The sequence below is a fragment of the Acidicapsa acidisoli genome, from assembly GCF_025685625.1.
Classification (GTDB): Bacteria; Acidobacteriota; Terriglobia; order Terriglobales; family Acidobacteriaceae; genus Acidicapsa; species Acidicapsa acidisoli.
In genome coordinates, this window is sequence record NZ_JAGSYI010000001.1 from 403,700 (window position 1) to 634,385 (window position 230,686).

A 230,686-nucleotide genomic window follows, 5' to 3' on the forward strand; every position below is an offset into this window, starting at 1 on the left:
ACTCGGATGGCTGTCGCTGAATCCCCAAGCTTCTGCTCTGCCTCCGCCAGATTGAGGCTTGCCCACTGCGGAGGATGCGACGTTTTCATCAAGGGCTGGAGGAAATCGCGCAACGCTGCATACTGCTCCAATTGCAGCATGCATTTGCTTAGATGGGCCGCCGGACGTTCATCTACCGGGTTGGACGCCAGTTCAGCACGAAACGACTGAGACGCCAGCTCCCACTCATCATGCTTTTCGCGAAGCAAGCCGAGACTGTAATGAAGATCTGCAAGTTCAGGATGTTCGCGGATGAGTCGCTCATACTCTGCAACTGCTTCTTCTTCGTGACCCTGATCAGCCAGCACGTCTGCCTGGAATTGTGCGAGATAGGGCGATGTGGAATAACGATCTGTACACCGCTCGATCTGCTGCATACCTTGTTCCGCGCTAAGAACCGAGAGCAGATACAAAAGCGCTACGTCCTGAGGGTGCTGTCTCCAGCGTTCGACAGCCTCGGACCAACTGAGGTCGGGACGGAAGTAAGGTGAGATTCTCTCCGCCTCTGCAAACGCACTGCGCGCTCCCTGTGAGCCGCTGGTTGGAGCTTCCCGGAGAGCGGCGAGAAATGGCTCTGAACCATGAGCCTTACTTAGTTTGGCGGCAAAGAACTGTCCGCTGCGAAGATAGGATTTCGCTGACTGCACGAGTGCCAGATCTTCCGGGTAGTCATTGCTCTTGAGGAGTTCGTCGTAGATCTCCACGGATTCGATCGGCTCGTCTAAATCCAGATAACACGAAGCGACAGCGGATGCGACACGGATGTTCTTGCGCTCTTCGTGGTAGATCTTCGCCAGCATCGGCCTGAGGCTATCCAACTCCCCCATGCGGCATTTCTCTTCTGCCAGCAGTGCGTAGGTTTCGGGGACATATCTCTGCTTGAGCGCAAGAGAGTAATAGTGCATCGCCTCCGCCGAACGGCCCTGCATCTGGAGGCTCAGGCCCAGGTCGGTGAGAACCGCTTCGGCTGCGGGGGACTGTGCAAGGGCCTTTCGATAAAACTTCTCGGCAGCAGAGTAGTTCTTCGCTTCCATCGCCTCGCGGGCGGCGGCCATGTCTGAAGGCTGCTGGGCCTTGATCGAGATTGAGAGTGATATTGCGAGCATCGCGGGCAGAAGAGTGGGCCACCGTGTGCTACGACGAAGCAGCGTCGGTGCCGAAGCAAAAGGGCAGATCGCGAAGACTCTCACATAACTCATTCTCGGCATCGCTCGCCGAAGCGCGCTCCGTGACCGCATCATTAGCGGTCGCTTAAAAGAACACCTTAGATTGCCTTTGGGCTTCGACGTTGTCAAGTCCGTCTTGCTGGAGCGATCTGTCGCCTTAGACTCGCTCCGATCGGCTTGTGATACCCTGCCTTCGATGAAACAACGATTTGGTTCCTGGCGCGGCTCGAGGGCTAGACTGTCACGGCGTGCGTTTCTCTCGGGCTCATTGGCCGCCGCTGCGAGTGCGGCATTCGGGCAAGGCGTAGTAACTCACAAACGCGTCGCATTGCCGCGTGGAAAGAGATCCGGCCTGCCATTCAACGCACGTTTCATAGAGATTGCGCGCCAGGCGGGGCTGGATCATCCGATACTCTATGGTTCACCAAGTCCCAAGGATTACATCCTCGAATCGCTCGGATGCGGGTGTGCATTTATCGACTACGACAACGATGGATGGATCGACATTCTCATTCTCGGCGGAAACAGCCTTACTCATCCAGATACCGTCGTCACCAACCGCCTCTATCACAACAACCGGGACGGTACCTTTCGAGATGTCACTCAGGAGGCAGGCCTGACCAAGTCAGGCTGGGCTTGCGGCGTTTGCGTTGGGGATTACAACAATGACGGCTTCGATGATCTTTTTCTGACCTACTGGGGGCAAAACGTACTGTACCGAAACAACGGGAACGGAACCTTTACTGATGTGACCCGTGAGGCTGGATTACTGAACGCACCGGAGAATGGCGCAACGCGCTGGGGAACTGGTTGTACTTTTGTCGACTACAACCGCGACGGATATCTGGATCTCTTTGTAGCGAATTACGTTGGCTTCGATTCCTCCCAAACGCCTCGCCCTGGAGAAAAGCCTTACTGCTACTTCCATAATGTACCGGTCAATTGCGGTCCGCGCGGCCTCCCATTCGGACGGCATAGCCTTTATCGCAATAATCGCGATGGCACCTTCAGCGATGTCAGCGAGAAAGCCGGCATTGCAGGCATACGCAGTAACTATGGTCTCACCGCGGTCGCTGCCGATTTCGACGACGATGGTTGGCCCGATATCTATGTAGCATGTGACTCCAGCCCAAGCCTATTGCTGCTGAACAACCATGACGGCACATTTCGCGAAGATGGCGGAGTGAGGGGCGTCGCCTATAGCGACGATGGTCAGGAACAGGCAGGCATGGGAGTTGCCGTGGGCGACTTCGATGGCGACGGCCGCCTGGACATATTCAAAACAAATTTTGCGGAAGACTTGCCGGTGCTCTACCGCAATCTAGGCAAAGGCATCTTCGAAGATGCCACGCGTGAGAGCGGTCTCGCCGTCGACAACCGGTTTGTATGCTGGGGGACTGGCCTCGAAGACTTTGACAACGATGGATGGCCGGACATCTCCATAGTTACCGGGCATATTTATCCCGACTTCGAGCTTCACTTTCCGGATTCTCCGTACAAGAGCCCGCTACTGCTCTTCCGCAACTTGGGTCAAGGACATTTTGAGGAACTGTTCGATGAGGCAGGCACGGCGATTCAGGTTCCACACTCTAGCCGTGGTCTTGTCTTTGGCGACTTTGACAACGATGGCGATATCGATATGCTCGTTGTCAACATGGGAGAGCCGCCTTCCCTGTTTCGAAACGATGTTTCAGGCCATAATCACTGGATCAAGATCAGGCCCGAAGGCACTACTTCCAACCGGTCCGCAATTGGCACGCGCATTGAAGTAATCGCAAACGGCAGAAAGCAACTCAAGGAACAGCAGAGTCAATCCAGCTTTGTTTCCTGCAACGATTTCCGTCTCCATTTCGGGCTTGGCAGCGCGACCGTGGCGGATGCGCATGTGCGCTGGCCGAGCGGTCAGCTTCAATCATTCCTAGGGCTCAAGGCTGACCAGCTATACACCATCAAAGAAGGTAAAGGCATCGTACCCAATCGTGGCTGGAAATAGGGCCGTTGAAAGCGTCAAGGGTGATTGGCTTCTTTCCGGAGCAAGGCATACAGGAATGGTTTTCCGGTCGGCTTCTCGCTGCCTCCATGCGGCTCGACAGTTACGAATACGGCATCGATTTCGGCCAGTTGCTTCGAATCATCGGTGCGAAGCACCCATCGGCGATTCGATTCGCTATCCTCGTAAAGAACACCAAGATTCATCGGATGAGATTCTGCATTCAATTCCGAGTCTTTCTGTCCCCAGACCTGAAAGGTACTCGCATTCTTGACACCCGGCTGATGATCGAGATCGAACGCGTAAAACACCAATGATTTGTTTTGCGTGTAAAACACCCGGCCAAACGGCTTGCGAGTTCGGCTCACACTGTCGACGTCAAAGACGTCGGCGATATAAAGCTTACGTGCTCCCATGAGTTCCCGAATGTCTCGATCGGAAGACAGATACTGCTCATCGTCCTTCAGTCGCCGGCCCTGGTCGCGAGCCGCAATCGTCAAATCCGAGACCTTTTCCTCCAGAGATGCTGCCCGCGCAACGGCCTCATCGTGATCCGTGCGCAGGCTGGCCACGCTGGCCTGGATCGTCTTGTTCGCATCCTGAGAGGCTGCGAGTTGCACAGCTAGCTTGTCTCGTTCTTCGATGAGCTGATGCAGGTCGCTATCCTTTTTGTCACCTAAATTGGTGAGCTCAACTGCGCGTTGCTCGGAAAGGTTCAAGGCAGCGTCTAATCGATCAACTTCCCGTCGTTGAGCGGACAACAACTGTTCCAGCGCTGAGACTTGAGCTGTCTGCGAAGCAAGCAGATTCGTGGGGTTATGCATCGGCGGCGAAAGTACGACTGCCGGCAATGCCGAGCCGTTCGACGCATTTCGATCCATTGCACCCTTCCATTCTCCGGCGCGATAAGCTCCCAACGCCACTGCGACCATCAGGCACGCGGCAAGAGCGGCCCACAGTGGCCTACTTATGCCAGGCCACAGCGTTCGCTGCGCCTCGGCTACCGGCGAGGCACGCCGGATGTCCACGACGCTTGATGCTTCCTCCTGAATCGCTTCGAACAGCCTCCGTCTCACCCTGCTGCTGTCCCACTGCATCGCCTCTTCCGATGGAGCATGATCCCCGGAAAGGAACCGCATGCCTTCTGTCCCGATCAATCTGAACTGAGCGCAGATCTCCCGGCACGAGCTGCATGTCTGCAAATGACTCGCAAGCTCTCGCTGCTCTACGAAACTGAGCGCGTCGGCCTGTGCCAGAGCACACAACTCCTTGAATCTTTCGTGATCGCCCCGTTCCTCAGTCTTTTGCATCTTCGTGCATTCGTACCCTTCCGACTACCGCGCTCTTGCGCAGCCGTTCAAGACCCCGATAAAAATGGTGACGCACGTTACCGAGAGGCTCGTGGAGTCGCTCACTGATCTCTCTCAGCCCTATCTCTTCAAAATAAAACAATTTCAGCGTTTCTCGCTGAATCTCGGTCAATTCTTCGAATCCGGCGCGCAGTCGTCCGAAATCAAGCCTGGCCTCGACCTCCCGCTCCATATCGCCCTGCTCTGGCAGCTCCTCAAGCAATCCGTGGGAATCGATATCCCCCCGTTGATAGAACTTTTTGCGCCGCAAGTGAGTCCTCTGGTCAAGCGCCCGGCTGTAGGCGATCTGAACAATCCATATCTTTGCGCTTCCCCTGGACGGATCGAAAAGCGCAGCCTTCCGAAACACATAGAGGAAACACTCTTGCACGGCGTCCTCCGCCTCGCCAACCTCCTGCAGGATGCGGAATGCGATGCCATATACAAGGTTGGCGTAACGCTCGAATAGTGTATTGAGCGCTCTCGGATCGCCGGCGCACAAGAGGGACACGAGTTTTTCGTCACTCGGCTCTGCGGATTCGACCCCTTGCGAAACCGCATCTTGTACTTTTCGCTGCGTACTCGTGGTTTCTACTTCTTCAAGTATCGATGGCGCGAGGAGAAACAAGCTTCCAGTCCGAGTGGTTCGTCCTATCAAATTAACTTCACTGGCCAAAGCAAGCCACCCTATGAGACACACGAAAATATACTCTCGCAACTGGATCAGATTCCAGACAAATAAGAAACTCCCAAAGCCGCAAAATTTCGTAGAAAACTTTGGTACATGCACGCTAAGAGCGCCGTATAGATTCACTGTAGAATTCTTCGCTGCAGACTCTACTGATTTAATTTGGCTCCCATAGGAACCTGTCGAGATCTCTTCGATTGCCAAACGGAACTTGAAAGGAGACGATGATACGGATGCACAAGCCGCTGTTTATACTTATTGTCCTGATTCTTCTTCCATGCGTCCTTCTGGGACAATCTACTTTGGCGTCCCTGACTGGACGCGTCACGGATCCAGACAGAAAGGTGATCGGCGCCGCCACCATTCGCGCTATCAACACGGGAACGGGAATCCAGTATCAGGGTCTCACCAGCGAGGCAGGTGTCTACTACGTATCCGACCTGCCGCCCGGCAGATATCGCATCGAAGTTGAAAAAGTGGGATTCAAAGCAGTCATCGAATCCGACGTTTTCCTGCATGTGCAAGATGTTATGGAAGTGAACTTCGAGATGATGTTGGGCTCAACTTCGGAGAGCGTCACCGTAAGAGACAATTCCGCGCCGCGCGACACAGAGTCCTCGAGTGTTGGCACCGTTGTCGAACGGAGAGAAGCAAATGAGTTGCCCCTTAATGGAAGAAACGTCTTCAACCTGATTGTTTTGGCTCCTTCTGTCATTCCTCAAGGGAGTTCCTCGGGTACACCGGTAGGCGTGAATCCTTTTGGTTGGGGCAATTATCAAGTAACCGGTGCGTTCGGTAATCAGAGTGCAGAATATCTCGACGGGCAGCCGCTCAACATCAGCTACATCAACCTTCCCATCCTCGTCCCGATCCAGGATTCGATCCAGGAATTCAAAGTCCAGACGAGCAACTTACCTGCGGAGTGGGGCCGTTTCGCAGGCGGAGTGACGAACCTAAGCACGAGAGGTGGCACGCACACCATCCATGGTGGCGCTTACGAATACTTGCGCAACCGGATTTTCAACGCCAATGACTATTTCCTGAATGCCGCAGGCAAACCACGTCCTGCCTGGGTAGAGAATCAATTCGGCGCCGAAGCCGGCGGTCCGCTGCGTCTTCCGGCTTGCTGCGTTCAAAATCGGATTGTATGGTTCATGAACTGGGAGGGCTTCGCGCTGCGAACAGGAGAGCCCTTCACGGCAACTGTCCCTACCGCAGAAGAGAAGACAGGTGACTTCTCAGCAATCAGTTCCCCAGTCTTCGATCCATGCGCGGGAAGTGCTCTTAACGCCCAGGGCGCATGTCCTATGAGCGAATCCATGCCCGCTCAATTCCAGGGCAATAAGATCCCAGTCGACCGAATCAATCCGACATCCAAGGCTCTTCTCTATTTGTGGCCGAAGCCGAATGTTCCGGGAACCGTTACTCCTTCCGGAACTTTTAACAACTTCAATGCGGTTGCCAATACGGGAGGTAACCAAAATCAGGCAGTCGCGAGAGTGGACCAGGAACTAACGGACAAACAGAAGCTCTTCGCGCGATTGAACTATTGGGATGTCTTTGACCTACCCATCGATCCTCTCAATAATGGCTTGTGCGAAGACCGATGCTTCGAGCATTACAGAACCTTCGCCCTGGCCCAGGGATACAACTATGCAATCAGTTCACAGACGGTTTTCGACCTTAACAGCAGCTTCAGTTATTTCAGATACCGTCGATATCCGAAAAACGCCGGCTTCGATTTGGCTTCGATCGGCTGGCCTTCCAGCTATAACGAGGCAATACCTTCCGCGATGCGAACGCCGCCAACTCCTTGCGTTGCAACCTACGTGGATAACATCATGTGCACCCAAGGTCAGAGTTTTATCCAGGATAACGACTACCAATATAACCTTTCTCCTGGTTTAACTCTGATACGGCATCGCCATTTATTTCATCTCGGCGCGCAGTTTGAGGTCAGCTATGACAACTTTGCGCAGACCAACGTTGCAAGTGGCGCATTCGACTTTTGTGGATTCGGCGAACCCTGCTATACAGGGCTTTCGATTGCTGACTTTCTGCTCGGCTATGCGGACAATTTCAGCAATGTAGAGAACCACTTTTCGGCGCAGGCTGTCGTGCCGGAGGTCACAGAGGGAAAGCAGGTCTACCGGGCTCTTTACCTGAACGACACATGGCATGTCGCAAACAACCTCGCTCTCAATCTTGGCCTCCGCTACGAATTGCAAGGCCCCTGGTCTGAGCGGCTCAATCGGCTCAGCTATTTCGACCCAAGTGCGATGAGTTACACCAACGCATTTCTTCCAGCAGGATCAACTCCGGTCAGAGGAGATGTCTTTTTAGTATCGCCTGGGACCCGTAACAATCTTCCGCTGAGAAAAGATAATTTCGCGCCCAGGCTGGGGATCGCGTATGGCGTGACGCCAAAGACCATGGTGCGCGGCGGGTATGGGATTTTCTGGATACCGAACTACGTGGCATATGCCCTGAACCCAAACAACGACATGGTGAATGCGGCCAGTACTACGTTTACCGGAACCGTAGATGGAATCCATCCTTATAGCTCCATCTCACTTCCCTTCCCGAATGGAATTTCTCCTCCTCCAGGCAGACGTCTTGGCACTGAAGGCACGCAACAGTTCCTCACGCAAGTGGTTCAGTCAATTACGGAGGTTGATCGTGACGATCATCCCGAAGGATATGTGCAGCAGTGGAGCGTAAGCCTCGATCATCAGCTTCCGGCGCAATTCTCCTTTGTCGCTGCGTATGTGGGATCGAAAGGAACCCACTTAGCCCAATATTCTCAGCAGGTGAATCAGATCTCCGACAACCTGCTTTCTCAGGCGGCGGCTCAATTTGCATCTGGAGGCAGGTCTGCGGTTGAGCTCCTGAAATCCACTCCCAATCCTTTCACGGTCAACGGGCAAGCGCTGGCTTTGACTGCTGCCAGCACCACCGTTGGACAACTGTTGCGGCCCTATCCTCAGTACACCAGCGTCGAACTGGCGGGACAGGGATCCTTTGATTCGATCTATCATTCGTTTCAGTTGACCGCGACAAAGCGCTTCTCAGCGGGAAGTACGCTGACGGCGGCCTACACCAACTCCAAGTTGATAAGCAACACCGATACACTCACTGGTTGGCTGGAGACTCGCGTTGGAGCTATCCAGGACAATAACGATCTGCAACGCGAACGTTCCTTATCCTCTCAAGATGTACCACAACGCCTTGCTATCAGTTATGTACTCGATCTTCCATTTGGCGAGGGAAGGCCTTACTTTTCTCACCTGAATGGAATTGTGAATGGCATCGTAGGGGACTGGGGCATCGATGGGGTGGCCACATTTCAAAGAGGCTTCCCGCTTGTGTTTACCAATGGACAAACCAACGACGCGACTCTATTCGGAGCAGGTTCGCGTCCAAACATTTCGCCTTCTTGCGCTAAGTCGAGAACTAGCTCCAGCCGGCTGCAAAGTTGGTTCAATACAAACTGTTTCTATGCTCCCGCAGATTTTACTTTCGGCAGCGAGCCGCGCGTAGATGCAACGCTGCGCTCGGACGGAGTGAACAACATCGACTTTGCTGCATTCAAGAGGATCTTGTTGGATCAACGAGATCACCTCGCAATGGAGTTTAGGGTAGAGTTCTTCAACCTGCTGAATCGGGTCCAGTTCGCGCCACCTGACACAACTTGTTGTGTGGGCAATAATCCTGATTTTGGGGTTGTAACCAGCACAGCGCCGGGCACAAATCCCCGTTTAATTCAGTTTGCAGCAAGATTGTCTTTCTAGACGCGAATATCGACTCAAACAGTTTCCCGTGGTACTGATCTGCTAGGCCAGTTTGAATGGCCAATGATTGCATCGACTGTTCGTTTTTGGTCAGAGAGTTTCGATCCCGGACAAAGATCGCGTTGCCGATTGCTGTCCCGGAACTGAACTCACTTATGAATCAGTGACTTGAAGTTGGCGCGTTTTGGCCGGCTACGTGCACCGTTCGGAGTAGATCGCACCTCGCGCAGAGACCGATCAAAGGAGGCCCATGAATCTCAAAGCCCTTTCCCGCGCACTCGGAGATGTTAGGGGATTCTTAATGCTCCGATCCATTGCTCGCATCGTGGTTCCTGTTAACATGGTATCTATTTTCGCTTTGGCGTCCTTGGCCAACGCCCAAATCTCGCCAGACCTGCCCAATCCGATCGCGGCGCCGAATCCGCTGACGGCGACGCTATCCATTTTTCGCAACAATATGCAGGACAAGATCATGAAGTCGGCGGAGGCGATGCCAGAGTCAAAGTACAGCTACCGACCGACAAAGGACGTTCGGTCGTTTGCCGAGATCCTGACTCATGTGGCGGATATATCCTACTATTTGTGTTCCAACGCCAAGGGTGAAGCGCCCCCCGCCTCGGCTACCGCGAAGGGTACGAAGACCGAAATCATTGCCTACCTCAAAGGCGCGTTCAACTACTGCGATGGCGCGTACTCCGGGTTCACCGATGCGCATCTCAATGACCCGGCGGACTTCTGGGGCTTCAAAACGAACAAGATGTTCATCTTGACGCAAACCGGAAATCATGACGCCCTGCATTACGGCAATCTCGTCACGTATCTGCGCCTCAATGGCGTCGCGCCGTCCGGGGGCTGGTTTTGATGGCCTAGCGGCGCCCGCGTGCCACTAAGCGATGTCGCATCCCCAGTCCTGCGCGCGTGTCGGTATCCGACCGCGCGGGCTGGTTTTTTTGTGCGTGTCGCGGTCGAGTTCTAAGCAGCTCAACACCCGCATCCGGATGGCCCTGGCGCTTCTTGCTGTAGCTCTTGTATCCGGCCATCTGCCGGCCCAGAGAGCCTCCCGCAGCGATTGCTCTCCTGACCGAAACGAGTGTAGTCTGATATAGGTAATGCGTGTTTTTCGCCAATTCGGCGTGCTGGTCCTGCTGCTGGTGTCGTGCCTAACGCCGGCTATGGCCTGCATGGTCCCCGATGCGCAAATGAGCACGGAAGAGCGCGCCTGCTGCCGCACCATGAAGAACCAGTGCGGGCAAATGGAAATGCCAGCATCGCATGGCTGCTGCCAGACAACTTCCCCCGGCACTCGCGATAGCGCGCTGAACACAAAGGCAGTGACCTTTCATCCGGTCGTGGCCCCTGTCATCTGGTTGGCTGCTTTTGAGCTGCTCACTCCCAATCTTGCCGTCACCGGACGGGTGGAACACCTCGATTACTCACCTCCTAAGTCCCCGCCCGCCACAATTTCTATTCTAAGAATCTAGTCAGCTCCTCTCTCGCACACTACTTTTGCCGAGCGCGTACATCTGTCCGCGTGTTTCGGCAAACGTCTTGAACTGCATTTGAGATTGGAGCTTCTGTATGAACGTGGTCTCTTTTTGGACCGCTACGTTTGTGCTGGCCGCTACGCTTACTGCTTCTGGGCAGACGCCGGTGATCAGTAGTCCTACACCTTTGTCCCAGCTCCTGGCTGAGGCTAACGCAAACAATCCGCAAATCTCAGCAGCCGACCATGGCGCGCGTGCCGCTAGGCAAATGGCGCCGCAGGTGACCACACTACCGGACCCGAAGTTCACCTACCAGCAGTTCAGCGTGGGCAGCCCGAAACCATTTGCGGGATACACCAACAGTAACTTTGCCTACATCGGTATAGGAGCATCGCAGGAACTGCCCTACCCGGGAAAGCTGCGGCTACGAGGACAAGCAGCCGAACGCGATGCTGACACAAAGCAGGCTGAGATTGGGGTGACGAAGACCGGAATTGCCGATGCCGTGAAAGCCGACTATCTCCAATTGGCCTATCTACAGCAGACACTTGGCATCCTGCGACAAAACGAAGCGGTTCTTGACCAGCTCATTCAGGATGTGACTGCTCACTATCAGGTCGGTCAGGGGATGCAGCAGGATGTTCTTCAGGCGCAAGTGAACCGAACCAAAATCGTGAAAGAGATCACCATGCACCATCAGGAGATGGGGCAAGTCCAGGCACACCTCAAAGGGTTGCTCAGTCGGGATCAAGGTTCGCCGGACATTGTTACTGAAGACTTGGTTGAAACCCCGCTCAAACACGCCTCCGATGAGCTTCTTGCGATGGTCCGGCAGAACAATCCTCAGATCCAGGTTGACGCCAGTTCCATTCGGAAAGAGGACGCGCAGGTGGCGTCCGCGAAGCGCGAGGGAAAGCCGGATTTCGAAGTTGGCTATATGTACCAGAACACCGACCGCAAGTACCGGGACTATTACATGTTCACCTTCGATGTGCGATTCCCACGCAAAGCGCGGGTGAACGCGGAGATTGCACAGGCTACTGAGAATCGTTCTGAAGCGCAGCAGACCCTCAACGCACATCTTCAACAGCAACTCGCAGAGGTGCAGGAGGAGTATGTCAAGGCAACGAGCGATGAAGATCTATTGAAGGAATATCGGGAAGGTCTTATCCCACAATCAGACGCGGCATATCGGGCAACCCTGAGCGCCTATGCGTCGAATCGTGAGCCGTTTATTCATGTCCTCTCGTACTTCACGGATGTTCTGAGTCTCAAGCTCGAATATGCCGGAACACTGGAAGATCACGAAGCTGCTTTGGCCCACCTCGAATCCCTGACAGGAGCGACACTGCGATGAACAAATATGTTTGGAGAACTTCTCTCGTCTGGATCGCCATCCTGGCAGTTATTGCAGGGATATGGGCTTACCGCTCTCATGCGATCAAACAGCCAACAGTAATGAATATGCCGATGTCAGGCGATGTTCAGCCTGTTGCCTCTGGTCCACCTGCTACTGCGGACGAGCCAAAGCCATCCATGTCAGATATGCCAGAAATGAAAATGGATGCTCCGCTCGTTCCGGTGCAACTCACGCCCGAGAGAATGCAGAGCATCGGCGTGCGGACTGGCGCGGTCGAATACAAACAACTGAGCGACGATATACGCGCGACCGGCACGGTGGACATCAATGAACGTCTTCTCTCCTATGTGCAGGTGCGCTTCCCCGGCTACATCCGCAAGGTCTTCGCGAGCGCAACCTACCAGTACGTCCATAAAGGAGAGCCGCTCTTCACGATCTACAGCCCCGACCTCGTCGCAACCCAGCAGGAATATCTGCTGGCACGGCAGAATCAGAAGGCATTGAGCGCAAGCACGGTGGACGGAGTTGCATCTGGAGCAGACTCATTGTCAGCCGCGGCAGAACAGCGCTTGGAGCAATGGGAAGTTCCTCAAAGTGAAATCGCAAAGCTGAAGGAGACCGGCAAACCTATTACCGAACTGACCATTAACTCGCCGGTTGAGGGATACATTACCGAACGAAATGCTTTGCCCAATATGTTTGCTGAATCTTCGACCAAGCTATACACCGTCGCGGACCTATCACGCTTATGGGTTTACGCCCAGGTCTTCCAGGATGACATAGGCCGAATAAGACCTGGCGGCACGGCGCAGATTACTGTCGACTCGTATCCAGGCCGCACCTTCTCCGGTCAGATCGAAGAAATCCTGCCGCAAGTAGATATGGCGACGCGCACGGTTCGTGTGCGGCTGGCGATGGCAAATCCGGGACTCAAGCTGAAGCCGGGCATGTTCGTGAATGTCGATCTGAAGACCAGTCTGGGACATCAGCTTGTTGTTCCTGCATCGGCTGTTTTTCAATCCGGCACGCGGCAATTGGTGTTCCTCAATCATGGCAACGGCAGTCTTGAGCCAAAAGAGATCACAATTGGTCCCCGCGTGGGTGATGACTTTGTCGTGCTCAAGGGACTGAAAGCACATGAATCCATCGTGACATCAGCCAGCTTCCTCATCGACTCAGAAAGTCAGCTACAGGCTGCGGCGGGGTCCTTCGTGCCACCACCGCCGGGTGCCGGTGGGACGGCTTCAACAGCGAATGTGCCTGCTGGTGCACAGATGAACGTCGATTTCACCACCGATCCCAACCCGCCGCAAAAAGGCAGCAACGTCTTTCGGGTAAAACTCACAAGTGCCGATGGAACCCCCACTACCGGAGCTGATGTTACGGTCACGTTTTATATGGCCGCCATGCCGGCGATGGGTATGGCGGCAATGAACACAACCGCCAAGCTCAACGACAAAGGCAACGGCATGTATGAAGGAAGCGGTTCCCTAGGCTCGGGAGGCACTTATCAGGTCACCATCTCCGCTCAGAAAAATGGCCAAACAATCGCAACCAAACAATTGCGCGTGAACGCGACAGGAGGCATGTAGTGCTTTCCAAAATCATTGACGTTTGCGCACGCAATCGCTTCTTAGTCTTCACCGGTGTATTGCTGCTCACCCTTGCCGGAATCTGGTCTCTGCATCATGTACCGCTGGACGCACTACCAGACATCTCAGACGTGCAGGTGATCGTTCATGCGGAGTGGGCGGGCGAGCCACCCGATGTGATCGAAGACCAGGTGACCTATCCAATCGTCACCAGTCTCCTTGCCGCGCCTCATGTCAAAGCCGTTCGGGCGCAGACCATGTTGGGCGATTCCTACGTCTATGTGGTTTTTGAGGACGGCACGGATCTCTACTGGGCGCGCTCGCGTGTGATCGAATACCTGCAACAGATCAGCGGACGCTTACCGGAGAACGTGCATCCTTCGATTGGTCCCGATGCAACAGGAGCGGGCTGGGTCTACGAGTATGCCATCGTTGATAAGAGCGGCACGCATAGTCTTGCCGACCTGCGCAGCTTGCAGGATTGGCATCTGCGCTATGCGCTGGAAACCGTGCCGGGAGTTGCTGAAGTCGCCAGCATCGGCGGCTTTGTGCGGCAGTATCAGGTACAGCTCGATCCCAACAAGCTGCTTGCGTATGGCATCCCACTTTCTACCGTCATTGACAAAGTAAAGATGAGCACGAATGAAGTGGGCGGTCGCGTTCTTAACTTGAGCGGCGCGGAGTATATGATTCGCGGTCTCGGCTATTTGCGTTCGCTGGATGATCTAACTACGGTTGCCGTCGGCAGTAAAAATGGGACACCTATCCTGATACGCGATCTGGGAACGGTGAGTTTCGGCCCAGACATCCGCGAAGGGGTTGCAGAGTGGCATGGAGACGGGGAGACCGTCGGCGGGATTATCGTCATGCGCCAGGGAATGAACGCGCTCAATGTAATAAACGGGGTCAAACAAAAACTGCGTGAGATCGCACCATCTCTGCCGCCCGGCGTCCAGATCATGACGGGATACGATCGTTCCGATTTGATTGAATCATCGATCAAAACACTACAGCGCGATTTGACCGAAGAAGCCATTATCGTCAGCCTGGTAATCATCGTCTTCCTATCTCATTTCCGCTCTGCGCTTATAGCGATTCTTGCTTTGCCCATCGCGGTGCTGATGTCTTTCATCCCGATGTACTGGCTGGGGGTAAGTTCGAACGTCATGTCGCTGGGCGGCATTGCATTGGCGATTGGAGTGCTCGTCGATGCCTCCATTGTGATGGTCGAAAATGGCTACCGCCATCTTTCGGAAAGGCAGGAGGATGAAGCCAACCCTGTGTCGGAACCGGAGCGGCATATCATTCTCGTCAACTCGGCCAAGCAGGTTGGCCCTGCGCTCTTCTTGTCGCTGATTATCATCGTGGTTTCTTTCATGCCGGTCTTCCTGCTCGAAGCGCAGGAAGGACGCATGTTCCGCCCGCTCGCATGGACCAAGACTCTTGCGGTCGGCTCCTCGTCCATCCTTGCCATTACGCTCGTCCCGGTTCTGATGGTGATGCTGATTCGCGGGCGGCTCAAGCCGGAGAATGCGAATCCAATCTCACGGATCACACAGGCGATTTATCTGCCTATCTTGAAATTCTGCCTGCGACACCGCTGGCTCACCATTGTGGTCAACATGATCTTCCTGCTGGTCACGTTTCCACTTGCAACCCGTTTGGGCAGCCAGTTCATGCCGGCTCTCTTTGAAGGCTCCGCTCTCTATATGCCGACCGCTCTTCCCGGCATCTCCATTGAACAGGCAAAGGTGCTCCTGCAACAGCAGGACCGAGTTCTTCGCAGCTTCCCGGAAGTTGCCAGCGTATTCGGCGCGGTTGGCAGATCGGACAGCGCAACCGACAATGCGCCACTCGATATGTATGACACCACGCTCATGCTCAAACCGCGGGAGCAATGGCCTGCGGGGATGACCTACGAAAAGCTCATCCAGCAAATGGATGACAAACTCCAGTTTCCGGGGCTCTCAAATACCTGGACAAGCCCGGTCGAAAACCGCCTGGACATGGAATTGACCGGCATCAAGACACCGCTGGGCATAAAGGTGCAAGGGCCGAATGTCGACGGGATTCAGCAATTGGCTTCGCAGCTTCAGGCTGTTCTCTCCGGACTTCCGCAGGTACGATCTGTCTTTGCTGAGAAGGTCGCACAGGGTTTCTACGTCAATGTTGAAGTCAAGCGGGAGGAGGCGGCGCGTTACGGTCTCACGATCGCGGATGTTCAGACGGCGGTTTCATCCGGCATTGGCGGACAGAACATCGCGGAGAACATTGAGGGCCGCGAACGCTATCCCATCAATGTCCGCTATCAGAGGGACTTTCGCGACAATGTCGAGAAGATGCGCGGGGTGCTGATCGGCACTCCTTCGGGTGCGCAAATTCCACTTGATCAGGTAGCAACAATTTCCTTCACGCATGGTCCGGCTATGATCCGAGACGAAGACGGTGCGTTGACCGGGTACATCTACATCGATCTCACAAATTCCGATTACGGGGGCTTCGTCGTGCAGGCAAGCAAACTCATTCACGACAAACTGGCCCTGCCTGCAAATTACACCTTCCAATGGTCGGGAGAATATGAACTCGAACTGCGTGCGAAGCAGCGATTGCAACTGATTCTCCCGGTCGTCTTCTTCGTAATTTTCATGTTGCTGTACCTGGTCTTTCGCTCAGTTGCCGAAGCGCTTGTTCTCGTCTTTCCAACCATCTATGCGATGAGTGGAGGATTGCTCCTGCAATGGCTTCTTCACTACAACTTCAGTGTCGCCGTTGCGGTCGGCTACATTGCACTCTTTGGAATCGCCGTAGAGACCGGCGTGGTCATGGTGGTTTATCTCCATGAGGCGCTCGAACATAAGCTACAATCCGGCAAGACATTGACGAATGCCGATGTGGAGGAAGCGGCCATTGAAGGCGCTGTTCATCGCTTGCGGCCAAAGCTCATGACAGTCTGCGCCGTTCTCGCCAGTCTTGTCCCTATTCTCTGGGAGTCCGGTATCGGCTCCGACGTGATGAAACCCATTGCCGCGCCTATCGTAGGCGGCATGATTACCTCCACTATCCACGTCCTGATCCTGGTGCCCGTCTTCTTCGTCATGATGAAGGAGCGGGCATTGCGGAAAGGACAGCTACATGCGCGGAGCCACGATTCCGGCGCCAATGATTGAGAATGTCTTGCTCCATTCGTCGCCGTAGATTCAGCAGCAGCCACAGCTCTCGCCGCGCAGAGCGCGTCGCCCCTCGACTATCAGGATGGGCAAGGCTAACAGTGCTGCTGCTGAATCCACCCAATAGATATGCCAGAGGGCATTGACGGCCAGTCCCGACAAGGTTATAGCGGCAAGATAGGCACAGGTAGCCGACTGCACTGCATCTGCAGCCAGGGCCCGGTTGTCTGTCTGCTGTGCGCTTCTACGCTTCATCCAGGCGAGGATCGGCATTACGAGGAGCGCAGCAAGTGTGATGGCTATGCCGCTGCAACTGGTCTCCGGCTTGACGCGATATAGAAGCGAAAGGAGCGTTACGAGAGCGACAACTCCTGCAAGAATAAAAAGCAGGATTCCAGCCAGCCGTGCGGCACGGTCTCTTGTGAGCGGAAACGACGGGACAATCGCCAACAGAACCACGGTCGCCGATAGCAGTTCAACAAAGCTGTCTGCCCCAAATGCAAGAAGTGCAGGACTATGCGCCGTCACCGCTCCATAAACAGATACGCCGCACTCGGCCAGCATCCACACCAGAGTGATGCCCTGAAGCCAGACGATCAGGCGTGACGAATTTGGAGGTGAGGAGCACACGATGTTCCTGCTACTCGACTGGGTCTCGTATTGGATGAACTGCTCCACAACAAAGTCTATCTGTTGCAGCTATGCCGGAGCTACATTTGCTCTCAACTGCTCCCGCACCAGAAGATCCAAGACACGCCGCTTGACCTCATCGCGGGTCTGTCTTACCGATTCGATTCCTTGTCCTTTGGGATCGGGCAACGGCCAATCGTCGCGCCTGAGCCCAGGGACGTAGGGACATTCATCTCCACAACCCATCGTGACCAGCATCTCGGCATTCTGTGCCAACTCTGCTGTGAGCTTCTGAGGCTTTGCATTAGTGAGGTCGATTCCCACTTCGCGCATTGCGTCTACTACTACCGGATGGACATGCTCGGCGGGATGAGTCCCGGCAGAAATACCACGCGCCAAATCGGGATCGGCCAGCTGGTTGAAGAATGCTGCCGACATCTGCGAACGCCCGGCATTATGAACACAGGCAAAAATGAAAGTACGCATCTCAGGTCTTATTCCTTTGATTGAGTGGGCATCTATTGATGTCCTATCTTGTGGATTTCTTTCTGTATGGCGAGTTGGTCAAGAGTAGAGAGAGGCAAAGATAAAAATACGCTGCCTCTACGAGCCGCAAGTCGGACCGCAGCAATTCTGGTTTGCGACAGCCGGTTTCACGGCATAAACCTTCACGCTGGCTGCGACGGAATTGACATCATATTCGGAAAGGAGCTTGGTCAAGTCCTCGTGAAGGCTCGCGTGTGCGGGCGCGTCGCTGGAGCAGCAGGCATCTGCCAGCACCGTCAAACCATTGACTGAGGCCATTGACGGAGAGCAGCACCCGGCCTGATTTTCAACCTTCGCATAGGCGTTCAGATCGGCTCCGCTATCCACAATCTCTACATGCTCAAATCCTGCGGCGTGTAGCCCGTCACGGTAGTCGTCTATCTTGATCGCCCCGCCGATACAACCGACATACGCCGCTATGCTCTGTGCCATAGCAGGCGGCAACTCAGCCTTGAGTGCAATGTCGCTTACCGCGAGTCTTCCACCAGGTTTGAGCACCCGTGCGATCTCGCGGAAGACAGCGGGCTTGTCGGGAGCCAGATTAATGACGCAGTTACTGATGACGCAATCGACCGACCCATCCGCCAGGGGAAGATGGTCAATGGTCCCAAGATAAAACTCGACATTCTGGTATCCACCGTTTTGTGCGTTTGTTCGGGCACGTTCGATCATCGCGGGCGTCATATCAACGCCGATGGCCTTCCCGGTGGGGCCGACCATGGGCGATGCCAGAAAGACATCCATGCCGCCGCCCGATCCCAGATCAACGACCACCTCACCCGCACGTATGGAAGCAATCGCGGTGGGATTCCCACAGGAAAGCCCCATGTTGGCTTCGGCAGGAATTGAAGTCAGTTCAGCCGGACTATATCCAAAGGCCTCTGCGACCGCCTTCACGCCTGGATCTTTGCTGGAGAGCGTGCTCTCTGCGACCGCTCCGTACTTTGACCGCACCGATTCGAGCAATTGTTCTGTCATAGCGCCTCCTGATATATCTGCCAAACTGAATATATTTCCGCTGTACACATCTGTCAATGCGAATATAATCACGATATGGCAGCGAGACAGAAGACATTTGATATTGAACGGTTCTTTCAGGCGCTTGGAGACAGTACCCGGCTGCGGCTCCTGAACCTGATGGGAGATCAGGAAATCTGCGTCTGTTATTTCGTGGAGATTTTGGGTCAGCCCCAGCCGAAGATCTCCCGACATCTCGCATATCTGCGAAATGCCGGCATCGTGACGACGCGGCGCGATGGCAAGTGGATGCACTACCGTATCGTGATGCCTCCCAACGAAGGCGCGGCGAAGGTTCTGCAGGAGACTCTGCAATGGTTCAAGGAAGAGAAGACCATGCAGGCAGATCGGGCAAAGCTGACCAAGGCGTGCTGCGTCCCGGGGAAGTTCGTGGCCTTACAAGGCGCGCCTCTGCCGATGCTAGTTGAATCATCCACTACTTTCGCTTCGAGGTGATTATGTCAAACCGTCCTTATACCAAGGGCCAGGTGTGCACACCGATGCCACGCAAGAAACTGTCCTTTCTCGACCGTTTTCTTACAGTGTGGATATTCCTTGCCATGGCGATCGGTGTCGGGCTTGGGCACTTTGTTCCTGGTTCGGCGGCGTTCGTGAACAGTTTCCAGTCAGGCACGACCAACATCCCTATTGCTATTGGACTCATCATCATGATGTATCCGCCGCTGGCCAAGGTCCGCTACGAAAAACTGGGCGAAGTCTTCCGCAATCGCCGCGTTTTAGGGCTCTCATTGCTTCAGAACTGGATTATTGGTCCCGTATTGATGTTTCTGCTGGCCGTCACACTTCTGCGCGGAGAGCCTGCCTACATGCGTGGCTTGATCCTCATCGGTATTGCTCGGTGCATCGCCATGGTTTTGGTTTGGAACGAGTTGGCGGGCGGCGACACGGACTACGTCGCAGGACTGGTCGCGCTGAACAGCGTTTTTCAGGTAGTCTTCTACAGCCTCTACGCCTGGGTGTTCATCACGATTCTTCCCACCTGGTTTGGTCTCAAGGGCTCGGTCGTCAACATCGGTATCGAACCGATCGCCAAGAGCGTCTTCATCTATCTCGGCATTCCGTTCCTCGCAGGAATGCTGACCCGCTTCGTTCTACTCAGCGTCAAAGGCGAGGAATGGTATCGGACCCGGTTCATCCCGCGCATCAGCCCCTTTACGCTTGTCGCACTGCTATTCACCATCCTTGTAATGTTCAGTCTCAAAGGCGATTTGATCGTCAAACTTCCGTTCGACGTACTTCGCATCGCACTTCCTCTTGTCATCTATTTCCTCGTCATGTTTCTAATGAGCTTCTGGATGGGACATAAGCTCGGAGCCGACTACGCCCAGACCGCGACTCTTTCCTTTACCGCTGCGGGCAACAATTTCGAATTAGCTATCGCCGTTTCGGTGGCGGTGTTTGGGCTGAATTCTGGCGAGGCCTTCGTTGGCGTGATTGGTCCCCTGGTGGAAGTTCCGGCGTTGATCGGCCTCGTCAACGTCGCGTTCTGGCTGCGGAAGCGCTATTTCTCGACTGCGGCGGGATTCCCGATTGGCACTCGCTCGCCCACCGCACGGAACTTACCGCAATCCAGCTAATGCCGAACCATACCGCTGGGAGTATTGATCCTAATCGCAAGCCGATCACAATGCGCAATGGAAGCGGACAGCAGTTTGAGATTCAATATGACAAGTTGCTCATCGGACCGAAGCGGCGTTCGATCTCTTCCCGGGTCGTTCCTGGCGTCCTACCGGTCTTCGTTATCGAAGAGATCTGTCCTCAGGCAGATCGACCGGATACGGCCGGTCGAAGTCCGCGGAAGTGCTGATCTCCCGCCACGCCTCGACCTCCGCGATCTGGCTGCGGGAATAATTCTGGGCGAGATCGAACGCGTAGGCACCGAGGAGCAGGTGCGTGGGCAGGTGTTCGCGTTTGACGACGCGTACGAGAATTTCGCCGGCGCGCCTGGGATCGCCAGCTTTGACCAAATCGGTTCCCATGAGGCGGGCGCGGGCGCCAACGGTGCCGTCGTATTCGGCCGGGATGTCCTGAATCTCCATGGATGCGCCCGCCCAATCCGTGGCGAAGCCGCTGGGCTCGACGGTGAGGTAGCGAATGCCGAACGGCGCTGTTTCGGAGGCAAGAACGCGGGTGAGCCCGTCGACCGCGAACTTCGCCGCCTGATACGACCCGAGGCCAGCAGTACCGCCGACGCGGCCACCGATTGACGAAAACTGCACGACGGTGCCCGATCCCTGCCGCTTCAGCAGAGGCAGCGCGGCCTTTGAGACGTTGTAGACGCCCCAGAAATTCGTTTCAAACTGGCGACGGAAGTCCTCCTCCGGCGCGGTTTCGACCGGAGCAATGTTTGCGTAGCCGGCATTGTTCACCAGCACGTCAATGCGTCCGAATCGGCGGACCGCCGCCTCAATCGCAGCTCTGGCCGCCGCGCCGTTCGTCACATCCAGGGCTACGGGAAGGACACGCTCGCCGTACTGTTCGACGAGAGGGGTAAGCTGTTCCGGGCGACGGGCCGTTGCAACCACCGAGTCGCCCGCCTCCAAAGCTGCAGAAGCGAGAGCCCAGCCGAAGCCGCGCGAGGAACCTGTGATGAACCAGATTTGATGAGTCGTCATTTTGTAGGTACTCCTTGTTGATACTCCGAACCCATTCGGGCTAAAGTTAAGATAACAGCGTTTCGTTAATAACGCAACACTGTTTCGTTAAAATCATGACCCAGAATTTTCAGCGTGCCCGCAGCAGCGAGGCCAAAGAGCAGCGTGAAGCGGCAATCCTTGAGGCGGCCCGTGCCCTCGCCGCAACGCATGGCGTGCGCCAGATCACTCTCACCGACATTGCCGATGCCATCGGCATGCACAAGTCCGCCTTGTTGCGTTATTTCGAGACACGTGAGCAGATCTTCCTTGTCCTGACTGCCGAAGGCTGGCGCGAATGGTCTTCCGCGCTAAGGAACGAGCTTTCTCAACTTGCGGAAGTTTCCCCTGCGGCTGTCTCGGCCATTTTTGCGAAAACGCTCACGGCGCGACCGATGTTCTGCGACTTGCTCGCTCAGGCTCCACTGAATCTGGAACGCAACGTATCTCTCGATGCCGTACGAGCGTTCAAGCTCGTCGCGCTGAACGAGGTCAAGGTGATCGGCTCCGAGATGAAGCGACTGTTAGGGCTCTCTAGACAGCAGGCCACCGAGACGATCGCCACCGCTACCAGCATGGCCGGGGCGTTATGGCAGATGGCAACGCCAGGCCCCCAGGTGTTGGCGCTCTATCGCAGCGAGCCTGAGCTCGCGCATGCGATCGTCGACGTTGAGCCAAGACTGGCGCATATTCTTGAAGCGTTGATCACGGGATATCTCACCGACCGCACCAAACGCTAGTCTGTTTGACCGCGAATGGAGCGGGGCGTACAGAGAGTTCGCAGTGCGCCCGGGAGACCGGCAAGGAGCAGCCGGTGGAAGTCCAACACGATGAGGCATAGCGAACCAGGTCAGAAAGCGTAGGCACTCCGGCGTCAAAACAAGCATTGACATGCATCCGCGTCGAAATGCCCTAAGCTTATCTCCATGGAGTACGGCCACACCCTCGGCAACATCCGCCACACTTTCGCCACCCTCCGCGAACTGATGGCCAAAGCCACGCCCTTTCGCAGCGGAGATGCGCTAGCCGGCATCGCCGCCCGCTCTGCCGAGGAGCGCGTCGCCGCGCAGTACGCTCTCGCCGACCTTCCGCTCAAGCACTTTCTCGATTCACACCTGATACCCTACGAATCCGATGAAGTCACCCGCCTCATCGTCGATTCGCACAATCCGGCAGCCTTCGCCCCCATCGCCTCGCTCACCGTGGGCGAGTTTCGCGACTGGCTGCTCTCGGACGACGCCACAGCCGAACGTCTGACAGCTCTAAGCCCGGGCCTGACCCCGGAGATGGTCGCTGCGGTCAGCAAGCTCATGCGCATCCAGGACCTCATCCTCGTGGCTGCCCGCATTCGAGTCGTAACACGCTTCCGCACCACCGTCGGGCTCTCAGGCAGACTCTCCACGCGGTTGCAGCCCAACCACCCCACCGACGACCCGACAGGCATCGCCGCGTCGATGCTGGACGGCCTTCTGCTCGGCTCAGGCGACGCTGTCATCGGCATCAACCCCGTCAGCGACAGCCCCACCACCGTCAGCCGCCTGCTCCGCATGATCGACGCAATCCGCGAGCGCTTCACCATCCCGACGCAAAACTGCGTGTTAGCCCATATCACCACGCAAATCGCGGCCATCGAGCAAGGCGCTCCGCTGGACCTGCTGTTTCAGTCCATCGCCGGCACCGAAGCCGCCAACGCCAGCTTCGGCATCAACCTCGCGCTGCTCAAAGAGGGCCACGAAGCCGCCCAGTCTCTCCATCGCGGCGCAGTTTGCGCGGACGGTAGCACCGGCCGCAATGTCATGTATTTCGAAACCGGCCAGGGCTCGGCGCTCTCGGCCAACGCTCATTACGGTATCGATCAGCAAACCCTCGAAGCCCGCGCCTACGCCGTCGCCCGCCACTTCCAGCCCATGCTCGTCAACACGGTCGTAGGCTTCATCGGTCCGGAATATTTGTATGACGGCAAGCAGATCACCCGTGCCGCGCTCGAAGATCACTTTTGTGGCAAACTCCTAGGCCTGCCCATGGGCTGCGACATCTGCTACACCAATCACGCCGAAGCGGACCAGGACGACATGGACGCCCTGCTCACACTGCTGGGAGCGGCGGGCATCAACTACATCATGGGCGTCCCCGGAGCCGACGACATCATGCTCAATTACCAAAGCACCAGCTTCCACGACGCCCTCTATCTGCGCCACGCGCTGAGCCTGCGTCCAGCCCCCGAGTTTGAAGCATGGCTTAACGGCGACGGCTTCCGCCAACTGCGCCTTGAAGCCTCCGCTCCCCTTTCTGTCGTCAATCATCTCGTGAGAAGGCCACTACCCGCATGACCGAAACCGCGCCCGTCAACCCGTTACTCCCGTTGCTGCCCTCGGACTTGCCGATCTCAGACTCGCTCATCTCAGACCATCTACGCTCCTTGACCCCAGCCCGAGTGGCCCTGCGCAAATCCGGCACCAGCATCGCGACAACTGAACTGCTCGATTTCCAATTAGCCCACGCCCGCGCCCGCGATGCAGTTCACGCCCAATTGCAGCCTGCCAGCCTGCTCGCCGAACTCCGTACCCTTCTGAATCCTATTCAAGGGCCACGCGAAGTTCTGCTCCTCCACTCCGGCGCTCCGGATCGCCAAACCTACCTCCAGCGCCCGGACCTCGGCCGCAAACTCGACACCGGCAGCCTCCAGCGCTTGCAGAATTATCCTCGCTCCAGCCTAAATTTCGACCTGTCCATCGTCATCGCCGACGGCCTCTCCGCACTCGCCGTCGAACGCCACGTCATCCTGCTTCTCGCTGCGCTACTCCCCGCCCTCCATCAAACCACGCCAGAGATGCAATTAGCCCCGATCTGCATCGTCGAACAGGGCCGCGTAGCCGTCGCCGACGAGGTCGCCCAGACTCTTTCCGCTGCGCTCGTAGTTATACTCATCGGCGAACGTCCCGGCCTCAGTTCCCCCGACTCGCTAGGAGCCTACATAACCTGGCAACCGCAGCCCGGCCGCACCACCGACGCCGATCGCAACTGCATATCCAACATTCGCGAAGAAGGACTACCCTATCCCCAGGCAGCCGCGCGCCTGCTGCACTACATCGATCAGGCTCGCGCCCGGCAGCTTTCCGGAGTAGCCTTGAAGGATCCGGACATACGGCCTGCCTTAGAGGACACGGCATGACAGCAATAAACACCACAACCAGCCCGCAGTCCGCAAATCAGGGCAGCCCGGTCGGCCGCACCCCCGGACAGATGATCCTGCGTTGGCTCGCGCTGACCGTGCTGGCAATCCTCGCAGCCGCGGCCCTCGTCTACATTGGAGACTACCTGGTATTTCTACTGCGCGGACAGCCGCTCGATCAGATCGTTGTTACCCGCTACATGGCCGCACCGCTCAAAGGCAACAAGACCGAGTTTTACTACGAAGGAACAGGCCCGGCCTCCTGCGCAAAAGCCCTCTTTCCGCAGAACGGTTCGCCGCCTTGCTGGTACCTCCGCCGCCACCCGCTCTACGCCGAACCGGCCTAGCACTCCAGTTCAATTCTGATCTGGCTTCACATTCACGTCAGGCGGCGTCTGCGCAGGACTGGCATCCGGCCCGAGTCGCGCATTCGCCGCGGCAATCCGCTGATGCACGCTGTCGTCCTTCTTCTTGTTGAGCGAATTAGCTTTGACAAACTCCGCCTTGGCCTCATCCTTCTTGCCTATCGACCGGTACAGCGTAGCCAGCCGGAAATGCGCCGTAACATTATCAGGCTCCAGCTCTACCGTCTTGTTGAACTCCCGGATTGCCGCTGCATTGTCTCCGGTCTCCGCGTACACAATCCCGAGGTCGAGATGAATCAACGGGTCAGGGGTCGGATAGCGCGCGGCTTTCTCTAATATCACTTTGCCCGGGTCAAACTGATCCTGCCGGACATAGGTATCGCCCAGATAAATCATCGCCTGGTTATTGTTCGGGTCATTCGCCAACTCGGCCTTGAACTCCGGAATGGCCTCGTCAAATTTCTTCTGTGTCCACAGCAAATACGCCAGGCCAAAATGCGCGTTCGGCTCCTTTGGGTTCGCCTGCACCGCGGCGCGAAATTGCTGCACTGCCCCGTCCTCATCGCCCTTTTCGTCCAGCGCCTCTCCCGCGATCATGTCTGCCTCAGCCGAGTCAGGATCAATCGTCAGGATCTCCTTGAACACCTCCATCGTTGCATCCAGTTGCTTGGTCCATAACAAGCAGTGCGCCAATGGCAGAAGAATGCTCAAGTTGCGCGGATCAGCAGCCGCAGCCTCTTTGAAATATGGGACCGCAGCGAAATACTCCCGCGCGCCATAGTGCGACATAGCCGCCAGAGTCGTTAGCTTCTGCGTTTCGGGCGACTTCGGATGCTTCCTCAGTTCAGCCTCAAAGAGTTTTGCCGATTCGCGAAAACTCCCCGACTTGAACAACGCCAATCCAAGGTCCAGGTTCAGTTGCGGAATCACAGGATCGAGCGCCTGTGCTTTTCGATAGAAAGCAATCGCCTCGGGGTAGTGTTCCTGGCGCGCTTCCAGCAGTCCAAGATGCGCGTATGCCTGCCCGTTGCGCGGCTGATCCTTGACCACGATCTCCCATGCCGCCTGCGCGTCGGAATATTCACCGCGCGCTTCCAAAGCCAGGGCCTTCTGCACTTCAGCAGGAGGGACAGCCGCTTTCTGCTTCGTCGCGGCATTCTGCTGCGCCGAAGATAACTGCGCAAATAGCAATAGGCTCGCTGCGCAGACTATTACGTTGCACTTCAACTCCACCCTCCAATAAATAAAGGCGTTTTCCGAATAGCCCGAAAGTCGCGCCCAGCTCGCACCCAAAGAATACTCGCCCCGAAGAGAGATTCACAAGGCAGCCAGCGCTCGTAATGCCATGAACAAAAGAAAAGGGGCGCTGCGGGAAGTAACTCCAGCAGCGCCCCAAGGTTGCGGTAAGTTTAGAAGACGAACTTGCCTGCCACTTCCATCACACGTGGATCATACGTGCCGGTTTCCTGGCCGTAGTTGCCACCACCGACCGTCACGCCGATGCTGTTGTTGAATTCCGTGTGGTTGAAGGTATTGAAGGTTTCGACACGCAGATCAAAGTGAGCACGCTCCGTCACTGCAAAAGACTTGTAGAGTGAAGTCGTGAAGTTCACGCGATCCGGTCCGATGAAAGTATCCCTTCTGGCGTTGCCGAAGCCCAGATTCGGACCACCCAACCAGCCAGGAACAGGAGCGCAAAGCGGGGCCGTTCCACCGGGATTGGCTGGTGTCACGGGGCAATCGCCGAAGTCGGAGGAAGTGGTGTCGAACCAATCCGCTACCTTCTTGCTGTAGTGGATCTTCGATACGAGATTGGCACGGTTGGTGTAACCACCGTCCAAGCCGATCGGGTCGTCCACGCCGCTAAATCCAGCTTGCGAGTTGTTGTTACTGATAGGCGATCCAGACTGAGCGATGATCGTACCTGCAAGCTCCCATCCTCCCAGCACTGTATGAAGCAGTCCCTGGGATTGGTTGAAGACAGGTAGCTTGTAAATGTAGTTGGCGCTCAGGATGTGACGACGATCATACTCGCCACCGCCCTTGTCGTACTTCAAGTTCCACGGATTGCTGACTCCTTGAAGATCCGTGTCGGTCAGATCGATCACGTGCGAGTAGGTGTAGTCTACCTCGCCGCTCAATCCATGCTTGTTTTGCGCGCGGAGACCAGTCTGGAACCCGTTATAAGTTCCATTGGTCGTATTCTCTTCCTGGCTTATGCCGCCATAGCCGGCGTAAGTACGGTAGGCATTGGCGAGGCCCGGATTCTTGAAGGTCAAGCCGTTGAAGCCGGCAGCGGTTTGGCGGATGATGTTGGGAGTGTTAATTGGAAAATTGTTGAGATTGACATCGACGTTCTGATGCCAGGCAAGGTTGCCAACATACTGAAGCACCCATATCAGCGAAGGCTGCAGCTCGTGCTGGATGCCGAGGCTGAACTGAGCTGTCGCAGGCGCCTTGTAGGTGGTGTCGAGAGTGGTGAGGCTCGCCGGAAGAATGGGCAGGTTAGAGACACTCAGGCAGTTCGACGGATTCGCTGTCGATGCCGTAGAAGACCATGAGCAATGTGGATTGTCATAGTACACGTTGTTGACGCTTGGTGTGTACTCAAATGGCAGGTTGCTGTTCGCAAGGCCATAGATATCGTTGCCCTGCATGCGCTCGTAGAATGTGCCAAAGCCGCCGCGAAGAACGGTCTTGCCGGTCCCGGTCAGGTCATACGAGAATCCTACACGGGGCTGGAAGGTGTCGTAGTCGTTGTTGACCAGACCGTGCGGGACACCTGGGTTTCCAGGGAAGACCATGCCGTTCAGATAGTAGCTCCCGGGGAAACCTGTCGGTTGGCTCACGCCCACGCTGGCGGAGTTGATGGAGTTATCCGCATTCCACATCGGCGCAATCTGGATATACTGCGATGGCACGAAATTAGCCAGTGCGTTGTTGCGCTCCCACGCATGCGGCAGAGCATCGTAGCGGAAGCCGATTTGCAGGCTGAAGCGCGGTGAAACCTTCCAGTTGTCGTTTCCATACACCGAAGTGGTCTGGTTGACATAGTGACGAATGGCGTCGGACTGCGGTTGCGAGAAGCCGCCCGAGAGACCGATAGCCAAGCTCATGAATGGGTCGCCGGAGGTGCCGCCGTTGCCATTGCCTGTCAGGTTCTGGCTGAAGCTGTAATCGCCTGCCGAGTCAGCCTGCTGCTGCTGATTCTTGGTGTAGCGGTTGTAGCCGAAGCCAAACTTGAAGGCATGTTTCCCGCGGGTGTAGGAGATATCCACCTTCGGATCGTAGTCTTCGGCAGCATTATGCCAGCCGCCGTAACCGGTTTCTTCGCCAACGCCGATGCCGTTTCCGGAGAGGCCGTTGAGACCCGGAAATTGGTTCGAGCCGGAGTTCGTGAAGAAGTTTGCTTGAGTCCAACCGCTCGGCGTGAGCGCATCTGCGGAGTTGGTGATGTTGATGATGTTGCCGTCATAGTTCATCGACGCTTCCACCAGCAGGCTCGGACTGATTTCGCCGCTCATCTTGATGGCCGCGCTGTTCGACGGATTGCTCAACGTGCTGCTGATGGTGTTGTACGATTCCCAGTTCCAGTTCAGATCGGCATCCGGATAGCCCTGGCTCACTGAGTCATGAATGTAATGGCCAAGAATCTGCCACTTATCGTTGACCTTGTGATCGATACGAACAATCGATTCCCAAACGTTGATAGGGTTGACGATCGAAGAAACGCTGTTGTCATTCGAAGTATTGGTTACCTTCGGAATCAGCGGCGACTGCAGATAAAGCACCGCATTGGGGCTCAACATCGAGGCAGGTATAAACTGATGTCCGCTGCTATTGGTCCCGAACGGTGCGCCCTGCACGAGTCCAGCCGCCGCCACTTTGGCTGCAAAGGCCGGATCGGATACCTGTGTTGTGGATGGAACTTGGAGCACTTGGTTGGGTGCATATGCAGGTGCGAAATACGTCAGGTCCTGTCCGGCGACCGGGCGATCGGCATCAGGAATCGTAGGCTGGACGTTAGGTGCGCTGCCCTGAATGATCCTGCGCCATTCCTGGTTGAAGAAGAAGAATGTCTTCTGCTTGTTGGTGTTGTAGAGATGCGGAATGAACAGCGGTCCGCCGACGTTGCCACCAAAGACATTCTGGCGCAGCTTGGCTACCGGTGAGTAGCTGGCGCTGCAGGTCGGTGTGCAGCTCCGATTGTACTTGTTGAAGAAATAGTTGGCGTCCAGATCGTCGTTGCGGAGAAAGTCGTACGCCTCACCATGAAACTTCTGCGTACCGCTCTTGAGCGAAAGGCTCATCGTTGCGCCGGAAGCGATACCGTAATCCGGAGGATAGTTACTGGCCAGCACTTCAAACTGGGCAATCGCGTCAGGCGAAGGCATAACATCCATGCCGCCTGCGCCGCCGCGGTCATCCGCTTCGCCACCGTCAATCAGCCAGATGTTATGGCTCTCACGCAAGCCGTTCACGCTGATGCTCGCGCTCGATGCAACTGAAGTAGGTGTGTTGTTGTCTGGAAGAAGCGAGCTGACACCCAGGCCGAGAGCGGCCAGAGCGGTAAAGTTACGGTTCTCGGTGGCGATCTCAGTAACCTGCTCGCCGCTGATCAGGTTGCTGACCGTGTTGGACTCGGCTTGCACCTGCAACGCATCTGCAGTCACGGAGACGTTGACCGTTTCCGCGCCGATCGTCAGTTTGATCTCTTGCGCGAGCGTTTGCGAAACGTTCAGCGCCAGGCCAGTAGCGGTGAAGCCCTCGAATCCCTTGGCCGACGCCTTCAGGTTGTAAGTACCGACGTTCAGGCCATTGAAGGCATAACCGCCCGTCGAGTTGCTGACTGTGTTGTAGACGAATCCGGTCTCTGTTTGCGTCAGTGTCAGGGTTGCGCCTGGTACTGCCGCTCCGGTCTGGTCCGTAACGGTACCGACGATCTCTGAGTTCTGCTGCGCCATTGCTGCGACGCATGCGAACAAAAAGAACACCGGCACGATGAGAAATCTGAATCTCGCGAGTCTCATGTGACCTTCCTTTTCAAATTGGTTCTCTTGCATTGCCCAACTTCTTGTTATGTGCTTCGACCGTGGTTCTGAATGAAGCCGAGATGATGGAAAAAGTGCCTTCTTTTTGCCGGTCGATAGCTGAGCCTTGACTAAGCGCTCTTCACATTTGGTACCGTTTTCCGCGTGACTTTCGGACCTCGAAACTTTCGATCTTCAAGCCGCGTCTTTTATAGAGCAATGCGCTCCTTGGCTTCTCTCCTCATACGGTCTTCCGTAGTGAAGCGATTTACTTCGGAGCACATATGTGGGTTGGATACGCTGCCCAAGCATTCAAGGCGAAGTGCGTATCTTTTGTCAAGTGGAAAATTGACCCCAGATCCCAGTTGCTTGCCCCTGCCGTCTAAGTCGTTGAATTTGCGTCCAATTCTGTTAGCCTGCTTCGATTCAGTCGCGCCCCGCCACGCCCCTGCTCTGAAATATGAAAGCTGCGGACTCCAGTCAAACGTTTAAGCAGAGGCAGCTTAAGAGTGCTTACTTTACGCCGCTACGCATTAAATGCGGTCGACGAAACGTTTGTCAAGATGTTCGCGGCAAGTAAATAGATAGGAAACCAAAGGATAACAATGTAAAAGTTTACATATTGCGAGCGCAGCTCCCGAGGCGGCGAGCGATATTTATGACCAACAACGCTCAAGTGAGAGCGGCGACGGTCCGGCTGGTTTCGGGGAAAAAAGATTGGCTGCATATACAGCTTTTATTTATAGTTGCGCCATCAATCCCGGAATTTGTCTCTGTTCCGCCAGACGGCAACTGGCGTCACCTCCACCTTTTTTTTTGCGAGGAAGACTATGAGCAATATCAATGGCAAAGTCTATGCGATGAATGCCATTACTCCGATGAAGCCATGGAAGACCTGGGTGCTGCGCGTCATCTTCTTTGTGCTGGGGCACGTGCCTAAATTGCAGCAGGATCTGATCAACCTCTCGTTTATCGAGTTTGCGCGCTGGGTTGCGGTGCCGCGCAGGAGGTTTCCGTATCTCGGGAGCGGACAGGCCAGGGAAGAGTTGCAATACGATTACCTGTTGTTCTTCAGCAACTTCAATGGGACCTGGAACCAATACATTGATGCCTTTTCCGCGGTGCTCGCAAACGGCCTGAACCTGATCTGGCGGTGGAGCGAGAAGTTTCCGGGATCGGTGCCTGTGACGCTGTTCAAGGAATATATTTCGCGGGTGCAGTTTGACACCGACTACTACTACACCGCGTATCCTCAGGCCACTGCGAATGATCTGAAATCAGCGCATGTTGTGCAGGCGTCGTTTGACGGTCTCAGCGTACGCGCCGCGCAGCTTACTCCAGAGCAGTTTGCAGAGGCCTATCTGGGATTTGTGTTGCAGGTGCAGACGCACCTTGGAGAAACCGGACAGGCTCCGGTGGTTTTCTAGAGAAAGAAGCCATGCCCAATCAAAACGGAAGTGTCTACGGGCTAACGATTCTGTCGCCGATTCTTGAGGACGACAAGGCTTCGCCTTCGCACGACCTGCAGATACGCAAGTATCTCGCCGGTCTGCCTACGGGAGAAGATAGCCCTTTTGCCAAGGCGCCGGGCACGCATTTATGCCGGCTGGTGGTGATGGATGATGTGGTTTATGTTGGCGCGCCATCCATTGAGGAGCATCTGAAGTCGAAATATCTGATCTTCGAGTGCAATCTGGATGCGGCCGGGGAGGGTGGTCTTGAAAGTTATCTGCGGGGACTTGCGGAATGCATTCCGGAGCAGTTGGATGCGGTCTGGAACCATTGCGCCGGGTATCCGGGAGCGGCCAATGTGCAGGCTTTTGTCAGCTATATGAAGGTCTGCCAGATTGAGACGACTTTCTTCTTTGCGGCGGTGAACGACAAGTCTGTGACCGAGTCCTTGCGGGCGCTGCAGACGCAGAAGGCCGTGAGTGACTTTATAAGCAGACACCAGGGCATGGAAGCTTCGCAGGTGCAGGCGGAGTTCGTGAGGTTCGCTGCGAAGTTGAAAGCCGAGCCATTGCCGAGGCCGGGCTCGATGGGCCCCAAACGAGATATCAAGTCGGGTGGCCGCAATGAGTAAGTTGAACGAGACAGACATCCAGGGATTTGTGCTGCGCGGCTATAACCTGCCGTTTGCCCGATATCTCTTCCTTCATTTTGAAGATGCGGCGCGGGCCCGCAAATTGATTGGAGTGTTGCTGCCATCGATCACAACGGGCCAGCGATGGGATGGCGGCAAGCCTCAGAGCACTGTAAACATCGCTTTCACGCATCGCGGGCTGGCTGCCTTTGAACTGCCCGCTGCTACCTTATTGAGTTTCCCGGTGGAGTTCCAGCAAGGGATGCGGGCGCGGGCGGAGATTCTCGGGGATACGGGCAGGAATGCTCCGGAGCACTGGGAGGCGCTGTGGCGCGAGGATCGCGTGCATGCATGGCTTGGCGTGTATGGGGTGACTCCGATGGCTCTCGACACGCGATGCGCAGAGTTACAGGCATTGATCGATGAGACACGCGGCGCTGTTGTGCTGACATGGCAGGATGCGGCGGCACAGATTGTCGATGGCAAGCAGACTGGCAAAGAACACTTCGGATACACGGATGGATTTGGCAATCCTGACTATCTGGGAGTCGAGCGCAGCGTTCAGCCGGGACAGGGAAAGTTGATGGCTGACGGGAGCTGGGCTCCGCTGGCTACCGGAGAGCTGCTGCTGGGCTATGCCGATGAGGCTGGCGAGCTTCCCGTTGCTCCGATTCCGCATATTCTGGCAAGTAATGGAACCTTTATGGCGTACCGCAAGATTCACCAGAATCTTGCCACCTTTCGCGCCTATCTGGAGGAGCAAAGCAATTTATATGGGGGCGGCAAAGAGAAGCTTGCGGCGAAGTTTGTCGGCAGATGGAGGGACGGGACGCCGCTGGAGCTTTCGCCGGACGCACAAGACCAATCCATTGTGCAAGATCCGAACCGGAGTACGAATTTCACATACGGAGCAGATGCGGAGGGGATGCGCTGCCCGATTGGCGCGCATATGCGGCGCGTGCATCCTCGTGACGCCTTTGGCTTCAATGGCAAATTGATTGATCGACGCCGCATTACGCGGCGCGGGCTGCCGTATGGAAAGTTCGCTGGCGAAGATGAGCCGGTAGCCGACGGCGACGATCGTGGCATCGCTTTCATGGCGCTGAATGCCAGTCTCTCGCGGCAATTTGAGTTTGTGCAGCAGCAATGGATCGAGTATGGCAACGATGCACGCCAGGGAAACGACAAGGACATACTGATGGGCAATCACGGAGGGAAAGGTAAGTTTGTCGTGCAGGGAGATGGCAGTGCGACCAATCCCCCCTTTGTCTGCGCGAAGCTGCCCAACTTCGTGGAATTGCGCGGAGGCGATTACTTCTTTCTCCCGAGCATTACCGCGCTGGGAATGATCGCCTTGGGAGTTGTCGATCCTAGATAGGTTTCATAGATTCCAGGATAGGCTCCGGAAAAACTCCGGCACAACTGAATCATCCATCTGCGGCATCTGATCCAGAAAGTCCGCTGACCGGACCGGGTTAGGCCCGCGAATGTTCGCAAACAGTAGAAGGCCTGTACCCTGAACCTGGAACGAAATGTGCGGAGAGCAGAGATGGCAAAAGCTAACGGACAGATTGGGAAGACAGCAGCAGTGGAAGCGGAGACTCCCAAGGTCGTCGCGACTCCGCTGAACCGGTTGGCGCTTTGGATTACCACGCGGGTCGGGTCGATGGGCTTCTTTCTGCTGGTCTTTATCTGGACGGCGTGCTGGCTGCTCTGGAATATGTTTGCGCCGAAGAGTATACGCTTCGATCCTTATCCGGGGTTCGTCTTGTGGCTGTTTATCTCGAATATGATTCAGCTCTTTCTGATGCCGCTGATCATGATTGGACAGAATCTGCAAGGGCGTGGCGCGGAGGAGCGGGCGAAGAACGACTACAAGGTGAATCGCAAGGCGGAGACGGAGATTCAGGAGATCAAGGCACAATTGAAGGAAGTTCTGGAACGGCTGGAGGAGATAAAGAGGGCCAACAAAGATCAACAACGAGGTGAACAACACTCGCCTTCTATAGCGAGTTAAGAAACGGGCTTCGGCGTTAAGTGTTTTTAACGAAGTGCATGGCGGCGGAGTTCATGCAGTAGCGCATGCCGGTGGGTCTCGGGCCGTCGTCGAATACGTGACCCAGATGGCCGTCGCAAAGTCGGCATCTGACTTCGGTACGCCGCATCCCCAAAGAATCGTCTGTGTGTTCTGCGACGTTTTCCCTGGCGATGGGCTGCCAGAAGCTGGGCCATCCGGTTCCAGAGTCGAATTTCGTCTCAGAGCTGAAGATCGCGATGTCGCAGCAGATGCAACGAAAGATGCCGTGGTCATGGAGATCCCAGGTACTGCCGGTGTACGGCCTTTCGGTGCCGGAGCGGCGGGTGACCTCGTACGAGATTGGCGAGAGCTGGACCTTCCACTCGGCGTCTGTTTTGACCACGCGCGGTACCGTAATCTTCCCGATTCTCTTGCCCTGAGGCGAAAAATCGATGATGGTGACAGTTTCCGGGCCATCGGAGCTTCCGAAAGACATTGCTGCCGCAGGCGCCCCACGCCACAGAGCGGACAACGCGACTGCACCGCAGCCGCTGGCTGTCGTAATCAGGAATGCGCGGCGGGTGATCGAATCTTTGCTCATGCCTGCTCCTGTTGTGCCGTTCAATTCATCAGACTGCGAAGACGACGTAAGAGTTACCGGGATTGGCAGGATTTGGATTGAAAGGTAGTGGGAACAGGACCGGTTAGATCACGGCGCGTTCTTTGATGTTCAGGTCGTGATTGAGCACCGGCGCGGTCATCTGGCAGCGTGTCGAGGGTGATTGCACCCAGGTCGCGAAAGCCGGCGAGCAGGATCAGACCGCCCCACAGAAGCATGACGTAGGCGAGGCGGGGGATGTAGTAGCGGGGAATAAGCCAGAGAAAGCGCGCGACGGGTGAGGCCGAAAGCAAAGCGGCTGCGCGGATGGCAGGGTGCGGTGATGGACGTGGTCGCGGTGAGTTGTCATCCGCCGAAGTGATAGCTGACGGCCAGGTTGGAGTTCATGACATCTAGGCCCGGGTTGTACGAGGTGACGTAGGCATTGGAGAAGTGAAAATCGCCGAATAGGCCGAAACGCATGTCTACGCGCTGGGACATTTTCAGGTAAAAGCCAATGGACTCGTGCAGAGTGAAGTCGTAGTAGCTCGCGTCCGGGGAGAGCGCCTTTTGCGTAAACCCGATAGCGCCGCCAAGGACCGTGAAGTAGGGTTTGAACTTCTTGTCATGACGCCATTCCATGCGCAGGCCGATGGGCGAAAAAGCCAGTCCGGGGATGATTCTGTTGTCGCCTGGCCTGCTGCGGCGGACTCCGTAGGGATTGAGGTTGGATGGCTCCTTGAGCAGGACAAGCGGCATGAAGTCGGCGGCGTAGTCCATCTGCGCGCCGATGAATTTGCCCCAGGAATGGCGGTCGTATTCGAAGCCGCCGGTGTAGAGCGCTTCGTGGATTCCGGCGGCGAAGATCTCCCAGTTGCCATAGGAAACTGCGCCTTCGACGGCAATCTCGCTTTCGGGGGTATGTTTGCGCGGCTTCGGATCGGGCTTGGTGTCGTCGTCTAGCAACGCTGGCTGCATTACGGCGGAAGTGGCGGACTCTGCGCTTGCGGATTCGGGAGTGGCGGGTTCGGTTGTCGCGGGTTCGGCAATCTCCGGGGGGACGGCCGCATCGGCTTTGGCGAGGTTTGCCTCGTCGGCAAGCGAGGTTTCCGGTTGCTGGGCGAGAGCGAGGCCAGGCGCTGCCGTTGCGATCGCGGCCGCTAAAAGCAGGTAGTAGTGTGAATTTTGAATTCGGAAGCGTTGCCCGCACAGTCTGGAGGAAGGAATCAGCTGGCCAACTCGATTTGTCTGCAAAGGGTCACCCTGGCTCGTAGAATTTGGCTCAATATTCTCGAATCGAAACGCAACTGCCTTTTACGCTCGCACAGTATACGCGCACGTCGGCGACCTAAGCGCGCGGAATGGGAACACTTGCAAGAATATCGGCGAGGATGCGATCGGCGTCGAAGCCTTCAAGTTCCGCTTCTGGTTTGAGGCGATCCGGTGGCGCAGGACGGGCGGCAGGACTCGCTTCACGTCGTCGGGAACGAGGTAACTGTGGTCTTCGAGGGCGGCTGCGGCCTGGGCTACGCGCATGAGACTGAGCGCTGCGCGGGTGCATGTGGTTGATTTCGTCGACGAGGAGCAGAATGGGATGATTCCGCCGAACAGCGACTGGAAAAAGAGCACCCCGATATGGCGCAAAAAGTGCCGGAAAACGTAACCATAGGATGCCCTGATCGTGGGTGACTCGCCTCGGTTGAGATGGCTCGCGGCATGGCTGAGAGCGGACAACGCCATGGCGAAAACGCCTAGAATGAGGGGAAGACTGATTCCTAAGAAGAGAAAGACGACCAATCCGAGACCATCACCTTATCCGGGGTCAAAACGGGTACGGGCGGCGTGGTTTGGCCAGGTAGCGGCAGAGGAGCCAGAGCGGTGATCTGGGACGAGAAAGAAAATCACAACCGCTCCGGAGATCAGACCATTGATGCTGCCGCGGGATGGCAATTCCAACCAGGAGAATAAAGTTGCCGCGATAGAGCTGGACTGTACAATCCAGGATTTCGCCCAAAGCCAACGGTCGCATGCTGGCAGCCATGTTTACTCCTCTAGTCTCCCTGGATTCGGGTATGATTTGCTGGAAGGTTCCCTGCTTAAGCCGAACCGCGCTCTCGATTGCCACAGAAACCTGTTTGCTAATCCCGTGGTGCTTCCCCTGTGGTCGTTCCCTGCCGGAAAGGCCGGATGGTAGCGCAGGACCTGGCGGGAAAGGTTCGTCTACGGCATAGAGGCGACGAATGTAAACCTATGAAACACCATGCACATGCAGAGCAGGCATGCGGTAAACTCGGAGAATCCACTGTGCCTCCAATTGCGGCAATCCGACTGGCTCGTATATGCGCCTACTCGGCGCAAGCCCCGGAATGGGCGCAATTTGTGCGCTCGGTTTCTCCCGTGATTGCGCTGGCAGCCCGGCGAGTGAGTACGGTCTGGGGCGATCCCTCCAATGTGACCGTGAGCGAAATCATGCAGGAAGTCTTTCTGAAACTCTGCGAAGACGACCGGCGGATTCTTCGGGAGTGCGAAGACCGCGGCAACGATTCCTTCCTGAAGCTGCTGAGAATGATTACCGCATCCGTTGGGACCGACCATTTTCGGCGCACAAGGGCCGAGAAGCGTGGCGGACGCAGCCAGGCTGTGCCTTTGGAGCCGCAAATCTCCGCCGACGAAGTTTCTGACTCTAAAGCAACGGATGCGGTGGAATGGCCGAGCCTGATCGCCCAACTGGATGGTTTGCTGAAGTTATACCCGAAGACAGTCAGTGCGCGTGACCGGGACTTGTTCTGGTTGTATTACAGACAGGGTTTGACAGCCGAGGCCATCTCGCGGATTCCAGCCATCGGCCTCAGCGCCAAAGGAGTGGAAAGCGCACTGCAAAGACTTACTCGATTACTCCGCGAAACAATTGAGAATGGAAAGCCAAAACCGGAGCCGTCAGAAAAAAAGTTACCGTCTGCAACAAAAGCAAAAGGCTTTTCCCGCGTGGTTGCGATTGACAGTGTGAAGCGCAGATGAATAACAGCGAGAATAACAATCAGATGCAGATCTCCGACGAAGATTTGCTAAGGTTTCTGGATACACCTCCGCAACTTAGGAGTCTGCGGGAGCATTGTGAGTCTTCTGTATCAGAAACTCTCGTCTCTGATTGTCCAAACAATGAAAGTTATTTTGATTTAGCAGTAGGAGACATCGTGGGCAGCAAGGCCGACGAGTTACTGACCCATGCCGCTACATGTGTTCACTGTGGTGACGTACTTGCCAGAAGTCTGGGCGCGCTGGACGGGAACCCTAGTCGCGAAGAAACCTCCGCAATTGCCGAACTCGCAGCGGCTCGCACCGAATGGCAGGAGAAACTGGCGAGGGAGTTGGCGGCTACATCCGCGAAGAAGCGGCCGTTCCGTTTCCCGAGCAGCCGCTTTAACCGCTGGAACCGCTTGGTCGGCGGAACGGCCGTTGCAGCCGGACTGCTGCTGGCGGCGGGCGTATTTCTATGGCAGCATCGAGCCAATACTCCGGAGCACCAGCTCGCGATGGCTTACGAACAATCGCGAACGCTGGAGTTGCGGATTCCAGAGGCGCCCTATGCGGCCATGAGTTCTAGCGGCCACACGCGGGGTGCGCTGGCCGACCGTGAGTCTCCGCAGCTGCTGGACGCCAGGGCCAGGCTGGCTCGCGAACTGGAGCGCGCTCCGCAGGATACGCACTGGCTGGAGTTGCAGGCCAGGGCAGATGTGCTCGAAGAACGATATAGTTCGGCGACGGATGTGCTGGACCGGCTAGTGGCTCAAGGGCCGGTAACGGCGGAACTGCTGGCTGATGCTGCGTCCGCTTATTATCAACGGGGTTTGGTCTCCGGCAGCGAACTGGACCGCTCGACGGCGCTCGAGTATCTGCGCCGCGCGGATGAACTTGCTCCGACGGACCCGGTGATCCTCTTTAATGAAGCGATTGTGATGGAAGATCGCGGCCAGATGATGAACGCGGTGGAGGTTTGGAACCGCTATATTACGGTGGAACGCGACCCAAAATGGGCAGCCGAGGGAAAGCGCAAGCTCGCTGCTCTGGAACAAACGCTGAATCGGCTGAAGAGTCACGAAAGCCGGATCGACAAGATGCTGGCCACCCCGGAGGCCATGGATGCGCTGGCTGCCGATCCGCAGAAACTGGCGACGCTCGACGAGGAGCTTTCTACTTACGAACTCGATAAGTTGCTGCTGGCTGCGTATCCGCTGACAGCCGATGCTTCAAGCAACTCCCGGCAGGCGCGAGCTTCCCCTTGCTCTGAGAATTGTCTCGCAACACGTAGATTATTGAAAGCGGTCGCTTCTTCTTTAGAAATTCAGCATCACGACTCCTGGCTCACTGACTTAATTTCCCCTGACATCGAGAATCTGCCTCCTGCGGCGGCGAATACTTATATTCAAGCCCTTCGCGCGATAGGGACGGCTACGCGCAAAACTGAGACGGGCGAATCGATTGTGTCCCAGGAGCTCGCTGCACATGCGGGGAATTTATTTCAGCTATTGAGCGGCTTGGGCAAGGCCGATCCTGCGCTTGCTTCCGCTGCACGGGTTGGGGCAGAGCGGTCGGCGGCTGAATACATGATGACGCTTCAGGCACAGGTGAAGTTCAGGGAATGCCGTGACTATGCGCTTCAACTCCGCGCGAAATCGCCGGAGCGGCCTGAATCCAGCAGGCACCGCTGGATTCAAACCGTGAACCTGATCACGGAGAAGGTCTGCGACGATACTCCGGAAACTCAGCAGGCCGGTCGCCGTCTGCTGCTTAGGGCCTCTCGCATGGCTGAGGCCGACAAATACCGTCTATTGCAGGCACGAATCAGCATGAGGCAGGTAGACGAGGCACAGGACGCCGGGGACGATGAGTCGGCAGAACAGATCGCAGTGGCAACACTGCGCAGGTTATATGACGGCGATCCGCCGTCGTTTCGAATCACGAATACGCTTAGTCCGCTCTGCTATCTCGAGGAAGACTCTCCTCGGCCCCATGTGTGGGTGCTGTGTAAGACCGAAGAAATGGGCTGGGCTGCACAGCTCGGGAATCACGCGACCGCAACCTTGTGGCGGATGGACCTGGCGCAAGCAGACATGCGCGTGGGTGCGATGCAGGCAGCAAAGAACCAGATGCGCCTGGCGCAGGAAGAGAGGACCGCATTAGGACCATCAAACCCCGTGTACCACCTCTTTACAGAACCAGAGATATTCCTTTCGGATTCACTCCTGGAACAGGGGGACTTGGCGGAAGCCGGGCATTATCTGGATCTGGCAGCGGCAGGTCTGAGTAACTACTCCGATAGTTGGGGACTGCGAACTTATGCCGCTTCCCGGGGACAACTGGAGTTGGCTCGCGGACACCTGGATAAGGCCGCCGAAACACTCGAAGCTGAAATCCGCAGTAGTGAAGGCAGAAATGTTCGTGGCGGAGACCAGACAACCGGCGCCGAATATGCTGCACTCGACCATGACCTGTACGCAGAGCTGGCTGCCACATGGCTGGCGCAGGGACGGTCGCCGGAGAGTGTGCTGGCGCTGTGGGAGCGCTTTCGCCTGCGGTCACGTGGCCTGCCGATCACACAATGCCCGGCTGGCACATTGGACTGTGAACTCCCCAGAGTGATCGAAGCGAGGCGAAAACTTGAGGACGATATCCTCACGGGACAGATTGTTCTGTTGGACCGGGTGCTTGTGTACCGGGTCGATAAGTCCGGAGTGATGTGGAGCACGAATCCCGTACGTCGCAAGGATGTGCTGGATGAAGCTCAGATGCTGGAGCGTGCGGTCAGTTCACCGTTTGCATCGCTGGCAACGACCGCGAAACTGGGCGCAAACCTGAGCAATGCCCTGCTCCCGACGCTGCCCGATGATCTGGCGGCCAACTCCTCGCTGCTCTTGGAGCCGGACCCGACGTTTCAGAATCTTTCCTGGCCAGTATTGCCGACTCGCACCGGACCTCTGGGATTGCGCTATCCTCTTGCCGAACTGCGGTCCATGCTGGCGGCGGAAGGGAATGATCATTCTCGTTCGCAGTCTAATTTGGAGCACATGGATCGAGCGCTGGTGGTCGGCGCTTCGATGGCGGCGGGAGATACTTCGCCTTTACCTGAGGCTTTGACCGAAGCCAGAAATGTGAATCGGTTTCTTAAGTCGCCGGAGTTACTGCTGGGAGAGCAGGCAACCAACAACCATATCGCCGAGCGGATTGGTTCCGCTACCATATTTCACTTTGCCGGTCATGCGGTGCAAACCAGGAGCGGCACGGAGCTGTTATTAGCGGAAGATACACCGAACCAGGAAACTCCCTGGGTGGATGGGACATTCCTTCGGCAGCATCCTCCCCGCGCCTGCCGGCTCGCGGTGTTATCGGCCTGTTCGACAGGAAGCCGCGAAGCATCGTGGAAGCAGCCGCTGCAAGATATTGTCGAGACGCTAAGTTCGCTGGGCGTGCCGGCGGTCGTCGCCACGCGCTGGCAGATCGACTCCGAGGCGTCGGTGCCGTTCATGAATGCCTTCTACACGAGCCTCGCTCAAGGAAACTCTGTAGCCGTGGCGCTGACTTCTGCGAGGAGAGTACAATCCGGTCAATCTCTCTATAACAACCCATATTACTGGGGCGCTTACTACGTCACCGGTAAGGAGAGTATCCGTACGATTGGAGAGTTAAATGCCCGATCAAAAGAAAGCAAAGAAGCCTGGAAAAGGCAAGTCCAGCGCAGAGGGCGTCCTGCTTGATGTTGTATTTGGTGGTCCCCTTCTGTTTGTTCCCGCTGTAACTGACAATAATGTAACAGGCGTTGAAGTTTACTCGCCTTGCAATGGCCACCCGGTCGGGGCTGTGTTTTTGCCCGGTGTCTGGTTTTCGGATGCCGAGTTGCAGGACCCGAAGTGCGAGCGTTGGCCGGAACCGGAAAGCTTCTCTCTGCTCGACTCCCATAGCTACACGATCGACCTGAAACAGGAGTTAGCCAGGAAGGGCAATGACGGCGCGTTTCCGGTCTCGTCCATCCCCGATACCAATCACAAGATACGGCCAGGGCGTAAGTTGAGCCATGAGTGGAGTATCCATATCGCGGTCAATGGCCAGATGTCCAATTGGACATCTCCCTGCCTGGCAGACGTGAAACCTGGGCTGTTCCATGGGTCCGATTCACCGACAACTTCAAAAGTCGCTCTGACTCACCGGCTGACTTATACAGGAGTGACAGGAGCCGAGTTCTGCGGTGTGTCGACGGAGGCCAAGGAGTATTTGAAAGCGAATATCTCCAAGGGCGGGACTCTGATCGTTCTCGGGGAGCTCCCATATCACTCAACACTGGCTCATGAGCGGCAGGCGATTGATGCCCTTGCGAAGCTGGCGGGGCTCGACTTGCGCCTGCTGGCGACAACTCCCACGCCAAAAGCGACCAAAGTGATGTCCCATGTCGACCCCTGTTACCACTCCATTGTCGTGGCCTGAAACATCTCAGGTGCTGGCCTTTTGCTGGCAGTGAAGTCTACAGAATGGCGGAGCTGGGCACGAATCCTCCCCTCTCAGCTCTCGGCTCGTCTGCGGCGACTCTACGTGCCAGCCTTCGACGGCTTCCACTGGAGCAGAAAGTTGGTGACGGCGCTCGATTCCATGCGGCGCATGGGGCCGAACTCCGTATTGCGCTGGCTGTAGAGCAGCTTCCCATGCTCATCGAGAACGGCAAGAGCCGGAACGCCCTTATCCATCGGCACCTGGTAACGCTCTGCGATCTTCAGATTCTGGTCTCTCATACCAATATTGATGCGAACGAGGACGTAGTTGGCGTCGAGGAGGGGTTTGTTGATTGGGTCATGGAAATATACGTCCAATACCTGGCAATCGATACACCAGTTACCGCCGAAGTCGAGAATAACTCGTTTGTGATGAGCGGCCGCGGTCCGAAGCGCGGTAGCCAGGTCGATTCTCGCCTGCTCGGGAGCGGGATAGATTTCGCGTTCGGCACGGCATGGAATTGCGAGGATGGCCAGCAAAACCGCAGTTAAAGCTATCCAGGAAGGGAAACGAAGGAGCTTACGTAGATAAGACACGGGGAAAAGAACCTCAATGTCTGATTTTTAGCGCGAATGAAACGAAGATGCAAGACATAGGCAAGCTTTTGGGAGTATTCTCCCCGAAGAGTTAAGCTAGAGACGTGGCGACTGAGATAAAAACCGTGCGCAAGCAATTGGAAGAGGCCACATTTGCCGACCTCGACGCGATGATGGCGGCCTATGCAGCAGCGGCTGTTACGATAGCCTGCGAAGTTTTTCGCCAGCGCCTGGATTACAACTCGGATTCGATGGTTGCTTTTGAAGCAGTGTTATCGGAATTATCAGAAAAAACTGAGTTGGATTACGACTTCGAGGTAAAGTTGTGGGGCAGTTACCTGGGTGAAGTTCTACGCAGACGCTATGCCGGCGGGTGGGAGATGACCCAATATCCCGGAGGTGTAGCGGCAGTACCGGCGGTCGAGGTTCGCGGTTCGCGGCTGTTTCCGCTGATGAAGGTCTACCGGCGGATCACGATGGGGGACTCGGAGAGCATTGCAGCTTTTTTTGATATGGTCACGGAGCGGCTGGGCAGGCCGGCGCAGGTAAATTAGCGTAATCCCTTGCGATCCTTGCAATCCGAAATCCTCGCTTCGGCGTACTCGGAATGTCAGATGATTGTCACGCTCAGCCGTTGATCCCGCCAAGTCAACCTTGATTGTGCGACAATAAATTTTGGAAGGCTGTCGCGCGGGATTCTCTTGTGAGAGGTTCTCGAATGCGAGGCGGAGACCACTCCGCGGAGGAACTATTATGGGTGAGCTATTTCAACCGACCCACCTGCTGGTGATTGGATTGATCGTTTTTGTGCTGTTTGGCGCCAAGCGCCTGCCAGAACTGGGCAAGGGACTGGGTGAGGGGCTGAAGGGCTTCAAGGATGGAATCAAGAGCGGTGGCGAACCGACACCGATCGCGCAGCAGCAGAACGTGGCTCCCGCACAGCCCAAGGCTGAGCCGGTCGAGCAGAAGCAAACTCCGGTAGCTTAGATTCTCCAGACTTTCGGGGTGTAAGCCTGTCATAGATTTCGGCGATTACGGCCGAGCCCCGATTGCAAATGGGATTGGATTGCCTCCTAATAGGCCTTAGGACGGGTTTCAAAACAGGAAACCAGGGCCGAATTCCTCCTTCGTCAGCTATAAACTCAATAAAACAACCGATGCCAAGGCTACAACCATGCCCAGAGCTTGCCTTCCGGTAGGCCGTTCGCGCAGAACCACGGCTGCCAGCAGAATGGTGAAGCCGGGATAGAGCGAAGAGACCATTGCGGCCAGATCAAGCCGCCCGGTGTGCGCGGCCAATGTGTAGCCGAGATTTCCCATAGTGTCGAGGATCCCGGCGAGGATGCCTATCCTCCAGAATCCACTGCGGATGCGGCTGCCGGGAATTCGACTTTCTGGGTTTCGCTTCTCGATCTGGCCACCGGTTTCGCCCGGGGTTTGCCGCGGCCAGACAAAAGCCAGAATTGCAGCCATGCCCAGCACTCCGCCGATGCGCGCTGAAGTGAGCGCCCACAGAACGCCGTCATTGGCTGCGAGTTTGAACAGAATGAGTTGCAGGCCAAAGCCCGCGCCAGAGATGGCTCCCAGAAAAAGGGCGAGCGGGGGCGTGTTGTGACCGGGCGAATGGCTGCCGGAATAACAGACGAGCCAGATGGCCACGCCGCCCAGAACCAGACCTGCCAGAGCCTTAGGCGCGGGTAGGCCCTCGCTCCACAATCCATACAGAACCGGCACCAGCGCCGTGAGCAGGCCCGTGAGAGCGGCGGTAAGCCCCATCGCGCCCATTGCCAGAGCGCGGTAGAAAAGAACCAGCGCGAGCGAGCCCTCAATGCCGCCGATCGCGCCTTCCAGGAATTCCGTTCGGTGCGGAAGGGCAAAATGGCCAAGCCCGCACCAGACCAAAAGGAGTAAGAGCGTGACGAGATGGCCCGAGGCGACAACAAGCATCGCCGGATGGCGACGTGCGCCGATGCCACCCGCGAAGTCCGAGCCACCCCAGGTGGTGGCTGCCGCCAGTCCCAAGCTCACCGAAGCGATGGAACTGGCGGGCGATCCGGATACGGGCACCCCTAGCGGACGTCCTGCGCGGAGGGGTAGTAGCCGGGCTTGGCCGTGACTTCAATTTCCTTGCTCGGCCTGTCTACGCGCACGTCGATAGCGCGATATTTGTTGTCAATGAACGGCTCATGACTGTAATAGACGATGGTGTACTGGGTGCGCGCCTCTTCGGCGATGTGCTGGTAGCTCTTCTCGATTCCGTTCACGCCTTTTTCAGCGTCGAGACTTCCACCGGTTGCCTGGGTGTACCGGGGAAGAACGTTGTCGTTCATCTGGAATGGAATATGGAAGCGGCTCACATAGCCCTCACCCCAGCGCGCCGAGTCACCGACCAGCGTGGCGTAGACTTCGATCTTGTTGGTCTGCAGGTACTTGATGACTTCTTTCGTGGTGGCTTTGCTGCCATATTCCTTGCCGTCGGAGACGACGTAAATGATACGGCGGTGCCCCGAAGGGCGTGTGGAGAGTTCGGTTGCTGCGCGCAGGATAGCGTCATTGAGGGCGTGAATCTCTTTGACTGGATTCATTTCCATGCCGCCGGCGCTGTGACCCACCTGGAGATTGGGATCGACGCAACTGCCGTTTGCAGTAATGGAGCAGCCGGCCAGCGCGCCCCCTGTGACGGGAACGAGCTCTTCTCTGCCCGTAGCCTTGTTCAGCGCGAGAACGGCCTCAAGACGCTTGCTCTGAGCGCCAGTGAAGCCGGTAAGTTCCTTTGGGCTGGGGCCATTGTAGGAAAAAAGCGCCACTTCGTCGTAGGGGGTGAGCGCGCCTTGTATGGATCCCAGAGAGTCGTTGACCTTGGCCATGGTGTCCTCGGTCAGACTCTGATCGATGACAAATGCAACGGAGAGCGGGTAGGGATCGACCGAAAATACCTGGATGCGTTGCGGCTGATTGTTCTCAAAGATGCGGAAATCCCGATACGTGAGGCCGGGAACGAGGTGCCCCTTGGAGTCCTTGACGGTGACCGGCACTTCGACCGCGTTGGTGTAACTGCGAATGATGGTGGTAATGGCCTCGGGGCCGGTGTTGGTCGGAGGAATGATCGGCGGTGTTTTCTGAACGTCGTCTGCCGGCGGCTGCGTGGGCCTCGTTGCTTGAGGCGGCGCATTGTCTGGATCAGACGTTGAAGAGGTAGCGGGCGACGGGGCCGGGTTCGCTTCCGTCTCCTGGGAGCCAAGGCCGGGGGTGATCTGGCTCTTGACGTCCGACATCGGGGCTGGGGCCTGTGGGGCGGGCGCGTCCGGAACCGGAGCCTGCGCCGGTGGTTGCGACGACTGAGCCTGAAGAGAAACAGGGACTTGCGCGAGAATGAATGCCAATGGCATTTCAAGAACCAGGGCGCAAGAAATTCGTGTCAAACGACGATTCACAGAGCTTCCTTTTTCCGCAGAGACGCTGCGGCTCACAGATGGTGCCAACGATGCTGCCTGCCGACCGGAACTGCCGAACAGGAATTTCCCGGCTGCATTGGTCAGATTATCAGACGCGGCAAATTGCTGCTGGTCTCAAAAGCGGTGCAAAAGCTTCGGATATGCTTCCCATGAGGGCCTAAAATGCGTCTACCATACATGCAGAATAAGATGCGAGCGCCGATGGAAGTGTCGCTTCGATCTCTCCGGTCCCTGATGCTGCTGGGTATCTTCCTCAGCGCGGCAGCCGGGCTGCATGCGCAGTTGGCCCCGTCTCCCGACGAGTCGCCGGTAAGCAACGCTCCCCCGCCCAAGCCGGAAACGGACGAACCGATGACGACACTCAAGGTTGACGTCAATCTGGTGAACCTCTTCTTTACGGTGAAAGACAAGAATGGAGCACTGATTCCGCATCTGACCAAGGAGAACTGCTCGGTTCAAGAGGACAAGAACCCGCAGACGCTGAAGCATTTTCAGGCGGAGACCAACCAGCCGCTGACGCTGGGCATTCTGCTGGATACCTCGGGGAGCCAGCAGCGCGTGCTGCCGCTGGAACAGCAGTTCGGGAGCCAGTTTCTTTCGCGAGTGCTCAAGAGCAAGGATGAGGCATTCCTGGTGAGCTTTGACGTGGATGTGGACCTGCTGCAGGACTACACCAACAATGCTCGTCTGCTGGAGCGCGCAATGAACAAGGCCGAGATCAACACAGCAGCCGGCAATGGCGCGGGCGGTGTGCCCGGCATCGGACAGGGACCTGTGCCTGTCCACGGCACGCCGAAAGGAACGCTGCTCTACGACGCCGTCTATCAGGCCTCGAATGAAAAACTCAGCCGTGAGACGGGACGCAAGGCGATGGTGATCCTGACCGATGGCGAGGACGAGGGCAGCGAGCACAAGATTACCGACGCCATTGCCGCGGCGCAGAAGGCCAACGTGATCATTTACGGAATTCTGCTGGCGGACCGGATGCAATATGGGAGCTTCAGCTTCGGCTACAACGGCGACTATGCCCTGAAACGGATGTCCGACGAAACAGGCGGACGGATGATCAACGTGGGTAACAACGGGAAGAAGCTGGAAGCGGCCTTCGCGCAGATTGAGGACGAGTTGCGCACGCAGTATGTGGCGGCCTATACCCCGACCAACAGCAAGATTGATGGGACGTACCGCAAAATTGCCGTCGCGTGCAAGGCCGACCAGGGAGACGAGTTGAAGGTGCAGGTGCGCAAGGGATATTACGCTCTGTCTCCTGAGGAATAGCTCAACTTAGCAATTTTCCTAGGCTGTTTTCGTCCGATTTCGGCACAGTAACCGGCAGTTCCTCCCGGAAGTTACGAGTCGCCTGGAGAGCCCGTAATCTGGCGCGCGAGTTCTGTCTTATCTAATATCGGCTCATGTCGCAGGAACCTTAGGCGCAAGTAAAAGACCTCGCCGGGTTCAGGCGCGACCAAGGAGCCGGAGATGAACAGCGAATCCCAGACCGTCGAAACCTATGAGATCAGCGCACGCTTCCGCAAGTCGCTGGAAGACCGTATTGCGCGGCTGGAGCGCGACGCCATTGAGGATGAGAGGATGCTGGCTTTGCTGGAGTGCGAGGATCACATCCGGCGACATAGGCGACTGGTGGCGGTGCAGCGGGCCGAGGCATTGCGCATGAGGCTGTTTCTGGATCGGGCGCGGATGCGCCTGCCGCGGCCGCTGATTGCTCTCTAGGACCCGCGTCGGAGATTTGCCAAAGCGGGAAGATTCAACATCATGACGATCAGGATGATCAAAACGATACAGATTTGCCGAAATCGGGAATAAGATGATCGTTTAAGTTATCCAAGTTCTCGCCTGTTAGAGAGAATTCCCGATTAGGGGCGCATTGCTCCAGTTCGTTTCGGCAGGTCGGTAACGCGCGTGTTGTGTTTATTATCGGGCCCCAAGATTAAAGCTATCGCAGGTAACCCGATGGTAGAAGATCATGCAAATGACGTTTCTGTCGGAATTGCAATTCAGGAGAAGTTCTCAAAGTGACGCCGCAAGTTAGTCTATGCGCGCACATTGCGCGGCTGGCTCTGCAAGAAAGGCGATATAAATGGATGAACCTCCAAAGATCATCTTTGATCCCGCCACTTTCCTGTCCAACGCAGGCCTCGGACGACGGATCATCCGCCTCAAGACCAAGGAATCTTTTTTTTCCCAGGGAAATCCGGCTGACTGCGTTTTTTACCTCCAGAACGGCCGGGCCAAGCTAACTGTGGTTTCCAAGAATGGCAAGGAAGCGACCATCACAATGATCGCCGCCGGGGAGTTCATTGGCGAGGAGTCGATTGCCGGACCGATGGGCCTGCGCATGGCTACCGCGACGGCGATCTCGCCATGCACGGCGCTCAAGATCGAACGGGCGGAGATGATCCGGATTCTCCACGAGGAGCACACCTTTTCGGATATGTTCCTGAAGTTTCTTCTACACCGGAGCATGCGAACGCAAGCCGATCTGGTTGATCAGCTCTTTAACTCCAGCGAGAAGAGGCTGGCGCAGATTCTGTTGCTGATGGCGGAGTTTGGCAAGCCGGGCGAGCCGGAAACGCTGATTCCATCGATTACGCAGGAGACCTTGGCGGAGATGATCGGAACCACCCGTTCGCGGGTCAGCTTTTTCATGAACAGGTTTCGCAAGCTGGGGTTTATCGAATACAAGGGCCGCATTCGGGTGCATAAGTCCCTGCTCAACGTAATTCTGCACGACAAGCTTCCTGAGCAGGACCTCCAACTCCCTTCCGTTATCACGTACGCAAGGAAGCAGCGCCTGCACCCCGTGAAGCTGAAAGTGCGATAAACGTGCGATAGTGGAACGCCAGGGAAGTACCGACAGAGCACCAAGGCCGCTTTCCCGTTCGGAAAAAGCGGCCTCGCTCTCAGAAGATATTCCTGCTATCGGACAGAGCGTTGCTCCGCGCGTGCTGGCTTCCGCGTGGACCACTGCGGGTGATTACCAGGGTAGTTCCTGTCCCAGGTGAATATATTTGCCGCTTGGTCCGTCCGGGCCGAGCAGGGCCAGTGCGACGCTGGTTTTGGCTCCATCGGGAATTTCCATCGGCGCGGCATCCGTGCCCATCTCCGTCTTAACCCAGCCAGGATGCGCGGAGTTAACTTTGATCTTTGTATCTTTCAACTCATGCGCCAGGTGGATGGTGTAGGCGTTGAGCGCAGCCTTCGAAGCGTCGTACGCGAAGCTCTTGAAATCGGCGATCGGGCTTTTCGGATCGGCGTGAAGGGTGAGCGAGCCGAGGATACTCGATAGGTTCACGATGCGTCCGGAGTCACTCTTTTTGATCAGCGGCAGGAGCTCGCGCGTGAGCGATACGACGGCGAAGAGATTCGTAGAAAAAATTCTTTCGAGTTCCGCGTCTTCAACCTGAGAGGTGACATTGGTGAAGCCAGTGGATGAGCCAACGCCTGCGTTGTTGATCAGAATGTCGAGTTTGCCGAATTTCTCGCCGAGATACTTCGCGACTGCCGTGCGATCGGCTGCGCTGGTGACCTCAAGCTGAACTCCATAGGCGTCGATGCCCTGCGACTTGAGACTGGCGGCAGTTTCATCGGCAGTCTTCCGCGTTCTCGCGCCGACAACGACTGTAACTCCCTGCTCTCCCAACTGCTTCGCGGTTTCCAAACCGATCCCGCGATTCGCACCGGTGATCAGTGCGATCTTTCTATCCTGCGCCATAGTGAATCCTCCTGCGAGCAGTAGATGACCTCCTCTGAGCAAGGATTCAGGATTTCTCTGTCATGGCCGCTTGAAATCGTTCGATGCAGCGAAGCGCTCTTCGGCGAGTCGATGCGCGTTCATGGATAATTCATGGGCCTGTTTCGATAGCTCGTGCGCAGTGAGTCGATCTGCTTTGCAGTGGGCGGCTGCGGCTGCGGCGTGGGCATGAGCGGCGAGATTGTGCAACTCCGCTACTCGATTGTGGGCACTTTGGGTCATGATGCTTTCCCCTGCTGCGCGACCGCTTTTCTCTTCTGAAAGCGGTGCGACTCCATCGATTGTCACGATGGAGCAGGCTGGTTTCTGTATCGATTTGTACGGGACGCCCTCACGGCTCCTCAGCGGCAGAGGCAAACGGTGGGTTGAGAAAATCGAGGGTGAGCAATGTGGAGCAGCAAATCTGCCGCCAACCGAGCGACTATAGTCGCGGAGACAGCTCTGTCGCTTGATGACAAGTGCTAAGGAGACGTTGTGAAGACAGCTTTGGCAATCACCAGTGGTGTCGGGGTAGTTACTTTGCTCTTCCTCGGATGTGTATTACTCAAAGGATTACCGGACCTGGGCCGCTACATACGGATCAGCAGAATGTAAGCGGGGAACTGTCAGTCTCCGCAAACAACCTATGCGCGGATCGGCTTTTGGAGCACCGGGCGGGAATTGAACCCGCGAATACTGGTTTTGCAGACCAGCGCGTTAGCCACTTCGCCACCGGTGCTCATCCTGCGGCCGACGCTACTTCTCTTGTAAAGAGTTTCCGCCGACACTAAAAACGTAATGTGCTGCCTACATTAAAAATCCCACCTCGCTACGGAGCGGGGTGGGTACCATGAGTCTCGATTCCAGTGCCTCGAATCTATAGCTCAGATTAAGCCCCCGCGGTGCTGTGGCAACAGCAGCGGGCAGAACAGGCGAATCGTTGAGCTGAATATCGCATTGAAATCGAAACCTCTTGCGCAACAACTAGAGAACCAGCCCGGTAAGGGAGTTCTCTGCGTTGCTTATTCCCGTAGAGTAGAGACATCGACGGGAGGTGTCAAGTGTCTCAGGTGTTTCAGGCTGCAATCGACGGGAAGGAGAACGAGACTGCGAGCGGTCTCGAATACTTTGTGCTGGATGTTTTCAGCGAGACACGGTTGAAGGGAAATCCGCTTGCGGTGGTGTTGCACCCGGGCACGCTGACCACCGAGACGATGCAGGCCATCGCCCGGGAGACTAATCTCTCGGAGACGACCTTTGTCGAGCGCAGAGACGCGGAAATCGAGCGCCGCGAAGGGGTGCTGGTACGGATCTTTACAACCCAGGAGGAACTGCCCTTTGCGGGTCATCCCACGCTGGGAACGGCGAGCCTGCTCCGAACAATCGCACCGGAGTGCATGGCCGGCGACACGATTCGCCTGGCGCTTAAGGTGGGCGCGGTTCCCGTACGCTTTGAGGCCTCGGCGACCGCGTCCGCGTGGCCCGTGCGCGGCGAGATGACGCAGCGCGATCCGGAGTTTGGCGAGGTCTTGGAGACAGCGGAGGTCGCGTCCCTGACCGGCCTCGATCCAGACGACTTCGATCCCCGGTTGCCAGTGCAGATTGTCTCGACGGGAACGGCCTTTGCCATTGTGCCTCTGCGCTCGGCGGAGGGACTCAAACGTCTTCGGGTTCGACAGGAAGAAGCCAGCGCATTCCTGAAAGCCCGTGGAGCGCGCTGGTTCTACGTGCTGGGTCCGACGGTCTCCGCGACATCAACAGACGCAGCGTTGCCCCCACAGGCGCTTCCGGAGTGGCGGGCACGGATGCAGTTCAACGGCGGGGAGGATCCAGCGACTGGCTCCGCAGCGGGCTGTGCAATTAGTTACCTCGTGGGGCATGGCGCGGTGGAATCCGGACGAACGGTGCATCTGCGTCAGGGGGTCGAGATGGGACGGCCCAGCGAACTCTTTCTGAGCGCGAACCTTACGGACGCCAGGACACCGATCACAGAATCCCGGATTGGGAAGGTCACCGATGTGCGTGTTGGGGGCAGCACTGTTCTTGTTGCAACGGGGCGCCTTTTCCTGCCGTGATGCACACTCTTTCAACAGGCCCGCCCATAGGCAAGATATTGCCAACAAGGGACCTAGCCGAGAAACCCAGATTTCCAACCTTTTCCCACAGCACAGTTTCGCCTATTCTTCCCCATTGCACGCATTCTCCTGTCCCAATAGTCTCGGAAAGCGTTGCAGGAGCCGAGCGAGAAAGCTGGCTGGTCCTGCCTTTCGATTTACACACAACGAAGCTGAGGAGAAGTAGACAGACCCGTTTCCCGAAGACCTTTTCGGTGCGTCAGACCGCGCTTTCGTAAACAAGATGTTGCCCGCCAAAAGGGTAATCATCCCAATCGCGATTCGATCTGAATCCTGAAGAGTCCAGACGAGAAACACGGGCGGGAATCTCTGTTTCTCTTTTCCTCACCGCAGCCTTGATCTGGCTTCGCATTCCAGACTCAGGTACGGCGGCACTGCGCTCCAGGCGTAGACGGGAGATTCCTGTCTTATGCCTGTCTGACGGGCGCTCTGCATCTTGCCGTCTCTGGGTGTGCGGGATTTCCGCGCCTTGCGACCATGTCTGCTGCGGCCGACGATCTATCGCTGCCTTCCAGCACGGCCAGACCTCGCGAAGCGGTCAGGAGCCGGCCAGGCACCTAGCTATATATCCCCCGAAGGAGCTCCTCGAACAGCCATGCGACCCAAGAAAACCATCCTTTGCGTTGACGACAACGAACAAACCCTTTCCGTGCGGAAGTTTCTGCTTGAGACACGCGGCTACCGCGTCCACACGGCGATCAACGGGCATGATGCCATTGCACTCTTCTCTACAACGCAGATTGATCTGGTTTTGACCGACCTGGGGTTGCCGCAGATGGATGGAAATGCGCTGATTGGCCATCTGAAGGAGATTTCTCCCGATATTCCAATGATTCTCACCAGCGAGACGGTACGCGCAGGCGAGCGTTCGCACCGAGCCGACGCCTTTCTGGCCAAGGGATGCTGCTCCCCTGCTGATCTGATCGAGCGCATCCGCGTGATGAGCGCGCGCAAGCGGGGTCCGCGCAAGGCAGTGCAGCCGTTGCCTTCACGCCCGATGCAGGATGTTCTGGTGGCCAAGGCCTCTTAGACGCTTCGCGAGCAGAGCGTGGAATGGAAAGATTACTGCCTATTCCGCGCTGATTCTCCTGATCCTGTAGACTGGCAGGCGAACGTCGCGGGTTGAGCCAAATCTTTGTATGCCCGAACCCGTCTCGCGGACATCGAAAGCCATACATCCGCTGCACAACAGTAAGCCCTGGACTGAGGAGCGCCCATTGAGTATCCACGACATTTACGACCAAATCGTGCTGGTGCTGCAGGCCTCGATCCTGGTGATTGCGGCGCTGTTTCCAATTGTCAATCCAATCGGGAGCGCCGCGGTCTTTCTGGCGATGGTGGATAACATCGACGTCGAGCTGCAGCGCAAGCTGGTCAATCGCATTACGATGTACAGCTTTTTCCTGCTGTTCCTGTCGATGCTGTGCGGCGGCAAGATTCTTTCCTTCTTTGGCATCTCGCTCTACTCGGTGCAGATCGGCGGAGGCATCATCGTGGCCGCGAACGGATGGAATCTGCTGACCCAGGACGCCAAGAAGGATCAGGGCGCTATCTGCAATCCGGAAGAAGTGCTGAATCAGGCCTTCTATCCCTATACGCTGCCGATCACGGTGGGGCCAGGATCCATCTCAGTCGCGGTGGCGCTGGGCGCGCACCTGCCCTCGCAACTGAATGCGAAGTCCTTCGTCTCCCCTGGCATTCTGGCGGCTTCGATCGTCGGAACGCTGGTGATATGCGGGATTGTGTACATCTGCTATCGCTGGGCGCGCTCGGCTACATTACTACTGGGCAAGTCGGGAACGACGGTGCTGATGCGGCTCTCGTCGTTTATCTCGTTCTGCATCGGGGTGCAGATTCTGACCAGCGGGATACGCAGCTATATTCAATCGCTGCATTGAGAGCTAGGCGTTGGGGATTTTGGTTCCCTGATGAAAGAGCATCTGCCAGCCGTGTTTGGATCGTATCCAGAGCGAGCTTCGCAGACTAGCCTGAGGCGCATTCGGGGATTGCTCGGGGACGGCACGATAGGTCGCCAACGCAGTTTCCGGTCCAAGACACTGGACGGTGAAGTCCGCGATGCGCGGGGCTGGTTGAGGTGATTCCGAAGTAAGGAATTCCAAAATTGTCGCTTTGTTCCAGATGCGGCCGGATGAGCCGAATTCGCGGAACTCCTCGGCCAGCAAAGCGGAGACCTGATCGCGATTCTTGCGGAAGACCGGGTCCATGAGCTGCTGCTCCTGTCTCAGCAACAACTCATGGAGAGTTCGATCTTGAACCGCGTTCATTGGTCCGCGTTCATTTGCCCGCGTCCGCGGTTACGGGCGGCTTGAGGTAGGTTTCAAACTGCGCCAGGATCGAGTTGAAAAGATGCGGGCGCACCTCTGTTCCGGCTATCGAATGCGTCTTGCGGGGGTAGATCTGCAGGTCGTAGGGAATGTTGTTTACGGTAAGCTGCTGGATGAACTGGACAACGTTTTGCAGATGTACGTTGTCGTCGCCCGTGCCTTGGACGAGCAGCAGGTGGCCGTGGAGTTTGGCGGCTGAGTTGACTACCGAGAAGTCCTTGTAGCCGGAAGCGAAGTCATTCGGCTCGCTCATGTAGCGCTCGGTGTAGATCGAGTCATAGTTATGCCAGTCGGTGACAGGAGCCACGGCCACGCCGGCACGGAAGCGGTCGGAGTGGGTGAGCGCATAGAGCGTGAAGGTGCCGCCCCAGCTCCATCCCCACCAGCCCTGGCGCTTAGGGTCGAGCTGCGGATACTTGGCGAGAGCCGCGTCCGCCACGGCGAGCTGATCTTCCAACTGCACGGGGCCGAAGTTATGATATGCGGTCTGTTCAAAGTCTCTACCGCGGCGGCCCGATCCGCGACCGTCAGTGTGCAAAACGGCGAAACCATGCTGCGCGAGCAGCGTGTCGAAGAGAAAGCTATCGCCGCCCCAATGATTCTCGACCGTCATCGGGCCAGGACCGCCATAGGGGTTGAGGATCAGTGGAACGGAAGCGGGATCGGTTTTGCCTTCGGGCAAAAGAAGCGTGGCATACAGGGTCGACCCGTCGCTCGCCTTCACTTCCAACTGCTCGGGTGCGCGCAGATGGTATGGTTCCACGGCGCGCGTGGACCAGAAGAGATTGCACTTCGATTCATGATCGCCAACACGGCACAGACTTACGGAATCCGGCGTCAGACGATCCGAATAGCGGTCGGTAAAGGCTCCGCCGGCGGGGGCAAAGCTGCCGGTATGATATCCAGCGGCAGTGGTGATAGGCTTGCGCTCGCCGCTGAAACTCACCTGCCATATCTGCCGCTCAAGCGGGCTGCCCTCATTCGAGGAGTAATACACGACCTTGTGCTGGTGGTCGACCTCCAGCACTTCATCTACTTCAAAATCGCCTTTGGTAAGCTGGCGCTCCAGTTTCGCGGGGCCGCCAAGCGGATTGTTTACGTCGTAACTGTAGAGATAGAGATGGGTGTGGCCATCCTGCCAACTGGTGAAGATAATCTTCCCGAAGGCAACGGATATGTCGTACTTTTCGGCGAAAAACTTATCGTCGCTCTCCTGGAGAACGAGCTTTGCCTGACCGGATGCGGCGTCGGCAAAGTAGAGATTCTTGTGTTTATGGTCGCGGCTCAGCGTCTCGACCCAGATCGTCTTGCGATCGGCCCAGCCAAAGCGCGGGATGTAGTCGTCGCCCGCCTTGAATCCCTCATTGCCCAGCTTAATCCAGACCGTCTTGCCGCCGGTGGGGCTGACAACTCCGACCCGAACATCCGGATTGGGGTCGCCGGGCTGCGGATAGCGCTGCCTGTCCACGTTGGGATGCAATGGAATCCAGTCCGTGATGGGGTACTCGGGAACCCGTGATTCGTCCATTTGCAGGTATGCAATCCGGGTGGAATCGGGAGACCAGAAATAGTTGCTTTTCGCATCCAGTTCTTCTTCGTAGACCCAGTCGACCTTGCCGTTGAGCACGGCGGGATTGTTAGTCACGGCCGCGTTGGAAACCGGCGTCCCCATCTCACGCAGGTGGATGACCGAAAGGCCGTGTTCCTCCCCATGCTCATTGATGAAGGAGAGCAGCTTGCCATCGGGCGAGAACTTGGGATCGTCTCCGGAGGCTGCGCCGCTGGCGCCGATATTCAGCCCGGTGCCGGTCTTGAGGTCATAGAGCCAGAGGCTGCCGTTGGTGTCAAAGAGCAGATGAGCAGAATCGGGCGCCCACAGATAGCCGGCCATGTGGTAGCGGGCGCGGTGGTCGCGATCCCTTTCACTGGCGGTGTTGCTGTTGAGCGAAGACAGTTTGGCGCGGCTGACCAGGATATGCGGTTTGCCGGTGCCGGGGTCCAGGTCGATGAGTTCCCCGCCATCCATATAGGTAAGGTGCTCGCCATCCGGAGACCAGGTGAGTCCTTCTGGCGCGCCGCCAGCGATCGGCCCATGCGCGTAGATGTCTTCGACGGTAAGGGTCTTGCCCGAACTCTGGCCGTGGAGTTGCGACGCAGCGGTAAGGGTGAGAAGAATTGCGGTTGAAAGACGCGAACGGAGATGACAGGAAATCAATGAGATGCCTCGTAGGAAGTGGTGAGCCTTGAGCGCGCAAATTTCGCGAAAACAGACCGGAGGGACGGCTCAAGGTCTACGAAGGCAGTGTACCGCAGTGGAATTGCGCGGAGCGTTCTTCGTTGCAATGGGCCAGTAATGGACAGTGGCTAATGTCGGGGATTAGTGCCCTCCACCGCCGCGGCCGCCTTTGACTTTGGTCATAAAGAAGACAATTGGAACCATCAGCCCCATCGCGGTTGCGAAGCATTTGATCACGTCCAGATACGCGAGCATGGTCGAGTGAAGGATGAGCTGGCGCATCAGCGTGCCCTGGGCCATGCCGCGGCCAAGGGCCATGGAGTAGACCATTCCGCCCTTGTCATGCAGGTAGCGCGACATCAGCGCCATCTGGTCCTGCATTGAAAGCGTGGACGCGGTGAGGTGGTCGCCGAGGCGGTGCTGGTGATACTGAGCGCGGCGGGCAAGCACCGTGACTAAAAACGCCGTGCCGACGCTTCCGCCGATGTTACGCGCGAGGTTGGTGAGACCGCTGACATCGTTGTTCTTGCCGGGCGGCATTCCGGCAAAGGAGATTGTGCTGATCGGCACGAACAGAAAGGCAAGCCCGGAGGCCTGGAAGACGCGCAGCCACGCGACATAGCCATAGCTCACGTCCAGGTCGAGGGTAAGCATGACGAAAAGCGCGACCGAACAGGAGAAGAATCCGTAAGCGACAAGAAAACGCGCGTCCACCTTTGCCACGAGAAACCCGACCAGCGGCATAAGCAGGATGATGCCGAAGCCGCCCGGGCTGATGACCAGTCCGGCCCGTTCGGCGGTATAGCCGAGCATTGATTGCACAAACTGCGGAATCAGCACCGTCGAACCGAAGAGGCAGAAGCCCAGCACAAACATCAGCAGGAATGCGATGGCGAAGTTTCGACGCTTGAAGAGCGTGAGATCGAGGATCGGTTTATGGCCGATGCGAATCTGGCGCATCTCCCACAAAACGAGCAGAATGAGCGAGCTGATACAAAGAACCGAAAAGGTAGTGATGATCTGTGAGCCGAACCAGTCGTCTTCCTGGCCTTTGTCGAGAACGAATTCGAGCGATCCGAAGCCGATCGCAAGGAGAAAAAAACCAGTGAAGTCGAGATTCAGCCCTTTTTTCTGCATCTCCTTAACTTCGTTGACGATATGCGGCGGATCTTCGACGATGCGGTTGGTCAGAAAGAGGCTGATGATGGCCACTGGGATGTTGATGAAGAAGATCCAGCGCCAGTCGAAGTTATCGGTGATGTAGCCGCCGAGCGTCGGCCCGATGGCCGGCGCGCAAACCACGGCGATGCCGTAGATGGCGAATGCCTTGCCGCGGTCTTTGGGCTCGAAAGTATCGGCCAGAATGGCCTGCTCGCTTGGCGCCAGTCCGCCGCCGCCCGCGCCCTGCAGGACGCGAAAGAAGATCAGCAGCGGCAACGAAGGCGCCAGTCCGCACATGGCCGAACTGATGCCGAAGAGCAGCACGCAGATCATGTAAAAGCGCTTGCGGCCCATGAACGTCGTCAGGTACGCCGACATAGGCAGAATGACGGCATTGGCGACGAGGTAGCTGGTGAGCACCCAGGTGGCTTCGTCGGCCGAGGCTCCGAGTCCGCCGGCGATATGCGGAAGCGCGACGTTGGCAATGGAGGTGTCGAGAACCTCCATGAAGGTGGCAAGTGTGACGGTGAGAGCAACCGCCCAGCGATTTGCGCGCGGCTTCCAGACCGTGGTGGGAGCCTTGGCGGGGGCCTGCATCGAAATCGGTGAGGTCTGAGTCGCGGCACTCATGGGAATTCACAGTATAGAGACTGAAGCACGCACCAACGATTCAGAATGTGACAGGTGCAATATGTGCCTGGTGCGATCGCGTTAATTCACGAATTCAAGGGCGTGATTCATCCCAATGCTATATTTGCTGCACTGAATTCGAAGTGGTTGGCAATGGGAATATCCGATGGCGCGTCTCAAAGGCCCAATTTCGCCACTATCCAGCTTTCGGCTCGTGATCGCGATCCTTGGCATGATCGCGTTGCCTGCTGCGCTGACGCTGCACACAGTGCGCGTTTCGGCGGTCGTAGATGCTTCCGTCGCCGACCCTTCGCCTTACGGATACACCGTCAGCCTCCTGTTGTTCATTGTGCCAATTCTTGTGATTGGCCTTTGGCTCGTACCACGCGAGGGAGTCGCTATCTCGAAAAAGTCCTTTCTGTGGACGGTAGGGATTCTTTTTCCGCTTGGGGCGCTGCTCGATTTCTTTTTCGCGCACTCGTTTTTCACTTTTCCCAATCGCGCCGCAACGCTGGGCGTGATTTTTCCCGCGCTTGGCGGAGGCGTGCCGGTCGAGGAGTATGTCTTCTACTTCACCGGATTTGTAGCGATACTCCTCATCTACATCTGGCTGGATGAGTACTGGCTCGCCGCCTACAGCGTCCCGATTGACGCAGCGGAGCGGACGGATTTTGCGCGGCTGCTTCGATTTCATCCGCAATCCCTGTTTTGGGCGCTAGTGCTGATTGGCGCAGCAATCCTGTATCGCTCGATGGTTGTGAGGACGCCCGGATTTCCAGGCTATTTCATCTTCCTCGTTCTTGGGGCGATGCTGCCGTCGGCGGCTCTGTTGCCGTCCGCGCTGCCGGTGATCAACTGGCGCGCGTTCAGCCTGACGGTCCTGGTCGTTCTGCTGATCAGCCTGCTCTGGGAGGCTACCCTTGGCGTGCCTTATGGATGGTGGGGTTTTCAGGACGCGCAGATGATCGGCCTTCGCATCACGGCCTGGAGCGATTTGCCGATTGAAGAAGTCTTCATCTGGATCGCGGTTTCCTACGCGACGGCGATCGTCTATGAAATCGTGCGGCGGTGGAAGTCCTCGGGCAAGCGGGCCAGACACGCGTTTCTTGGCTGAATCACGAGAACAGAGCTTACGGACCGTACACTGATGAGGCAAAGGACGCCAGAGGCATGAGCGCAGCCATCGAATTTGCCATCGAATTTCGGGGAGTTTCGTACGCGACGGCACAGGGCAGGCTACTGCTCGACCGGATTTCTCTGACGCTCGAAGAAGGAACGATCACGGCCATCCTGGGACGCAGCGGCTCCGGAAAGACAACTTTGCTCCGCACGGTCAATCGCATGGTCGAGGCTACGGCAGGCGATGTGCTGGCGCATGGCGCAAGCGTCCGCGATGCCGAAGTGATTGGCTTGCGGCGGGGCATGGGCTACGTGATCCAGGAGACTGGGCTGTTTCCGCACTTTACCGTCGAGCGCAACGTCGGACTGGTGCTGGAAGCACAGGGCCAGCCGCGCGAAGAGCGAAACCGCCGCAGCCGGGAGCTGCTTTCCGTTGTGGGTCTCGATCCCGGCAGCTTTGCGCATCGCTTTCCGCACCAGCTTTCCGGCGGGCAGCGGCAGCGGGTTGGCCTGGCGCGTGCGTTGGCCGCCGAACCCGGCATCCTACTCATGGATGAGCCGTTCGGCGCGCTCGATCCGCTCACCCGGGCAGAGATGCAGGATATGCTGCGCGATCTGCTGCGCCAGCTTACGGGCGCGGCAAAAAAGACAGTGCTCTTGGTCACGCATGACCTCGACGAGGCGCTGTATCTTGCGGATCGAATCGTGCTGCTGGAGTCGGGAAGGCTGGTTGCGAACCTTGAGCCTGCTGCCTTTCTGCGTTCCGATCAGCCGGAGATTGTCTCCTATATTCGCGCCTTCCATCGCGGAGAGAAAGTTAACCCGGTGCGGCAATGAGCGGAGATTTCCTCTCTCAATATGGCGGTGAAATCACCACGCTCACGGTGGAGCACCTGTGGCTGACCGGTGCGGCGATGCTCTTTGCCACGGCAATCGCCGTGCCAGCGGGCATCTGGCTTACGCGAACGCCGCGATGGGCTAAGCCGGTGATCGCCGTGGCGAACATCCTTCAAACCATCCCTTCCCTCGCGATGTTCGGCTTTCTGTTGCCGCTGCCCTGGCTGGGAGACCGTGCGGCGCGCATCGCCATTCTGGCACTGACGGCCTACGCACTGCTGCCGATTCTGCGCAACACTTACGCGGGAATCCGCGGCATCGAGCCTTCAATCATCGAAGTCGCGCGAGCGCTGGGGCTCACGGATTGGCAGCTTCTCGTCAAGGTGCAGTTGCCGCTCGCTGCATCCTTCATCCTAGCCGGGCTTCGTACCGCAACCGTCACCTGCGTCGGCATCGCGACCATTGCGGCGGCAGTGGGCGCAGGCGGCCTGGGTGAGCTGATCTTTCGCGGCGTGGCGTCGGTCGATAATCGTCTCGTGCTTGCCGGAGCGATTCCCGCAGCACTTCTGGCGCTGGCAGCGGACGCGGCACTAGGCCTGCTCGAACGACGAACGCGGATGCCGGCGCGATGAAGCGCTGGTTTTGCATTACCGTTGCCGGAGTATTGAGCCTGCTCGCAAGTTCCTGTGCTCCGCCTCGTCCTGACCATCCTGTGATCGGAGCCAAGAATTTTACCGAGCAAGTGGTGCTGGGCGAGCTGCTGGCGCAGGAGATTGAGGCTAAATCCAGTCTCAAGGTCGAACGCCGGTTTTATCTCGCCGGTAGTTATATCTGTCAGCAGGCGCTTATCTCAGGGCGCATCGACGCATATGTGGAATACACAGGTACTGCATTGACGGCGGTGTTGAAGCAGCCGGTTGACCGTAATCCCGATTCCGTACTCAATACGGTCCGTCGTCTCTACGCGTCGCGCTACAACGTCCGTGTCGCCGATCCGCTGGGCTTTGAGAACACCTTCGCCATGGTCATCCGCGGCGACGATGCGCGAGAGCTGCATCTGAAAACATTGAGCGAGGCCGCGAAGTACACGTCGCAGTGGCGTCTCGGGGTCGGCTACGAATTTGAGCAGAGGCCTGACGGACTGACTGGTCTGAGCGCGGCGTATGGACTGAACTTCGCGACTGCTCCGCGGACGATGGATCTGGGGCTGCTCTATCGCGCGCTGGAGGCGCACCAGGTGGACATGATTGCGGCCAACTCAACCGACGGACCGATTGATGCTTTGGGGCTAGTCGCGCTACAGGATGACAGGCATTACTTTCCGCCGTACCAGGCTGTTCCGCTGGTGCGCGAAGAAGCGTTACGGCGCTGGCCGCAGATACAGGTCGCCCTTGACGCTCTGGCGGGAAAGATTACGGCGGAAGATATGCGCGGGATGAACGAAGCCATTGACGGCGAACATCGTGATCCGGCTGAGGTGGTACGGGAGTTTCGCAAGAGGCATGGATTATAGATTGGAGACTTTATCAGCTCAGGCCCAGTTCGTGCGGAGTCACCCCGTAGGCGTCGAGAACGTCGCGCAGCGTTACGATGCCTTCGAGTTTGCGGGCGTCGGCGCGGCCTACGACCGGCAGGATTTCGATCTGGTTAGCGCCCATGCGTTCGAGGGCAAGATCTAGGCCCTGGTCGGCGTGTACGTGCGGGAAGGCGACCGCGTTCAAGATGTCGCTCAACTTCTTATCCGCATCGCGCGTGTGCTCCTCCTCAAGGCGGGTGCGATTGATGACTCCGATAACGCCGAGTTGATCGGAGACGATCCAGCTTTGAAATGGGGTCTGTGCTCTGCTATCGCCGATCTTTTCAAGCGCCTCGCGGAGTGTGATTTCGGCGGGCAGCGGGTCGGGAGCGGCGCGCAGGACCTGAATAATGTGCCGCTGATCGCGTTCGCGGCGCGAGGCGGCCGATGGCAGGTGGATGCCATCCTGTACTGCGAGAGCCTCGTAGATCGGTTGTTTCTGAAATTGCGAGGCAATGAACAGGCTAACCAGGTTGGCGATCATTAGCGGCACGATGATGGCGTAATCCTGGGTCATCTCGAAGATCATTAGCACGGATGTCATGGGCGTGCGTACGATACCGGCAAAAACGGCGCCCATGCCCACCAGCGCATACGCGCCCGCAGTCGCGGTATACGCTGGCAGCCACCAGTGCGCGACGGTACCCACCGCGCCGCCGAGCATTGCACCGATAAACAGGGATGGCGCAAAGATGCCACCGGCGTTGCCGGACGCGTAACTTACGGTGACAGCGAGCAGCTTGAGTACGACAAGCATCACCATCATGCTGAGAACCATGCGCCCGTTGAGCACGTCCCCGACAAAGCCGTAACCAACGCCCATCACCTGGGGCACAAACCAGCCCATGACGCCGACCAACAAACCACCGGCCACGGGTTGAAACCAGACCGTACTTCGAGGGAATTGCAGAAATCGCTGACGGATGCCGAGCAGAAGACGAGCAAAGGTGGCGGAAACCAGGCCGCCGAGCACTCCCAGCACAGCGTAGATGACCAGTTCGACCGGGTGCAAAAGTTGATATTGCGGCACCTTGAAGAGAGGATTGTTGCCAAGCAGGACGCGCAGCACCATCCAGGAGGTGGCCGAAGCGATTACGACCGCGCCGAGAACGGGAGCATTCATGTCACCGACGATCTCTTCGAGAGCGAAGACGACGGCAGCCATTGGAGTGTTGAATGCGGCAGCGATGGCCGCCGCTGCGCCGACCGGCAGGAGCGCTTTCACCTTTTCGGGCCGCAGCCCAAGGCTGCGACCTAACACCGACGCGATGCCCGCCGCAACCTGAACCGACGGTCCTTCCCGTCCGAGCGGTATGCCGCTAGCAAGCGTCGCGGAGGTGCAAAAGAACTTGCCGAAAACGGTGCGCAGGCTGATGAAACCATCCCTGGCGTAGAGCGCGGCTTTGGTCTGAGGCACTCCACTGCCTCGGGCGTAAGGGAAATAGCGGAAGAGCAGATAGCCGATGCCAAGCGAACCGGCGATGGGAAAGAGCAGACGCCGCCATGGAGATCCGCCGACCGGATAGAGGCGCAGACCGGCTCGTTCGGTGAGCAAAATGAAGGCAACCACGGCGAGGCCGGTCAGCGCGCCGATCACCAGGGCGAGGATGAGAAATATCTGGTCTTCGCGGAGAAAACCCTGATTTTCGGGGTGGTGCATTCGGGCGAGCAGATAGGCCAAGGGGTTCTTCCACCGATCGCCGCTCTTCGCCGGAACGCTGGTGCTCATCGCCTGGATGACCTGACCCGAGGATAACTCACGGAAGTCCACTTTGATGTTGCAAATGAAACCAGAACAGCGGGCGCTCTGCTCGGGCGGTCGAATCTTGGTTGAATTTCGAGTGTTATGCGCCGGGGTGCGGGGTTTGTTACACTTTGTGGCACTCATGAATGAATTGGCGAAAGAGACAAAACAGCTGGTGCGGTTACAGGCGGTGGAGCTGGAACGAACGCGGCTCACAACAGCCCTGAAGGCTCTTCCAGGCGAAATAGCGCAGGCGGACAATCTGCTGAAGGCGGCCCACAAGCGCGTCGCCGACGCCGACGCCGGACTGAAACGCGAGGAACTTCTGCGGGCGAGCCTTGAACTGGAGGTTGCGACTCACCAGAGCAAGGCGAAGCGGTTTCGCGGCCAGATGGATACGGCGAAGAATGCTGCGCAGGCCGCCGCACTCGAACACGAAATCAAGTTTGCCGAAGCCGAGATTGCTCGGCTCGAAGACAACGAGCTGGCGAGCATGGAGAAGAGCGAAGCGCTGGACGAAGAGCGTGCCAAGGCGTTCCAACTGGCGGGCAAGCTTACGGAGACGCTAGGACTGATCCGGGCGCGGGTTGGCGAACAGGATGTGGAGTTTCGCGAGCAGCTGGATGCGCTCAAGGTAGAGCGCGAGGCTCTGAGGAGCGAGATCGCTGCGGTGGACGAGGGGGTACGGCTGGCCCACTTCGACCGCATTGCGGGTATGCGCGGAACCGGCCTGGCGCGGGCTGAAGGACAGCAGTGCTCAGGATGCCGGATGGGAATTCGGCCGCAGGTCTGGAACCAGTTGCGGGATGGAGCGGTGCTCAATTGCGAGTCGTGCAGCCGCATCTTATACTTTGATCCAGCGCTCGAACCGGCAATTCCGGCGAAGACAGCGCAGAGCGTAAAGCCAGATTTAGGCGGAAGCAGCATCAAGCGCAAACAAGCAGGAGTCTAGATTTGCTGAGAATCTGCGTGGACATGGATGAGGTGATGGCAGACACCCTCAGCGAACATTTGCGGCGCTACAACGAAGCATTTGACGAAAACCTCGTAACAGATGACCTCTGGGGCAAGGGACTTTGGGATGTGGTCGCGAATGACCGGCAGGGGCAGTTGCGAGCCTTTCTGGATGCGGACGATTTCTTCGCCGACTTGACGGTCATGCCAGATGCTCCCGAGGTAATGCGCGAGCTGGCGGGGCGATTTGAGGTGTTTGTGGCAACCCAGGCAATGACGGTCCCGAATTCCTTTGGCCCGAAGTATCGCTGGCTGTTGCGTCACTTCCCTTTTCTGCCGCCGACGCATTTTGTCTTCTGCGGAGATAAAAGCATCCTGCACGCCGACTACCTGATCGACGACTTGCCGCGCAACCTGCTGCGCTTCCATGGAACAGGAATTCTCTATTCGGCCCCGCACAACATGGCGGCTGAGGGATTCCAAAGAGTCGCAAACTGGCGCGAAGTGGCAGAATACTTCGCGAACAAATAGGCCTGAGTTCGATTTGGACTTACCTGCTGGCGCCGGAAACCGTAGGAGGTATCGAATTTGCTGGTCGCATCTGCGCGCCTGGTACCGGGCGGCCAGGCAGAGCCGTGCCCAGCGGGCGCAACTGCATAGTCGGTTGCGGAACTTGGGCCTGATGCATGGTCACAATAAGCGCGAGAGCAGGGGACTTGCCGGAGCAGAGATAGGCATGCGGCGTACTGGCGTCGAAATAGACCGCGTCACCAGCTTCCATCAGCGAGGCCTGATCCCCATGCCGAATCTCGAGTTCTCCCTGCAGAACATAAAGAAATTCATAGCCCGGATGCACGTGGGGACGCAGATCCTGAGGCTTTTTGACTGGCATGAACTCGGCGCAGTAAGGGTCCATGAGGCGGTCAGGAACCATATAGCCGAGACTTTCAAAGAAGTATGTGGGATCGTCGACACCGGTCTGGGGCAGCCGGACGCGCTCCTTGCGACGGTGCACACGGAAGAGCGCCTGCGGCTCGGGCTCAAAGAAGTAGGACAGATCCTTGGAGAACACCATCGCTACTCGGGCCAGGTTGCGCAACGTAGGAACTACGCGGCCCGTTTCAAGCTGAGAAAGAAAGCTGGCAGAGAGGCCGGTGTGACGGCCCAACTCGACGAGACCCATCGACTTCTTGAGGCGTAGACGCTTGATGCGTTCTCCGATGTGTTTTTCGGCAATGAATTGCTCGGCAGTCTCGGAATCGACCTGTGCCGCCATTCCAGTTCCCATGTGGACTGCTGCGGAATCACTCATGGCGTTTCACTTCGCCTCCAATTGATAGATGCAGCTACACCGCATTTTGTTACCAGAATCAAAACTTTTTCTCATGACACGCAATCCGCCTAGTCGCCAAACTGCATCTACCATCCAGAGCTGGAGGCGTATCCCCTTGATTTGTGATGCAGCAAACAAAAGAAAAGTCTCGTTGAGCGGCGCTTCCGGCATGTTGGGGTCGGCGGTGGGGGCAGCGGTCCGGCGACGAGGGATGCGGGTGCTGCGGCTCGTCCGGCGACAGGCGCAGGGCCCTGATGAGCTGCAGTGGAATCCGGCTGCGGGCCAAATTGGAGACGCTGGCCAACTCGAAGGGATCAGCGCCGCAGTGCATCTTTCCGGAGCAAATGTCGCGTCGAGGCGTTGGACGGCGGCTTACAAGAGGGAGATGGTCGAGAGCCGGGTCGGAACGACTCGCGTTTTGTCCGAGGCGCTGGCGCGGTTGAAGACGCCGCCTCAGACACTTGTTACCGCATCCGCCGTGGGGTTTTACGGCGATAGGGGAGACGAGATCCTTGACGAAGACTCGCAAGCTGGACACGGCTTCTTTCCCGAACTCTGTTCGGCGTGGGAGGCCGCGACTCGTCCTGCGGAAGACGCCGGGATTCGCGTGGTGCACCTACGCTTCGGCATGGTGATCGGGCCAGATAGCGGAGCCATGGCGCGATTGGCGCCGCTCTTCCGGCTGGGACTTGGCGGCCAGTTGGGAGACGGCCGCCAGTGGATGAGTTGGGTGAGCGAAACGGACGCCGTCTCAGCGGTGCTATTTGCCCTTGAAATCTCTGGAATCTCTGATGCAGGAGAACGCCAACTCTCCGGCCCGGTCAATGTTGTCGCTCCGGAACCTATCACTAACTCCCTGTTTACACAGGACTTTGCGCACGCAGTGCACCGGCCCGCGGTGCTGCCCGCGCCAGCTTTTGCACTGCGTCTGGCCTTCGGAGAGATGGCGGATGCAGCGCTGCTTGCAAGCACGCGTGCCGTGCCGAAGCGGCTGCTTGACGCCGGATTTGTATTCGCACACCCAACCCTGTCGGAAGCTCTGGCTGCGGCGCTTGCGTCCTAATCTGCGTCTTAGTCTACGAGCCTCACGCCGAACCGGCAGGTGAGTACAGATAAACTGAGACGGATGAGATTTGTGCCCAACGCAGGCGCGCCTTTGAACCGCTCGCTGAAGAACCGGAAACCGCTGATCGCAATCGCCTTCGCCGGACTAGCCGAGGCCATTCTGCTGAGCGGCTGCGGGACACCCGGGGCTCCGCAGCCGCCCTCTCTGAAACTGCCGGAGCGCGTCACGGACCTGACCGCAGTGCGCGCCGGAAACAATGTAGTGCTGCATTGGACTAACCCCAAGAAGACCACCGATCACCTCCTGATGCAGGGATCCATCAAGGCTGCAGTCTGCCGTCGCGAGGGGTCTGGAAATTGTCTGCCTGCGGGCGAGATTTCCGTGGCTCCGAGCAAGGATGGAGAGTTTCGCGAAACCCTGCCGGCACCGCTCGCCGGCGGTGCGCCGCGTGAGCTCGATTACTTTATCGAATTGAAGAGCCCGAAGGGCCGGTCGGCTGGACTATCAAATTCCGCTCCGGTGCTCGCCGGTCAAGCTCCTGGGGCGATTGGAGGGCTTTCGGCTGAGGTTCGCGCAGATGGGGTTGCGTTGGGCTGGAGCCCCGATCAGTCAGACAGCCAAATCGGCGAGCAAACCAGCCCGAGAACCGGAGGAGTACGGCTGCACCGCAAGCTCCTGAATCCCCCCGCCGCGACGGAGAAAAAGCAGCAGAGCGGTCCGATGGCGCCAGCAACAGAGCCAGTGCTGCGCGATCTCTTCGTGGACGCACCGAAGGACGGTCAGCCAACCGGCGCGCTGGATAAGACGGCGCACTTCGGCGAAATCTACGAATACACTGCGCAGCGGGTGGTCGAGGTTTCGACCAATGGAGTAGATGGAAAGAAATCGCTCGAGCTGGCAGGGGAAATCTCCGCGCCCATTCGCGTGGATGTTGTGGATACCTTTCCACCATCCGTACCGCGAGGTCTGGTCGCGGTGCCCGTGCCGGATGAAAAGACCATTGACCTGTCCTGGCAACCGGATACAGAAGAAGATCTTGCAGGTTACATCGTGTATCGAGCCGAGTCCGATGGCGAATGGAAGCGAATATCAGGGCCGCAGCCGCTCGAAGGACCCGCTTTTCGCGACCAGACAGTCGCAGCCGGACACAGCTACCGATACGCCGTAAGTGCGATTGACCTGACCGGACACGAGAGCAAACGCTCGGTCGAAGCGCAGGAAGCGATGCCAGAATCCGAACCAAACCCTAATGAATAAAGATCAGGAGAATGAATGAAGTATTGCCGCTTCAAGTCGGAGAACGGCCCAGAGAACGAACCAGTTTTCGGGCAAATTGAGGAGCGCGATGGAGATCTCTGGGTCACCAGGTCGATCCCCTCACCGTGGCTGCCAGATAGTCGAGCAGTGTGCGAAATCAGTCCTCGCAGGCTTAGCGAACTCCAACTGCTCGCGCCCGTTGCGCCCTCCAAAATCATCTGCGTTGGCCGCAACTACCGCGACCACGCGAAGGAGTTAGGCAACGAGGTTCCTGCCGAACCGCTCCTGTTCTTCAAGCCGCCTTCGTCATTGCTGGCGTCAGGCGGCATCATCCGGAAACCAAAGGCCTCGGCTCGTGTTGATTTTGAGGGCGAGCTGGCGGTCGTCATCGGCAAGAAGGCGCGAAAGCTGCGCCGCGACGAGGATCTTCGGCCATATATCCACGGTTATACGCTGGCCAACGACGTGACCGCGCGCGATCTCCAGAAGAAAGACGGGCAGTGGACGCGGGCGAAGGGCTTCGACACATTTTGCCCGGTTGGCCCTTTCGTCGAGACTGAGCTGGATTTGGCCGCTGGCCTCACCATTGAAACCCGCGTGAATGGCGACGTGCGTCAGCATGGCTCGACGCTGGATTTCATCTTCCCACTGCCAGAATTGCTCGAATACATCACTGCGGCGATTACGCTCGAACCCGGGGATTTGCTTCTGACCGGTACTCCAGCAGGAGTCGGCCCATTGGCGGACGGCGATGTAGTCGAAGTGAGCATTCCGGGTCTGGGCAAGCTCTCGAACCCTGTGCAACCGGACGAGGATTGAAACAGACACCCGGTAACAGCCGGAAGATTGAATGAAAATTGAAGAGCAGCTCAAAGAAGTGCCCCCTAGACACAAGCTGGCGCATCCAAACGGCGGTACACTTTGAGGCGTAGACTGGAAGTTCGAGGTGTTTTCGCCTCGTTCAAGTTGCTGGCTGAGAAAATTCCATCCCCTGGAGGATCTTGTGTCGAATTTATTGGAACAACTGCGTAAAATGACCGTCGTCGTGGCCGACACGGGCGATATGGAGGCGATGGAGCAGTTTCGCCCTCAGGATGCAACCACTAACCCCTCGCTGATCACCGCCGCGGCTCAGATGCCGCAATATCAGCCCATCGTCGACGGCGTTCTGCTGGATGCGCTCAAGGAACTGGGCGATAAAGCAGACGAAAAAGCCGTTGCCAACCTGGCTTTCAAACGGCTCGCGATCGCATTCGGCAAGAAGATTCTCGACATCGTGCCCGGTCGCGTCTCGACTGAAGTCGATGCGCGCCTCTCGTACAACACGGAAGCCACCATCGCCCAGGCGCGCGAGATCATCGCGGAATACGACGCGGCAGGTATTGGCCGCAATCGCATCCTGGTGAAGATCGCTTCCACCTGGGAGGGCATCCGTGCCGCCGAGGTACTGGAGAAGGAAGGCATTCACTGCAACCTGACGCTGCTCTTCGGACTGCACCAGGCCATCGCCTGCGCCGAAGCAGGCGTAACGCTGATCTCGCCCTTTGTCGGGCGCATTCTGGACTGGTACAAGAAGGACACAGGCAAAGACTTCCACGGCGCGGACGATCCGGGCGTGCAGTCCGTGACGACGATCTTCAACTACTTCAAGAAGTTCGGCTACAAGACAGTGGTCATGGGCGCAAGCTTCCGTAATATCGGCGAGATCACAGAGTTGGCCGGTTCGGATCTGCTCACCATCTCTCCACATCTGCTGGGCGAACTGGCCGCGACCGAAGGCGATCTGCCGCGTAAGCTTGACCCGGAAGCCGCGAAGAAGCTGGACATCGAGAAGATCACCATCGATCACGCAACCTTCGTAAAGATGCATGCAGCCGACCGCATGGCCACCGACAAGCTCAAGGAAGGCATCGAAGGCTTCTCAGCCGCCCTCGAAAAGCTGGAGGCGCTGCTCGCTAAGCGGATCACTGAGCTGGAGCCGGTATCGGCACAGTAAGTTCGCGAACAGGCATACCAACACTGTTTCTCCGCACCATGTCGCAACGGGCAGTCCGAAACCGGACTGCCTGTTGTCTTGTTCCTGTGAAATGCGGAGATTCGACCCAACGAAAACAAGCCTCTAAAGCGTTTCGAGATCCAGAGTATTCCAGGTATGCGTGCCCTGCGGCCGAGCGTACCAGGAGACACCGCCTCCGCCCACGAGCACTCGATAGTCATTGGCCCCGCTTCCCTCTTTCTGAATAAAGCCCTGCACAATATCTCCACCGGCGCGGCCGAATGCCGTATTAAAGGTCGAGAGTTGCACGGGCCATCGATATCGCGCAACGCCCATCCATCCATCCGCATCCCGGCATCGGAGCACACCGACAGCATACATCGAGCTGACGGCTGTTCCGCCGCGCACGGCATTGACCTGGGTCACGATCGCGTCGACATCAGTCGCCAAATCGAGCTTGGTCAGGTGCATCCCAAGGGCTGTGCCGTCCGTCAGCAAGAGTGTGATGGTCGTGCAGGTACTGACTCCGGGGTAGTAAATGTGAGCGCCCTGCGCATTCCCGTACTGTGTTTCGCGGATTTCATTGACGGGACCAATTTGAAAGAAATCCTGCGGCCCGCGGCGATATAAAAACGCCATACTCAACTCCTGATTGTGGGGATCTTCCAGCGACGCAATTCTATCGAAGAGGCTTGCCGATTGGGTCTGGGCAAGAAGGCTACAGTTCCAGAAGCGCACCCGGATGACGTTAGCGGGCTCTGAAAAGTATCAGTTCTTCGATCTCGCTCCATACCGCTGGGTCATTTTCGATCTGAATATGCTGCCTCATGAAAGTTCGCGCATACCACGGAAACCCCGCGCAGGAGACTGGGTTGTGGCGATAGCTTGACTCGTGATTGCCCAGGATCTTCGTCTTTGACGGGTCTCTCGCGACTATCAGTTTGCGCCCACGCAGCAGGCCCTCGGACTGATAGAAATTCACCGCCTCCAGCACATTTGGCGGAATATCTCCATCGTTCTGACGCAGCTTCCGCACGCTGTCAACCTGAATTGTCAGCAGCACCGGAATCTGAAGCTTGTTGAGCCGCTTGGCGAGCGTGATAGCCTGCGAGGCCCCCCAACTATGTCCGAAGAGGACGATTCGCGCGGACTTCTTCTCCTCGTCGCTAAGCCTTCCGTCCCCATCCTCATCCAAAAACTCAAGAATGGCCCGAAGAGCCGCGTTTCCATCGCTGTTCGCAAAGATCTCCGCGCGGATGGCAAGAGGATAGCCAAGCTGCAGCGTCTTGATTAACTGGGCTTCGCGATGAACGAGGTTGCCTGCGCGGACCTTGCCGCCAAGGAAGCCGATCACGATCAGCTTGCGACGCGGTCTGGGCTGGCCGCTTCGGTTCCCTGTGCTTTCTCCGAGAGATGGTGCACTGATTGCACCCTCTTTACCCACCGAATCGACTTGATCGACTTGGCCAGCCGAAGGCGCGGCGAACTCGCTCGATTGCGCCGCTTCAGCCTGGGACAATCCTCTAGCCGGTCTTGCGAAGGAAAAAGTCACCATGAACATTAGACAGGACGCGATGACAAAAAATCTCTCCGGGAACTCTCTGAGAGGACTGAAGCGGCCCCCGGTACGGGCACGGGTTTCGCGGAAAGTTTGCACCCGGCTCTCTTTCCGGTGCAATCCGCTTTGCTGCGATCGCGCCTGCCGAAATTATATGCCTGCCAGACGCAGCTTCATCGCTGCGTTTTTTGCCGAGTGCGTTGACGTGTGTGACACTCCGGACTTCCAACTGCCAAAAAATCACACGTGAGTGTTATTGCAGTTGCGAGTATTTCCGATAATCTCTGTGTCAATACAAGGTAAATGAGCTGCGGCGGGTTTCCGGTTCCGAACTTGAAACGCGACGCGACAGTTGGTCACGATATTCGCAACAGAGCGATTACGGGACAATGCCTCCCTGCATCCAAGATTTCAGGGGAGGTATTACTGGAGGCAAATATGCAAGCTGAGACTCATCCGCTCGAATCCTTCTTCCAGCAGATGGTGCGTAACAATTACGCCGGCAAGCTGGGCATCCACGACACAGCTATTACCGAATACGTGGCGCACATTCTCTGCGAATTCAGCGAGGCAGACAAGCTCTACATACGCGACGAAGGGGGCCGTCCCATTCACGCGCTGGAGGAGATGGTGCAAGCGGCCGATCCGATCCATGGCACTGCGGCCTCGTTTGATGCGGAACGCGCAGTGCGCAAGCACATCGGCGACTATGCGCTTTTCGTCTCCGGTATGTACCCGGAGTCGATGGACCCTTATCGAAGGCGGCATGGCCAGCAGAGCTTCGAGGAACTGGTAAAGGTTGGCAAAGAGAGCTACTACATCGTCAGCCAGTTTGACCTTGAAGAGTATGCCGACGAGGCCCCGATGTTCCGGCGCCTCGCTGGCTGGTTCGATCGCTGCATCTACGGTCTGCGGCTGGTGCGGGAAGATCTGGCAAACAGCAAGCCAGGATTTCTGCCCTCGCGCGTGAACTAAGAACCGTCTGGCCGTTATTCCGACCAGACAGCAAGATCGTTGCCTGCGCCATCGTTGAAGTGAAAACGACGGCCGCCCGGAAATTCAAAGGTGGGCACCGTGATGCTTCCGCCTGCGGCAACAATGGCTTGCTCCGTGACCGCAAGGTCCGTTGCATAGATCACCACGAGCGGCGTGCCGGTCTGCGCATCGCCTTTGCGAAAGCCGCAATCAATGCCCGAACCGGAGGCACTGAAGCTGATGTAATCCGGCCCCCAGTCCTCAAAGCTCCAGCCAAAAACGGTTGCATAAAACTGCTTGCTTCGCTCGATATCTGAGGAAACAAACTCGACATAGTTGATCTTGCGATTGTTCACGGAATTGGTCACAGACATGGATGCTCTCTCCTTGGCGTGTTCTGCGTGGAAGTAAGGGAAAAGCGGCTGCGGGGCCCTCGGCTGACGATGGAGCGTCGCAGGCGCACCCTTCCCAGGGTGCTTCCGAAACGCCTCCATCCGCATTCCCTCAGAAGCAGGAGAGTGCAGGTAGAGCCCGCTGATTGACTGCACGGCGCGGACTCGCGAGGTACGAAACTACGTTAGCAGAAGATTCTCAGCTTGAAAACTCCGCATCCGCAGAAACTACTCACCCATCCGGATCGAAACGCCACCAGTGATCGAGCGGCCCGGCATCGCGACGCCCTGAATCTCCTGATAACCGGTGTTGCTCAGGTTGGCCAGACGCAGATAGGGGCGAATTCTGGCCCATTTTCTGTAACCCGAATCATGCGTCAGCGCCATATCCCACACTGGATAGGCTGTCTGCTGATAACGCTGCGCCACCTGGACCGTGTTGCGCAAAGAAATCTGATGGCCAAGCGCGGCGTCCCATTCGACATGCGCATTTTCCACGGGATAGTTAAAGACATACTCCGATTGCAGGCCATGCAATGCGCTCTGCGCGCCGAAAAGGCTGGTCCACGCGATTCGGATCGTCTGCGTCTTTGTTGCAAGCCAGGTCACCGATGACTCCACACCGGAAAAGTGCAGTCCGCTGAGATTGACAGCCTGCCAAGGTGCCGTCGACGAGGCGCGTACGTAGTCAATTGCATCATGTTGCCGCGAGTAAAACCCTGTAGCTGAGATAGCCAGCCGCGCGCCCGGATTCCAATCCATGCCACCGTCTCCACTCCATGCAGATTCCGGCTTGAGGTTAGGATTACCGATCGTCGTCGGGTCGGAGTAATACAAGTCCGTATAAGTTGGAATGCGAAATCCATAACCACCACTGGCCCGCACCTTGATCGAATTCTTAAGTCGATAACTGCCCGCCAGGTGAGGCGCAAAAGCGGTCTGCAAGCCTCCGGAAAATCCCTCTTCCCGCACGCCTGCCGACAAGCCCCAACGCGCTTTGGCTCGCCGCAGGTCCAGGTCAAGATAGCCAGCAGCGCGATTGCGCGCATGTTGCCCAAGGTTGTTGCTGTCAATGCTGTCACCATCAGCCTCGATGCCCATCAGCACCACAGAGGAAGACGCAACCGGCATCGTGTGGCGCAGCGAAGCCTGCCAGGAGCCGTCGATGTGATTGTTTTCGTAGAGCGTCGGATCGTCGCGCACTAGCACATATTCATCTGTGTGCCGCCGATAAGCGAATACAGCCTGGGTCTGCGCTCCAAACTCCTGCCGTATCCCAGCAAACCAGCCCTTTGTGCGCTCCCACGAGGGGTAGTCTCCATAAAACTGATTGGCTCCAAACGACCGGTCGCTCGCAGCGAAGAGCAGATCGGTGAGTCCCAGCCGCGAGCCGATCCAGTCTTCATTCGATGCGGTCTGATTGCGGTAATCGCGGTCCGTCGCAAATCCAGTCGAAAGGTTGTGGCTGCCGGTAAGCCGGCTGCTCCAGTTGCGGTGCGAAAGCTCGGCGAGCAAGGACTGTTCGTTGGCTCCGAAGCTCCCAACGCCTGCGTTGAGTTGCAGCAGGTCTGCGTGCGGGGCCGCGGTCAGAAAATCGACCGCGCCACTCAAGGCATCGACTCCGTGCAGCGTCGATCCCGCGCCGTGCAAGACCTGAATCGAGTCCATGGCTTCGAGCGGTACCGGCAGGTCGAGGTTATGGTGCGAAGCCTGGCTGTCGTTGATACGAAAGCCATTCAACAAAACGAGCGTCTGCTCAAAGCTGCCGCCGCGCAGAGTCAGATCAGTCTGCGCACCGCCGGAGCCGCGCTGTTCGAGGAAGATCGAGGCGTCGCTACGCAGCGGATCGAGCGGCGTAGCGAGCGTAAGCGCATTTTCGCGAAGCGGCAGAATCAGCACCGCGCTGGGTGACTCGGCCAGCGGCACCGGTGTCGCCGAACCGAGCACCACCACAGTTTCAGACTTCCCCTGCGGTAAGTCGACGGAACAAGTGGAATTGGTCTGCGCGGAAAGAATGAGAGAGGAAGATATTCCAGCCAACAAAACCAGCGTTTTGAAGCACATTTCCTCAATCTTACCGGAGCCTCAAAACGGAAGACGCCAGCTTAAGTACTTTTCGGCGTCTCTATTCCATCCGCAACGCCTGCATGGGATTGGTCGCGGCCGCTCGCCTTGCTGGTAGATAAGCCGCCAGCACAGCAACCAGGCACAGGAACGCCGCAGCTCCGAGGTAGATCCAGGGTTCACTCGCGCTCGAACCAAGCAACTTCGCGCTCGCCCCCATCCCTGAATTGGTGAAGGAGACAGCAGAGACGCTGCGGGCCAGTCCCAGCGCCAGCAGCACTCCCGCTGCGAGGCCCACGACGGTAAGCACCAGCCCCTGCCGCACCACCATTCGCAGCACTTGTCCCGGCTTCGCTCCCAACGCCATACGCACGCCAATCTCCTGTGTGCGCTGGGCTACGGAATAGGCCATGACACCGTAGAGCCCGATTGCGGCAAGCACAACAGCTACTGTACCGAGAACCGTCATCAGGCTGGCGGCGACCTTCTGCGGATAGAGCGATGCCCCGATAAACTCCTTCAGTGGCACAGCGTCGAAGACATTCACATTGGGGTCGATTGCCCGCACATTGGCGCGCAGTAGCGGCAGAATCGCGTCGGGATCTCTCTTGGTGCGCACATAGAAGGCAAGCGACTCGTCTTCGCGATAGAGCTGGCGGAAATCCACGTAGAAATACGGCACAGGAGACTCACCGAGGTAGTGGTACTTGCTGTCTTTCGCCACGCCAACAACACGGAACCACGAGCCCCATCCGTGAATTCGGCCGCCGATTGGGTTCCGCCCTGCGTAGAAACGGCGCACAAAGGATTCATTGACGATCATCACGGGCTGCGTGGCTTCCGTGTCGGCATCCGTGAAATTGCGCCCCTCCACGAGGGGAACATGCATCAGGTCGAGATAACCGGGAGACACAACATTGCGGAAGATATTCATGTTCTCATTTAGCCCGGGCGCATAGCCATCGATGCGAAGCTCTTCCCACCAGCTCGGCTCAAAGCCAAGCGGAACGCCATCCGAATAAGCCACGCTCGTCACGCTCGGCACGGCCTCCATGCGCTCGGCCAAACGGCGGCAGAACTCCTTGCGCTGCTGCAGCGTATAACCGCCGGTATTGAGATAAAACTGGCTGAGCAGCACATGGTTCGGGTCGAAGCCAGGGTCCATGCGCAGCGTCTCGCGGAATCCCTCCGCAAACAAGCCCGCGCCGACAAGAGCAACCAGCGCGAGGGCCACCTCGCTCGCCACGAGCGCGGATCGCAGGCGATGCCGGCTGCGTCCCGCTGCGCCGCTGCGGCCTCCGTCGTTGAGGCGCGCAGTAAGATCCATGCGGCTCACCTGCACCGCGGGCACGATTCCGGCAACCAGCGCAGCCAGCAGGCACAGACCGACGGTGAAGATGAGCACATGCAGATTGAGCCGCGTGTTCAGGAACAGGACGAGAGACAGCTCGCCGGGCGGCATCAATAGTTCGAGCGAACGGCTCATCCAGGGCATTGCTGCTACGCCCAGAATCGCGCCAGCCAGGGCCAGCAACAGCGATTCGGTGAGCAGTTGCCGAATCAGCCGCGTGCGCCCCGCGCCCAGCGCCAGCCGCGTGCTGAACTCCTTTTCACGCACCGTGGCCCGCGCCAGCAGCAGATTGGCGACATTTGCGCAAACGATCAGCAGCACCAGCAGGCAGACACCCATGAGGATGCGCAACGGCCCGACCAGAAGGCCCTGCGGCCCATGCGGCGACTTCCACAGCGGCAGCAGCGTTGCGGTCATATCCGCGCTTACATCGGCGTTCGCAACGGCCATACGCCGGGCCAGCGTATCCAGTTCCGCATTGGCCTGTTCCAGCGTTACGCCCGGCTTGAGCCTTGCAATGCCCAGCATGTTGCGATTGTGCCGATCACGCAGCATCCATTGCTGCACGCCATTCAAGATGGGCTGCTGCATGTACGGCACCCACAGATCGAAGGCAGTCACCGGAATCGATCCGTGAAAATTGGGCGGCACGACGCCGATGACGGTCAGCTCATGCTGATTAATGCGAATGGTCCTGCCCACCACGCCGGGATCTGCGCCCAGATGCGAACGCCAGTATCGATCGCTGACGACCGCCAGCGGAAACGCGCCCGGCTTGTCGCCATACTCAGCAGGAAGAAAGACGCGGCCAAGCTCCGGCTTCACGCCCAGCACGGCGAAGAAGTTTCCCGAGACAAGCTCGCCCCAGACACGCTCCGCATGGTCTTCTTTGCCCACGCTAAAGGCCACAGGCCGCGTGACGGCAATGCCGTCGAAGAGCTTCAGGTGATCGCGAAAATCCATGAAATCGGGGTAGGAGTTCGGCACCCACTCGCCGCCAGGAGTGACCGTCTCCAGCGTAACCAGCCGGTTGGGCTCCGCTACTCCGCTCAGCGGCTGCAAGAGCACCGCGTCGATCCACGAAAACGCCGTAGTGCAAACACCGATGCCGATGGCCAGAGTCAGGATCGCGACTGCGGTAAAGCTCCGGTTGCGCGCCATCATGCGCACGCCGTAGCGCACGTCTTGAAGCAGATTCTCCAGCCACACCGCACGATGCCTCAGACGGAAACGCTCCTGCGCCAGCGTGGAGTTGCCGAAGGTGGCCCGCGCCACTCTTTCCGCCTCCTGGCGCGGCTTGCCCTCACGCTGCAACTCCTCCGCTTCGAGAGCCAGGTGAGCACGAATCTCTTCCGCAAAATCTTCGGTTGTTCGCCGTTTTCGCCTGAACATTTTAGCCTCCTCGCTCCGCGCGTTATTCCTGCGGATCCAGAATCAGTCCCATCGCCCGCGTCAGGCGCTTCCACTGGTCGGTTTTCGCTACCAGTTGCGCGCGGCCCTTTGTCGTCAGCGTGTAGAACCGGGCCTTGCGGTTGTTTTCCGAGACGCCCCATTCGGCAGAGATCAGGCCGCTCTCTTCCAGGCGCTGCAACGCCAGATAGAGCGAGCCGTGATCCACGAAAAAAGCCTCCTCGGACTGGCGCTGAATCGCCCGGGCAATCCCCTGCCCATGGCAGGCTCCGAAGAGCAGCGTTTTCAAAATGAGCAGGTCGAGCGTGCCCTGCAGCAGCGCGATTCGTTCGTTTTCGTCTTTTTGGGTCGGCATACGACAGGAGTATGCGCGCCCCTCGGGTCGGATGTCAACCCAAATCGCCGAGCGGCTCAGGATTCCGGCTTGTCTTGAAGCTTCAAACGCGGAAAAGCCCCTGCACTTACGGCGCAGGGGCTTCGCATCGGTTCGCTTTCGATCAGCAGACTACAAGATATAGCGGCTCAGGTCCTGGTCCTTCACGATGCTGGCGACCATGTGTTTCACGTACTCCGGCGTGATGAGAAAGACCTTCTCAGGGCCGGATTGCGTCTCGCGCTCAAGATACGGCAACGGCGTCGTGGACTCGTCCTTGATCGCTTTGGCAATCGCCTCCGCGTGGTCGGTATCCTTGGCCACACGTGCCAGATCGGGCGCGAGGAAGCTGATTTCTTCCAGAACCCGCTCCATGATGGTGTGCAGCCGGCGAGCTCCGATGTTCTCCGTGGTCTCGTTGACACGGAAGGCGAACGCGGCCATCTCCCGCAGCGACTCCGGCGTGAATTCCAGACGGACGCCCTCTGTCTCCAGCAGCGCCGTACATTGCTTGGTGAGCGAAGCCTTGGGCTCTGTGAGAATGCGCAGGAAGTCGTCGACCGTGAGCGACTGCAGTTCCACGCGAATGGGGAAACGGCCCTGCAGCTCGGGAATCAGGTCCGAAGGCTTCGAGACATGGAAGGCTCCGGCGGCGATGAAGAGGATAAAATCCGTCCGCACCATGCCGTAGCGCGTGTTGACTGTGGTGCCTTCGACGATCGGCAGAATATCGCGCTGGACGCCTTCGCGCGAAACATCCGGTCCGTGGCCGCCTTCACGCCCGGCGATCTTATCGATCTCGTCGAGGAAGATAATGCCGCTGGTTTCCACGCGTTCGACCGCCGCTCGCGTGACCTGGTCCATGTCGATCAGGCGGCTTTCTTCTTCGGAAACGAGGTATTCGAAGGCCTCATTAACCTTCATCTTGCGCTTCTTCTGCGAGCCGCCAAAGATGTTGGGCAAAAGATCCTTGAGGCTCATGTCCATGTCTTCAATGTTCTGGCTCGAGATGATGCCCAGTTGCGGCGAACTGCGCTCGCGCACGTCCAATTCCACTGTCCGGTCGTCGAGCTTGCCTTCGCGGAACTGCTGACGCAGTTTTTCACGCGTGCGCGTGTAACTCTCCGTGCCGGGGAGGGTGAGCTGCCCTTCCTGCGCGGGCTGATGCGCCTCGGGCGGCGGAGGCAGCAGCAGATCAAGCAGCCGCTCCTCGGCGTTCATTTCGGCTTTATCTTCGACCTCTTCCAGGCGCTCTTCGCGCACCATGTCGATGGCGATCTCGACCAGGTCGCGGATCATCGATTCAACATCGCGGCCCACATAGCCGACCTCGGTGAACTTTGAGGCCTCGACTTTCAAGAACGGCGAATCGGTCAGTTTGGCCAGGCGGCGGGCGATCTCGGTCTTGCCCACGCCGGTGGGCCCAATCATGATGATGTTCTTGGGCATGATGTCGTCGGCGAGATCGGGCGGCAGCTTCTGGCGGCGGGTGCGGTTGCGCAGGGCAATCGCTACGGCGCGTTTGGCGGCACGCTGCCCTACGACGTGCTTATCCAACTCCGCGACAATCTCACGCGGGGTCAGTTCGTCGAGATCGACATCCTGGTCTTCGGCAGTTCCTGGGAGGTAAATGGCCATATGGAATGAATCGGTCAAGCGGCTCAAAAAGCCTCAGGCCTGCAGCTCCTTTGATAAATCGGTCTCGGATTGCGGCTTCGGTTCCGCAAACAGCTCTTCAACAGTAACCCGGTCATTGGTATAGATGCATATTTCGCCGGCAATCTTCATGGATTTCACAGCAACTTCACGGGCGCTGAGGCTGGTGTTCTCCAGTAACGCACGCGCCGCAGCCGTCGCATAGCTTCCGCCGGAGCCGATGGCGGCAATCGCCTCATCTGGATCGATCACGTCGCCGGAGCCCGAAATGAGCAGTGTCTGCCCGGCGTCGGCCACCACCAGCAGCGCTTCGAGATTGCGCAGCATCTTGTCTGTGCGCCAGTCCGTCGCCAGCTCCACGGCTGCGCGATTCAGATTGCCGCTGAACTGCTCCAGTTTGGCCTCGAATCGCTTGAAGAGCGCAAAAGCATCGGCGGTCGAACCCGCAAACCCAGCAAGAATCCGATCCTGGTAGAGCCGGCGAATCTTCTTCGCGGAGTGCTTGAGCACGTGATCGCCAAGCGTCACCTGGCCATCCGCAGCCATCACCACGCTGCCATTTCGGCGCACACAGATCACCGTAGTAGAGCGGATGCGGCCAGCGCGGGAAGCCGCCGGATTTTCCGTCGCGGTCGAATTCGGGCTGGATTCAGCAGGAACCTGGGGGATGGTCGTGCGCAGAGCGTCAGAAGATATGATTTTTGCAGCCAAGAAACAATCCTTCTTGCGAGTTATGACTACCAGTCCGGAGTAGCCGGGGTCAAAGACACGCAACCTTTAGTATACCGCAGGGATTGGTGGCATTCTCTTGAAAACCACCCACTCAATCGTTCGAGCTATCACTCGTCCGGATAGCGTCCGCGACCTTCGGCAACGAGGCCATGAGCTCGCCGAGATCTCGCTTGAGATAAGAGACTCGAGCCCGCACGTCCTGTAACATGGCGGCACGATCTTCCAGATCATCGATGGACAGCTTTAGTCCTTCGGAGGGCTGACTCGTGACGTGATCGATCTTGTCCGTGCTCGACAGGGAGTCGATCCGCCTTACCTGAACCCACGACCGCAATAACTCCTCGCGGCGAGTAAGACCAGTGATGCTCTTTGGAGGTGCTTCATTCAGAAAGGTCCAAATCGTCTCCTGGTACTGGCTATTCTGCAACGCAGGACGATCGAAAAGTGGAGCCAGCATGTTGGATGGGAAATCAAAGGCACTGCTCTTCCCCGGCTGAGCCCGAATTCCAACCAGCGCTAGTCCAGCAGAGAAAGAACCTGCTCCGATGCCGATGAAGGCACCAGTTCTGTTGAGCGTCGACGAGGCCTGCAGTCCCGAGCTGGTCGCTCCCACCGCGCCTCCCACAATCGAGCTAAACAGGTTAGCTCTGCTGACAAGCCTGTCGCGACGATCGGACAGGTATCCGCGCAACTCATTGGCGCGGGATATTTCGTTATCAATCTGCGCAATCGTCGCGTCTACCTGCAATGAGGCCATCATGATCTTTTCGTAGATACATTGATGCATCCAAAGAATTTGCCAGCGGTCCTGCAGAGTGGTACTGGCAGACATTGCTTCCAGTTTGCGCACGTCCGCAAGAGCACCAATTAATTGCGCGGTGCGCTGCGTCGTTGACTGCTGCGCCACTTCCGGCGCAGGCGCCTGAGCGGAAATCGTCACCGCAAAAGCCAGCGAAGCGGACACTATGCAGGTGGAAAATTGGCTCATTTCATTAGGATGCAACTTTGAGTCGAGCGGGGGCAGATGTTAGCAAGCCGCCTATCTGGAAAAGGCCGCGCCTTCCCTTCAGCATCCGACCGCACCATCTCTAGGCAGTTATTTCACTGCCGCAACCGAGCTTTGTGAACTCAACGCCGCGGGTTGAAAATCTTTATCCCCAAAATTCCAGAGAAAGAAAGTGAAGATATCCGTCCAGTCAGAGACCTGCTGCGAAATGGTGTCCGTAATGCCGTGACCGGCGTCATAGTTCACGCGCAGCAGAATGGGCTTGTCGCCGGTATTCGCGGCCTCCAGCCGGGCGGCCATCTTGGCTCCTTCCCACGGATCGACCCGTGGATCGTTTGCCCCCGCCGTCACCAGGATGGCCGGATACTTTGTGCCTGCCTTCACATGCGCGTAAGCACTCATGGCAAGCAGTCCCTCAAAGCCCTCCCTGGTCTTGACGGTCCCGTATTCGGGAACATTCGGCGGCCCGTTAGCGCCGGTCTCCTCGCGCAACATATCTGAGCACGGTACGCCATCTACCGCGGCTGCAAAAAGATCGGGGCGCTCGGTGACCGCCCTGCCGATCAGGATGCCGCCCGCGCTCTGGCTCCAGATACCGAGCTTGGGCGTGGAGGTATATTTCTGGTCGATGAGAAACTGCGCGCAGGCGATGAAATCGCCCCAGGTGTTGTGCTTATTCAGCTTCTGACCGGCCAGGCGCCATGCTTCGCCGTACTCGCCACCTCCACGCACATGCGCCACAGCCAAAACTCCGCCGCGCTCAATCCATTCGGAGTAGCGACGGGAAAAACCCGGTTTCCAAACATCCCCGTACGATCCATACCCGATCAGGGCGGTAGGATTATTGCCGTCGAGCTTGATTCCCTTCTTGTAAATGATCGACAGCGGAATCAGCGTTCCATCCGGAGCCGGAGCTTTCCGCTCCTCAGAGACAAAATCCGTGGGATCGATCGCATTTGCCGGTTCCAGGCCGGTCGCGACTATCGTCGAGCTCACCCCACCCTCGCCCGGATCGTAGCGATAGTAATCTCCCGGAGCTGTCCAGGAAGTGGCGTCGAGTAATGCTCCCGATTGGGCCGGATCGGTGGTGACAGAATCCACACTGCCGTCAAAGGGCAGTTGAATCCGCTCCGGTTTAGCGCCGGGCTCATAGCGAAGTCGCAGAGCCTGCCCGATGCCGGCTTCGGCCTGCTGGATGTAGAGCGCGTCTTTGGCAGGCCGCAACACATTGGTTCCAACATAGCTACCTGTGAGCACTGCATTGCTGCCGGGCAGCACCACCTCGGCTTTGGAGAGATCCGGGTCGGCTGCGTTGAGCCGCAGAATCTTTCCGTTGGGAGCGTCTTTGAGTGTGACCAGGTAAAGGCTATCGCCCACCAGGGCCATATCCGTAATCTTGTCGGAGTAGCTGGCTACTTTCTTCCATCCCGTCTTGCTCTCAAACGCGCCCGCCGAAGCGATATACACTTCTTGTTCCGGAGCCACAAATTTGCCGACGGTCCCGAGCAAATACGAAGAAACCGGCGATGGCGACGCGGAGGCAACCTCATCCTCCTCGACCCTTACTTCGGGTACAACTCCGAAACCGAAGACGGCCTTATCGGAGCTGGTGTCGGTGCCTAGCCTGTGGGCATAGAAACGCAGCTTTTTGTATTTGTCTGTCGGCGGCGCTCCGGCGGCAAGCTTATTCCGTTGCATGTAGTAAAACTCTTTTCCGTCAACCGAAAATATGCCTCCCTCGAAGCGCTCGAAGCTCTCCGGCAATTCCCGTCCGGTTGAAGTCTCGTACACATGCGCCGTCTGCTCCTCTGACCCGCCCGGCGACGCGCCTACAGCCACATACTTCCCGTCCCATGAAGGGGAATACTGATCAAGCGACAGATGATGGCCGCCACCGTCGAATTTGTTGGGATCGAAGAGCACCCGTTCCTCTTTGCTCTTGCCCTCGCGCACATACAAGGCGGCGATGTTCTGTCCTTGCTTCCGCTTGCGATAAAAGGTGTAATTGCCGGCCACCTGCACATCGGAAACGGTATATTCGGCCGCATTCATATAAGTCTGCATCTTGGCGGCAAATTCCTTGCGGCCGGGGATACTATCCAGCACCGACCGTGTGTAGTCGGCCTGAGCCTTCATCCACCCCACCACGGCAGGGTCTTTCTGATCTTCCATGTACCGGTAAGGGTCTTCGATTTTCTGGTCGAAGTACGTGTCCACCACTGTCTTCACGGGAGCAACCGGCGGCTTCGGCAGTTGCGCCCACGTTGCTGAGGAGGAGAACAGGCTAGCTGCGCCGAGGCAGAGAAGCATGGCGCGCTGTGCGGTACGCATGAGTGGTACCCCCGTCGGGAAGAATTCCAATTTGGAGGAGTCTACTCCACGCTCGCGCAATTCCACCACAAATCTGGAGATCCGTGGCGAACTCATTGGTAACCCTTCCTCGACAGTTCTAATGAGCCTGCGGCTTTCCGCGAGCCTGCTCGACGCCCTTACTCTCAATCTTGATCTCAAAGACCGTCGGCCACTGCTTCCCGGTAACAAACAGCCGGTCATGTTGCGCGTCGTATGCGATCCCATTCAGCACCGATTCCGCATTGATCTTTTGATCGTCCGGCAGCAGCCCCGCCATGTTGATCCAGGCAATCACATGCCCATCCTGCGGCGAAATCCGCGCAATCCGGTCCGAATGCCACACATTCGCGTAGATCTCACCCTTGATATATTCAAGCTCGTTGAGCTGCTCGACTGGCTGATTTCCATCCTTCACCACAATGTGCCGGACCTCCTTGAATGTCGCCGGATCGCGGAAGCGCAGCGTCGACGTGCCATCGCTGGTGATGATCTCCTTCGCCGTCCGCGTCATGCCCCAGCCCTCGCCGTCGTAGGCGAACTGCCGGATCTTGCGCATGCTGAAGCGGTCGTAGACGAATCCGATATGCGACTGCCACGTCCACTCGTAGAGGTTCGGCCCCCAATCGACGATGCCCTCGCCAAAGTATTGCGGCGCCAGATCAAGCCTTTGCAACACTTTGCCGGTTTCTGGCTGGGTCACCAGCACGGCCGAGTGTCCGTCAAGTCCCGTCCCCTCGTAAAACAAGCCGTTGAGATAGAAGAACCCCTCCGTGTAACTCTCTGTCGAATGAGGGAATTTCGCCACAACCTTGTAGCCAAAGACCGGCGCGGCCGCCCAGGCGGAGAGGGCCTGAGCCAACAGGGCCAAAGATACGAGGACGCGCACGACAGGCGCAAAACGAAAAACAGAACAGGCAGAGTATTTCGAGTCAGAGAAAAACATAATTGAGATCAGCCTACAAGGTCGATGCCCAGGACTCTGTTATCCGGCCCACACAACCGTAGAACCCCACACACTACTTTGGAGGCGTAGAAGATGATTGTGGCTTCGTCGAATTCGCCGGATTAGGTCTTGGCGCAGCGGGCGTATTTCCGGACGCCGGCGCTGCCGTGCCGGATTGGGCGTTGTAGGCCTTGATCAGATCCTCCGTGATGTCCAGGCCACCTGCAACATACCAGACCACCGGAGCCGCGTCGGTACCCCGTTCAACGACGACCGAGTAGCCGTGTTGCCGGGAGTATGCCTGCAGGAATGCATAGACCTTTTGCGCAACAGTCTCGAAGACCTGCTGAGAATCTGTTTGCGAATCGGCTTTGTAATCCTCGGATTGGCGCTGAAACTGCTTCTCTTTCGCGTTGAGCGACTGCTCGCGGCTGGCTCGTTCGGCATCGCTCAGCTTGTCGCCGGTCGCCTCCAACTGCTTCTGCTGTTCCGCAATCTCATCGCTTAGCGCCTTGAGCTGCGCCTGCCGTGGAGCATACTTCGTTTGCAGCGCCCCAAGCGCCCGCTGGGCTTCAGCGGTCTGAAGCACGGCTGCGTTGAAGGTAACGGTCACCACGCCCTGCGCCGGTGAAGGCGAGGGAGCCTGCGCTTGCAGACCTCCCGAAAAGGCGGTCAACAAAATTGCCAGCGAAACCGCACGCAAGATTGGCCGAATCATCTTCGTTTCAGCTCCTGATTCCGTATTGGGCGTATAGATTTTCTCCATTCTTCGACGCAAATCACTGCATTTCGCCAACCGTACAGATAAAGAAGCCAAGGTTTATTCCATCACCCGCCATCATGAGGAGGCATTGGCGGTACACAGCCTGCATCCTTCTGGGGACTGCCCAGCGCCCTCCGGCTGCGGTATCCTCGGGGAGGATGGTGTCCGGGGGGACAGCGGCGATAGTAGCTGCATCCATTTCCACGCGCATCCGAGTCGTGATCATGATCCAGATCTCCCTTCGCGAATGGCAGATTGTTTCCGTGGCGGCAGGAGTGATCGCCGCCGCGGGAGTTGGTCTTTGGGTCGTCACCCGGAAGCGCCCCACAGCCGACGAACTGGAACTGGAACGGCGCCACATGCTGGTGAATTACGGCCGCATTGTCGACGGAATGCTGCTCGACGCATTCCAGATACCGGCCCAGGACATACCAGCTCAGGACGAGCAAGGCGTCGGCGCCATGCGCGAGATGCTGCTTTATCAGTACGAAATCTCCGGTGTGGTCTATGAATGCTCGCAGGACATTACGGCGCTCGCCACGATTGTGGACCCTGCCAAGGTGAAAATCGGAATGCCGTGTTCGATTCGCTATCAGCCCGGCAGTCCGGAGAACAGCATCTTGGTGGCCGAGCGGTGGTGCGGACTGCGCGAGGGAGTTCCGGTGATGTGGATTGCGAAATCCCCAAAAGAGTGGCCAACTCAGTCGGGGCAAGCCAAGCGTATTGCTTCCAGCCAGTGAAAATAGGCGTGATCCCGACTTTGGCGTTTGCCCGCGAACGCGAATAGACTTGAAACATGCATGTTCACGCCGCACCCGCAGGCCAGGGCCCGGGCGAAAAGCGGACAAGCCGGGTTCTGTGGATTTCCATGCTGGCGACCCTCGTCTACGTGGCGTTAACGCTCGCGGCGGGTCTCCGCGCTCATTCGCTGGCGCTGTTGTCCGAAGCCGGGCACAACATGTCGGACTTTCTGGCGCTGGCGCTTTCCTTTGTCGCCGTATACTTCCAGACGCGGCCGCCGACGCAGCGCAAGACCTTCGGCTACCAGCGGGCTGGCGTCCTGGCGGCTTTTCTGAATGCCGCGACGCTCCTTCTCATTTCGCTGTGGATCGGCGTCGAAGCCGTCCATCGGCTGAGCGCTCCTGTCGTTGTCCAGCCGCGCCTGATGATGTGGGTAGCCGCGGCGGGCGTGCTGATGAACGGCGTCATCGCCTGCCTCCTTTGGGGCGTGGCGCGCGATGTAAACATGCGCAGCGCCTTCATTCACATGGCCGGAGACACGCTCTCGACCGCCGCTGTTATTGCCGGAGGCGCGGGCATCCTGCTCACCGGCCAGAACTGGATCGACCCCGTACTGTCCATCGTCATCGCCGCGCTGATCCTCTGGAGTTCGATCGACATCGTCCGGGAAACGCTGAATATTCTGCTCGAAGGCACTCCACGCGGCCTCTCACTCAGCCAGATTCGCGCCGGAATGGAAGCGGTCGAGGGCGTCCTCAACGTCCACGATCTTCATGTCTGGAGCCTCGGTTCGCAGAGCCATGCACTGGCCTGCCACGTCACCATCGACGATATTCCGCCGTCGGAGAGCAACTGCATCCTGCTCAAAATCAATGCCTTGGCAAAAGAGAAATTCCATATTCACCACACGACCGTCCAGTTTGAACACGCCAACTGCGAAGTCGTCGACGGTTGCGTGGTGCCGATCAGCGAGATGGCGGCCGCGAGCGGCCATGACCATCATGGCCATTCGCACAGTCACGCAGGCCATTCGCACTAAACTCCTGCGTAGAAACGAATCACGCCGGGCGGCATGCTACTCTGACCTCCAGATCTGGAGGTTGATGTCTTGCCAAGGAAGTTCTTTCTTTCCCTGCTTTTGTCGTCTTTCACTGCATCTCTGACCTTTTGCTTCTCGGGCGCAGCCCAGAATTCCTCAACGCAGACATCCCTCACGCTGACCGCCGATCAGCTTGAACAGGTTTCGGGCGAATATACTTACACCCCCGATCCGGATACCCCGTTGAGCTTCTATGCGAAAGACGGCAAGCTCTATATCGAGAGCGAACGGCTCGTGCCAACGGCGCTCTTGGCGCGTTCGCCAACGGAGTTCAGCCTGCCCCGGTCTCACGTCAGCTACCGCTTCAATCCGTCGGAAAAGGAAGTTGCAATCAACACCGACACGGTCCTGCGCCGCACCGGCGAGGCTGTCCATCATGTGTTTCACTCCTACGAGCGGCGGGAAGAGATGATTCCCATGCGCGACGGCGTTAAGCTCCACGCGGTGATTCTGACTCCGACGGATATCTCCGGCCCTTTGCCGATTCTGATGGAGCGCACTCCGTACGGCGTCGATGAGCTCTCGGAGCGAAGCTTTTTTGAGGGACGGCCTAATCTCGCCCGCGCCGGATATATTCTCGTCGCCGAAGACATTCGCGGCCGCTTCAAATCCGAAGGCGAATTCGTAATGATGCGGCCGCTCGCCGATCACAAGAACCGCAAAGCCGTCGACGAAAGCACGGACGCGTATGACACAGTCGGCTGGCTGCTCAAGAACCTGCCCAACAACAACGGTCGCGTCGGAGTTATCGGCACAAGCTACCCGGGATTTCTGGCCATGATGGCGGGGATCGATCCGAATCCTGCGATCAAGGCGATCTCGCCGCAGGCGCCGATGATCGACACATGGATGGGCGACGACTTCTTCCACAACGGAGCATTCCGTCAGACATACGGCTACGACTACGCAGTCGGCCTCGAATCCAGCAAGGAATTGACCGAGGTTGACTACGGCAAGGACGCTGACGGCAAACCCCGCGACGGCTATGACTTTTTCCTCGAACGGGGCTCGTTTGCGGCGGATGTAAAGCAATCCGGTGTAAAGAAGGATCTGCCAACCTGGCAAGCCTTCGAGAAGCATCCCACGTATGACAGCTTCTGGCGCTCCCGCGCCGTGGAATACCACATGGACAAAGTCGCCGTGCCCACGCTGACCGTTGGCGGATACTACGACCAGGAAGATATGTGGGGGCCGCAGAAGGAATACGCCAGCCTCGAACCGCACGACACAGACCACCAAAACTTCCTCGTCCTCGGCCCTTGGCGGCACGGCTCCTGGTCGTCCTCTTCGCGACACCTCGGCGCACTGCAATACGGCGAGTCCATCGGCAACGAATACCGCGCGCAGATCGAGGCGAAGTTCTTTGCAAAGTACCTGAAAGACGAGCCGGGATTTGACATCGAAGACACAGCCAGCTTTCAGACCGGCTCAAACACCTGGAAGCGCTATGCCCACTTCCCTCCCGCCGAAGCGAAAAGCACCGCATTTTCGCTCTGCGGAACGGGCGAAATCGCCGCCGGATCAACCTGCGCTCCCGGAAAGATGAGCTACGTTTCCGACCCGGCAAACCCGGTTCCCTATCGCCATCGCCCCATCCAGCCCACCTACAGCGAAGGCTCGAAATGGGGCACGTGGATGGTCGAAGACCAGCGCCTCGCAACAGACCGCAAGGACGTCGCCGTCTGGAAGCTGCCGGTTCTTGACCACGACCTGACCATCACCGGCGAAGTCATCGCCGATATCTTCGCTTCCACCACCGGCAGCGACGGAGACTTCGTCGCCAAGCTCATCGACCAGTACCCGAACGACGATCCCGACCCGGCAATGCGCGGCTTCCAGCTCATGACCAACATGGAGATCTTCCGCGGCCGCTACGGCAAGAGCTTCGAAAAACCAGAAGCCCTCAAACCCGGCGAGGTCAACGAATTCAAGTGGAGCCTGCACGACGTAGACCACGTCTTCAGGAAAGGCCATACCGTGTTGGTCGAGATTCAGAGCACGTGGTTCCCACTCTACGACCGCAACCCGCAAACCTTCGTCCCCAACATCATGCTAGCCAAACCAGAAGACTACAAACCCGCCACAATCACGATCTTCACCGACGAAAAGCACGACTCGAAGTTGATTCTGCCCGTCGTTCATTAACGAAGCAGTTGTCATCCTGAGCACAGCGAAGGATCTGCTTCTCAAAAGGGGGCGGATCCGCCGCCACCCCAGCCTCGGGTTTAGAGGCGTCTCAACCACCTGGGTTTTCCCAAAGCTCGATGGCCTCCCTTGAGAGCGAGAGCCGCGATTTCGTTGCATTCCTTCGAGCGGAAAGGAAGGCTTGAGCGTCCATTGGATAAATTCCCACGCACATGCCCTGTGTTTGTAGTTCTGCGGAATGATGCCTTGGTAGTTCGATTCTTTGGCTTTCTGGTCTCGCTTTTCGGGCCGCCCGGCAAAGGCCGGATTTTTCAGGAAAGTGAGCTTTTCATGAAAAACATCTGTAAGATGCCGCTTCTTTCCCTTAGCCTTTGCCTCTCGACGCTTGCAGGGGCACAAGCCGGTGTAAAGTTGCTTGTAAAAACCGACATGGACTGCAACTGGAAGCTCGATGGGCGACCCATGGACCCGCTCAAGACCGTCAACTCCAAGGTCGTTCCAGTCTCACCGGGCGAACATCTCATCCAGGCCGCTACCGCCGATGGTGTGACCAAAATTCGCATCAAAGCGGAGGTCGATCAGGGCCAGAAGATAGTCGAGATCCAACTCAGGGATGAACACTATAAGGAACTGAAGAGGCAGCAAGAAGAGACAATCAGAAAAGAAGCCGAGGCCGAAGCCGCGCTGCATCCCACCTGGACCGACCCCGACACCGGGCTGATGTGGGCCAAAAAGGACAACGGCTCGGATGTGAACTGGAACCAGGCCAGCGAGTATTGCACCAAATTACAGCTTGCGGGCTACAACGACTGGCGTCTGCCCACCAAAGATGAGTTGCAAGGGATAGCTGATCCTAGCGCCAGTGTACAAGCAGTGTTTGATGAGGGTTCTGTCGTTGGCGTGCACGTTAAGGGCAATCTCAAGCTCAGCGGATGGCACTGGAGCAGTTCTCAAGGAGATGCTTCGGGGGGGCCATGGCATTTCAATTTCGCCAATGAGAAGCCTGGGGACGCCTTCCCTCTTGGTTTCAGCTACAGTATGCGTGCGCTGTGTGTGCGTCGTTCCGGAGAATGATGCGGTTCTTTGTTCCTTTCGCTTCGCGGGTTCCGGATGTATCACCGGCAAACCGAAACCAATTCTTAAATTAATGCAACTTGGGACAAAGCTTTAGGTTGCAGCACATTCACCTTGCCAAGGGCTGAAAGCCCGAACTAAATTCACTCAGCCGGCGACGAACCTTCAAATTCCGGCGGTTTGGCAATTACGTTATGTGTGCTTTGTATAGTCGGGCGGAATACTAAGCAAAGGACGGAATCCGGCAGCGCGAGACGGACGGGTGCTCGTTGGCCAGACATAATGCTCACAGTATCTGGATTCATGCCTCTTCCCAAAGGCATCCAGGTACGCGACATACCCATAGGCACGTAAATGAGAGTGTCCAATCATGATGGACTTGAGTACATCTGCGTCCAGTTCCCCTTTTGCGATGATATGACCATCGCTCGCGGACCTGAGGAAAGTAGAGTAATCCGCGGATGCACCGGGCGGTAGAAGAAATCCGTTCAGAACAATGGGTTCAGGATAGGTCGGAGTACGCGAGAGTTCGCTCGGATCGCCTTTAGTTACAACCTCATAGATACACTGCGTTTCAATTATCCGGGCTGAAGTGCTGCCCTTATTTTCAACGATCCACCAATAACTCAACGGGTCTCCCTCATTTGGAGAAAACCCCTCCATCGAAGATCGAATGACCAGCCACGCGCGCTCAGAAGTCATTTGCGCGTCAGCTTGTTTAAGGGCCGCTTCAGCAGCGGTCATTGCCGCATTGGCGGCACGCCGGGTCTCGATCGATTGACAGCAAATTACACCCGCAGTAATCGCACCAATAATGACGATCCACCAATCAGGCCTTTCAAGGAATGCATACCACTTTGGCGGGCTCGGAGCCTTTTGAGGCTGGTTCGGGGTTTCGTAGTAATTATTCTGAAACACGACCGTCGATGGCTTTTTCGTCTTGGCATCCTGCTTATCATGGCTGGCATCTCTATCTACCTGACCGGCCACGCCAACGGTGCACACTGCGGCAATTGCAAGTATCGCCAAACGTTTCAGCATAATGCAGGAATTGTACCCGCGCCGGATAACCCCGTGGACTTCAAATTACGACGCCACGGTTTGTCCGAAACGTAGTGCCAGCCCCACTTTCGCGCTAAACTGGAAATCGATGGCTCTCCACCAGCCCATCCCGGCGCTTCTCTAGCGGCTCCCGCCGCCGATACCTGTCCTGCGCCCGTTTCCCGATCTCATCATCCAATCAACAAGCAGACTGCGTCCCTTGGCGGGCAGCGGGCTGGAATCTGAGAGTGACCAATGTTTGACCGTTTGCAACAGATGGAAGACCGTTACGTGGACTTAGGCGAGCAGATGGCCCTGCCCGAAGTCCAGAACGACCGCGAAGCGATGCACAAAGCATCCAAGGCCCACCGCGACCTGGAAGCCACCGTCGAAAAATTCCGCGAATACAAGCAGGTAACCAAGGGCGTGGAAGACGCCAAAGCCATGCTCGCCGAAAACGACGCCGATCTCGCCGCCATGGCCCAGGAAGAGTTGACCGAGCTCGCCCCGCGACTCGAAACGATTGAGGCCGAGCTGAAGATCATGCTGCTTCCCAAAGACCCCAACGACGAAAAGAACGTCATCCTCGAAATCCGCGCCGGAACCGGCGGCGACGAGGCTTCGCTTTTCGTGGCCGAGGTCTTCAAGATGTACCTGCGCTTCGCCGAGCAGCATCGCTGGAAGGTCGAAATTCTTTCCGAATCCGAGTCCTCCGTCGGCGGCCTCAAAGAAGTCATCGCGCTCATCGAAGGCGAGCGCGTCTATTCGCAGATGAAGTTCGAGAGCGGCGTGCATCGCGTCCAGCGCGTACCGGCAACCGAAACGCAAGGCCGTGTGCATACCTCCGCGATCACTGTCGCCGTGCTGCCCGAGGCCGAAGAAGTCGACGTCAAAGTCGAGCAAAAAGACCTGCGCATTGACACCTTCTGCTCCTCCGGTCCCGGCGGACAGTCCGTAAACACTACGTACTCGGCCATCCGCATCACGCATATTCCGACCAACACCGTCGTAAGCTGCCAGGACGAGAAATCCCAGATCAAGAATCGCGAAAAGGCCATGCGCGTCCTGCGTTCCCGTCTCTATGAAGTGGAGATGCAGAAGCAGCACGATGCCCTCGCCAAGGAGCGCAAGCAGCAGGTTGGCACAGGCGACCGAAGCGAGAAGATTCGCACCTACAACTTTCCGCAGAACCGCCTTACTGACCATCGCATCGGCCTCACACTGCACCAGCTTGACCTGATCATGCAGGGCCGTCTGCAATCCATCGTCGACGCGCTCATCGCCGACGACCAGGCGCAGAAGCTGAAGGCAGACTCAGCGCAGGCCGCTTGAGCAATGACCCTGCGCGCCCTGGCCGCCGAAGCCGAAGCCCCGCTCCGCAACGGGCCGCATCCGGAGCGGGCGCGGCGGGATGCGGAGACGCTGCTGCTTCATCTGCTGGGCCAGAATCGCGCATGGCTGCTGGCGAATTGGGATACAGCAGCTTCCGTCGAAACACAAGCGGCCCTGCGCGGACTGATCGCGCGCCGCAGTTCCGGCGAGCCGATCCAATACATCACTGGCGCGGCGGAGTTCTTCGGGTTGCCGTTTGCCGTCGCGCCAGGCGTGCTGATTCCGCGCCCTGAAACGGAGCATCTCGTCGAAGAAGTGCTCCGTCTGGCCACTCAATTTGCCTCGCCCGCGATCCATATCGCCGACATCGGCACCGGTTCCGGCGCCATCGCCGTCGCATTGGCGCATTCCTTGCCAGAAGCTCACATTTCCGCGACCGACATCTCGCCAGACGCTCTAGCAGTGGCTCGCGCCAACGCCGCACAAAATCACGTCGCAGACCGAATCTCATTCCTCGAAGGAGACCTGCTCGCTCCGCTAAAGGGACGAAGTTTCTCGATCATCGCCTCCAATCCACCCTACGTTCCATTGCGCGACAGCGACTCGCTCTCCGTCGAGGTGCGCGAATTTGAGCCACACTCGGCATTGTTTGCCGGCCAAGACGGTCTGAATATCTACCGGCGTTTGATCCCGGAGGCGCGCGGTCTGCTTCTCGCCGGCGGATGGCTGGTCATGGAAATAGGTTTTGGACAACAGGAGCAGATTCAGAAGCTTATGAATGAGAACCACTATGCCAGCGTGCATTTTGTGCCGGATTATCAGGGAATTCCGCGTGTCTCTGTCGGTCGAAAATTATAAATAATCGATTATCGTCTGCATCGACGCTCCTTGCCGGAGCATCTTCCAATAGACATCTTTGTCATAAAGGAAATTACTGAATGACCGTTTCAAAAGGCTACGCCGCACAGGATAAAACCACGCCTCTTGCTCCATTCTCCTTCGAACGCCGTGACCCGCTCCCAACCGACATCGCCATCGACATTCTGTACTGCGGAGTCTGCCACTCCGACCTGCACATGGCGCGCAACGAGTGGGGGAACTCCCTTTATCCGATGGTTCCGGGCCACGAGATCGTCGGCAAGGTGACCTTTGTTGGCAGCGCCGTGACCAAATTCAAGGTCGGCCAGATCGCAGCAATCGGAGTCATCATCGATTCCTGCCGCAAGTGCCCAAGCTGCAACGCCGGAGAAGAACAGTACTGCGAAGACGGCATGGTGCTCACCTACGCGCAGCCGGATCGCGTCGAGGGACGCCTTACGCAGGGCGGCTACTCCAGCAACTACGTCGTGGACGAGCGCTTTGCGCATACCGTGCCTGAGAACCTGAATCTGGCCGGCGTCGCACCGCTGCTGTGCGCTGGCATCACGACGTATTCGCCGCTGCGCCACTGGAAGGTTGAACCCGGCAAGAAGGTCGGTATTGTTGGACTCGGCGGACTTGGCCACATGGCGCTCAAGTTTGCACACTCCTTCGGCGCTCACGTGGTTCAGTTCACCACTTCGGAAGCCAAGCGCGCTGATGCTCTTCGGCTGGGCGCGGACGAAGTCGTGCTCTCGAAGGACGATGCCCAGATGAAGAAGCACGAGAACTCTTTCGACTTCATCCTCGATGCAGTTTCCGCTCCGCACGACATCAACGCTTACACCGCGTTGCTCAAGCGCGACGCGGCGATGGCGCTGGTTGGTCTGCCCGATGTGCCTCCGGTGATTAACATCGGCAACCTGGTCTTCAAGCGGGCTGCGCTTTCAGGTTCGCTCATCGGCGGAATGCCTCAGACGCAGGAGATGCTTGACTACTGCGGCGAACACAACATCACTTCGGATGTCGAGATCGTCCCTATGCAGAAGATCAACGAAGCCTTTGAGCGGATGCTGAAGCAGGATGTGAAGTACCGCTTCGTGATCGACATGGCGACGCTGTAACAGCGTTCTAAGTGTGAAGTGTGGAGTGTGGGAAAACGCGGCTTGCGTTTTTCCAGCTCCGCATTTTTGTTTTCGGTGCGCAATAAAATATGAGGGGGGGGTAGGGGGTACCCTATTTTTCCTCATATTCTACTGATTATGCACTACTTACATACAGAAACAGGGGCATAAAATGGCGTTTTTCTGCCGTTTTATGCATGTTTTTTGCACGGGATGGATGGTGCTTGCCAATGCTTTCGGCTGGATTGCGCTGCATCCGCTGTTCTTTATTGTGCGCTCTGGTTGCGTAATTCCACGCAAGGCTCAGGCTGGGTAGTAACGGGTGGCGGCAACTACGGTCCGCTTTACGCCGAGGCGCTGCCCTGTCTGCACGAATGCGTGAAAATGCGCGGTCTGCTGATGGGCCTTGCTGGCATCCTCGTCTTTGTAGACTTCAACGGCGATGGCGGTGTTTGGGGTGTCGTTTGAGAGGAGCACTTCAAACCTGGTTATGCCGGGCTCTTTGATGGATGCTGCGCCGTTTATCTTGCAGGCATTGAGGAACTCCTGCCAATGCTCGGCGGTCACCTGGTAGCTTACGATCTTGTAAAAGCCATGTCCGGCTGGCGAATCGATTTTGGCGGCTATGGCTCGCGGCGCGAATATGCCCGCTATGGGGAGGGCCGTGGCCAGCGTAAACATGCGCGCAAAGAGACTGCGCCGTGTGACGCTTCCTTCGGCTTCCGACAACGGACTGCGCGAAGGATGCTGATTCTCTGATTCACCTGATTTATTCATAGGATGCAACATCCTCCGCGGCGTTTCTTGCGCGTTTGCTTTCGATTCCAGTCTAGTACTCTGCCTTTTCGCCCTTGGCCGGGGTTGTGGTTGGAACGCCCGGGGTTCCGGCATAGGTGATGAGCAGCACGGTTGGCTCATTCCCTGATTCGCCGCGATGAATATCGTCTACCGACTCAGCGACAGCCTGTCCCTGATGAACGACCAAAGTTTTGCCGCTGGCCTTGTCGTGCAGCGTCAGAGTACCAGAGAGCACATAGAGGGCATTGGGGATTTGATGATAATGCCACGGCAACACGGTATGGGGAGCGATGGTCAGCTTGATGGTTGTGAGCTGCGGCTGGCCGGTGGGATAGTGCGTGTATGGCTTGCCGTTCCACGATTGGGTTGTCTGCAGCAGTATGTCGCGATGCCCACTTAAAACGTTTTGCGCCCCGTTTTGAGCGAGCACGGCTGTGAGCGATGCTCCGCCAAGCATGGCGGCTAATGCTACTGCAATGTACTTCCAATTCATCCTGGTTATCTCCTCTATGGTCTTTGCTGACGCGAGGATTTTCTTTCCCATCCATCTCGCAACATCTATGAAATTTGATTCGCGATACTTACTTAAGATTCTGGATTGGCGAATGGGCCAGGCGACTGAAGCTGCTGATGTGTTGAGGGCACGCGCACCACTCTCTGCTGAATGCCGAATCACGCAGCATTCATAGGTGGATCTGTTTCCACGAGAGCGACCGGCAATGTGAAGTGGAACGTCGCGCCGCGCCCGCCGTTGCCGTTGGCCCAGATTCGTCCGCCGTGCGATTCGACAATCGATTTGCTGATTGCCAGGCCCATGCCGCCGCCTTGTGGTTTCGTCGTGAAGAACGCATCGAATATCTGGTCGGCGTTGCCTGGGGGCAGACCGGGGCCTGGATCTTTTACAGAGATCTCGATCTGGCCATCCTCATCCAATTGCGACTTCATCATCAGCACGCCGCCCGTGTCCTTCATCGCCTCGATACCGTTGAGCATCAGGTTCATCAGTACCTGCTGCAGTTGCACCCGGTCCCCTGTGATTTTAGGAAGATTGGCGGCGAGATCCGCACGAATCGAAACGGCATACTCGTGGGTCCAGGGACGCGGAAGCGCCTTGGCGTGGTAAAATCACTGGACTCCCCGCAGAAGGGTCGTATGTCCTGGGTTACGGCCAAAGCCAGCGACACGCTTCGAGTAACCCGACGTCCATAAAGGTAAGAATACGCGGGGTCAAGTCATTCCATCCATGAACAGTCCAGGCCTCACCGCACGCGCGAAGACTCTGATTACAGGGGACAGCGAGATGGCCTATCGCATTCGCGCACACAATTGGGCCGAAACACCCCTTGGGCCGCTTGAAGAGTGGTCCGAAACGCTCCTCGCAACCGTGAATCTCATGTTGCATTCCCCTTTTCCGACGATCCTGTCGTGGGGGCCGGAGATGGTGTTTCTGTACAACGACGCTGCGATTTCCACTTTGACGGTGAAGCATCCGTCCGCGCTCGGGGGCCTGTACCGTAACGTCTTCCACGAAGCATGGGATTTGGTAAGTGGCGATCTCGAAGCCTGTTTGTACCGGGGTGAAACGGCGGTTCGGGACAACATGTTCATCCCGATCCTCTTCAATGGCGTCCTGGAGGACCACTACTGGAGTTACTCCCTCATACCAGTCTACGAGGGTGGCGTGATCGCTGGTGTTTACGATGCCTTCCGCAACACCACCGCAATCGTGACAGGAGCCAGGCGGCTACGCGAAAGCGAGGCAAAGCTAAAACTGGCAACCGAGGTAGCGAAGCTCGGAGTCTTTGTGTGGAACACCGTTGAGGACCGCACGAGTTGGGAAAACGACCTCATGTACGAGATCTTCGGACGAAAGCGCGAAGATGGTCCGGTCAACGGGGCCATGTTTCTAAACGAAGTGTTGCATCCGGAGTATCGGGAAGCCTTTCAGCGGGCCATGGAATCAACTCTGCAAAAGGGTGAGGCATTCGACTTTGAGGGCATAATCTGCCTGCCGGACAAGACTCTCCGTTGGATCGAGGTAAAAGGGCAGCTTCAGACGGAAGGTCCGGTAGAACAAATCCTCGGCACAGTCCGGGATATCACGCAGTTCAAACGGGATGAGGAGAGGCTGCGCGAAAATTCGAAGCACCTTGGCGAACTCGCCGCGATTGTCGAATCTTCCGAAGACGTGATTATAAGCAAAGACCTCAACGGCATCATTACAAGCTGGAATGAGGCTGCCACGCGCCTCTTCGGCTATTCGGCAGAAGAGATAGTCGGCTCGTCGATTCTCAGGCTCATCCCTGAGCACCTCCATTCCGATGAGAAGATCATCATCGAAAGCATTCGGGCTGGGCGACGGATCGAGCACTTCGAGACCATACGCCTCACAAAAGATGGCCGCTCACTCGATGTCTCTCTCACTGTCTCTCCAGTGAAAGACGAGCAGGGAAAGGTGATTGGAGCGTCGAAGATTCTCCGCGATATCTCTGGGCGCAGACGGATCGAGCAATCCTTGTTGCAAGCCGAAAAAATTGCGGCCACTGGCCGCATGGCGGCGACCATCGCGCATGAAATCAACAACCCTCTCGAAGCCGTGGTGAACCTGCTCTACCTTCTTCGTCCCATGATTACCGATCCGGTCGGGATCAATTACCTCGGCTCCGCTGAAGATGAACTCGGCCGCGTTTCGCACATCGCCAAGCAGACACTGGGTTATTACCGGGAACATGCGTCGGCGAGTCGTGTCTCACTCGCCGAAATCGTTCAGCACGCGATCACGATCTACGAGCCACGATGTACGGCGGCTGATATTGAAATCAGAAAGTCACTCGATTCGTCGAGACGTGTTGTACTGCGCCGAGGAGAGATCATGCAGGTGATCTCGAACCTCATTGCGAACTCGATCTATGCGATGCCCTCAGGCGGCGTTCTCTCTATCTCCGTCGAAGATGCGGCAAATGGAATTCTTCTGACCATCGAGGACAATGGCATAGGGATCGCAGCCGAAAATCTGCCAAGGGTATTCGAGGCTTTCTTTACGACCCGCAGCACCATAGGCACGGGCATTGGATTGTTCGTCGCCAAGCAATTCGTCGAGGGCCACGGGGGGCGCATCGGCATTGAAAGCAGAAATGGCGCCGAAGATCACGGCACAACCGTTCGCGTGTTTCTGCCGATCTCCACGGCATATGATCAGTCCGGCAAATAGCCTTTATTAGCCGCGCGGTCGAAATTTGAAATCGCGTGATATCTCTCTTGACAAACCATAACCAAATGGTTATGGTTTTCGTGTGAAGTTGGCTCGTGCTCGCCGGCAGCGCAATGCGTCACGAGCCGCACAAAACCCTCACCACTACAGAGCAGAAAGGACAAGCCATGCAAATCAAACTCACGAGCGTATTCGTCGACGATCAAGACAAAGCCCTGAAGTTCTACACCGAAGCTCTGGGCTTCCAAAAGAAACACGAATTCTCCGCTGGCACGTACAAATGGCTCACCGTGGTCTCTCCCGAAGAACCGGAAGGCGTGCAACTGGTTCTGGAGCTCAACAGCAACCCGGCCGCGAAGACTTATCAGCAGGAGATCTTTAAGCAGGGGATACCGGCGGCGAATTTCTTTGTCGGCGATGTGCAAAAAGAGCACGACAGGCTGAAGCAACACGGCGTGAAGTTCACCAAGGAGCCGACTAAGACCACCGGATCGACCATCGCGGTGCTTGAGGATACGTGCGGAAATCTCATTCAGATCACACACCTGGACTGGTAACAGGGAGGCTCTGCATGCATGCCGCAGCCGACAATGTGTTCAAGGCCCTCGCGGACCCAACGCGCAGGGCCATCTTCGAAGAGCTGACCCGGCAGGGCGAGCAGACTGTCCACGCGTTGACTCGCTATGCATGCGTCTCTCAGCCTGCGGTCTCCAAGCACCTCACAGTGCTGAAGCGTGCGAAGCTGGTACGGCATCGCCGCGAGGGACGCGAAACCCACTATCGTGCGCAACCCGATGCGCTGCGGCCGATGGTGGACTGGCTCGAACTATACGGCGCCTTCTGGCGTGACCGGTTTGACCAGCTTGAGGCGCTTTTGGAAAGGATGAAATAGTGAGCAACCCAGTTAGCAATCCGGCAGGCAGCCCCGCAGAGAACACTCGTACCCTGGTCGTTGAGAGGGTCTTCCCACACCCGCCGGAGAAGCTATGGCGAGCGCTCACCGAAAGCCCGCTCCTCGCGCAATGGATGATGGGCAACGACTTCGAGCCGGTGGTCGGGCGGAAGTTTCAATTCCGGTCCGCGCCCGTGCCGAACTGGAATGGCGTTGTCGACTGCGAGGTGCTGGTCGTCGATCCATTCCAGCGGCTGTCCTATAACTGGGGTACTGGCGGAAGCGAATCCGGGCTGCAATGGACAGTGCTCTGGACGTTGACTGCGACAGAGGGCGGCACGCATCTTCGCATGGAGCAGTCCGGCTTCGGTCCCGATCAGAAGGCGGCTTATCATGGTGCAAATTACGGATGGCAGAAGTTCTTCGGCAACCTGGAACGCCTGCTTGAATCCTGACAGGAGGGTTGGTATGAACACGAAGGCAAAGGCGATTGTTTATTGGACAATGACCGGTCTCGTTGCGTTTTTTATCGGAGTCGGGGGCCTCGGGCAAATTTGGCAGTATTACGCCAACCCCCATGGCGTCGTGCCCCTGCTTGGCTATCCAATGTACTTCTTCGCCATCCTGGGATTCTGGAAGGCGCTTGGAGCGATAGCCATCCTTGCGCCGCGTTTTCCGCTGCTCAAGGAATGGGCCTATGCGGGCATCTTCTTTGACCTGACAGGCGCTGCCGCCTCCTGCGCTGCGGTGGGCGGCTATGGCGCTTACGGCTTTCACGTGATCGCGCCTCTTATCCTGACCGGGTTTACGGTGGCGTCGTGGGCGCTGCGGCCTCCAAGCCGTAAAATTGTCGCGCTCCCTGCCGCGACAACCATCAGGCCTGCGACAGCCGTCAGAGCGGTCTAAACGCTGGATCATGCGCTCGTGAGGCTTCCCTCGCGGGAGTTGCGGTCTGGGCTGCGCGCAGCTAAATTAGGTGCGAGAGTTGGAGCTGTCTATGACTGTCCATCTATGAAAGGAACGTCCCGATGGAATCTGCTTCTGTATTGATCGACGAGAGGATCAAGGGACTTGGGGACTGGCGCGGGAAGATGCTCGCGAAAGTACGCGGAATCGTACACAAGGCAGACCCTGAGATTGTCGAAGAGTGGAAGTTTATGGGCACTCCGGTCTGGTCCCACGCCGGCATCGTCTGCACGGGTGAGGCGTACAAGAACGTCGTCAAGATGACGTTTGCCAAAGGAGCAGAGTTGGCAGCCGCATCCAAAGACCCTGCGGGTCTGTTCAACTCCAGCCTGGAGGGGAATGTCAGGCGCGCTATCGACATTCACGAAGGCGACAAGGTGGATGAGGCGGCGTTGAAGGCTCTTATCCGCGCTGCGGTGGAGCTCAATCTCGCCGATCAGAATCTCAAGGGTCTCAAGGGCAATAACAAGCCGAGGACCGGGCGCAACGCGAAGTAACGACACGGATACGGTCGTTTCTGGCTCCGACAGGATCCATCCCAGGTCTCAGAATCGAGACCTGGGGCACCCAGATTCATCAATTCGCCTTTGAGATAATTACATGGGGGGTAGGGGGTACCCTGTTTTTCCTTATATCTTGCTGATTATGAGCTACTTATAGAGAAAAACAGGTGCGTTAAATGGCGGTTTTTGGCTGTTTTATGCATGTTTTTTGCGCTCCATGGAACGTGCCTGCGGGGGCTTTCGGCTTGATCGCGGTGCTTCCGTTGTTCTCTATTATGCGCCTGCAGGGTTTAATTCCCTGCAAGCTTGCAACAGATTCCGGAATTGCCTGGGAGTACGAATGCGATCCGATAGGATTGGTCTCCATCGACCCTGAGGGCGACGTTGATCTTCAGCCGTTGGGTTAGCCGAAGCTCGATGGGTCGAGGCGTGAAGTCCCATGTCTGAAAATCCAGACATGGGGCACCCAGTTGGCTCATTTTTCTTCTTCGAGACTTGGGCTACCCGCCGTCAGCCGCGAACAGTCTTCGAACTTCGCTTGAAGGTGCCTCAATCGATCCGCGTAAACGATCCAGGAACTGCGCAATCAACGGATGTCGCGATCTCCGCGACATGAGGCTCAATCAGAGGCCAGTTCACAGCCGAAAGTGAAACCAGTGCAATCTTGCGGCCCGTCAGGTTCTGTTCGTGATGCAGGGTCTTATCTCCTGTGACCAGAACCTCGAACCCGGCGATTTCAGCCGCCTCGAGCAGCTTCCCGTTCTGCAGCCCGGCAAAGCCCGCATAGGCAGCGGTCACAGAATTCGGTATATGGCGCCGAAGAGAGTGTGGCAGATTTTCGTCCAACAGAACCGCCTTCACGCCGCTATCTGATGCTCGTGGGCAAAGGTGCGAATCCGCAGGATGGCATCGACAGGAAGCGTAGGAAAGTCCGCATGCGTTTCCTCAGGAGTGCGCCCGAGTTCTTCCTCCTGAACGATGACGTCAGGCTCGATGCGCGTTCCCTTGACGACAGGCCGTCCGCCCATCTTCCCGGCTATGCACTCTACAAGCTCGCACTCCGACCAGTCGACGGTCATGATTCCTCCACGGCTTTCTCTATCGTAGTCAGCCGCTTGCAGCGGGTCAACCGGAGTACACCTGCTCCCCGTCACCTCTGTCAGTCGTTGGGTTACGTGAAGCTCGATGGGTCCAGGCGCGAAGTCCCATGTCTGAAAATCCAGACATGGGGCACCCAGTTGGTTCACTTTACTTCTTGGAGACCTGGGCCGCCCAGGTGGGAATAGATTGCGACTAAAATTTTCCCACATCTAGTACGCAGATTTCCTACACCAAATAGAAGGGGACTTTCCGCTAAAATAGGAGCAGAGCCCATGAATTGTCTAGATAGCCCATTTCTCTGTTTCGATATCTCTTATTCTGAGTACTGGCAGTTGGCATTAGATTACTGGAGCGGCGACGATGTCGCGGGACGCTGGAAGTGGCATGCTTCAGTTGAAGATCTCTCTGGCCTACATGGCGTCCCCAAAAAAGATGTTCCAAAATTTGTAAAATTGGCAGCTACGGCCGTTAGTCTCATGCGTCGTTGCATGGATTGTGACTTTCCTCAAGAGCTTTCATCTCGCTCGACCGTCACTAGCAAGTCTTATGGGGACTACCTTTGCAACGCGTGCCTCGCGGCTCGTAATCAGGCTCGCTTAAGGAGGCGTGAGGAAGAAGAGAGACAGCGTTTCGCTGCAGAGCATGCACACATCGCTGAGAACTGCCAAAGAAACAAGACGTTTGACTACGACGGCATCAGCTACGCTAATGCGGCAATTGCTTTTAGCATCATGCTCGCCTCCGATGAGGCTTGTGAGGTTGGGACTTTTCAACGAAGTGATAGCTTGAACCTTTGCGAAAGTAGCTCTCTTTCCAGCAAGCTTTTGGGGCGTCTTTCCAACGCAGGGGTTCTGGGTTTCGACGAGGGGACGCCACCACAGGCAGTCGAAATTGGCCAGGACAGCAAATGGGGTTATTTCCCGCATCTAGTGAACTGGAGGTTCGCCTCAGACTTGGGGGGTCGGTCTTTTCCAGAGGTATTGACGCTCTTGGGGAAGGTAATCGATGCGCGCGATGCCGACCTCGAATATGGAGGGTCAGTAGCCGAGATGTGGAGGATGCTTGCCTATGATGATGCGCTCAACCATCTTTCACAGGAAGTGGACAATTATCAACTTCCGGATGTTCGTGTCGGACCCAAAACTGAACAGGCAATCTGGCATGCTCTAGACCACTTCTCTATCCCACAGGTCCGGAGAGAGATTACGAATGTGGTGAAGAACGCAGCTGCGTTGTCTCAACATCGCGATTTTGTAAGACGCCACGCTTTGAACACGATCCCTGGGAATCTAATCAGTTATGTGGACAGGGCAGTCAGTGAAGGTTGGCAAGTGTCGCCGTTGCTACGTAACTGGCAGAACGAAGAGCCGGTGCTTTTGACGGTTTTGTTTAATCGAGTGCTTGGCACCGGCCTACCAGGTTTCAAAACGCTATCATACAGTGTCTTGACAGCGACGATCCTGAATGTTGATCGCACGTAAGGCAGGCGGTCGGCCTATGTCTGAGTGAATGACTACGAGGGTGCCCCAGGTCTCGCCTTTGAGACCTGGGATTCGGCGGACGCCACAAATGTCAATCCGAAGGCTCCCAATCCTTCCCGTAAAATCTCAAGCAGAACCCCATGGCTCAAAAACTGGTCCGCTATCAACGCACTGGAGACTTCCACTTTGTTACCTTCAGTTGCTACAGAAGGCGACCCAATCTGGATTCTCCCGCGGCTCGTCATCTCTTTGAACACTCTCTGGAAGCAATGCGTATCCGCTACGAGTTTTGTGTCTTCGGCTATGTCGTCATGCCCGAGCATGTGCATTTGCTAGTCAGTGAACCGAAGCGGGCCATTCTGGCCAAGGCAATTCAGGCACTCAAGCTTTCTGTCTCGGTCCAGCGCCACGAACGGCCATTCTGGCAGGCTCGTTACTATGATTTCAATGTATTCACTCAGCCCAAGCATGTTGAGAAGCTTAAATACATGCACCGCAATCCCGTAAGACGCGAGTTGGTAAAGAAGCCGGAAGACTGGCTTTGGTCCAGTTACACGCACTATCTGACAGGCCAGCCGGGCATCGTTGAAATTGAGTCGTGGTGGACGACGACCCAAAGGGAATCAGGCTTGGCCGAATCCCAGGTCTCAGAAGCGAGACCTGGGGCACCCTGATGGTTATTCATTTGGAGTTGTGGTGTCATGCCATTGCTTCGCGGCCCATGGGTTCGAAGCGGAGCTGGTTGCTGTTGCGGTCTACGTCGATGCGGACGTGTGCGCCGTGTTCGATTTCGCCGTTGAGGATCTTGATTGCCAGCGGGTCCTGCACCATGCGCTGCAGGGCTCGCTTGAGCGGGCGGGCTCCGTAGGCTGCGTCTGAGCCGGTTACGAGGATCAACTGGCTGGCCGGTTCGGTGAGTTCGAGCGAGATGGCGCGGCCTTCGAGGAGCTTGCGCACGTCGTTGAGGCGCATGTCGAGGATCTTGTGCATCTGCGCTGCTCCGAGCGGGCGATAGATAACCATGTCATCGACGCGGTTGAGGAACTCGGGACGGAAGTGCTCTCGCACTGCGCGCATGACCTGCTCCTGCGCCTTTTCAAAGTCATGCTCGGTCTTGAGCAGGTCGGCGTGGAGCAGGTTTGCGCCGAGGTTTGAGGTCATGATGAGCACGGTGTTCTTGAAGTCGACGGTGCGGCCCTTGGAGTCGGTGAGGCGGCCGTCGTCCATGACCTGCAGGAGGACGTTGAAGACGTCGGGATGCGCCTTTTCGATTTCGTCAAAGAGGATCACAGAATAAGGCCGTCTCCGCACGGCTTCCGTGAGCTGGCCGCCTTCGTCGTAGCCGACGTATCCCGGAGGTGCGCCGATCAGCCGCGCCACCGCGTGTTTTTCCATGTATTCGCTCATGTCGATGCGGATCATGTTGTGTTCGTCATCGAAGAGGAACTCGGCGAGGGCGCGGGCCGTTTCGGTTTTGCCGACACCGGTGGGGCCGAGGAAGATGAAGCTGCCGATGGGCCGGTTGGGATCGCTGAGGCCGGCGCGGGAGCGGCGAATGGCGTTGGCGACGACGGTCAGCGCGGCATCCTGCCCGACGACGCGCTCGCGCAGACGGTCTTCCATGGTGACAAGCTTTTTCACTTCGCCTTCGAGCATCTTGGAGACGGGAATGCCAGTCCATTTGCTGACGATTTTGGCGATGTCCTCTTCGTCGACTTCTTCCTTGAGCAGCCGGTTGTGGCTGACGGCGTCTTGCTGGCTGAGCTTTTTCAGCTCGGCTTCGAGGCGCGGGAGTTCGCCGTACTGGATTTGCGCGGCGCGTTCGAGCTGGCCTTTGCGGGTCTGCTCCTCGGCCTCGAAGCGCAGGGCTTCCATTTGCTTTTTGAGCTCGCTGATGCGGGTGATGGCGCCGCGCTCCTGCTGCCAGCGGGCGCGGAGGCTGTTGATCTGCTCCTTGAGGGTGGAGAGGTCGCGCTCAATGACGGCCAGGCGCTGGATGCTGTTGGGGTCGGTTTCGCGCTTGAGGGCGGCGCGCTCGATTTCGAGAGACGTAGCTTCGCGCTCAAGCTGGTCCACCTCCGTCGGAACAGAACCAATCTGAATGGCCAGCGAAGCCGCCGCTTCATCGACGAGGTCGATGGCCTTGTCAGGCAGGAAACGGTCAGAGATGTAACGATGCGAAAGCGTCGCCGCAGATACGATGGCCGAATCCTTGATGCGCACGTTGTGGTGCGCCTCATACCGCTCGCGCAGGCCGCGTAGGATGGCGATGGTGTCTTCGACGTTGGGCTCGCCGACGTAGACGATCTGGAAGCGGCGTTCGAGTGCCGCGTCCTTTTCGATGTACTTGCGGTATTCGTTGAGGGTGGTAGCACCGATAGCCCGCAGTTCGCCGCGAGCCAGCGCGGGCTTCAGCATGTTGCTGGCGTCGATCGCGCCTTCAGCCGCTCCAGCGCCGACGAGGGTATGCAGCTCGTCGATAAAGAGAATGATCTGCCCGCCGGACTCGTCGATTTCGCGGAGGACGGCTTTGAGGCGGTCTTCGAATTCGCCACGGTACTTGGCCCCGGCGAGCATGGAGCCGAGGTCCAGCGAGATCACCCGCTTGTCGCGCAGCAGATCAGGTACGTCGCCGGAGACGATGCGGCGCGCCAGGCCCTCGACGATGGCGGTCTTGCCGACGCCGGGCTCGCCGATGAGCACGGGGTTGTTCTTGGTGCGGCGGCTGAGGACCTGGATGACGCGGCGAATCTCCTCGTCGCGGCCGATGACGGGGTCGAGCTTGCCGCGGCGGGCGAGTTCGGTGAGATCTTTGGCATATTTTTCGAGCGCCTGGAATTTGCCTTCAGGATTCTGGTCGGTCACGCGCTGCGACCCACGCACCGCCGTGAGCGCTTTCAAAATTGCGTCATGCGTCGCTCCTTCGGCAAGCAGCGCGTCGACTGCCGGGTCGCCCTTCTCCCGGGTCAGGCCGAGGAGCAGGTGTTCCGTAGAGACGTACTCGTCCTTGAAATTCGCAGCTTCCTTGAAGGCCTGTTCGACGGCCTTGTTGAGCCGATTGGACAGGCCGGGCTGACCTTGCGCTCCGGATACGCGGGGGAGTTTTTCCTCGATGGCGTGCAGCTCCGCCTCCAGCCGCTCGGCTGGGACACCGATTTTTTCGAGCACAGGCAAAATCACGCCTTCGCGGTCCGCGATCAGGGTCAGAAGCAGATGAACGGGCTGCAGCTCGGGATTGCCCAGCTCCGAGGCCTGCGCGATTGCCTGCTGCATCGCCTCCTGCGATTTCACGGTAAGTTTGTCCCAGCGAATGGCCATACTTATATCTCCTGGCTGCCAGCTCGCGGCTTGCAGCGCTTTGATTTCTCTATTTTGCTCTTGTTTTGGGCCGGTAAACACAAGGCCGGGAGCGGAGATTTCCTCCTCTCCCGGCATGCTCAACTACATTCCTGATTCGACCGCCTGCCCTGGGCTGGTGGCTAACGGCTGCTATTACGCCGCTGTACCGATCTCGATCTGCCTAGGCTGCGCCGAAGCTTTCTTTTTCAGCTCCAGCTTGAGCACGCCAGCGTTGTAGTTTGCCTGCACATTCTCGGTATCGACCGTGATGGGCAGGCTGAAGGAACGGAAGAAACTGCCATAGCGGCGCTCGATGCGATGGAAGTTCTCTTCCTTCTCTTCGGACTCGAACTTGCGCTCGCCGCGCACAGAAAGCGTCTGATTTTCGACGCGGATGTCCAGATCCTCTTCCTTGATGCCCGGGATGTCCAGCTTGAGGACGACCTTTTCGCCGTTCTCGTATACATCGACCGCGGGGGCAAAGCTGGCAGCGGTCACTGTTCCGTTATCGCCGCCAAAATCCTGGAAGAGCGAATTGACACGATCCTGCAGGGTTGCGACTTCACGAATGGGATACCAACGACTAATTGCCATGATGCGATTCTCCTTAACCCTAATGGGTGCAAGCTTCAAAATTGACGCGGCACTGGACGGTGAGTCCAAGCTGCTCACATAATCTGATGAAACTATAGCATGTTCGATGCAATAAATATGCGCGTTTTGCGCTCATATTTTTAATCCTTTTCAAAAATACTGATTCCTAACGCTTTAGGAATTCAGGCAGACTCATTTGCTGCGATTAATCGCAGCAAATCGCCCTTTTGCCGTTGAGTAAAACCCGGCAGGCAAGGCAGCGATAAGCAGAATAGGAGAGGATCTGCGGGCTCGAAACCCGGGTCTCGTCGATCAGACCCGGGGAACCCGTCTGGAAGGATGGACCAGACAGCCAGGGAGAGACTACACGGTCGCCAGCGCGGCGGCCTGGTCCGGGAAGAGCCCGGCGTACTTGGTAATTCCGACCATGGTAAAGACCTTCGTGAAGTGCGCTGAAAGCCCGAAGGCCAGCACTTTCTGGCCGGAGTTAGCCGCTTCCATCAGCAACTGAATCACCAGCGCGATGCCGCTGGAGTTGATGTACTCAACCTTGGTGAAGTCTAGAAGGACGGTCTTGACCGTCGCCTTTGAGAGACTCTGGTACGAGCCGATCACCGCCTCCTTGGATGACGAAGAAATGTCGCCTTCAAAACGAAGGACAGTGACCGGTTGGCCGGACGGTGTGGTGGTCTGGTCGATTTTTGACTTCGTATCGGTCTGCACTTGAATTCTGTCTCCGTAAATCAGGTTAGCTCATCCATGAACCTGGACTAGAAAGCAGGACTAGAAACCAGGACTGGCGGTCCAGTCTCAATCAGTCTATGCCCTGGCGTCAGGCTTCTTCCTTGTCCAGGCGGATCACGAGCCGAACATAACTGCCTTTGCCGTTAGCTCCTACGACCCACTCGGCCTCGTCGACCAGCGCCTGGATGAGGAACATCCCCATGCCGCGAGGGTCTTCTTCGCCGTGCATCTTGCGGTCAATATCCGGCTTGGTGGGGTGGGTCTTCATGCCCTTGCCGTCATCCATGACCTTGACTTCAAGAGCGTCTGTGCCCGCTGAGAGAGTGACGCCGACCGAGAGCTTTTCGTTGAGACGGTTGCCGTGTTCAATTGCGTTGATGCACGCTTCGGCGACAGCGGTCTTGAGATCGTCGATACGGTCTTCTCGGAAGCCCATCAGTTTGGCGACCGAGGCAGCCGTGCTCATGGCCACTTTTTCAAAGCCAAGGCGAGAGGGGAGACGTACTTCAACCGTTGCGCTACGCGCTGGAAAACCGGTCATGCGGACACCTTGCCGTTCAGTCTATCCATATTATCGGCAAAGGAAGGTGCAACTTCGGGCAGATGGCACAACACGAGCGCGGTCATGTCATCCTCCTGGGGTCCGCCACCGGAAAATCCCTGAATGGCCCTCCACAATGCATCGAGAATACCATCGGCCTGCTGTACTGGTGTATCGCAAAACTCCTTAAGCAGCCGATCCTGCCCAAATTCCTCGTCACCCAGAAAAACCTCCGTCAACCCATCCGTATAGAAGAGCAGCCGGCTCCCCTTGGCAAAAAGTAGCCGCTCGCTGGAATAGGTCATGCCCGGCAGCAATCCCAGAGGAGTGCCTGCCGCTTCTATTTGATGCGAAGCGCCATCGGGAGTGATCACAAAGCCGGGATTATGGCCGGCGTTGACGATCTCCACCTCGCCTCGCCTGGGGTCGAGCCGGAGGAAGATGGCTGTAACGTAGCGCCTGCGCGCTTCTTCCCCCTCCTGCCAGTGATGCTGGTTCATGCGCGTGGCGAGCAGATCGAGCGAAACTCCGGTGATCGCCATGGCGCGAAAGGCCGCGCGAAAGCTGGTCGCCATGATCGCCGAAGCGAGGCCCTTGCCCGCGACGTCGGCAACGGCCATGATCATGCCGCCCTCGGGCAACGAAATGATGTCGACATAGTCGCCGCCGACTTCGTAGCAGGTTTGGGATTTCACGGCAATCGAGAAACCGGGAATCGACGGCATGCGCTGCGGCAAGAGCGAGCGCTGAATTTCCCGGGCAGCATCGAGATCCTGCTGGACGCGCGCCCATTGCAGGTTGCGCTCATGATTGCGAGCATTTTCAAGCGCCACAGCGGCCTGCAGCGCCAAGCCTTCGAGAAAATCCGTTTCGTACATCGTGATCGGGCGGCCTTCGGGCGGCGCCACGATCAGGTCGGTCATGCGTTTCCCTTCCCGATCGTCGAGCGGGTAGGTCTGAATTCCGTCCACCTTACCGGCTTCGGTCTTTTTCGGCGGGTCTCCGTAGGAGAGATCGGTGCCTGAAAAAGCCGCGCCGGCCATCTCCAGTTCGCGGACGACGATGCGGAGAACGGTCTCCAGCACTTCGTCCTCGCGCGTCGTGGAATGCACCTGGCGGGAGACTTCCAGCAACGCCTGCAGGCGCGCGACCTGCTGCTGCAGGTCCATCGTCTGCGTGATGGAGTTCTGCGTCATTACCGGCGAACCATCCATCGCGGCGCTCCTTTCGGGATCTCAGTGATTGCCGGGGGAATGCCGGTAGCCATGCGGGAAATCCTCCGTGGAAAACCAATGTAGCATGAGTGCGCAGTATTAGGGCGCAGGGGGCAGAGATCAGGGCTCGACGGCAACATCCCTGATCTCCGCCCCCTGTCCCTTTTGCGCTACGCCGTTATCGTCCTCGTAGGTTTAGAGCCGATCAAACCGTAATACGCAATGTAGAGATAGCAAAATGCCGGGATCACAAACGCGTGCTGGATACTTGACTTGTCTGCCACCCAGCCGATGAGCGCCGGAATAACGGCTCCGCCGACAACCGCCGTCATGATCAATCCCGAGCCTTTGCTGGTCATTGGTCCGAGCCCGGCAATACCCAGGGCGAAGATATTCGGGAACATGATGGAATTCAGAAAACCGCAAAGCACCAGGCTCCAGATCGCCAGTTGCCCGGAACTCATCATCGAAAGCAAAACCATCGCAGTGCCCGCAATACCAAAGACACCGAGCAGTTTGCCCGATTTGAAGATCGTCAGCAGCCACGAACCGAGAAGGCGGCCGACCAAAGCGCCGAACCAGTAAAGCGAAACCAGCAGGGCCGCGATCACAATGTCATTCCAAGGGCCGAACAAGTGCGTAATCAACGATCCGAAGCCGCCAAGGGACGCGAAAAACGAGGCGACACCATCACTGTGAATCCCCTGAAGCAAGAAATAATTGACCGCAATCGAAGCTAGTCCGACTTCGACCCCAACATAAAGGAAGATGCCGACCGCGCCCAGCACCGTGTGCCGGTAGCCCCAGATGCTGCGGCTCAGGATAGGATCGCCCTCTTTTGCAGGCCGGAAGGCCTGGGTCCCAGAGATAGCCGGCAGATTCATGAAGATCACGGCAATGCCCAGTATCAGCAACCCAGCCGCAATTGCGATATAAGGCCCCCGCACCGTATTGGCAGTGGCGGCAGCTGTAGCCATCTTTGCCGGATCGGTAAGGATGTAGTGGCCGGCAACGATGGGAGCAATAGCGCCGCCTAGCGAATTGAGCGCCTGAGCCAGCGTCAGCCGAATTGGTGCGCTTTGCTCGGGACCGAGAATAGCGACATATGGGTTCGCCGAGGTCTGTAACGCGGTTACGCCAGCGCCAACCACAAAAACCGCAGTCAAGAAAAGTGGAAAGCTGACCATCTTGGCCGCAGGCACGAACATCAGGCATCCCACCACCTGGATGAACAGAGAAACCACCATCGTCCGCTTATAACCGATCATCTCGATCAGCTTGGAGGTAGGCGACGAGAAGACAAAGTAGGCCAGAAAGAACGCCGATTCCGCCAGCATCGCCCACGCATAAGGCAATTCGAAGATCCGCCTCAGATGCGGCACCAGCGCCATATTCAGGTTGGTAATGAACCCGAAGATGAAAAACAGCGCGGTAACTGTAATAAACGGACCGGTGTAGCTGGGCGTGCTGGATTCTCCAGCCGTAACTGTGGATTTGGTTGCCATGATGCGTCGATCTCCGCTTCTGAAAACAAAAATTTACCCAACCCTTGCCTAAACCTGCCCGAATCATGATCTGGCCGGGCCATCTGCAAGGTTGACTCAGACACAACTCCAAAACCACGCACGACAGGCGCCTGTCCTCGAGTTGCACACAACACTATACGGTACACCGTGCACCGTGGAAGCGCTCAAACGTTTTAGAGTCCGCTGGTGTTAACGGAGTTACGGCTAATTCGGCTATCCTCGTATTAGCTGGAGGAATTTGTGGCGATCGACCCAAACAGCACAATTGGTGCGCTTGCTCCGTTCAAGAACGCACGGATGCGCAAGCTGCTCGCCGCACTGGAAGGAAACTGGCAGGCTGAGATGGAGGGTTACCACACGTATCTTGCCCTGGCCAACCGCGAGACGGACGCCGTCCGCGCACAGGTTTTGCGTCATCTCGCCAGCGCCGAGCTGGAGCACGCCGTGCTCTGGGCAACCCGGCTGATGGAGCTCGGCGGATCGCAGCCAATCTACTCCGGCAGCCCCCACGGCAACGCCGACTCCTTCGCCAGCCGGGCCGGAGGTCCGCTGATGGCGCTGCGCCGCCTCGAAATCGAAGAGAGCCGCCATATCGCCAACTACGGAACCCAGCTCAAGGAGCTAGGCGACGAACCCTCTGTAGCGATTCTGCAACACGTCATCGAAGACGAAAAGGACCACTACCGGGAACTTGGTTCGCTGCTGCGTGGCCGCGGACATGTCATTCAAGGCGGCAAGCAGATCGTCGACGCCAAGGGAATGCTTGAGGAGATGCTCGCGAAGCGCAACAACGGCAACGCGCAAGCGGGCTCGTGGATCGGCGACGCAATCTATGGCGTCAATGACGGTCTTGGGGCCATCTTCGGGATCGTCTCCGGCGTCTCCGGCGCGACTGCGGGCAACGGGAAATACGTGCTGTTGGCCGGCCTCGCAGGCATGATCGCCTCGGCGCTTTCCATGGGCTCGGGAGCCTACCTGGCCGCGAAAAGCGAGCGCGAAATCTACGAAGCGGAAGTCGAGCGCGAACGCGAAGCCATCGCCATGAACCCCAGCGAGGCGCGCCAGCTCCTTTCGCTCTACTACCAGGTGAAAGGATTGCCGGAGGAGGACTCCGAGCACGTGGTCGATCACATCGCCGCCGATCCGGACCTGATGCTCAAGGCTCTCGCCGCCGAGCGCCTGAACACCAGCGAAGACGGCTTGAAGGTGCCGTGGATTTCCGCAACTTCCGGAGCGCTCTCAACCGCCGTCGGAGCCATGATTCCGGTCCTTCCGTTCTTTTTCATGACGGGAACGGCTGCAGTGGTCACCGCGGCGATTGTCTCCCTCATTGCTCACTTTGCTGTGGGCGCGGCCAAATCGCTCATCACCGTTCGATCCTGGTGGTCGAGTGGCTTTGAAATGACGGCCGTCGGCGCGGTCGAGGGCGCGGTTACGTATGCGATTGGGCTGTGGCTCGGGCATCTTGGGGCGTAGCCGAAGTCAATTGCCGTGCGGCCTGCCGCCCCAGCCGGATGCAATCCGAAATACCGATGCCGTCATAGGCGTTGCCCACCAGCCGCAGACCTGGCAAGCCTGCCAGGCGAGTTTGGATGCGCTGCTGCCGCTCCTGATGGCCAACTGAATACTGCGCCATGGCGCGCGGCCAACGCTGGATCTCTACCAGCTCAGGGATGGCGGAGACGCGCAGAATCTCGAATAGCTCCTCGCGAACCAACTCGGCCAGTGCCTCATCGGACTCGGCCAGCAAAGCCGCGTTGTGCGCCCCTCCCAGAAATGCCCGCAGCACCGACTTGCCGGGAGCCGTGCGACCGGGAAACTTGCGATGCAGAAACGTGCAGGCCAGCATCGCGCGTTTCTCGACCGCCGGAACGAGAAATCCGAATCCTTCGGGCAGTGGGTCGAGATCCGCGCCGTCAAAGACCAGATTCATCGTGATCGAGGAACTAAAGGGAATCTGGCCCAGTTCGTCACTTAACTGACGATCAACCGGAGCCAGAAACTCAGCAGCCGCCCAGGCCGGGGTCGCAACGATCAAACCATCAAAGCGCTCCTCCGAGCTCGCACTCTGCACGACCCAGCGATCTCCGCTCCGCTCGACAGCTTCGACGGGAGTGAGCACATGCAAGCGGCTTTGATCCAGGCGTCCCACCAATGCATCCAGCATCTGCTGCAATCCAAATCGAAGCGTGGTAAACAGCGGAGGCGGCGCGCTCACCCTCTCCGGATTCTCAGTTTCGGCGGCCTTCGCTGCCGCTTCCTTCCGCGCTTTCATCGCGGCCAGCATTCCCCTGGTGAGCGAACCAAATTTGGCTTCCATCTCCACCAGCCTCGGCAGCACCGACCGGGCGCTGAGCTGCGTCGAGTCGCCACCATAGATGCCCGAGAGCAGTGGATCTGCCAGCCGGTCCACAGCCTCCTGTCCATAATGCCGCCGGACCAGTTCCGCGACCGATTCATCGCCCCCGTTTGATTGATTGCCGGGACGTGGCGAATGCAGCAGCTCCAGCCCCATCCGAATCTTCGTCGGCAAACTGAACAGCGACGTCAGCGCGGTAGCGAGCAGCTTCGTCGGCACCAGAAACATGAGTCCGTCCGGCAGCGCCACAAGCCGGTTGCGAACCAGAATGAAGGTCTTGCGCTGCGCGTCATCCGATGCGACGAATTGCGACTCCAGTCCCAGCTCTCGGCAAAGCTGCGCCGCCGCGGGCTTTTCTGTAAGAAAAGAATCGGGACCATGCTCGATCACTGTTCCATCGACCACGGTGGAAGAAATAACGCCGCCGAGACGCGCTCCCGCTTCAAAAAGCTCGTACTCGACGTCCACGCCCGCGCGCCGGGCCAATTCCAGCTCGTACGCCGCCGCAAGTCCCGCGATGCCGCCGCCGATAATCGCCACGCGCATGGATTCCGACCTCTCACTTCAGTCTAAGCGAACACAAGGATACAGACCCGTGAGCGGGCGGACTAATCTATATCAGAGTTACTTCGGCTTTGGGCAAGGCTTACCTTGGCAAAGCGCTGCTGTAATTCCCTTGCCCTCCGTGAGAGTATAGATACGATCGGATGCGGGAAGCTGGATGGTTTCCTTGAATCCCGAAGGCCAATGAATCTCGGCAGTACCGGCGTCAGTTGCATCTCCAAGGCCAAAGTGCGCCCGCTGGTCATTTGAAGAAATGAAGCTGCCGCCGCTGAGGACATCTTCGCGCTGGCGCATCCCGTTAGCAGTGAGATAGACCGTCGCTCCAACGGCGTCTCGCGGACTCTTCGGCCCTCCTACAAGCTTCAACTCAACCCAATGATGATGATCCGGATTCACGTTGCGAAGCAGCACCGGAGGGCCGTCAATTGGGCTGATGACAACATCGATCTTGCCATCGTTGAACAGGTCGCCAAAAGCCGCACCGCGACCCGGAGTGACAACCGCAAGCCCGGTTCCCTTCACCGGCGGAATATATTCAAACTTCTCGCCCTTCAGGCTATGAAAGAGCAGCGGACGCTGCGCATAAGTGGTGCCCCAGTCGTGCTGATCAACCTCCGGATACACATGGCCATTGACCATGAAAATATCCTTCCAGCCGTCATTGTCATAGTCCACCAGTCCAACACCCCAGCCCAGAAACGGGACAGGCATCTGCGCAATTCCCACCTGGTCGCTTACGTCGGAAAAGTTCAGCTCGCCGTCGTTCCGGTACAACACTTTGTAATCGTCAGAGAAATCCGTTACCAGCAGATCCAGTAATCCGTTGTTGCGGTAGTCGCCCACGGCAAGGCCCATCGAGGCTATCTCGCGCCCATCCTTGTTCAACGCGAATCCGGAGACGTAGCTCTGGTCTTCAAACGTCCCATCGCCCTTGTTCACATACAAGTAGTTCGGCGAAGAATCGTTGGCTACCAGCAGATCAACCCGGCCGTCATTGTTCACATCGACAAAAGTCGAAGTGAATCCGTAATAAGCGTCAGGATCGGAAACGCCAGCCTTTACGCTCGTGTCGGTAAATGTTCCATCGCCGTTGTTATGAAAGAGATGATCCGGTTCGCCTTTGAGCCCTCGCGGCCCGCACATGACCGGCGCTCCGCGCAACTGGCAGAAGGCGCGCGCCACCGTGCCATCACCCGCAGTCGGCTGGTTGTTCACATCGTAGTGAAGATAGCCGGAGACAAAAAGATCGAGTCTCCCATCACCGTCATAATCGCCCCAGGTCGCGCCATCGGACCAGTTGCCAAGGGTAACTCCGGCCTTCTCGGCAACATCGGTAAAAGTTCCATCGTGATTGTTGCGATAAAGCCGGTTCCTGCCGAAGTTGGCGACGAAGATATCCGGCCAGCCGTCGTTGTCAAAGTCCGCGATGGCCACGCCAAAGCCCCAGCGGTCGTTCGCGACACCTGCCTTTGCCGTGACATCCGTAAACGTGCCATCGTGATTGTTGTGAAAGAGCGCCGCGTGTGGCGCAGGCTCCTTGCCATCAAGCGCCTTGTAAGTCGAACCATTGACAAGATAGATATCCAGCCAGCCGTCATTGTCGTAATCGATCAGCCCAACGCCGGACCCGTCCGTCTCCAGAATGAATTTTTTCTGCGGCGTGCCCATCACATGCTTCCACTTATCCAGTCCGGCAGCTCTGGTTACATCCTGGAATACAACGGGGCCTGAATCGACAAATCCTCCCGCAGTGATGGGACGTCTTTGAGCGTCGTACACCGGAGCATGTGGAGCACCCGTGCTATGGCCACTCATTGCGCCGGAAGACTGCGAAGGCGCTTGCGCAAAAACAGCGGCTGAGGACAGCACTACAACAAGGCACGAGAGAACATTCCGAAGTGATCTCGTAAGGGAAATAACTCCAGCGTCGCGAAGATCCCTCATACAGTCGCTCAATTACTTAGGCGCAGCGGGCTTCGCGGCGTCGACGGAGCATGGTTTGCCAGCGCAAAGCGCGCCAGTGATACCTGCGTCCTCCGAGATGGTGTAAATCCGGTCAACCGCCGGAAGCTTAATCGTCTGCTTCGCGCCCGATGGCCAGTGAATCTCCGCCGTGCCCGCCTCCGTAGCGTCTCCCAACCCGAAGTGCAAACGCTGATCGTTGGATGAGATATAGCTTCCGCTGCTCATCACATCGTCCCGCTGCGTCATCCCGTTCGCCTTGAGATAGACCGTGGCGCACATGGCATCGCGCGGGCTCCCCGGGCTTTTCTCTGTCTTGCCACCACCGACGAGCTTCAACTCGACCCAATGATGATGATCCGGATTGACATTGCGCAGCAGCACGGCAGGTCCATCGATGGGATTGATGACCACATCGATCTTCCCGTCGTTGAAGAGATCGCCAAACGCAGCGCCGCGAGCGGGAATCACATCCGCCAGACCGGTTCCAACCACGGGAGGAACATATTCGAACTTACCGTTCTTGAGGTTGTGAAACAGCAGCGGCCGCTCGGCGTAACTCGTGCCCCAATCGTGATCTCCGGCATCCGGATAGACATGGCCGTTGACCTCGAAGATATCGCGCCAGCCGTCGTTATCGTAATCGAGGAAGCCATCGCCCCAGCCAAGAAACGGTATCGCCGTCTGCGCAACTCCGGCGCGATAACTTACGTCGGTAAAGTTCGCGTCTCCGTCGTTATGGAAGAGCACCTTATAGTCGTCGGAGAAGTCGGTGTCGTAGATATCGAGCAGTCCGTTGTTCTCGTAATCGCCGACTGCGAGCCCCATGGAGGCTACTTCGCGGCCATCCTTGTTGACTGCGAATCCTGAGACGTAGCTGTCATCCTCAAATATTCCTTTGCCTTTGTTGATGTAGAGATAGCTTGCGACGGAGTCGTTGGCCACCAGAAGATCGGGCTTGCCATCGTTGTTGATGTCGACAAAGACCGAGGTGAATCCGTAGTAGTTATTCGGATCGTTCACGCCGGCCTTAACGCTGACATCGGTAAAAGTCCCGTCGCCGTTGTTGTGAAAGAGATGATCCGGCTCGCCCTGCAGCCCACGCGGGCCGCACATGCTGACGACACCGCGAAATTTGCATTGAGCATAACCGACGACCTTGCTGCCGCTGACCGGCAATTGGTCGCGATCGAAGTGAACATACCCCGAGATAAACAGGTCGAGCCTGCCATCGCCGTCATAGTCGCCCCACGTAACGCCTGACGACCAGTTACCCAGAGTTATCTTCGCTTTTTCCGCAACATCGGTGAATGTTCCGTCGTGATTGTTGCGGTACAGCCGGTTTTTGCCCCAGTTCGTCACGGCGATATCCGGCCAGCCGTCGTTGTCGAAGTCCCCGATGGCGACGCCAAACCCCCAGCGGTCATTGGTCACGCCGGCTTTCTCCGCCACGTCGGTAAAGGTTCCGTCCTGGTTGTTGCGAAAGAGCGCTGCGTGCGGCGGAGTTTGCTTGCCGTCGAGTGCATCAAAGGTCGATCCGTTGACGAGGTAGATGTCGAGCCAGCCGTCGTTGTCGTAATCGAGCAATCCCACACCCGAGCCGTCGGCGTCGAGGATGTATTTCTTATCCGGCGTGCCCATGACATGCGACCAGCTCGCAAGACCCGACTGTTTGGAGATGTCGGCGAAGACCACCGGGCCCTTGTCGACGAAGCCGCCCGCGGTAATGGGCCGATGCTGCTCGTCGTAGATCGCCTGGGCGGCTGCGCCAGTCGAGTTGCCGGAGCTCATGCCCGAACTCTGCGGCGGAGTCTGACCGGGGAGACTCGCAATGCAAAACTGAGCCAGACTCGACACCAGAACGCAGGAAAAAACTAGACGCAGATGCGGCAACCGGAGTCCTCCGAGGCAAAGTGTACCGCATGGGATAGAGAGCTGGCTTGCGAACAGTCCTCCAGAAGCGGTAGCGTAGTTGGCACACCGTATAGATTGCTTTTCCAGCTTACAAGCCACCGCCCGTATTGGAGACCCTATAACGATGACGACCACAGTTCCATCCCCGAACCTTATTTCCGGCTCAAACCCCGCCGGAGAAGTCAGCCCGATTCGCCGCCTGCTCTCCCTGGATGCCCTGCGCGGCATCACCATCGCCTTCATGATCATGGTGAACAACAACGGCAGCAATCATGCCTGGTGGTTCATGGAGCACGCGCAATGGAACGGCCTCACCCCAACCGACCTGGTATTTCCGACCTTCCTCTTCGTCGTCGGCGTCTCCATCGTCTTTGCCTACGAGGCTCGCCTGGCAAAAGGTGAAACCCGCACGCAACTCGCCTGGCAGACGCTCCGCCGGGCTGCGATCCTGTTTGCCTTCGGCCTCATCGTGAACGGGTATCCCCACTTTCCGCTCGGCACACTGCGCATTTACGGCGTCCTGCAACGCATTGCAATCTGCTACCTGATCGCGGGACTCTTCTACCTCTGGGACCGCGGATGGCAAAGCAAAGCTGTCGTAGTTGTCGGCGCGCTGATCGGCTACTGGATCGTCATGCGCTGGGTGCCCGTCCCAGGTCTGGGACTGCCGGGGCGCGATGTCCCATTTCTAGACAAGGACGCAAACATGGTTGCGTGGCTGGATCGCCACATTTTTCCAGGCAGGCTCTATGAAGGCGTCCGCGACCCCGAAGGGCTGCTGAGCGATCTGCCCGCGCTGGGGACGGCCCTGCTGGGAGTTCTCACCGGCATCTGGCTCCGCAGCAAGCGCACGCTCGGCGCGAAAGCGTCGGGTGTGGCCGGCGGGGCGGCTGCGTGCCTGATAACCGGCTCGCTCTGGGCGATCTGGTTTCCGCTCAACAAAAAACTCTGGACCAGCTCCTATGTGCTCGTCGCAGCCGGTGTGGCCCTGACCTTGCTCGCGCTTCTCTTCTGGGCCATCGAGGTTCGCGGCTGGCGCGGAAAATGGACCTGGGCTCCGCTCGTCCTCGGCTCCAACGCAATCGCCGCTTACATGATCTCCGAGCTACTTGGATCCACACTGAACCTGATTGCCGGCTGGATTCATGGAGGTCCGTTCAACATGGAGCGCTGGATCTTCCTGCACTGTTTTGCATGGATTCCCAATGGCGGCCTGGCGTCGTTCGCCTATTCCTTCGTTTACATGGCCGTGTGCTTCGTGCCCATCTGGATTCTCTATCGCAACAAGATTTTCCTCAAAGTGTAGGGGCAAAAAGAATAAAGGCCCGGCAATCCTGTTGCGATTGCCGGGCCTTTGCTTTTGCGAAGCTAGTTCACCTGAAAACTGGTCTCCTCTGAAGCCAGTGAACTACCTCCAACGAAAACCTTGTAAGTCGTCGGCTCAACCACGCGCTTGCTCTCCACGTTGTAGAAGCTCAACTCGTCGAAGCCGAGCGGAAACTCGACGTGCTTCGTTTCGCCGGGCGCCAGCGTGACTCGGGCAAAGCCTTTCAATTCGCGAAGCGGCTGCTCGACTGAGGCAGAGGTATTGCGCACGTATAGTTGAACCACCTCGGTTCCCGCCACGCTGCCGGAGTTGCGCACATCCACGCTAACGGTAAGTCCCGGCGCGTGCCCCTCGGCCACATCCTGACGAGAAACCTGCGCCTTGCTCACCGCCGGTTGCGAATAGCTGAACCGGGTATAGCTCAAGCCCCATCCGAAGGGGAACAGCGCGGAGTTGTCCTCGTCGAGATAGCGGGACATGAATTTTTCCTGGGCGTTGGTCGGCAGATGGCTCAGATCGCCATGCGCGGGGCGGCCCGTCGGCATCTGCGCATAGTAGAGCGGCTCCTGGCCGGTCGCGCGCGGGAAGCTGACCGGCGTCTTGGCCGAGGGATTCACATCGCCGAAGAGGACATCTGCGACGGCATGACCACCCTCCATGCCCGGATACCATGCCTCGACGATGGCGGGAATGTGTGCCCCGGCCCATTTGATCGCGTTAGGACGCCCCGTGAACATCACCAGAATCACCGGCTTACCAGTCGCCGCGACAGCCTCAAGAAGCTGCTCCTGATGGCCAGGCAGATCGAGATGCGCGCGGCTGGAGGCTTCGCCGGTCATCCAGTCGGCGCTCTCGCCGAGAGCCAGAATCGCCACATCGGCCTTCTTAGCCGTTTCAACGGCCTCGGCGATGGTTTTGGCGTCATCCGGCACCGCCTCCGTAACTTCGGAGGACGGGGGATTTGCCTGATCGATGAAGCTCACATGGCGCAGGACGTTGGCGTCGTTGCCGGAGAGAATCTCGCAGCCCTTGGCGTAAAGCAGATGATCGCCCAGCCGCTCCTGCAAAGCCTGACGCAGCGAAATCGCGAACTTCGGATCGCCGAGCGCACCCCACGACCCGAGCATCTCCTTCGCCGAATCCGCCAACGGGCCAATCAGAGCGACCGTCTTTGCTGACTTGCTCAGCGGCAGCAGCGCGCCGGCCCCCTCGACCGGATCGTTCTTGAGCAGGACAATCGTCTCCGCGGCGACGGCGCGGGCCTGGGCGCGGTTTTCCGCAGTGGGCGCATACGGAGGCGTCACCGGAGTGTAAGGATGCTCGAAAAGACCGAGAGCAAACTTCACGCGCAGGATACGTCGCACTGCCTCATCCACAACCGACTCCGGAATCTGCCCGGAGCGCACCTGCGCGGCAAGCGTCGTCCCGTATAGATTGCCTTCCATGTCCATGTCCACACCCGCCTCAAGCGCCTTGCGGGCAACCGTCGCGCCATCTGGCCCGATGGCATGATTCAGCAGCTCCGAAACCGCGCCCCAGTCGGAGACCACAAAGCCGTCAAATCCCCACTCCTTACGCAGAATCTGCGTAAGCGTGTATGGATTTGCCGTCGCAGGAACGCCATTGATGGAATTGAAGCTGCTCATCACTGTGGCCGCGCCCGCATCGACAGCCGCGTGGTACGGCGGCAGATAGACCTGGCGTAGCGTAATGTCGCTCATATCCACCGCGTTGTAATCGCGGCCCGCGATGGCCGCGCCGTATGCGGCAAAGTGCTTGACACTGACGGCAACCGAATCCGGTTTGGTCAGATCGTTCTGCTGGTAACCGAGGACCCAGCCGCGTGCGATTGCCGAACCCAGATATGGGTCTTCCCCGGCGGACTCCACCATGCGGCCCCAGCGAGCATCGCGCGAGATATCCACCATGGGCGAAAAGACCCACGAAAGGCCGTCAGCCCGCGCCTCAATCGCTGAGGTATGCGCCACACCCGCAATCAACTTAGGGTCCCAACTCGCTGCCAGTCCCAGCGGAACGGGAAAGATTGTGTGCTGACCGTGGATCACGTCCATGCCGAAGATGAGTGGGATATGCAGCCGCGACTTGTCCATAGCAATGTGCTGGAAGCGGTTGGTCTGTTCCGCGCCTTGGACGTTGAGCAGGGAACCAATAGCTCCGCGTTGGGTCAGATCTTCATAGCTCAGCTTGGAGCCGGACGGCCCGGTGGCAAAACCAGCCGAATACTGCACTGTCTGGCCGATTTTCTCTTCCAGGGTCATCTTCTTCAGCAGCGCCTCGACACGTGCGTTCAGGTCTTTGGCTGCAAGCTGCGCGTTGGGCACTGGCGCAGCCTGTGCAGCAGCAAGCGAAGGAAGCACGAGAAAGGACGTAAGCACGAGACAGAACAGAGAAGTGGTCAGCAAGAGTTGGTCAAACGTTTTTTTCATGGCGAAGCCATACTATACCCTCGCCGCATGGCTTCGCCAGCAAGGCGAACCCGGTTGTTCCATTCTTCGATTAGTTTGCGCAATCGATTGCTGTCGGTCTCCCGATCAGCTCCGCGAATTTCTCTGCCTCTCATCTCTGGGCTTTTCGCCAGACCAATACCACCCCGGCTCGGCCCGGCTTCCGTGCTCATCGAGCCATGCATCCACGCGGGAGTTGACCGGCACATGCCCCTCTGGCATTCGTGCGCCGGCAGCCGTCAGAGCCTCCAGAATGGCAATATAAGCATCGGGATCGCCACCGTGCGCGGCAGACCAAAGCGCCTGATCCAGCACAGTGCCTCCGTAGGAGTTCTTTGCTTCAAGCGGAGCCTTGTGCTCCAGAAGCAGCCTCACCGTCGTCGCGTGACCGCCAATCACCGCATGGTGCAGTGCAGTTTGACCACGGCCATCGGAGACCTTTGGATCGACGCCCATCTTGAGTAGAAAATCGACCACGGAATCGTGGCCAAACTGGCATGAGAAGAGCAAGCCATTCTGCAACTCTTCCCGCGCGGCGTCTGCGTGTAGCGCGGCATCTTTTCCAAGAGACGCGACTAGATCGGGTTCAACCAGATCGAGACGCCCCACTCCCGCCGCTTCGGCCAGACTGAGATGACCAACACGGCTGGCCAGAAACTCCGCCGCTTTCGCTCTTCCATTCGCCAGGCAGACCCGCACCGTTCCGTCGGGAATCTTCGCGCCATGCTCCAGCAGTACCCGAAGCAGTTCCTCCTGCACACCCGCGCGGTCCGGATGGCCGCTCGTCGCCGCCAGCCCGAGTGTTGTTGATCCGCCGCCATAGACATTCGCTGTGGCATTCACATCCGCGCCCGCACGCAGCAGCATCGCGGCAATCTCCACAATGTTCTGCGGAGTCTTCTGCCGGTAGCCCTCCACACCGTTCGCCGCGACGTAGTGGAGCAGTGTCGCGCCGTGCTCTCGCATCGACCGCGCCTGAACGAGTCCCGGCTCCTCGGTCAACAAACGCTCCAGCAAAGCGATATCGCCGGAAACAATCGCATCCACAGTAGCCTCAAATCGCCATTCCGGAGATTGGACGGCCTGCAAGGCTTCGAGATGCCGCGCAAACTTCGGCCAGCTTTCAAACCCATGCGAGCGAGCGATCACAAACTGGGCATCGGCAAGCGTGCAAGTCCGCCCGTCCCCTTCACCCTTCCCTAACTGACGCCGCGCAAACTCGGCGACGCCGTCAATCCAACTCTCGATGCGTACTGGAAGCTGAGGTTCAACCGTGAGTCCTGTGAGCCGCACCAGATCGTCTATCCATGCCTCGCCCCACAAGGAAATCGCATCCGGCTCATCGGATGAGACAGTCGGCTTAGACCCGGACCTGCAAGCCTTCACCAGTTCTTTTGCAATTTTTCGGTAGCGCTCCAAGCTGGGGCGCGGCGGCAGCGGCAAGGCGCTTTGCGGATTGGGAAACATGCGAATCTCCTTTCATTGCCCGCCTGGAGTCCGCACAAATCAGGCTGAAAGAAGGTTCGTAACCTTCAATTTTCAAGTTGTGTGGGTGGGCATAGCCCTTTCCGCGGACTGGTCGCGCCCCGAGCGCTGCCTTTGATGTATCACACTGAGATCAACCCCGACAACCGGATTAGCTTCCGAACAAGTTGCGCGCACGAGAGGATTCGTCTTCGCCATCGAATAATCTGAACTCACAATGATGAAGCCTTCGTCAGACTGGCAAATTCGAACCGCCAGCGCAAGCGATATCCCCGCCCTGCACGCGCTCATCGAAGCCTCCGTCCGTGGCCTCCAGGCAGGCGACTACACCCCCGCGCAAATCGAAGGCGCATTGGGCACCGTCCTCGGCCTGGATACGCAACTAATCCGCGATCAGACCTATTTCCTCGTGGAAACAAACTCGGCCGAAGAATCACCCGAAGGATCAAGAGGCCGGAAGGCCCTCGCCGGCTGCGGCGGATGGTCCAAACGCAAAACTCTCTTCGGCGCGGACCGTGGCCCAGGCCGCGAACCGGAACTGCTCGATCCCGCAATCGACGCAGCCAAAGTCCGCGCGATCTTCGTTCATCCCAACTTCGCCCGCTGCGGGCTGGGCAGCCACATCCTCGCCCACGTCGAAGCAGCGGCGCAGGCAGCAGGTTTTCGCCACTTCGAAATGGGCTCGACCCTGACCGGCGTTCCGCTCTACCGCCTCAAAGGCTACGTAGAAATCGAGCGAATCGCCGTCCCTTTGCACAACGGCGAGGCCCTACCCATCGTCCGGATGACCAAGGCCGCAATGCCTCGCAGCTAACCTGACACTCGCCCGAACCGCGTCATGCGGCGAAGCCGCTCGCGCCTGAACGGCCAGTCCTGTATCGTCGTATGTGTATGGCCGAATCCACTGTCGCCCAACAGCCCAGCCACGTTGTCCATCCACTGCCCGAGGCGGAAGAACTCTACCGCCGCTGGATCGCCTTCCTGGATGAAGAGTTCACCCGGCACCAGGCCGCTGAACGCCGCGCGGAAATTGTGCGCGACCAGCTCTTCCAGCTCTACCTGGGCCGTCCGCACGGGGGCAAGCTCAACTTCACGCTCACCAGCGAACTCCCGCTCAACGTACTACAGCTCTCTCTCGATCCCGGAAATATCACGCTCGAAGCCGAGCACTATCCCGACGTAGACCACGAGCGCTTCGCCCGCAGCAAGCCGCTGCTCTGGTTCTGGATCATGTTCGACCGCTCGCCCATCGGCCTCAATCACTGGCTGGGCATTCGGCTCCGCTGTATGCTGGGCCGTCACCTCTTCGCAAAAATGGGCAAAGGCGTCCGAATCGACCATGGCGTCGAGCTGACCTACGGCTACAACCTGAGCATCGAGGATGGAGTCATCGTCCGCCACCGCGCGCTGCTTGATGACCGCGCCGAGATTCACATCGGCAAGAGCGCTGTCATCGGCAACTACGCCCGTATCTACTCCCATACCCACGCAGCAGACGACTACGACAAGGTCATCTTCGCCCCAACCAGCATTGGCGAACGCGCACGCGTCGGAACCCACACCGTAGTGCTCGCCGGCACGCAGATGCCCGACGGAACAATCGTCGGACCGCAAGGCACGGCGGAAGAACAGAAAGGCTAGCTCCCGCGGGAACCAGCGCATTGCCTCACTCGTAAGGATGCCGTGAAGGCAACGCGATGACAGCGCCCGAGCGTGCTAACCTGAGCCTTGCCGCTGTTTTGGGCTAGTCCGGATTGGTCTGGGACGATGATAAAGAAAGGGTTGGAAAAACTGTTTGCAAGCCTCAAGTATTGAGCTCGTTATTGCGCTGTATCAGTTTGTCATCCTCCTTTTCTCGCTCTCCGTTCATGAGTGCGCCCATGCCTGGATGTCCTCACGCCTGGGCGACCAGACGGCGCGGCTCGAAGGCCGCATCAGCCTCAACCCCACCCGGCACATCGACCCCATCGGCACACTGCTCTATCCTGCGCTCATGATCCTTGGGCCTTTCATCGGCTTCGGCGGAGGAGGAGTTGTCTTCGGCTGGGGCAAGCCGGTACCGATTATCACCCGCAACTTCACCAAGATCACCCGCGACGACAATCTCGTCAGCCTCGCCGGACCTGCTGCAAACCTGCTGCTCACTCTTGTTGCATTCGTCCTCATGGTCGTGCTGGCGCTGGCCATCCCCGGCGGGCGCAGCGCGGTTATCGGCACCGTTCAGGGCCAGATCTTCCTTGGCGAAGCCTCCGCGCCACAGGCGATGGCCATGCTCTTCTGGCTGATGATCGAGGTCAATCTCGCGCTCTTCTTCTTCAATTTTCTGCCCATTCCGCCCCTCGACGCCAGCCGCTTCGTCCGCAATCTCTTGCCCTACAACGCGTTGAACACCTTCGATACGATCGGCCGTTTCGGTTTCGTCATCATCTTCATCCTGGGCCGCTTCGTCGTGGGCATCTTCCTTGGGCCGGCCATGGGTATTGTCGTCGCTGCCCTTTCTGTCTTTCTGCGACAGCGATAGCGAAAACCGGCACTCTGAGGGCTACGAGGAACCTGTAATTTCGTCAAAGCCCGCGCACGTGCGATACTCTGCGAGGGATGGCGATGTCCCCATTTGCCCGATACGTTCGCGCTCTTCGTGTCGCCCTTTGGCAGGCGCTGCAGAATGACGTTCTGGATACCGCCAAGGCCACTGCCTATTCGGGAATGCTGATGCTCTTCCCGACTTTTCTGGTCCTCACCACAATCCTCGCCCTGGTTCCCGCGGGCAATACGCTTTTGTACGCCCTCCGAACCACATCCGAGCAGTTTCTTCCCCCCGACACGATGTCCCTCCTCCAGTCCTACTTCGAAACCCAGCGAGGATTTTCGCTTCAGGTACTGCTGTCGGCGATTTCTCTCACAGTCTTTGCCGCCCTCGGCGTGATGCTCACCCTGATGGAGGGTTTCCGCCGCGCCTACCAGCTACCGGCAAAGGGCTGGAGCGGCTGGCAGTTGCGGCTGCGCGCGCTGCTGCTGGTGCCGATAGCCCTGGTTCCACTCTCTATCGCCACATGCATTCTGATCTTCGGCCAGCCCATCGAACAGTGGATGATCGAGAACTCACAACATGAGCTGCACATCTTCGTTCTGCTGCTCTGGCGACTGGCGCGATGGTCGCTCGCACTCCTTACCAGCGCGACCGTTCTTGGCGCGCTGTATCACTTCGGGACGCGCACCCGGGAAAGCTGGATTTGTGTCGCACCCGGCGCCATCACCTCGACCTTCATTTGGTTCCCCGTGACACTGGCCTTCGGGCTCTATGTAACGCGAGTGGCTGACTACTCGATCATCTACGGCTCACTGGGCACCGCCATCGCCACGCTGGTCTGGCTGTACATCACCTCCTTCAGCGTGCTGCTGGGCGCACAGGTCAACGGAGTCTTGCACCGCCACCGCAAAGAGCTTCTGATCCAGGAGCGCGAGGACCCCGTCGAATTCGAGCCGGAACCGCACACCGAACCGGGGATCGAGTCCAGCCCCTTCCCATCCGAGTAGCAGAACCAACAAAAGCCCTTTGCCGTCAACCCCTTTGTTGCCAATCCACTTGCGCCCGCTTCGCTCAGGACGGCCAGAATCGCCCGAAAACTTTACGCGCGTTCAACCCTGTCCCCGGCGACGGCTACGACAGGCGCCTCCTGTACAATTGAGCGGGTTGAAGCCGTCGATATCCGACCCTTGCTTTTGTAATGGTCAATCGGTTTTCCCGCGCCCGTAGATTGAAATGCAGTGCAGCGCGATGCGGCGACTACGGCCGTCCTCGCTGAATCGTTCCCCGAATGTCATTTAACGGATTTTTATCAAGTTTCTGGAGTGTTACCGATGTCTACCGCTAACCTTAGCTTTACCGAATCCCATCTGCAGCGACGTGCCAAGATTGTGGCGACCCTCGGACCGGCTTCGAATACCGAGCCGGTTTTTCGCCAACTGGTTCGCGCCGGCCTGGATGTGGTTCGTCTCAATTTCTCGCATGGCACCCATGAGGAAAAGCTCGCACTCATTCAGATGATTCGCAAGGTAAGCCGCGAGGAGCACAAGCCGCTCTGTATTCTCGGCGACCTGCAAGGACCCAAGATCCGCACCTCAAAGCTGGTGGATCACAAGCCGGTGATGCTGGTAGCCGGCGAAAAAATCACCATCACGCCGCGTGAAGTCGAAGGCACTGCGGCCCTCGTTGGCACAACCTTCAAGACTCTGGCACAAAACGTCGAGGAAGGCTCGCGCATTCTGCTCTCCGATGGCCTGATTGAACTGCGTGTCCATCAGATCGATGGCGACGATGTCATCTGCGAGATCATCAACGGCGGCAAGCTGGGTGAAAACAAGGGAATTAACTTGCCCGGCATCGCCGTCCGCGTCCCGTCTCTCACGGCAAAGGACGACGTCGATCTCGAATTCGCGCTACGCGCCGGAGTCGACGCCATTGCCGTTTCCTTTGTCCGAACCGCGGAAGATATCAATCTGGTCCGCAATCGCGTGGCTGCCTACGGGGGAGTTACCTGGATCATCGCCAAGCTCGAAAAGCCCCAGGCCATCGAACATCTGGATGCCATTCTCCAGGTTGCCGACGGAATCATGGTCGCCCGCGGCGATCTCGGCGTCGAAGTTCCGCCCGAGAAAGTGCCCGCGCTCCAGAAACTCATCATTCGCCGCGCCGCCGACTACCGCAAGCCCGTCATCACCGCGACACAAATGCTCGAATCGATGATCGATAACCCACGGCCCACCCGCGCCGAGGTCTCCGACGTCGCCAACGCCATCTACGATGGCACCGACGCCGTCATGCTCTCGGGCGAGTCCGCCATGGGTTCCTATCCCGTAGAGGCCGTCAAGATGATGGCCCGCATTGTCGCCGAAGCCGAAGACAACATCCTGGCGGCCCGAGCCGACGGCACCGCGCTCGTCCGCCCGCGCCATAAAACGCTCTCAGTCGCCGAGACGATCTGCGAAGCCACTGCTCACGCTGCCGAAGACCTCGAACTGAAGGGCATCGCCATCTTCACCGAATCCGGCGCGACCGCCATCAAGCTGTCGAAATACCAGCCGAGCGCTCCTATCTATGCTTTCAGCTCGATCGAAGTCACCATCAACCGCCTCAACCTGCTCTGGGGAGTCGTCCCCGTCCACTGTGCCAAGGTGCAGACCACCGAAGCCATGGTCGAACTGGCGGAAACCCTGCTTGAGCAGTACAAATACGTCAAAAAGGGCGAAATCATCGCGCTCATTGCTGGAACCGGCACCAAATCCGGCAGCACCAACTTCCTTCGCCTGCACAAGCTCGGCGACCGCATTCACCGCACCTTCTTCGACCCCACCGCTGTCCCGGTCAGCGTGTAGGTTTGCTCGATCAGAGCCGCCCAGGTCCATCCACTTTGACCTGGGCGGAGACTCACGCCCGCCGCGCTGAACTCTCTTCATTCAGCGCTCCACCCAGCTAACTTCTCCTCGTAGAATCCTCCGGGCGCGGCACAGCTCTGAACAATTGACATTGGGAGTACCCAGGGCTCGCTTTCGTAACATGGGATTGTATGTGGGCCCAGATGCAATCCGTCGCGAACCGCCAATTCCTAAGCTTTTTCCATCCGAACGTTATAACTGAACGGTCTCTCAATCACTCGTTGCACGACCCAGCCCGCCTCTTTGACGAGTGACTGGAACGCTTCGAGCGTGCGGGGCCGCGTGGCTATTCCATTGGTCCTCTGCGAAACTCGGACAACGTCGCCATCCCGCGTCACCGACCCCACAAGGAAGGCATCGGCCGCAGTTCCTTCATGAACGGCTGCCAGGATCGAAACGATTTCCCCATCCGAGCCATACTCAAACAAACCACCCTCTGAAGAGACAGCGCAAACCGCGCTCGTGGCCCTAAGATCTTCGAGAACCTGCCTCAACCTGCCCACCCTGGACCATTCAAATTCGAAATGCTGAAAAGCGACGGACAGGCCGCTGAGAGGTGCCCTGCGTCCACACAACGCCTCAATCGCCCGATGCGCAAATGCCGGGCCTTCGGTATCAATATCCAGCACCGTGATCACAATTTCCAGGGACGCCAGCAGTGCGGAGTCCCGCGCATGAAGACAAAGCAGTGCATTCCAGCTATCAGCCGCCACTCCGCCGCCAATATTGATCAAATGGAGCGCGCGTCCAGATTGATCGATTCGGTGTTCGTCAAAGCGGAGACGCAGAATCCCGTCCGCAAGCAGATTCGCCATATCCTGAAGACGGAGACGCGTCGTGAAAGCAGGGAACGATGCGGCGATACGACGATCGATCGGACTTGTATCCGCCGCAAGATTATCGGGGCCCAATTTCAAAAGATAGGTTGCCATACCTGGTAGAAAACTTCCCGATGCAGCCATAAGAGCACTCCCAAACTTCGACCGCTTCAAGGCCTCGCGGAGTGGTGCGGAAATTTCACCTGCTTGCATCGATTCGAAAACATATTGCTTAGACAGAGCAGCCAGTTCAGCATCACTTGTGCTCAACGCAAAAGCCGGGTGAGTTACATCGATAACAGGGAGCTTCACACCCTCCCGCGTAAGTGCATAAAGCACCGCATCCTCCATCTTGCCTCCTAGCGCGTGAATCGAATCCCTGTCGCGTCTGCAGCGTGAAGGTTCTTTAGTATTATATCACATTTGAGCTATCAACATCAACCCATAACGACTGCGGGTGGTGAGTCAATTTGAAGGGTACGGGCTTCAGCCCGTACATTAAGCCCAGCAATATAAAAGGGCTTTAGCCCCTGAGGGTCGGTCTTTTTTCAAACTGACCCACTGCCCGACTGCGATCGCTAACCCACACAGTCGCAAAAGCTTCTTGATACAACACTGGTTCTCGAAGCCGCGATTCGTTTCCATGTCCTTGCACGCGACTGCCCCCTCATTCGTGCCACAAGGCCATAGACAGGACCATAGGGGAGAACGCTCCGACCTTTTCTAAATACATCATCCATTCACACTCCGCTCCTACACTTGCGCGCTGGAGGACAAAGCAAGCCATGCCCGTTGAGATTTCAGAACTGGACGAGATGCAGAGCACCTACAAGGCAGCCGTAGACGATTGGGTCGCTGTCATCCGTGAGGAAGAAGCGTTGGCTTCGGTGAACCATAGCATCGCCGACGTCGACGCCTGGGAACACGTGCACGATCGGGAGGAAGCGGCGAGAAGCAAAGCAAAGGCCGCGAAACGTGCCTACGAAGACGCGCTCCGAAAGAATTTCTTCCACTTCTAAGTCCGAGTCTAGGTCCGACTGCCCTGGATGAAACGGGCAACAGTCTTTGTCAGGCAATCTATGTAAGAAATCCCGCAATCGACACAAACAATCCGGCAAATTACATAAGATCTCTGGCGAATTGTGTTGTACCTGTGTTCCACAGGCTGCGTTGTGCCCTGCGATACTCTGAAGAGCTATGGGGCGCATTCGCATTCTTTCTGACCAGGTGGCCAACCAGATCGCCGCTGGCGAGGTCGTCGACCGGCCAGCTTCAGTGGTCAAGGAGCTGCTGGAGAACGCGCTGGACGCCGGCGCCACTCGCATCCGTGTCGAGGTCGAAGCAGGCGGCCGCAAGCTGATCCGCATCACCGACAACGGCCATGGCATGAATCGCGACGATGCTCTGCTCGCCTTCGAGCGTCACGCCACCTCCAAACTCCGCACCGCAGACGACCTGCTCTCCATCGCGACGCTGGGCTTTCGCGGTGAGGCGCTCCCTTCGATTGCGTCCGTATCTCGCGTTTTATTAGAGACTTGCGAGCCAGACTCCTCCGGAATTCGCATAGAAATTGCGGGCGGAAAGATCCTGGCCGTTGACGATGCGGCCCTGCCCGCCGGGACGTCCATCGCCGTCCAGGACCTGTTCTTCAACACTCCGGCCCGGCGGAAATTTCTGCGGGCCGAGTCGACCGAACTCTCTCACGTGACAGCGCTCGTCACGCATTACGCCCTGGTTCACCCGGACAAGCACTTCGAACTGCTCTCAGCCACGCATACCCTGCTGCAAGCTCCTCCAGTGGTCCGATCTGCCGAACGCATCTATCAGATTTTTGGCGCGGAGACGCTGGGCCAGCTCCTGCCTGTCGCTGCCGAAGCCCCCCTCGAACACCCCGGTCTGCCGGAACCGCCTCCATGGAAACGCAATCCGGATGAACCGGTGCGCGAGCCCGGAACTCTGCGCCTGAGCGGCTTCTATTCCAAGCCGGAACTGCAAAAGCTCAACCGCAACTCGATCTATATCTTTGTCAATAAACGGCTTATCCGCGACCGCCTGCTGCTGCACGCGATCAGCGAAGCCTATCGGAACATCATCCCTCCCACGTCTTTTCCGGTTGTTCTGCTCTTTCTCGAAATGCCACCCGAAGAGGTCGATGTCAACGTCCACCCGGCCAAGACCGAGGTCCGATTCCGCCAGCAGAATCGGATTCACGACTTCGTCCGCGACAGCCTGCGCGCCGCCCTCGTCAGTTCGCGCCCGGCCGCAGGATTCCTGGCAGCGCTCGATTCCGCACCTGTCGCCTCGCCTACCCTGATGCCGTCGCCCGCCCCCCATCTGCCGCGACCGTCCGAAGACGCGCCGATTCCGCCAGGCCAGAATGGCGGAAATCCGGACGCGACTTTCCAGCTTTCTCCGCCGGTCTTGCCTCCTCTACCGAGGCCGCTGCCATTTCACCCAGAGACCAATGAACCCGGACTTGAACCTGGCCTCGAGTCCACGCTGGAAAACTGGGCCGCTGCCGCGACAGCGCTATTCAGCCCGGCGGCGACAGCCCAGATCCCCTCCTGCGGGGACGAGGTACCAGTTCCGACGGCAGACGGTGCGACGCAGATGGCGGAGATGACCACCCGCGTTGAGATCCAGCGGGAGCAGGCCAATCTGAACAGCCTGGGCTCGCTCCGGCCTCTCGGGCAGTTGCGCGACTCGTTCATTCTCGCGGTCAACGACGACGGCCTATGGATCATCGACCAGCATGTCGCCCACGAGAGGGTGCTCTTCGAAAAGATCCTGGCCAGCCGGGATGTTGAAGCCATCCAGCGCCAGCGGCTGCTCATGCCTCTGCTGGTTGACCTTCAGCCCTGGCAAATGGCCGTTTTTGCCGATATTGCCGACGAACTGGAGAAAAATGGCTTCGAAGCTGAGCCTTTTGGCCCCCGAACGCTGGCTGTCAAGGCCGCACCTGTCGGTTTGGAGGGTCGCGAACTGGAGCGGATGCTGACGGAAGTGATTGAACAGACAGGGGGTTCCGGCGCAAACTCGGCCCAGCGCAAAGACCTGGAGACACTGCGGGGGCGCATTGCCGCCTCCATTGCGTGCCACTCCGCGATCAAGGTCAACACCCCTCTGGAATCCCAAAAAATGGATTGGCTATTAAAAGAATTATCAAAAACTAAATTTCCTACCAGTTGTCCCCATGGACGTCCAATAGCTTTGAGGTATTCTTGGAAGGAGATCCAGCGGGCCTTTCAGAGAATCTAAATTCTCCGGAGGGTGGCATTTTTACTCCCAAGGGAGAGAAATTGCCCGGCAAGTACGCCAGATCGTCTGCGTTGTCTGCCTAATCCATGCCCGGCTTTTCTCCGTCCCCTAACGGAGAACTGATTTCACCGGGATCTGGGCGGGGTGGTTTACGGCGTTTGCGATTCAGCCTGGAAATGAGGTTTATCTTTGACAGCAGAGCAGTTGGAAGCAGCGCGCGCCGAACGGATGCGCCAAAACGGACACGGGGCAATCAGCATTGAGGATGTCCGTACCTGGATCGAGGAGACGGGTCTTTGTATTTTCCTTCCTCGTTCCGCGCAGGCAGGCCAGTCAACTTTGACCTCGGCCACTGCCACCCCTACTTTCGTAGAGGCAGTTGCGGGCCAGCGAACCACCGAACCGACTCTTGAATTGATCGCGGCAGCCGAGGCCTTGCTGGTCCGGCTGGAAGCCGAGGGTGTGGCTGTTCGCCTCAATCTCGCCGGGCAGCCCGGAGATCAGCCCGATTACGTGGTCGCCGGATGGGTTCTGCCTTATATCTATGCTCTTCGCGGAGACCGCGATTGGCGCCGTTCACCTCAGTTGACGGGGTCGCGCCAGGTTTCTCCGCTTGCCGTTCAGACCGCCAAGCAACTCGACTCCGCCAACATGTCCGCCACGCAGATTCGCGATGCCCTCGGCCGCGAGGTGACGGAAGCAGCCGTCTTGCGTGCTCTCCACGAGCTTTGGAAGCAGTTGCGTATCATTCCCGTGGTTCCCGAGGTCGGCACGCCGGCGCTGTGGCAGCCGTTGCGCCAGCGCTTCCAGAAGGCGATTGCTGAGGGCGCATCCACCTCGCAGGTCACTGCAATCTCGGTTCTTGCCTCAATCTATTTGCAGGCTGTCATCGCAGCGTCAATGGAGGACGTGGAGATGTTCCTGTCGCCGCTGACCTCGCGCAGCAAGATTCGGGAGGTAGTGCGTGGCCTGGCTGCAACCCGTCAGGTGCATACCACCACGATGGGCCATTCTCCGATGTTCTACGTCGCGGGAACTCTGCCGGAGTTCCCTGCAGTTCCCAGCTTCCAGATCAGCACTTCCCTGCCCTCCTATCGTAGTTCCGCCTATCTTGCTTCCTATCTGGGCCACGCGCACGACCACGACGAAGATCTGCACGAGCCTGCGCCTGGAAATGGACACCTTGCGGCCAGGAAGACTTCGGAAACCGCCCTGCCAGCGTCCATCGCCCAACACCAGAACGGGGAGCTGTCCCTTTCTGCGAGGCACGACGAGTTAAGCCATGAGCTCGCCGCGGAACCTGTAGCTGAATCCAGAGTTCGTCCTTCGGCCATTTCTGCCAAGCCTCAGCCCTCGGCGAAGTCAGCCACGCCGCGGCCACGCCCGGCCAGAACGGCTGGCGCTGCGCATCCGCGAGAGCGCAACCGCACCGGCCTGGGCTCTGGAGAGTCTCGTTCCGGGACGGGCGGCGACCGCCGTCGCGCGCCCATGCCGCGGAGCACTGCTGCGAACGGCAGCAACTCACGCAGCGCCAGCGGACCTTCCCGTCCGGCGCGCAATGGCAGCTTCGGCAGTAATGGCAACGGAAACGGCGCACATCCGGCCAAGCCTGCCCACTCTGCAAGCGCGAAGAATGGACACGCACACGGATCAAATGGGTCGAATGGTAGCTCCAAACCGGCCCATGATGGTTGGACGGCGCGACAGAATGGCGCAAACGGTCACGGCGAAAAGAGCGTCGTGACGCGCCCCGGCAACAGGAACGGAAGCCAAGGCGCAGCAGGAGCGAAATCCAGCTCCGCGTCCGGTTTCAAATCCGGCCCGGCAAGCGGAGCCAGAGGTGCGAAAGCAGTTCGCGGCGAATCGCGAAATGGCAGCTCCACCGTTCGCTCCGGGTCCCATCCGGCTACCGGCCAGCGAGCTTCGACAGACAGCTCAAGCCGCAAGCCAGCGGCCAGCGCAGCGAAGCGGTACAGCTTCTCCGGGCAGGCGAAGCAGGCTCCAAAACCGGCTTCCAAGACGGTCGCCCATTCCGGAGCCAAATCGCATTCGAAATCGGCTCATCCAACTGCATCCAAACGGCGCGGATGAGGGATGATTCCGAGCGAATGAACTCCGTAGCTGGTCTCACTCCTTCAGAAAAAGCACCCAAAACCCGCCGCCCGATCATCGCCATCGATGGTCCGGCGGGCGCGGGTAAAAGCACGATTGCCCGCCATCTGGCACGGTATTTTGGCCTTCTTAACCTGGAAACCGGAGCGATGTATCGCGCTTTTGCGCTGAAAGCACTCGCTTCGAACGCCTCACTCGAAGATCTTCCTGCGCTGCTCGCTCTTGCGGCCAACACCAGCATCTATCTGGAACCGACGGGCGAGGGCAATCTTGTTTTTTTAGATGGCGTTGACGTCACGACACGGTTACGCGAGCCGCGCATAACGGATGGTGCTTCGCGGGTCAGCGTTCACCCACCAATTCGCGCCTGGATGGTGCGCCTTCAGCAGGACCTGGGTGCTGCCGGTGGGGTGGTCATGGAGGGTAGGGACATCGGGACCGTGGTCTTTCCCAATGCCGATGTCAAGATCTTCCTCGACGCTGCTCCGGAGGTTCGCGGACTGCGTCGATACGACCAGATGGACTCGGCAGCCGCGGCCGAGGTGCAGCCCGAGGAAGTCATTCGCGAGCTGCGCGCACGCGACGAGCGCGACCGCAATCGAGCCGATTCTCCGCTGAAACCCGCTGACGACGCGGTTCTGCTGGACTCGACGCATATGAGTCTGGAAGAAGTTGTCGGAAAGGTCGAAGCGATCGTCACGGAAAAGCTTGCATTGGAGCCGTCGAAAGCCTAACGAACGAGATTAGAGTACAGAAACAGAATGCCGGAATCCTCTTGCGAGAATTCCGGCATTCTGCTCTTTTCAGCCTTTATTTGCCTTATTGCGTGACCGGGGTTGCTTCTTCGCCTTTTGAGGCTTTCAGATGTGGAGCGGTTGGAGCAGCCGGAGCCTTGGGTGCAGCGGGCGCCTTTGGCGCGACTGAGAGCGTGGGCATTGGCGGCGCTTCATCTCCTTTATGCAGACGAAGGTCGGCGTGCTCGGTCGACATCGTGAGTTTCGGACCGCCCTTGCCAATAGTTCCGGTCATGGTTTTGTCTTCGTCTCCGCTGATCGAGAGAGGAAAATCCGAGACGATATCGCCATTGTGCGTTCGGGCTTCCACGGATTCCGACGCGTTCGGCGGAAGCGATACCTCGACATCGCCCTTGTTGTTCTTGACCTCGACCGGGTAAGAACCAGCCATGTCCAACTCGACGCGCGCATCGTGATCCTCGATATGCGCATCGCCGTAGACCTGACTCAACTCGATGTCCTTGGAGCGCGAGCAAATCACGCGGACCGGACCGACGACCTGAGTCGCGTGCAGCGAGTCGCCGTTCAGCGACATATCGCCGGGAAGGCGCGCAAAATCCAGTTCCGTTCGCGAGGAGTGGAAGTGGATCGACTGATCGGCACGTTCTACGTGCGTGTCTCCGGTGTAGTCACCTTGCAGGGTGATTTTGCCGTGAATGTCGGAGATGGTCAGATCGCCGCCATCGCCTTCTACCGTGACGTCGCCCTGAATGTCATGGGCGGACAGGTCTCCGTGATTGGAAAGCCGCGCATGAACGTGGCCCTGAATCGCAGTCACTTCCATGTCGCCGTGCTGTACCTGGGCGTCCACGTTCCCGCTTAATCCGGCGACGGTCAGGCCGCCGTGTCCCGTGGTGACGTTGACGGAGGCCGAGCGTGGAACCGTGATAGCGAGGTTGGTGCGGCCGCTGGAGTTTCCATCCACTTTGACGAGGACGGCATTTCCGCTGACGGTCACATGCGCCTGCTGGGCATCGAAGATTTTCTTCGCCGAGGCATCGGAGCTTGCAAAGGCCACCTGATGAGCTTTGACCGAGACATTGGCGTCGTCGCCGGAAGAGATGCTGACATCACCGCGCGGGTTCTGGATCTCAATCTGCGCGTTGGCCGGGACCTTGGTATCCAGCACGGCCTGATCCATGTCATGCTGCGGCTCGCCGAGAGCATTGAAGAAGTCATCGTTGTTGTCGCCGAACTCGGCGCGCAACGGACCCCAGAAGCGGTGCGATCCTGCGGCGCAGATGCCGACAATCACCAGCAGGACGATGATTCCGAAATAACCACCAAAGCGGCGGGCCGGGGGATTGTCGCGGCGCAGATCGATGGCCCACTCGGCGAGAGCGACAACTCCAATGCCGATCAGCAACAGCGGCCACCAGTGGCCGTACCAGTTCCAGAACTGGTCGGCGTCCATGCGCCCCGAGATCAGCAAAAGTGCGATGATGCCCACGCAGATGAGAACGATCGGCCCGGCCACGGAAGGCACTCGCATTGCACGGTTCTGGGCGCGAAGAGCATCGCGCTGCGCCCGCCACATATCGCGCTGGGCGCGCCAGGCTGCTTTGTTTTGCTCCTTCTGATAACGCCAGTAGTAGCGCGGGTCGCCGGTGTACGGGGCTCCATAAGGCGGTGGTCCCGACGGCGAACCGGGCGGACGGCCGGGAGGATAGCCTCCGGGAGGTGGTTGTGTGCTGGCCATTAGCGTCCCTCCTCTTCCCAGCTCTTGCGCGGCTCGCGTCCCGGAGTGTTATCCGGATCGGTGCTCTGAATCTCGAGGTCCGTATGCGCCGGAACAATGCCGGTCGAAGCCGGCTGAACTGGTTGGCTGGTCGATGGCGCTGCCGGTGAGCCTGCGTAGGCTCCGGCCGGAGGAGCGTAACCGGGGGCGTAGCCAGCCGCCTGATAACCCGCGGCGTAGGGATAGCCTGCGGGCGGTTCAGCAGCCAGCGCGGCTCGCTCGGCCAACGCCAGGACGCCTAGCAGAATCAGATACAGCGGCCAGGCATGTCCCCAGGTCAGAATGTCCATCTGGTCCAGCAAGGCAATGATGCCTGTCAACAAAAGCAGCGCCGGCCAGCGTAAACGGCAAACAATGAAATATCGGCTCATTTGGAACCTCCTTGTAAATAGCCAACACGGCGCACAATCAGCCAGACACCGAGGCCGATCAGCATGAGCGGCCAGATGTAATGCATGAGATGGGTAACAAATCCGAGACTTTGCAACAGAAAGATGATTCCAAGGCCAATCAGGACGAAGGCGAAGATCGGCTCACGACGACGCCAGTTGTAGGGCGGAACTGGAGGAATCGGCGGAATGGCGCCCGGCGGATAGCTCTCCGTGTACGCTCCGGGATTCGGTCCAGTGAACGGATCGGTATAAGGCGGCTGCTGAGGAATCGGGCCTGGTCCGAAACCGGACCCGAAGCCTGGACCGGCACCAGGCGCGGGATCGCTCCATGAGCTGCTATATGGGGCGTTATAAGGCGGCGGCTCTGTCTGCGCATAGGTTGCGGCTGGAGGGGCGGGGGGATTCTCGCCCGGATGAATGCCTGTTGAGCGGCCCGAGCCTCCCATATTCAGCCAGCTTCCCAGTTCGTTGAGCCCGAAGGGATCTGGCACCGGAAGGCCGTCTCGCCGCGCTTTGGCGGTGTGGTAGGCCTCGAAGGACTGATAGAGAACCCAGGCTCCGATGAAAAGGCCAAAGATCCCGTAGTGATCGGTAATCGACACCAGCACGGCAAAGATCACAACGTGAATCAGACCCTTGAAAAGCTGGCCGTTGTACATGGCGCCCACGCCGGGAATCAGGCCCAGTAGCGCAGCAGCCGAAGGATTTGGACCGCCGCTGATCGGTACCGCGAATCCGGAGGCGGGATTCCCTGGATAGGTTGCGCCCGTCCAGGCTGGACCAGTTGCTGGACCGGTTGGATTGCCGCCGGTCGCGACAATGCAGGTCTCGCAGAAGATCTGGCCGCTGGGCGTGGTTCGCACGCAGTCTGCGCAGAGAGGCTTGCCGCAGTGCTGGCAATAGGATTGAACATCCTTTTCGGGATGATTTACGCAATGCATGAAATGCTCCATTCCGGCATTGCCAACACGTGTTTCGCGATTGAACCAGCTACGACCGTCTCTGTCCCGGTCGCGCTGGATACCTCTCTGTGTGTGGTTAAGCCCTTGCTTTTCAAATCTGCTTCCTGGGATGTCGCCAGAATCCCGGGTTGTGGGAGCAGCCCGGTTTCAAGCTGCGCCACAATTGTGTCTCCGCTCCACAGCGGGGCTGGGGGGTTGACCGTCTGCTGTGGAGCAGCATTAGGGTTCAGTTTGGAGCCACCATCCTTACGATGCGTCTGACCGTCGCCGCCTGAACCTGCGGGTGCAGGAGCGCTGGGTTGGGTCTTGTTCTGGTCGGCTGGCTGGCTTTGCTGGTCGGTTTCCGTGGATCGCCGCAGCTCGCGCATTCTCGACTCCACCTCGTACACAAAGCGAAGGTGATCATAGTAGCGAATGATCGGCGTGGAAGCGGTCATGATGCGCTTTTCCAAGAGAGAACGCACGGAAGCCGGTCTCAGATCGGCCATTTTGAAACTGGAGATGCGCACACCGGTCATGCTCAGGGTAAGGGCGATGGAGAAGAATGCCATTGCCGCGGTCATCAGCAGGCGAGGCTCGGCAAAGCGGCGCATCCTTGCGCCAAACCCAGGCCGCTGCCATACCGGAGTCATGGTGAGCACGTTTCCCGAAGCGCCGAGACCAGAAGCAGGGCCTCCCGCCAGGATCAGCTTGCCTGGGTCCAGTTTTCTAGAGTCCAGCTTTCCATGGCCGGTTTCCACCAGAATCCTGTCCAGCAGATGGGCCGGAACCTCTGGCTCAGGGGCCAGGAATTCCAACCATTCCCGGCCTCGCCGAACCTGTTCAAACATTTCCGCGCAGGAGGCGCAGGTGGCCATGTGACTGGAGAAGATCGCTTCATCTTCGGGTCGCAGCAGCCCATCCATTGCGTCTACCAGCAGCGTCTCCCAGAGCCCACAGGCCGGAGAGTTCGGAATGTTTGCCCGGTCCTTGATTTTCTCTGCCATGACTACATCACCTCCTTCTTGTTACGTTCGAGTAGCCGCGCAAGTTCCGCGCGGCCCCGGCTGATACGAGACTTTACAGTCCCTTCCGGAATGCCTAGCACCTGGGCAATCTCTTTGTAATCCATGTCTTGCAGATCACGCAGAATAACAGCTTCGCGCAATTCGGGCGAGACCTGCGCGAGAGCATTTTGGACCATCTTTTCGAGTTCACGCCGGGTTGCCTGATCGTGCTGCGTCGGCCCCTTGGCCTCAAGACGGTCGATTGGGCGCAATTCGCCGGTTTCGTCCCAACCGTCGTCGAGGGAGCCGGTAACTCTTAGATTTCGGGTACGGCGGAAATGATCCACGAGCAGGTTGCGGGTCAGGGTGGTGATCCAGACCTGGAGACTGCCACGCGAAACGTCGAAGCTGGTCAGATTCGAATAGATCTTGAGAAAGACTTCCTGGGTCAGGTCCTCGGCTTCGGTGCCGGAGCCGGTAAAGCGATAGCAGAGCGCGTATACGCGGCGGTGGTGCGCCCGGACCAACTCTGTCCAGGCTGGCGATTCACCGGAGAGGCACCGGCGCACGACTTCCGACCAGTCGGGTTCCACCTGTGCGCCTGCCTCCATGCTTCGCCTGATCCCCAGTTGCCCGGTCTCGCCCTGGCCCAAGCGGCCGACGGGCTCATTTACAACCCTGCGCGCCGGACCGGACGGCCCAGCGTCCGATCGCCAGGGCTTCGGCGTTTTCAACGCTGGTCCGATTTCCGGCGGCGCGGCTACAGGACGGCTGCCCGTACTGGCCGCTTTTCGCTCTGGAATTGCGATCCCGGCATTGAACCAACTAATTGTACCTGCGCATCCCATAGCAGGTTGTACGGAGCACAAGGGCTGTTAGTTCCATGAGCTTCGAATCGAGCTTTCTCATCATGCAGCATAGCCGCCGAGAAACTCGGCTGGGGTTATGATCGGCATCCCGCGCCAAGGATGTAATACCAGTAAATCCTCATCGCTGCTCACCAGAACATCGGCCTCGGAAACCAACGCCAAAGCCAGAAACTTGTTGTCTCTGGAGTTGCGACAAGGGGGATCAATAACTCCAATATCTATTTCCTGCACTGCGAATATTTGCACTGTGCGGCGTATCAGCGCGACAAAAGCGCTGCGCGAATCCCTGTCGAGGTAGCGGTCGAACTTTTCACGATCAAGCACCTGTGTCAGCTCATACAGGCTTTCCATGCTGGCGCAAACATTACAGGTGCGCAACGCCTTCAGCAAGGCTTGCTCAGGTATCGACCCTGCGCGGAGCGCGGCGCTCACCAGCGTACTTGTGTCCAGAATGACCCGTTGAATAGGCCTCACCGAGCCTCATGCACCATGCGGGTCACATCCTCATCAGTCAACGCGGCTGTAGCTGCCGTCTGCGCAGCGGTCGCGCGCTTTGCGGCCTCTGCTCTCCACATCTCCAGATCGGCCACGGCACTGCTGCGTTTGCGCCGCGAATCCAGTAGCTCTTCCATGTCCTGCGGGGATACAACAAAGGCCGTGGGACGTCCATGACGAGTAATCGCCACAGCTTCGCGCTGGACCGTGTCGAGCAGCTTCCCAAAGCTATTTTGTGCCTCTACGGAGGTCATCGTCACCATCGCTCTCACCTCAAAACTAGCTATTTTCACTATAATAGCTAGAATAGCTATTTAGGCAAGACGCTCTGTTAGAAACAAGTGGAAGAAACTCTTCTTGATTCAAAAAACGGGAGAGCGCACGTTGCGCCCTCCCGTCGATTGCGAATGAATTCTTCTGCTTGCGTCAGTATCGCTCCTGAAACTCCGGCTCGACTGGATTCTCAAAGAGCGAACGGTCGCGGGTGACGATCGTCAGCCCGGACGGCGTGACGAAGTAGCGGCGCTTGTCCTCAACCGGGTCGTAGCCGATGACGGTGCCTTCGGGAATCTGCACGTCGCGATCAATGATCGCCCTGCGGATACGGCAATGCCGGCCGATGTTCACGTGGCTGAAGATGATGCTGGAGTCGACCTCAGAGTACGAATTGACGCGCACATCCTGCGAGAGCACCGAATTCCGCACCTCCGCGCCCGAGATGATCACGCCTGCCGTAATCACCGAATTGACGGCCTTGCCGGTGCGTCCCGGTTCGCCAAATACGAATTTGGCTGGCGGATACTGGCGCACGCGCGTTCGCATCGGCCAGTGCTTGTCGTAGAGGTTGAAGGTCGGCGAAACGGAACACAGGTCCATGTTGGCGTCGTAGTACGAGTCCAGCGTTCCCACGTCGCGCCAGTAGAGCGCCTGCTGCCGGTTCTCATCGACGAAGTTATAGGCCACCATCTTTTTCTTCCCGAGAACGTTGGGCAGAATGTTGTGGCCGAAGTCATGCTTGGAGTGAGGATCTTCCGCGTCCGCGATCAGCTCCTTCAGCAGAGTTTCGGTATTGAAGATGTAAATGCCCATCGAGGCATCCACGGAATTGGGGTTGAACGGCGAACGGAACGCGGTCGACTTCGGCTTCTCTTCAAAACCCAGGATCTCGCCGCCCTGCTCCACTTCCACCACGCCAAAACGAGAGACCTCGTCGGGAGCGATGGGCAACGTCGCAAGCGTGACCTCCGCGTTCGTGTCCTTGTGATGCTCCAGCATCCGGCTGTAGTCCATTTTGTAGATGTGGTCGCCGGAGAGGATGATGACGTACTTGGGCTGTTCCGATCCGATGGAATAGATGTTCTGGTAGACCGCATCCGCGGTGCCCATGTACCAGTTGGCGCCGGTACGCTGCATGGGCGGCATGATTTCAAAGAACTCGCCAAGCTCCTGCGCCACGATTCCCGACCAGCCTTCGCGGATATGCCGGTTGAGGGACAACGCCTTGTACTGCGTCATGATGTAAACCTTACGCAGCCCGGAGTTGATGCAGTTGGAGAGTGTGATGTCGATGATGCGGTAATGCCCGCCGAATGGCACGGCGGGCTTGGCGCGGTCGCGAGTCAGGGGGAAAAGTCGTTCACCGGCGCCGCCTGCTAACAGGACTCCAAGAGTGTCTTTCATTTGAGTGCCAATTCTCCCTTTTCCGCCACTTGTCCCGCGGCATCTCTCAAGGCGAAACCGTATTCCGCCCTGCGGTACGGTGGCCTCTCTGGCAACCGAAAAATGAATGGTGTTACCAGACGGGCGAGAATACCACAGCGATGTCACAGATGGTCACGGCAATTTGCACACCTGGAAATAGGGCAGAGATGAGAGATCGTTTAGAAAATAGAAGTTAAGCAACAGCCTGCGAATCTACCGGACAAAAACCCAGGGCCACGCACGTTAATTGAGAACCGTATCAGTGCCGGGACGAAACACGCTCAGGAATCCGGATACTAATCCGGAAAGCTCTATTCCTCGCCCTCGACCGAGATTCTCAGCGACTTGAGAAAATTCACATCGTGCGAGGTAAAAGGACCGCCTTCGTTTTCCTGATCGTCCTGTTGAGCCGAGGGATCGGCGTCGGTGGTCACATCATTAAGGCCAATGGTAGCCTCAAGCATCAGCATCACGTCAAAACCGTGGCGGCGGATGTTCTGCACCACCCCTGCGATCTGTTCTGACTCGATAACGGACTCATGAATGGCCTCTCCAAGCTGCTGGATCAGGTCGCGCAAGCGTGGGTTCATCTTTCCCTCCGGCATGGACTGCGCCCCAATTCAAGCCCAACTGCGAACAAGGAGCGCCAGCTCGGGTACGGCCAGGATTCTTCTACCTTACTTCTGACTCGCGACTACGGCAACTGGGAAGCACCACAAAATGTGGGAAACGCGTCTCCTCGAGGCACTGCTAAACTTTAGATGCGGATGAATCCGAACGAGTTTGGGAAAAAACTGGGCATCGGGGTGCGCGTCGCGGGACGCATCGCGCAGCAACGCGCTGAAGAAGCTGCGCGAAGAAAAGCCCAGACAGAGGCTGAAAATGCAGGCCGGGCTGTTGGTACGCCTGCGCACCAACAGCCGTCAAGGCCAATCCCTGCGCCGAATTACAAAGAACCTGATTACAAAGAAAAAGTCCGCGAGATTGGCAAGAATTCGCACAAGCTGACGCGCGCCGCCGGCCGGGGCATGGGAGGCTTTTTACGCCCATTTGGCCGCGTTGGCGGAATCCTGTGGCTCGAAGTGACCGGCTTTTTCTTCGGTCTCTTTGGGCTCTACTTTGCACAAGACATCTTTCGCACCAGGCTGAGTTGGATCGCCGGTCCGCAGCATTCGCGGTTCCTGATGGCTGTAGCGCTCACGGCAATCTTCGGCTACCTGTCCGTCAGCGCTTTCTGGCGAGCCCGGCGAAAGTGACGACGAAAAGACGACGCTACGTTGTCCGATTTCCGCTGCGCTGAATCGCCCAAACCAGGAGTCCGGCGAAACCGATTCCAATCAGCAGCAGCACAAAATTCGCGCCGCCACGGCCGCCCCCAAAGCGAGCAAGGGTCAGCAAAGCCAAAGAACTAGAAGAAACAGCCATCATGATTCTCCTCCGCGAGCCACATTTCGGTGTTCTAGACCGAGCAAGCCGCCACGTGTGAAGACCCGGCTTTGCGGCGCAAGTTGTTATCCAAGCTGCATTTTGGGAATCCAATTTCAGACCTGAAGGCCGGGAGATGTCCGATATCGGCTCCCGTTACCCGAGTCTTTTCCCAAATCGTGGAGCAATTGCGTAATTCAACTGCACGAGCACGATGAATCCGATGCTCGCATAGTTGCTCACTACGCAGAGCAACGCGCCAAAGGCATACAGGCTCTGGGCGATGAGCACGCGCCGGCAGATTGCGCCTCGCACCTCGACGGTCGTCTCGTCCTTGATCAAGGCCTGGCGGATTACGTGGGTCCAACTCCAATACAGCATTGCGCCCGGCAGCAGGATATTGAGCCAGTAAAGCAGCAGGGCGGTTCGGTAGGTCATGAATTCCGCGAGGAGACGTGTCGAGAGCGGCAGCATCGTGATGGTGAAGAGAAATCCCAGGTGAATCCACGTCAGATCGCGGCTGCCCTCGCGAATGTGGTTAAGCTGCGTCTGTTGCCCAGCCCAGAAGATGCCGAGCGTGAGAAAGCTCATCAAATACGCAATCCACTGCGGCGCCATCGCCGCAAGCGCACGGCATAGTTCCGCTTCGGAGTGAACAGCTTCTGCCGAAGGGATGTGGATATCCAGCACAAGGAGTGTCATGGCCACGGCGAAGATGCCGTCGCTTAAGGCGGCCATCCGCTCCAGACTGCGCCCCTGAATCGCATTGTAGAGTGTCGCCATGCAACCGGAAATTCACTTCGCTCCAGCTTACCCTGGGCTTCCTATGCTGCCTTTCCTCTCTACTTCAGCAGTGCTTCCGTCGGATCATCCGGCTTGCGTCTGATTCGCCATGTGCCCAGCACAATCAACACAGCGCCTGCCGCCAGCTCCAGCCACAGATGCCAGTCGCGGCGAAATCCCTTGTAGAGCATGTAGCTCTGACAGAGCGCAAAGGCTCCCACCAGGATGGCAATTGCGCCCCGAACCTTGTCGCCCATGCGGCACCCCCTCTTTGGCAGAATTTGGCCGAAATTACCCGGGGAGCGCCCACCATGAATTGGGTAGAAAAGCTCATGCAATGAAAACGAAGTTTGACCGAGCGCTCCGGGAATCCCTATCTTCAATAAAGGTACAGGAACCGGGGCGCAGACCATACGTCAATTCGCGGCCCTGGTATTTTGTCCGCGAGGTAATCCCATGTCGACTACACCAGCACCCGTTGTTCCCGCACTGAAACAGACCGCCCTCAATGCCACGCATCGCGCCCTAAAGGCGAAGATGGTCGACTTCGGCGGCTGGGACATGCCGGTTGAGTACTCCGGTCTTATCGCCGAACATCTGGCCGTGCGCACAGCCGTTGGCCTCTTCGACGTGGGCCACATGGGCGAGATCCAGTTTCGCGGGCCCAATTCGCTGGCTGCAGTTCAGCGCATCACCATGAACGACGCTTCGCGCCTCAAAGACGGTCAGGCGCAGTATTCCGCGCTGCTCACGCCCGAGGGCACCTTCGTCGACGACATTCTGGTTCACAAGCTCGGCGACAACGACTACCTGCTCGTGGTCAATGCCGGAACCAAGGACAAGGACTACGCTTGGATTCGCAAGCAGGTGGGCGGCATGCCTGGCATCCACATCAGCGATTACTCCAGCTACTACACGCAACTCGCCATTCAGGGTCCACGAGCGCTGGAGACCTTGCAGAAGTTAACCAAAGTCGATCTCGCTGGGATCAAGAACTACTGGTTCACTTTTGGTCAGGTAGCCGGGGTCTACAACACGCTTATCGCCCGCACAGGCTACTCGGGCGAAGACGGCTTCGAAATCTACGTCCCCTCCGACGTCGTCACCAGCGAGAAGGTCTGGAACGCCGGACTCGAAGCCGGCACAGAGTTCGGCATTCTGCCCTGCGGCCTGGGCGCACGCAATACCCTGCGTCTGGAAGCGGGAATGCCTCTCTATGAACACGAGATCACCGACCAGACGAACGTGTTCGAAGCTGGCCTCGATCGCTGGCTCAAGCTCGAAAAAGACTCCGACTTCCTCGGGCGCGAGGCGCTGCTCGCCGTCAAGGAATCCGGCGGCCCGGCGCGCAAGCTCGTTGGCCTCGAAATGGTGGAACGAGGCATCGCCCGCGACGGCTACCCGGTGCTCAACGAAGCGGGCGAGCAGATCGGCGTTGTCACCAGCGGGTCGCCTGCGCCGTTTTTGAAGACCAACATTGCCTACGCATACGTACCTGCATCTGTCGCCGAGAGCAAGGAAGATGTCTTTGTGCAGGTCCGCACGAATAAGGTCCGTGCAAAGCAGGTTTCGACGCCGTTCTATAAGCGGATCAAGAAATAAAAATAGGCTTTAGGTGGTAGCTGGCTAACTTGCCAGATCTTCTAGCAAAGGTAACGAGCCAATCAGCCTCTCACGGTGCTACATTAGTCGCACTCGATTCCTTAGCAGGAGGCGATGGCGCATGTTACTTGCGGGTGGGAGAAGACAATCAAGAGCTCCATGGTTAAACGGCGCTAATGGACGGGCTGGAGCCGCACTCCAGGCAATGGCCGATCACACCCGTCAGAATCTCACCGTAACTCCGTGGCCCGCAGCAGCGCCACTCGTTGTCACATCCCGGATTTTCGACGCAGCCGCCAATCTTGTGGCTACTGGCACGTACAACAGCGGCACTGGAATCCACGCGGAAGTCGACGCAATCAACACTCTGGGAGCAATTGCCTGGGTAAATCCGCACACAATACTTACCAGCCTGGAACCGTGCCCCCGATGCGCGGTGATCCTTCGAGCATTTCAAATGGCACATGGGTGGACGATTCAGGCGCCGGCAAGAGCATTTGCTTCCAACTGGGCTGGGGCTTATGCGTTGCCTGATGGCATATTCACTGTAGTTCTGAATCAGATGAATATCTCGGCGCTCGATCGTATGCACTATAGCGAAGAGATCAAGAGTGCAATCAAGACATTTGAATCCCGGTGAACAGACCCGGGACCCAGGATCGGCGATTAAGAGTCACGGCGTTGAAAGAACATGAAAAACCGGCTTCCGGGCGGTGAAATGCCAGGAAAGCCGGTTCCCAGATATCCCTGCGCATTACCCTGAGATATCTGGGTGGTGCACTTCGCAAAGTGTAATATCAGTCCTGCGCCAAACCCGGCCGGGCAACAAACACCTGTTCTGGTGCGTCGACTTCTGATCCAGCGGCTTTGAACTTCAGTTTGAACGTGTCAATCTGCGGCTTGCCATTCATCGGAACCGCAAAGCTCAATTCGTACTGGTTCTTGAATCTGCGCGTTAGTTCCTCAAAATACGGTTGGAAGGAGACTGGATTTCCCATTCCTTCCCAGAAACTCTTGCCGCCGGTCGCCTGGGTAACCGAAAGCATCAGGTTCTGGCCTGCATTATTGGCATACTGCGTCCGGTCAAAACGGCCGCGGTCGGTCCAATAGATCGTGTAAACGATCAGATGGGCACGCACTGCATCGTTGATCGCCGCCTGCACATATGGATCTTCCGGATCGTAGCGGCGGTTATACTCGTCCACGCCGTCGGTCACCATCACCACTTCACGGCGCACATTTGTTTCCCGGGAGGGCCAGCGCTTGGACAGGTCCGACAGGCAGAAGTACGGGCTGCTGTTGACGCCCGCTCCACCCGCTGGAAGACGCAGCCCGTTCAGCGCCGCAGCGTGGTCGGTGGTAAATGGACCTGTAAGGTTGGCGTTGCCATTCATCATGTATCCGAGAGTCACCCGGACATTTGGCGGCAGGGTGTTCACAAACTGTGTAATGTCATCGAACTGGCGTCCCAGGCTGGTGCGCGCCGAGCTGTCGATCAGTACCACAAGCTCGATCGGATCGGTCGCGTTCCGCAGCGACTCAAAGTTCGACACTTTGGTGTCTTTGCCGTTCACCTTGATCGTCAGATCCTGCGCCGACACATTGGGCGCCTGATCTCCGTCATGCTTGGGCAAAATTGTCACAATCGCCTGCCCCTGGCCATCTTTTTCTCCCTGCGCGAATGCAGACGTGGACACCAGTAGCGCCCCGGCGGCAACATACATTGCAATTCCAAATCTCTTCATACGAAATGCTCCCTTCGAGGCGTGAATGTCGGCTGTAAACGGCCCGCCAATTCAACTCACTTCACACCCACTATCTGTTAGACGCATCTCGAAGGTCAGGGACTCAAAGCCATATCCTATCCCTTAAATAAGCTGAAAACAGGGATACCAGGGATTTTCAGCGCTGCGGCGGAAATGAACAGGATGCGGGAGTGGAATTTCGGACGATTTCGGGTTAATTCCCGGAGAGCCTTGATTTTCCGGGAACTCGCGGAAGCCCTTGAGTCGTAACTTTGATTCGTACCTGACTCCGGGTTCCAGCCCACGCCTGAAAAAGCGATGAATTTTTGTGCGTTTTGCGAGCGTTCCGCACCAGCGTTCGTCCAAACTGCCATAACTCCAGAGTTTTCAGGATTCAGCATAGAGGGAGATTGCCCATGAAGAAGCTTCTACTTAGCCTCGTCGCGACGGCCCTGATTTCACCACTCGCTCTGCTCGCCCAGGATGTCACCGGGACATGGCAGGGAACACTCGATGTAGGCAGCGGCAAATCACTCCGCATTGTCCTGAAGGTTTCCAAGGCGGCTGACGGAACGCTGAAGGCCGTGAACTACAGTATCGATCAAGGCGGGCAGCCCATTCCCGTTTCTACGATTTCCTTGCAGGGAACTGCCTTTAACTTCGCGGTCTCTATGATTGGCGGTAAGTACGAGGGAAAGTTGAGCGCTGACGGCAACTCCATCGCCGGAACCTGGAGCCAGGGCCCCAATCCGCTGCCGCTCAACTTTGCAAAAGCCACTCCCGCAACCACCTGGACGATTCCCGAGCCTCCGCCGGAGATTCCGCCGATGGCTGCTGACGCTTCTCCGGAATTTGAAGTCGCCACCATCAAGCCGAGCAACCCGGATACGCAAGGCCGGGGATTCCGAGTGAGAGGCCGCGAATTCACGACGATGAACACGACACTCACCAGTCTGCTCACCTTTGCTTATGGATTACATCCGAAGCAGATCGTGGGCGCTCCAGCGTGGGTGGACACCGATAAGTTCGACATAACCGCGCAGCCCGATGCGCCCGGCAGGCCCAATGATACGCAGTGGAAAGCAATGCTGCAAAAGCTGCTGGCCGATCGCTTCCAACTTACCTTTCATCACGATAAGAAAGAACTCCCGATTTATGCGCTCGAAGTTGCCAAAAGCGGCTCGAAGCTGACCAAGAGTCAGGGCGACCCGAACGGCTTGCCAAGCATGTTCTTCCGAGGCCTCGGCAACCTGCCTGCCGCCAATGCGACGATGCAGGACTTCGCCGGGCTGCTTCAATCGGCTGTTCTCGACAAGCCGGTGGTGGATCAGACCGGACTCACGGGGCGCTTTGATTTCACGTTGAATTGGACGCCGGATGAGTCGCAATTCGTTGGATTGGGCGTCAAAGTACCTCCGCCGAGCGACAAGCCCGACGCGCCGCCGGGCCTGTTTACCGCAGTTCAGGAGCAGCTTGGGTTGAAGCTGGAGGCGACCAAAGCCCCCGTCGATGTGATCGTCATCGATAAGGTTGAGAAGCCTTCGGCAAACTAGCGGGGGCGTGTTCTCGACCGGCAATTCGCTTGTATTCAATGTTGGATTGGCTCGCACTGACAGGCCTGCAATTCTTGCTTGACGTAAAACATACAATTGTAGTAATTATTCACACAAGCATAGGAGAGCGAAATGTCAGCGCCGAAACTATCCAAACTCGAATTTCAGATTATGGAAGTGCTGTGGAACCGAGGCGAGTCCTCCATCCGCGAGATTCAGGATGCATTTCCGGAGAAGCGCAAGCCCGCCTACACGACGATTCAGACCACCGTCTACCGCCTCGAAACAAAGGATGTAGTCCAGCGAATCAAGAAGGTCGGAAACTTCCACATCTTTTCAGCCGCAGTCTCGCGCGATGCCGCCCAGCGCCGCTTGATCGATGAACTGCTGGCCTTGTTTGGCGGCCGCACGCAACCGCTGATGGCGCACCTCGTGGAGTCAGGAAAGCTCTCCATGGAAGATGTGAAACAAGCCGAAAAGGCGCTGCGCAAGTTATCGAAGAAGGAGGATTGATCTATGATGCACGCGAACTGGATCTCAGCTCTTGCCAACCACCTTTGGCAATCGACACTGTTTGTACTCGCGGCGTGGATGCTTGCCTTCGCGTTGCGAAAGAACCAAGCCTCCACGCGCTACTGGATCTGGTTGAGTGCATCGTTGAAGTTTATGATGCCCTTCTCCTTGCTGATCGAAGCCGGCAAGCGCATGGGAGCCATGTTTGCTCTGCACGCGTCCCAGCCAATCGTATCCCAAGTCGTAGAGCGGGTTACGCAGCCGTTTCCACAAACTGAGTTGCTTTCGACTGCGATTCCAGCCGTGACGCTGCACAAAGCCAGCTTCTGGCCTGCTGCAGCTGCGTCGGTATGGGCGGCAGGTGTCTTGATTTTCGCCTGCATCTGGGCTCTGAAATGGTGGCAACTGCACGCAGCGGTACAAATGGCATCTCGGCACGCCCTGGATGCCGCTGTGCCTGTGCTCTCTTCGAAATCGCTTGTTGAGCCAGGCGTCTTTGGCATCGTTCAGCCTGTGTTGCTTTTGCCTGAAGGAATTGCCAATCACCTGACGCAGGCTCAGTTCGAGGCCATCCTCGCGCACGAAATGTGCCATGTCCGGCGGCGCGACAACCTCACCTTTGCCATGCACATGGCCGTTGAAACGGTCTTCTGGTTTCATCCTCTGATCTGGTGGATCAGAACACGTCTGATCGAAGAGCGCGAGCGCGCCTGCGACGAAGCCGTGTTGCAATCTGGCAACAACGCCGAAGTGTATGCGGAGGGAATTCTCAATGTCTGTAAGTTCTATATTGAGTCGCCACTTGCCTGCGCCTCCGGCGTAACTGGCTCAGACCTCAAGCAGCGCATTGTCCGCATCATGACCGGACGCCTCGGCAATAACCTCAGCATGGGTGGAAAACTGCTGTTAAGTGCCGTCGCAGCTGTAGCGATTGTCATACCCATCGTTTTCGGGCTTGCGCATACGACGCAAATCTTCGCCCAAACCAAGGTTGAGGATTCATCAGCCGAACTCCCCCAATTTGAAGTAGTGTCGATCAAGCCGAACAAATCGGACGACAATCGCACTGGATTTCTCCTCAGCAAGGGTGGCTTTTCTCTCAGCGGCGTGCCACTTCAGATGATGCTGAGAGAGGCTTTCGATGTCAATAACAGCCGAATCTTTGGATCGCCAAATTGGGCCAATACAGATCGCTTCAACGTCGAGGCCAAGGTATCCGAAGCTGACCTGCCAAAATTGGATAACTTGGCGCCTGAGCAGCGCGTGAAAATGCTCCTGCCTGTGCTGCAAGATCGGTTCAATCTCAAGTATCATCACGAAACAAGAGAAATGACGGTATATGTTCTGACAGTCGCCAAAGGTGGTCTGAAGCTTAAAGAGGCTCCAGTACAGACCGGCGAAAAACACGGCGGCGTCAGGATGAACGGCCTTGGCGATTTCCAGGGAGAGAACGTCAAAATCGAATTTCTTGGCCATGTGCTGTCGGAGCAGCCGGAGCTTGGACACACGATCCTCGACAAGACCGGCCTTACCGGCAGTTACGACTTTCACCTGCAATGGACGCCTGCTCAAACAGGGCCGATAGGGCCCGACAATTCCGCGTCTGGAAGCTCTGCTGCACCTGACACCAACAAGCCGGACCTGTTCACAGCGTTGCAGGAACAGCTAGGTCTCAAACTCGAATCACAAAAGGGGCCGGTCGATGTCATCGTGATCGACCATATTGAGAAGCCCTCGGCTAACTAGCCTTTGCAATGAATCCGTATCGCACCAAATTAACACCTGGTCGGAGCCACTCAGTTGATCTCGTTGCGGCGAACCTACAATCTGCTACGTCTGCTCTGCTTACTGGCATGCCTTTCTGCGGCAATGTACGCCGTAGCGTCTGAACATCACGGCCAGGTAACGTTCAACAGCCTGCCGCTGCCCGGCGCAACTGTCACAGCGACTCGCGGAACTGATAAGCTCGCCACCATCACCGACAGCCGTGGCGTTTATTCTTTTCCTGACCTGAAGGATGGCGCATGGACGATTGAAGTCCAGAAGCTTTTCTTTGTCCCACTTAAGCAAGAGGTCGTAGTCTCGCCGGACGCGCCCGCTGCGACATGGGAGTCGAAGCTGTTACCGCTCGAAGAAATCAAGGCCCAGGCGAAGCTTCAGACATCAACACCCGCCGTCGCAATACCCACGCAGAACAACGGCGAGGCCGCAAAGCCGCAAGAGATGAGTGTTGCCACATCGCCACCCCCTGATCCCGCGAAGCCGCAGGAAGAGTCTGATCAGCGCGCCAATGATGGACTTCTTATCAACGGCAGCGTGAACAACGCGGCGTCCTCTCCATTTGCACTTTCGCAAGCCTTCGGCAATACCCGCAATGGCAGCAAAGGGCTTTATAACGGCGGTCTCGCGTTGATCCTCGATAACTCCGCGCTCGATGCTCGGCCATATTCTCTAAGCGGCCTGGAGATACCGAAGCCCGCGTATAACCAGGTGACAGGCGTAGCGACTCTCGGCGGACCTATCCGAATCCCTCATCTCCTTTGGCATGGCCCTAACTTCTTTGTCGGCTATCAATGGATGCGAAGCCAAACATCAACGGCATTGCCGGGCCTAGTTCCGGATATGGCGGAGCGCAACGGCGACTTCTCGGACGTCCTGAATGCGCAGGGCCAGCCGATCCAGATATTCGACCCGGCGACAGGTCTTCCGTTTCCCGGCAACGTAGCTCCCATCAGTCCTCAAGCGCAGACGCTGTTGAATTTGTATCCGTTGCCCAACGTTACGGGTAACTCGGGCTATAACTACCAAATCCCGGTTCTCTCCGGCACGCATCAGGACTCATTGCAGGCGCGGCTGGATAAGTCGATTGGCGCGAAGAATCAGCTATTCGGCCGGTTTGCCTTTCAAAGCACACGCTCCGGAAATACGAACCTGTTCGGGTTTCTAGACAGGACCGATGCGCTTGGCATCAACTCCGACGTGAACTGGACACATCGCATCAGCCACGAGATGCTGATGACAACCGGATACAGATTCAGTCGGCTGCGAACGGGCGTTACGCCCTACTTCGAGAATCGGCAGAATGTCTCCGGTGCTGCCGGCATCAACGGCAACGACCAGGACCCGGCGGATTGGGGTCCTCCGTCGCTGACTTTTTCGAGCGGCATCGCTGGGCTGTCCGATACGCAAAGCTCCTTGAATCGCAACGAAACCAACGCCGTGTCGTACTCGATGAACTGGAATCATCTTCGCCATTACTGGACGTTCGGCGTCGATTTTCGAAGGCAGGAGTTCAATTACCTGACGCAGCAAAATCCGCGCGGCGCATTTGCTTTCACTGGAGCCGCTACGCAGGGCATGGTCAACGGCGTTCCTACTGGCGGATCGGATTTCGCAGACTTCCTGCTGGGGATTCCGGATACCAGCGCGATTGCATACGGAAATGCCGACAAGTACTTTCGCGAATCTGTCTACGACGCCTATGCAACGGATGACTTCCGGGTAAGTCCCGAACTAACCATCAATGCGGGAGCACGCTGGGAATACGGCGCGCCGATTACAGAGTCATTTGGCCGGCTTGTGAATCTGGATGTGTCGGACGGCTTCGCTGCCGTGGCGCCGGTGGTTGCAAGCGATCCTGTCGGGCCACTCACTGGACAGAAATATCCCGATTCGCTCATTCGCCCAGATAAGCGATTGGTTGAGCCGCGCATTGGAATCTCCTGGCGTCCAATCTCCGGTTCTTCCATCGTCGTGCGCGCAGGATACGGAATCTATTCGGATACTTCGGTGTATCAGTCAACTGCGCTATCGATGGCGCAGCAAGCGCCGCTCTCCAAGAGCCTCAGCGTGCAAAACAGCACGGCGTGCCCACTGACGCTAGCGAACGGGTTCAACCCGTGTTCCTCGACAACATCCGACACATTCGCTGTCGACCCCAATTTCCGCGTCGGCTATGCGCAGGTATGGCAGCTATCTGTGCAAAGCGACCTGCCTGCCGCGCTGCAATTGACGGCAACTTATCTCGGCATCAAAGGAACGCGAGGCGTGCAGGAGTTCCTGCCCAATACATATCCGATAGGCGCTGCCAATCCATGCCCGGGCTGCCCGATTGGGTTCGTCTATCGCACCTCCAACGGCGATTCCACGCGGGAATCGGGGATGGTCCAATTGCGGCGGAGATTGCGGCGCGGCTTTACAGCATCGCTGCAATACACGTATGCGAAATCTCTGGATGACGACTCAGTGCTCGGCGGTCAAGGCCCAGTAGCTGCGGGCTCAACCAGTCCTACATCGACGCAGGCTGCTCCCGTCATCGCGCAGAACTGGCTGAATCTCAAAGCGGAGCGCGGTTTATCGACCTTTGACCAGCGCAATCTGCTGAACCTTCAACTGCAATACACATCGGGCATGGGGCTGCGCGGCGGCACGCTGATGAATGGCTGGAGAGGCGCGCTGCTGAAGGAGTGGACAATCCTCTCGACGATTGCCGCTGGGACAGGTTTGCCCGAGACACCGATCTATCTTGCGGCCGTGCCGGGCACTGGCGTGACCGGCACGATTCGCCCTGATTTCACGGGCAAATCCGTCAGCGCGGCTCCCTCGGGACTGCATCTAAATCCTGCGGCGTATTCGGCGCCTGCACTGGGTCAATGGGGAACTGCCGGCAAAGACTCCATTACCGGACCTGGACAATTCAGTTTGAATGGCTCGATGTCGCGAACATTCCGGCTCGCGTCCCGGTTCGATTCCAAACTCAATCTCGACGTCCGCATCGATGGCACCAATCTGCTGAATCATGGCGTGTTTACAGCGTGGAACACCACCATCAACAGCACTCAATTTGGACTGCCCGCAGCGGCCAATCCAATGCGCAGCCTGCAGGCTACGCTGCGCTTGAGGTTTTAACGTATGCGATTGCTCGCGTCCATGCTCGTGTTGGCAACCCTGCCTGCTGTTGCGCAGGTTACGGGTCAGAATGTGCAATCGAATGCCAACGGTACTTACACAATTACGACCGGAACGCAGTTGGTTGTCGAGACTGTGATCGTAAAAGACAAGAAGGGTAATTCGATTGACGGACTGACGGCGAAGGACTTCACCGTCACGGAAGATGGTGTGACGCAGACGATCCGATTCTGCGAACATCAGGAGCTTCCGCAGACACCAAATCCGCTGCCGGTCACTCCGGCAGACAAGGAAGACATCACGATCTACAAGCGGCTTGCCAACAGCCAGATCGCGAGCGAAAAGCAGAGCAATGTGAAGTACAAGGATCGCCGCCTGCTGGCGCTCTATTTTGACATGACAGCGATGCCGGCCGCCGACCAGATGCGTGCGCTTGCGGCTGCTCAGAAGTTTATTCGCACGCAGATGACATCATCGGATCTTATTGCTCTGTTGCGGTATCAAGGCGGCTCTGTCGATGTTCTGCAGGACTTTACCGATGACCGCAATCGGCTGCTCAGTGTTATTGAAACGCTCGTTGTGGGCGAGGGGCAGGAGTTTGCCGAGGCCGCCGATGACGCGAGCGCCTCCGACACAGGCGCAGCATTTGGTCAGGACGACAGTGAATTCAATGTCTTCAATACCGACCGGCAGCTTTCCGCGCTGCAAACAGCGGCGAAGATGTTGAGCTTCTTGAATGAAAGGAAATCGCTGATTTACTTTGCGAGCGGGCTTAGACTCAATGGCGTCGATAACCAGGCGCAGCTTCACGCCACCATCGATGCGGCTATCCGCGCGGGCGTATCGTTCTGGCCTATCGACGCGCGCGGACTCGTTGCGGAAGCGCCGCTGGGAGACGCAACACAAGGCTCGCCGGGTAACATCGGCATGTACTCCGGAACCGCGGCGCAGGCAATCACCGCCAACTTCCAGCAGTCGCAGGACACGCTCTACGCGCTCGCGGGCGACACGGGCGGCAAGGCGCTCTTCGATAACAACGACCTCACGCGCGGCATCGTGCAGGCGCAGCAGGCCGTCTCGAACTACTACATTCTCGGCTACTACACCACCAATCCCACGCAGGATGGACGATTCCGCCGCATCAAGATTTCCGTGAGCCCTGAACTGGGCGCGGCGCTCGATTATCGGCAGGGATACTACGCAGACAAGCAGTTCAATAAGTTCACCAGCGTTGACAAGGAGCGGCAACTCGAAGACGCGCTCATGCTCGGCGATCCGATTACGGAACTTACTATTTCCATCGAGATCAACTACTTTCAGTTGAATCGCGCAGAGTACTTCGTGCCGATTGTCGTCAAGATACCGGGACGCGAACTCGCGCTCGCCAAACGTGGCGGCGCTGAACATACGCTCATCGATTTTATTGGTGAAATCAAGGATAACTACGGCGGCACGACGGTGACCAATCTACGCGACAACGTGAATATCAAGCTGAGCGACGCGACGGCCCTTGAGCTTGCCAAACGGCCGATTGAGTATGACGCTGGATTTACGCTGCTGCCCGGCAAATACACGATCAAGTTTCTCGCGCGCGATGATGAAACAGGGCGAATCGGAACGTATCAGACTACATTCACCATTCCTAACCTGAACAAGGAGCTGAAGCGGGTTCCGATCAGCTCTGTGGTGCTCAGCAGTCAGCGCGTTGATCTAAAGGATGCGCTCTATAACGCGGTCAAGGCGAAGGATCAGGGCAAAGAAGCAGCGGTCAATCCTCTCGTGCAGAATGGCCAAAAGCTGATTCCCAGCGTGACGCGCGTCTTCAGCAGAAGCCGTGATTTGCTCGTCTACCTGCAGGCTTATGAAGGCGCGGCGGGCGCACAGCCATTGGCCGCATACGTTACCTTTCTCAATGCACAAACGAAAGTCTATGAGTCGCAGCCGATCCTGGTAACTCCGCAGCCGGATAGCCGCCTGGGCATGACGCCGCTTACCTTCAGCATTCCGCTTAAGTCGCTTGCGCCCGGCGAATACGACTGCCAGGTGACCGTCCTCGACCCCAGCGGGCAGAAAGGTACTTTCTGGGAGGCTCCGATCAAGATTGTTCCGTAACTATTGTGCCGGGGCGTGACCTATCTAACGCGGTCGTCCAGTGCGCTCGATACAATATCTTCATGCAATTTCTTTCGCTGAGCCGCCGCCTGACCGATAAGTTTCCGCCCGATGCCTTCACCCCCGAACTGTTGCGCGGTGAAACCGCACGCGTTCGCGAACTCTACGCCGCCAGCATTCTACGCGAGATATGGAAGCGCGGCGATACCCCCGGCGCGACCATTCTTTGGGAGGCAGCCTCGGAGGCCGAAGTACGCGACGCGCTCGCCAGCCTGCCGCTCTTCCAGGCGGGACTTTTGGAGATTGTCGCTGTCGTTCCCCTCGAACCGTATCCGGGGTTCGGCCCAGCCGCTTAACTCCCGTTGTCGATTTGCGGCGTTACGCAAATTTCCGCGCCAGAGCCGGAGGTCTTACACTATAGTTTCGGCTTTCGAGGTCAGGCGCATTCTGCACCGCTTCGCCCCAGACCGGCATCCAACGGAAGCCATAACCGAGATCGAAGCCCGCAATCCGATTCCAGACCCGAATTCCAGAAAGGACCGCCAATGGCCTACCCCACCGATTACAAGTACACCAAAGAACATGAATGGCTTAGCGTAACCGGCAATATCGGCACCATCGGCATTACCGACTATGCGCAAAACACCCTGGGAGACATCGTCTTCGTGGAGATGCCTAAAATCGGCGACACTGTCACCGGTGGCGCGACATTCGGCTCGGTCGAAAGCGTAAAGGCCGTCAGCGATCTTTTTTCGCCCGTCAGTGGTACCGTCACCGCGATTAACGAAGAGTTGAGTTCCTCGCCGGACAAGATCAACGAAGACGCCCACACCGCATGGATCATCAAAGTGGAGCTCTCCGATCCAGCACAGGTGGATTCCCTGCTCGATGCTGCGGCGTACGAGGCATTTATCGCCGAAGAGGGCGGACACTAATAAATACCCAGTCCTCAGCTTTTAGCCACTGACTTCTGGCTGAGGACTGACCGCAGATTCTAATTTGCGTTCAATCAAGCATTTGAATCAACAGAACAAACCGTGCTTTTGGCTAGAAGCTGGAAGCTAGGAGCTAGAAGCTAACATGCGTTATCTCCCCAAATCCCCCGCCGAGCGTCTTGAAATGCTCAAAGAGATCGGCGCCAATTCCATCGACGACCTTTTCTCGGTGATCCCCGCAGAGTACCGCCTGAATCGCGACCTCGACATACCCCGCCAACACGGCGAGAGCGAGATTATCGAGTGGTTTCGCACAGCGGCTGCTAAGTACACCGTCCGGCACACGAGCTTCCTCGGAGCAGGAGCCTATCGCCACTACCGCCCGGTCATCATCGATTCCCTCGTCCAGCGCGGCGAGTTCCTCACCAGCTACACGCCCTATCAGGCTGAGATTACGCAGGGGACGCTGCAGGCCATCTTCGAGTTCCAGACGATGATCGCCGAACTCACCGGCATGGACGTAGCCAACGCCAGCATGTATGACGGCTCGACGGGCGCGGCGGAAGCCGTCATGATGGCCGTTCGCGTCACGGGACGGCACAAGGCTGTGATCGCGACGACGGTTCATCCGGAGTACCGCGAAGTCCTCGCAACCTACACCAAACACCAGGGCCTGCCGACTTCGGTCGTGGGATACGATAACGAAACCGGGCGCATCGACCTCGCCGCGCTGGAAGCCGCTATTACCGATGAAACCGCCTGCGTTCTGGTGCAGTCGCCGAACTTCTTCGGGATCATCGAGGACATTCCGGCTATCGCGGAGATCGCCCACGCCAAGGGCGCGCTGCTGGTCGTCTCCATCGCCGAAGCTGTTTCTCTCGGCGTTGTGCGTCCTCCCGTCGAGGCGGACATCGTCAGCATGGAAGCACAGTCTTTCGGCGTTGCTCTTAGTTATGGCGGCCCGTATGTCGGCGTCATTGCGGCGAAGGAAAAGTATTTGCGCCAGATGCCCGGCCGTCTCGTCGGCCAGACCGTTGATGGCAACGGCTATCGCGGCTTTGTGCTGACGCTCTCCACGCGTGAGCAGCATATTCGTCGCGAAAAGGCGACCTCAAATATCTGCACCAACCAGGCGCTGGTTGCCCTGATGGCGACCATCTTCCTCACCATCTACGGCAAAGAAGGCATTCGCGAACTGGCCGAGCATAACCTGGCCAAATCCGCGTACACGGAGAAGGTGCTCTGCGCCATTCCCGGCGCAAAGCCGCGCTTCCACGGCGCGCCGCGTTTCCACGAGTTTGTGCTTCAGACAGACGAAGCTCCTTCGGCATGGGGACAGCGCCTGCGCGGCGAAAGCATCGTCGGCGGCATCGACATAAGCCGCTGGTACCCTGAGATGAAGAATGCGACGCTCTGGTGCACAACAGAAATCGTTCCTCGCGAAAAGATTGACGCCGCTGCCCGCCTGCTTGCAGCTGTACCGGTGGAGGCCTGAGAGATTCCATGACAACTACCCCAACCACTCCGCAGACTTCCGCACGCACGCTCGGGAAGGTTCGACCGCATCAGACGCAGAACGAAGCCCTGGTCTTCGAGAAATCCTCACCCGGCAAGCGCGCTTACCGGCTTGCCCAGCTCGATGTGCCCGAAGTCGATCCAGCCGCCTTGCTGGGTGAAGCGCACCGCAAGACGCCTGGCGAACTGCCGGAACTGAGCGAGATTGAGATCATCCGGCATTTTACCCGGCTGTCGACGTGGAACTACGCCATCGACCTCGGCATGTATCCGCTGGGCTCGTGCACGATGAAGTACAACCCGCGTGTCAACGAGTTGGTCGCGCGGATTGAGGGCCTGGCGGAAGCACATCCCTACCGTCCCGACTATCTTTCGCAGGGTCAGCTTGACGTCATCGACCTGCTTCAGCGCTGCCTGATCGAGATCACAGGCATGGACGCTATCACGCTCCAGCCTGCCGCAGGCGCGCACGGGGAATTCACGGGCATTATGCTGGTCCGCGCATGGCATGAGTCGCAGGGCAATCCGCGCCGCAAGATTCTGATTCCCGACTCGGCGCATGGCACCAACCCGGCCACGGCAGCACACTGCGGATACGAGGTGCAGAACCTCAAATCCAATGCTCTTGGCATGGTCGATCTCGAAGAGCTGGAGCGCATGGTGGACGAAGACACTGCCGCGCTGATGCTCACCAACCCATCGACGATTGGCGTCTTCGAGAGCGATATCGCCAAGATCGCCGATATTCTTCACGCCAAGGGCGCGCTGTTGTACATGGACGGCGCCAACATGAACGCGCTGGTCGGCAAGGCCCGCCCCGGCGACTTCGGCGTCGACGTGATGCATCTCAATCTGCATAAGACCTTTTCGACGCCGCATGGCGGTGGCGGTCCCGGCTCCGGTCCGGTTGCCTGCAAGGCGTTTCTGGAGCCATTTCTGCCGATTCCGGTGCTGGTCACGGACAAGAACGGCCAGAAGGGTTGGAATTATGACCGGCCGCAATCCGTGGGCCGCGTCCGCGCCTTCTTCGGTAATACGGGCATGTTTATCCGCGCGCTGGCCTATATTCTGGCCAACGGCCCGGACGGACTGCGGCAGACCACGGAAGACGCTGTTCTCAACGCGAACTACATCCGCAAGAAGCTGGAAGACGTATACGAACTGCCCTACAAGACAGCGTCCATGCATGAGGTCGTCTTCAGCGATAAACGTCAGGCCGCGAAAGGAGTCCGCACAGGCGATATCGCCAAACGCCTCATCGATTACGGCTTCCATCCGTACACGGTGAGCTTCCCGATGATCGTCTCTGGCGCGCTGATGATCGAGCCAACGGAGAGCGAATCGCGCGAAGAGCTGGATCTGTTCATTGACGCCATGCGCGCCATTGCTCAGGAAGTGGAAGACGATCCGGAGTTGGTCAAAACCGCGCCCCATTCGACACGAGTTTCGCGTCTGGACGAGGTAACAGCGGCACGCAAGCCAATTCTGCGGTGGAAACCGACCGCGAAGTAACTCAGCTCGCAGGTCACAATGTATGTAAGTATAAGCCTCTCGATCAAGACGAGGGGCTTTCTGCTTTTGCCCTGACCTTGACTCGGCAAACTCGAGTAGACATCTTTGTGTAACTCTCACCTGCTCTCTCGGGCTCAAGTTACAGTGTTTTAGCGGTCCTCAGTTCTGCTTGAGTCACCCTCAATCCAACTGCCTGCCAGACGCAGACGGATTTCATAGTGGCATGGTCCGACTGCACCATCCAGCCCGTTTGCATCCCTTGAAAGCTCCAAGATATCGGAGGTCGGTCCGACATGAGCGTCGCGGTGAAAATGCTCTGACGCAGCATCCCAATCCTTCCCCGTGACAAAAGCAATGCGGTACGATCCGGCTGCGATGTCCCTTTCCGTATACGAATCGCCGACCTGGAGATAGAAACTTCGCGCGATGCGATGCGAACTTGACTCGACTAGATAGATCACCGCGTCGGCGCCAGTCACGTTGTGTACTGTCAGTTCGCAATGTCCGGCGACATCGAGCGGCCTTTGCAATGGCGTTCCGGTCGCCAGATGAGGTTGCCCCTTGAGCGTCCTGGCCGGTTTCGCGTGAGTCGCCAATCCGGTCGCTGATTCAGCCTTTGGCTGGTTCGAAGGAGCGGGAGTGGAAGGCAGGCGTGTCTCGCCAGGCAAACGCGCCAGCAAGGTCACACCGAGATACGTGATGCACGCTAAGACAGCGATCCCGGAGAGAATAAAGATCCACTGCCTGGGTTCAGCGGGTCGCAGAACCTGCACCGGAACCCGGGAAAGTCCTTGCTGTCCTCTTTCCTTCAACCCTCGGTCGTAAGCATCTCGTGATTCCGCATCGCTTAAGACCTCGTAGGCCTCGTTCAACTGTGCAGCGATGCGGGTCGCTTTCGGGTGAGGATTTCGGTCGGGATGATACTTTCCGATCTGGCGAAGATACGCGCTTCGAATCTCTTGCTGCGAGGCAGTGGCGTGTACGCCAAGAGTTTCGTAATGTGTCTTCATTTTGCTTCAGTTTCGCACAACTTTTGCGCGACCGGAAGAATGGAAAAACTGGCTAACACCGATCTAAGTCAGGGTATCTTCCTGTTCGAATCGCAACGGATATCCTGACATCTAAGAACTGACAGGAATTAAGGGAGAAACTAGCCAGTGACCATCTTTGATGAAAAGCGCGCCGAACTGGAAAAGTACGAATTCATGATGGGCGCCGAGCGCGGCCGTTTGGCCGTGGCGCTCGACTTGCTCACCGACTCGCTCATCCTTACGGGACAGCACGGCGTTTACTGCATTTCCAATCGCAACCCATCGAAGCCGCGGCTCGACTTGCAAGCCGTGCTGGCCGGAATTGAGGGCGCGAAGGCGCTTATCCAATCCGTGATGGCGAATCTGGAGGCTCAGCGCCACGGCGGCGAAGCGGCCGCGGCGCAAGCGAATCATTCTTCAGCAGAGTAATTACTTCGCAGCGTTGACTTGCACCGAGGCATCCACATTGGCCCACTTCACATGCAGTTCGGTGGAATTGCCGCTTGTCTTCTCAAAGTCGATGACCATCGTCTCGACCGGCGATACATTGGAGCCAACCGTCATCGGCGTGCGGCCAAGATCCTGCGGCTCGTTGTAGACCGTGCCCCACTGGCCGGTCTGTTTGTTGATAATCAGCTTCCAGCCATCGGCGGCCGGGAGGGTATAGAGCGTGTAGTTTCCGGCTGGAACCTTGAGGTCGCCGATTTGCAGGTCGCCTGAGGTTTTGAAGGTTGTAGCGGGATTTGCGCCGGTTCTCCAGACCTTGCCGTAGGGCACCAATGCGCCGAATATCTCGCGACCGCGCATTGAGGGAGCGCCGTAGTCAATTGTGATTGATGCGTTGGTCAGCGTGACCTCCGCCTTGGCTGGCGGGCTCAGCACTTTTTTCGGGGCGGCATTCGACGGCTGCGCACTCTGCGCGTAGGCCGGTTGAGACAGAACGGCAGTGACAACACCAGCGGAAATGCAACAAGCTACAACAGCAATCAGCGGTAAACGCATGGGGAACACCTCTCCACGCCAGAGTGTAGCAAAGCGGGCTGCATTTGTTGTCACTTCCAGATAATTGCATGAACCGAAAATGCGGGTTTTCCGCCAAAAAGCGAACAAAAGGAGTAGCCCCCCCGGGGGGGGGATACCATTTTTATGGCGTATCCTCTACCAAATGTGTAGCTTACGAGGAAATTCGGGCGCGATTTTCCGCGGTTTTGGGCCGTTTTTGTGCACTTTTTGCTGCAAATGAATGCCATCCGTGGTGGTAGAGGGATATCGGTATTCCCAGCTCCACCTTCCAGTATGCGCGGGTCAGGGGTAATTCTGCGCAATGGGAGTGGGACGCTGGAATGGATGGGCCCGCATGGGTTTGGGATGGCCTTGTTCGGGGTTATTGCCCGTTCCATGCAACTGTCTTACATGTGGGTAGAATTGATCGGGCCTTCAGCCCTCTAAGTTTCCAGTTGGTTTCCGTTACCCAGCCCGTTGGGTTGGGCTGGGATAGTGGCGCGCCGTTGGCGCTTGTAGGGCGGGCGATCTTGCGTGCGATCTCGCGATCTCTCGCACTGCCTGCCGTTCCCATGTTTGTTCATACGATTGCCCGGCGCTCCCCCGATAGACGAGGAATTTTTGCCCGAGATGGAGTATTCTAAACAAGCGCGCCCGTAGCTCAGCTGGATAGAGCGAACGCCTCCGAAGCGTTAGGCCAGAAGTTCGAATCTTCTCGGGCGCACCATCCCTCTTTCATCGCTCCCCTGCCAACTTATTTCGCCGGATCGACCAGCGCTCCGTACACGACTGCCCGGCTCAGGTACTGCAGGTTCATTCCGCCGTTTCCGCCCATGCGCTGAATCATGCCGACAAAGACAATGTCGTTCGTTGGATCGATCCAGAACCAGGTTCCTGCTGCTCCGTCCCAGAAAAATGTGCCTTTGCCGTCGGGTAGATTCGCGTCTCCGGGATTGAAGACGACCGCGCAGTTGTAGCCGTAGCCGAAGCCCGGGCGCATGGTCTGCGCTCCGATGCCGAACTCGCCGGTCAGCAGGCTGGGCGGCAGGTGGTTGGAACTCATCAGCTTTACGGTGGCCGGGGCCAGTACGCGTGTCCCGTTCAGTTCGCCGCCTCCGGCGAGCATTGAGGCAAACCGGTAATAGTCCTCGGCTGTCGAAACCATGCCGCCGCCGCCCGAGGGCAGCGTGGGCAGGTGATCATAGTCGCGCGGGTTCGGGCCGGCGTTGGAGTCGGCTTCCAGTTCCCCGTTCGCGGCGGAGCGATAGAGGGTCATGAACCGGCTGCGCTTCTCTTCTGGAACAAAGAATCCGGCATCCTTCATGCCCAGCGGCTCGTAGATGTGCTCTCGCATGAAATCCGGGAGCGATTGCCCAGAGAGCTTTTCGACGATGTAGCCCTGAATATCCATCGAGACGCTGTACCGCCATTGCGTGCCGGGCTGGTAGACGAGCGGAATCTTCGCCAGCTTCTCGATCATCTCGTGCAGATTTGCCGACTGCAGCACCTTTTGGTCGCGATACAGGGCGTCTATGGGCGTGTCACCGAAGAAGCCATAGGTGAAGCCAGCGGTGTGCGTCATCAGTTCGCGCATGGTTGGCGCGTGATCCGGGTCGGCGAGGATCATCTTGCCGTCACCGTTCATTCCCTTGAACACCTTCAGGTCCTTGAATTCCGGAATGAACTTGGAGATCGGGTCAGACGGCAGCCACTTGCCCTGCTCATAGAGGATCATCATCGCTACGCCGGTCACCGGCTTGGTCATGGAGTAGTCGCGGAAGATCGTATCTTTGGTGATTGGCGTGTGGCCCGCCATATCGCGCTCGCCGTAGGTGCGGTAGTCCACGACCTTGCCGTGCCGGGCCAGGATGGTGACGATTCCGGCCTGAAGCTTTTTGTCGACCGCCTCTTGCATCAGCGCGTGGAGGCGCTCAAGGCGTTCGGAGGAAAAGCCCACGGTCTCTGGCGTGGTCACGGTGAGATCGACGGCGGCCGGCTTCTGGCCTTTCTCCTGCGCATGGAGGCATGCGCCTGCCAGGAGGATGGCGACGGAGAGGGCAATGATGGTACTTGGGCTCTTATGCAGAGTGGGAATGTTCACGGGGCCTCGGTGTAAATGTATGTGGATGCGTCGATGTGACCGGTCAAGGTCTGCAGCATCAAGGTTTGCCGCATCAAGGTTTGCCGCATTCGGCGGCTTTCGCGTTGAGAAAAGATGGTTTGTCTGATCGCACTCTTTATACCAAAGACGGCGGCTTCTTAAGAGGGTGACGGAGGATTTGGTGGTGGGTCAGTTTGAAAAAGGCCAACCCTCAGGGGCTGAAGCCCCGGAATTTGCAGGACTGAATGTACGGGCTAAAGCCCGTACCCTTCGAACTGACCCGCTACCTAAGATTTGGCCGCTCTTGATGTAACCAGCCCCGCCAAACAAACATCCAGACTGCGTGTACCATCTACCCTTATCCTGCCTTTGCTCGCTACATGCAGATTGAGGTTCAGCGGAAAACATGCGCGATCGCCAACGCAGAGAACGGCCCCGGCCATGGCCCGACGAGCGGCAGGCGGCCTCATCGGCATGGATGATTTCGTTTCGCCGAATCAACTGGTGGCTGGCATGGGTTTCGTGGGCGTTAAGCCACTGGGCCCTGCTCGATGTTCTTGACCATCTAGGCACGTTTTCGGTGCTGATCGCGGTCGTCTTTTACTTTGCGGACAGCGGCAATCGCGTTAAGCAAAAGCACTACCAGGCGTGGCAGGTCATCAATACGGCACAAGGCAAGGGCGGCAGCGGCGGGCGTATCGAAGCTCTGCAGGAGCTGAACGCAGATCACGTCTCACTGACAGGCGTGGACGCCGGGGGAGCTTTCCTACGGGGCATCCAACTCGAGCACGCTCATCTTGAGCGCTGCGATCTGCACGCGGCAGATTTGCGCAGCGGCGATCTCAAATTCGCGAGGCTGCCGGATAGCAATTTGCAGGGCGCCAACTTTCGCCAGGCGGATCTATCAGGCGCAGACCTGCGCTCGGCTGAATTGCAGGATTCTGATCTGAATCAGGCGAATCTGGACAACGCAGACCTCGCCGGAACCGACCTGAGCCGCGCAGACCTACGGTTGGCGAACGTCAATAATTTTGCCTGGAAAGACATTCAGTCAATGCAGTTGGCCAATGTCTATGGCATCCGGAATGCCTCTGCCGAATTCCTGGCATTTGCGCAGAAACACGGAGCGGTCAGTCTCGAATCGGATGAGGACTGGAACGTACTTCTGCGCAAGGCGGCGAGCGGGACGAAGTAGCAGGATTTTCAGTCCAGCCAGATCGTAGACCACGGCGCACCGGTATACACTCGATCCGAATATCGACGAGGGTGATTTCGGTGGCCAATTCGATTAAACCGGCTGCGCTCGCAGCTCTGCTTCTTTGTTGCGCTTTCACTCTTGCGGTGCAGGCTCAGGCGGCAGCAATACCTGTTCCACCACCGCCGATGGGGTGGTCGTCGTGGAACAGCTTTTCCAACACGGTTGATTCGCAAGTGGTCATGAATCAGGCGAAGGCCGTAGCCGCCAACGGTATGCAGAAGGCCGGTTATCAGTACATCAATATCGATGAAGGCTGGTGGCTCGGCCAGCGCGATGCCGAGGGCAACATCGTCGTCGATGCCAAGGCATGGCCGCCGATTGCTGAGGGAGAGCAGCCGGGAGATATGGGCAATATTGTCCGTTATATTCACGGACTGGGACTGAAGGCCGGAATCTACACCGACGCGGGCGCGGACGGATGCAGCACAGTCGGGCCAGACCTTGGGCCGTCTTACCCGCGTACCGGCAGCGAAGGCCATTACGAGCAGGATTTCCTGCAATTCGCCAAGTGGGGATTCGACTACGTGAAGGTCGACTGGTGCGGAGGCGACAAGGAAAATCTCGACCCGGCCATCCAGTACGCCGAGATTGCCCGGGCCATTGCACACACGGAGGCCATTACGGGCCACCGGCTTTATTTTTCCATCTGCAACTGGGGTAAGCATAGTCCGTGGACCTGGGCGCCGAATATCGGCGGAGTTACGGCTGACGTCTGGCGTACGGGTGGCGATATTGTCGCGCCTATCGTTGCCGGGACGAAGAACGCCGACCGCAAGGCTAGTTTCAAAGAGGTTTTGCGCGAATTTGACCAGGCGCAGCACCCGGAGGCGCAGCATTCCGGCTTCTATAACGATCCGGACATGATGGTGGTCGGGATGCCCGGACTTACGAATCAGGAGAGTCGCGCTCATATGAGCTTGTGGGCTATCTCAGGAGGGCCGTTGCTGGTGGGCGCGGACCTGACACGGCTGAGCGCGACGGATCTCGCAACGCTCACCAATCCGGATGTGCTTCGGATCGATCAGGACTCCCTCGGGCTGCAATGCGTTAAGGTTGCTGAACCGGCGGCGGGGCTCGAAGTTTGGGCGAAGCCGCTCACTACGATCGGTGAGCGCGCCGTCCTGCTGCTCAACCGGAGTGCTTCGCCGGGAGCGATCTCTGTCGCATGGCGCGATTTGGGACTGAGCGACGGCTCCTCTGTCACGGTGCGAGATGCCTGGACGGGAAAGGATCTTGGAGAGTTTGCATCGGCGTACTCCGCGACGGTGCCCGCTGGAGACGCCGTTCTCCTTTTTGCGCTTGGGAGCGAGGGCGCAACGACTGCCTATTTTCCCGAACAGCTAAAGGCCGCGCCCGCCAGCGGACAGACTTTGGCTCTCGGACGGGATAAGCAACTCACCTTCGCTCATGTGGCTTCCAGATTTCCTATTGCCAGGATTCGCATCACCTACACCAACCCCGATAAGACAGCCCGATTCGCCGAGCTTCGCGTGAATGGACGAATCGCGACCCGAATCGCGTTTCCGCAGACGGGAGGGGACGGCGCGACAGGCACTCTGTCGATCGAGTCTCCGATGGAGACGGGTGGTGCAAAGAACATACTGGCCTTTTCTGTTTCAGGCGATCCGGGACCCGTCCTTCAATCGATCTCGTTGCAATGAGTGCGGGCATTCCCGCCAGTCCATATCTGGGTTTCTCAAATCCGGGTATCGCAACCGCTACACTAAAGAAGCACGCCGGACGTTTCCGCGCGTCTTGGCTTTCCCACCACGTTGAAGGAATTCTATGCACTGGAACACTGAACAGATTCTCTGGGCCCTTGTTTTGGCCGCGCACCTCGTACTTTTGATCGTCCTGCTGGGGCGTGATCGCGTTGCCCGCTTTCCGTGGTTTTCGACCGTCACCGTACTCTCCACGGTGCACCTTATTGCCGACCATCTGCTGCACGGCAAGCTCACCTCGCTCGCATTCTACTGGCAGACTTATACGGCCGTTCTGCTGGAGTCGATTCTTGGGATTCTGGTTTTAATTGAGTTGGCGCGGCACGTCTTTTCGAACTGCAAGGCACCGTTTGTTCTGAACTCCAAAGGCTGGCTTGGCTGGACGCTTGTGACCGGCGGCGTGGCGCTCGGCGCAGTGTGGCTCTGGGGTCCGTGGCCCACATGGAAGGCGCTCAGCGCGGAGCCCAAGCAGTTGCCGCTGCTTCTCGTCGTGCTGACGGCGATGAAAGCTCAGCTTTTCCTCTCGATCGTTACGGTTGAGGCCGCGCTGCTTTTGCGCATCTTCGGCAAACGCTTCGGCTCGGGCTGGAAGAGCCACGACCAGCAGATTGCACTTGGGCTTTCCACCTACGCGCTGGGCTTCCTTGCGGTACAGGCGACGACCGACATCATCAAGCACAACCTCCATCTCACCAGCCGCGAGCAGTACGAACATATCGTCCGCCTCTTCACAAACCTGGACAATGGGCGCTTTGCCCTTTGGCTGCTGGTGCTGATCTGGTGGATCGTCTGGCTCTGGCGGAACGAGTCCGGCGACCCCGCCGCTTTGACCGCTCCCGTGGAAACTCCGGCTCTTGACGCCCCGCGGTCGCTGGATACTGAAATCCCTTAAGACAATCTGTCTAACGGTCCGGAATCTGCCGGCTAAGATTCGGCATATCGAGAAAAAATGACCCTTGCACGAGAGATTATTATACACTTGACACAGAAAGAGAATAGCGCGATACTTGAGATGTAGTCAAGAGGGCGCTATGAACTTGATAGACGTAAACGAAAAGTTCGCAACCGACGAGCAATGCTTGGTGTATCTGGAACAGATGCGCTGGCCGGATGGTATCGTTCTCTGCCCTGTATGTGGCTGCGACCGAATCAGCCGGATCACTCGCAAAGTCACCAAAGACACCGACAATAAGCGAGCGCAGCTTTACCAGTGCCTTGAGAAGACCTGCAAACAGCAATTCTCGGCTACCAGCGGAACGATCTTTAACGACTCGCATCTCCCATTGCACAAGTGGTTCATGGCTCTGGCGCTGGTCGTAGACGCGAAAAAGGGCATGAGCGCGAAGCAATTGCAGTCCCACTTGGGTATTGGCTCTTATCGCACAGCATGGTATCTGTGCCATCGCATCCGCAAGGCAATGGACGTGGATCAATCCGAGTTCCCTAAGATGACCGGCGTAGTGGAAATGGACGAAACCTATGTCGGTGGGAAAACGATTCGTCGGGGCAAGCAGGCGGGACGAGGAACAAGGAATAAAGACATCGTGGTTGCGATCCGTCAACGCGGTGGCCCGGTGCGCTTCATGCAGGCCGATTCAGTGCGCGCTGAAGACCTGAAAATGATCGCGGAAGCATACATCAGCGATGACGTCGAAATGATCGTTACGGATGACTTCAAGAGCTACCCGCTGGCCCTTAAGCGGTTCGAGGGAAAGCATCACCGCATCAACCATTCACTCGGTTACTATGTTCGCGGCGACGAAAACGAAATCCACACAAATACCGTAGAATCAGCGTTTTCTCTATTCAAACGCGGTCTAAATGGCAGCTATCACATAGTTTCAATAAAGCATCTTCACCGCTACTTAGCAGAGTTTGAATATCGCTTCAATGAACGCAAAAATGCAGATCGTTTCCAGAAGATTCTAGGCCGCATGATGCAGGCCGAACCTCTAGAGTACAAGGCTATTACTGCTTCGCCGGAGCAGGCTTAGGGGGGATTATCGTCCCGCCCGTCTTCTCACTTTTTATGGTCGTCGTCTTCTCATGCGGCGTGCTCATCATGCGATGCAACAAGCTGTCGAATTGCGACTTATCTACCTTCAAGGTTCACCTCTCTCCGGGTTTCTCCGGGTTTTTACGGAATTAGTAGGTAGTTATACCAGAATTCCACCTTATCCACATGAATTTGCACTTGCGAAACTACTCAAAAGGTGCTCATACTTAGAAGTTGCTTATTTTCAGTACCGAGGTGCAGACGCACGAAAACCCCTCTGCCAGGAGGGGTTCCGCGAAGAGGTCGGAGTTAAGGTCAACTACTAACGAACTGTCCTTAAACTACCTGCCAATCACTCTCAAGTCAATACCAATTCGCCGAAGCCTGAGGAAATCCCTGCTTACTAAGAGGGTTCCTCACAAAAACGGAGGGCGACTAGCAGGTGCTAGGTAGGGGATTTATACCCCCGAGTTCCCGGACAGGAATGGAGTTCGACTCTCCCGCCCTCCGCTGCTATAAAGGTAACGCACTTCCGCCGACATCAACAGGAGTTTCCCTTGGGGATCAAAAATCTACCGCTGGATTCGGGGAGAAAAATTGCCAAGATTTTCGAAGTATCGTTTGGATGGCAACCGCACCAAGGCAAGGGGCACATTGTCTTAACTCATCCACAAAAATCGCCTCACCTCTTTATCTCCATTCCAGATCACAAACACTGTGACCGGGCTCTACTCAAGTCAGAACTGCGGAAGGCGGGGATATCAGAGGACGATTTCTGCAGGGCTTATCACGGTCGTTAGACTGAGATTAGTTCAGGCCCCTTGAGACGAAAACACTCTTCATCGAGTTCTTCCGCAGGAATCCTATCCTGATGTTCGGCTTCGGATTCTGAGAAAAGCTGGCCGAGACGCACTAATAGGACTGACTGCATCGCATCGATGATATTTGCTCTCGCTTCATCCTTCGTCTTACCCTGAGACATACATCCGGGCAATTGGGGACACTCAGCAATGATGTATCCGTCTTCTCCCCGAGAGAATACAACACCTAAAACTGCCTCGGGAGTACTGACTACAACTTCTTGCTGGCGACGCGCAAACAATTTCTTAAACATGACACCCTCGTTACCAGACAGATTCGCAACTGTGGAAAGCGGAATCCTTGTGAAGCAAAACAATAGCACGTTAAATCGACAACGCTTGCACAATTTTAGACTCTATTGCAAGCGTAAGGTTTCAGAAATCCCACAATAGGGGCAGGAGGCGCATCATTCCCACTGCAATCAATTGCAGTGCTTAACATCTCCTAAGGTACTCTATTCGCTATAAAATCCGAGCGCGCTGCCCTGTCACGGTATCAATAGTGCAACATTTTCGGTGCATCTGTGTCAAGTGTATAATCGTCGCACGAGATTTTCCTTGACACAGATTACTCTACTTTGTAGAGTAATCTTCATTGAGGACTGCTCTAACGATTCAGAAGCCCTCTTCGGCAACACTCGGGAGGGTCCATGCAAATCGCAATCGCGTCGCGCAATTCATTGCAAAATGACCGCAATTCCACACGCCGGATGTTGAAATCGCCTGGCCGCCTTCCCTCCGCGTTTGGGCATATTCGCGGTCTGGCCGTCGCCGCGACGCTTCTCTGCTCCAGCGTGATCCTTCTCTCTCAGCAGCCGCCGGTTTCCAGCGGTGCTGATATGCAGCGCGAGGCGATGCGAAAGCTCAGCTTTCTGACTGGTCACTGGTCTGGCCCGGTCAGCATCGTCCGCGGACCTGGAGAACCGCTCCACCTCACGCAGACGGAGGAGATCGCGTACAAGCTCGATGGGCTGGTTTTGCTAATCGAGGGCGCAAGCCGCAACACAGAGGGCAAGACACTATTTAGCGCGCTGGCCACCGTTTCCTTTGACGAGGCCACCCACAGCTATCGATTCCGCGCTTACCACGACGGGCACTATGTCGATACGGAGCTCAGTGTGCTCGAGAACGGCTTCTCCTGGCGATTCGCGTCTGGTCCCGCTCATGTTGTCAACACGATGCACCTGACCGGCAAAGGAGAATGGGCCGAAGTCACGGAAGTTACGGTCGGCAGCAATCCGCCTATGCGCAGTGTCGATATGCTTCTTCAACATCAGCCCTGAAACAGGCACCTCTTGACCGTATACGCATCTCAAACGCACGCGCTCTCTGAATGCCAACTTCACCCTTTCCACCATTGCTCCAGAAGGAGAACCACCGTGACTACAAAAGCAGAACAACAGGAACTCACAAAACAGGAACTGGCAGCCAGGATCAACCTGATTGAAACCATGATTGCCGAAGGCCGACAGTCTACAGAGAGCTGGGGCTGGACATTTGTGCTCTGGGGTGTGGCCTATTACGTTGCCATTGCGTGGGCCTACTGGGGCAATACGTCGATCGCCTGGCCTGTAACAATGGTCACTGCGGGGCTGATCACGGCTTTGATCGCCTTGCGGCGCAGGGGTGACGGCCGCCCTGGAACCAACCTTGGCCGTTCGATGATCTCCGTTTGGATCTCGCTGGGGATCTCACTTTTTCTCTTTGGCATCTGCTCCGGCTTAAGCGGCCATGGCGATCAGAATGTCGTTGTTGCGGTCATCGCCACGATGCTGGGCATGGCCAACGCAACATCGAGCCTTACACTCCGCTGGAGGCCCCAATTTGCCTGCGCCGTCGTCTGGTGGGCTGCGGCCGTTCTATCGCTCTTCGGCACTGTCACCCAAAGCTCTATCGGCTTTCTGGTGGCTATCTTTCTCTGTCAGATCGTCTTCGGAAGCTACATGATGATCTCTGAAGCCCGCGAACGAAAGGGTGGCGAAAGAACATCTGGTGCAGCCCATGCCTGAAGAAGTAACAGAGTCCCCAACTGAATTGCCGGATCTGAATCCCGTCATCCACGGCAAGCTGCGCCTTGCTTTGCTGAGCCTGCTGTCTTCTGTGGAAGAGGCAGAATTCACATGGCTTCGCGCCAAGACCAACTCAACAGACGGCAACCTCGGCGCACAACTGCTCAAGCTCGAAGAGGCCGGATATGTGGCAGTCGAGAAGAAATTCGTGCTGAGAAAGCCGCAGACTATCTATCGCATGACGGAAGCGGGCAGGCAGGCGCTGACAGACTACGTCCAGGCGCTGAAGCAACTCTTGGGCGCAGCCATCAACGCATAGCCGCAGGAAAGGAACTTCGCCATGAAGAACACTCCCACCGCAAATCAGTTGACTGGCAGAGCGATCGGCTCGATCTTCTTCGCCGTCTTCGGCGCACTCTGGATCGTGCTCGCGCTCTACGCCAAGCAGCGATTGAATCTCACCACAGCGACATGGGTCGCGTCGGATTTCACCGTTCTGCTGGTGATGGCTCTCTGGCTTTTCCGTCAGGCACGGCGGTTTCCTAAATCGCCGGACGATCCGGCTCTATCGAAGGCCTTCAACCGCATCAATGCAATTCAGTTGGCAGCCGTCTGCATAACCGCATTCGCATTTGCCCGCTTGCATCTGGACGCTTATGTGTTGTGCGCCATCACCGCCATCGTCGGGCTGCACCTGTTTCCGCTGGCGCGACTCTTTCGCTATCCGCTGCACTACGTGACGGGAACCGCCCTGGTAGCATGGGCCGTTGCCAGCGCGGGACTGGTTCCTGCCGATCAACTGCAAGGCACCTGTGCGCTGGGGACTGGCATATTGTTATGGCTGAGCGCCTTTGTTACGCTGGCGATCGCTGCAACAATCGCGCGGCGCGCCAGCACAGGCTACGCCGCACGCCAAAACACTGCGGGGATTTAACTTCAAGGCCTGGAACCGGTTTAAGTAACGCGCTTAAATGTGGCAGCTCGCCAGCCCACGCTTTTCCAGATACCGTTGGTGGTAGTCTTCGGCTTTCCAGAAAGTTTGCGCAGGTTCGATCTTCGTCACAATCTTCCTCGGGGCGAAGCTGCCCGTAGCCGTAAGCTCGGCAATCTTCGCCTCAGCTTCAGCTTTTTGCGCGTCGGAATGGACAAAGATCGCTGAACGGTACTGCGTGCCCCAGTCCGGTCCCTGACGGTTCAACTGGGTCGGGTCGTGCAGGGAGAAAAAGGCGTCCAGGAGTTGCCCGTAGCTCACGCGCTGCGGGTCAAAATCCACCTCGACCACCTCGGCATGACCCGTTGCGTCAGTGCAGACATCCTTGTAAGTCGGCGCCTGGGTCTTGCCGCCCTCGTACCCTACCGCCGTCGCCGCGACACCGGGGATATTGGCGAATGCGACCTCGACACCCCAGAAACAACCCGCTCCAAACGTTGCTTTCTCCATCTTCCTGCCCTCTTTCTTCGGTCATCCGACGATTAGATGGTTCGCCGCGATCTAAGTTTCAGCGTGGCGTTTCAGTGCGGCCTGCCGCGACTATTCAGACTTCTTCGGTTTTGGCTTGGGGCGACCCTTATTCTTCCCCGTAAACGAGTTGCGCCATCGTTCTTTCACCCGTGGCTCACCATCCGGACCCGTCTTTCCCGGACCTGTTCTGCCACCCGCTCCTGGCTTCGCTCCAAAGGGTTTTTTCGCTGGCCCACCTGCGGGCCTGAGTCCGGTTCGGCTGCCAGAACCAGGGCGATACTCCCGAGGACGATCCTCGCCTGCGCCGGTTGGCCGGCCAGTTGGTCGACCAGTTGTCCGGGAAGGGCGACCCGCTCTCGAAGGCGGTCCGTCTCCGCGCGGCGTGAACTGCGCAGGGCGTTCCCCGGAATTAGGGCGCGAATCTCCACCCGGACGGAATTCACGGCGGGGCCGGAATTCTCCAGATCTCGTGTCGGTCCTTCCTTCGGCCCTGCCAACGCCTGGCCGATTCCCGGCGGGACGCCCTGCCGGCCGGAACGGCTTGCCCCCTGCTTCACCGCTTGACGGACGATCCGTGCGGGGACGAAAGCCGCGATCTCCGGACGGAGGCCCATCTGCGCGAGGCCGGAATGGCCGGTTGCCTGGTGTTGCTGAACGATCCGACTGTGGCAGAAACGGGCGTTCTCCGCCGGCTGGTCTTCCGCCTGCTGGGCGAAATGGCCTCCCGGTGGGCCGGTCAAATCCGCCGGTCCGTGGTGTTTTTTCGCGCGGCTTGTCCTCGACCGGCTCGATCCGGAAACCGGGGGTCTTGCTGCGCGGGACAAAATCATCGTCGTCTGCCGGAGGGGCTGGCCGAAACGGCTTTCCCGCTCCGAAGGACTTGCCGGGACGGTCTGACCGCTCCGGTCTTTCTGATCGAAAAGCAGGCTTGCTGCCCGATCTCCCTTCGCTTCGGAAGGCTGGTTTCGCGCCGGTGCGGAATCCCGGCTTGAAGTCGGGATTGAAATCTGACCGCTGACGCGCGGGCTTGTCGTCAAACTCCGGCTCAACCGGGCCTGCTTTGCGCGGTGGCAACACGTAGTCCGTCACCGGCGGTTCGACTCGGCGAGACTTGCCAGCAAATCCCGGCCTGCCACCGAACTCGGGCTTCCCGCCCGTCTTGAAGCCGGGCTTGAATTCTGGCTTGAATCCGGATTTGAACCCAGCGTTGCCGCCAGACTTGAACTCTGGCCTGCCGGTCGACCTAGGCCCCGCGACACCCTCGACCCTCGGCCCGGATTTGAATCCTGGCTTGAATCCAGTTTTGAATTCCGGCTTTGCTTCCTTACTGAATTCCTTGGTGTAATCCCTGCTCACCCTCGTGTCACGGCGCGGCTCGAACCCCGGCTTGCCATCCGCTTTCTTGTACCGGACTGTCTTCCCCGCAACCGTTGGCAGTTGCGCCGGAGCCGGCCCACGCCGACGCCGGGTTTTCAGCTTGCCTTCCGAAGCCAACCGCAGCGAATGAACCTCCTCGGGTTCCAGTTCCCGCAGCTTGCCGGGCTCAAGGTCGAGAATCAGTGGACCGTAGCCCACGCGGCGAATCTTCTCCACATGATGCCCGATCTCCTCGAACATCTTGCGCAGTTCGCGATTTCGGCCCTCGATCACGATCACTTCAAACCAGGGATTGTCGCCCTGACGCACCTGGCGTATCTGTGCGGGCGCTGTGCGAACCCGACCCGATCCGGTGCCGGGCCTTCCGCGCTCGATCACCACGCCCGTGCGCAGCGTATCGAGAGCCTCTTCGGTCGGTTCTCCGGCAACCTTGACCAGATAGGTCTTTTCCACGCCCGAGGAAGCCTTGGTCAGCTTGTTGGCCAGCTCGCCGTCATTGGTGACAAGCAGCAATCCCTCGCTCAGGTAATCGAGCCTGCCGACCGGATAGAGACGTTCCCGCTCCGTGGCGAAGAACTGCATGACAGTCGGCCGCCCTTCGGGATCGCTCACGGTGGTCACGAAACCCTTCGGCTTGTTTAGGACGAAGTAGCGAATTCGCTCCGGCCCCTGAAGCAGCTTGCCGTCTACGCGCACATGGTCTCGCGTGGGATCAGCCTTGGTTCCCAGTTCCATGACGACCTTGCCGTTGATTTGAACGCGACCGCCGAGGATCAGCTCTTCCGCCTTGCGTCGCGAGGATATTCCGGCCTTTGCGAGAATTTTCTGCAACCGCTCCAGCTTGGGCTCCGGGCCTTTCTGCGTTGCGGCTTCTGTGGTGTCGTCGTCTGCGGCCTCAATCTCAGCCGCAGGCTTTTCGACTGTCTGGGCGTTTTTCTTCGCTGGCTTTTCCGCTTCAGGAGCTTCCGCCGATGCTGTTTCCGGCTCTACAACCTCAGGCTCGCTCTCGGACGGTTTTGCCTTCTTCGCCGACACCTTCTTGGCTGGCTTAACTGGCTCAACTGGCTTGTCTGGGACTGTGGCACTTTCTGGCGCCGCCTCGACCGCAGATTGCGGCGCGGCGGGCTCGACCGCTTCGGCTACTTTCTTCTTGCGCGTCTTGGCTTTGGGCTTGGCCTCTGTCACCAGTTCATTTTCATCATGGATTATTGCATCCGTGGCAGGAGTGCCTTCAGGATCGGACGTCATTGCTTAACCTCAACCTATTTCTGCGTTCTGTCTCTCGACGAGCGCGTGTGCATGCGCTGCCACCTTAGAAGACGGCGCGGCGGGAATGAATCCATACGTGGATAGATGTGTAGATGCGGCGCAGGATCTTTCCGGTTCTTCTGTTTCCTGCGCCGTCTTCGCTTAGTTTGACTTGGACAGATCGCCTGAAGTCCGGTGAGCCTGAAGCTCATTGGACTTGGTGAAATCGCCTCCCGTTGTATCGTTGCTGGTCGCGGCAACATTTGGTTTCGTAAGATCGCCACCGGTGTTATCCGTACTCGAAGGCGCATCGTTGGATTTCGACAAATCCCCGCCTGTGCTGTCTGCTTCGGTAAACAATTCGCCGCTCTGCTCGACCGGTTCTGCCTGTTCCTCGTCCATTGGCTCCTCCTCCATCGATTCTTCGCTTAACTCCATGGCCGCCATCTTTTCGAACTCCTCCATTGAAGGCAGTTCGTTCAGATCCTTCAATCCAAAACGCAGCAGGAACTCCTTGGTCGTCTTGTACTGCATTGGCCGCCCAATCACCTGCTTGCGGCCAGCGGTGGCGATTAGTTTGCGGCTCATGAGCGAACCCAGCACGCCTGCGGAATCGACGCCGCGGATCTCACCCACCTCGGGCGCAGTGACCGGCTGCTTATAGGCAATCACCGCCAGAGTTTCTAGCGCCGGCAGCGAGAGCTTCATCGGCGGCTTCAGACTCTTCACAAAGGCGCGCACTGCGTCGTGGATCTCCGGCTTGGTGCCCATGCGGAAGCCGCCGGCAATTTCGCGAATCTCTAGGCCCCGGCTGTCCTGAGCGTACTCGGCAATCAACTCATCCAAAATGCTACGCAGGATCTCGCGAACCTCGCGATCGCGCTTGCGTTCGAGTCGCCTGGCTTCGAGCGCCGGGTCGGTAATTTCGGCAACCGTCGTTTCGGGCTCGGGCTCGGACGGAGCTGTCTGCTCTGACATTTCCGGCTCCGGCGCAGGGAGGCTGTCTGATTCGGATTCGGAAACTTCAGGTTCGGCAGCCTCGGCAACCATTGATTCAGGCTCAGCCGGAGTTGGCTGTTCAGAGGTTTCAGCCTCAGGCAGGGGAAGGCTGTCTGATTCAGGTTCGGGAACCTCAAATTCGGGGACTTCAGATGCAGCCGGTTCCGTCTCGACTTCCTGTTCGACAGATTCAGACTGGGGTTCAGCTTCCACAACTTCAACAAGATCCGCCAGTTCGAGAGTGGAATCGGATGGCCCTGGTTCTCCGGCCTGTTCTACTGCGGATTCGACGCTTGTGGCGAGTTTTAGGTTCTCCGCGTCCCGCTCCGCTTTCCAGGCGAAGGCGTCTTCGGCAAACAACACGGCGAGCTGCGCGAGAGTCACCGGCTCCTCGGCAGCATAGATCACAGCTTCCAGCTTTGCTTTCAGGCTCATTCGTTTAGACAGGCACCTTAGGTATGGTACCGGAATCAAAGCTTCCCTGCGGGATCTGCCCAAAGCAAAACGGGCGTCCAGAATTTCGGACGCCCGTTTTGCCTATCGCGTGGCTTAAGAACCGAACTGCCGGAAGAGCCAGAACAGGCCACCGGAGAGCAGCGCGGCGGCCGGCAGGGTGAATACCCAGGCCATCGCAATGGAACGGAGCGTGGACCATTGCAACCCGCTTCCATTCGCCACCATCGTTCCGGCAATGCCGGAACTGAGCACATGGGTGGTGCTGACCGGCAGGCCGAAATTGTCGGCTGCGATGATGGTCGCCATCGCCACAAGCTCGGCCGAAGCGCCCTGAGCATACGTCAGGTGATCCTTGCCGATCTTTTCGCCGACTGTCACGACAATTCGCTTCCACCCGACCATCGTGCCCATGCCGAGCGCCAGCGCCACGGCAATCTTCACCCAGAGCGGAATGAATTTTGTCGCGACATCCAGCTTCTTCTGGTAATTGCCCAGAACCTGGTCTTCCTGATCGGTGAAGACAGGATTGTGCTTCTTGTGCATGATGCTCAGCGCCGTGCTAGCCACATACATATCGTTGCGAACGTTCTGCTGGTCGCGGGGCGGAACAGCCTTCAGTTCCTTGTACAGACCGACTTCGTGGCTGATGTCTTCCACGAGCTCGCGCAGGGCAACCATGGTGTTGGGGGTGAAGTTCTTGGTCTTGATGAAATCGGTGACGTCGGCGCGCGGATCGCCCATGATGGCGTTCTTGTCGACATGGCTGGTCAGGATTCCGGACACCTGATTGGAAACCGCGACGAAATCGACCACTTGCGAGCCAGATACAGCATGGTTCAACGCGTATGCGGTGGGCACGGTTCCGATGAGGATGAGCATGATCAGGCCCATACCCTTCTGACCGTCATTCGAGCCGTGCCCAAAGCTGACACCGGTACAGGTAAGTACCAGCAGCGCGCGAATAATGAACGGCGGCGGCTCCTCGCCCTTGGGCGCTGTAAACAGCGCGGGATAATTGACCAGCTTCTTGACCAGCACCATCAGTAACCAGGCAACGCCAAAGCCGACGAGCGGGGAAATGAGCAGCACCCGGAAGACCTTGACGACCTGGTCCCAGTCGACACCAGCGGTGCCGTTGTTGCCGGCCATGAGTTGGTTTGCGATACCGACACCGATGATCGAACCGACCATGGTGTGCGAGCTGGATGCCGGCAAACCCAGAGCCCAGGTGCTCAGGTTCCAGAGAATCGCGGCAATCAGCAGCGCGAACACCATCGCGAATCCGGCGCCGGAGCTGACCTGCAGAATCAATTCCACGGGCAGAAGAGTGATGACGGCATAAGCGACCGCACCGCTGGACGTGAGCACGCCGATCAGGTTCCAGCACCCGGACCAGACCACGGCGACGTGAGGCTCAAGGGTGTGGGTATAGATGACGGTGGCCACTGCGTTGGCGGTATCGTGGAATCCGTTGACGAATTCGAAACCGAGCGCAATCAGAAGCGCAACCGCCAGAAGGACATACGGCCAGACACTCACAATTTGGACGTGGCCCATGTCACTTACGATGTTGAATCCGCAATATGCCAGACCGCCCAGAATGACGGCAGCGAAGATCAGACCTCCGACAAGGCCGGGGCCTTTTTTCATTTTTTTGTCGAGCAGAGAGGTCCCTGACTCGGCCGTTGCTACAGTTGACATTCTTTCTCCCCCCAAGTTACACAACACTCGGACGCTAACAGGGCAATCATTGCCAGAGTGTGAATTAGGAGGTGGGCCTTTTATGAATATTTAATGAATACGCGAAGCGGCGTAGCGATCTCTTCTCCGCTGATCTAATGCTCAATTCGGTGGCCAGGCTCGGTCTACAGCTTGATTCGATTACGAACGAACCACTCGGTTAATTGCTCTTCGGTGATGGTACCCGCAGCAAGCCCATAAAAGGTGAGATAGGTCTCTGCTTTATCCGCCTCGATCCGGATGCCATTCAGTCTGAGGAAGGTAATTGACGCAATGAGTGCGGTCCGTTTGTTGCCGTCCACAAATGGATGATTGGTTGCGATGCCAAACGCATAGGCGGCTGCCATCCGTTCCAGCGAAGGCTCCGTTTCTGAGTAGGCGAACAGATTCTTTGGCCGCGCGAGCGCTGATTCAAGCATGCCAAGGTCGCGGATGCCCGAAGGTCCGCCATGCTCGGCCAAAGATTCCTCGTGCGCGGCAATCACGACCCGCTGCTGAACCCAGATTGGCTCCATTGCTACTCGGCCAGTTTGCGCAGGACATCGCGATTGTCCCGCATCACCTCGCGGGCAACGTCCATCTGAGCGGCGAATGCTTCGTCATAGGGAACGAGATGGATGCCGTCGCGGGTCTGGGTGATGTACAGGCTGTCGCCCTTTTGTACATGCATGTGCGAAAGAATTTCCTTTGGCAGCACGATACCGGCGGAGTTGCCAACTGTTGTGATTTTGACCGCAGTAGCCATAAAAGCCCCTCTGACTCATTATAACATTCGTTCTACCGGACTTATCTTTAACTTTTAACGCCAGTCATCGTGAGCGCGAGTGGAGATTTCGTTGATCACGGTCTCGAATTCGCTGTGCTTTTTGATGAAAATCTCGCTGAAGTTGCGGTCCTGATTGAGCAGGATGGCCTGTAGGCGTACGAGTTCCAGCAGGGCCAGGAACATGGCCACGAGTGCGCGCTGGGAGCGAGTGTTGCCCAACAAACGGTGCAGTGAGACGGGGCGGTCTTCCATTGTCAGTCGGCGGCCGAGGAATTGGATCATCTGGCCTACGGTGACTTGATCTTCCTCGACATTGAAGACGGGGCGGCTGCGGGCGCGTTCCAGGATACTGCTGAAAATGCGCGCGAGATCGCCGGTGTCGGCTGCGATCTCCGGTTCGGCGCCGGCATCGTCTTTGAATTCCTTCATGCCGGGGTTGGTCCACGAGGCGGCTTCGAGCATCTGCTTCTGCTGAAGCATCTGCGCGGCGTTCTTAAACCGCTCGTGTTCCAGAAGTCGCTCGACCAATTCGCGGCGAGGATCTTCTACCGCGTCTTCGGGACCGGACGCCGCGCGCGGAAGCAGCATCTTGCTCTTGATGTGGATGAGCAACGACGCCATGTAGATGAACTCACCCGCTACATCCACGTCGGTCGATTTGAGCCGCTCGACGTAGCCGAGGAACTGCGCGGTGATGCGCGCGATGGGGATGTCGTAGATGTCGATGTCCTGCTTGCGGATCAGATCGAGCAGCAGGTCCATCGGGCCGTCGTAGACCTGGCCCACGGTCACCGAGAATGGGAAGGCCTGGGGATCTTCGGGCTGGTTCTTCTTGTTCGCTGCGGACTTTTCGGATTTATCGGATTTGCCCGGCTTTTCCGGTGGAACTGGTTTCGGCGTCAGGACAAGGACGGGCGCGGGCTTGGCGGATGGCTCTGTCCCTTGATTGTCGGCGACAGTTTCCGGATTTGTGGGTTGTTCGGTCAATTTTGTTTCTTCTTCCATTCAAGCGTGGCCCTTAGCCAATGGGCATTTGCATCGCGGCATCTATTTCCCGCATTGTCTGTGCTGCGCGGCGTTGGGCGCGTACGGAGCCGGCTTCGATGATTTCGACAGCCTGGGCGGCTGTGTACCGGGAGCGGCGCTCCTGAATTGGGGCAAGAATCTGAACTAGAGAGTCGGCGGCCCAGCCTTTGCATTGAATACAGCCGATTCCGGCAGAGCGACAGCCCGTATAGACTTCGACCAGCTTTTCAGGAGTTGAGAAGAGCTTATGAAGGTCGCCAACCGGGCATTTGTCCGGATCGCCAGGGTCGCTGCGGCGGATTCTGGCCGGGTCGGTGACCATGGTCTTCAGCTTTTGCCGCACTTCGGCTTCCGTATCGGTCAGTTGGATCGTGTTGCCGTAGCTCTTGGACATCTTTCGGCCGTCTGTGCCGGGCAGCTTGGGCGAGGGCGTAAGCAGGACCTGCGGCTCGGGGAGCACTTCCCTGCCATCCAACTTATAGAACTGGTTGAAACGGCGAGCAATCTCGCGGGTCAGTTCCACGTGAACAACCTGATCCTGGCCGACAGGAACGAATTGCGGCTGATAAATCAAAATGTCGGCAGACTGGAGCAGAGGGTATCCGAGAAAACCGTAGGTCGACAGATCCTTGCCGGTGATGTTTTCCTGCTGCTCCTTATAAGTGGGCACACGCTCCAACCAGCTAACGGGGGTGATCATGCTGAAGAGCAGGTGCAGCTTCGAGTGTTCGAGAACTTTGCTTTGCAGGAACAGAACGCTGTTTTCCGGGTCGAGTCCGGCGCCGAGAAAGTCGAGCGCGACTTCTTCAATGTTGTCCATCACTTTGGAAGTGTCAGCGTAGTCCGTCGTCAGAGCGTGCCAGTCGGCGATGAAGAAGTAGCATTCGTAATCCTGCTGGAGCTTGACCCAGTTGGCCAGCGCGCCCATGTAGTTGCCTAGATGGAGCTTGCCGGTGGGGCGCATGCCGCTGAGTACGCGGGGACGGGAGCTGGGGATGGTGGGAATATCGATGCTCAGAGCAGTTTCCGGAGAGATGTGTCTCTTGTTTATTGTACCGGGACGAGTTGCGACCGGTTCAGGCTACAATGGCTCGACGATTCAACGCCTATGGCAACTGCGAACCAACTCCCGACCGATGACCCGATTTTCGCGCGCCTTCAGGACCAGCTCTTCTGGTACAGCCAGAAGAGCCGCCAGGCGCGGAAGGCCTTCAAGCGTATCAAAGTGATAGAGATTGTAGCCGCAGCACTGATTCCGTTCCTAACTGAGTACATTTCGCCAGGAGTTATTAGCACTATTCGAGGGCTAGCTGTGCTAATCACCGTGCTGGAAGCGATTTTGCATTTCAACCACTATGAGGAAAACTGGCTCTCCTATGGGGCGGTAGCGGAATCGCTGAAACGTGAGAAGTTCATGTTTCTGGCTAAAGCCGGGCCTTATGCCAGCGCCTCCGACCCACGCGTGGCGCTGGCAGAACGGATCGAGGCAGTGATGGCTCAGGAGAGCACGCAGTGGAAGGCTGGGGTTGGATCATAGGACACGCGGAAGTTGATTGAATGCTCAGTGACACCGATCGGCGTCGGCCGAAGATGCTTGAACGACTATTTTCTTGAGCATCTTGGTTCAGGTGTGACCGCCTACACGGGTCCAAACATGCGTCTGGAGGGGATGGGTTCTCTAAATTTGAGAAGCGCAGTCCCTCAGAGTGATGATGATCAGGCGAATTTCAATGTTTTAAGATTCTCGCTCAACGAAATCTGACCAACTATGTCCGACGTTTCTTCTGACCCATCCCGCTTTCGAAGCATGGGCAATAAAGCATGATCCCTGCAATTGGCTCAGCGAAATTCCTTGGTTAGTTCCAGACGATTCTCGAGGATCTTTGGTTCGCTCTGACCTTTTGGGTGCCTGGTGTTCCTGACCGTAACGGTCAGCCCGGAGTCTGTCACGCGCATCCGAATAACTACGCTGCGTTGCGATTTGACTTCCTCGGGATTGTTTCGGAGGTCCCAGCTTTCGGTTATCAGTTCGTCGCCATTGAGCTTCGCATGATGCATGCCCCAATCGCACAGATCCGGCTGGCACCTTCCCCAGGCATTCACCTCAAATCTTCCCGGGGCATCCGCCGGATTGGCGGAGACTCGCAGCCGAATCAGATTATCGCCCACTTCGGGCGTTTCTGCATCCTGCCAGTCTCCCACAAAAGCCGCGCCCGGAACTGTAACCGGAGGCGTCGGCCCAGGTTGGGGATTCGGGGTTGGGTTGTTGTGCGTAACCGCGAAGATAACAACGGCCAATACGATTGCAGCCGCGACTCCAACACCGGCAAACAGCGGAAGCCTGGATTTCCGGGGCGGATTGTCGTGTGGAATGTCGCGCGCACTGTCCGGTGCGGAAGGGGGCGTCTGCGGTGCGGGCAGTTGTACGGGGACGGTGGCGTGAACCGTCTCGGTTTCATGATCTTTTTTGACGGTGACGTAGCTTTTGAGCGCGCCAATTAATAGAGCTACGTCGGAATTCCACCGGGCGTGGGTGATTTCGACGCTGTTGCGATAGCGCAGGTCTTTCAAATCGTCGGGAAGCTGATCCAGCGCCGGCATTTTGGCGCCATGTACGAGGACCGGGATGACCGGAATGCTGCGGGCGAGCGCGGAAGCAATCTCCAGACGCACAAAATCATTAGAGTCATTGATGCGGTGGTTGCCGCTGGAGTCGGTGACGGACGCCCACGACGGGCCGATCACGGCGAGCAGAACGCCGCAACTAGAGACATTCGCATCGATAGCTTTGCGGAAGTCGAGTCCGGGCTCGATTCCGGCCACGTCCATGAAGACGCTGTCGTCCCCGTAGGCGCGCACCAGATCGTCAAAGAGCCGCCCGGTTTCGCCCTCTGAATCGTCGCGGCGGTAGCTGATGAAGATTGCACGCCCCTGCAGACTCCCGGCGCTGGGCTTTTGATCCTCTGGCATGTGTCTGGTTGCTCCCGAGCCAGAATAGGCTGAGTTGATCTGATCGGCAACGGGAAACTACAGATGAAATGATATTTAAGGGACGACGGCGTATTTTTTGCCGAATAAGCGGAGTTTTTGCAGGGTGACGGCAGCCTGGCCGGAATCGATGGCTTCGGCAGCGCGGGCCACGCCTTCCTGGAGATCCTCGGCCAGACCTGCGGCCACCAGCGCCGCGGCGGCGTTGAAGAGCACAATATTGCGGCGAGGCCCCGGGATGCCGGTGAGGATGTCGTAAAGAATGCTGGCGCTGTCCTTCGCAAAATCAGGCCCATCGCCACCGGAAAGCTCTTCCAGAGTGGCGCGTGGGAGACCGGCCATTTCAGGAGTGATGCGGGCGGCCTTGATGGGGGTCTCGGCGGCAGGTTCGACGCGGACTGTAACGGATTCGCCGGTGAGGGTCAGTTCATCGAGGCCATCGAGGCCATGGACCACGAAAGCACGGCGCGTGGTTTGTAGCTCAAGTAAAGTGCGTGCGATGAGCAAGGCGCGGCTGGGAGCGAGGACTCCGATGACCTGGGCGCGAGCGCCTGCGGGATTGGTGAGAGGACCGCAAAGGTTGAAGATCGTGCGGAATCCAAGGGCGGTGCGCAATGGCGCGACGGCTTTCATCGCGGGATGGAGCATGGGCGCATAGAGAAAGACGAAACCGGTTTCGCGCAGACACTCGGCTGCCAGATCAGGCGGCAGCGTAATCGGAACTCCCAGAGCTTCCAGAACGTCCGCCGATCCGCAACGGGAGGTCACGGCGCGGTTGCCGTGCTTGGCGACAAGAGCACCGGCGGCTGCGGCAACGAGCGCCGCGCCGGTGGAGATGTTAAATGTGGCCGGTCCGCCGCCGCCCGTGCCGCAGGTGTCCACAAGCCGGTTGCGCTCTTCCTCAGTAAGTGAAATAGGCGTTGCGCGGGCACGCATTTCTTCGACAAAGCCGGCGAGTTCGGGGGCGAGTTCCCCGCGCGTGGCGAGCGCGGTGAGCAAAGCGGCGGTTTCGACATCGGGAACTTGTTGGTCGAGGATAGCGGCCAGGGCGGCGCGGGATTGTTCGCGGGTGAGGGGTGCGCCGTCTTCGGCAAGCGGCTTGAGCAGGGCTTTCAATGTGGACAACTGGAGAATCCTCGCAATTCTTATCGTCCTCCTTATCGTATAGGCCGTGTACACCATCGCGGTATCGCGGTTTGCGACACCTTTGCCGCGTCCGATAGTATTTGATTGCTTATGACGGCATCTCACGCGAATGCCTGTGAGATCAAATTTGAGTTTCAGGGGCGAGCAGCCCGAAACAGCACACCTTGATCTAGAGAGCCCAACCCGACAATGAAAATTCATGAATATCAGGCAAAAACGATCCTGGCGAAGTACGGTGTGCCCGTGCCCCGGGGTGAGGTAGCAAACACGCTGCCGGAAGCTGCGGAAGCGGCGCGAACCCTGCTGGCGAATGGCGCTTCCGGGGTGGTGGTAAAGGCGCAGATTCATGCCGGAGGCCGCGGCAAAGGCGGCGGCGTAAAAGTCGTGCGCGATCTGGTGGCCGCGGAAGAAGCCGCCAAGGCCATTCTTGGCATGCAACTGGTGACGCACCAGACCGGTCCGCAGGGGCAGAAGGTGCAGCGGTTGCTGGTGGAAGAGACCGCGGCGATCGATCGCGAACTCTATCTCGGCATCGTGCTGGACCGGGCCACGGGCAAGCTGGTGTTTATGGCTTCGCAGGCCGGCGGCATGGAGATTGAAGAGGTCGCGGCCAAGGATCCGGATGCGATCTACAAGGAAGAGATTGACCCGGTGATCGGGCTCGCCGCATATCAGGGACGCAAGCTGGCTTTTGCGCTGGGGCTGAAGCCTTCGCAGGTCAATCAGGCTGTCGGCTTCTTCCAGAGCCTGTACAAGGCATTTATCGAGACGGATGCTTCGCTTGTGGAGATCAATCCCTTCATTACGACCAAGGATGACAAGCTTTTTGCGTTGGACGCGAAGATGACCTTTGACGACAATGCGCTCTTCCGGCATCCGGAGATCAAGGCGCTGCGCGATGTGGCCGAGGAAGATCCGCTGGAAGTGGAAGCGAGCAAGTATTCGCTGAACTACATCAAGCTCGATGGCTCGATTGCCTGCATGGTCAACGGTGCGGGCTTGGCGATGGCGACGATGGACATCATTCAGTACGCAGGCGGAAGCCCGGCGAACTTTCTGGATGTGGGCGGCGGCGCTACGCAGGAGCAGATCGAGCATGCTTTCGAGATTCTGCTTTCGGACAAGAACGTGAAGGCCATCTTCATCAATATCTTTGGTGGCATTCTGCGCGTGGACCGGCTGGCGACTGGTGTGGTCGCCGCTGCGCGCAATCTCAATGTCACGGTGCCGATTGTGCTGCGGCTAGAAGGCACCAATGTCGAGGAGGGCCGGAAGATATTGAAAGAATCAGGCTTGAACTTTGAAGTAGGCGCAACGATGAAAGAGGCTGCTGACCTTGTAGTTGCAGCAGCAAAGGCGGTGGCATAAATGGCAGTCTTAGTCGATAAAAACACTCGATTAATCGTGCAGGGAATTACCGGCAAAGAGGGCACCTTTCACGCCAAGGGTGCGGCGGAATATGGCACCAATGTTGTTGGCGGCGTGACTCCCGGCAAGGGTGGAACGACGCATGAGGGCTGGCCGGTCTTCAATACTGTCGCCGAGGCTGTCGAAAAGACGGGCGCGAATGCGACGGTGATCTTTGTGCCGCCGCCGTTTGCTGCCGATGCGATTCTCGAAGCTGAGGACGCGGAGATTCCGCTGATCGTCGCTATTACCGAGGGCATTCCGACGCTGGACATGGTGAAGGTCTGGGCCAAAATCAAAGGCTCGTCATCACGTCTGATCGGACCGAACTGCCCTGGCGTGATTTCGCCGGGCAAGGCCAAGATCGGCATCATGCCTGCGCGCATTCACCTCGAAGGCTCGGTGGGCATCGTTTCGAAGTCGGGGACTCTGACTTACGAGGCTGTCCATCAATTGACGCAGCGCGGGATTGGGCAATCGACCGCAATCGGCATCGGCGGCGATCCGATCATTGGAACCACGCATATTGATGCGCTGCGGCTGTTGAATGACGATCCCGAGACTGAAGCGATCATCATGATCGGCGAGATTGGCGGAGCGGCTGAAGAAGCTGCTGCGGAGTTCGTCAAGGCGCATGTGAAGAAGCCAGTGGTGGGTTTTATCGCCGGGCAGACGGCTCCTCCGGGACGGCGCATGGGCCATGCCGGCGCGATCATCTCAGGCGGACAGGGCACGGCTGCTGAAAAGATGAAATCCATGACGGATGCGGGCATTCATGTTGTTGTTTCTCCCGCCGACATCGGAGCAAAGCTCGCTGAAGTCATCGGCAAAGCGTAGCATTTGAAAATGAAGCAAAATTGAAGAGGCCCTCCAAGTTGAGGGCCTCTTCGTTTTTGCTGGTGACATCAACATTGCGGCTCTCGCTTCGAAGACCGCCTCTTACCTTTTCGCCACGATTCTCTGACGGAACGGAAGATCCCGCCCACGCCTTCTAGCAGCGGGAGATCTAAGTCAAGGCCGTCCATCCACCAACAGATCAGAAGAGTCGTTCCAATCAATAGCACTGCCAGCAAAGTTGCTGGTACAACCCATCCGTAGGCTTCGAAAGCACTGTAAATCGCTGACGCCGCTGAGTCTTTCAATCCTTCGAGTTGAGAACTACCATCAGCGGACATACGCGCGCTCAGTGACCACTAATCGCGTTACGAAAACTTCAGAACAAGAGTTCCCCATTCAAGCTCGATTTTCTTCAAATCATGGCCTTCTACCAAACGCGGCATGGTTTGGGACTAACCATCTTTTGCGAAGCCTTGCAGGAGAAACTCTTCGCGAACTCCGGCAGGTCCTGAAGGATGGCGTTTGTGCGGTATTCGTCCGGCGCATGAGGGTCGGTTAAAGCACGAGAGCGCAGGTCTTCCTGGCGCGTTTGGGTGCACCATTGCTGGGCGTAGGCGATCCAGAAACGCTGCTCGGGGGTGTAGCCGTCGGTCTTCGCGGCCATATCGAGATGCGCGGCTTCGGCCTTTTCCTGCCATGCTATCCAGGCCAGCCAGAGGCCGCCCAGATCGGCGAGATTTTCGCCCTCGGTGAGTTTGCCGTTCAGATGCACGCCGGGCACGGACTCGATGGCGTCATATTGCTTGACCATGCAGTCGGCGCGGTCGGTGAACTTTGACTCATCGTCCTTGGTCCACCAGTTCTTGAGATTGCCGGTGGCATCGAACTGGCGGCCCTCGTCGTCGAAGCCGTGGGTTAGTTCATGGCCGATGGTCGATCCCATATCGCCGTAGTTGGCTGCGTCGTCTTCCTTGCCGCTGAAAAAGGGCGGCTGCAGATAACCTGCGGGGAAATTGACGTTGTTCTGTTGCGGATCGTAGTAGGCGTTGACAGTGGGCGGGGTCATCTCCCACTCACCTTTATCGACAGGCTTGCCGATCTTGGCCAAGTCGCGCGCGTGTTCGAACTCGTGCGCGCGAATCTGGTTGCCTATGGCGTCCCCGCGAACGATCTCCAGTTTTGAGTAATCGCGCCACTTATCGGGGTAGCCGATCTTGTTCATGACGCCGTGCAGCTTTTCCTTGGCGCGGACCTTGGTTTCTGCGCTCATCCAATCGAGAGAATCGATGTCCTTATCCATGGCCTGCTCGATGGCCAGCGTCATATCCAGCGTGCGCTGCTTTTCTGCAGGCGGGAAATAGTGGTCGACATAGACCTTGCCCAGAGCCTCGCCCATCTCCAAGTCGACGCGGCTGGTGCAGCGCTTCCAGCGCTCCTGCTGCTTCTCGGCGCCGTTCAGCGTGTGGGCATAGAAGTTCCAGTTCTCCTGATCGAAGCTCTCGGGAAGGCTTGTACCGGCGAAAGCGTGGAGCAGGTGCCAGCGCAGGTAGACCTTGATCTGGTCAAGGGAGGTGTCGGCTACGACCGTGTTGAAGGCCGCATAAAACTTCGGCTCGGTATCGTTCATTTTGCCGGTGGCAGGCGCATGATCGGCCGTCATGTAGGTTGCCAGCGAGAAATGTGGCAGCATCGCGGACATGGCGGCCAAATCCGTGGGGTGGTTCAGGTTCTGCGGGTCGCGCTGTTCGGTGACGGTGAGCGACGCCTCAGCCAAACGGGTTTCGATGGCGAGAACGGTTTGCGCATCCTTCGCCGCCCGGGCGTCGGGCTCTCCCGCGAGTTGCAGGATCTTTTTTACGTGGGCTACGTACTGCTGGCGCTGCTCGACAGACTTGGCGTCGGTTCGGGTGTAGTAATCCCGCTCGGGCAGTCCCAGACCGGCGGCGTAGAAGGTCGCGATGACCGAGGCTGAGTCGGCGTAGTCCTGCGCTGCCCCCATGCCGAAGAATGCATTGACGCCAATCGTTTGAAGATGCGCGAGGAGTGCCGGCAGTTCGGCTTTATTCTTCAGCGCGGCGATGCGATCCAGCTCAGGCTGCAGCGGGGCAATGCCCTTCTGGTTAATCCCTGCCACATCCATACAGCTGGCATATTCATCCCCGATTTTCTGTTCGTTGACGGACCGCGTGCCGTTGGTTGTGGATGCCTCTACGAGGATCTGCTTCAGATGCAGGCGATTCAGCTCGTATAGCTCGGTGAAGCGGCCGTATGAGGTCTGATCGGCGGGCAGCGGATTGCGTTTGAACCATCCCTTGCAGGAGAACTGGTAGAAGTTGTCGCAAGGGTCGACCGAGGTATCAATCAGCGAAGGATCAAACACCCGCAGCTCATGGGCAGGCGCGGGGGCATCCGCTGGCGCAGCGGGCTGCTGGCTCACCGCGGGAAATGCGGCCAGGAACAGGATCGAGCATGCCAGAAGACTGCCGGAAGACGGAAAATGCACTGGAGAATTCGAACAAATCCGAAGCATGTTCAAGACTCTAGCAGACCGAAGGGGCAACTTTATACGTCTGCGCAAATCGCCAATTACAATGGATGGGAAACGCAATTTGAAGCAAGGAGCAAGTCCAGTGTCGCAACGCACTTTCAGCATCATCAAGCCGGACGCGGTTCGGAAGGGTTACACGGCCGCTATTCTGGCGGAGATCGAAAAGGCTGGTTTCCAGATCGCCTCGATCAAAAAACAGTCGATCTCAAAGCCTCAGGCGGAGGGCTTTTATGCGGTCCACAGCGCGCGTCCGTTTTTCGATTCGCTCACGACGTTCATGTCCTCCGGGCCAATCGTTCTCTTGGTTCTCGAGAAGGAAAATGCGATTGCCGATCTGAGAAAGCTCATGGGAGCGACTAATCCGGCGAACGCCGAAGAGGGAACGATTCGCAAGAAGTACGCAGGGTCGATTGAAGAGAATGCGATCCATGGTTCGGACGCGCCGGAGACGGCGGCCTTTGAAATCGGATACTGGTTCGCTGGTTACGAGCTGGTTTAGGGCATTTCCCGCATAACCTGCGCATCTAAGTGAAACGCATCGCGTGGCCGTTCCTTAATCGAGCGGCCACGCGATACTTGTTTCTATCCTCTTTCATATGGCCTGTCGCGGGCTAAGCGTCTACCGTCGTGCAACCCATGATTACATCCGCGCAGCGTTGGACCGACTGATGGCGCATGTAATAGGCGTGAGCGGCATCGGCAATCTGCTGCATTCCCGCATCCGTTGTGCTGCCATCCCTGCTTACAAAACTCGAAATGCTTTCCGCCAGCACGTAGGGAAGGTAGGGCGGGGCAGGAATGTTTCTCGGTTCCAGTTCTACAACGATTGGAACAAGGGCATGCGCCTGGTACGCGGCGATGATGCCGGACTTCTCCCACACGTCAGGCCAGTAGCCAACGACTCCCGCGATGCTGTCTGCCATCAGCTCGCTGAGATGGTCTTCATCCATCCAGCCGGTGCTGCGGACTTCTGCGCCTGCGAGCGCGGCGGGGAGATCCGGGCTGCGCCCCGATCCGACATCAACGACCTTCTCGATGCGCAATATTCGACAGATATTTTCCAGCACACGGCGATGCTCCCGGTACAGCCGGTTACGCGTAACGAGCTGTCCGAAGATCACCATCTGTCTCGATCGCTGTTTCAGAGGCTGGAGAGCTTCCGGTTCGCCGATATTGGAGAAGATGGGGATCTTGATCAGCTCGCAACCGGCCTTGTTCATGGCCTCCAGACGCTGCATGTACTTGGCGTTTGAACTGAATGCGACACTGGCGTTGCTCAGCAGCTGGTCCACGCTCTCCCGTTGCTGGCGGTTGGTCCAGAAAGCCCGCTGCCATGGCATTCCCGAGGCGTAGAGCTCATGAAAGAAAACCAGCATGCGTGTATCGGCTGCGATTTCCACCATCTCACGGACAAATTCCAGCGGCTCGCCGGTGCGCGAGTACCCGTAGGGACCGTAGTGCAGCAGCACGCAATCGAACTTTTCGAGACGCAGCAACCGGTCGACCTCTTCAATAAGAGCGGAGGCGGACGGCTCCGCGGAATAGGAAAACGTGTTGGGGTGAATCTCGCCGGAATCGAATGGCTTCGATGGGGTGCGATAGACAACGAAGTGGCTGCGAAGGTTACTACGCTGCCAAAGCGCCGTTCCTAAGCGACGCGCGAAATCACCCATCCCATCTATGGTTGGTTTGAAACCTGAGACGATCTGGAGTATCGACCTGTTTGGCCTGTTTGGCATCTCGTCCTTGTCCTGGTCCAGGGTCCGGGGATGAAGTGCGGCTAGTAGTGCGGCACCAGTGCGGCACGTGCCAGCGACACTTTGATTGTATGCGAGGCAACTCTTTCCAAGGGACTTACGGATATCTGCGGAGCACCGGTGAAATGAGATATTCTTGCGCCGATGGAATTCACACGCATTGAAGGCAGGAACGTCTCCCGGATCGGATTGGGAACATGGGCAATCGGCGGCCTGGACTGGGGTGCTGTTCCGGATTCGGAAGCCATCGCGACCATTCTGCACGCGCTGGAACACGGCATCAACCTGATCGATACAGCGCCGATTTACGGCCATGGGCGCGCGGAAGAACTCGTTGGCCACGCGATGCGCCAACATGGCCAGCGGGATGCGTTCTACATTGCGACCAAGTGTGGCCTGCGCTGGGATATCCCAGGCCGCCCCGGCGTCTTTGCCGACTCGACGGCCTCGCGCCTTCGGCAGGAATTGGAAGACAGTCTGCGGAGACTGGGAACCGAATACATCGATCTCTACCAGGTGCACTGGCCCGATCATCTGGTTCCCGTGGAAGAGACCGCGGGCGTGTTAGCCGAATTTCAGCGTGAAGGCAAAGTGCGCGCCCTTGGCGTGAGCAACTTCAGCATATCTCAGATGGAGGCGTTTCGAAGCGTTGCGCCTCTGGCGTCGAATCAGCCGCCATACAATCTCTTCGAGCGCGAGATTGACGCGGAGATTCTGCCATGGTGCGCGCGAAATCATGTTGCCGTACTGACGTACAGTTCGCTATGCAGGAGTTTACTTGGCGGGCGACTTACCCACGATGCGCGTTTTCCGGACGGAGATATCCGAACGGCTGACCCGAAGTTTCAGCCTCCGCGCTTTTCTCAGTATTTGGGTGCCGTACATCGGCTTGCAACCCTCGCCAGAGACCGTTATGGCAAGAGCGTGCTCGAACTGGCAGCGCGATGGGTTCTGGACCGGCCCGGCGTGAGCGTCGCTTTATGGGGAGCAAGGCGGCCGGAACAACTGAACGCGGTCGCCGGAGTGCTGGACTGGAAACTGGACGAAGCTGCAATGGCGGAGATCGATCAGATCGTGGCCGAATCCGTCACCGATCCGGTGGGACCGGAGTATCTCACGCCCCAGGTGAGACGGTAGGGACTGCTGCCCCTACCGCTTCTTCTTGAACTTGTACTGCACGCCAACCGAGATGCCGAAGTTCCACTGCGTATGCGGATACTGGCTGGTGCCGTCGTAGCCCGTGAGCAGCGCGTCGGGCGTAATGCGGAAGACCCAGTGCGGTGAGCGGTTGAGGTCGATGTGGCCGCCAAAGGCTCCGCCGAGCGCAACCTGATTGTCATAGAAACCCGCAATGCCAGTCGGGCCGGTTGTCGATCCACCGCGGCCGATTTCCTTGTTGAAGTCTCCGTATGCGCCGCCAATCAGGGCATGCGGGATAAGCGCAATGTGCTTGTTGTGTGGCCCGAGGTACTCTACACCGCCCAGGAACATATATTGCGCTACAAATACACCGCTCTCGTTGTACGGCGGACCGGCCGCAGCCGGCAGGGTTCCACTGGTGCCCAGGTAGGCGCGTCCGCTGGCCTCAAGGCCCCAATGTTTCGTCAGCCAATACGATCCGGAGATATCCAGGCCACCAAGGTCCGCGCCTTCGCGCAGATTCGGCCCGGCATGAATGTGCCCGGAAGCGAGGCCAACAGAAACATCCCAGCGATTGTCATACTTCACGCCAGCCAGCGGGTCGACCGCGATGTACGTGCCGTTGGCGCTGGTGGCCGGCTGCTGCGACTGGGTCTGAGACTGATTCTGCGATGGCGGCGGGGCCTGCGACGAGGAGGCCGGAGCATTGTCCTGGGCCTGCAAGGCTACGGCAAAGACGGCCACAGTTGCGGCGACGATCAGGGTACGAGTGGCTCGATTCAAAAGAGGTATCACTCCTGAATGGTAAATGGCGGGGGTGGGGTGCAACAAACCTTAAGCATCCCTAAACATCAATGGTATGCGAGTTTAGACTCCGTCAATCTCATTCCGGATAGCCTGAGTTCGACGCGGCCGTAACTTTTCGCAAGAGAAGTCGTCAGACCGCTCGCGATACGTCCCTATGGGCAGCTTTCAGCCCATCGGGACCAGACCAGATATCTGGCGGTTTTGAAAATCTCGATCAGATTTGCCGCGTTGCTGTAGTAGCCGGGCGTGAGATTGGCAGCGGGGTGAACGCGCCACTCAAATTTGCTCTCCGATAGATGGGAAAAGATCACCGCCGCGCGAGGCAGGTGCGGCGCGCTGCTTACTATCTCGGCGGAATGCCAGCCATGCGCCGTCATCAGGCGGCTTGAGTAACAGGCGTTTTGAATCGTATCCCGCGCCTGCGACTCTTCGAAGATCTGGGAGGCGGGCACGCCTTGCGCCTCGGCGACACGAGCCATCACATCTGCCTCGACAAAGCGGTTATGGGCGGCTGCACCAGTGACAATCAGGTGTGGAGCGACCCCGCGCTGGTATTCATGCACGGCTTCCGTCACGCGGTCGAGAAGTTCAGGCGTGGGATTGCCGTCGCTATCAGCGGGAGTACCCAGAACCACGATTGCGTCGAAGCTTTCGCGGTTTGTGTTACTCACTGGCGCGAAATGGCGGGCGATCACCGCCCAGAGCAAGACGGCCAAGATCAATCCGATGCAGGCGAAGGCGGTTACAACCGGCGGTTGGCGATGCCATGGATTTTTCCGGCTTCGCGCATGGGGCGAGCGGCGTACAGGTCTGCGAGTGGGGACTGATTTACGGACAGGGGCGGTCATTCATTCTCCATCTTCCAATGTAACCGGAGAACGAACGCCCACCCACCGAGGCCGATGTCATGCATTTACAGCTTTGCGGGAACTTCCCAGGCAGAGAAGACAAACTCGTTCAGCGGCTTCCGCTGCCGGGGAGCCTCTTCCATGGCGATCATTTGCTCTTGCCCCAACGCCACTGGTTCGCCCTGATAGCCGAGAGCCGTCACCGCTCCGACAACGAAATCAGCCGGAACCTCAAATGCCGCGAGCGCGGCTGCGTGATCGAAGCCCGCCATAGAGTGCGTTGACAGACCCAACGCCGCAGCCTGCAGCGTCAGCAGGGACGTGGCAGCGCCCAGATCATAGAGACCATAGCCATTGTCCGCGCCGTTGTGACTAAATTTTGTTGAAGCAACGCCCAGGATCAGGACCGGAGCGGACTCGGCCCAGAATTGATTGAATTCGACGAGGGTGGCAAAAATCTTCTTATATGTTGCATCGCCCTTGTGTCCCACGAAGTAGCGCCAGGGCTGCTCGTTGAAAGAAGAAGCAGCCCAGCGCGCCGCCTCGAACACTTTTTCCAGATCTGCGGATGGCACGGCCTTGTCAGCAAAGGAGCGCGGGCTCCAACGGTGATGAATGGCGGGCAAAACGCCCTCAATGGACGGGGCTTGTTTCACTTTGTTGACTTCGGCGGCGGAAAGCGGCATCTGACAGACTCCTTGAGCGGGAATGAATACGCACCTCTTATGAGATGAGGGTTCCATTGCAACGATGCCGCTGTGCGGTAAAAAATTTGTTATAACAGGGATTTTTCGATTCCTTCAGCCAATTACGACGCGGGCGATGGCTGTATTGAGGATTTCGCGGGTAAAGATCAGTTGGCTTGCGCGTCCGGTGCGGCGGCGAAAGAGCGCAGCCGTTTCGCAAAGCACCACAATGTCCTCGACTTCGGCGGGGTTCATCGCGTCTGCGAGGATCAGGGCGCAGAACTCGTCTTCGCTCATGCCCTGGACCTGAGAACCGCGGCGCTTCGCCTCAGCCAGGTAGAAGCGGGCCACATCCGCCATCATCTGCTGGACTTCGGGCTGAACCTCGTCCGGAATTTCCCGACGGTTAACGCCGATAACCTCAGCTCCGGGCAGCGCCAGCTTGATACCGAAGAGATTGTCCAGATCGCTGTCCGGTTCGAAACTGACTGTTGTGGCGACAACGAGCACGTTCTGCCGCTCGGAGGTGCTCTCGATCAGGGCGTCGAGTTCGGTCAGCACATCCGGGTCGCTCGACTTGTACGCAAGGTCGATGCGCGGCAGGAGCAGCATCACTTTCTTGCGCTTATACCCGCTGACCAGGCTCTTGGCCTTGGCCAGCGCGTCCGAGTCGCGGGGGTTGTAGACGGTGACCAGCCGCTCCATGCCGGTGGCCTTCGCGAGAGTCTGAGCGAGGGATTTCTTTCCGCTCTGGCTGGGGCCGATGATGAGCACCTCGTTGCCGATCTTCAGCTCCTGATACGCCTGCGGGAAACGCGCTCGGTCCACAAGGTCCTCAATGGAGGTGAGCAATTCGTCCATGCCCGCAAGGCGAGGGTGGAGTTGGTCAACTGCCTCGTCTTCAAGCGACAGATCGATGCGCTCCTTGCGCTTACGCACGCCGGAGATGAATTCGATGAAGCTGGGCAGCGCAGCAATCGAGCCGATCACGGTCGCGAAGACCAGCAACTGCTCCGTAAACAGAAGTGCTGTGTCGCTACCGGCGGCCGGGTCGAACATAGGGTCAGGATAGCAGCAGGTCAGCGCAGAAGAATGAAACTCGATTCATGAATGAGCGACCCAGAGGGGAATCCGGTCCGGTTGCGGAATCAGCTTCGCTCATAGTGAAAATGCAGTTCTTGTTCGCTAACCACCGGCACGCCCTTACGCATCGCCGGTGTATATCGCCACTGCTGCACGGTCGCGATTACCGACTCATCGACAGGCGAGCCCAGCCCCTTGAGCAAGGTGAGTGCGGTGATTTTACCCGTCTCGTCGATCACCGCATCCAAGATCACGTCGCCCTTTGTACCATGCGGCAGAGCCGATAGATCCGGCGTCGGATACGGAAAGTAGCTCTGCAAAGCTATGGTGATATCGCCCTCGCCAAGCCCGCTTTGCGCCGACGTTCCAATGCCTGCCTGCGATTGCGCAGCCTCGGACCGAATCGGCTGGGATGTTCTCAAATCGAGATGAATCGCGGGAGCCGGTCTGGTCTTCTCCGGGCTTTTTATCGGGGATTTCGAGGTTACCGCCTGAAAACTGCCAGGGCTGAAGTACGTCAACAGGGTGACCCCCTGAGCGGTACCGGGCAGCCGATAGGGCGCCATTACCACGGAAGACTTATGGAAACCGCCAAAGAGCAGGAGGACAAGGCTGGAGTGAACAACGATGGATAGCAGCGTGCCCCTATGCTGCGAACGTTCCGCTTTCAACAGGAATTTCAACCGTGAAAGGAAAACACGCATTGCCCCTCCATCGACTGCACTAACCGTTCCTGGGGGAGAACCGAAGTCCTCAAACCCATTATCTGGCCAATCAGTATTTAGACGGCGCGCAACGCCTATCGTGCACCGTAATTCGTCTCCATCCACTCCCGATATGCTCCCGAGGTCACTTCCTGCACCCAGGCCTGGTTATCCAGATACCAGCGCACCGTCTTTCGCAGCCCCGACGCAAAGGTTTCTTTGGGCCGCCAGCCCAGCTCCCGCTCAGCCTTCGTTGCATTGATTGCGTATCGGCGGTCATGCCCCGGCCGGTCGGTGACAAATTTCATCAACTGCGCATGGGGCCGGTGCGGCGAATTGGGCAAAAACTCGTCGAGCAGCGCGCACAGCATCTGCACCGTATCCAGATTGGCCTGCTCATTCCATCCGCCGATGTTGTACGTCTGCCCCGGAACACCCTTTTCGAGCGCCACCCGCAACGCCGCCGCGTGATCGCCGACGTAGAGCCAGTCCCGCACCTGCAAGCCGTCACCATAGATCGGCAGCGGCTCGCCGTGAATGGCGCGGTTCAGAATCAGCGGCAACAGCTTCTCTGGAAACTGCAGCGGCCCGTAATTGTTCGAGCAATTGGTCACTACAGCCGGAAATCCGTAACTTTTGCCCCAGGCGCGCACCAAAAGATCGCTTGCAGCCTTCGAGGCGGCGTAAGGACTATTCGGCCGGAAGGCAAATGTCTCCTCGAACGGAGCATCGCCCGGCTTCAATGAACCGAATACCTCATCCGTGGAAACGTGCAGAAAGCGGAACTTTGCGCGATCGTCGGAGTCCAGCTTGTCCAAATAGGCCCGCGCGGCCTCCAGCAGCACAAACGTTCCGTGAATGTTGGTATCGAGAAACTCGCCCGGCCCGACCAGCGACCTGTCGACATGGCTTTCAGCAGCCAGATGCACAATCGCCCGCGGAGAGAATTCGTTCATCAGGCGGTCGATCAGCTCTCGATCCCGAATATCGCCGCGCACAAAGTGATACCCGGGCAGATCGGCGACGGGCAGCAGATTGCGCAGATTACCGGCGTACGTGAGCTTGTCCAGGTTCACCAACGGCGTACCGACTGTCGAGAACCAGTCCAGAACAAAGTGCGAGCCGATAAATCCGGCGCCGCCAGTCACAAGGACAGGAGATTCATGAGTGAGCATCGTAGTTTAGTCTAACTGCGAGCCCGTCAACAGACCATGACAGTTTTGTGGCAAGTACCGCGTTCAATTCCAAACTAAGTCTCGCAAACAAAAAAAACGGCCCCCGATTTCGTCGGGGGCCAAGTTGCCTTGGTTCTCTCGTGTTGCGAGAGCTTGGTTGGCGGCCGCGGCAGGGAGCCGTAGGCGCGGGTTAAAGCCTCGGGGCGTGGCTACAACCGGTTAGGGTTGGACCGCACCTGACTGGGATGGGTTTAACCGGGGGGTGGACCCATCCTGGGCCGCCAAACTGTTTTCCATCAACCGGAGCTCAACATAGCTCGTGTGAACTGGCGTCTCTTTCGTATCGCCAGTTGCAGTCGGCGCAACCGGGGCGTTGCCCAGCGCTACGGAGTGCATTCGGTAGACGGGAATTTCATGTTGGGTTACGAGGTAGCGCTTCACTACCTCAGCTAACCGGTTGGAATTCTGGATACCGAGGCTTCCAGATCCTGGAGCGTGGGCTTCCACTTCCAGCAGATAGCCCTGATGCCCGGTAAGATTTGCCGCAAGGTCGTCGAGTTGCTTTTTGTCGTCATCCGACAGCACTGTCGAACCACGCCGGAAAGCGATCGAGAGGGTGTTTTTCTCGGCGTACTTGTCCAGTCCGTTGACTGTACCATTCAACTGATCGACTTTCCCGCTCGCCTGGCCGGCAATCGTCCCTGCCTGTTGAGCCTGCTGCCCCGCAGCGGTCGCTATCTGATTTGCGCCATCGGCAGTCGTCTGGGCCTTATTGATGCCAGCCTGTGCGCGGCTGTCAACATCCTTGATGTCGCGGGCATTCTTCGCGTTTACTTCGTCCAGCTCGTTCAACTCACCCTTGATCGGGTCAAGCCGACGGTCTACCCACTTCTTTCTGGCGAAGGGGTTTACTCTGCCCCAGAACCCCTCCTTCGGAGGCGCGCTCAGTTTATTTCCTTGATCCTGAGCGCCGGGGGAGGACTGCGCAGCCGAAGGGGCGGGGTTGCTGGTTCCATCTGCAGGCTGCTGTGCAGCCGCAGAAACACATAACGCAGATGCCAGTGCGAATACGGCGACCTGGCCGGGGAAATTTTTTCGATACATATTTCGAATCATCATTGGGAATCTCCCAGTTTTTGTTCGCTCCAGCGATACGCCGGGAGCGTTGCAGGTCATGCCCGCTTGCCTTAGTACATAGCAATGGCTTTGCCAAACCCTGTGACGGCTGGATGAATCTCGTAAATCAAATAAAATGATTTAGTTGCGGGATATTTCATCATCCTATTTCGCCTGTCCCGTGCCAATTGATCCGAAATTGTGATGTAGATTTTGCAGGAGCATGTAATTTTTACCGTGTAAGGCTGGATTGAGAGCTTCTCCTGCACTCCAGAGACTGTTACTTGAGTCCAACATGCAGGATTTGCACCTCGGGCAAGGCCCCAGCCCAATCCGGAGAAACCGTGTCAAAGTTCAGCCGAAAGTCTTGCTGCGCCCCCGGCTTCAGCGGAGCGGCTGACACCATTACCGTGTCGATATACGGCTCCCGCATCCGGATCAGCGTCAAGGGCAATTTCTGGCTCTGCGCCACCTTGTTCGCATAATCGCGGAACGTCACCTGCACCACGACCTCATTCACAGTGCGGTCCCCCGTATTAGTGATATGACCGTCCAGATAGGTAACCTTGCCGCCGGCCAGGTTGGAGGACTCGCTCATTGCCAGATTGGTAATGGGAAGCCTGGCCGCATATGGATCTGGAGTCCCGGACAAACCGCCAGAGTCCTGCGCATGCCTCGCACGGCCGCTCAGGAGAAGACCCGCCACCACAATCACAATTCCAACGGCAACCGCGATTGCCAGAGGCGCCCAGTTTCGCTCTCGCCCAATGGAAGATTGGCCTGTGGATTCAGTGGATGTGATCTCGGGTTCCATCGGTTTCTTCGCCCTTTCATCGCGATTCTACACCGCCGCATGTTGTCCCATTTCGGTCGAACGCTTCGGAATATTTCTTGTGGATTGACGGAACATTTAGCGATCTTTCGCGTTTATCAATGTAGGAAGATCCGTAGCACAATCCGGCAATCAAAACCCGACGATAGTGTCGTTGCGTACACAGATCGAGGAGTATCTTGCACACGGAAATTCACGGATCATTGTTGCCAGGAAATGCATCTACTAATTGAGCGGTTCGAAGTACAGAACCCCTTAATTCACATACTTTTCCCGCAACTCGATTCTCAGTGATCACTTCCCCGGAAAGGACGTCACGGCAATGAACGCGATGCACCCCAATCAGACTGTTGCCTCGATGACGCCTTCCCATGGGGACGAGGAACAGCACGATAAGGCAGGCAATTTCGTCTACCAGGCGGCCACTATTCTGGCAATCGTGCTCTTTCTGATCAGTTTTTAGTCTCAACCGAATTTACGACTTAACCGAATCAACCGAATTTGGCTCGCGCCACTCCCTGGCGAAAATCTGCGCCGTTCATTTCCAGTCGCACGCACATCTCCGTAAGCCGCGACCGCATGCGTTCTCCAATGCGGTCTCCCAGCGTTTCTTCGCGCACAGCCCGCTGTGTCGAGGAAAGGCTTGCGGCCGCCGGAGGCAAATCCGCATAGTTCGTGGTGATAATCGTCGTCCGTTTGTCGTTGTAGCGGGTGTTCAGAATCAGCGCAACCGTGTCCCAGACCCAGTCCGTGGGCTTCTGGGCTCCTAGCTCGTCCAGCACCAGCACTTCGGCATCGAATACCGGCTTGAGAACATCCAACTCCGTGGAATTGACCTGCGGATTGTAGCTGTGCTGAATCTGCTTCAGTAGTTCCCGATAGTCGTAAAAGAGCGCCTGCGCGCCCTTTTCCGCCACCAGCGCCAGCAGTATCCCGACAGCGAGATGCGTTTTGCCCACCCCAATGGACCCGGTAATCAGCAATCCCTTGCCATCCGTCTCAACGGGGTAGCCTTTGACGAAGCCCCGGGCCGTCGCAAGCGCCTTGCTCAGGGATCGGTCCGCCTTGGGAAACGTAGTGTCGAAGCTATCCAGGATGCAGTGCTGATACCGCTTCGGCACCCGCGCCGCCGCGACCTTATGCTCGCTGACGGCTGCCTGCTGGCAGCGGCAGACGCGCGCCACCCGTCTTCCAGCTGCATCTACCGCCAGCACCATCCCCGCCCCACCGCACTCTTGGCAAACCTCATCCATCAGACCATCACCACTTAATCAGCCTAGCGCAGAATCCCACCGTCGCGAGCGTCTTCGCAGACTCTGCAAATGTGGATATCAAGACCGCGCACCGGGAAACTCCTCAATATGAACCTCGCCCTTGCGTCCCAGATACACAGCCCGCCGCCCGATCAAGAAAACCCAGTAAGCCACCACCCCAGCCGCCCGGGATTTCAGCAGAAACTCCGGGTATCGGATCGCATCGGCCTGCGCTCCGCGAATCGCAGCGACCACCCCTTCCTCGGAATACTCGTCGGCAATTGCAGTCACCGGCAGCTTCGACTTCACCACATAGTTCTCGCCGCTCGGCATATTGTAGGTTTTCTCGCCGCGAACGAGATCCGCACAATACGACTCCACACCCGCGGCTACCAGTGCTCCCACCACCTCCGGAAAGCGTAGTTGGCCCGCTTCCGATCCTTCGGTTGCCCAGTGCATCACTTCCGTATTCATGGTTGCTTCTCCCATCGTGGTCATCGCTTTCTCCTTTTTCATTCCGTTGGCAACTTCGTCAGACGATTGGCCTCGACCAGTTTCCTGAGGGTCTCAATCAACGCCTGCCTCTCTCGCGGCGTCAGCGCAGAGAAGAACTCGGCATCGTTTTCGTCGGCCAGCGCGGCCAGCTTCGGCACCAGTTTCCTGCCCGCCTCGGTCAGCGCAATGGTCTGATATCGCCGATCATCGTCTCGCTCGATCCGCGTCAGCAATTCCTTGTGAAACAGCCGGTCCACCAGCTTCGATACAGCTCCCCGCGTCAGCCCCGTCGCCTCCGCCAACCGGCTCGGCGCCATGCTCTCGGCGTCGTACATCTCGCGCAACACCACCCACTCCGCCACTGTGACATCCGTGCTCAGCAGCTTCCGCGCAAATGCATACGAGACATGGTTCGAAACAAATCGGAGCCAGAACCCCACATGGCCTTTGAGATCGCTGACTTCGAGTTGATTTCGGCTCAGATCCTTCATGTATTCCTCAATGGTTCGAATATAGTTTACTTGTAAACTATTGTCAAGGAATTTATCGAGCGAGAAGCAGCTCATTGTGAAATCACCGGAAAGAGCGCCGACGTCTGTGCCTTTCGTTTATTCTGTCCGGAAGCGCGCCGCCAAAGCTGCCAGATTAAAATTCAAACTGCCTCGAATTCCTGCGCAACAGACCTTCCCATTGCCAGATGAAGACTCGAATCGCGGGCAATATCCTGATATTTCAATGCTCTGTGGCACGGTTAATTGAGGTAACGCATGACCCGCTCTCGATGGCTCTTTGGTTGCGCTGTCTTTCTCGCGTCCTTTCTGCTTTTTCTGGTCGAGCCAATGGCAGCCAAGCAGTTGTTGCCGATCTTCGGAGGATCAGCCGCCATCTGGATCACCTGCCTGGTCTTCTTCCAGACGGCGCTCCTCTGCGCCTACCTTTACGCACACTGGTTGACCCAGCGCTCGTCGTCACCCAAGTCCGCTCATTGGGGTATCCATCTTTTCCTGCTTCTCTCGTCCACGGCTGCAGCGATCCTCTGGGCGGTTCGCGTCATCGATCACAGCAACGTACTGAGCCATCCGTTTCTGGCCATCTTCGCCGCGCTCACTATCTCTATCGGCCTTCCCTTCCTCATGCTCGGCGCTACCAGTCCGCTCCTTCAGGTCTGGCTGGCACGGATCGAGACACGCGGTATTCCATACCGCCTATTTGCGCTCTCGAACCTGGCTTCTCTACTTGCACTCAGCCTTTATCCCACTGTCATTGAACCCCGCTTCACTCTTCGGGCGCAGCGGCTCGTCTGGTGCGGCGGGTTTGTCGTATTCGCCCTGATATCGGCGGTTCTTACCTGGAGAACGCGCTCCGTACTCCAGACTGCAAGCGCGAATTCCCCGGCAGAAGAGGCCGGGAGCCCCGCAACGCCGCTCTTTCACAAGCCCCTCTGGCTGCTGCTGCCCATGGGCGCATCCATGCAGCTCAGCGCAGTCACAAGCCACATCACGGAAAACATCGACCCGATCCCGCTGCTGTGGATCCTGCCCCTCGGCGTCTATCTGCTCACGCTGATCCTTGCCTTCCAGTTTCCGAAGCTGCTGCCGCGCTGGATCGTGACCCGCCTGCTCGTCGTCCTGCTCGCCGGGTTGGCTTACATGCTCATGCAGCCGGATGGATCGCTGCCGCTCCGAATCAGCCTGATCTTCTTTCTCGCCGAACTCTTCGTTGCCAGCCTTTTCTGCCATTCGGAAGCCTACGCGCTGCGCCCCAAACGCGCCTCGGAGACAACCCTCTTCTATCTCCTCTTCGCCGCCGGCGGCGCGATGGGCTCGTTCCTGATCGGCATCGCATCGCCGATGATCTTTTCCTTCAACTACGACCTGGCCCTCTCTTTCTGCGTGACCGCAGTGCTCGCACTCGCCGCTCTCTGGCGATCCGGCTGGGAACAGCGGCTGGTCTGGACTACCTCCAGCGTTCTTATGCTGGTGCTCGTCTTCCTGCTTCACCGCGCGTATGAGCGCAATACCCCGGTCGCCGTCCGAAACTTCTACGGCAGCCTGCGCGTGAAACAGACCGTCGGATACCCTGGCGCAACCATCCGCACCCTCACCAACGGCTCCATCCAGCACGGAACACAGATATTTACCAATGAACTGAGAACCACCCCGACGACTTACTATGCCGAAGACTCAGGCATTGGTCTTGCCATGCACGGGTGCTGCCAGAACCGGCCGCGCAATATCGGCATCGTCGGTCTCGGCGCGGGAACCCTTGCAGCCTACGGTCAGAAAGGCGACCGCATCACCTTCTACGAAATCAATCCGGCCGTAGAGCCCATCGCCAGAAACCTGTTCACCTACATCCGCGACTCGGGCGCCAGCATCAGCGTCGTAAACGGAGATGCGCGAACCTCACTGACCACTGAGGAGCCGCAGCACTTCGATGTGCTGGTCATCGATGCGTTCTCCGGGGATGCGATTCCGCTGCATCTGCTCACCACCGAAGCTCTGGAAATCTACAAGCGGCATCTCGCACCCGACGGCATTCTCGCCTTCCACATCTCCAACCAGCACGTAGACCTCGAACCGGTCGTCGCGCAACTGGCCAAAGCCGCCGGAATGAAGGTGATGCGATTCTCCACCCCCGCCAACGAAGAACTGGGCGAGTTTTCCGCGACATGGATGCTGCTGACCAACAGCCCGACTTTCTTCGAACAGCCCGATGTTTTCAATGCCGCCAAAGAGCCGGTTATCGATACAAACGTTCGCGTCTGGACCGACGATTATTCCAGCCTCTTGCCCGTCCTTCACTGGTAGGAATAGAGATTGTCAGGGAGAAAAACAGGCAGACCATGGGAATGGCGAGGCTCAATCGCGTGCTGGCGTTCGCGCTCACCGCCGTTTTGGTAACAGCTCAGACTGCACCCTCCTCCCAGGAAATCGCTCCCCAGGTCCTTCCCACAGACGCACAGCGGTTGCTAGCCCTCGCCAACGAATCCCGCGTCGCCAACGGAGTAGCCCCACTCAAGTGGAATCCGGCATTGGCCGCCGCCGCGCTCCAACACTGCCGGCGCATGGCGGCCAAAGGAAACCTCAGCCACCAATTCGATGGAGAAGCCAGCCTTACCGACCGCGCCGGACAGGCCGGGGCATACTTCAGCACTGTCGAAGAAAACATTGCCGCCGGCTCCGCTCCCACCGATCCCCTCGAATTTCACGATGGCTGGCTGCACTCGCCCGGCCATCGCGCCAACCTGCTCAACCCAGCGGTAGACAGCGTGGGAATAGCTGTCGTCGTGAGCCACGCAATAACCTATGCCGTAGCCGACTACGCCCGTGCGGTGCCCGCGTTAACTCGCATAGAGGTCGAAACAGCCTTCGCTACGCTGTTGCGGGCAAAGGGTCTGTCCATCCTGAAAACCAGTCAGGATGCGCGCGCCTACTGCGCCTGGACTGAAGGAAGCCGTAGCCTTGCGTTTTACAACGTGCCCCGTTATCGCATGTTCTGGCAAAATCCCGATGTCACGCAACTTCCCCAGGAGCTGGTAAGTCAGCTTGCGACAGGACATTACCGCGAGGCTGCAATCGCGAGTTGTCCCCCGCACGACGTAGAAGGCGAGTTCACCGTCTATCGCGTCGCAGTTCTGCTCTACTGACCACGCCTGCCCCGTTCTAAGTCAGCGCCCGATCCAGATGCACATATCCGCCGTCCACAATCAGGTGTTGCCCGGTTGTGTGGCCCGACTGCGTGGGAGAAAGCAGAAACACCGTCGCCGCTGCGATCTCCGAAGACAGAGTCATCCTGTGCCCCAGCGGAATCTTGTCAGTAATCTCCTTGAGCTTCGCATCGGGATCACCTAGCGTCTGCAGCCAGCGGCTGTAAAGCGGCGTCATCACCTCGGCCGGGAGCACCGCATTCACGCGGATGTTATACGGCAGCAACTCCGCCGCCCACTCGCGGGTCAGCGCAAGCTGCGCGCCCTTTGAAGCCGCATAGCCGGACGTCCCGCCCTGCCCGGTGAGCGCGACCTTTGAGCTGATATTGACAATTGAGCCCTGCGATTTCTTAAGCGCAGGCAGCGCGTAATGAGCCAGGGCGTAATAATGCGTCAGATTTTTGCCGAGGCTCTCCAGAAACCGCTCGACGCTGCCCGACTCCAGACCGCACCCGTCGTTGACTCCGGCATTGTTCACCAGGCCATCGATTGCGCCATAGCTGGCCTCGATTTCGGCAATCACGTCCTTGCAACGTTGCGTATCCTCGAGATGCGCCTCGACGAGTTCGCATTTGGCGTCCACAGCCTTCATCTCGGCCATGAAATCTTCAACGTTCTTGGACGGCCTGCTCAGCACCACAACCCTTGCGCCTTCCGCAAGACAGGCGCGCGAAATGCCCGCGCCGATCCCGGCCCCCCCGCCGGTGACAATAATGACTTTATCTTTCAATCCCAGATCCATCCGTCACTCTCTTTCGTAGCTTCCGCCGCAGAAGCCGGATTTTCCTGCCCAGTCCTTCACACCAGCACGAGCGCAAGTATAGCGCGCTGCTCCGGCAACCATCCCGGCTGCCGGAACGTCCTGCATCCGATTGCCATCCAGCCGAATCCAAGGTAAACTGAGTAAATTGCAGGAAAGGTATCTTCACGTCATGCCAAAGCAAGGAATTCACCCCGCTTACGGACCTACGCAGGTCCACTGCTCGTGCGGAAACACGTTCGAGACCCGTTCGACCCACAAGGGCAAGATCAGCTTGGAAATCTGCTCCAACTGCCACCCGTTCTTCACCGGCAAGCAGCGTCTGGTCGATACCGCGGGCCGCGTTGAGCGCTTCCGCCGCAAGTACGCCGAAAAGGCGACGCCTGCCGCGACCAAGTAACAGGCCAGCAGTCGGGCTTCTGATGAGGGCCTCCGCTGCGGCGGGGGCCTTGCTGTTTGCACGATAAATGAGCGGAATTCAATCGACGCTCAGAACCGAGACCCATGGCCGGCAAAGGTTTCACCGTGAAGAAGGACTGGGACAACCCGATCACCCACGCCATGCCCGCCGAGGCGCGCGTGCCCGCCGGGTTGCGCATCGGGACCGTTGCGGTCGCTCCAGCCACGGTCCTCGCGCCCATGGTCGGCGTTACCGATACGGTCTTCCGCCGTTTCATTCGCAACGCCAGCCTCTTTTCCGCCCAGGCCCCTGAGGGAGCGACGGTCGAAACGGAAGTCACGAATCAGCAATCCGGCTGCGGATTGCTGATGACCGAATTCACCTCCGCCGACGGCCTCTCGCGCATGCGCGAATCGAAGCGCAAGCGCTATCTGACCTTCTACGACGACGAACACCCGATCGGCGCGCAGCTCTTCGGCTCCAACATTGAAACCCTCGCCGACGCTGCGCGCATCGTGCAGGACACCGGCTTCGACACCGTCGACCTCAACCTCGGCTGCCCCGCCAAGCGCGTTGTCGGGTGCAACGGAGGCTCGGGCCTGCTGCGCGACCTGCCCAAGATCGGCGAAATCTTCCGCGCCATCCGCAAATCCGTCACGATTCCTTTCACTGTCAAGTTCCGCCTCGGCTGGAACGACAGCCAGATCGTTTGCGTTGAGCTAGCGAAAATGGCCGAGCAGGAAGGCCTTTGCGCCGTAGCCCTGCACGCCCGCACCCGCGAGCAGGGCTACACCGGCCAGGCCCGCTGGGAGTGGATCGCCGCCGTCAAACAGGCCGTCCAAATCCCGGTGATTGGTAACGGTGACATCCGCACTCCAGAGGACGCAGCCGCGATGGTCGCACAGACCAACTGCGACGCCGTCATGATCGGCCGCGCCGCGCCGTCGAACCCCTGGATCTTCCGCCAGATCGCCGAATACACCGCATCCGGCAGCTACACACGCCCGACCGAAGCCGACCGTTACCGCATGATCCGCACCTACTTCCAGATGCTGATAGACGATGCCGAGGCCAGCCAGTCTCTGCCGCGCGACGCCCGCCACGGCGAAACCGCGGGCAAGATGAAGCAGTTCGCCTCCTGGTTCACCCACGGAGTCGCGGGCGGCAGCAAGCTCCGCCAGCAGATCTTCCAGTCGAAGACCGGTGCGGCAGTGCTCGAAGCGGTAGATGCCTTCTTCGAAGCGCGCCTCAATGCGAACAGCACTGAAGCACAGACGCCGAACTCTGAGCAAGACGGCGCGGAAACCTTCCCTGAAGAAGCACTTGTCTGCGGAGACTGACGAGCAATATCAATAGTTTAGCCGTCAAGTCTAGGATGTAAGAAGTACAGCCCGCGCGAGTGTTGCGACCACAAATCCAGCGGTTTGCGCGGAAATAACTATAATTTTTCTAAACTGATGGTGCAACGGACGGTTGCCGATATGCACCTTAACAATGAAATTATTGCCTTCCATCGGAAGCCGTGTTAACTTTCCCGGCAAAGGCAAACAGGAGAAACCATGGCATTGGAAAATTCAGCCCTGCCGCCTCAGACTGAGGATACTCTCAGACTGATCGAAACTCACCGTCAACTGACGGGATTCAATGGCTTTGCGTTTGCACAAGAACAGGACACCTATAGCCTCGCACAGCCGTCCCCCTTTCGATTTGTGCCAACAGTGGCTTCGAATGGCGCGGCTACGCTCATGCAAGGAGAGTAATTGCCCAACTGGAACGATGTTTTCAAGGCAATTCAGAACTCGGTTAAGAATGGTGCCCCGGATGCCGTAGACACCTACCGACATAAGGCCCTAAAAAGATTATTTGACCATACCCAGCGGAACATCATTGCTTATTACTCCGGCTGGCTTTCCAAGCCAGGTGTTCAACTTCTTGGTATCAACGACGAAGACATGAACGGATTCATGAACGCCGTTCATGGTCTCGATAAAACGAAGGGTGTCGATCTAATACTTCACACGCCTGGCGGAAGCATTGCGAGTGCGGAGTCAATCGTCAATTATCTCCATCTGATGTTCCAGAAGAATATGAGGGTAATTGTTCCGCAAGTGGCAATGTCGGCCGGAACGATGATAGCGTGTTCATCGAAAGAGATCATCCTTGGGAAGCAGTCAAGCTTGGGCCCCATCGATCCTCAAATACGCGACTTGGCTGCACAGGGCGTACTCAACGAATTCAAAAAGGCTGTTGAGGAGATAAAAAAGGACCCGGATGCCATTCACGTTTGGCGCTGCATCCTCCAGCAATACCATCCAACCTTTCTTGGGCAGTGCCAGCAAGCGATAGATTGGACAAAAGCGTTCGTCGCCGACCAGTTGCGCCAGGTGATGTTTGAGGGCGACCCAGACGCAATACTCAAATCAAAACAAATCGTCGAAGCGTTGAGCGATGCCGACGAACACAAATCGCATGAACGGCATATCCCAATCGCTAAATGTAGGGATCTTGGCCTTAAAGTCGTCGCGCTAGAAGACGACAACGAATTGCAGGAACTGGTCCTAACCGTTCACCACTGCTACATGTTTGTGCTAACAAACACTGGAACATTCAAAATCATAGAAAATCATAAGGGCTCTGCTTTTGCAAAGCAGCAAATGCAATTCCAACTGCCGATGCAGGGAGCGCCACAAAAGCGGTAAACGGGGATGCCCGCTCATCATTCTTGCGGTAAACTTCACGCTGACCTCGGAATCACGGCCAATCCCGTCTGGAGGACAGCTTTATGAAGAGAAACCTTATCCAAACAATCTTGCTGGCGTTTTTGTTGAACGCCCCCGCGATCTTTGCTCAGAAGATGCCGGAAGGGATCTGGGAGGGATACGACGGCGAGTGGACCCACGTTTCTCAGCAACTGATTGCGTTGGCCGAGGCTACGCCTGCCGACAAATTTGCATGGCGGCCTGCGCCGGGAGTCCGCTCCACCAGCGAAGTGTACATGCACATCGTCGACGCGAATTTCTATCTCCTGAGCGTTACCGGCCCCAAGATGCCCGCAGACCTGAAAGAGGGCATGGATACAAAGGTCACCTCAAAGGCCGAGGTGATTTCGTGGCTCAAACGCTCGCTGGATGCCGTGAAACAAGCCCACTTAGCCGCAAAACCCAGCGATCTTGCGCGAAAAGTCCACATCGAAGACAGGGATGCAACCGTCGATGGCATCTATCTCCGCATCATCATCCACGCCAACGAACACATGGGCCAGCTAGTCGCCTACGCGCGCATGACCGGCGTCGTCCCACCCTGGTCGAAGAGCTGACCTCCAACTTGTTATTTCACCAGCTCCGAGACAACTTCAATCTCCTGCTTACGCGTGCCGCCGGGCAGATCGAGTGATCCGAGCACAACGGGCTTGCCCGGCTCCAGGGTCGTCGTCGCCTCAAGCTGAGTCTGGTGAATCATCGGGTCTTGTGCACCTATGCCGGACTTCTCCTCTGCAAGGCTCGATTGCTCTACTTTAGAGCGCAATCTCACACCATCGCCATACCCATCCAGAGTTGCCTCGATTCCCAGACCCACGTCGAGATATTGCACCTGCGAATTAGAGGTGGTGGTTCCGGTATCGTAGCTCCCAGTCATAATCGGCACACGGCTTCCTTGCTTGAAAGCGGACTTATCTCCCGAAGAGACAACCAGAACATAGTGTTCAACTCCGGTACGTTTGCCGTTGTCTGTATCTGCGATCGTGTAAGTAAGTCGATAGATTTTCTTCGGGCGATCGAGATCCGCAACGATCTTCCTCGCCAGCGCTATATCTTCGGGAGATGCCCATAACGAGATGGCGCGCTGCGACATTATCCCGTAGATCTTGGTCCGGGGCAGCATATTGCGCAGGTTGGTTTGAATATCCTGCAGATCGTTATCGCGCGTAACATACGTGAGAAAAATTGTTCCGTAGGTGCTGGATGCAGCTTTTGCATCGGCAGCCTTACCCTCGGCAGGCTCAGTCTGTGCCCCGGCAGTTAGCGCAAAGAGCATGAATGCGAAGCCGGCGAGCATCGCAGAAAAATTCATCCAATGACTTAGAGTTGCGTCCTTCTTCAAAATCATCTCTATTCCTCCAAGTTAGCCATCAGAAGAACGCCAAGGTACGCTGCGAGATTGCTGCTTTGAGTTGTCAATTGTTTGGGTTCTTCTAGCGAAAATGACGCGCTCGATAAACTTCCGCTCAATAATAATTCCGATTTCTTACGAACCGAAGTGCAGCCAGCTATCGCCAGTTCTGTGCTAATCTCCGATTCAAAGGCCCGCATCTGTCCACCCGGCTCTCGGTTCACGGTTCAGGCGGAAGGAGAACCCAATCTATGCGATCCTTCTATCTCTGTTTATCGGTCATGGGTTTATCCGTTCTGGCGCTCTCCTGTATCTCAACCAGAACAGCGCTTGCCGCGTCTCACCCAGCAACCAATACCCCGGCCAGCAGGGCCACCACGCAAACCTGGGACAAGACCGCAGCCGCCAGATACCTCGACAGCCGCCAGATCTGGTGGCAGGACTGGCCTCACGCACAAAAGGATCACGGCACGGTCTGCGTCTCCTGCCACACCCAGGTTCCGTATGCGCTGGCGCGCCCAGCCTTGCGCGGACCGCTCGGCGAAACCAAAATCTCCGATCCCGAGCGGGCCATGCTCGACAGCGTGATCAAGCGCGTCAATCTAGGCAACGAAGCCGAAACCTTCTACTCCGACGCAGTGCACGGCCCTGGCAAAACCAAGGAAGCCCGCAACGCCGAGGCGGTCAACAATGCGCTGATTCTTGTCTCCTACGATGCCCGTTCCGGCCACTTGCAGCCTGTCACGCGCAAGGCATTTGAAGCCATGTGGTCCACGCAGGAACAAACCGGCGACACTGCCGGAGCGTGGATCTGGCAAAACTTCCACTTTTCACCGTGGGAAGCGCCCGAAAGCGAATATTACGGCGCAGCCATGGCAGCCGTCGCCGTCGGCATCGCACCGGACGGCTATCGCGACGACCCGAAAATTCAGGGCAATCTGACGCTTCTGCGCGGCTATCTGCGTCGAGAAGCGCCGAGCCAGCCACTCCTGAACCGAATCGCCCTGCTCTGGGCTTCCTCCAAACTCTCAGGGCTGATGACAGGTCCAGAGCGCGAAGCCCTGGCCAAAGAACTCGAATCAAAGCAACACCCCGAGGGCGGCTGGAGCCTGACTGACCTCGGGCAAGGCACATGGAAGCGCCGCGACGATACCCCATTTGATTTGCGCAGCGACGGCTATGCCACCGGCATCATCGTTCTGGCTCTGGAAGAAAACGGCCTCGGCAAGATTCCGGAAGCACACAAAGGTTTAGCATGGATTCTCGCCAACCAGGACAAGGCCGAAGGCCTCTGGCCCGCGTGGTCTGTCAACAAAAAGCGCGCCCCGGAATCGGACGCGGGCAAATTCATGAGCGATGCCGCGACGGGTTTCTCGGTACTGGCGCTGGAAAACAGCCACTGACTGCGATTGCGAGCCGTCAGCCTTCGCTTCGCTTGCGGAAGACCACGCGCAAATCCCTCCTCCAGTGCTCACCGACGGCGATCAACTCCCACTCAACCTGCGGCGAAAGATAGCGCAGAACCGTTTCGTTCGAGGGATGAATCCGCAGAGCCGGAGCCAGCAGCAGCAATTTAGGATCACTGAGAGAAATCTCCGCGCCGGCAAAATACCCATGCCGCTCGAATGCCCCAATCTCCTTGTTCCTCGTCACTTGCCGCTGAGCATTGAGCGCCCTCACGCGAATCCAGTAGTCCAACCCTTGCAGCGGCAGATGCATATCCTCGTCGGCCTTGACTTCCAGCACCACCAGCCGTCCGCCCCGATCCAAAGTTAACAAATCCAGCATCCCGCGTTCGCCGCTGCCAATCGCCGGCACCTGCGAATAAAGAAAATCGCCGCGCAATCCTGGGAAGAACTCTTCCAGACTGATGCGCAGCCGCGACTCCAGCCATCTCTCCGGCTGCAATCGAAAGAGTGGGTCGGCGTGTTCTCCGTCTGGCTGACGGCTCAGAAACAATCGCTCAAGCAATTCGCAGCAGAGCGGTTCCGTCTCGTCATTCAGTGCTGTTTCACTCGCTCCCGCGCCGAACGTAATCTCCTGTTCACGGCTAAAAGAGTGCGCTGAAGCTCCTGTACGCACCCGGGCAAACTCAAGACCATGCAACAGTAGCCCGACCTCAGCGGCTGTCCGCGCCCGCAACTCAACCCGTGCTCGCGCCGCCTCAGGAACAAGCGCCATCACGCGCGCAATGCCCGCCTCGGCACGCTCAAGCGCGGCGGGAATGTCAAAGGCATGTACGAGCCGCGACTCCACATTGCCGATATCGCGGAAGTCGACCTCTACCAGTTCCTCCGACCGCTCATCCAGCGTGAATAGCTGAAAGCAGGCCGCATCATGATTCAGCCAGACCATGCGCTCAGCGGTCGTCTGCGCCTCACCATAGGGCACAACCACTTTCAGCCCGCCGTAGTGCCTGCTTCCATGACGTTTCTGGAGCGACTGTTCCCGGCAGAAGTTCAGCCAGAGCAGACCGAGGGTAAGCACCCCGTCCACCATCGCCGACGACTCATCCGCGCCAACGCCAATGACCGCCTCGGCCGCAGTTCCTCGCAGCAGATGTCCGCGAACATACGCTGGCCCGAAGCTGTGTTCCAAATCCGTGGCCGCCCGAAACCCATCCGGCTTCCATTCCGGAAACGCCCGCAGCAAAACTCTCTCCAACCGGCGAAGATACTGGCGGCGGCTTGCATCCCGCGCCGTCGGAGTGCGCCGGTCGGCATTCGGCACCACTTCCAGCGCCACTGGCTTCGGCGCGCCCATGCGCCGCGTCATCATGCGCAGGCATCCCGCGCGACGCTGCACGCTCACCACCGAGCGGACAAGATTTCGCTCCTCGCTCCAGAGTTGCAGCACACACCGGCCATGCGACTCCGCCACCGAATAGCGAGCCGTACGCATGTCAAACAGCACTCGTCCGTCTTCCAGAATCGCAGCAGCAGGATGCTCTACGACGTACGCTTCCACCATCGCGGCCAAAGCAGCAGGGGTTGCCGCATCCGCCCCGCCGGGTGTTGTCACGGGCATGAAATGCTTTACCAGCCCATCCGCTCACGCAGATTCGCGATGTGCGCGGTATGGTGGCGCGAGTGCCAGGCATACAGCGCCAGTACCTGAGCCAGATTCTGCCGTCCACCTGCGGGATGCACATAGCCCCTGGCAAAATCCGCGTCAGGTAGAGACTCCACCAACGCCACCCAACGCGCGTGGAGCGCCGCAATCAGCGTCAGAGACACGTCGATGGACAGCCGGGAATCTGAAAGCTCGGCCCAGGCCGCCTCATCGTAGGGTTTGATCGTTGGCCAGTCTTCCGTCAACGCGAGCTTGAAGCGCACATAGGAGTTGGCGTGGCTGTCGGCCACATGATGCACCACCTGCCGCAGGCTCCAGCCTCCATCGCGATATGGCGTGTCCAACTGGCTGTCGTTCAGACTGGCGGCGGCAGCCTTCAGCCGCTCAGGAAGCAACCGCAACGTCTCGATATATTCATCATGTTCGACCGCCGTGATGGAGGCAGGAAGCCGGAATCGACCGATCGGGAAGCGCAGGATGTCGATCGCTGAATGTGCAGTCTCAGAATGTACGGTCATGGGCGCAACGATACCAGAATTTATTTATGGAGAAGAAATACAGATTAAGCATGGCCCCGGAGCGCTCTGTCTCCGGAGCCATGCAAGCACGCCGCTCCCAGTCTTAACAGGCGATCTTAGGCGTGGTGGTGGTGATGATGATGCCGATGGTGGTGCCGGCCGGCTGCAAACACCGGACTTGCACAAACCAAGAGCAAAAGGGTGGCGACGATTAGCTTCTTCATGCCCTGAAGAGTAGCACGATTTTCGTCTCCGAATATGACTCGAAAGACGCATGAATCAAGTCGGCTACGGGTAGAGCGAATCATGCTGCGTGTGTCTTCTCTAAGCTCCAATGCAATCAACGCGCCGACAGATAATCCCAATTTGGAATTGCCCGTGCAGACATAAACCCCGGCAGAATCTCTGTGCGAAATCGCCCGCAATTTCAGTCCTTTCCGCTTCAGGCGTACACTGATAAGTACGATGAGTGCAGCTTACGCCCAGCCAATTTCCGACCGTGACATCCATGCGAGGGTCAGCCACAAACGCTATTTTTTCGAGAAATTCGGCATCACGGAGCGGCTCCTCGAACGCTGCCTCGGCGAGGCTCTTTCCGCTGGTGGAGACTACGCCGACCTTTACTTTGAATCAGTTACAGCGACGGCCCTTGGAGTTGACGAGCAGATCGTCAAATCCGCCAGCCAGGGAACAAGCGCCGGATGCGGCATCCGCGTCCTCTCCGGCGAGCGCACCGGCTACGCCTACACGGACAATCTCAGTCCGGAACGGCTGATTCACGCCGCCAAAACAGCCGCGCTCATCGCTTCCGGCCCGGCCAAACAGCCGATACATGGTTTTCAGGACGTACCGGTCGCCGATCTTTACCCTGTCCCGCTCGGCGGCTTCAATCTTGATCTGGCTGCACGTCTTGAACTTATTCAGCGCGCCGACCGCGCCGCGCGCGCCTTCAGTCCCCGCGTGATCCAGGTCCGGGCAAGCTACAGCGAAGAGTTGCGCCGCATCCTCATCGCGGCATCGGACGGCGCATTCGCCTCCGACACGCAGCCGCTGTGCCGCCTGAACGTCTTCGTCATCGCCAAGGACGATCAGAACACCACCCGCGGATCAGCCGGATGCGGCGGACGCGGCGGCCTCGACATCTTCACCGGTTCCAAGAGCCCCGAAAATCTGGCCCGCGAAGCCGCCCGCGGAGCGATTCTGCAGCTCGGCGCAGTCCATGCTCCGGCTGGCGAAATGGAAGTTGTTCTCGGCCCCGGCTGGCCCGGCATTCTGCTGCACGAAGCAGTCGGCCACGGCCTCGAAGCCGACTTCAACCGCAAAAAGACTTCGGCCTTTGCCGGTCTCGTTGGCCAGCCCGTCGCCAGCTCCAAAGTCTCTGTCGTCGACAACGGCACCATCACCGGACGCCGTGGTTCGCTCAACGTGGACGATGAAGGTTCGCCAACGCAGGAAACCGTTCTGATCGAGAACGGCATCCTCAAGGGCTATCTGACAGACAAGCTCTCGTCGCGTCTCATGGGTACGGCCAACACCGGCTCCGGTCGCCGCGAAAGCTACCAGTGCATCCCCATGCCGCGCATGACCAACACGTACATGCTGGCCGGCGACGACGAACCCGAAGACATTATCCGCAGCGTCAAGCGCGGCCTGTATGCAGTCAACTTCGGCGGCGGCTCGGTGGATATCACCAACGGCAAGTTCGTCTTTTCCGCCTCGGAAGCCTACCTGATCGAGGACGGCAAAATCACCGCGCCGGTCAAGGACGCAACCCTGATCGGCAACGGGCCAGAGGCGTTGAAATACGTCTCCATGGTCGGCCACGATCTCAAGCTTGACGAAGGCATCGGCACCTGCGGCAAGGCAGGCCAAAGCGTCCCTGTAGGCGTCGGCATGCCCACTATCAAACTCGACAAGATGACCGTAGGCGGTACAGGTCAGTAACTCGGAACATGTAAACAGGAATTCAGGAATGGGGGATGCAATGACTACTGAAGCTCAAGTCGAAACAGTTTCGATGCCCGCAGCGCAGATGGTGGAGGTAGAAGTAAAACGCTGGCATGGTGCTGCGGATGGTCGCGTCTTCGGGTGGCAGCTCCTGCCAGTCAAAGAGGCATTGCGTCTCCAGGAAGATACCTTCCGCTGTCCCGAATGCCTGGGAAGAGTGCGCCTGCGACCTGCTTCCGCCGAAAAACAAACAGAAGCGTACGCCGAGCACTACAGCAAGAACACCGGATGCAGCCTCGGCGGACACTTCGCAGGAGAAAAGCACCTCCATCCCAAGCCGTTGAACTAAGGCTGAGCTTAAAGCAGCTTAACTACCGAATCTCGCCACTGGCCGCTATAATCAGCGGCCATGTTCCCTTACGACGCGCAGATTCTCACTATCCTGCAAACCACTCCCGCTTCGATCGCCGACGTGCTGGCCACGATGCAGGCGATTGAGGCCCTCACCATCAACGGCGACGGTCTTAAATGGTTCAACCAGCTTTACTTCCAGGTAACTCAGGCAGTCGAGGCTCGCGTCGCTGCGGGCGGCTTCGCCGATGCGGCATTTCTCTCCATGCTGGATGTACAGTTCGCGCAGCTCTATTTCGACGCACTCAAGAATTACCTCTCCAATAACGCGCTTCCCGACTGCTGGCAGACACTTTTCGCGCAGCGCAATCAGACAGCGCTCACGCGGATTCAGTACGCTCTGGCCGGTGTCAATTCCCACATCAACCATGACCTGCCTTGCGCGCTGGTCTCCACCTGCGCCCTAGAAAACATCGCACCACAGCACGGAACCACCCAATACAACGACTACACGGCGCTGAACTCAACCCTCGACAGCCTCATCGACGAAGCAAAAACCGAGCTCAATGTGCGCTTCCTCGGCGACGCCCTGCCGGGAGTTTCGCAGCTTGAAAACACCCTCGCCGCGTGGAACGTCACCGCAGCCCGCGAGTCGGCCTGGAACAACGCCGAGATCCTCTGGCATCTGCGCCTGGAAGCCGGATTGGCCACAGCCTTTCTCGATACTCTCGATGGACTGACGAGCGTAGTCAACAAGACCCTGCTGATTCCAATTCCATAGGGTTTTGTTTATCGGATAGAAATTCTGTCGGAAATCCCGCCGAGACCCTGTTTTGATACCTTGAAGTCATGTCCGAAGCACCCGCAGTTCCGCGATCCGATGCCCAGCTTGATCTGAAATCCCTCGCCGCCGAGGTAGTCGCCCGCGCCACGAAGGCCGGAGCCACGGACGCCGAGGCCGTCGTCAGCGAAGGCGATGAGTTCTCCGTCTCGGTCCGCATGGGCGAGGTCGAGACCCTTCAGGAATCGGGCGCGCGCGGCCTCGGACTTCGCGTATTCGCAGGCAAGCGCTCCGCTTCGGCCTCCACCAGCGACCTGACCCCGGACGGCATTGAGCAATTGGTCTCGGGAGCCATGGCTCTCGCCCACGTGACCGAAGAGGACGCCTTCGCCGGTCTGCCCGATGAAGCCGATTTCGGCCAACTGGAAGGCGATCTGCATCTCTACTTCGATGACGTCTACTCGCTCTCAGGAGCCGAACGCATCGATCACGCTCGACGCGCCGAGGCGGCAGCGATGGCATTTGACCCGCGCATCACCAACTCTCAGGGCGGGCACTTCGACGCCGCAACGGGACGAAAAGTCCTGGCCAATTCCCGCGGATTTCTCGGCGAGTACCGCAGCAGCTATTGCGGCATCTCCGCGGCCCCGCTCGCAATGGACCCGAACGGAGCCATGCAGCGCGATTTCTGGTCTTCCAGCGCGCGCCGTCTGGCTGACCTCGAATCCCCGGAATCCATCGGTCAGGAAGCTGCGCGGCGCGCTTTGCGCCGGCTGGGCGCACGCCGCGTCCCGACGCAGCGTGTTCCGATCGTCTTTGCGCCGGAGGTTGCCCGCTCGCTCATCGGTCATCTCTTCGAGGCAGCATCGGGCGACTCGATCTGGCGTTCGGCGTCTTTTCTCGCCGGACAATTGGGAGAAATTATCGCCGCGCCCACCATCACCATCGTCGACGACCACACCATGCTTCTGCCCACCGGCGTCGGCGGCTTCGGAACCTCGCCGTTCGATGGCGAAGGCCTGCCGACCCGGCGCACCGTCGTCGTCGAAAACGGCGTGCTGCAAACGTATCTGCTCAACACCTACACCGCACGCAAGCTGCAAATGCGCTCGACTGGGAACGCGACGAGAGGATTGGCAGGCAGCCCGGGCATCGGCTCGGGCAACCTGTATCTGGTGCCCGGCACGCAAACTCCGGAAGAGATCCTGGCCGAAATCCCCGCCGGTTTCTACGTCACGAGCCTGATGGGATTCGGCGCAAACATGGTCACCGGCGACTACTCCCGTGGAGCATCCGGCCTGTGGATTGAGAACGGCGAACTCACCCACGCCGTCGAGGAAGTCACCATCGCCGGCAACCTGCGCGAGATCTTCCGGAACATCACCTCCATCGGCAACGATCTTGTCTTCCGCAGCTCGGCCGCTTGCCCCACCCTGCGGGTGGACGGCATGACCGTGGCTGGCGCGTAGAATTCCTGCCATGCTGCCCCAGAGCCTGCCCTTCGATTCCGGCAATCCCGACGACGCTTTGCGACAGCTTCCGTCACGCAAAGCTGTCTTCGCGCTGTACGGAGAAAATGAGGCAGCAGAACCCTACATCGGCGTAACTCCCGACCTGCGTCGCCGCCTCGAACGCCTGCTTCGCCCGGCAAAGGGTCAGACCAAGCGCCTGCAACTTGTCTCCCGCGTCCGCCGCATCGCCTGGCAGCTTACCGGCTCGGAATTTGAATCACTTCTGGTGCAATTCTCCCTGCTGGAGCAGGTGTACGGGCCGAAAGCCCTGGAGCGGATGCACCTCCGCGCACCGGCCTTCGTAAAATTCCACGGCGGCAACCCCTACCCGAGGCTCACCGTAACAAATCGCCCCGGACAAAAAGAAAGCCAATGGGCCTTCGGGCCGTTTTCCTCTCGCACCGCTGCCGACCGTTACTCGGAAGAACTGCTCAAGCTCTTCCTGCTGCGCCGCTGCGAAGACAATCTCTCGCCCTACCCGGAACATCCCGGCTGCGTCTACGGCGAAATGAAAATGTGTCTTGCGCCATGCCAGCAGCGCTGCACCGACGCACGCTACGCCGAAGAAGCCGAGGCCGTGCGTAGTTTTCTGGCCACTCGCGGCGAGAACAAGCTCGTCACGATCCGCGAACTGCGGGACCACGCCTCCGAAGAACTCGAGTTCGAGACCGCCGCAAAACTCCACGCGCAACTTGAAAAGATCGAATCAGTCCAATCCCTCGCCTCCGAGCTGGTTCGCCCTCTGAATGCCCTACGCGCCTGTGTGATTCAGCTCTCTGCAGAGCCCGACGAAGTCTCCATCTTCCTCTATGACAACGGAGAATGGCGAGGCCCTGCCCGCTTTTCCATCCTCGGAATGCGCATTCAGAACGAGCAATCCGGTTCCAGCTCCCTCTACGCACAGCCCATGGCGATCCAGCCGGTTCCTGAGCCCGATAGCCCAGGTGCGGCCAAATCGGCGCGTGACTTTCTCGAATCGCGCATGCAAGCGGCGATCGACTCCATGAGTTCGGCTAGGAATTCGCCCCAACGTGCTACAAACTCCACAATCCGCCAGGGTCATCTGGCCCTCCTGACCCGCTGGTACTACCGGCCTCAGCAGAAACGCGCAGGCGAAGTCTTCTTTCCGCTCAGCGAAGGCCGCTGGCCGCTCAAAGCGATACTTCGCGCAGTTGGCCGTATCGTGGCCGCGAATCTTCCCAAACCGGCTCCGGCTCCGCCCAGTTCTGCTTCATCCAGCCCGGCGCAACCGCTCTCGCCTGCTGGTACACTTGAGCTGTCCGGGAGCTAGCCCCGATCCGGTCTCTGGTTTGAATATGGTTGAACTGCTTCCGTCGATTCTTTCCGCCGATTTTGCCCACCTTGCCGACGAAGTAGCGGCGGCAGAGCGTGGCGGCGGCACTGTGATTCACGTCGATGTGATGGATGGGCATTTCGTTCCCAACATCACCCTTGGGCCACCGGTCGTCAAAAGCCTGCGCAAGGCAACCAGCCTGCCGCTCGACTGCCACCTGATGATCGACAACCCCAACGAATACATCCCCGCCTTCGCCGACGCCGGGGCCAACTGGATTGGCGTCCATTACGAGACCTGCCCCCACCTGCACCGCACCATCGAGCTCATCCACAACCACGGCATGAAAGCCGGTGTGGTCCTCAATCCGGCCACCAGGGTCGAACTGATCCTCGATATCCTGCCGATGTTGCACCATGTCCTGATCATGAGCGTGAATCCCGGCTTCGGCGGGCAGAAATTCATCCCCTTTTCGCTGGAAAAGATTCGCAAGCTGGCGCAAATCCGAAAAGACCTTGGACTGCGGTTTAGAATTGAAGTCGATGGCGGCGTGGCTCACGATACCATTGCCCAGGTCGTCCAAGCTGGTGCGGACCTGCTCGTAGCGGGAAATGCTGTCTTCGGCGATGGTAACGCCGAGCGGAATGCTCAAGAACTGCTTGCGGCTGCGAAAAAAGTAGCGGGCGAAGCCAGTTGATTTGAAAGAACCTGCTGCAACAGCAGATCAGTTTCAGGGACCAGAAGCGCAGCAGCGGCGATCCCCGGCAGCGTGCAGCGAGATTGAGGTGGTATGAATTTGTTTTCACACAAGACGTCTTTCCAGATGTCGGGCAAAATGCCGGGCCAGCTGCCAGGCAAGAAATCGGTAGCTCACCCCGGCAAGTCCGCGCGGCGGGTCTTCGCGACAGTCGGCGTTCTCGCGCTCACGCTGTCGATGATTCCGGCCAACGCCGAGACCAAGAAGCCGAAGAAGAAGAAAAATGAGGATCTCAGCGCCAATCCCCTCGCGAATGTAGCCAGCCGCCAGCCGGACAAGGAGTTGTACGACAAGGCGATGGTCGCGCTGAAGAAAGGCCGCTTCGACGTCGCACGCCTGGATCTGCAGACCCTGCTCAATACCTATCCCAACTCCGAGTACCAGATGCGCGCCAAGCTTGCCGTAGGTGACGCCTGGTTCAAGGAAGGCGGCACGGCTGCGCTGACCCAGGCCGAGGCCGAGTACGAGGATTTCATCACCTTCTTCCCGCAGGCGCCTGAGGCAGCCGAGGCGAAGATGAAGGTCGCGGACATCTACTTCATGCAGATGGAGAAGCCGGATCGCGATTTCGTCAACGCGCAAAAGGCCGAGCAGAAATACCGCGAGATGATCGACCAGTTCCCCGACTCATCGCTGGTTCCGCGCGCCAAGCAGCGACTTCGCGAAGTGCAGGAAGTGCTGGCTGAGCGTGAATTCCTCATCGGACAGTACTACGCCAGCCGGTTGAACTGGGCAGGAACAATCGCCCGTCTACAGACCGTGGCTGACAGCTATCCGCTCTACAGCAAGAGCGACGAGCTCTGGATCACCATCGGCGACGCCTACTCCGGCGAAGCGCACTCCGTCCAGGCCGCCAAGGGGCTGCCCGGCGCGGTTCGCGAACGCCTGCAGCAGGTTTATCTGGACAGAGCGGCTGCAGCTTACGGCAAAGTGATCACCCGCTATCCGATGGCCCCACGCGTCGAAGATGCGCGTGAGCGGCTGATTGCGATGAACCGGCCTGTCCCCGAACCGACGCAGGAAGCCATTGCCGAAAACGATGCCGAAGAGCGCAGCCGCCAGGCTGTCCGTTTCACCGACAAGACTCTGGGCATGATCAAGCACGGACCCACGGTGGTTGAGGCCGCCCACGTTGGAGACCCGACGATGGTATCGCCGGCGCGCACAATCGCGCCCGCAATCACCAAGGAGAATCAGCAGATCTTCGCCGCCGCCTTCAAGGCAAGCCAGCCCGGCGCACCCGCTGAATCTGCGGCAGCTCCTCAGCCGACCGGCGCCAACGAGCCGCCTCGTTCCGATCAGCCGCAGGCTCCATTGCAATTTGAAACGGCACCCGGCGTAGGCAGTGGCGGGAACAGCATTGGCGCATCCATTGTGAGCGCGCCTAACTCTGCCCCGGCAGCGCCAGCCTCCAAGCCTGCTGAAGACCCCAACGCTGTGCTCAAGGCCGTCGGAACAACCCAGACCGTGCTTCCCGCGGCTGAGGCTCCTGCCGAGGCTCCTGCACAGGTGAACGACATCAAGCCCGGCTCGGTGCCGCAGCAGACAGCCGCGGACGCCAACGCCAAGCCTACCAAGAAGAAGCCGAAGCTGGATGAAAGCGACGAAGCTTCGAGCAAGAAGAAAAAGAAGAAGGGTCTGTCTAAGCTGAACCCGTTCTAAAAGACCGCAGTTAGTTTTGCCAACCTGTTTCAAGCAAGAGCCCCGCCATCATCCGAATCGATGGCGGGGCTTTTGACATTTGCGCCGGACTCTCGAAGATTGAACGATGCCCAGGTCGATCTCAGATAACGACCTCCTCCGTCACGTTCCTTATTTTTCTCAGCAGATCGGTAGGATGGATAGGCTTCGAGAGCAGTTCGAAATCATGTCCATTGGTCCGGGCGACCTCAAGTAGATTGGCAGTCGCAGCCTGCCCCGAGAAAAGCAGAACTTTGCATTGCGGAGAAAGCTCTTTCACTCGAATCGCCAGGTCAATCCCGGATAGGGTTGGCATTACGACATCGGTGATAAGCAGATCCGGGGCCTGCTGTTCGGCAGCCGAAAGCGCTTCAAGCGGATCGGTAAATGCGATTGCGTCAAACCCGTTACGCTGAAGAATAGTAGCCAGAGTTGATGCGATGATGAATTCGTCATCGACCACGAAAACACGGGATGATACACGCGGATCGGACACGGAAATCCTCCATGGAACGATGTACTGACAATCATTTCTGAAGTGAAGATCATCCTGAGCTCAGAGGCAGATAAATATTGAGGGAGAACTGCCATTCAGAGGCTATCGTCCTCTATCTTGAAGCGTACGTTCGACATCGAACAAAGTTTTCAATTTTCCTGAGCAGGTGGTCGTGAGACAGGCAGGCTTTGTAGTTATATTCAAGAGCGGAGGGCTCCTTGGAAGATCTCAGGTTCAAGAACACACTCCTGAATGCGTTAGATCCTAAGGTAATTGCGCGCCTCCGGTTGAGCCCGCTCCGGTTTGAATTGAAATTCGAAATGGAGTACCCGCACCGGGCCATCCGGCATCTCTTCTTCCTCGAATCAGGAATGGCCTCCATGACAGCGACATTTCAAGATGGCTCTCAGGTCGAAGTCAGCACCTTTGGCTTTGAGTCGGTAATCGGCGTCTCCGCGCTGATGGGCGCCAAAAAATCCATGAACCGCGTCTACACCCAGATCGCGGGCCACGGTTACGCTTGCCCAGTTGAAGCTGCCAGAAAGGAATTCAACCTCGGCGGAAGCTTCCAATGCCTCACACTGCGCTACGTTCAGGCGCAACTGGATCAGGCTACCCAATATGTCGGCTGCAACGCGAAGCACACATTTGAACCACGTCTGGCTCGCTGGCTGCTCACCTGCGCCGACCGTTCCAACAGTGACACTTTCAAAATGTCTCACGAGCTGCTGGCCGACATGCTCGGAGGAACCAGGGCCACCGTCTCGCTCGCGGCCGGTAGTCTCAAAAGAAAAGGCCTGATCCAATATAGCCGTGGCGTCATCCATATCCTCAACCCCGCGGGTCTGGAAGAGAATGCCTGCGAGTGTTACCAGACCATTAAATCGCACCTCAAGAACTACGCCGAGTTCGACACGCCGATTGCAGAGTAGCCGCGCTAAATCACGCATTCAAGCGATAAAACGCCCGAAAAACTCACCCTGTATTACGCAGCCCCGCCGAAATCCCGCTGATCGTCGCGGAAATCGCCCGGTTCACCTCCGGCGTATCCTCACCGGCGCGCTTCCGGCGCAGCAAATCCACCTGAATCAGGTGCATCGGGTCCACATACGGATTGCGCAGCTTGATTGACCGCGCCAGCACCGGATTGTTCTGCAAAAGCTCCTGCTGCCGCGTAATGGCCAGAACCGAGCGCACCGTGCGGTGATACTCCGCTTCAAACTGGTCATAGATACGGTCGCGCAGCTCCACATCTTCCACCAGCGTCGAGTAAAGCCGCGCCGTCCCCAGGTCCGCTTTGCCGAGAGCCATTTCGACATTTCGGATCAGGTCAATAAAGAGCGGGAACTCCCTGGCCATCGTCGTCAAAGTCGTGAGCAAGCCGCCCTCGGCAAGGAATCGCTCGACGGCATAACCCACGCCGAACCAAGCCGGAATCAGCAGCCTCGATTGCGTCCACCCAAAGACCCACGGAATCGCCCGCAGCGTCTCCAGGCTCAGCGAGCCCTTGCGCTTCGAGGGCCGCGAGCCGATCTTGGCATGCTCCAGCTCGCCCATCGGCGTCGACTGCCCGAAGTAGTCAAGCAGCCCCGGATCATCGAGAATGTGTTCCTTGTAGCACTCATACGCCAGCACCGAAAGCCGGTCGAGCGCCTGCTCCCACTCCGGCAACAAAATGCCCGTAAAATGCCCCTCCGGATCGCGTGCATTGGGCCGCGCCAAAGCATCGAGAGAGGCGGCAATCATCAGTTCCAGGTTGCGCTCCGCCAGCACGACATCCGCGTATTTGAAGTTCAGCACCTCGCCCTGTTCCGTAATGCGCAACTGCCCATCGAAGGAGTCGAGCGGCTGCGCAAAGATCGCCCGATGCGTCGGTCCGCCGCCTCGGCCAACCGTGCCGCCCCGGCCATGAAAGAGCCGAAGATGCACGCCGGCCTCATGCGCCACCACATGCAGCGCACGGTGCGCGCGGAAGATCTCCCAGGTGCTCGTGAGCATGCCTCCGTCCTTGTTCGAGTCGGAGTAGCCCAGCATCACTTCCTGCGTATTGCCCCAGCTTGCAAGCATCGAGCGGTAATCCGGGCGCTGCCAAAGCTCGCGGCAGACCTCCGGCGCATTGCGCAAATCCTCAATCGACTCGAAGAGCGGCACCGGCATCAATCCCGGATCGGTCTCGGTGCCTTCGAACCTCACTCCTGCCAGCCGTCCAAGCCGAACGACAGCGAGTACATCCTCAACACACGTCGCTCCGCTGATCACGTAATGCCGAATCGTCTCCGGAGTGCACCCGGCCTTCACTTCGGCAATCACGCCGAAGGTCTCCAGAATGCTCGCCGTGTCAGCAGACAGCGCTCCCGGCAATTTTTTCCCCAGCGTATCGGCAATGGCTTCCTTGAGCGCCACGGAGTGCATCCGCGCATGCTGGCGAATATCGAGAGTATGCAGATGCAGCCCAAAGGTGTGCACCACCAGCAGCAGCGGATCGATCAGATTGCGCGCAATCCGCAGCCCCCGATTTGCCGCGAGAGAATCGCGCAGAATGCTCAGGTCGGAAGCAAACTCGGCCGCCGAAGCATACCCCGGCAGTACCTGGGCCAGTACCTCGTGCGTCTCAACCAGCGTAGACGTCCTCGGCAACTGCGGGGCAACCAGCCCACCATGCTGCAATGTGCGCCGAGTCCGCACGCGCACGCAGATCAAAAAGCGGCGATACAGCTCAAATTCAAAATTCTGGCCATACGCTTCCGTTTCTGCCGTGCGAATCCGCTCTTCATATCCCTCAAGCCGTTCGCGCAGAGCCTGGCTGACCGGCATCTGCTGCGCGGAGGTGCTGAGCAAATCAATGACCGTCTGCAACTGGTCATCGTAGAAGCCGAGCAGATGTTCACGCGCCAGTTGAATTGCGTTTCGCGTCACCTCCGGCGTCACAAACGGATTGCCGTCCCGATCCCCGCCGATCCACGAGCCAAAGGACAGAACTTTGGGCAGCTCATGCACTTCAAGCGTCAGTCCGTAGGCCGTATTCAGCGCTTCCGCAATCTCCCGATACAGGCTTGGCAGCGTAGCAAAGATGGAAATATCGTAGTAATCCAGCCCCATCTTGATCTCGTCGTAAACGGTCGGCCGCCGGCTGCGCACCTCATCCGTCTGCCACAGAGAAGTGATCTCCGCCAGTACCTCGTCCTCAAGCCGCGCCAGATCCTCTGGCGGAATCGGAATCCGATCAAGCTGCTCCAGCAGCTCGCCGATCCGCCGCCGCTTGAACATCACCGAGCGCCGCGCCACCTCCGTCGGATGCGCCGTAAACACCGGCACCACCAGCACCTTGCGCAGCCAATCCAGCGCTTCTTCCGCAGAAATACCCACACGCCGCATGGCCCGTAGCGTTCCAGCCAGGCTTCCGCGCTGCTTGCCGGCCGCGCCGGTCAACTGCAACGCCAGCCGCCGACGCTTGCGATGGTTGGTCTCAGCCAGGTTGATCAGTTCAAAGTAGAAACCAAAAGCCCGCGTCAGCAGCAGCGCGCGCTCCACGGAGAGCCCGTGCACCAGCGCCATTGCGTTCGCAGCGTGCTCGGTGGCAGCGGCCACAGCGCCACGATCCTCAGCCTCGCGCCGCCGGATCGTACCCTGACGCAATTGCTCCACCTGGGCAAACAGCTCATCGCCCGCCTGCTCGCGCAGCACCTCGCCCAGCAACATACCCAGCGAACGAACATCGCGTCGAAGCGGAGCTTCTTTCAACTCGCCAGACTCAGCCTGCAACTCCGCCAGCCGCTGCGACCAGCTCTCAGGATTCCACAATTGTCCCATCGTCTCTTGATTATGCCCTAGACGATGCGGGCCTCGTCTCAAGGGATGGCTGCCTGTTCCTCAAGCTGCATCATCAACTCTTCCCACTCCGCCGTGAAATCGCCCAGTTGCTTGCGCAGCTCCTCCAGCAGCAATGATTGCCGCTCCGTCTCCGCGGCCGAAACGTAGTTGCCCAGAGCATTTTCGGTATGTGCAATTGAAGCCTCGATGCGCGGCACTTCTTCTTCGAGAAATGCGCAGCGCTCCTCCATCTGCTTCAGCTTGATGGGGTTGAGCTTGCGCACGCGATCCTTGGCCGAATCTGCTTTGACGTCAAACGCACCTGCCCCGTTCGCCACCGCAACGGCCATCGCCTGAGCCACCGGAGCGGCAACTGATTTGGGTGTCACAGGAGCGACTTTTGGCCCATCCCCAAGCGCAGCCCGCTCTTCCTGATCTCGCACGTACTCAGCAAAGTTGCCGGGATAGATCACCACCCCGCCATCTTTCACTTCGAGCACTTTGGTCGCGAGTCGGTCCAGAAAGTACCTGTCATGCGAAACAAAGATCACTGTTCCTGAGAACGACTCAATCGCCTCAAGCAAAACATCCTTGGCCCGCATGTCGAGATGGTTCGTCGGCTCGTCAAGCAGCAGAAAGTTCGAGGGCGAAACCAGAATCCGTGCCACGGCATACCGATTCCGCTCTCCGCCCGAAAGCACTCCGAGCGGTTTGAAGACATCGTCGCCCGAAAACAGAAAACATCCCAGCAGCGACCGCAGTTCCACCTCAGGAACCCGCAGCGCAGCGCGGCTGATGTCGTCCAGCATCCGCGCTGCCGGATCGAGCACCTTGTACTGGTCCTGCGCAAAATACTCTGGAATTACGTTGTGCCCAAGCTGGGCCGTCCCCGACGAAGGCGCTTCCACGCCAGTCAGGAGGCGAATCAGCGTCGACTTACCCGCGCCGTTATGTCCCACCAACGCCACGCGGTCCCCGCGTTCGATGGTGAAATTGACGCCTTTCAACACTTGCTTGGCGTCGTAGCTCTTGCACAGGTTCTGCACCGTAACCACCGTGCGCCCTGAGG

The 230,686-nt window shown here is 57.9% G+C and carries 211 protein-coding genes and 2 tRNA genes (2 of these 213 cut by a window edge); 111 read left to right on the top strand and 102 right to left on the bottom strand.

Going from position 1 to position 230,686, the window contains the following annotated elements:
- Positions 1 to 1,238 carry the 5' portion of a tetratricopeptide repeat protein gene (locus OHL23_RS29165; RefSeq protein ID WP_263350014.1) on the bottom strand. Its footprint begins 136 nt before the window's first position, so 1,238 of the gene's 1,374 nt are visible here — the first part of the coding sequence; the start codon lies at positions 1,236 to 1,238; the stop codon falls past the left edge of the window.
- Between the two features lie 163 nt (positions 1,239 to 1,401).
- Here OHL23_RS29165 and OHL23_RS01570 point away from each other — a divergent pair, with 163 nt between their 5' ends.
- Entirely contained in the window at positions 1,402 to 3,198 is a 1,797-nt protein-coding gene (locus tag OHL23_RS01570) for a CRTAC1 family protein (protein WP_263350015.1), read from the top strand.
- Positions 3,199 to 3,212: 14 nt separating this feature from the next.
- Here OHL23_RS01570 and OHL23_RS01575 read toward each other — a convergent pair whose 3' ends face one another.
- The gene (locus OHL23_RS01575) at positions 3,213 to 4,505 is read right to left on the bottom strand and encodes an anti-sigma factor (protein ID WP_263350016.1); all 1,293 of its coding nucleotides are present in this window, start codon (positions 4,503 to 4,505) and stop codon (positions 3,213 to 3,215) included.
- On the bottom strand, positions 4,492 to 5,436 hold the full coding sequence (locus OHL23_RS01580; protein WP_263350017.1) for a sigma-70 family RNA polymerase sigma factor: 945 nt from the start codon (positions 5,434 to 5,436) through the stop codon (positions 4,492 to 4,494). Before OHL23_RS01580 ends, OHL23_RS01575 begins: the two co-directional genes overlap by 14 nt.
- A gap of 29 nt (positions 5,437 to 5,465) precedes the next feature.
- On the opposite strand from OHL23_RS01580, the gene OHL23_RS01585 reads away from it, so the two are divergent.
- From OHL23_RS01585 to OHL23_RS01610, 6 genes are all read left to right on the top strand, one after another.
- Positions 5,466 to 9,023, top strand: a complete 3,558-nt coding sequence (locus OHL23_RS01585; RefSeq protein WP_263350018.1) for a carboxypeptidase-like regulatory domain-containing protein — start codon at positions 5,466 to 5,468, stop codon at positions 9,021 to 9,023.
- Between the two features lie 301 nt (positions 9,024 to 9,324).
- Positions 9,325 to 9,885 carry a DinB family protein gene (locus OHL23_RS01590; RefSeq protein WP_263350019.1) on the top strand — a complete coding sequence of 187 codons (561 nt, stop codon included), beginning with the start codon at positions 9,325 to 9,327 and terminating at the stop codon, positions 9,883 to 9,885.
- 247 nt (positions 9,886 to 10,132) lie between these two features.
- A complete protein-coding gene (locus OHL23_RS01595) occupies positions 10,133 to 10,504 on the top strand; it encodes a hypothetical protein (protein ID WP_263350020.1) in 372 nt (123 codons plus the stop codon).
- Between the two features lie 97 nt (positions 10,505 to 10,601).
- Complete coding sequence (locus OHL23_RS01600) at positions 10,602 to 11,864, top strand: TolC family protein (RefSeq protein WP_263350021.1); 1,263 nt, start codon at positions 10,602 to 10,604, stop codon at positions 11,862 to 11,864.
- A complete protein-coding gene (locus OHL23_RS01605) occupies positions 11,861 to 13,459 on the top strand; it encodes an efflux RND transporter periplasmic adaptor subunit (RefSeq protein ID WP_263350022.1) in 1,599 nt (532 codons plus the stop codon). The genes OHL23_RS01600 and OHL23_RS01605 overlap by 4 nt, the downstream gene beginning before the upstream one ends.
- Positions 13,459 to 16,626 carry an efflux RND transporter permease subunit gene (locus OHL23_RS01610; RefSeq protein ID WP_263350023.1) on the top strand — a complete coding sequence of 1,056 codons (3,168 nt, stop codon included), beginning with the start codon at positions 13,459 to 13,461 and terminating at the stop codon, positions 16,624 to 16,626. The genes OHL23_RS01605 and OHL23_RS01610 overlap by 1 nt, the downstream gene beginning before the upstream one ends.
- Positions 16,627 to 16,656: 30 nt before the next feature.
- Here OHL23_RS01610 and OHL23_RS01615 read toward each other — a convergent pair whose 3' ends face one another.
- From OHL23_RS01615 to arsM, 3 genes are all read right to left on the bottom strand, one after another.
- A complete protein-coding gene (locus tag OHL23_RS01615) occupies positions 16,657 to 17,256 on the bottom strand; it encodes a cation transporter (protein WP_263350024.1) in 600 nt (199 codons plus the stop codon).
- A 69-nt stretch (positions 17,257 to 17,325) separates the two neighbouring features.
- Complete coding sequence (locus tag OHL23_RS01620) at positions 17,326 to 17,742, bottom strand: arsenate reductase/protein-tyrosine-phosphatase family protein (protein ID WP_263350025.1); 417 nt, start codon at positions 17,740 to 17,742, stop codon at positions 17,326 to 17,328.
- Between the two features lie 117 nt (positions 17,743 to 17,859).
- Complete coding sequence (arsM, locus tag OHL23_RS01625; protein ID WP_263350026.1) at positions 17,860 to 18,780, bottom strand: arsenite methyltransferase; 921 nt, start codon at positions 18,778 to 18,780, stop codon at positions 17,860 to 17,862.
- 75 nt (positions 18,781 to 18,855) lie between these two features.
- On the opposite strand from arsM, the gene OHL23_RS01630 reads away from it, so the two are divergent.
- A complete protein-coding gene (locus tag OHL23_RS01630) occupies positions 18,856 to 19,275 on the top strand; it encodes an ArsR/SmtB family transcription factor (protein WP_263350027.1) in 420 nt (139 codons plus the stop codon).
- A 44-nt stretch (positions 19,276 to 19,319) separates the two neighbouring features.
- Entirely contained in the window at positions 19,320 to 20,417 is a 1,098-nt protein-coding gene (gene arsB, locus OHL23_RS01635) for an ACR3 family arsenite efflux transporter (RefSeq protein ID WP_263350028.1), read from the top strand.
- Between the two features lie 162 nt (positions 20,418 to 20,579).
- Here the strand turns inward: arsB and OHL23_RS01640 are convergent, their stop codons facing one another.
- Complete coding sequence (locus OHL23_RS01640) at positions 20,580 to 21,455, bottom strand: SDR family NAD(P)-dependent oxidoreductase (protein WP_263350029.1); 876 nt, start codon at positions 21,453 to 21,455, stop codon at positions 20,580 to 20,582.
- 95 nt (positions 21,456 to 21,550) lie between these two features.
- Between OHL23_RS01640 and OHL23_RS01645 the strand changes: the two genes are divergently transcribed.
- From OHL23_RS01645 to OHL23_RS01660, 4 genes are all read left to right on the top strand, one after another.
- A complete protein-coding gene (locus tag OHL23_RS01645; protein WP_263350030.1) occupies positions 21,551 to 22,213 on the top strand; it encodes a TetR/AcrR family transcriptional regulator in 663 nt (220 codons plus the stop codon).
- A gap of 186 nt (positions 22,214 to 22,399) precedes the next feature.
- Positions 22,400 to 23,803 carry an ethanolamine ammonia-lyase subunit EutB gene (locus tag OHL23_RS01650; RefSeq protein ID WP_263350031.1) on the top strand — a complete coding sequence of 468 codons (1,404 nt, stop codon included), beginning with the start codon at positions 22,400 to 22,402 and terminating at the stop codon, positions 23,801 to 23,803.
- Positions 23,800 to 24,645 (top strand): ethanolamine ammonia-lyase subunit EutC, encoded by an 846-nt coding sequence (eutC, locus tag OHL23_RS01655; protein ID WP_263350032.1) that lies wholly within the window; start codon positions 23,800 to 23,802, stop codon positions 24,643 to 24,645. The genes OHL23_RS01650 and eutC overlap by 4 nt, the downstream gene beginning before the upstream one ends.
- Positions 24,642 to 24,992, top strand: a complete 351-nt coding sequence (locus tag OHL23_RS01660) for a hypothetical protein (RefSeq protein ID WP_263350033.1) — start codon at positions 24,642 to 24,644, stop codon at positions 24,990 to 24,992. Before eutC ends, OHL23_RS01660 begins: the two co-directional genes overlap by 4 nt.
- Before the next feature lie 9 nt (positions 24,993 to 25,001).
- Here the strand turns inward: OHL23_RS01660 and OHL23_RS01665 are convergent, their stop codons facing one another.
- Positions 25,002 to 26,237: a tetratricopeptide repeat protein gene (locus OHL23_RS01665; RefSeq protein ID WP_263350034.1), complete on the bottom strand. Its 1,236-nt coding sequence runs from the start codon at positions 26,235 to 26,237 to the stop codon at positions 25,002 to 25,004.
- A 182-nt stretch (positions 26,238 to 26,419) separates the two neighbouring features.
- Positions 26,420 to 30,040: a TonB-dependent receptor gene (locus tag OHL23_RS01670; RefSeq protein WP_263350035.1), complete on the bottom strand. Its 3,621-nt coding sequence runs from the start codon at positions 30,038 to 30,040 to the stop codon at positions 26,420 to 26,422.
- An 830-nt stretch (positions 30,041 to 30,870) separates the two neighbouring features.
- On the opposite strand from OHL23_RS01670, the gene OHL23_RS01675 reads away from it, so the two are divergent.
- From OHL23_RS01675 to OHL23_RS01690, 4 genes are all read left to right on the top strand, one after another.
- On the top strand, positions 30,871 to 31,467 hold the full coding sequence (locus tag OHL23_RS01675) for a hypothetical protein (protein ID WP_263350036.1): 597 nt from the start codon (positions 30,871 to 30,873) through the stop codon (positions 31,465 to 31,467).
- Positions 31,468 to 31,478: 11 nt separating this feature from the next.
- Entirely contained in the window at positions 31,479 to 32,123 is a 645-nt protein-coding gene (locus OHL23_RS01680; protein WP_263350037.1) for a hypothetical protein, read from the top strand.
- Complete coding sequence (locus tag OHL23_RS01685; RefSeq protein WP_263350038.1) at positions 32,116 to 33,501, top strand: Dyp-type peroxidase; 1,386 nt, start codon at positions 32,116 to 32,118, stop codon at positions 33,499 to 33,501. Before OHL23_RS01680 ends, OHL23_RS01685 begins: the two co-directional genes overlap by 8 nt.
- 171 nt (positions 33,502 to 33,672) lie before the next feature.
- Entirely contained in the window at positions 33,673 to 34,140 is a 468-nt protein-coding gene (locus tag OHL23_RS01690) for a DUF1003 domain-containing protein (protein WP_263350039.1), read from the top strand.
- A gap of 16 nt (positions 34,141 to 34,156) precedes the next feature.
- Here the strand turns inward: OHL23_RS01690 and msrB are convergent, their stop codons facing one another.
- The gene (msrB, locus tag OHL23_RS01695; protein WP_263350040.1) at positions 34,157 to 34,741 is read right to left on the bottom strand and encodes a peptide-methionine (R)-S-oxide reductase MsrB; all 585 of its coding nucleotides are present in this window, start codon (positions 34,739 to 34,741) and stop codon (positions 34,157 to 34,159) included.
- 140 nt (positions 34,742 to 34,881) lie between these two features.
- Between msrB and OHL23_RS01700 the strand changes: the two genes are divergently transcribed.
- Entirely contained in the window at positions 34,882 to 35,040 is a 159-nt protein-coding gene (locus tag OHL23_RS01700; protein ID WP_263350041.1) for a hypothetical protein, read from the top strand.
- A 64-nt stretch (positions 35,041 to 35,104) separates the two neighbouring features.
- Here the strand turns inward: OHL23_RS01700 and OHL23_RS01705 are convergent, their stop codons facing one another.
- Together OHL23_RS01705 and OHL23_RS01710 are read right to left on the bottom strand one after the other, a co-directional pair.
- A complete protein-coding gene (locus OHL23_RS01705; RefSeq protein WP_263350042.1) occupies positions 35,105 to 35,992 on the bottom strand; it encodes an acyloxyacyl hydrolase in 888 nt (295 codons plus the stop codon).
- Between the two features lie 60 nt (positions 35,993 to 36,052).
- Positions 36,053 to 36,478 (bottom strand): hypothetical protein, encoded by a 426-nt coding sequence (locus tag OHL23_RS01710; protein WP_263350043.1) that lies wholly within the window; start codon positions 36,476 to 36,478, stop codon positions 36,053 to 36,055.
- A gap of 510 nt (positions 36,479 to 36,988) precedes the next feature.
- Between OHL23_RS01710 and OHL23_RS01715 the strand changes: the two genes are divergently transcribed.
- The 3 genes from OHL23_RS01715 (at position 36,989) to OHL23_RS01725 (ending at position 42,214) form a co-directional block, all read left to right on the top strand.
- Positions 36,989 to 37,756 (top strand): RNA polymerase sigma factor, encoded by a 768-nt coding sequence (locus OHL23_RS01715; protein WP_263350044.1) that lies wholly within the window; start codon positions 36,989 to 36,991, stop codon positions 37,754 to 37,756.
- 176 nt (positions 37,757 to 37,932) lie between these two features.
- Complete coding sequence (locus OHL23_RS01720; RefSeq protein ID WP_263350045.1) at positions 37,933 to 41,490, top strand: CHAT domain-containing protein; 3,558 nt, start codon at positions 37,933 to 37,935, stop codon at positions 41,488 to 41,490.
- Complete coding sequence (locus tag OHL23_RS01725) at positions 41,423 to 42,214, top strand: hypothetical protein (protein ID WP_263350046.1); 792 nt, start codon at positions 41,423 to 41,425, stop codon at positions 42,212 to 42,214. The genes OHL23_RS01720 and OHL23_RS01725 overlap by 68 nt, the downstream gene beginning before the upstream one ends.
- Before the next feature lie 101 nt (positions 42,215 to 42,315).
- Here the strand turns inward: OHL23_RS01725 and OHL23_RS01730 are convergent, their stop codons facing one another.
- Positions 42,316 to 42,813: a thioredoxin family protein gene (locus tag OHL23_RS01730; RefSeq protein WP_263350047.1), complete on the bottom strand. Its 498-nt coding sequence runs from the start codon at positions 42,811 to 42,813 to the stop codon at positions 42,316 to 42,318.
- A 125-nt stretch (positions 42,814 to 42,938) separates the two neighbouring features.
- Here OHL23_RS01730 and OHL23_RS01735 point away from each other — a divergent pair, with 125 nt between their 5' ends.
- Positions 42,939 to 43,367 (top strand): hypothetical protein, encoded by a 429-nt coding sequence (locus OHL23_RS01735; RefSeq protein ID WP_263350048.1) that lies wholly within the window; start codon positions 42,939 to 42,941, stop codon positions 43,365 to 43,367.
- 199 nt (positions 43,368 to 43,566) lie between these two features.
- A complete protein-coding gene (gene tatA / locus OHL23_RS01740) occupies positions 43,567 to 43,800 on the top strand; it encodes a twin-arginine translocase TatA/TatE family subunit (RefSeq protein WP_263350049.1) in 234 nt (77 codons plus the stop codon).
- 147 nt (positions 43,801 to 43,947) lie between these two features.
- On the opposite strand, the gene OHL23_RS01745 is transcribed toward tatA, so the two are convergent.
- Together OHL23_RS01745 and OHL23_RS01750 are read right to left on the bottom strand one after the other, a co-directional pair.
- Positions 43,948 to 44,880, bottom strand: a complete 933-nt coding sequence (locus OHL23_RS01745) for an EamA family transporter (protein WP_263350050.1) — start codon at positions 44,878 to 44,880, stop codon at positions 43,948 to 43,950.
- A gap of 2 nt (positions 44,881 to 44,882) precedes the next feature.
- A complete protein-coding gene (locus tag OHL23_RS01750; RefSeq protein WP_263350051.1) occupies positions 44,883 to 46,196 on the bottom strand; it encodes a VWA domain-containing protein in 1,314 nt (437 codons plus the stop codon).
- 234 nt (positions 46,197 to 46,430) lie between these two features.
- On the opposite strand from OHL23_RS01750, the gene OHL23_RS01755 reads away from it, so the two are divergent.
- The 3 genes from OHL23_RS01755 (at position 46,431) to OHL23_RS01765 (ending at position 49,110) form a co-directional block, all read left to right on the top strand.
- Positions 46,431 to 47,546 (top strand): VWA domain-containing protein, encoded by a 1,116-nt coding sequence (locus OHL23_RS01755; protein ID WP_263350052.1) that lies wholly within the window; start codon positions 46,431 to 46,433, stop codon positions 47,544 to 47,546.
- Positions 47,547 to 47,747: 201 nt separating this feature from the next.
- Positions 47,748 to 47,999 (top strand): hypothetical protein, encoded by a 252-nt coding sequence (locus tag OHL23_RS01760; protein WP_263350053.1) that lies wholly within the window; start codon positions 47,748 to 47,750, stop codon positions 47,997 to 47,999.
- A gap of 367 nt (positions 48,000 to 48,366) precedes the next feature.
- The gene (locus OHL23_RS01765; protein ID WP_263350054.1) at positions 48,367 to 49,110 is read left to right on the top strand and encodes a Crp/Fnr family transcriptional regulator; all 744 of its coding nucleotides are present in this window, start codon (positions 48,367 to 48,369) and stop codon (positions 49,108 to 49,110) included.
- 153 nt (positions 49,111 to 49,263) lie between these two features.
- Here the strand turns inward: OHL23_RS01765 and OHL23_RS01770 are convergent, their stop codons facing one another.
- Together OHL23_RS01770 and OHL23_RS01775 are read right to left on the bottom strand one after the other, a co-directional pair.
- Positions 49,264 to 50,001 (bottom strand): SDR family oxidoreductase, encoded by a 738-nt coding sequence (locus OHL23_RS01770; protein WP_263350055.1) that lies wholly within the window; start codon positions 49,999 to 50,001, stop codon positions 49,264 to 49,266.
- 60 nt (positions 50,002 to 50,061) lie between these two features.
- Positions 50,062 to 50,262 carry a hypothetical protein gene (locus tag OHL23_RS01775; protein ID WP_263350056.1) on the bottom strand — a complete coding sequence of 67 codons (201 nt, stop codon included), beginning with the start codon at positions 50,260 to 50,262 and terminating at the stop codon, positions 50,062 to 50,064.
- Positions 50,263 to 50,514: 252 nt separating this feature from the next.
- Between OHL23_RS01775 and OHL23_RS28700 the strand changes: the two genes are divergently transcribed.
- Positions 50,515 to 50,634 carry a DUF6893 family small protein gene (locus OHL23_RS28700; RefSeq protein WP_396127255.1) on the top strand — a complete coding sequence of 40 codons (120 nt, stop codon included), beginning with the start codon at positions 50,515 to 50,517 and terminating at the stop codon, positions 50,632 to 50,634.
- Positions 50,635 to 50,682: 48 nt separating this feature from the next.
- On the opposite strand, the gene OHL23_RS01780 is transcribed toward OHL23_RS28700, so the two are convergent.
- Positions 50,683 to 50,758 (bottom strand) — tRNA-Cys (locus tag OHL23_RS01780).
- Positions 50,759 to 51,080: 322 nt separating this feature from the next.
- On the opposite strand from OHL23_RS01780, the gene OHL23_RS01785 reads away from it, so the two are divergent.
- The 3 genes from OHL23_RS01785 to OHL23_RS01795 all read left to right on the top strand — a co-directional run bounded on the left by OHL23_RS01785 (position 51,081) and on the right by OHL23_RS01795 (position 54,052).
- Positions 51,081 to 52,094 (top strand): PhzF family phenazine biosynthesis protein, encoded by a 1,014-nt coding sequence (locus tag OHL23_RS01785; RefSeq protein ID WP_263350057.1) that lies wholly within the window; start codon positions 51,081 to 51,083, stop codon positions 52,092 to 52,094.
- Between the two features lie 655 nt (positions 52,095 to 52,749).
- The gene (locus OHL23_RS01790; protein ID WP_263350058.1) at positions 52,750 to 53,184 is read left to right on the top strand and encodes a response regulator; all 435 of its coding nucleotides are present in this window, start codon (positions 52,750 to 52,752) and stop codon (positions 53,182 to 53,184) included.
- A 187-nt stretch (positions 53,185 to 53,371) separates the two neighbouring features.
- The gene (locus OHL23_RS01795; RefSeq protein WP_263350059.1) at positions 53,372 to 54,052 is read left to right on the top strand and encodes a MarC family protein; all 681 of its coding nucleotides are present in this window, start codon (positions 53,372 to 53,374) and stop codon (positions 54,050 to 54,052) included.
- A gap of 3 nt (positions 54,053 to 54,055) precedes the next feature.
- Here the strand turns inward: OHL23_RS01795 and OHL23_RS01800 are convergent, their stop codons facing one another.
- The 3 genes from OHL23_RS01800 to OHL23_RS01810 form a co-directional block, all read right to left on the bottom strand.
- Entirely contained in the window at positions 54,056 to 54,439 is a 384-nt protein-coding gene (locus OHL23_RS01800; RefSeq protein ID WP_263350060.1) for a nuclear transport factor 2 family protein, read from the bottom strand.
- A gap of 10 nt (positions 54,440 to 54,449) precedes the next feature.
- Positions 54,450 to 56,714: a S9 family peptidase gene (locus OHL23_RS01805; protein ID WP_263350061.1), complete on the bottom strand. Its 2,265-nt coding sequence runs from the start codon at positions 56,712 to 56,714 to the stop codon at positions 54,450 to 54,452.
- A 162-nt stretch (positions 56,715 to 56,876) separates the two neighbouring features.
- On the bottom strand, positions 56,877 to 58,526 hold the full coding sequence (locus OHL23_RS01810; RefSeq protein WP_263350062.1) for a DHA2 family efflux MFS transporter permease subunit: 1,650 nt from the start codon (positions 58,524 to 58,526) through the stop codon (positions 56,877 to 56,879).
- A gap of 166 nt (positions 58,527 to 58,692) precedes the next feature.
- Between OHL23_RS01810 and OHL23_RS01815 the strand changes: the two genes are divergently transcribed.
- From OHL23_RS01815 to OHL23_RS01830, 4 genes are read left to right on the top strand one after another with little or no spacing between them, the layout of a single operon-like run.
- Positions 58,693 to 59,640, top strand: coding sequence for a hypothetical protein (locus tag OHL23_RS01815; protein WP_263350063.1), 948 nt, complete (start codon positions 58,693 to 58,695; stop codon positions 59,638 to 59,640).
- Between the two features lie 56 nt (positions 59,641 to 59,696).
- Entirely contained in the window at positions 59,697 to 60,482 is a 786-nt protein-coding gene (locus tag OHL23_RS01820; RefSeq protein WP_263350064.1) for an ATP-binding cassette domain-containing protein, read from the top strand.
- Entirely contained in the window at positions 60,479 to 61,114 is a 636-nt protein-coding gene (locus OHL23_RS01825; RefSeq protein WP_263350065.1) for an ABC transporter permease, read from the top strand. Before OHL23_RS01820 ends, OHL23_RS01825 begins: the two co-directional genes overlap by 4 nt.
- Positions 61,111 to 61,995: a glycine betaine ABC transporter substrate-binding protein gene (locus OHL23_RS01830; protein ID WP_263350066.1), complete on the top strand. Its 885-nt coding sequence runs from the start codon at positions 61,111 to 61,113 to the stop codon at positions 61,993 to 61,995. Before OHL23_RS01825 ends, OHL23_RS01830 begins: the two co-directional genes overlap by 4 nt.
- A gap of 13 nt (positions 61,996 to 62,008) precedes the next feature.
- Here the strand turns inward: OHL23_RS01830 and OHL23_RS01835 are convergent, their stop codons facing one another.
- Positions 62,009 to 63,787: a chloride channel protein gene (locus OHL23_RS01835; RefSeq protein WP_263350067.1), complete on the bottom strand. Its 1,779-nt coding sequence runs from the start codon at positions 63,785 to 63,787 to the stop codon at positions 62,009 to 62,011.
- A 157-nt stretch (positions 63,788 to 63,944) separates the two neighbouring features.
- On the opposite strand from OHL23_RS01835, the gene OHL23_RS01840 reads away from it, so the two are divergent.
- Positions 63,945 to 64,754 (top strand): zinc ribbon domain-containing protein, encoded by an 810-nt coding sequence (locus tag OHL23_RS01840; protein WP_263350068.1) that lies wholly within the window; start codon positions 63,945 to 63,947, stop codon positions 64,752 to 64,754.
- Between the two features lie 2 nt (positions 64,755 to 64,756).
- Complete coding sequence (locus OHL23_RS01845; protein ID WP_263350069.1) at positions 64,757 to 65,287, top strand: 5' nucleotidase, NT5C type; 531 nt, start codon at positions 64,757 to 64,759, stop codon at positions 65,285 to 65,287.
- Positions 65,288 to 65,306: 19 nt separating this feature from the next.
- Here the strand turns inward: OHL23_RS01845 and OHL23_RS01850 are convergent, their stop codons facing one another.
- The gene (locus OHL23_RS01850) at positions 65,307 to 66,068 is read right to left on the bottom strand and encodes a helix-turn-helix domain-containing protein (RefSeq protein WP_263350070.1); all 762 of its coding nucleotides are present in this window, start codon (positions 66,066 to 66,068) and stop codon (positions 65,307 to 65,309) included.
- A gap of 172 nt (positions 66,069 to 66,240) precedes the next feature.
- On the opposite strand from OHL23_RS01850, the gene OHL23_RS01855 reads away from it, so the two are divergent.
- The 4 genes from OHL23_RS01855 (at position 66,241) to OHL23_RS01870 (ending at position 70,408) form a co-directional block, all read left to right on the top strand.
- On the top strand, positions 66,241 to 67,152 hold the full coding sequence (locus OHL23_RS01855) for a TIGR01777 family oxidoreductase (RefSeq protein ID WP_263350071.1): 912 nt from the start codon (positions 66,241 to 66,243) through the stop codon (positions 67,150 to 67,152).
- Between the two features lie 63 nt (positions 67,153 to 67,215).
- A complete protein-coding gene (locus OHL23_RS01860) occupies positions 67,216 to 68,412 on the top strand; it encodes a fibronectin type III domain-containing protein (protein ID WP_263350072.1) in 1,197 nt (398 codons plus the stop codon).
- Positions 68,413 to 68,427: 15 nt separating this feature from the next.
- Entirely contained in the window at positions 68,428 to 69,231 is an 804-nt protein-coding gene (locus OHL23_RS01865) for a fumarylacetoacetate hydrolase family protein (RefSeq protein ID WP_263350073.1), read from the top strand.
- 184 nt (positions 69,232 to 69,415) lie between these two features.
- Complete coding sequence (locus tag OHL23_RS01870; protein ID WP_263350074.1) at positions 69,416 to 70,408, top strand: transaldolase; 993 nt, start codon at positions 69,416 to 69,418, stop codon at positions 70,406 to 70,408.
- A gap of 123 nt (positions 70,409 to 70,531) precedes the next feature.
- Here OHL23_RS01870 and OHL23_RS01875 read toward each other — a convergent pair whose 3' ends face one another.
- Together OHL23_RS01875 and OHL23_RS01880 are read right to left on the bottom strand one after the other, a co-directional pair.
- The gene (locus OHL23_RS01875; RefSeq protein WP_263350075.1) at positions 70,532 to 71,047 is read right to left on the bottom strand and encodes a hypothetical protein; all 516 of its coding nucleotides are present in this window, start codon (positions 71,045 to 71,047) and stop codon (positions 70,532 to 70,534) included.
- A 109-nt stretch (positions 71,048 to 71,156) separates the two neighbouring features.
- Positions 71,157 to 71,927 carry a hypothetical protein gene (locus OHL23_RS01880; protein ID WP_263350076.1) on the bottom strand — a complete coding sequence of 257 codons (771 nt, stop codon included), beginning with the start codon at positions 71,925 to 71,927 and terminating at the stop codon, positions 71,157 to 71,159.
- 477 nt (positions 71,928 to 72,404) lie between these two features.
- On the opposite strand from OHL23_RS01880, the gene OHL23_RS01885 reads away from it, so the two are divergent.
- A complete protein-coding gene (locus tag OHL23_RS01885; RefSeq protein ID WP_263350077.1) occupies positions 72,405 to 72,941 on the top strand; it encodes a hypothetical protein in 537 nt (178 codons plus the stop codon).
- A 14-nt stretch (positions 72,942 to 72,955) separates the two neighbouring features.
- Here OHL23_RS01885 and OHL23_RS01890 read toward each other — a convergent pair whose 3' ends face one another.
- From OHL23_RS01890 to OHL23_RS01940, 11 genes are all read right to left on the bottom strand, one after another.
- Positions 72,956 to 73,315 (bottom strand): VOC family protein, encoded by a 360-nt coding sequence (locus tag OHL23_RS01890; protein ID WP_263350078.1) that lies wholly within the window; start codon positions 73,313 to 73,315, stop codon positions 72,956 to 72,958.
- A gap of 246 nt (positions 73,316 to 73,561) precedes the next feature.
- A complete protein-coding gene (locus tag OHL23_RS01895; RefSeq protein ID WP_263350079.1) occupies positions 73,562 to 75,397 on the bottom strand; it encodes a TonB-dependent receptor plug domain-containing protein in 1,836 nt (611 codons plus the stop codon).
- A 61-nt stretch (positions 75,398 to 75,458) separates the two neighbouring features.
- Positions 75,459 to 78,140, bottom strand: coding sequence for an ABC transporter permease (locus OHL23_RS01900; protein WP_263350080.1), 2,682 nt, complete (start codon positions 78,138 to 78,140; stop codon positions 75,459 to 75,461).
- A 22-nt stretch (positions 78,141 to 78,162) separates the two neighbouring features.
- Positions 78,163 to 78,513, bottom strand: a complete 351-nt coding sequence (locus OHL23_RS01905) for a PadR family transcriptional regulator (protein ID WP_263350081.1) — start codon at positions 78,511 to 78,513, stop codon at positions 78,163 to 78,165.
- A 150-nt stretch (positions 78,514 to 78,663) separates the two neighbouring features.
- Positions 78,664 to 80,169 carry an ATP-dependent protease ATPase subunit HslU gene (hslU, locus tag OHL23_RS01910; RefSeq protein WP_263351697.1) on the bottom strand — a complete coding sequence of 502 codons (1,506 nt, stop codon included), beginning with the start codon at positions 80,167 to 80,169 and terminating at the stop codon, positions 78,664 to 78,666.
- Between the two features lie 33 nt (positions 80,170 to 80,202).
- Complete coding sequence (gene hslV / locus OHL23_RS01915) at positions 80,203 to 80,898, bottom strand: ATP-dependent protease subunit HslV (protein WP_449701807.1); 696 nt, start codon at positions 80,896 to 80,898, stop codon at positions 80,203 to 80,205.
- A gap of 112 nt (positions 80,899 to 81,010) precedes the next feature.
- Positions 81,011 to 81,907, bottom strand: a complete 897-nt coding sequence (locus tag OHL23_RS01920; RefSeq protein ID WP_263350082.1) for a hypothetical protein — start codon at positions 81,905 to 81,907, stop codon at positions 81,011 to 81,013.
- 108 nt (positions 81,908 to 82,015) lie between these two features.
- Complete coding sequence (locus OHL23_RS01925; RefSeq protein ID WP_263350083.1) at positions 82,016 to 84,256, bottom strand: prolyl oligopeptidase family serine peptidase; 2,241 nt, start codon at positions 84,254 to 84,256, stop codon at positions 82,016 to 82,018.
- Between the two features lie 118 nt (positions 84,257 to 84,374).
- On the bottom strand, positions 84,375 to 85,163 hold the full coding sequence (locus OHL23_RS01930; protein WP_263350084.1) for a glutaminyl-peptide cyclotransferase: 789 nt from the start codon (positions 85,161 to 85,163) through the stop codon (positions 84,375 to 84,377).
- Positions 85,164 to 85,293: 130 nt separating this feature from the next.
- Entirely contained in the window at positions 85,294 to 85,938 is a 645-nt protein-coding gene (locus tag OHL23_RS01935; protein WP_263350085.1) for an OmpH family outer membrane protein, read from the bottom strand.
- Positions 85,939 to 85,999: 61 nt separating this feature from the next.
- Positions 86,000 to 86,209: a hypothetical protein gene (locus OHL23_RS01940; protein ID WP_263350086.1), complete on the bottom strand. Its 210-nt coding sequence runs from the start codon at positions 86,207 to 86,209 to the stop codon at positions 86,000 to 86,002.
- Between OHL23_RS01940 and OHL23_RS01945 the strand changes: the two genes are divergently transcribed.
- From OHL23_RS01945 to OHL23_RS01960, 4 genes are all read left to right on the top strand, one after another.
- On the top strand, positions 86,208 to 86,723 hold the full coding sequence (locus OHL23_RS01945; RefSeq protein WP_263350087.1) for a hypothetical protein: 516 nt from the start codon (positions 86,208 to 86,210) through the stop codon (positions 86,721 to 86,723). The genes OHL23_RS01940 and OHL23_RS01945 overlap by 2 nt on opposite strands.
- Positions 86,724 to 86,779: 56 nt before the next feature.
- Entirely contained in the window at positions 86,780 to 87,763 is a 984-nt protein-coding gene (locus tag OHL23_RS01950) for a cation diffusion facilitator family transporter (RefSeq protein ID WP_263350088.1), read from the top strand.
- Between the two features lie 69 nt (positions 87,764 to 87,832).
- The gene (locus OHL23_RS01955) at positions 87,833 to 89,968 is read left to right on the top strand and encodes a CocE/NonD family hydrolase (RefSeq protein WP_263350089.1); all 2,136 of its coding nucleotides are present in this window, start codon (positions 87,833 to 87,835) and stop codon (positions 89,966 to 89,968) included.
- Positions 89,969 to 90,298: 330 nt separating this feature from the next.
- Positions 90,299 to 91,042, top strand: a complete 744-nt coding sequence (locus tag OHL23_RS01960; RefSeq protein ID WP_263350090.1) for an Lcl C-terminal domain-containing protein — start codon at positions 90,299 to 90,301, stop codon at positions 91,040 to 91,042.
- A gap of 192 nt (positions 91,043 to 91,234) precedes the next feature.
- Here the strand turns inward: OHL23_RS01960 and OHL23_RS01965 are convergent, their stop codons facing one another.
- On the bottom strand, positions 91,235 to 92,083 hold the full coding sequence (locus OHL23_RS01965; protein ID WP_263350091.1) for a hypothetical protein: 849 nt from the start codon (positions 92,081 to 92,083) through the stop codon (positions 91,235 to 91,237).
- A gap of 255 nt (positions 92,084 to 92,338) precedes the next feature.
- On the opposite strand from OHL23_RS01965, the gene prfA reads away from it, so the two are divergent.
- From prfA to OHL23_RS01980, 3 genes are all read left to right on the top strand, one after another.
- A complete protein-coding gene (gene prfA, locus OHL23_RS01970; RefSeq protein ID WP_263350092.1) occupies positions 92,339 to 93,415 on the top strand; it encodes a peptide chain release factor 1 in 1,077 nt (358 codons plus the stop codon).
- 3 nt (positions 93,416 to 93,418) lie between these two features.
- Entirely contained in the window at positions 93,419 to 94,273 is an 855-nt protein-coding gene (gene prmC, locus OHL23_RS01975) for a peptide chain release factor N(5)-glutamine methyltransferase (RefSeq protein WP_263350093.1), read from the top strand.
- A gap of 80 nt (positions 94,274 to 94,353) precedes the next feature.
- The gene (locus OHL23_RS01980; protein ID WP_263350094.1) at positions 94,354 to 95,397 is read left to right on the top strand and encodes an NAD(P)-dependent alcohol dehydrogenase; all 1,044 of its coding nucleotides are present in this window, start codon (positions 94,354 to 94,356) and stop codon (positions 95,395 to 95,397) included.
- 303 nt (positions 95,398 to 95,700) lie between these two features.
- Here OHL23_RS01980 and OHL23_RS01985 read toward each other — a convergent pair whose 3' ends face one another.
- The 3 genes from OHL23_RS01985 to OHL23_RS01995 form a co-directional block, all read right to left on the bottom strand.
- Entirely contained in the window at positions 95,701 to 96,174 is a 474-nt protein-coding gene (locus OHL23_RS01985) for a putative quinol monooxygenase (RefSeq protein WP_263350095.1), read from the bottom strand.
- Positions 96,175 to 96,226: 52 nt separating this feature from the next.
- Complete coding sequence (locus OHL23_RS01990; RefSeq protein WP_263350096.1) at positions 96,227 to 96,688, bottom strand: cupin domain-containing protein; 462 nt, start codon at positions 96,686 to 96,688, stop codon at positions 96,227 to 96,229.
- 179 nt (positions 96,689 to 96,867) lie between these two features.
- A complete protein-coding gene (locus OHL23_RS01995; RefSeq protein ID WP_263350097.1) occupies positions 96,868 to 97,218 on the bottom strand; it encodes an ATP-binding protein in 351 nt (116 codons plus the stop codon).
- 220 nt (positions 97,219 to 97,438) lie between these two features.
- On the opposite strand from OHL23_RS01995, the gene OHL23_RS02000 reads away from it, so the two are divergent.
- The 6 genes from OHL23_RS02000 (at position 97,439) to OHL23_RS02025 (ending at position 101,761) form a co-directional block, all read left to right on the top strand.
- On the top strand, positions 97,439 to 99,406 hold the full coding sequence (locus OHL23_RS02000; protein WP_263350098.1) for a PAS domain-containing sensor histidine kinase: 1,968 nt from the start codon (positions 97,439 to 97,441) through the stop codon (positions 99,404 to 99,406).
- Positions 99,407 to 99,573: 167 nt separating this feature from the next.
- Positions 99,574 to 99,963 (top strand): VOC family protein, encoded by a 390-nt coding sequence (locus tag OHL23_RS02005; RefSeq protein ID WP_263350099.1) that lies wholly within the window; start codon positions 99,574 to 99,576, stop codon positions 99,961 to 99,963.
- A 14-nt stretch (positions 99,964 to 99,977) separates the two neighbouring features.
- Positions 99,978 to 100,298: an ArsR/SmtB family transcription factor gene (locus OHL23_RS02010; protein WP_263350100.1), complete on the top strand. Its 321-nt coding sequence runs from the start codon at positions 99,978 to 99,980 to the stop codon at positions 100,296 to 100,298.
- Complete coding sequence (locus OHL23_RS02015; protein WP_263350101.1) at positions 100,298 to 100,753, top strand: SRPBCC family protein; 456 nt, start codon at positions 100,298 to 100,300, stop codon at positions 100,751 to 100,753. The genes OHL23_RS02010 and OHL23_RS02015 overlap by 1 nt, the downstream gene beginning before the upstream one ends.
- Before the next feature lie 13 nt (positions 100,754 to 100,766).
- Entirely contained in the window at positions 100,767 to 101,204 is a 438-nt protein-coding gene (locus OHL23_RS02020; protein WP_263350102.1) for a DoxX family protein, read from the top strand.
- A gap of 122 nt (positions 101,205 to 101,326) precedes the next feature.
- Positions 101,327 to 101,761, top strand: coding sequence for a DUF1801 domain-containing protein (locus tag OHL23_RS02025; protein WP_263350103.1), 435 nt, complete (start codon positions 101,327 to 101,329; stop codon positions 101,759 to 101,761).
- A gap of 555 nt (positions 101,762 to 102,316) precedes the next feature.
- Here the strand turns inward: OHL23_RS02025 and OHL23_RS02030 are convergent.
- Positions 102,317 to 102,613, bottom strand: coding sequence for a hypothetical protein (locus OHL23_RS02030; protein WP_263350104.1), 297 nt, complete (start codon positions 102,611 to 102,613; stop codon positions 102,317 to 102,319).
- An 11-nt stretch (positions 102,614 to 102,624) separates the two neighbouring features.
- The gene (locus tag OHL23_RS02035) at positions 102,625 to 102,846 is read right to left on the bottom strand and encodes a DUF433 domain-containing protein (protein ID WP_263350105.1); all 222 of its coding nucleotides are present in this window, start codon (positions 102,844 to 102,846) and stop codon (positions 102,625 to 102,627) included.
- 294 nt (positions 102,847 to 103,140) lie between these two features.
- On the opposite strand from OHL23_RS02035, the gene OHL23_RS02040 reads away from it, so the two are divergent.
- Both OHL23_RS02040 and OHL23_RS02045 read left to right on the top strand, forming a co-directional pair.
- A complete protein-coding gene (locus OHL23_RS02040; protein WP_263350106.1) occupies positions 103,141 to 104,349 on the top strand; it encodes a hypothetical protein in 1,209 nt (402 codons plus the stop codon).
- 140 nt (positions 104,350 to 104,489) lie between these two features.
- The gene (locus OHL23_RS02045; RefSeq protein WP_263350107.1) at positions 104,490 to 105,023 is read left to right on the top strand and encodes an REP-associated tyrosine transposase; all 534 of its coding nucleotides are present in this window, start codon (positions 104,490 to 104,492) and stop codon (positions 105,021 to 105,023) included.
- A gap of 25 nt (positions 105,024 to 105,048) precedes the next feature.
- On the opposite strand, the gene clpB is transcribed toward OHL23_RS02045, so the two are convergent.
- From clpB to OHL23_RS02075, 6 genes are all read right to left on the bottom strand, one after another.
- Complete coding sequence (gene clpB, locus OHL23_RS02050) at positions 105,049 to 107,667, bottom strand: ATP-dependent chaperone ClpB (RefSeq protein ID WP_263350108.1); 2,619 nt, start codon at positions 107,665 to 107,667, stop codon at positions 105,049 to 105,051.
- A gap of 174 nt (positions 107,668 to 107,841) precedes the next feature.
- On the bottom strand, positions 107,842 to 108,282 hold the full coding sequence (locus OHL23_RS02055; RefSeq protein ID WP_263350109.1) for an Hsp20/alpha crystallin family protein: 441 nt from the start codon (positions 108,280 to 108,282) through the stop codon (positions 107,842 to 107,844).
- Positions 108,283 to 108,645: 363 nt separating this feature from the next.
- Entirely contained in the window at positions 108,646 to 109,005 is a 360-nt protein-coding gene (locus OHL23_RS02060) for an STAS domain-containing protein (RefSeq protein WP_263350110.1), read from the bottom strand.
- 109 nt (positions 109,006 to 109,114) lie between these two features.
- Positions 109,115 to 109,567, bottom strand: a complete 453-nt coding sequence (locus OHL23_RS02065; protein ID WP_263350111.1) for an ATP-binding protein — start codon at positions 109,565 to 109,567, stop codon at positions 109,115 to 109,117.
- The gene (locus OHL23_RS02070) at positions 109,564 to 110,781 is read right to left on the bottom strand and encodes a PP2C family protein-serine/threonine phosphatase (protein ID WP_263350112.1); all 1,218 of its coding nucleotides are present in this window, start codon (positions 110,779 to 110,781) and stop codon (positions 109,564 to 109,566) included. The genes OHL23_RS02065 and OHL23_RS02070 overlap by 4 nt, the downstream gene beginning before the upstream one ends.
- Positions 110,782 to 110,951: 170 nt before the next feature.
- On the bottom strand, positions 110,952 to 112,286 hold the full coding sequence (locus OHL23_RS02075; protein ID WP_263350113.1) for a sugar MFS transporter: 1,335 nt from the start codon (positions 112,284 to 112,286) through the stop codon (positions 110,952 to 110,954).
- 261 nt (positions 112,287 to 112,547) lie between these two features.
- Between OHL23_RS02075 and OHL23_RS02080 the strand changes: the two genes are divergently transcribed.
- Positions 112,548 to 113,783 carry a VIT1/CCC1 transporter family protein gene (locus tag OHL23_RS02080; protein ID WP_263350114.1) on the top strand — a complete coding sequence of 412 codons (1,236 nt, stop codon included), beginning with the start codon at positions 112,548 to 112,550 and terminating at the stop codon, positions 113,781 to 113,783.
- On the opposite strand, the gene hemG is transcribed toward OHL23_RS02080, so the two are convergent.
- The 3 genes from hemG to OHL23_RS02095 all read right to left on the bottom strand — a co-directional run bounded on the left by hemG (position 113,740) and on the right by OHL23_RS02095 (position 118,983).
- Positions 113,740 to 115,212 carry a protoporphyrinogen oxidase gene (gene hemG, locus OHL23_RS02085; protein ID WP_263350115.1) on the bottom strand — a complete coding sequence of 491 codons (1,473 nt, stop codon included), beginning with the start codon at positions 115,210 to 115,212 and terminating at the stop codon, positions 113,740 to 113,742. The genes OHL23_RS02080 and hemG overlap by 44 nt on opposite strands.
- 78 nt (positions 115,213 to 115,290) lie before the next feature.
- Positions 115,291 to 117,174 carry a CRTAC1 family protein gene (locus OHL23_RS02090; protein WP_396127256.1) on the bottom strand — a complete coding sequence of 628 codons (1,884 nt, stop codon included), beginning with the start codon at positions 117,172 to 117,174 and terminating at the stop codon, positions 115,291 to 115,293.
- A 12-nt stretch (positions 117,175 to 117,186) separates the two neighbouring features.
- Positions 117,187 to 118,983, bottom strand: coding sequence for a CRTAC1 family protein (locus OHL23_RS02095; protein WP_263350116.1), 1,797 nt, complete (start codon positions 118,981 to 118,983; stop codon positions 117,187 to 117,189).
- Between the two features lie 247 nt (positions 118,984 to 119,230).
- Here OHL23_RS02095 and OHL23_RS02100 point away from each other — a divergent pair, with 247 nt between their 5' ends.
- Positions 119,231 to 120,412, top strand: a complete 1,182-nt coding sequence (locus tag OHL23_RS02100) for an acyltransferase family protein (protein ID WP_263350117.1) — start codon at positions 119,231 to 119,233, stop codon at positions 120,410 to 120,412.
- A gap of 62 nt (positions 120,413 to 120,474) precedes the next feature.
- Here OHL23_RS02100 and bglX read toward each other — a convergent pair whose 3' ends face one another.
- Both bglX and OHL23_RS02110 read right to left on the bottom strand, forming a co-directional pair.
- Complete coding sequence (gene bglX / locus OHL23_RS02105; protein ID WP_263350118.1) at positions 120,475 to 122,880, bottom strand: beta-glucosidase BglX; 2,406 nt, start codon at positions 122,878 to 122,880, stop codon at positions 120,475 to 120,477.
- A gap of 105 nt (positions 122,881 to 122,985) precedes the next feature.
- On the bottom strand, positions 122,986 to 124,365 hold the full coding sequence (locus tag OHL23_RS02110) for an ankyrin repeat domain-containing protein (protein WP_263350119.1): 1,380 nt from the start codon (positions 124,363 to 124,365) through the stop codon (positions 122,986 to 122,988).
- Positions 124,366 to 124,600: 235 nt separating this feature from the next.
- Here OHL23_RS02110 and OHL23_RS02115 point away from each other — a divergent pair, with 235 nt between their 5' ends.
- From OHL23_RS02115 to pyk, 5 genes are all read left to right on the top strand, one after another.
- Positions 124,601 to 125,197: a GNAT family N-acetyltransferase gene (locus OHL23_RS02115; protein ID WP_263350120.1), complete on the top strand. Its 597-nt coding sequence runs from the start codon at positions 124,601 to 124,603 to the stop codon at positions 125,195 to 125,197.
- A 77-nt stretch (positions 125,198 to 125,274) separates the two neighbouring features.
- Complete coding sequence (locus tag OHL23_RS02120) at positions 125,275 to 126,024, top strand: acyltransferase (RefSeq protein ID WP_263350121.1); 750 nt, start codon at positions 125,275 to 125,277, stop codon at positions 126,022 to 126,024.
- Between the two features lie 154 nt (positions 126,025 to 126,178).
- A complete protein-coding gene (locus tag OHL23_RS02125) occupies positions 126,179 to 126,904 on the top strand; it encodes a site-2 protease family protein (RefSeq protein WP_263350122.1) in 726 nt (241 codons plus the stop codon).
- 83 nt (positions 126,905 to 126,987) lie between these two features.
- Positions 126,988 to 127,920 carry a YihY/virulence factor BrkB family protein gene (locus OHL23_RS02130; protein ID WP_263350123.1) on the top strand — a complete coding sequence of 311 codons (933 nt, stop codon included), beginning with the start codon at positions 126,988 to 126,990 and terminating at the stop codon, positions 127,918 to 127,920.
- A 324-nt stretch (positions 127,921 to 128,244) separates the two neighbouring features.
- Complete coding sequence (pyk, locus tag OHL23_RS02135; protein WP_263350124.1) at positions 128,245 to 129,759, top strand: pyruvate kinase; 1,515 nt, start codon at positions 128,245 to 128,247, stop codon at positions 129,757 to 129,759.
- A gap of 230 nt (positions 129,760 to 129,989) precedes the next feature.
- On the opposite strand, the gene OHL23_RS02140 is transcribed toward pyk, so the two are convergent.
- Positions 129,990 to 130,988, bottom strand: a complete 999-nt coding sequence (locus OHL23_RS02140; RefSeq protein ID WP_263350125.1) for a hypothetical protein — start codon at positions 130,986 to 130,988, stop codon at positions 129,990 to 129,992.
- A gap of 434 nt (positions 130,989 to 131,422) precedes the next feature.
- On the opposite strand from OHL23_RS02140, the gene OHL23_RS02145 reads away from it, so the two are divergent.
- The 4 genes from OHL23_RS02145 to cmk all read left to right on the top strand — a co-directional run bounded on the left by OHL23_RS02145 (position 131,423) and on the right by cmk (position 136,741).
- Positions 131,423 to 131,656, top strand: a complete 234-nt coding sequence (locus tag OHL23_RS02145) for a hypothetical protein (RefSeq protein ID WP_263350126.1) — start codon at positions 131,423 to 131,425, stop codon at positions 131,654 to 131,656.
- Between the two features lie 178 nt (positions 131,657 to 131,834).
- Positions 131,835 to 133,895: a DNA mismatch repair endonuclease MutL gene (gene mutL / locus OHL23_RS02150; RefSeq protein ID WP_263350127.1), complete on the top strand. Its 2,061-nt coding sequence runs from the start codon at positions 131,835 to 131,837 to the stop codon at positions 133,893 to 133,895.
- A gap of 189 nt (positions 133,896 to 134,084) precedes the next feature.
- Complete coding sequence (locus OHL23_RS02155; protein WP_263350128.1) at positions 134,085 to 135,986, top strand: hypothetical protein; 1,902 nt, start codon at positions 134,085 to 134,087, stop codon at positions 135,984 to 135,986.
- 17 nt (positions 135,987 to 136,003) lie between these two features.
- Positions 136,004 to 136,741 (top strand): (d)CMP kinase, encoded by a 738-nt coding sequence (gene cmk, locus OHL23_RS02160; protein WP_263350129.1) that lies wholly within the window; start codon positions 136,004 to 136,006, stop codon positions 136,739 to 136,741.
- Positions 136,742 to 136,826: 85 nt separating this feature from the next.
- On the opposite strand, the gene OHL23_RS02165 is transcribed toward cmk, so the two are convergent.
- The 9 genes from OHL23_RS02165 to OHL23_RS02205 form a co-directional block, all read right to left on the bottom strand.
- Entirely contained in the window at positions 136,827 to 138,500 is a 1,674-nt protein-coding gene (locus OHL23_RS02165) for a DUF4097 family beta strand repeat-containing protein (RefSeq protein WP_263350130.1), read from the bottom strand.
- Positions 138,500 to 138,910 carry a hypothetical protein gene (locus tag OHL23_RS02170; RefSeq protein ID WP_263350131.1) on the bottom strand — a complete coding sequence of 137 codons (411 nt, stop codon included), beginning with the start codon at positions 138,908 to 138,910 and terminating at the stop codon, positions 138,500 to 138,502. The genes OHL23_RS02165 and OHL23_RS02170 overlap by 1 nt, the downstream gene beginning before the upstream one ends.
- Positions 138,907 to 139,872: a B-box zinc finger protein gene (locus OHL23_RS02175; protein WP_263350132.1), complete on the bottom strand. Its 966-nt coding sequence runs from the start codon at positions 139,870 to 139,872 to the stop codon at positions 138,907 to 138,909. The genes OHL23_RS02170 and OHL23_RS02175 overlap by 4 nt, the downstream gene beginning before the upstream one ends.
- Positions 139,860 to 140,879, bottom strand: a complete 1,020-nt coding sequence (locus tag OHL23_RS02180; RefSeq protein ID WP_263350133.1) for an anti-sigma factor family protein — start codon at positions 140,877 to 140,879, stop codon at positions 139,860 to 139,862. The genes OHL23_RS02175 and OHL23_RS02180 overlap by 13 nt, the downstream gene beginning before the upstream one ends.
- Positions 140,880 to 140,881: 2 nt before the next feature.
- The gene (locus tag OHL23_RS02185; protein WP_263350134.1) at positions 140,882 to 141,613 is read right to left on the bottom strand and encodes an RNA polymerase sigma factor; all 732 of its coding nucleotides are present in this window, start codon (positions 141,611 to 141,613) and stop codon (positions 140,882 to 140,884) included.
- 174 nt (positions 141,614 to 141,787) lie between these two features.
- Positions 141,788 to 142,222: a putative toxin-antitoxin system toxin component, PIN family gene (locus OHL23_RS02190; RefSeq protein ID WP_263350135.1), complete on the bottom strand. Its 435-nt coding sequence runs from the start codon at positions 142,220 to 142,222 to the stop codon at positions 141,788 to 141,790.
- Entirely contained in the window at positions 142,219 to 142,506 is a 288-nt protein-coding gene (locus tag OHL23_RS02195; RefSeq protein ID WP_263350136.1) for a type II toxin-antitoxin system Phd/YefM family antitoxin, read from the bottom strand. The genes OHL23_RS02190 and OHL23_RS02195 overlap by 4 nt, the downstream gene beginning before the upstream one ends.
- A gap of 163 nt (positions 142,507 to 142,669) precedes the next feature.
- Positions 142,670 to 143,923, bottom strand: a complete 1,254-nt coding sequence (gene glgC / locus OHL23_RS02200; protein ID WP_263350137.1) for a glucose-1-phosphate adenylyltransferase — start codon at positions 143,921 to 143,923, stop codon at positions 142,670 to 142,672.
- A gap of 332 nt (positions 143,924 to 144,255) precedes the next feature.
- Positions 144,256 to 144,534, bottom strand: a complete 279-nt coding sequence (locus tag OHL23_RS02205) for a hypothetical protein (RefSeq protein WP_263350138.1) — start codon at positions 144,532 to 144,534, stop codon at positions 144,256 to 144,258.
- 177 nt (positions 144,535 to 144,711) lie between these two features.
- Between OHL23_RS02205 and OHL23_RS02210 the strand changes: the two genes are divergently transcribed.
- Complete coding sequence (locus OHL23_RS02210; RefSeq protein WP_263350139.1) at positions 144,712 to 145,200, top strand: hypothetical protein; 489 nt, start codon at positions 144,712 to 144,714, stop codon at positions 145,198 to 145,200.
- A gap of 16 nt (positions 145,201 to 145,216) precedes the next feature.
- Here OHL23_RS02210 and OHL23_RS02215 read toward each other — a convergent pair whose 3' ends face one another.
- The 3 genes from OHL23_RS02215 to OHL23_RS02225 all read right to left on the bottom strand — a co-directional run bounded on the left by OHL23_RS02215 (position 145,217) and on the right by OHL23_RS02225 (position 146,409).
- Complete coding sequence (locus OHL23_RS02215; protein ID WP_263350140.1) at positions 145,217 to 145,372, bottom strand: hypothetical protein; 156 nt, start codon at positions 145,370 to 145,372, stop codon at positions 145,217 to 145,219.
- Between the two features lie 153 nt (positions 145,373 to 145,525).
- Positions 145,526 to 146,152 (bottom strand): TMEM175 family protein, encoded by a 627-nt coding sequence (locus OHL23_RS02220; protein ID WP_263350141.1) that lies wholly within the window; start codon positions 146,150 to 146,152, stop codon positions 145,526 to 145,528.
- Between the two features lie 59 nt (positions 146,153 to 146,211).
- The gene (locus tag OHL23_RS02225; RefSeq protein ID WP_263350142.1) at positions 146,212 to 146,409 is read right to left on the bottom strand and encodes a hypothetical protein; all 198 of its coding nucleotides are present in this window, start codon (positions 146,407 to 146,409) and stop codon (positions 146,212 to 146,214) included.
- Between the two features lie 199 nt (positions 146,410 to 146,608).
- Between OHL23_RS02225 and gcvT the strand changes: the two genes are divergently transcribed.
- Positions 146,609 to 147,754 (top strand): glycine cleavage system aminomethyltransferase GcvT, encoded by a 1,146-nt coding sequence (gene gcvT, locus OHL23_RS02230; RefSeq protein ID WP_263350143.1) that lies wholly within the window; start codon positions 146,609 to 146,611, stop codon positions 147,752 to 147,754.
- Positions 147,755 to 147,959: 205 nt separating this feature from the next.
- Positions 147,960 to 148,394 (top strand): cytidine/deoxycytidylate deaminase family protein, encoded by a 435-nt coding sequence (locus tag OHL23_RS02235; protein WP_263350144.1) that lies wholly within the window; start codon positions 147,960 to 147,962, stop codon positions 148,392 to 148,394.
- Between the two features lie 157 nt (positions 148,395 to 148,551).
- Here the strand turns inward: OHL23_RS02235 and OHL23_RS02240 are convergent, their stop codons facing one another.
- Together OHL23_RS02240 and OHL23_RS02245 are read right to left on the bottom strand one after the other, a co-directional pair.
- Positions 148,552 to 149,499, bottom strand: a complete 948-nt coding sequence (locus OHL23_RS02240) for a vWA domain-containing protein (RefSeq protein WP_263350145.1) — start codon at positions 149,497 to 149,499, stop codon at positions 148,552 to 148,554.
- Positions 149,500 to 149,615: 116 nt separating this feature from the next.
- The gene (locus OHL23_RS02245; RefSeq protein WP_263350146.1) at positions 149,616 to 149,873 is read right to left on the bottom strand and encodes a hypothetical protein; all 258 of its coding nucleotides are present in this window, start codon (positions 149,871 to 149,873) and stop codon (positions 149,616 to 149,618) included.
- 42 nt (positions 149,874 to 149,915) lie between these two features.
- Here OHL23_RS02245 and OHL23_RS02250 point away from each other — a divergent pair, with 42 nt between their 5' ends.
- The 9 genes from OHL23_RS02250 (at position 149,916) to gcvPB (ending at position 162,547) form a co-directional block, all read left to right on the top strand.
- Positions 149,916 to 151,052, top strand: coding sequence for a TIGR03435 family protein (locus OHL23_RS02250; protein WP_263350147.1), 1,137 nt, complete (start codon positions 149,916 to 149,918; stop codon positions 151,050 to 151,052).
- A gap of 132 nt (positions 151,053 to 151,184) precedes the next feature.
- On the top strand, positions 151,185 to 151,565 hold the full coding sequence (locus OHL23_RS02255; RefSeq protein WP_263350148.1) for a BlaI/MecI/CopY family transcriptional regulator: 381 nt from the start codon (positions 151,185 to 151,187) through the stop codon (positions 151,563 to 151,565).
- A gap of 3 nt (positions 151,566 to 151,568) precedes the next feature.
- Positions 151,569 to 153,311: a M56 family metallopeptidase gene (locus OHL23_RS02260; protein WP_263350149.1), complete on the top strand. Its 1,743-nt coding sequence runs from the start codon at positions 151,569 to 151,571 to the stop codon at positions 153,309 to 153,311.
- A 54-nt stretch (positions 153,312 to 153,365) separates the two neighbouring features.
- A complete protein-coding gene (locus OHL23_RS02265; protein WP_263350150.1) occupies positions 153,366 to 156,473 on the top strand; it encodes a carboxypeptidase-like regulatory domain-containing protein in 3,108 nt (1,035 codons plus the stop codon).
- Positions 156,474 to 156,476: 3 nt separating this feature from the next.
- Positions 156,477 to 158,585 (top strand): VWA domain-containing protein, encoded by a 2,109-nt coding sequence (locus tag OHL23_RS02270; protein ID WP_263350151.1) that lies wholly within the window; start codon positions 156,477 to 156,479, stop codon positions 158,583 to 158,585.
- 62 nt (positions 158,586 to 158,647) lie between these two features.
- On the top strand, positions 158,648 to 158,941 hold the full coding sequence (locus OHL23_RS02275; RefSeq protein ID WP_263350152.1) for a muconolactone Delta-isomerase family protein: 294 nt from the start codon (positions 158,648 to 158,650) through the stop codon (positions 158,939 to 158,941).
- Between the two features lie 189 nt (positions 158,942 to 159,130).
- On the top strand, positions 159,131 to 159,520 hold the full coding sequence (gene gcvH, locus OHL23_RS02280; RefSeq protein WP_263350153.1) for a glycine cleavage system protein GcvH: 390 nt from the start codon (positions 159,131 to 159,133) through the stop codon (positions 159,518 to 159,520).
- A 145-nt stretch (positions 159,521 to 159,665) separates the two neighbouring features.
- On the top strand, positions 159,666 to 161,015 hold the full coding sequence (gcvPA, locus tag OHL23_RS02285) for an aminomethyl-transferring glycine dehydrogenase subunit GcvPA (RefSeq protein WP_263350154.1): 1,350 nt from the start codon (positions 159,666 to 159,668) through the stop codon (positions 161,013 to 161,015).
- A gap of 8 nt (positions 161,016 to 161,023) precedes the next feature.
- A complete protein-coding gene (gene gcvPB, locus OHL23_RS02290; RefSeq protein WP_263350155.1) occupies positions 161,024 to 162,547 on the top strand; it encodes an aminomethyl-transferring glycine dehydrogenase subunit GcvPB in 1,524 nt (507 codons plus the stop codon).
- A 149-nt stretch (positions 162,548 to 162,696) separates the two neighbouring features.
- Here gcvPB and OHL23_RS02295 read toward each other — a convergent pair whose 3' ends face one another.
- Entirely contained in the window at positions 162,697 to 163,557 is an 861-nt protein-coding gene (locus tag OHL23_RS02295; protein WP_263350156.1) for a J domain-containing protein, read from the bottom strand.
- A gap of 147 nt (positions 163,558 to 163,704) precedes the next feature.
- Between OHL23_RS02295 and OHL23_RS02300 the strand changes: the two genes are divergently transcribed.
- Positions 163,705 to 164,007 (top strand): hypothetical protein, encoded by a 303-nt coding sequence (locus tag OHL23_RS02300; RefSeq protein WP_263350157.1) that lies wholly within the window; start codon positions 163,705 to 163,707, stop codon positions 164,005 to 164,007.
- Here the strand turns inward: OHL23_RS02300 and OHL23_RS02305 are convergent, their stop codons facing one another.
- Complete coding sequence (locus tag OHL23_RS02305; protein WP_263350158.1) at positions 164,008 to 164,580, bottom strand: DUF2911 domain-containing protein; 573 nt, start codon at positions 164,578 to 164,580, stop codon at positions 164,008 to 164,010. It lies immediately after the preceding gene.
- A gap of 650 nt (positions 164,581 to 165,230) precedes the next feature.
- Between OHL23_RS02305 and OHL23_RS02310 the strand changes: the two genes are divergently transcribed.
- Positions 165,231 to 165,307: transfer RNA gene (locus OHL23_RS02310), tRNA-Arg, on the top strand.
- A gap of 27 nt (positions 165,308 to 165,334) precedes the next feature.
- On the opposite strand, the gene OHL23_RS02315 is transcribed toward OHL23_RS02310, so the two are convergent.
- Positions 165,335 to 166,681 (bottom strand): serine hydrolase domain-containing protein, encoded by a 1,347-nt coding sequence (locus OHL23_RS02315; RefSeq protein ID WP_263350159.1) that lies wholly within the window; start codon positions 166,679 to 166,681, stop codon positions 165,335 to 165,337.
- Positions 166,682 to 167,087: 406 nt separating this feature from the next.
- Between OHL23_RS02315 and OHL23_RS02320 the strand changes: the two genes are divergently transcribed.
- From OHL23_RS02320 to OHL23_RS02335, 4 genes are all read left to right on the top strand, one after another.
- Complete coding sequence (locus OHL23_RS02320) at positions 167,088 to 167,876, top strand: pentapeptide repeat-containing protein (protein WP_263350160.1); 789 nt, start codon at positions 167,088 to 167,090, stop codon at positions 167,874 to 167,876.
- Positions 167,877 to 167,956: 80 nt separating this feature from the next.
- Positions 167,957 to 169,600: an alpha-galactosidase gene (locus OHL23_RS02325; RefSeq protein WP_263350161.1), complete on the top strand. Its 1,644-nt coding sequence runs from the start codon at positions 167,957 to 167,959 to the stop codon at positions 169,598 to 169,600.
- A gap of 124 nt (positions 169,601 to 169,724) precedes the next feature.
- On the top strand, positions 169,725 to 170,552 hold the full coding sequence (locus OHL23_RS02330; RefSeq protein WP_263350162.1) for a hypothetical protein: 828 nt from the start codon (positions 169,725 to 169,727) through the stop codon (positions 170,550 to 170,552).
- A gap of 139 nt (positions 170,553 to 170,691) precedes the next feature.
- A complete protein-coding gene (locus OHL23_RS02335) occupies positions 170,692 to 171,654 on the top strand; it encodes an IS1595 family transposase (protein ID WP_263350163.1) in 963 nt (320 codons plus the stop codon).
- 798 nt (positions 171,655 to 172,452) lie between these two features.
- On the opposite strand, the gene OHL23_RS02340 is transcribed toward OHL23_RS02335, so the two are convergent.
- Positions 172,453 to 172,770 (bottom strand): type II toxin-antitoxin system HicB family antitoxin, encoded by a 318-nt coding sequence (locus OHL23_RS02340; RefSeq protein ID WP_263350164.1) that lies wholly within the window; start codon positions 172,768 to 172,770, stop codon positions 172,453 to 172,455.
- Between the two features lie 396 nt (positions 172,771 to 173,166).
- Between OHL23_RS02340 and OHL23_RS02345 the strand changes: the two genes are divergently transcribed.
- The 4 genes from OHL23_RS02345 (at position 173,167) to OHL23_RS02360 (ending at position 175,459) form a co-directional block, all read left to right on the top strand.
- Complete coding sequence (locus OHL23_RS02345; protein WP_263350165.1) at positions 173,167 to 173,799, top strand: hypothetical protein; 633 nt, start codon at positions 173,167 to 173,169, stop codon at positions 173,797 to 173,799.
- A gap of 96 nt (positions 173,800 to 173,895) precedes the next feature.
- A complete protein-coding gene (locus OHL23_RS02350) occupies positions 173,896 to 174,525 on the top strand; it encodes a hypothetical protein (protein ID WP_263350166.1) in 630 nt (209 codons plus the stop codon).
- A complete protein-coding gene (locus OHL23_RS02355; protein ID WP_263350167.1) occupies positions 174,518 to 174,844 on the top strand; it encodes a winged helix-turn-helix domain-containing protein in 327 nt (108 codons plus the stop codon). Before OHL23_RS02350 ends, OHL23_RS02355 begins: the two co-directional genes overlap by 8 nt.
- Before the next feature lie 21 nt (positions 174,845 to 174,865).
- Complete coding sequence (locus OHL23_RS02360) at positions 174,866 to 175,459, top strand: hypothetical protein (RefSeq protein WP_263350168.1); 594 nt, start codon at positions 174,866 to 174,868, stop codon at positions 175,457 to 175,459.
- Between the two features lie 33 nt (positions 175,460 to 175,492).
- On the opposite strand, the gene msrA is transcribed toward OHL23_RS02360, so the two are convergent.
- From msrA to trpS, 8 genes are all read right to left on the bottom strand, one after another.
- A complete protein-coding gene (gene msrA, locus OHL23_RS02365) occupies positions 175,493 to 175,966 on the bottom strand; it encodes a peptide-methionine (S)-S-oxide reductase MsrA (RefSeq protein WP_263350169.1) in 474 nt (157 codons plus the stop codon).
- 90 nt (positions 175,967 to 176,056) lie between these two features.
- Positions 176,057 to 178,612: a pseudouridine synthase gene (locus OHL23_RS02370; protein WP_263350170.1), complete on the bottom strand. Its 2,556-nt coding sequence runs from the start codon at positions 178,610 to 178,612 to the stop codon at positions 176,057 to 176,059.
- A 162-nt stretch (positions 178,613 to 178,774) separates the two neighbouring features.
- Positions 178,775 to 180,046 carry an SMC-Scp complex subunit ScpB gene (gene scpB / locus OHL23_RS02375; RefSeq protein ID WP_263350171.1) on the bottom strand — a complete coding sequence of 424 codons (1,272 nt, stop codon included), beginning with the start codon at positions 180,044 to 180,046 and terminating at the stop codon, positions 178,775 to 178,777.
- Between the two features lie 114 nt (positions 180,047 to 180,160).
- On the bottom strand, positions 180,161 to 181,768 hold the full coding sequence (locus tag OHL23_RS02380) for an inorganic phosphate transporter (protein ID WP_263350172.1): 1,608 nt from the start codon (positions 181,766 to 181,768) through the stop codon (positions 180,161 to 180,163).
- A 164-nt stretch (positions 181,769 to 181,932) separates the two neighbouring features.
- Positions 181,933 to 182,322, bottom strand: a complete 390-nt coding sequence (locus OHL23_RS02385) for a type II toxin-antitoxin system death-on-curing family toxin (protein ID WP_263350173.1) — start codon at positions 182,320 to 182,322, stop codon at positions 181,933 to 181,935.
- A 2-nt stretch (positions 182,323 to 182,324) separates the two neighbouring features.
- Positions 182,325 to 182,552: an AbrB/MazE/SpoVT family DNA-binding domain-containing protein gene (locus OHL23_RS02390; protein ID WP_263350174.1), complete on the bottom strand. Its 228-nt coding sequence runs from the start codon at positions 182,550 to 182,552 to the stop codon at positions 182,325 to 182,327.
- A gap of 54 nt (positions 182,553 to 182,606) precedes the next feature.
- Positions 182,607 to 183,560, bottom strand: coding sequence for a segregation/condensation protein A (locus OHL23_RS02395; protein ID WP_263350175.1), 954 nt, complete (start codon positions 183,558 to 183,560; stop codon positions 182,607 to 182,609).
- 31 nt (positions 183,561 to 183,591) lie between these two features.
- A complete protein-coding gene (gene trpS, locus OHL23_RS02400) occupies positions 183,592 to 184,605 on the bottom strand; it encodes a tryptophan--tRNA ligase (protein WP_263351700.1) in 1,014 nt (337 codons plus the stop codon).
- A 102-nt stretch (positions 184,606 to 184,707) separates the two neighbouring features.
- On the opposite strand from trpS, the gene OHL23_RS02405 reads away from it, so the two are divergent.
- Positions 184,708 to 185,136 (top strand): DUF4231 domain-containing protein, encoded by a 429-nt coding sequence (locus OHL23_RS02405; RefSeq protein WP_263350176.1) that lies wholly within the window; start codon positions 184,708 to 184,710, stop codon positions 185,134 to 185,136.
- A 302-nt stretch (positions 185,137 to 185,438) separates the two neighbouring features.
- On the opposite strand, the gene OHL23_RS02410 is transcribed toward OHL23_RS02405, so the two are convergent.
- Together OHL23_RS02410 and trpD are read right to left on the bottom strand one after the other, a co-directional pair.
- Complete coding sequence (locus tag OHL23_RS02410; protein ID WP_263350177.1) at positions 185,439 to 186,569, bottom strand: toll/interleukin-1 receptor domain-containing protein; 1,131 nt, start codon at positions 186,567 to 186,569, stop codon at positions 185,439 to 185,441.
- A gap of 75 nt (positions 186,570 to 186,644) precedes the next feature.
- Entirely contained in the window at positions 186,645 to 187,712 is a 1,068-nt protein-coding gene (gene trpD / locus OHL23_RS02415; RefSeq protein ID WP_263350178.1) for an anthranilate phosphoribosyltransferase, read from the bottom strand.
- A gap of 210 nt (positions 187,713 to 187,922) precedes the next feature.
- On the opposite strand from trpD, the gene sucC reads away from it, so the two are divergent.
- Complete coding sequence (gene sucC, locus OHL23_RS02420; protein WP_263350179.1) at positions 187,923 to 189,101, top strand: ADP-forming succinate--CoA ligase subunit beta; 1,179 nt, start codon at positions 187,923 to 187,925, stop codon at positions 189,099 to 189,101.
- A complete protein-coding gene (gene sucD, locus OHL23_RS02425) occupies positions 189,102 to 189,977 on the top strand; it encodes a succinate--CoA ligase subunit alpha (RefSeq protein WP_263350180.1) in 876 nt (291 codons plus the stop codon).
- Positions 189,978 to 190,404: 427 nt separating this feature from the next.
- Here sucD and OHL23_RS02430 read toward each other — a convergent pair whose 3' ends face one another.
- The gene (locus tag OHL23_RS02430; RefSeq protein ID WP_263350181.1) at positions 190,405 to 192,507 is read right to left on the bottom strand and encodes a M13 family metallopeptidase; all 2,103 of its coding nucleotides are present in this window, start codon (positions 192,505 to 192,507) and stop codon (positions 190,405 to 190,407) included.
- A 100-nt stretch (positions 192,508 to 192,607) separates the two neighbouring features.
- Between OHL23_RS02430 and ndk the strand changes: the two genes are divergently transcribed.
- Positions 192,608 to 193,024: a nucleoside-diphosphate kinase gene (ndk, locus tag OHL23_RS02435; RefSeq protein ID WP_263350182.1), complete on the top strand. Its 417-nt coding sequence runs from the start codon at positions 192,608 to 192,610 to the stop codon at positions 193,022 to 193,024.
- Positions 193,025 to 193,136: 112 nt separating this feature from the next.
- Here ndk and OHL23_RS02440 read toward each other — a convergent pair whose 3' ends face one another.
- Complete coding sequence (locus OHL23_RS02440; RefSeq protein WP_263350183.1) at positions 193,137 to 194,264, bottom strand: glycosyltransferase family protein; 1,128 nt, start codon at positions 194,262 to 194,264, stop codon at positions 193,137 to 193,139.
- Between the two features lie 162 nt (positions 194,265 to 194,426).
- Here OHL23_RS02440 and OHL23_RS02445 point away from each other — a divergent pair, with 162 nt between their 5' ends.
- Positions 194,427 to 195,419, top strand: a complete 993-nt coding sequence (locus tag OHL23_RS02445) for an aldo/keto reductase (protein WP_263350184.1) — start codon at positions 194,427 to 194,429, stop codon at positions 195,417 to 195,419.
- 12 nt (positions 195,420 to 195,431) lie between these two features.
- On the opposite strand, the gene OHL23_RS02450 is transcribed toward OHL23_RS02445, so the two are convergent.
- The 8 genes from OHL23_RS02450 to OHL23_RS02485 form a co-directional block, all read right to left on the bottom strand.
- Entirely contained in the window at positions 195,432 to 196,205 is a 774-nt protein-coding gene (locus tag OHL23_RS02450) for a hypothetical protein (protein ID WP_263350185.1), read from the bottom strand.
- 176 nt (positions 196,206 to 196,381) lie between these two features.
- Positions 196,382 to 197,077: a YdcF family protein gene (locus OHL23_RS02455; RefSeq protein ID WP_263350186.1), complete on the bottom strand. Its 696-nt coding sequence runs from the start codon at positions 197,075 to 197,077 to the stop codon at positions 196,382 to 196,384.
- Positions 197,078 to 197,142: 65 nt separating this feature from the next.
- Positions 197,143 to 197,763: a nitroreductase family protein gene (locus tag OHL23_RS02460; protein ID WP_263350187.1), complete on the bottom strand. Its 621-nt coding sequence runs from the start codon at positions 197,761 to 197,763 to the stop codon at positions 197,143 to 197,145.
- A 114-nt stretch (positions 197,764 to 197,877) separates the two neighbouring features.
- Positions 197,878 to 198,822, bottom strand: a complete 945-nt coding sequence (locus OHL23_RS02465; RefSeq protein WP_263350188.1) for a P-loop NTPase family protein — start codon at positions 198,820 to 198,822, stop codon at positions 197,878 to 197,880.
- A gap of 89 nt (positions 198,823 to 198,911) precedes the next feature.
- Complete coding sequence (locus OHL23_RS02470; protein WP_263350189.1) at positions 198,912 to 199,550, bottom strand: energy transducer TonB; 639 nt, start codon at positions 199,548 to 199,550, stop codon at positions 198,912 to 198,914.
- A gap of 95 nt (positions 199,551 to 199,645) precedes the next feature.
- The gene (gene rfbB / locus OHL23_RS02475) at positions 199,646 to 200,725 is read right to left on the bottom strand and encodes a dTDP-glucose 4,6-dehydratase (protein ID WP_263350190.1); all 1,080 of its coding nucleotides are present in this window, start codon (positions 200,723 to 200,725) and stop codon (positions 199,646 to 199,648) included.
- Between the two features lie 219 nt (positions 200,726 to 200,944).
- On the bottom strand, positions 200,945 to 201,844 hold the full coding sequence (locus OHL23_RS02480; RefSeq protein WP_263350191.1) for an OmpA family protein: 900 nt from the start codon (positions 201,842 to 201,844) through the stop codon (positions 200,945 to 200,947).
- Positions 201,845 to 202,121: 277 nt separating this feature from the next.
- Positions 202,122 to 202,655: a DUF2393 domain-containing protein gene (locus OHL23_RS02485; protein WP_263350192.1), complete on the bottom strand. Its 534-nt coding sequence runs from the start codon at positions 202,653 to 202,655 to the stop codon at positions 202,122 to 202,124.
- Positions 202,656 to 202,995: 340 nt separating this feature from the next.
- On the opposite strand from OHL23_RS02485, the gene OHL23_RS02490 reads away from it, so the two are divergent.
- A complete protein-coding gene (locus OHL23_RS02490) occupies positions 202,996 to 203,136 on the top strand; it encodes a hypothetical protein (RefSeq protein ID WP_263350193.1) in 141 nt (46 codons plus the stop codon).
- Positions 203,137 to 203,164: 28 nt separating this feature from the next.
- Here the strand turns inward: OHL23_RS02490 and OHL23_RS02495 are convergent, their stop codons facing one another.
- From OHL23_RS02495 to OHL23_RS02505, 3 genes are all read right to left on the bottom strand, one after another.
- Positions 203,165 to 203,926 (bottom strand): ATP-binding protein, encoded by a 762-nt coding sequence (locus OHL23_RS02495; protein WP_263350194.1) that lies wholly within the window; start codon positions 203,924 to 203,926, stop codon positions 203,165 to 203,167.
- A gap of 78 nt (positions 203,927 to 204,004) precedes the next feature.
- Positions 204,005 to 204,424: a DUF1398 family protein gene (locus OHL23_RS02500; protein WP_263350195.1), complete on the bottom strand. Its 420-nt coding sequence runs from the start codon at positions 204,422 to 204,424 to the stop codon at positions 204,005 to 204,007.
- 14 nt (positions 204,425 to 204,438) lie between these two features.
- Positions 204,439 to 204,912 carry a MarR family winged helix-turn-helix transcriptional regulator gene (locus OHL23_RS02505; RefSeq protein WP_263350196.1) on the bottom strand — a complete coding sequence of 158 codons (474 nt, stop codon included), beginning with the start codon at positions 204,910 to 204,912 and terminating at the stop codon, positions 204,439 to 204,441.
- A 276-nt stretch (positions 204,913 to 205,188) separates the two neighbouring features.
- Here OHL23_RS02505 and OHL23_RS02510 point away from each other — a divergent pair, with 276 nt between their 5' ends.
- A complete protein-coding gene (locus OHL23_RS02510; RefSeq protein ID WP_263350197.1) occupies positions 205,189 to 207,231 on the top strand; it encodes a spermidine synthase in 2,043 nt (680 codons plus the stop codon).
- Between the two features lie 41 nt (positions 207,232 to 207,272).
- Positions 207,273 to 208,070 carry a CAP domain-containing protein gene (locus OHL23_RS02515; protein WP_263350198.1) on the top strand — a complete coding sequence of 266 codons (798 nt, stop codon included), beginning with the start codon at positions 207,273 to 207,275 and terminating at the stop codon, positions 208,068 to 208,070.
- A gap of 16 nt (positions 208,071 to 208,086) precedes the next feature.
- Here OHL23_RS02515 and OHL23_RS02520 read toward each other — a convergent pair whose 3' ends face one another.
- Positions 208,087 to 208,872 (bottom strand): L-fucose dehydrogenase, encoded by a 786-nt coding sequence (locus OHL23_RS02520; protein WP_263350199.1) that lies wholly within the window; start codon positions 208,870 to 208,872, stop codon positions 208,087 to 208,089.
- A gap of 190 nt (positions 208,873 to 209,062) precedes the next feature.
- Here OHL23_RS02520 and rpmE point away from each other — a divergent pair, with 190 nt between their 5' ends.
- The 5 genes from rpmE to OHL23_RS02545 all read left to right on the top strand — a co-directional run bounded on the left by rpmE (position 209,063) and on the right by OHL23_RS02545 (position 212,606).
- On the top strand, positions 209,063 to 209,290 hold the full coding sequence (rpmE, locus tag OHL23_RS02525) for a 50S ribosomal protein L31 (protein WP_263350200.1): 228 nt from the start codon (positions 209,063 to 209,065) through the stop codon (positions 209,288 to 209,290).
- A 125-nt stretch (positions 209,291 to 209,415) separates the two neighbouring features.
- Positions 209,416 to 210,630 (top strand): tRNA dihydrouridine synthase DusB, encoded by a 1,215-nt coding sequence (dusB, locus tag OHL23_RS02530; RefSeq protein WP_396127317.1) that lies wholly within the window; start codon positions 209,416 to 209,418, stop codon positions 210,628 to 210,630.
- A 219-nt stretch (positions 210,631 to 210,849) separates the two neighbouring features.
- Positions 210,850 to 211,050: a hypothetical protein gene (locus OHL23_RS02535; RefSeq protein WP_263350202.1), complete on the top strand. Its 201-nt coding sequence runs from the start codon at positions 210,850 to 210,852 to the stop codon at positions 211,048 to 211,050.
- Positions 211,051 to 211,989: an SDH family Clp fold serine proteinase gene (locus OHL23_RS02540; protein ID WP_263350203.1), complete on the top strand. Its 939-nt coding sequence runs from the start codon at positions 211,051 to 211,053 to the stop codon at positions 211,987 to 211,989.
- An 83-nt stretch (positions 211,990 to 212,072) separates the two neighbouring features.
- Positions 212,073 to 212,606 carry a DinB family protein gene (locus tag OHL23_RS02545; protein WP_263350204.1) on the top strand — a complete coding sequence of 178 codons (534 nt, stop codon included), beginning with the start codon at positions 212,073 to 212,075 and terminating at the stop codon, positions 212,604 to 212,606.
- 11 nt (positions 212,607 to 212,617) lie between these two features.
- On the opposite strand, the gene OHL23_RS02550 is transcribed toward OHL23_RS02545, so the two are convergent.
- On the bottom strand, positions 212,618 to 213,397 hold the full coding sequence (locus OHL23_RS02550; protein WP_263350205.1) for a hypothetical protein: 780 nt from the start codon (positions 213,395 to 213,397) through the stop codon (positions 212,618 to 212,620).
- Between the two features lie 254 nt (positions 213,398 to 213,651).
- Here OHL23_RS02550 and OHL23_RS02555 point away from each other — a divergent pair, with 254 nt between their 5' ends.
- Positions 213,652 to 214,803 (top strand): hypothetical protein, encoded by a 1,152-nt coding sequence (locus tag OHL23_RS02555; protein WP_263350206.1) that lies wholly within the window; start codon positions 213,652 to 213,654, stop codon positions 214,801 to 214,803.
- A gap of 16 nt (positions 214,804 to 214,819) precedes the next feature.
- Here OHL23_RS02555 and OHL23_RS02560 read toward each other — a convergent pair whose 3' ends face one another.
- Positions 214,820 to 216,427, bottom strand: coding sequence for a hypothetical protein (locus tag OHL23_RS02560; RefSeq protein WP_263350207.1), 1,608 nt, complete (start codon positions 216,425 to 216,427; stop codon positions 214,820 to 214,822).
- An 8-nt stretch (positions 216,428 to 216,435) separates the two neighbouring features.
- Positions 216,436 to 216,990 carry a YfiT family bacillithiol transferase gene (locus OHL23_RS02565; RefSeq protein ID WP_263350208.1) on the bottom strand — a complete coding sequence of 185 codons (555 nt, stop codon included), beginning with the start codon at positions 216,988 to 216,990 and terminating at the stop codon, positions 216,436 to 216,438.
- 465 nt (positions 216,991 to 217,455) lie between these two features.
- On the opposite strand from OHL23_RS02565, the gene tldD reads away from it, so the two are divergent.
- The 7 genes from tldD (at position 217,456) to bamD (ending at position 225,293) form a co-directional block, all read left to right on the top strand.
- Positions 217,456 to 218,934: a metalloprotease TldD gene (gene tldD / locus OHL23_RS02570; RefSeq protein ID WP_263350209.1), complete on the top strand. Its 1,479-nt coding sequence runs from the start codon at positions 217,456 to 217,458 to the stop codon at positions 218,932 to 218,934.
- Positions 218,935 to 218,974: 40 nt separating this feature from the next.
- The gene (locus tag OHL23_RS02575) at positions 218,975 to 219,286 is read left to right on the top strand and encodes a hypothetical protein (protein WP_263350210.1); all 312 of its coding nucleotides are present in this window, start codon (positions 218,975 to 218,977) and stop codon (positions 219,284 to 219,286) included.
- A 60-nt stretch (positions 219,287 to 219,346) separates the two neighbouring features.
- Positions 219,347 to 220,069: a DUF5995 family protein gene (locus OHL23_RS02580; RefSeq protein ID WP_263350211.1), complete on the top strand. Its 723-nt coding sequence runs from the start codon at positions 219,347 to 219,349 to the stop codon at positions 220,067 to 220,069.
- A 68-nt stretch (positions 220,070 to 220,137) separates the two neighbouring features.
- Positions 220,138 to 221,538, top strand: a complete 1,401-nt coding sequence (locus tag OHL23_RS02585) for a TldD/PmbA family protein (protein WP_263350212.1) — start codon at positions 220,138 to 220,140, stop codon at positions 221,536 to 221,538.
- Between the two features lie 10 nt (positions 221,539 to 221,548).
- Positions 221,549 to 222,871: an excinuclease ABC subunit UvrC gene (locus OHL23_RS02590; protein WP_263350213.1), complete on the top strand. Its 1,323-nt coding sequence runs from the start codon at positions 221,549 to 221,551 to the stop codon at positions 222,869 to 222,871.
- A 25-nt stretch (positions 222,872 to 222,896) separates the two neighbouring features.
- Positions 222,897 to 223,571, top strand: coding sequence for a ribulose-phosphate 3-epimerase (gene rpe / locus OHL23_RS02595; protein WP_263350214.1), 675 nt, complete (start codon positions 222,897 to 222,899; stop codon positions 223,569 to 223,571).
- 93 nt (positions 223,572 to 223,664) lie between these two features.
- Positions 223,665 to 225,293: an outer membrane protein assembly factor BamD gene (bamD, locus tag OHL23_RS02600; protein WP_263350215.1), complete on the top strand. Its 1,629-nt coding sequence runs from the start codon at positions 223,665 to 223,667 to the stop codon at positions 225,291 to 225,293.
- A gap of 121 nt (positions 225,294 to 225,414) precedes the next feature.
- Here the strand turns inward: bamD and OHL23_RS02605 are convergent, their stop codons facing one another.
- The gene (locus OHL23_RS02605) at positions 225,415 to 225,807 is read right to left on the bottom strand and encodes a response regulator (RefSeq protein WP_263350216.1); all 393 of its coding nucleotides are present in this window, start codon (positions 225,805 to 225,807) and stop codon (positions 225,415 to 225,417) included.
- A gap of 218 nt (positions 225,808 to 226,025) precedes the next feature.
- Between OHL23_RS02605 and OHL23_RS02610 the strand changes: the two genes are divergently transcribed.
- Complete coding sequence (locus OHL23_RS02610) at positions 226,026 to 226,739, top strand: Crp/Fnr family transcriptional regulator (RefSeq protein ID WP_263350217.1); 714 nt, start codon at positions 226,026 to 226,028, stop codon at positions 226,737 to 226,739.
- A 43-nt stretch (positions 226,740 to 226,782) separates the two neighbouring features.
- On the opposite strand, the gene OHL23_RS02615 is transcribed toward OHL23_RS02610, so the two are convergent.
- The gene (locus tag OHL23_RS02615) at positions 226,783 to 229,617 is read right to left on the bottom strand and encodes a phosphoenolpyruvate carboxylase (protein WP_263350218.1); all 2,835 of its coding nucleotides are present in this window, start codon (positions 229,615 to 229,617) and stop codon (positions 226,783 to 226,785) included.
- Positions 229,618 to 229,655: 38 nt separating this feature from the next.
- Positions 229,656 to 230,686, bottom strand: the 3' portion of a protein-coding gene (locus OHL23_RS02620) for an ABC-F family ATP-binding cassette domain-containing protein (RefSeq protein WP_263350219.1). It continues 958 nt past the right edge of the window; the window shows 1,031 of its 1,989 coding nt (coding positions 959-1,989); the start codon falls outside the window, past its right edge; it ends in the stop codon at positions 229,656 to 229,658.

Coding starts and splice junctions, on each gene's coding strand:
- OHL23_RS02210 (WP_263350139.1), top strand. CDS start 144,712: ATGAATCCGAACGAGTTTGGGAAAAAACTGGGCATCGGGGTGCGCGTC.
- OHL23_RS02460 (WP_263350187.1), bottom strand. CDS start 197,763: ATGCCGCTTTCCGCCGCCGAAGTCAACAAAGTGAAACAAGCCCCGTCC.
- OHL23_RS02590 (WP_263350213.1), top strand. CDS start 221,549: ATGCTGCCCCAGAGCCTGCCCTTCGATTCCGGCAATCCCGACGACGCT.
- OHL23_RS02255 (WP_263350148.1), top strand. CDS start 151,185: ATGTCAGCGCCGAAACTATCCAAACTCGAATTTCAGATTATGGAAGTG.
- sucD (WP_263350180.1), top strand. CDS start 189,102: ATGGCAGTCTTAGTCGATAAAAACACTCGATTAATCGTGCAGGGAATT.
- OHL23_RS02485 (WP_263350192.1), bottom strand. CDS start 202,655: ATGGAACCCGAGATCACATCCACTGAATCCACAGGCCAATCTTCCATT.
- OHL23_RS01850 (WP_263350070.1), bottom strand. CDS start 66,068: ATGAGTGATTCCGCAGCAGTCCACATGGGAACTGGAATGGCGGCACAG.
- OHL23_RS01640 (WP_263350029.1), bottom strand. CDS start 21,455: ATGACGACTCATCAAATCTGGTTCATCACAGGTTCCTCGCGCGGCTTC.
- gcvPA (WP_263350154.1), top strand. CDS start 159,666: ATGCGTTATCTCCCCAAATCCCCCGCCGAGCGTCTTGAAATGCTCAAA.
- OHL23_RS02270 (WP_263350151.1), top strand. CDS start 156,477: ATGCGATTGCTCGCGTCCATGCTCGTGTTGGCAACCCTGCCTGCTGTT.
- OHL23_RS02520 (WP_263350199.1), bottom strand. CDS start 208,872: ATGGATCTGGGATTGAAAGATAAAGTCATTATTGTCACCGGCGGGGGG.
- OHL23_RS01690 (WP_263350039.1), top strand. CDS start 33,673: ATGGCAAAAGCTAACGGACAGATTGGGAAGACAGCAGCAGTGGAAGCG.
- OHL23_RS01890 (WP_263350078.1), bottom strand. CDS start 73,315: ATGTCTGTGACCAATTCCGTGAACAATCGCAAGATCAACTATGTCGAG.
- OHL23_RS02615 (WP_263350218.1), bottom strand. CDS start 229,617: ATGGGACAATTGTGGAATCCTGAGAGCTGGTCGCAGCGGCTGGCGGAG.
- OHL23_RS02550 (WP_263350205.1), bottom strand. CDS start 213,397: ATGATTTTGAAGAAGGACGCAACTCTAAGTCATTGGATGAATTTTTCT.
- OHL23_RS02330 (WP_263350162.1), top strand. CDS start 169,725: ATGCACTGGAACACTGAACAGATTCTCTGGGCCCTTGTTTTGGCCGCG.
- bamD (WP_263350215.1), top strand. CDS start 223,665: ATGAATTTGTTTTCACACAAGACGTCTTTCCAGATGTCGGGCAAAATG.
- pyk (WP_263350124.1), top strand. CDS start 128,245: ATGTCTACCGCTAACCTTAGCTTTACCGAATCCCATCTGCAGCGACGT.
- OHL23_RS02020 (WP_263350102.1), top strand. CDS start 100,767: ATGAACACGAAGGCAAAGGCGATTGTTTATTGGACAATGACCGGTCTC.
- OHL23_RS02025 (WP_263350103.1), top strand. CDS start 101,327: ATGGAATCTGCTTCTGTATTGATCGACGAGAGGATCAAGGGACTTGGG.
- OHL23_RS02045 (WP_263350107.1), top strand. CDS start 104,490: ATGGCTCAAAAACTGGTCCGCTATCAACGCACTGGAGACTTCCACTTT.
- OHL23_RS01725 (WP_263350046.1), top strand. CDS start 41,423: ATGCCCGATCAAAAGAAAGCAAAGAAGCCTGGAAAAGGCAAGTCCAGC.
- OHL23_RS02195 (WP_263350136.1), bottom strand. CDS start 142,506: ATGGTGACGATGACCTCCGTAGAGGCACAAAATAGCTTTGGGAAGCTG.
- OHL23_RS01590 (WP_263350019.1), top strand. CDS start 9,325: ATGCTCCGATCCATTGCTCGCATCGTGGTTCCTGTTAACATGGTATCT.
- OHL23_RS01810 (WP_263350062.1), bottom strand. CDS start 58,526: ATGAGTGCCGCGACTCAGACCTCACCGATTTCGATGCAGGCCCCCGCC.
- msrA (WP_263350169.1), bottom strand. CDS start 175,966: ATGGAGAAAGCAACGTTTGGAGCGGGTTGTTTCTGGGGTGTCGAGGTC.
- OHL23_RS01820 (WP_263350064.1), top strand. CDS start 59,697: ATGAGCGCAGCCATCGAATTTGCCATCGAATTTCGGGGAGTTTCGTAC.
- OHL23_RS02515 (WP_263350198.1), top strand. CDS start 207,273: ATGGCGAGGCTCAATCGCGTGCTGGCGTTCGCGCTCACCGCCGTTTTG.
- OHL23_RS01925 (WP_263350083.1), bottom strand. CDS start 84,256: ATGCGTACCGCACAGCGCGCCATGCTTCTCTGCCTCGGCGCAGCTAGC.
- rfbB (WP_263350190.1), bottom strand. CDS start 200,725: ATGCTCACTCATGAATCTCCTGTCCTTGTGACTGGCGGCGCCGGATTT.
- OHL23_RS01760 (WP_263350053.1), top strand. CDS start 47,748: ATGAACAGCGAATCCCAGACCGTCGAAACCTATGAGATCAGCGCACGC.
- OHL23_RS01645 (WP_263350030.1), top strand. CDS start 21,551: ATGACCCAGAATTTTCAGCGTGCCCGCAGCAGCGAGGCCAAAGAGCAG.
- OHL23_RS02145 (WP_263350126.1), top strand. CDS start 131,423: ATGCCCGTTGAGATTTCAGAACTGGACGAGATGCAGAGCACCTACAAG.
- OHL23_RS02470 (WP_263350189.1), bottom strand. CDS start 199,550: ATGCGTGTTTTCCTTTCACGGTTGAAATTCCTGTTGAAAGCGGAACGT.
- OHL23_RS02340 (WP_263350164.1), bottom strand. CDS start 172,770: ATGTTTAAGAAATTGTTTGCGCGTCGCCAGCAAGAAGTTGTAGTCAGT.
- OHL23_RS02075 (WP_263350113.1), bottom strand. CDS start 112,286: ATGGCAACCAAATCCACAGTTACGGCTGGAGAATCCAGCACGCCCAGC.
- clpB (WP_263350108.1), bottom strand. CDS start 107,667: ATGGCCATTCGCTGGGACAAACTTACCGTGAAATCGCAGGAGGCGATG.
- OHL23_RS02495 (WP_263350194.1), bottom strand. CDS start 203,926: ATGGATGAGGTTTGCCAAGAGTGCGGTGGGGCGGGGATGGTGCTGGCG.
- OHL23_RS01830 (WP_263350066.1), top strand. CDS start 61,111: ATGAAGCGCTGGTTTTGCATTACCGTTGCCGGAGTATTGAGCCTGCTC.
- OHL23_RS02345 (WP_263350165.1), top strand. CDS start 173,167: ATGCAAATCGCAATCGCGTCGCGCAATTCATTGCAAAATGACCGCAAT.
- OHL23_RS02560 (WP_263350207.1), bottom strand. CDS start 216,427: ATGCCCGTGACAACACCCGGCGGGGCGGATGCGGCAACCCCTGCTGCT.
- OHL23_RS01990 (WP_263350096.1), bottom strand. CDS start 96,688: ATGAATTGGAAGTACATTGCAGTAGCATTAGCCGCCATGCTTGGCGGA.
- arsM (WP_263350026.1), bottom strand. CDS start 18,780: ATGACAGAACAATTGCTCGAATCGGTGCGGTCAAAGTACGGAGCGGTC.
- OHL23_RS02090 (WP_396127256.1), bottom strand. CDS start 117,174: ATGAGGGATCTTCGCGACGCTGGAGTTATTTCCCTTACGAGATCACTT.
- OHL23_RS01945 (WP_263350087.1), top strand. CDS start 86,208: ATGATCCAGATCTCCCTTCGCGAATGGCAGATTGTTTCCGTGGCGGCA.
- OHL23_RS01605 (WP_263350022.1), top strand. CDS start 11,861: ATGAACAAATATGTTTGGAGAACTTCTCTCGTCTGGATCGCCATCCTG.
- OHL23_RS02095 (WP_263350116.1), bottom strand. CDS start 118,983: ATGAGCTCCGGCAACTCGACTGGCGCAGCCGCCCAGGCGATCTACGAC.
- OHL23_RS02335 (WP_263350163.1), top strand. CDS start 170,692: ATGAACTTGATAGACGTAAACGAAAAGTTCGCAACCGACGAGCAATGC.
- OHL23_RS02205 (WP_263350138.1), bottom strand. CDS start 144,534: ATGAACCCACGCTTGCGCGACCTGATCCAGCAGCTTGGAGAGGCCATT.
- OHL23_RS02010 (WP_263350100.1), top strand. CDS start 99,978: ATGCATGCCGCAGCCGACAATGTGTTCAAGGCCCTCGCGGACCCAACG.
- OHL23_RS01765 (WP_263350054.1), top strand. CDS start 48,367: ATGGATGAACCTCCAAAGATCATCTTTGATCCCGCCACTTTCCTGTCC.
- OHL23_RS01685 (WP_263350038.1), top strand. CDS start 32,116: ATGAGTAAGTTGAACGAGACAGACATCCAGGGATTTGTGCTGCGCGGC.
- OHL23_RS01790 (WP_263350058.1), top strand. CDS start 52,750: ATGCGACCCAAGAAAACCATCCTTTGCGTTGACGACAACGAACAAACC.
- OHL23_RS02175 (WP_263350132.1), bottom strand. CDS start 139,872: ATGCATTGCGTAAATCATCCCGAAAAGGATGTTCAATCCTATTGCCAG.
- OHL23_RS02360 (WP_263350168.1), top strand. CDS start 174,866: ATGAAGAACACTCCCACCGCAAATCAGTTGACTGGCAGAGCGATCGGC.
- OHL23_RS01630 (WP_263350027.1), top strand. CDS start 18,856: ATGGCAGCGAGACAGAAGACATTTGATATTGAACGGTTCTTTCAGGCG.
- OHL23_RS01920 (WP_263350082.1), bottom strand. CDS start 81,907: ATGAGCCAATTTTCCACCTGCATAGTGTCCGCTTCGCTGGCTTTTGCG.
- OHL23_RS02305 (WP_263350158.1), bottom strand. CDS start 164,580: ATGCGTTTACCGCTGATTGCTGTTGTAGCTTGTTGCATTTCCGCTGGT.
- OHL23_RS01860 (WP_263350072.1), top strand. CDS start 67,216: ATGAGATTTGTGCCCAACGCAGGCGCGCCTTTGAACCGCTCGCTGAAG.
- OHL23_RS02510 (WP_263350197.1), top strand. CDS start 205,189: ATGACCCGCTCTCGATGGCTCTTTGGTTGCGCTGTCTTTCTCGCGTCC.
- OHL23_RS01600 (WP_263350021.1), top strand. CDS start 10,602: ATGAACGTGGTCTCTTTTTGGACCGCTACGTTTGTGCTGGCCGCTACG.
- OHL23_RS02275 (WP_263350152.1), top strand. CDS start 158,648: ATGCAATTTCTTTCGCTGAGCCGCCGCCTGACCGATAAGTTTCCGCCC.
- OHL23_RS02545 (WP_263350204.1), top strand. CDS start 212,073: ATGAAGAGAAACCTTATCCAAACAATCTTGCTGGCGTTTTTGTTGAAC.
- OHL23_RS01950 (WP_263350088.1), top strand. CDS start 86,780: ATGCATGTTCACGCCGCACCCGCAGGCCAGGGCCCGGGCGAAAAGCGG.
- OHL23_RS01680 (WP_263350037.1), top strand. CDS start 31,479: ATGCCCAATCAAAACGGAAGTGTCTACGGGCTAACGATTCTGTCGCCG.
- OHL23_RS01770 (WP_263350055.1), bottom strand. CDS start 50,001: ATGGCGCAGGATAGAAAGATCGCACTGATCACCGGTGCGAATCGCGGG.
- OHL23_RS02445 (WP_263350184.1), top strand. CDS start 194,427: ATGGAATTCACACGCATTGAAGGCAGGAACGTCTCCCGGATCGGATTG.
- arsB (WP_263350028.1), top strand. CDS start 19,320: ATGCCACGCAAGAAACTGTCCTTTCTCGACCGTTTTCTTACAGTGTGG.
- OHL23_RS01885 (WP_263350077.1), top strand. CDS start 72,405: ATGCAAGCTGAGACTCATCCGCTCGAATCCTTCTTCCAGCAGATGGTG.
- OHL23_RS02180 (WP_263350133.1), bottom strand. CDS start 140,879: ATGGCAGAGAAAATCAAGGACCGGGCAAACATTCCGAACTCTCCGGCC.
- glgC (WP_263350137.1), bottom strand. CDS start 143,923: ATGAAAGACACTCTTGGAGTCCTGTTAGCAGGCGGCGCCGGTGAACGA.
- OHL23_RS01800 (WP_263350060.1), bottom strand. CDS start 54,439: ATGAACGCGGTTCAAGATCGAACTCTCCATGAGTTGTTGCTGAGACAG.
- OHL23_RS01585 (WP_263350018.1), top strand. CDS start 5,466: ATGCACAAGCCGCTGTTTATACTTATTGTCCTGATTCTTCTTCCATGC.
- OHL23_RS01935 (WP_263350085.1), bottom strand. CDS start 85,938: ATGATTCGGCCAATCTTGCGTGCGGTTTCGCTGGCAATTTTGTTGACC.
- tldD (WP_263350209.1), top strand. CDS start 217,456: ATGAGTGCAGCTTACGCCCAGCCAATTTCCGACCGTGACATCCATGCG.
- OHL23_RS02455 (WP_263350186.1), bottom strand. CDS start 197,077: ATGACCGCCCCTGTCCGTAAATCAGTCCCCACTCGCAGACCTGTACGC.
- OHL23_RS02405 (WP_263350176.1), top strand. CDS start 184,708: ATGGCAACTGCGAACCAACTCCCGACCGATGACCCGATTTTCGCGCGC.
- OHL23_RS01570 (WP_263350015.1), top strand. CDS start 1,402: ATGAAACAACGATTTGGTTCCTGGCGCGGCTCGAGGGCTAGACTGTCA.
- OHL23_RS02240 (WP_263350145.1), bottom strand. CDS start 149,499: ATGAAGAGATTTGGAATTGCAATGTATGTTGCCGCCGGGGCGCTACTG.
- OHL23_RS02440 (WP_263350183.1), bottom strand. CDS start 194,264: ATGCCAAACAGGCCAAACAGGTCGATACTCCAGATCGTCTCAGGTTTC.
- hslU (WP_263351697.1), bottom strand. CDS start 80,169: ATGGCCATTTACCTCCCAGGAACTGCCGAAGACCAGGATGTCGATCTC.
- OHL23_RS02215 (WP_263350140.1), bottom strand. CDS start 145,372: ATGATGGCTGTTTCTTCTAGTTCTTTGGCTTTGCTGACCCTTGCTCGC.
- tatA (WP_263350049.1), top strand. CDS start 43,567: ATGGGTGAGCTATTTCAACCGACCCACCTGCTGGTGATTGGATTGATC.
- OHL23_RS01710 (WP_263350043.1), bottom strand. CDS start 36,478: ATGGCGTTGTCCGCTCTCAGCCATGCCGCGAGCCATCTCAACCGAGGC.
- gcvT (WP_263350143.1), top strand. CDS start 146,609: ATGTCGACTACACCAGCACCCGTTGTTCCCGCACTGAAACAGACCGCC.
- OHL23_RS01980 (WP_263350094.1), top strand. CDS start 94,354: ATGACCGTTTCAAAAGGCTACGCCGCACAGGATAAAACCACGCCTCTT.
- hemG (WP_263350115.1), bottom strand. CDS start 115,212: ATGCGCGTGGCGATTATCGGCGGCGGCATCGCGGGACTTGCGGCGGCG.
- OHL23_RS02575 (WP_263350210.1), top strand. CDS start 218,975: ATGACTACTGAAGCTCAAGTCGAAACAGTTTCGATGCCCGCAGCGCAG.
- OHL23_RS02250 (WP_263350147.1), top strand. CDS start 149,916: ATGAAGAAGCTTCTACTTAGCCTCGTCGCGACGGCCCTGATTTCACCA.
- OHL23_RS01755 (WP_263350052.1), top strand. CDS start 46,431: ATGCGTCTACCATACATGCAGAATAAGATGCGAGCGCCGATGGAAGTG.
- OHL23_RS02220 (WP_263350141.1), bottom strand. CDS start 146,152: ATGGCGACACTCTACAATGCGATTCAGGGGCGCAGTCTGGAGCGGATG.
- OHL23_RS02170 (WP_263350131.1), bottom strand. CDS start 138,910: ATGAGCCGATATTTCATTGTTTGCCGTTTACGCTGGCCGGCGCTGCTT.
- OHL23_RS02165 (WP_263350130.1), bottom strand. CDS start 138,500: ATGGCCAGCACACAACCACCTCCCGGAGGCTATCCTCCCGGCCGTCCG.
- OHL23_RS01825 (WP_263350065.1), top strand. CDS start 60,479: ATGAGCGGAGATTTCCTCTCTCAATATGGCGGTGAAATCACCACGCTC.
- OHL23_RS02465 (WP_263350188.1), bottom strand. CDS start 198,822: ATGTTCGACCCGGCCGCCGGTAGCGACACAGCACTTCTGTTTACGGAG.
- OHL23_RS02055 (WP_263350109.1), bottom strand. CDS start 108,282: ATGGCAATTAGTCGTTGGTATCCCATTCGTGAAGTCGCAACCCTGCAG.
- OHL23_RS01595 (WP_263350020.1), top strand. CDS start 10,133: ATGCGTGTTTTTCGCCAATTCGGCGTGCTGGTCCTGCTGCTGGTGTCG.
- gcvH (WP_263350153.1), top strand. CDS start 159,131: ATGGCCTACCCCACCGATTACAAGTACACCAAAGAACATGAATGGCTT.
- OHL23_RS01865 (WP_263350073.1), top strand. CDS start 68,428: ATGAAGTATTGCCGCTTCAAGTCGGAGAACGGCCCAGAGAACGAACCA.
- OHL23_RS02070 (WP_263350112.1), bottom strand. CDS start 110,781: ATGGATGGTTCGCCGGTAATGACGCAGAACTCCATCACGCAGACGATG.
- prmC (WP_263350093.1), top strand. CDS start 93,419: ATGACCCTGCGCGCCCTGGCCGCCGAAGCCGAAGCCCCGCTCCGCAAC.
- OHL23_RS02410 (WP_263350177.1), bottom strand. CDS start 186,569: ATGCCAGAGGATCAAAAGCCCAGCGCCGGGAGTCTGCAGGGGCGTGCA.
- OHL23_RS02430 (WP_263350181.1), bottom strand. CDS start 192,507: ATGCTTCGGATTTGTTCGAATTCTCCAGTGCATTTTCCGTCTTCCGGC.
- OHL23_RS02295 (WP_263350156.1), bottom strand. CDS start 163,557: ATGAAGACACATTACGAAACTCTTGGCGTACACGCCACTGCCTCGCAG.
- OHL23_RS02580 (WP_263350211.1), top strand. CDS start 219,347: ATGTTCCCTTACGACGCGCAGATTCTCACTATCCTGCAAACCACTCCC.
- OHL23_RS02040 (WP_263350106.1), top strand. CDS start 103,141: ATGAATTGTCTAGATAGCCCATTTCTCTGTTTCGATATCTCTTATTCT.
- OHL23_RS01670 (WP_263350035.1), bottom strand. CDS start 30,040: ATGAGACTCGCGAGATTCAGATTTCTCATCGTGCCGGTGTTCTTTTTG.
- OHL23_RS02120 (WP_263350121.1), top strand. CDS start 125,275: ATGGCCGAATCCACTGTCGCCCAACAGCCCAGCCACGTTGTCCATCCA.
- OHL23_RS02035 (WP_263350105.1), bottom strand. CDS start 102,846: ATGACCGTCGACTGGTCGGAGTGCGAGCTTGTAGAGTGCATAGCCGGG.
- sucC (WP_263350179.1), top strand. CDS start 187,923: ATGAAAATTCATGAATATCAGGCAAAAACGATCCTGGCGAAGTACGGT.
- OHL23_RS02380 (WP_263350172.1), bottom strand. CDS start 181,768: ATGTCAACTGTAGCAACGGCCGAGTCAGGGACCTCTCTGCTCGACAAA.
- OHL23_RS02115 (WP_263350120.1), top strand. CDS start 124,601: ATGATGAAGCCTTCGTCAGACTGGCAAATTCGAACCGCCAGCGCAAGC.
- OHL23_RS02110 (WP_263350119.1), bottom strand. CDS start 124,365: ATGTTTCCCAATCCGCAAAGCGCCTTGCCGCTGCCGCCGCGCCCCAGC.
- OHL23_RS01895 (WP_263350079.1), bottom strand. CDS start 75,397: ATGTGCTTCAAAACGCTGGTTTTGTTGGCTGGAATATCTTCCTCTCTC.
- OHL23_RS02235 (WP_263350144.1), top strand. CDS start 147,960: ATGGCCGATCACACCCGTCAGAATCTCACCGTAACTCCGTGGCCCGCA.
- OHL23_RS02005 (WP_263350099.1), top strand. CDS start 99,574: ATGCAAATCAAACTCACGAGCGTATTCGTCGACGATCAAGACAAAGCC.
- OHL23_RS02065 (WP_263350111.1), bottom strand. CDS start 109,567: ATGACCGGTTTTCCAGCGCGTAGCGCAACGGTTGAAGTACGTCTCCCC.
- OHL23_RS02225 (WP_263350142.1), bottom strand. CDS start 146,409: ATGGGCGACAAGGTTCGGGGCGCAATTGCCATCCTGGTGGGAGCCTTT.
- OHL23_RS02000 (WP_263350098.1), top strand. CDS start 97,439: ATGAACAGTCCAGGCCTCACCGCACGCGCGAAGACTCTGATTACAGGG.
- OHL23_RS02555 (WP_263350206.1), top strand. CDS start 213,652: ATGCGATCCTTCTATCTCTGTTTATCGGTCATGGGTTTATCCGTTCTG.
- OHL23_RS02245 (WP_263350146.1), bottom strand. CDS start 149,873: ATGGCAGTTTGGACGAACGCTGGTGCGGAACGCTCGCAAAACGCACAA.
- OHL23_RS02490 (WP_263350193.1), top strand. CDS start 202,996: ATGAACGCGATGCACCCCAATCAGACTGTTGCCTCGATGACGCCTTCC.
- OHL23_RS01675 (WP_263350036.1), top strand. CDS start 30,871: ATGAGCAATATCAATGGCAAAGTCTATGCGATGAATGCCATTACTCCG.
- gcvPB (WP_263350155.1), top strand. CDS start 161,024: ATGACAACTACCCCAACCACTCCGCAGACTTCCGCACGCACGCTCGGG.
- OHL23_RS01650 (WP_263350031.1), top strand. CDS start 22,400: ATGGAGTACGGCCACACCCTCGGCAACATCCGCCACACTTTCGCCACC.
- OHL23_RS02390 (WP_263350174.1), bottom strand. CDS start 182,552: ATGGCTACTGCGGTCAAAATCACAACAGTTGGCAACTCCGCCGGTATC.
- OHL23_RS02130 (WP_263350123.1), top strand. CDS start 126,988: ATGTCCCCATTTGCCCGATACGTTCGCGCTCTTCGTGTCGCCCTTTGG.
- OHL23_RS01960 (WP_263350090.1), top strand. CDS start 90,299: ATGAAAAACATCTGTAAGATGCCGCTTCTTTCCCTTAGCCTTTGCCTC.
- scpB (WP_263350171.1), bottom strand. CDS start 180,046: ATGAGCCTGAAAGCAAAGCTGGAAGCTGTGATCTATGCTGCCGAGGAG.
- OHL23_RS01985 (WP_263350095.1), bottom strand. CDS start 96,174: ATGAATAAATCAGGTGAATCAGAGAATCAGCATCCTTCGCGCAGTCCG.
- OHL23_RS02565 (WP_263350208.1), bottom strand. CDS start 216,990: ATGACCGTACATTCTGAGACTGCACATTCAGCGATCGACATCCTGCGC.
- OHL23_RS02370 (WP_263350170.1), bottom strand. CDS start 178,612: ATGACGTCCGATCCTGAAGGCACTCCTGCCACGGATGCAATAATCCAT.
- prfA (WP_263350092.1), top strand. CDS start 92,339: ATGTTTGACCGTTTGCAACAGATGGAAGACCGTTACGTGGACTTAGGC.
- OHL23_RS01575 (WP_263350016.1), bottom strand. CDS start 4,505: ATGCAAAAGACTGAGGAACGGGGCGATCACGAAAGATTCAAGGAGTTG.
- OHL23_RS02480 (WP_263350191.1), bottom strand. CDS start 201,844: ATGATGATTCGAAATATGTATCGAAAAAATTTCCCCGGCCAGGTCGCC.
- OHL23_RS01775 (WP_263350056.1), bottom strand. CDS start 50,262: ATGACCCAAAGTGCCCACAATCGAGTAGCGGAGTTGCACAATCTCGCC.
- OHL23_RS01840 (WP_263350068.1), top strand. CDS start 63,945: ATGAATGAATTGGCGAAAGAGACAAAACAGCTGGTGCGGTTACAGGCG.
- OHL23_RS01965 (WP_263350091.1), bottom strand. CDS start 92,083: ATGCTGAAACGTTTGGCGATACTTGCAATTGCCGCAGTGTGCACCGTT.
- OHL23_RS02100 (WP_263350117.1), top strand. CDS start 119,231: ATGACGACCACAGTTCCATCCCCGAACCTTATTTCCGGCTCAAACCCC.
- mutL (WP_263350127.1), top strand. CDS start 131,835: ATGGGGCGCATTCGCATTCTTTCTGACCAGGTGGCCAACCAGATCGCC.
- OHL23_RS01875 (WP_263350075.1), bottom strand. CDS start 71,047: ATGGCGTTTTTATATCGCCGCGGGCCGCAGGATTTCTTTCAAATTGGT.
- bglX (WP_263350118.1), bottom strand. CDS start 122,880: ATGAAAAAAACGTTTGACCAACTCTTGCTGACCACTTCTCTGTTCTGT.
- rpmE (WP_263350200.1), top strand. CDS start 209,063: ATGCCAAAGCAAGGAATTCACCCCGCTTACGGACCTACGCAGGTCCAC.
- OHL23_RS01835 (WP_263350067.1), bottom strand. CDS start 63,787: ATGAGCACCAGCGTTCCGGCGAAGAGCGGCGATCGGTGGAAGAACCCC.
- OHL23_RS01900 (WP_263350080.1), bottom strand. CDS start 78,140: ATGTTCAGGCGAAAACGGCGAACAACCGAAGATTTTGCGGAAGAGATT.
- OHL23_RS02385 (WP_263350173.1), bottom strand. CDS start 182,322: ATGGAGCCAATCTGGGTTCAGCAGCGGGTCGTGATTGCCGCGCACGAG.
- OHL23_RS01715 (WP_263350044.1), top strand. CDS start 36,989: ATGAAACACCATGCACATGCAGAGCAGGCATGCGGTAAACTCGGAGAA.
- OHL23_RS02320 (WP_263350160.1), top strand. CDS start 167,088: ATGCGCGATCGCCAACGCAGAGAACGGCCCCGGCCATGGCCCGACGAG.
- OHL23_RS02500 (WP_263350195.1), bottom strand. CDS start 204,424: ATGACCACGATGGGAGAAGCAACCATGAATACGGAAGTGATGCACTGG.
- OHL23_RS02140 (WP_263350125.1), bottom strand. CDS start 130,988: ATGGAGGATGCGGTGCTTTATGCACTTACGCGGGAGGGTGTGAAGCTC.
- OHL23_RS02260 (WP_263350149.1), top strand. CDS start 151,569: ATGATGCACGCGAACTGGATCTCAGCTCTTGCCAACCACCTTTGGCAA.
- OHL23_RS02505 (WP_263350196.1), bottom strand. CDS start 204,912: ATGAAGGATCTGAGCCGAAATCAACTCGAAGTCAGCGATCTCAAAGGC.
- OHL23_RS01620 (WP_263350025.1), bottom strand. CDS start 17,742: ATGCGTACTTTCATTTTTGCCTGTGTTCATAATGCCGGGCGTTCGCAG.
- OHL23_RS01660 (WP_263350033.1), top strand. CDS start 24,642: ATGACAGCAATAAACACCACAACCAGCCCGCAGTCCGCAAATCAGGGC.
- rpe (WP_263350214.1), top strand. CDS start 222,897: ATGGTTGAACTGCTTCCGTCGATTCTTTCCGCCGATTTTGCCCACCTT.
- OHL23_RS01940 (WP_263350086.1), bottom strand. CDS start 86,209: ATGATCACGACTCGGATGCGCGTGGAAATGGATGCAGCTACTATCGCC.
- msrB (WP_263350040.1), bottom strand. CDS start 34,741: ATGAGCAAAGATTCGATCACCCGCCGCGCATTCCTGATTACGACAGCC.
- OHL23_RS02355 (WP_263350167.1), top strand. CDS start 174,518: ATGCCTGAAGAAGTAACAGAGTCCCCAACTGAATTGCCGGATCTGAAT.
- cmk (WP_263350129.1), top strand. CDS start 136,004: ATGAACTCCGTAGCTGGTCTCACTCCTTCAGAAAAAGCACCCAAAACC.
- OHL23_RS02585 (WP_263350212.1), top strand. CDS start 220,138: ATGTCCGAAGCACCCGCAGTTCCGCGATCCGATGCCCAGCTTGATCTG.
- OHL23_RS02535 (WP_263350202.1), top strand. CDS start 210,850: ATGGCATTGGAAAATTCAGCCCTGCCGCCTCAGACTGAGGATACTCTC.
- OHL23_RS01905 (WP_263350081.1), bottom strand. CDS start 78,513: ATGCCGACCCAAAAAGACGAAAACGAACGAATCGCGCTGCTGCAGGGC.
- eutC (WP_263350032.1), top strand. CDS start 23,800: ATGACCGAAACCGCGCCCGTCAACCCGTTACTCCCGTTGCTGCCCTCG.
- OHL23_RS01815 (WP_263350063.1), top strand. CDS start 58,693: ATGGCGCGTCTCAAAGGCCCAATTTCGCCACTATCCAGCTTTCGGCTC.